Origin of the sequence: uncultured Dokdonia sp. (assembly GCF_947492535.1) — a bacterium.
In the GTDB taxonomy this organism is placed as follows: domain Bacteria; phylum Bacteroidota; class Bacteroidia; order Flavobacteriales; family Flavobacteriaceae; genus Dokdonia.
The window spans coordinates 115,343-346,028 of record NZ_CANLNH010000003.1 but is presented as its reverse complement, the minus strand read 5'-3'; the positions used below and the strand labels follow the sequence as shown (position 1 = coordinate 346,028).

General features: G+C 33.5%; 173 protein-coding genes and 2 tRNA genes (2 of these 175 cut by a window edge). 89 read left to right on the top strand and 86 right to left on the bottom strand.

What is annotated here, in order from left to right; translation table 11 throughout:
* From Q1A60_RS06090 to Q1A60_RS06080, 3 genes are all read left to right on the top strand, one after another.
* Nucleotides 1–14: transfer RNA gene (locus tag Q1A60_RS06090), tRNA-His, on the top strand (it extends 62 nt beyond the left edge of the window).
* Between the two features lie 268 nt (nt 15–282).
* Entirely contained in the window at nt 283–1,119 is an 837-nt protein-coding gene (locus Q1A60_RS06085; protein WP_299765085.1) for a LytTR family DNA-binding domain-containing protein, read from the top strand.
* Nucleotides 1,120–1,245: 126 nt separating this feature from the next.
* Nucleotides 1,246–1,905, top strand: a complete 660-nt coding sequence (locus Q1A60_RS06080) for a CPBP family intramembrane glutamic endopeptidase (RefSeq protein ID WP_299765087.1) — start codon at nt 1,246–1,248, stop codon at nt 1,903–1,905.
* Between the two features lie 55 nt (nt 1,906–1,960).
* On the opposite strand, the gene Q1A60_RS06075 is transcribed toward Q1A60_RS06080, so the two are convergent.
* Nucleotides 1,961–3,343, bottom strand: a complete 1,383-nt coding sequence (locus tag Q1A60_RS06075) for a CotH kinase family protein (RefSeq protein ID WP_299765089.1) — start codon at nt 3,341–3,343, stop codon at nt 1,961–1,963.
* A 226-nt stretch (nt 3,344–3,569) separates the two neighbouring features.
* Between Q1A60_RS06075 and Q1A60_RS06070 the strand changes: the two genes are divergently transcribed.
* From Q1A60_RS06070 to Q1A60_RS06060, 3 genes are all read left to right on the top strand, one after another.
* The gene (locus Q1A60_RS06070) at nt 3,570–4,667 is read left to right on the top strand and encodes an acyloxyacyl hydrolase (protein ID WP_299765091.1); all 1,098 of its coding nucleotides are present in this window, start codon (nt 3,570–3,572) and stop codon (nt 4,665–4,667) included.
* Complete coding sequence (locus Q1A60_RS06065) at nt 4,664–5,467, top strand: head GIN domain-containing protein (RefSeq protein ID WP_299765093.1); 804 nt, start codon at nt 4,664–4,666, stop codon at nt 5,465–5,467. The genes Q1A60_RS06070 and Q1A60_RS06065 overlap by 4 nt, the downstream gene beginning before the upstream one ends.
* A gap of 180 nt (nt 5,468–5,647) precedes the next feature.
* Nucleotides 5,648–6,025 carry a LysM peptidoglycan-binding domain-containing protein gene (locus Q1A60_RS06060; protein WP_299765095.1) on the top strand — a complete coding sequence of 126 codons (378 nt, stop codon included), beginning with the start codon at nt 5,648–5,650 and terminating at the stop codon, nt 6,023–6,025.
* Between the two features lie 132 nt (nt 6,026–6,157).
* On the opposite strand, the gene Q1A60_RS06055 is transcribed toward Q1A60_RS06060, so the two are convergent.
* The 5 genes from Q1A60_RS06055 to Q1A60_RS06035 form a co-directional block, all read right to left on the bottom strand.
* On the bottom strand, nt 6,158–8,215 hold the full coding sequence (locus Q1A60_RS06055; protein WP_299765097.1) for a DUF349 domain-containing protein: 2,058 nt from the start codon (nt 8,213–8,215) through the stop codon (nt 6,158–6,160).
* Nucleotides 8,216–8,329: 114 nt separating this feature from the next.
* Entirely contained in the window at nt 8,330–9,079 is a 750-nt protein-coding gene (locus tag Q1A60_RS06050; RefSeq protein WP_299765099.1) for a shikimate dehydrogenase, read from the bottom strand.
* Nucleotides 9,072–10,091, bottom strand: a complete 1,020-nt coding sequence (locus tag Q1A60_RS06045) for a DUF368 domain-containing protein (RefSeq protein WP_299765101.1) — start codon at nt 10,089–10,091, stop codon at nt 9,072–9,074. The genes Q1A60_RS06050 and Q1A60_RS06045 overlap by 8 nt, the downstream gene beginning before the upstream one ends.
* Nucleotides 10,081–11,055 carry a DUF368 domain-containing protein gene (locus Q1A60_RS06040; RefSeq protein ID WP_299765103.1) on the bottom strand — a complete coding sequence of 325 codons (975 nt, stop codon included), beginning with the start codon at nt 11,053–11,055 and terminating at the stop codon, nt 10,081–10,083. The genes Q1A60_RS06045 and Q1A60_RS06040 overlap by 11 nt, the downstream gene beginning before the upstream one ends.
* Nucleotides 11,056–11,132: 77 nt before the next feature.
* A complete protein-coding gene (locus Q1A60_RS06035; RefSeq protein ID WP_299765105.1) occupies nt 11,133–12,524 on the bottom strand; it encodes a tetratricopeptide repeat protein in 1,392 nt (463 codons plus the stop codon).
* Nucleotides 12,525–12,803: 279 nt separating this feature from the next.
* On the opposite strand from Q1A60_RS06035, the gene Q1A60_RS06030 reads away from it, so the two are divergent.
* Together Q1A60_RS06030 and Q1A60_RS06025 are read left to right on the top strand one after the other, a co-directional pair.
* Nucleotides 12,804–13,220 carry a DUF2141 domain-containing protein gene (locus Q1A60_RS06030; protein WP_299765107.1) on the top strand — a complete coding sequence of 139 codons (417 nt, stop codon included), beginning with the start codon at nt 12,804–12,806 and terminating at the stop codon, nt 13,218–13,220.
* Between the two features lie 176 nt (nt 13,221–13,396).
* Nucleotides 13,397–14,338: a LysR substrate-binding domain-containing protein gene (locus tag Q1A60_RS06025; RefSeq protein WP_299765109.1), complete on the top strand. Its 942-nt coding sequence runs from the start codon at nt 13,397–13,399 to the stop codon at nt 14,336–14,338.
* 50 nt (nt 14,339–14,388) lie between these two features.
* On the opposite strand, the gene Q1A60_RS06020 is transcribed toward Q1A60_RS06025, so the two are convergent.
* Together Q1A60_RS06020 and Q1A60_RS06015 are read right to left on the bottom strand one after the other, a co-directional pair.
* Nucleotides 14,389–14,586: a hypothetical protein gene (locus Q1A60_RS06020; protein WP_299765111.1), complete on the bottom strand. Its 198-nt coding sequence runs from the start codon at nt 14,584–14,586 to the stop codon at nt 14,389–14,391.
* Nucleotides 14,587–14,757: 171 nt separating this feature from the next.
* Entirely contained in the window at nt 14,758–15,558 is an 801-nt protein-coding gene (locus Q1A60_RS06015; RefSeq protein ID WP_299765113.1) for a TIGR00266 family protein, read from the bottom strand.
* A gap of 340 nt (nt 15,559–15,898) precedes the next feature.
* On the opposite strand from Q1A60_RS06015, the gene Q1A60_RS06010 reads away from it, so the two are divergent.
* Nucleotides 15,899–16,492 (top strand): YqgE/AlgH family protein, encoded by a 594-nt coding sequence (locus Q1A60_RS06010; RefSeq protein WP_299765115.1) that lies wholly within the window; start codon nt 15,899–15,901, stop codon nt 16,490–16,492.
* Here Q1A60_RS06010 and Q1A60_RS06005 read toward each other — a convergent pair.
* Both Q1A60_RS06005 and Q1A60_RS06000 read right to left on the bottom strand, forming a co-directional pair.
* Nucleotides 16,489–17,334 carry an aminotransferase class IV gene (locus tag Q1A60_RS06005; RefSeq protein ID WP_299765117.1) on the bottom strand — a complete coding sequence of 282 codons (846 nt, stop codon included), beginning with the start codon at nt 17,332–17,334 and terminating at the stop codon, nt 16,489–16,491. The two genes, Q1A60_RS06010 and Q1A60_RS06005, sit on opposite strands and share 4 nt — an antisense overlap.
* 55 nt (nt 17,335–17,389) lie before the next feature.
* Complete coding sequence (locus Q1A60_RS06000) at nt 17,390–17,782, bottom strand: START-like domain-containing protein (protein ID WP_299765119.1); 393 nt, start codon at nt 17,780–17,782, stop codon at nt 17,390–17,392.
* 167 nt (nt 17,783–17,949) lie between these two features.
* Here Q1A60_RS06000 and Q1A60_RS05995 point away from each other — a divergent pair.
* The 11 genes from Q1A60_RS05995 (at nt 17,950) to Q1A60_RS05945 (ending at nt 31,933) form a co-directional block, all read left to right on the top strand.
* Nucleotides 17,950–18,023, top strand: a tRNA-Met gene (locus Q1A60_RS05995).
* A gap of 272 nt (nt 18,024–18,295) precedes the next feature.
* Entirely contained in the window at nt 18,296–19,573 is a 1,278-nt protein-coding gene (locus Q1A60_RS05990; protein WP_299765122.1) for an alginate export family protein, read from the top strand.
* Between the two features lie 3 nt (nt 19,574–19,576).
* Nucleotides 19,577–20,176, top strand: a complete 600-nt coding sequence (nrfH, locus tag Q1A60_RS05985) for a cytochrome c nitrite reductase small subunit (protein ID WP_299765124.1) — start codon at nt 19,577–19,579, stop codon at nt 20,174–20,176.
* A gap of 10 nt (nt 20,177–20,186) precedes the next feature.
* Nucleotides 20,187–21,710, top strand: a complete 1,524-nt coding sequence (nrfA, locus tag Q1A60_RS05980; RefSeq protein WP_299765127.1) for an ammonia-forming cytochrome c nitrite reductase — start codon at nt 20,187–20,189, stop codon at nt 21,708–21,710.
* A 189-nt stretch (nt 21,711–21,899) separates the two neighbouring features.
* A complete protein-coding gene (gene ccsA / locus Q1A60_RS05975; RefSeq protein ID WP_299765129.1) occupies nt 21,900–25,049 on the top strand; it encodes a cytochrome c biogenesis protein CcsA in 3,150 nt (1,049 codons plus the stop codon).
* Nucleotides 25,050–25,054: 5 nt separating this feature from the next.
* Nucleotides 25,055–26,893: an SLC13 family permease gene (locus Q1A60_RS05970; RefSeq protein WP_299765132.1), complete on the top strand. Its 1,839-nt coding sequence runs from the start codon at nt 25,055–25,057 to the stop codon at nt 26,891–26,893.
* Between the two features lie 7 nt (nt 26,894–26,900).
* The gene (locus Q1A60_RS05965) at nt 26,901–28,190 is read left to right on the top strand and encodes an acetyl-CoA hydrolase/transferase C-terminal domain-containing protein (RefSeq protein WP_299765427.1); all 1,290 of its coding nucleotides are present in this window, start codon (nt 26,901–26,903) and stop codon (nt 28,188–28,190) included.
* A 15-nt stretch (nt 28,191–28,205) separates the two neighbouring features.
* Complete coding sequence (locus Q1A60_RS05960) at nt 28,206–29,222, top strand: trypsin-like peptidase domain-containing protein (RefSeq protein WP_299765134.1); 1,017 nt, start codon at nt 28,206–28,208, stop codon at nt 29,220–29,222.
* A 78-nt stretch (nt 29,223–29,300) separates the two neighbouring features.
* Entirely contained in the window at nt 29,301–29,969 is a 669-nt protein-coding gene (locus Q1A60_RS05955; protein ID WP_299765136.1) for a DUF481 domain-containing protein, read from the top strand.
* Complete coding sequence (locus tag Q1A60_RS05950; protein WP_299765138.1) at nt 29,969–31,084, top strand: BamA/TamA family outer membrane protein; 1,116 nt, start codon at nt 29,969–29,971, stop codon at nt 31,082–31,084. Before Q1A60_RS05955 ends, Q1A60_RS05950 begins: the two co-directional genes overlap by 1 nt.
* Before the next feature lie 12 nt (nt 31,085–31,096).
* On the top strand, nt 31,097–31,933 hold the full coding sequence (locus Q1A60_RS05945) for a universal stress protein (RefSeq protein ID WP_299765140.1): 837 nt from the start codon (nt 31,097–31,099) through the stop codon (nt 31,931–31,933).
* A gap of 3 nt (nt 31,934–31,936) precedes the next feature.
* Here Q1A60_RS05945 and Q1A60_RS05940 read toward each other — a convergent pair whose 3' ends face one another.
* From Q1A60_RS05940 to Q1A60_RS05875, 14 genes are all read right to left on the bottom strand, one after another.
* Nucleotides 31,937–32,596 carry a hypothetical protein gene (locus Q1A60_RS05940; protein ID WP_299765142.1) on the bottom strand — a complete coding sequence of 220 codons (660 nt, stop codon included), beginning with the start codon at nt 32,594–32,596 and terminating at the stop codon, nt 31,937–31,939.
* Between the two features lie 18 nt (nt 32,597–32,614).
* Nucleotides 32,615–33,739, bottom strand: a complete 1,125-nt coding sequence (locus Q1A60_RS05935) for an acyloxyacyl hydrolase (RefSeq protein ID WP_299765145.1) — start codon at nt 33,737–33,739, stop codon at nt 32,615–32,617.
* Nucleotides 33,740–33,773: 34 nt separating this feature from the next.
* Nucleotides 33,774–34,190 carry a TerB family tellurite resistance protein gene (locus Q1A60_RS05930; RefSeq protein WP_299765147.1) on the bottom strand — a complete coding sequence of 139 codons (417 nt, stop codon included), beginning with the start codon at nt 34,188–34,190 and terminating at the stop codon, nt 33,774–33,776.
* A gap of 41 nt (nt 34,191–34,231) precedes the next feature.
* Nucleotides 34,232–34,894: a potassium channel family protein gene (locus Q1A60_RS05925; protein ID WP_299765149.1), complete on the bottom strand. Its 663-nt coding sequence runs from the start codon at nt 34,892–34,894 to the stop codon at nt 34,232–34,234.
* 2 nt (nt 34,895–34,896) lie between these two features.
* The gene (locus Q1A60_RS05920) at nt 34,897–38,010 is read right to left on the bottom strand and encodes an efflux RND transporter permease subunit (RefSeq protein ID WP_299765151.1); all 3,114 of its coding nucleotides are present in this window, start codon (nt 38,008–38,010) and stop codon (nt 34,897–34,899) included.
* Nucleotides 38,011–38,029: 19 nt separating this feature from the next.
* On the bottom strand, nt 38,030–39,100 hold the full coding sequence (locus Q1A60_RS05915) for an efflux RND transporter periplasmic adaptor subunit (protein ID WP_299765153.1): 1,071 nt from the start codon (nt 39,098–39,100) through the stop codon (nt 38,030–38,032).
* Nucleotides 39,101–39,129: 29 nt separating this feature from the next.
* A complete protein-coding gene (locus tag Q1A60_RS05910) occupies nt 39,130–41,454 on the bottom strand; it encodes a TolC family protein (RefSeq protein WP_299765155.1) in 2,325 nt (774 codons plus the stop codon).
* An 8-nt stretch (nt 41,455–41,462) separates the two neighbouring features.
* Nucleotides 41,463–41,891, bottom strand: a complete 429-nt coding sequence (locus tag Q1A60_RS05905; protein ID WP_299765157.1) for a hypothetical protein — start codon at nt 41,889–41,891, stop codon at nt 41,463–41,465.
* A 10-nt stretch (nt 41,892–41,901) separates the two neighbouring features.
* On the bottom strand, nt 41,902–42,345 hold the full coding sequence (locus tag Q1A60_RS05900) for a hypothetical protein (RefSeq protein WP_299765160.1): 444 nt from the start codon (nt 42,343–42,345) through the stop codon (nt 41,902–41,904).
* Between the two features lie 354 nt (nt 42,346–42,699).
* Nucleotides 42,700–44,691: a DUF3732 domain-containing protein gene (locus Q1A60_RS05895; RefSeq protein ID WP_299765162.1), complete on the bottom strand. Its 1,992-nt coding sequence runs from the start codon at nt 44,689–44,691 to the stop codon at nt 42,700–42,702.
* A 1-nt stretch (nt 44,692) separates the two neighbouring features.
* Nucleotides 44,693–45,199: a three component ABC system middle component gene (locus Q1A60_RS05890; RefSeq protein ID WP_299765164.1), complete on the bottom strand. Its 507-nt coding sequence runs from the start codon at nt 45,197–45,199 to the stop codon at nt 44,693–44,695.
* Nucleotides 45,172–46,338: an ABC-three component system protein gene (locus tag Q1A60_RS05885; protein WP_299765166.1), complete on the bottom strand. Its 1,167-nt coding sequence runs from the start codon at nt 46,336–46,338 to the stop codon at nt 45,172–45,174. Before Q1A60_RS05885 ends, Q1A60_RS05890 begins: the two co-directional genes overlap by 28 nt.
* Before the next feature lie 160 nt (nt 46,339–46,498).
* Nucleotides 46,499–46,831, bottom strand: coding sequence for a hypothetical protein (locus Q1A60_RS05880; protein WP_299765168.1), 333 nt, complete (start codon nt 46,829–46,831; stop codon nt 46,499–46,501).
* Nucleotides 46,832–47,209: 378 nt separating this feature from the next.
* Nucleotides 47,210–48,652, bottom strand: a complete 1,443-nt coding sequence (locus Q1A60_RS05875) for a site-specific integrase (RefSeq protein WP_299765169.1) — start codon at nt 48,650–48,652, stop codon at nt 47,210–47,212.
* Nucleotides 48,653–49,147: 495 nt separating this feature from the next.
* On the opposite strand from Q1A60_RS05875, the gene Q1A60_RS05870 reads away from it, so the two are divergent.
* The 3 genes from Q1A60_RS05870 to Q1A60_RS05860 all read left to right on the top strand — a co-directional run bounded on the left by Q1A60_RS05870 (nt 49,148) and on the right by Q1A60_RS05860 (nt 52,878).
* Nucleotides 49,148–50,818: a hypothetical protein gene (locus tag Q1A60_RS05870; protein ID WP_299765171.1), complete on the top strand. Its 1,671-nt coding sequence runs from the start codon at nt 49,148–49,150 to the stop codon at nt 50,816–50,818.
* A 635-nt stretch (nt 50,819–51,453) separates the two neighbouring features.
* Nucleotides 51,454–52,425 carry a hypothetical protein gene (locus Q1A60_RS05865; protein WP_299765173.1) on the top strand — a complete coding sequence of 324 codons (972 nt, stop codon included), beginning with the start codon at nt 51,454–51,456 and terminating at the stop codon, nt 52,423–52,425.
* A gap of 36 nt (nt 52,426–52,461) precedes the next feature.
* On the top strand, nt 52,462–52,878 hold the full coding sequence (locus Q1A60_RS05860) for a hypothetical protein (protein ID WP_299765175.1): 417 nt from the start codon (nt 52,462–52,464) through the stop codon (nt 52,876–52,878).
* On the opposite strand, the gene mobF is transcribed toward Q1A60_RS05860, so the two are convergent.
* Nucleotides 52,870–55,527, bottom strand: a complete 2,658-nt coding sequence (gene mobF, locus Q1A60_RS05855) for a MobF family relaxase (protein ID WP_299765178.1) — start codon at nt 55,525–55,527, stop codon at nt 52,870–52,872. The genes Q1A60_RS05860 and mobF overlap by 9 nt on opposite strands.
* Before the next feature lie 202 nt (nt 55,528–55,729).
* Here mobF and Q1A60_RS05850 point away from each other — a divergent pair, with 202 nt between their 5' ends.
* Nucleotides 55,730–56,734, top strand: coding sequence for a DUF4062 domain-containing protein (locus Q1A60_RS05850; protein ID WP_299765180.1), 1,005 nt, complete (start codon nt 55,730–55,732; stop codon nt 56,732–56,734).
* A gap of 152 nt (nt 56,735–56,886) precedes the next feature.
* Here the strand turns inward: Q1A60_RS05850 and Q1A60_RS05845 are convergent, their stop codons facing one another.
* From Q1A60_RS05845 to mobC, 4 genes are read right to left on the bottom strand one after another with little or no spacing between them, the layout of a single operon-like run.
* On the bottom strand, nt 56,887–57,075 hold the full coding sequence (locus Q1A60_RS05845) for a hypothetical protein (protein ID WP_299765183.1): 189 nt from the start codon (nt 57,073–57,075) through the stop codon (nt 56,887–56,889).
* 57 nt (nt 57,076–57,132) lie between these two features.
* Entirely contained in the window at nt 57,133–57,423 is a 291-nt protein-coding gene (locus tag Q1A60_RS05840) for a hypothetical protein (RefSeq protein ID WP_299765184.1), read from the bottom strand.
* Between the two features lie 11 nt (nt 57,424–57,434).
* On the bottom strand, nt 57,435–58,505 hold the full coding sequence (locus Q1A60_RS05835; protein WP_299765187.1) for a relaxase/mobilization nuclease domain-containing protein: 1,071 nt from the start codon (nt 58,503–58,505) through the stop codon (nt 57,435–57,437).
* The gene (gene mobC, locus Q1A60_RS05830; protein ID WP_299765189.1) at nt 58,495–58,845 is read right to left on the bottom strand and encodes a plasmid mobilization relaxosome protein MobC; all 351 of its coding nucleotides are present in this window, start codon (nt 58,843–58,845) and stop codon (nt 58,495–58,497) included. Before mobC ends, Q1A60_RS05835 begins: the two co-directional genes overlap by 11 nt.
* Before the next feature lie 333 nt (nt 58,846–59,178).
* Between mobC and Q1A60_RS05825 the strand changes: the two genes are divergently transcribed.
* Nucleotides 59,179–59,697 carry a hypothetical protein gene (locus Q1A60_RS05825; protein WP_299765191.1) on the top strand — a complete coding sequence of 173 codons (519 nt, stop codon included), beginning with the start codon at nt 59,179–59,181 and terminating at the stop codon, nt 59,695–59,697.
* 92 nt (nt 59,698–59,789) lie between these two features.
* Complete coding sequence (locus Q1A60_RS05820) at nt 59,790–61,829, top strand: type IV secretory system conjugative DNA transfer family protein (RefSeq protein WP_299765193.1); 2,040 nt, start codon at nt 59,790–59,792, stop codon at nt 61,827–61,829.
* Nucleotides 61,830–61,862: 33 nt separating this feature from the next.
* Here the strand turns inward: Q1A60_RS05820 and Q1A60_RS05815 are convergent, their stop codons facing one another.
* The 6 genes from Q1A60_RS05815 to Q1A60_RS05790 form a co-directional block, all read right to left on the bottom strand.
* A complete protein-coding gene (locus tag Q1A60_RS05815; protein ID WP_299765195.1) occupies nt 61,863–62,072 on the bottom strand; it encodes a hypothetical protein in 210 nt (69 codons plus the stop codon).
* A 220-nt stretch (nt 62,073–62,292) separates the two neighbouring features.
* Nucleotides 62,293–62,568: a hypothetical protein gene (locus tag Q1A60_RS05810; RefSeq protein ID WP_299765197.1), complete on the bottom strand. Its 276-nt coding sequence runs from the start codon at nt 62,566–62,568 to the stop codon at nt 62,293–62,295.
* A gap of 3 nt (nt 62,569–62,571) precedes the next feature.
* A complete protein-coding gene (locus Q1A60_RS05805; RefSeq protein ID WP_299765199.1) occupies nt 62,572–62,841 on the bottom strand; it encodes a helix-turn-helix domain-containing protein in 270 nt (89 codons plus the stop codon).
* Nucleotides 62,842–62,932: 91 nt separating this feature from the next.
* Entirely contained in the window at nt 62,933–63,178 is a 246-nt protein-coding gene (locus Q1A60_RS05800; RefSeq protein ID WP_299765201.1) for a hypothetical protein, read from the bottom strand.
* A 1-nt stretch (nt 63,179) separates the two neighbouring features.
* Nucleotides 63,180–63,698: a hypothetical protein gene (locus Q1A60_RS05795; protein ID WP_299765203.1), complete on the bottom strand. Its 519-nt coding sequence runs from the start codon at nt 63,696–63,698 to the stop codon at nt 63,180–63,182.
* 454 nt (nt 63,699–64,152) lie between these two features.
* Nucleotides 64,153–64,617, bottom strand: a complete 465-nt coding sequence (locus tag Q1A60_RS05790) for a JAB domain-containing protein (protein ID WP_299765205.1) — start codon at nt 64,615–64,617, stop codon at nt 64,153–64,155.
* A gap of 135 nt (nt 64,618–64,752) precedes the next feature.
* Here Q1A60_RS05790 and Q1A60_RS05785 point away from each other — a divergent pair, with 135 nt between their 5' ends.
* Both Q1A60_RS05785 and Q1A60_RS05780 read left to right on the top strand, forming a co-directional pair.
* Complete coding sequence (locus Q1A60_RS05785; RefSeq protein WP_299765207.1) at nt 64,753–66,687, top strand: AAA family ATPase; 1,935 nt, start codon at nt 64,753–64,755, stop codon at nt 66,685–66,687.
* Nucleotides 66,687–67,619 carry a hypothetical protein gene (locus Q1A60_RS05780; RefSeq protein WP_299765209.1) on the top strand — a complete coding sequence of 311 codons (933 nt, stop codon included), beginning with the start codon at nt 66,687–66,689 and terminating at the stop codon, nt 67,617–67,619. Before Q1A60_RS05785 ends, Q1A60_RS05780 begins: the two co-directional genes overlap by 1 nt.
* Before the next feature lie 89 nt (nt 67,620–67,708).
* Here Q1A60_RS05780 and Q1A60_RS05775 read toward each other — a convergent pair whose 3' ends face one another.
* The 3 genes from Q1A60_RS05775 to Q1A60_RS05765 all read right to left on the bottom strand — a co-directional run bounded on the left by Q1A60_RS05775 (nt 67,709) and on the right by Q1A60_RS05765 (nt 71,731).
* Entirely contained in the window at nt 67,709–67,960 is a 252-nt protein-coding gene (locus Q1A60_RS05775; RefSeq protein WP_299765211.1) for a hypothetical protein, read from the bottom strand.
* A gap of 534 nt (nt 67,961–68,494) precedes the next feature.
* Entirely contained in the window at nt 68,495–70,105 is a 1,611-nt protein-coding gene (locus Q1A60_RS05770) for a hypothetical protein (protein WP_299765214.1), read from the bottom strand.
* Nucleotides 70,106–70,519: 414 nt separating this feature from the next.
* The gene (locus Q1A60_RS05765; RefSeq protein ID WP_299765216.1) at nt 70,520–71,731 is read right to left on the bottom strand and encodes a site-specific integrase; all 1,212 of its coding nucleotides are present in this window, start codon (nt 71,729–71,731) and stop codon (nt 70,520–70,522) included.
* Nucleotides 71,732–71,982: 251 nt separating this feature from the next.
* Here Q1A60_RS05765 and Q1A60_RS05760 point away from each other — a divergent pair, with 251 nt between their 5' ends.
* Nucleotides 71,983–72,246, top strand: a complete 264-nt coding sequence (locus Q1A60_RS05760) for a GIY-YIG nuclease family protein (protein WP_299765218.1) — start codon at nt 71,983–71,985, stop codon at nt 72,244–72,246.
* A gap of 593 nt (nt 72,247–72,839) precedes the next feature.
* Here the strand turns inward: Q1A60_RS05760 and Q1A60_RS05755 are convergent.
* The 9 genes from Q1A60_RS05755 to gltB form a co-directional block, all read right to left on the bottom strand.
* Nucleotides 72,840–73,031, bottom strand: coding sequence for a hypothetical protein (locus tag Q1A60_RS05755; protein ID WP_299765220.1), 192 nt, complete (start codon nt 73,029–73,031; stop codon nt 72,840–72,842).
* 27 nt (nt 73,032–73,058) lie between these two features.
* The gene (locus Q1A60_RS05750) at nt 73,059–73,646 is read right to left on the bottom strand and encodes a hypothetical protein (protein WP_299765222.1); all 588 of its coding nucleotides are present in this window, start codon (nt 73,644–73,646) and stop codon (nt 73,059–73,061) included.
* A complete protein-coding gene (locus Q1A60_RS05745) occupies nt 73,630–76,590 on the bottom strand; it encodes a tail fiber domain-containing protein (protein ID WP_299765224.1) in 2,961 nt (986 codons plus the stop codon). Before Q1A60_RS05745 ends, Q1A60_RS05750 begins: the two co-directional genes overlap by 17 nt.
* 23 nt (nt 76,591–76,613) lie before the next feature.
* Entirely contained in the window at nt 76,614–85,094 is an 8,481-nt protein-coding gene (locus Q1A60_RS05740) for an Ig-like domain-containing protein (protein ID WP_299765226.1), read from the bottom strand.
* Nucleotides 85,095–85,103: 9 nt separating this feature from the next.
* Complete coding sequence (locus tag Q1A60_RS05735; protein WP_299765229.1) at nt 85,104–91,274, bottom strand: hypothetical protein; 6,171 nt, start codon at nt 91,272–91,274, stop codon at nt 85,104–85,106.
* 97 nt (nt 91,275–91,371) lie between these two features.
* The gene (locus Q1A60_RS05730; protein WP_299765232.1) at nt 91,372–95,028 is read right to left on the bottom strand and encodes a peptidoglycan-binding domain-containing protein; all 3,657 of its coding nucleotides are present in this window, start codon (nt 95,026–95,028) and stop codon (nt 91,372–91,374) included.
* 4 nt (nt 95,029–95,032) lie between these two features.
* Entirely contained in the window at nt 95,033–97,162 is a 2,130-nt protein-coding gene (locus tag Q1A60_RS05725) for a hypothetical protein (protein WP_299765234.1), read from the bottom strand.
* 901 nt (nt 97,163–98,063) lie between these two features.
* Nucleotides 98,064–99,530, bottom strand: a complete 1,467-nt coding sequence (locus Q1A60_RS05720; protein ID WP_299765236.1) for a glutamate synthase subunit beta — start codon at nt 99,528–99,530, stop codon at nt 98,064–98,066.
* A gap of 3 nt (nt 99,531–99,533) precedes the next feature.
* Entirely contained in the window at nt 99,534–104,033 is a 4,500-nt protein-coding gene (gene gltB, locus Q1A60_RS05715) for a glutamate synthase large subunit (RefSeq protein ID WP_299765238.1), read from the bottom strand.
* Nucleotides 104,034–104,472: 439 nt separating this feature from the next.
* Here gltB and Q1A60_RS05710 point away from each other — a divergent pair, with 439 nt between their 5' ends.
* Genes Q1A60_RS05710 through amt form a run of 3 tightly spaced genes read left to right on the top strand, consistent with a single transcriptional unit; the run spans nt 104,473 to nt 107,156 of the window.
* Entirely contained in the window at nt 104,473–105,501 is a 1,029-nt protein-coding gene (locus Q1A60_RS05710; protein ID WP_299765240.1) for a porin, read from the top strand.
* A 15-nt stretch (nt 105,502–105,516) separates the two neighbouring features.
* Complete coding sequence (locus Q1A60_RS05705; protein ID WP_089371119.1) at nt 105,517–105,855, top strand: P-II family nitrogen regulator; 339 nt, start codon at nt 105,517–105,519, stop codon at nt 105,853–105,855.
* A 5-nt stretch (nt 105,856–105,860) separates the two neighbouring features.
* Entirely contained in the window at nt 105,861–107,156 is a 1,296-nt protein-coding gene (gene amt / locus Q1A60_RS05700; protein ID WP_299765242.1) for an ammonium transporter, read from the top strand.
* Between the two features lie 367 nt (nt 107,157–107,523).
* On the opposite strand, the gene Q1A60_RS05695 is transcribed toward amt, so the two are convergent.
* Both Q1A60_RS05695 and Q1A60_RS05690 read right to left on the bottom strand, forming a co-directional pair.
* Nucleotides 107,524–110,103: a phosphoenolpyruvate carboxylase gene (locus tag Q1A60_RS05695; protein WP_299765244.1), complete on the bottom strand. Its 2,580-nt coding sequence runs from the start codon at nt 110,101–110,103 to the stop codon at nt 107,524–107,526.
* A gap of 152 nt (nt 110,104–110,255) precedes the next feature.
* Nucleotides 110,256–113,177: an FAD-binding and (Fe-S)-binding domain-containing protein gene (locus Q1A60_RS05690; RefSeq protein ID WP_299765246.1), complete on the bottom strand. Its 2,922-nt coding sequence runs from the start codon at nt 113,175–113,177 to the stop codon at nt 110,256–110,258.
* A gap of 84 nt (nt 113,178–113,261) precedes the next feature.
* Here Q1A60_RS05690 and Q1A60_RS05685 point away from each other — a divergent pair, with 84 nt between their 5' ends.
* On the top strand, nt 113,262–113,750 hold the full coding sequence (locus Q1A60_RS05685) for a hypothetical protein (protein ID WP_299765248.1): 489 nt from the start codon (nt 113,262–113,264) through the stop codon (nt 113,748–113,750).
* Between the two features lie 73 nt (nt 113,751–113,823).
* On the opposite strand, the gene bshA is transcribed toward Q1A60_RS05685, so the two are convergent.
* On the bottom strand, nt 113,824–114,954 hold the full coding sequence (gene bshA / locus Q1A60_RS05680; protein WP_299765250.1) for an N-acetyl-alpha-D-glucosaminyl L-malate synthase BshA: 1,131 nt from the start codon (nt 114,952–114,954) through the stop codon (nt 113,824–113,826).
* Between the two features lie 78 nt (nt 114,955–115,032).
* Between bshA and Q1A60_RS05675 the strand changes: the two genes are divergently transcribed.
* Nucleotides 115,033–116,442 (top strand): T9SS type A sorting domain-containing protein, encoded by a 1,410-nt coding sequence (locus Q1A60_RS05675; protein ID WP_299765252.1) that lies wholly within the window; start codon nt 115,033–115,035, stop codon nt 116,440–116,442.
* Between the two features lie 56 nt (nt 116,443–116,498).
* Here the strand turns inward: Q1A60_RS05675 and Q1A60_RS05670 are convergent, their stop codons facing one another.
* The gene (locus tag Q1A60_RS05670) at nt 116,499–119,372 is read right to left on the bottom strand and encodes a glycoside hydrolase family 3 N-terminal domain-containing protein (protein WP_299765254.1); all 2,874 of its coding nucleotides are present in this window, start codon (nt 119,370–119,372) and stop codon (nt 116,499–116,501) included.
* Between the two features lie 308 nt (nt 119,373–119,680).
* Here Q1A60_RS05670 and Q1A60_RS05665 point away from each other — a divergent pair, with 308 nt between their 5' ends.
* Nucleotides 119,681–121,141: a M20/M25/M40 family metallo-hydrolase gene (locus Q1A60_RS05665; RefSeq protein ID WP_299765256.1), complete on the top strand. Its 1,461-nt coding sequence runs from the start codon at nt 119,681–119,683 to the stop codon at nt 121,139–121,141.
* A 107-nt stretch (nt 121,142–121,248) separates the two neighbouring features.
* Here Q1A60_RS05665 and Q1A60_RS05660 read toward each other — a convergent pair whose 3' ends face one another.
* From Q1A60_RS05660 to Q1A60_RS05620, 9 genes are all read right to left on the bottom strand, one after another.
* Nucleotides 121,249–122,376 carry a DJ-1/PfpI family protein gene (locus tag Q1A60_RS05660; protein ID WP_299765257.1) on the bottom strand — a complete coding sequence of 376 codons (1,128 nt, stop codon included), beginning with the start codon at nt 122,374–122,376 and terminating at the stop codon, nt 121,249–121,251.
* Nucleotides 122,377–122,471: 95 nt separating this feature from the next.
* Nucleotides 122,472–123,056: a Crp/Fnr family transcriptional regulator gene (locus Q1A60_RS05655; protein WP_299765259.1), complete on the bottom strand. Its 585-nt coding sequence runs from the start codon at nt 123,054–123,056 to the stop codon at nt 122,472–122,474.
* Nucleotides 123,057–123,082: 26 nt separating this feature from the next.
* Complete coding sequence (locus Q1A60_RS05650) at nt 123,083–123,571, bottom strand: ABC transporter ATPase (protein ID WP_299765261.1); 489 nt, start codon at nt 123,569–123,571, stop codon at nt 123,083–123,085.
* A gap of 163 nt (nt 123,572–123,734) precedes the next feature.
* On the bottom strand, nt 123,735–124,526 hold the full coding sequence (locus Q1A60_RS05645) for a (Fe-S)-binding protein (RefSeq protein ID WP_299765263.1): 792 nt from the start codon (nt 124,524–124,526) through the stop codon (nt 123,735–123,737).
* Nucleotides 124,527–124,632: 106 nt separating this feature from the next.
* Complete coding sequence (locus Q1A60_RS05640) at nt 124,633–125,067, bottom strand: phosphoheptose isomerase (RefSeq protein ID WP_299682897.1); 435 nt, start codon at nt 125,065–125,067, stop codon at nt 124,633–124,635.
* Between the two features lie 15 nt (nt 125,068–125,082).
* Nucleotides 125,083–125,406 (bottom strand): hypothetical protein, encoded by a 324-nt coding sequence (locus Q1A60_RS05635; RefSeq protein WP_299765266.1) that lies wholly within the window; start codon nt 125,404–125,406, stop codon nt 125,083–125,085.
* Entirely contained in the window at nt 125,396–126,730 is a 1,335-nt protein-coding gene (locus Q1A60_RS05630; protein WP_299765269.1) for a (Fe-S)-binding protein, read from the bottom strand. The genes Q1A60_RS05635 and Q1A60_RS05630 overlap by 11 nt, the downstream gene beginning before the upstream one ends.
* 21 nt (nt 126,731–126,751) lie before the next feature.
* The gene (locus Q1A60_RS05625; RefSeq protein ID WP_299765271.1) at nt 126,752–127,702 is read right to left on the bottom strand and encodes an MlaD family protein; all 951 of its coding nucleotides are present in this window, start codon (nt 127,700–127,702) and stop codon (nt 126,752–126,754) included.
* Nucleotides 127,703–127,764: 62 nt separating this feature from the next.
* Complete coding sequence (locus Q1A60_RS05620) at nt 127,765–128,883, bottom strand: N-acetylmuramoyl-L-alanine amidase (RefSeq protein WP_299765273.1); 1,119 nt, start codon at nt 128,881–128,883, stop codon at nt 127,765–127,767.
* Between the two features lie 187 nt (nt 128,884–129,070).
* Between Q1A60_RS05620 and Q1A60_RS05615 the strand changes: the two genes are divergently transcribed.
* The 3 genes from Q1A60_RS05615 to Q1A60_RS05605 all read left to right on the top strand — a co-directional run bounded on the left by Q1A60_RS05615 (nt 129,071) and on the right by Q1A60_RS05605 (nt 132,782).
* Nucleotides 129,071–131,827 (top strand): putative LPS assembly protein LptD, encoded by a 2,757-nt coding sequence (locus Q1A60_RS05615; protein WP_299765275.1) that lies wholly within the window; start codon nt 129,071–129,073, stop codon nt 131,825–131,827.
* A 95-nt stretch (nt 131,828–131,922) separates the two neighbouring features.
* Nucleotides 131,923–132,303, top strand: coding sequence for a RidA family protein (locus tag Q1A60_RS05610; protein WP_299765277.1), 381 nt, complete (start codon nt 131,923–131,925; stop codon nt 132,301–132,303).
* Nucleotides 132,304–132,308: 5 nt separating this feature from the next.
* Nucleotides 132,309–132,782 carry a hypothetical protein gene (locus Q1A60_RS05605; RefSeq protein WP_299765279.1) on the top strand — a complete coding sequence of 158 codons (474 nt, stop codon included), beginning with the start codon at nt 132,309–132,311 and terminating at the stop codon, nt 132,780–132,782.
* Between the two features lie 111 nt (nt 132,783–132,893).
* On the opposite strand, the gene Q1A60_RS05600 is transcribed toward Q1A60_RS05605, so the two are convergent.
* The 5 genes from Q1A60_RS05600 to Q1A60_RS05580 form a co-directional block, all read right to left on the bottom strand.
* Entirely contained in the window at nt 132,894–133,760 is an 867-nt protein-coding gene (locus Q1A60_RS05600) for an N-acetylglucosamine kinase (protein ID WP_299765281.1), read from the bottom strand.
* Nucleotides 133,761–133,831: 71 nt separating this feature from the next.
* Nucleotides 133,832–134,833, bottom strand: coding sequence for a type I glyceraldehyde-3-phosphate dehydrogenase (gene gap / locus Q1A60_RS05595; protein ID WP_299765283.1), 1,002 nt, complete (start codon nt 134,831–134,833; stop codon nt 133,832–133,834).
* A gap of 14 nt (nt 134,834–134,847) precedes the next feature.
* A complete protein-coding gene (pfkA, locus tag Q1A60_RS05590; protein WP_299765285.1) occupies nt 134,848–135,834 on the bottom strand; it encodes a 6-phosphofructokinase in 987 nt (328 codons plus the stop codon).
* A 379-nt stretch (nt 135,835–136,213) separates the two neighbouring features.
* Entirely contained in the window at nt 136,214–136,426 is a 213-nt protein-coding gene (locus Q1A60_RS05585) for a hypothetical protein (protein WP_300007380.1), read from the bottom strand.
* A gap of 80 nt (nt 136,427–136,506) precedes the next feature.
* Nucleotides 136,507–140,874 carry a translocation/assembly module TamB domain-containing protein gene (locus Q1A60_RS05580; RefSeq protein WP_299765288.1) on the bottom strand — a complete coding sequence of 1,456 codons (4,368 nt, stop codon included), beginning with the start codon at nt 140,872–140,874 and terminating at the stop codon, nt 136,507–136,509.
* A gap of 119 nt (nt 140,875–140,993) precedes the next feature.
* Here Q1A60_RS05580 and tsaD point away from each other — a divergent pair, with 119 nt between their 5' ends.
* The 7 genes from tsaD (at nt 140,994) to Q1A60_RS05545 (ending at nt 153,284) form a co-directional block, all read left to right on the top strand.
* Complete coding sequence (tsaD, locus tag Q1A60_RS05575) at nt 140,994–142,031, top strand: tRNA (adenosine(37)-N6)-threonylcarbamoyltransferase complex transferase subunit TsaD (protein WP_299765290.1); 1,038 nt, start codon at nt 140,994–140,996, stop codon at nt 142,029–142,031.
* Nucleotides 142,032–142,033: 2 nt separating this feature from the next.
* Nucleotides 142,034–142,741, top strand: a complete 708-nt coding sequence (locus Q1A60_RS05570) for a 16S rRNA (uracil(1498)-N(3))-methyltransferase (protein WP_299765292.1) — start codon at nt 142,034–142,036, stop codon at nt 142,739–142,741.
* 163 nt (nt 142,742–142,904) lie between these two features.
* Nucleotides 142,905–143,921 carry a hypothetical protein gene (locus Q1A60_RS05565; protein WP_299765294.1) on the top strand — a complete coding sequence of 339 codons (1,017 nt, stop codon included), beginning with the start codon at nt 142,905–142,907 and terminating at the stop codon, nt 143,919–143,921.
* A gap of 102 nt (nt 143,922–144,023) precedes the next feature.
* Nucleotides 144,024–146,870: an excinuclease ABC subunit UvrA gene (gene uvrA, locus Q1A60_RS05560; RefSeq protein WP_299765297.1), complete on the top strand. Its 2,847-nt coding sequence runs from the start codon at nt 144,024–144,026 to the stop codon at nt 146,868–146,870.
* A gap of 31 nt (nt 146,871–146,901) precedes the next feature.
* Nucleotides 146,902–147,591: a TIGR00730 family Rossman fold protein gene (locus Q1A60_RS05555; RefSeq protein ID WP_299765429.1), complete on the top strand. Its 690-nt coding sequence runs from the start codon at nt 146,902–146,904 to the stop codon at nt 147,589–147,591.
* A gap of 223 nt (nt 147,592–147,814) precedes the next feature.
* Nucleotides 147,815–150,646, top strand: coding sequence for a metalloprotease (locus tag Q1A60_RS05550; protein WP_299765299.1), 2,832 nt, complete (start codon nt 147,815–147,817; stop codon nt 150,644–150,646).
* Nucleotides 150,647–150,872: 226 nt separating this feature from the next.
* A complete protein-coding gene (locus Q1A60_RS05545) occupies nt 150,873–153,284 on the top strand; it encodes an alpha-ketoacid dehydrogenase subunit alpha/beta (RefSeq protein ID WP_299765301.1) in 2,412 nt (803 codons plus the stop codon).
* A gap of 120 nt (nt 153,285–153,404) precedes the next feature.
* Here the strand turns inward: Q1A60_RS05545 and Q1A60_RS05540 are convergent, their stop codons facing one another.
* From Q1A60_RS05540 to Q1A60_RS05525, 4 genes are all read right to left on the bottom strand, one after another.
* A complete protein-coding gene (locus tag Q1A60_RS05540; RefSeq protein ID WP_299765303.1) occupies nt 153,405–154,403 on the bottom strand; it encodes a hypothetical protein in 999 nt (332 codons plus the stop codon).
* On the bottom strand, nt 154,400–154,987 hold the full coding sequence (locus tag Q1A60_RS05535) for a hypothetical protein (RefSeq protein ID WP_299765305.1): 588 nt from the start codon (nt 154,985–154,987) through the stop codon (nt 154,400–154,402). The genes Q1A60_RS05540 and Q1A60_RS05535 overlap by 4 nt, the downstream gene beginning before the upstream one ends.
* Nucleotides 154,988–155,063: 76 nt before the next feature.
* A complete protein-coding gene (locus Q1A60_RS05530; RefSeq protein ID WP_299765307.1) occupies nt 155,064–155,759 on the bottom strand; it encodes a hypothetical protein in 696 nt (231 codons plus the stop codon).
* 31 nt (nt 155,760–155,790) lie between these two features.
* Nucleotides 155,791–157,839 carry an HDIG domain-containing metalloprotein gene (locus Q1A60_RS05525; protein ID WP_299765309.1) on the bottom strand — a complete coding sequence of 683 codons (2,049 nt, stop codon included), beginning with the start codon at nt 157,837–157,839 and terminating at the stop codon, nt 155,791–155,793.
* 510 nt (nt 157,840–158,349) lie between these two features.
* On the opposite strand from Q1A60_RS05525, the gene Q1A60_RS05520 reads away from it, so the two are divergent.
* The 8 genes from Q1A60_RS05520 to Q1A60_RS05485 all read left to right on the top strand — a co-directional run bounded on the left by Q1A60_RS05520 (nt 158,350) and on the right by Q1A60_RS05485 (nt 164,671).
* Nucleotides 158,350–159,528, top strand: a complete 1,179-nt coding sequence (locus Q1A60_RS05520) for an acetyl-CoA C-acyltransferase (RefSeq protein WP_299765311.1) — start codon at nt 158,350–158,352, stop codon at nt 159,526–159,528.
* A gap of 18 nt (nt 159,529–159,546) precedes the next feature.
* Nucleotides 159,547–160,296: a C40 family peptidase gene (locus Q1A60_RS05515; RefSeq protein ID WP_299765313.1), complete on the top strand. Its 750-nt coding sequence runs from the start codon at nt 159,547–159,549 to the stop codon at nt 160,294–160,296.
* A 404-nt stretch (nt 160,297–160,700) separates the two neighbouring features.
* Nucleotides 160,701–161,147: a hypothetical protein gene (locus Q1A60_RS05510; protein WP_299765315.1), complete on the top strand. Its 447-nt coding sequence runs from the start codon at nt 160,701–160,703 to the stop codon at nt 161,145–161,147.
* A gap of 72 nt (nt 161,148–161,219) precedes the next feature.
* Complete coding sequence (locus Q1A60_RS05505) at nt 161,220–161,693, top strand: DUF2589 domain-containing protein (RefSeq protein ID WP_299765317.1); 474 nt, start codon at nt 161,220–161,222, stop codon at nt 161,691–161,693.
* A gap of 155 nt (nt 161,694–161,848) precedes the next feature.
* Nucleotides 161,849–162,538, top strand: coding sequence for a DUF2695 domain-containing protein (locus Q1A60_RS05500; protein WP_299765319.1), 690 nt, complete (start codon nt 161,849–161,851; stop codon nt 162,536–162,538).
* A gap of 137 nt (nt 162,539–162,675) precedes the next feature.
* A complete protein-coding gene (locus Q1A60_RS05495; RefSeq protein ID WP_299765321.1) occupies nt 162,676–163,521 on the top strand; it encodes a GNAT family N-acetyltransferase in 846 nt (281 codons plus the stop codon).
* 174 nt (nt 163,522–163,695) lie between these two features.
* Complete coding sequence (locus Q1A60_RS05490; protein ID WP_299765324.1) at nt 163,696–164,190, top strand: MepB family protein; 495 nt, start codon at nt 163,696–163,698, stop codon at nt 164,188–164,190.
* Nucleotides 164,191–164,284: 94 nt separating this feature from the next.
* Nucleotides 164,285–164,671 (top strand): hypothetical protein, encoded by a 387-nt coding sequence (locus Q1A60_RS05485; RefSeq protein ID WP_299765326.1) that lies wholly within the window; start codon nt 164,285–164,287, stop codon nt 164,669–164,671.
* A 220-nt stretch (nt 164,672–164,891) separates the two neighbouring features.
* Here Q1A60_RS05485 and Q1A60_RS05480 read toward each other — a convergent pair whose 3' ends face one another.
* Complete coding sequence (locus Q1A60_RS05480; RefSeq protein WP_299765328.1) at nt 164,892–166,172, bottom strand: phosphatidylserine decarboxylase; 1,281 nt, start codon at nt 166,170–166,172, stop codon at nt 164,892–164,894.
* A gap of 289 nt (nt 166,173–166,461) precedes the next feature.
* On the opposite strand from Q1A60_RS05480, the gene Q1A60_RS05475 reads away from it, so the two are divergent.
* Nucleotides 166,462–167,010, top strand: coding sequence for a DUF1697 domain-containing protein (locus tag Q1A60_RS05475; RefSeq protein ID WP_299765330.1), 549 nt, complete (start codon nt 166,462–166,464; stop codon nt 167,008–167,010).
* A gap of 13 nt (nt 167,011–167,023) precedes the next feature.
* The gene (locus Q1A60_RS05470) at nt 167,024–167,833 is read left to right on the top strand and encodes a M23 family metallopeptidase (RefSeq protein ID WP_299765332.1); all 810 of its coding nucleotides are present in this window, start codon (nt 167,024–167,026) and stop codon (nt 167,831–167,833) included.
* Between the two features lie 59 nt (nt 167,834–167,892).
* Here Q1A60_RS05470 and Q1A60_RS05465 read toward each other — a convergent pair whose 3' ends face one another.
* Nucleotides 167,893–169,167 (bottom strand): tetratricopeptide repeat protein, encoded by a 1,275-nt coding sequence (locus Q1A60_RS05465; protein ID WP_299765334.1) that lies wholly within the window; start codon nt 169,165–169,167, stop codon nt 167,893–167,895.
* A 60-nt stretch (nt 169,168–169,227) separates the two neighbouring features.
* A complete protein-coding gene (gene gyrA, locus Q1A60_RS05460; RefSeq protein ID WP_299765336.1) occupies nt 169,228–171,774 on the bottom strand; it encodes a DNA gyrase subunit A in 2,547 nt (848 codons plus the stop codon).
* 256 nt (nt 171,775–172,030) lie between these two features.
* Between gyrA and Q1A60_RS05455 the strand changes: the two genes are divergently transcribed.
* The 4 genes from Q1A60_RS05455 to Q1A60_RS05440 all read left to right on the top strand — a co-directional run bounded on the left by Q1A60_RS05455 (nt 172,031) and on the right by Q1A60_RS05440 (nt 175,987).
* Nucleotides 172,031–174,583, top strand: a complete 2,553-nt coding sequence (locus tag Q1A60_RS05455) for an ATP-dependent Clp protease ATP-binding subunit (protein ID WP_299765338.1) — start codon at nt 172,031–172,033, stop codon at nt 174,581–174,583.
* A 1-nt stretch (nt 174,584) separates the two neighbouring features.
* On the top strand, nt 174,585–174,980 hold the full coding sequence (locus Q1A60_RS05450; RefSeq protein WP_299765340.1) for a hypothetical protein: 396 nt from the start codon (nt 174,585–174,587) through the stop codon (nt 174,978–174,980).
* Nucleotides 174,981–175,064: 84 nt separating this feature from the next.
* The gene (locus tag Q1A60_RS05445; protein WP_299765342.1) at nt 175,065–175,445 is read left to right on the top strand and encodes a hypothetical protein; all 381 of its coding nucleotides are present in this window, start codon (nt 175,065–175,067) and stop codon (nt 175,443–175,445) included.
* Nucleotides 175,446–175,615: 170 nt separating this feature from the next.
* Nucleotides 175,616–175,987: a hypothetical protein gene (locus tag Q1A60_RS05440; RefSeq protein ID WP_299765345.1), complete on the top strand. Its 372-nt coding sequence runs from the start codon at nt 175,616–175,618 to the stop codon at nt 175,985–175,987.
* On the opposite strand, the gene hutH is transcribed toward Q1A60_RS05440, so the two are convergent.
* The 4 genes from hutH to Q1A60_RS05420 form a co-directional block, all read right to left on the bottom strand.
* Nucleotides 175,980–177,491 (bottom strand): histidine ammonia-lyase, encoded by a 1,512-nt coding sequence (gene hutH, locus Q1A60_RS05435; protein ID WP_299765347.1) that lies wholly within the window; start codon nt 177,489–177,491, stop codon nt 175,980–175,982. The genes Q1A60_RS05440 and hutH overlap by 8 nt on opposite strands.
* 156 nt (nt 177,492–177,647) lie before the next feature.
* Nucleotides 177,648–178,946, bottom strand: a complete 1,299-nt coding sequence (locus tag Q1A60_RS05430; protein ID WP_299765349.1) for an amidohydrolase family protein — start codon at nt 178,944–178,946, stop codon at nt 177,648–177,650.
* A gap of 4 nt (nt 178,947–178,950) precedes the next feature.
* Nucleotides 178,951–181,917: an amidohydrolase family protein gene (locus Q1A60_RS05425; RefSeq protein ID WP_299765351.1), complete on the bottom strand. Its 2,967-nt coding sequence runs from the start codon at nt 181,915–181,917 to the stop codon at nt 178,951–178,953.
* A gap of 464 nt (nt 181,918–182,381) precedes the next feature.
* A complete protein-coding gene (locus Q1A60_RS05420; RefSeq protein ID WP_299765353.1) occupies nt 182,382–183,458 on the bottom strand; it encodes a DUF3810 domain-containing protein in 1,077 nt (358 codons plus the stop codon).
* Nucleotides 183,459–183,772: 314 nt separating this feature from the next.
* Here Q1A60_RS05420 and Q1A60_RS05415 point away from each other — a divergent pair, with 314 nt between their 5' ends.
* The 5 genes from Q1A60_RS05415 to Q1A60_RS05395 all read left to right on the top strand — a co-directional run bounded on the left by Q1A60_RS05415 (nt 183,773) and on the right by Q1A60_RS05395 (nt 187,799).
* Nucleotides 183,773–184,381, top strand: coding sequence for a tetratricopeptide repeat protein (locus Q1A60_RS05415; protein WP_299765355.1), 609 nt, complete (start codon nt 183,773–183,775; stop codon nt 184,379–184,381).
* 141 nt (nt 184,382–184,522) lie between these two features.
* The gene (locus Q1A60_RS05410; RefSeq protein ID WP_299765357.1) at nt 184,523–185,086 is read left to right on the top strand and encodes a hypothetical protein; all 564 of its coding nucleotides are present in this window, start codon (nt 184,523–184,525) and stop codon (nt 185,084–185,086) included.
* A gap of 126 nt (nt 185,087–185,212) precedes the next feature.
* A complete protein-coding gene (locus tag Q1A60_RS05405; RefSeq protein ID WP_299765359.1) occupies nt 185,213–185,731 on the top strand; it encodes a GNAT family protein in 519 nt (172 codons plus the stop codon).
* Nucleotides 185,732–185,802: 71 nt separating this feature from the next.
* Complete coding sequence (locus tag Q1A60_RS05400) at nt 185,803–186,240, top strand: hypothetical protein (protein WP_299765362.1); 438 nt, start codon at nt 185,803–185,805, stop codon at nt 186,238–186,240.
* 95 nt (nt 186,241–186,335) lie between these two features.
* A complete protein-coding gene (locus tag Q1A60_RS05395; RefSeq protein ID WP_299765364.1) occupies nt 186,336–187,799 on the top strand; it encodes a sodium:solute symporter in 1,464 nt (487 codons plus the stop codon).
* On the opposite strand, the gene Q1A60_RS05390 is transcribed toward Q1A60_RS05395, so the two are convergent.
* The 6 genes from Q1A60_RS05390 to Q1A60_RS05365 form a co-directional block, all read right to left on the bottom strand.
* A complete protein-coding gene (locus Q1A60_RS05390; RefSeq protein ID WP_299765431.1) occupies nt 187,770–188,153 on the bottom strand; it encodes a CoA-binding protein in 384 nt (127 codons plus the stop codon). The two genes, Q1A60_RS05395 and Q1A60_RS05390, sit on opposite strands and share 30 nt — an antisense overlap.
* Before the next feature lie 275 nt (nt 188,154–188,428).
* Entirely contained in the window at nt 188,429–188,926 is a 498-nt protein-coding gene (locus Q1A60_RS05385) for a hypothetical protein (RefSeq protein WP_299765366.1), read from the bottom strand.
* Between the two features lie 72 nt (nt 188,927–188,998).
* Nucleotides 188,999–189,409 (bottom strand): MerC domain-containing protein, encoded by a 411-nt coding sequence (locus Q1A60_RS05380; RefSeq protein WP_299765368.1) that lies wholly within the window; start codon nt 189,407–189,409, stop codon nt 188,999–189,001.
* 306 nt (nt 189,410–189,715) lie between these two features.
* Nucleotides 189,716–190,021, bottom strand: a complete 306-nt coding sequence (locus tag Q1A60_RS05375) for a hypothetical protein (protein WP_299765370.1) — start codon at nt 190,019–190,021, stop codon at nt 189,716–189,718.
* Between the two features lie 653 nt (nt 190,022–190,674).
* Nucleotides 190,675–191,298 (bottom strand): trimeric intracellular cation channel family protein, encoded by a 624-nt coding sequence (locus Q1A60_RS05370; RefSeq protein WP_299765372.1) that lies wholly within the window; start codon nt 191,296–191,298, stop codon nt 190,675–190,677.
* The gene (locus Q1A60_RS05365; protein WP_299765374.1) at nt 191,298–192,020 is read right to left on the bottom strand and encodes an RDD family protein; all 723 of its coding nucleotides are present in this window, start codon (nt 192,018–192,020) and stop codon (nt 191,298–191,300) included. Before Q1A60_RS05365 ends, Q1A60_RS05370 begins: the two co-directional genes overlap by 1 nt.
* 35 nt (nt 192,021–192,055) lie before the next feature.
* On the opposite strand from Q1A60_RS05365, the gene Q1A60_RS05360 reads away from it, so the two are divergent.
* The 10 genes from Q1A60_RS05360 (at nt 192,056) to Q1A60_RS05315 (ending at nt 202,253) form a co-directional block, all read left to right on the top strand.
* The gene (locus tag Q1A60_RS05360; RefSeq protein ID WP_299765376.1) at nt 192,056–193,054 is read left to right on the top strand and encodes a stage II sporulation protein M; all 999 of its coding nucleotides are present in this window, start codon (nt 192,056–192,058) and stop codon (nt 193,052–193,054) included.
* Nucleotides 193,051–193,980 carry a hypothetical protein gene (locus tag Q1A60_RS05355; RefSeq protein WP_299765379.1) on the top strand — a complete coding sequence of 310 codons (930 nt, stop codon included), beginning with the start codon at nt 193,051–193,053 and terminating at the stop codon, nt 193,978–193,980. Before Q1A60_RS05360 ends, Q1A60_RS05355 begins: the two co-directional genes overlap by 4 nt.
* Nucleotides 193,980–194,756 carry a DUF4129 domain-containing protein gene (locus Q1A60_RS05350; protein ID WP_299765381.1) on the top strand — a complete coding sequence of 259 codons (777 nt, stop codon included), beginning with the start codon at nt 193,980–193,982 and terminating at the stop codon, nt 194,754–194,756. The genes Q1A60_RS05355 and Q1A60_RS05350 overlap by 1 nt, the downstream gene beginning before the upstream one ends.
* Complete coding sequence (locus tag Q1A60_RS05345) at nt 194,753–195,967, top strand: DUF4350 domain-containing protein (protein ID WP_299765383.1); 1,215 nt, start codon at nt 194,753–194,755, stop codon at nt 195,965–195,967. Before Q1A60_RS05350 ends, Q1A60_RS05345 begins: the two co-directional genes overlap by 4 nt.
* Before the next feature lies 1 nt (nt 195,968).
* A complete protein-coding gene (locus Q1A60_RS05340; protein ID WP_299765385.1) occupies nt 195,969–197,060 on the top strand; it encodes a MoxR family ATPase in 1,092 nt (363 codons plus the stop codon).
* Nucleotide 197,061: 1 nt separating this feature from the next.
* The gene (locus Q1A60_RS05335) at nt 197,062–198,402 is read left to right on the top strand and encodes a DUF58 domain-containing protein (RefSeq protein ID WP_299765387.1); all 1,341 of its coding nucleotides are present in this window, start codon (nt 197,062–197,064) and stop codon (nt 198,400–198,402) included.
* Nucleotides 198,403–198,502: 100 nt separating this feature from the next.
* Nucleotides 198,503–199,942 (top strand): hypothetical protein, encoded by a 1,440-nt coding sequence (locus Q1A60_RS05330; protein WP_299765389.1) that lies wholly within the window; start codon nt 198,503–198,505, stop codon nt 199,940–199,942.
* A 133-nt stretch (nt 199,943–200,075) separates the two neighbouring features.
* On the top strand, nt 200,076–201,419 hold the full coding sequence (purB, locus tag Q1A60_RS05325; RefSeq protein WP_299765391.1) for an adenylosuccinate lyase: 1,344 nt from the start codon (nt 200,076–200,078) through the stop codon (nt 201,417–201,419).
* A complete protein-coding gene (locus Q1A60_RS05320) occupies nt 201,419–201,658 on the top strand; it encodes a hypothetical protein (RefSeq protein WP_299765393.1) in 240 nt (79 codons plus the stop codon). Before purB ends, Q1A60_RS05320 begins: the two co-directional genes overlap by 1 nt.
* A gap of 76 nt (nt 201,659–201,734) precedes the next feature.
* A complete protein-coding gene (locus Q1A60_RS05315) occupies nt 201,735–202,253 on the top strand; it encodes an OmpH family outer membrane protein (RefSeq protein WP_299765395.1) in 519 nt (172 codons plus the stop codon).
* A gap of 549 nt (nt 202,254–202,802) precedes the next feature.
* On the opposite strand, the gene Q1A60_RS05310 is transcribed toward Q1A60_RS05315, so the two are convergent.
* Nucleotides 202,803–203,189: a nucleoside triphosphate pyrophosphohydrolase family protein gene (locus Q1A60_RS05310; RefSeq protein ID WP_299765397.1), complete on the bottom strand. Its 387-nt coding sequence runs from the start codon at nt 203,187–203,189 to the stop codon at nt 202,803–202,805.
* 567 nt (nt 203,190–203,756) lie between these two features.
* Between Q1A60_RS05310 and Q1A60_RS05300 the strand changes: the two genes are divergently transcribed.
* The 6 genes from Q1A60_RS05300 (at nt 203,757) to Q1A60_RS05275 (ending at nt 209,703) form a co-directional block, all read left to right on the top strand.
* Nucleotides 203,757–205,265 (top strand): S8 family serine peptidase, encoded by a 1,509-nt coding sequence (locus tag Q1A60_RS05300; RefSeq protein ID WP_299765408.1) that lies wholly within the window; start codon nt 203,757–203,759, stop codon nt 205,263–205,265.
* Between the two features lie 9 nt (nt 205,266–205,274).
* A complete protein-coding gene (locus Q1A60_RS05295) occupies nt 205,275–205,913 on the top strand; it encodes a hypothetical protein (protein WP_299765410.1) in 639 nt (212 codons plus the stop codon).
* Complete coding sequence (locus Q1A60_RS05290) at nt 205,910–207,799, top strand: ATP-binding protein (protein WP_299765412.1); 1,890 nt, start codon at nt 205,910–205,912, stop codon at nt 207,797–207,799. The genes Q1A60_RS05295 and Q1A60_RS05290 overlap by 4 nt, the downstream gene beginning before the upstream one ends.
* 115 nt (nt 207,800–207,914) lie before the next feature.
* Nucleotides 207,915–208,544, top strand: coding sequence for a response regulator transcription factor (locus Q1A60_RS05285; protein WP_299765414.1), 630 nt, complete (start codon nt 207,915–207,917; stop codon nt 208,542–208,544).
* A 224-nt stretch (nt 208,545–208,768) separates the two neighbouring features.
* Nucleotides 208,769–209,185, top strand: coding sequence for a hypothetical protein (locus Q1A60_RS05280; protein WP_299684223.1), 417 nt, complete (start codon nt 208,769–208,771; stop codon nt 209,183–209,185).
* A 134-nt stretch (nt 209,186–209,319) separates the two neighbouring features.
* Nucleotides 209,320–209,703 carry a LuxR C-terminal-related transcriptional regulator gene (locus Q1A60_RS05275; RefSeq protein WP_299765416.1) on the top strand — a complete coding sequence of 128 codons (384 nt, stop codon included), beginning with the start codon at nt 209,320–209,322 and terminating at the stop codon, nt 209,701–209,703.
* A gap of 206 nt (nt 209,704–209,909) precedes the next feature.
* Here the strand turns inward: Q1A60_RS05275 and glyA are convergent, their stop codons facing one another.
* Entirely contained in the window at nt 209,910–211,184 is a 1,275-nt protein-coding gene (gene glyA / locus Q1A60_RS05270) for a serine hydroxymethyltransferase (protein WP_299765418.1), read from the bottom strand.
* Between the two features lie 113 nt (nt 211,185–211,297).
* Between glyA and fahA the strand changes: the two genes are divergently transcribed.
* Nucleotides 211,298–212,590, top strand: a complete 1,293-nt coding sequence (gene fahA / locus Q1A60_RS05265) for a fumarylacetoacetase (protein WP_299765420.1) — start codon at nt 211,298–211,300, stop codon at nt 212,588–212,590.
* A gap of 585 nt (nt 212,591–213,175) precedes the next feature.
* Here the strand turns inward: fahA and Q1A60_RS05260 are convergent.
* Entirely contained in the window at nt 213,176–214,519 is a 1,344-nt protein-coding gene (locus Q1A60_RS05260) for a HAMP domain-containing sensor histidine kinase (protein ID WP_299767231.1), read from the bottom strand.
* Nucleotides 214,509–215,861, bottom strand: a complete 1,353-nt coding sequence (locus Q1A60_RS05255) for a sigma-54 dependent transcriptional regulator (RefSeq protein WP_299767232.1) — start codon at nt 215,859–215,861, stop codon at nt 214,509–214,511. Before Q1A60_RS05255 ends, Q1A60_RS05260 begins: the two co-directional genes overlap by 11 nt.
* Nucleotides 215,862–216,058: 197 nt before the next feature.
* Here Q1A60_RS05255 and Q1A60_RS05250 point away from each other — a divergent pair, with 197 nt between their 5' ends.
* The 8 genes from Q1A60_RS05250 to Q1A60_RS05215 all read left to right on the top strand — a co-directional run.
* Nucleotides 216,059–217,309: an efflux RND transporter periplasmic adaptor subunit gene (locus Q1A60_RS05250; protein WP_299767233.1), complete on the top strand. Its 1,251-nt coding sequence runs from the start codon at nt 216,059–216,061 to the stop codon at nt 217,307–217,309.
* Nucleotides 217,310–217,380: 71 nt separating this feature from the next.
* The gene (locus Q1A60_RS05245; protein WP_299767234.1) at nt 217,381–218,058 is read left to right on the top strand and encodes an ABC transporter ATP-binding protein; all 678 of its coding nucleotides are present in this window, start codon (nt 217,381–217,383) and stop codon (nt 218,056–218,058) included.
* 112 nt (nt 218,059–218,170) lie between these two features.
* Entirely contained in the window at nt 218,171–220,606 is a 2,436-nt protein-coding gene (locus Q1A60_RS05240) for an ABC transporter permease (protein WP_299767235.1), read from the top strand.
* Nucleotides 220,607–220,667: 61 nt separating this feature from the next.
* Nucleotides 220,668–223,067: an ABC transporter permease gene (locus Q1A60_RS05235; protein ID WP_299767236.1), complete on the top strand. Its 2,400-nt coding sequence runs from the start codon at nt 220,668–220,670 to the stop codon at nt 223,065–223,067.
* A 25-nt stretch (nt 223,068–223,092) separates the two neighbouring features.
* Nucleotides 223,093–225,507 carry an ABC transporter permease gene (locus Q1A60_RS05230; protein WP_299767237.1) on the top strand — a complete coding sequence of 805 codons (2,415 nt, stop codon included), beginning with the start codon at nt 223,093–223,095 and terminating at the stop codon, nt 225,505–225,507.
* 70 nt (nt 225,508–225,577) lie between these two features.
* Nucleotides 225,578–227,986, top strand: a complete 2,409-nt coding sequence (locus tag Q1A60_RS05225) for an FtsX-like permease family protein (protein ID WP_363322571.1) — start codon at nt 225,578–225,580, stop codon at nt 227,984–227,986.
* A gap of 23 nt (nt 227,987–228,009) precedes the next feature.
* Complete coding sequence (locus tag Q1A60_RS05220) at nt 228,010–230,418, top strand: ABC transporter permease (protein WP_299767239.1); 2,409 nt, start codon at nt 228,010–228,012, stop codon at nt 230,416–230,418.
* A gap of 28 nt (nt 230,419–230,446) precedes the next feature.
* Nucleotides 230,447–230,686: the start of an ABC transporter permease gene (locus Q1A60_RS05215; RefSeq protein ID WP_299767240.1), read on the top strand. 2,160 nt of this gene lie beyond the right edge of the window; only the first 240 of its 2,400 coding nucleotides appear in the window; it begins with the start codon at nt 230,447–230,449; its stop codon lies off the right edge, out of view.

Here is a 230,686-nt window from a genome sequence, read left to right as displayed (position 1 = left end):
CCGGTCTTTCACCCAAAATAGCAAAGCCTTTCAGAAATGAAAGGCTTTTTTTGTTTATACACTTTCCTGAGTGCTTGACTGCACTCGAAATGATGGCGTGCCTCTCTCCTACTTAAAGCGTATTATATACGTTCTAATTCGTAATTCTTTTTTAGAATTTCAAACCAAAATTTGATTAGATTTAATAAAAGAAACATATCATTAACAAATACTTTTTTGATAAAATTTTTATAGAAAAATTATTCTTTACTTTTGAATCTGACTAAAAAGAGTTTCTCATTTATGAGTACATCACGTTCTACTAAGAATATAATCAAATCAGTAGGAACTACATATACCAGTAGTTCTATATGGCCTTGGTTGCAAAAAGCAATTGTATTGGTTATTTTCTCTTTAGTCGCAAATCATATAGCTGCAAGTGATAACTTTCTAGATAATACATCGTATAGATTTCCCTTAGAAGGTTTTCTGTTTACTATTATTTTATCTATTCTCGTTGGAATCATAGCGGATCTTAATTTTAAATTTCACAAAAAAAAGTATTTTACTAGAAAGGTAGAGATTGCTACGATCGCAAGGTTTATGATTTCTACTTTAGGATATATTACCATCATCTATATTCCTGCAAATACTATTGTAGAAATAGTTTTAGATGGAGAGATAGAATTCTACTATATGTTAATTGGTTTACTAATCACCTTGTTATTATGTTTTATTCTCATAGGTTTATTGTATGCTCAAGATATATACAATTTATATAAATTATCTACAAAGGATGCAGAGATTACTATTGAAAGCGGTGCAAAAATAACAAAGCTTACTTATGAAAATATTGCATGTTTTTATAGCGAAAACAAGATTGTATATACAGTTCAAAATAACGGTACTACTATTAACACTGACTTTACATTGAACGAACTCGAAGAAAAAGTAAATGATCAATTATTTTTTAGAGCTAATCGACAAATCATCATTCATAAAGATACTGTAGAATCAATTGAAAAGATTGAAAATGGCAAGTTGCGTATTCGGTTAAAAGCTTTTATCAAAAACGATGCTATTTCAGAAATCAATATTAGTCGTTACAAACGAAAAGCCTTTATGGATTGGTTTCAATAATAGATGTAAAAAGACTATCAACTATTCAGTTATAAATACACGACCATTCAGTAAAAACAAACTTATTTAAAGAGGTTTTGCGGGATTTTGTTCCTTATTTCGTTTAGAATTTAAAATCAAAAAACGATGAACAAAATCACTTTACAAAATGTATTAATTCCATTAATCACCTTTACAATCATCTACATTATATGGTTTGAATCACCCTCTATAATGATAGAAAATATCATTATTTCTATAATCATTATTATAGCGAATTATATAGAATACAAAGGGAAACCATTTTTAGCCCTTGGATTTCAACGGGAAAAATTTACAACCAAAAACATCTTCGTACTTGCTCCATTGCTTGCCTTAGGACTCTTTGTTTTTTATGTCTTTATATTGGTTCCTGGAATTACAATACTTACGGGAGTCCCTATAGATTATTCAAGTTTTGATGAATTGAAAGGAAATCTTCCAGCCTGTTTAATTGCTTTATTAGTCGTGTGGGCTACTGCGGGTTTTGGAGAAGAAATCATCTTTCGTGGTTATTTTATGCGTCAATTTGTAAAATTCTTCGGTGAAAGCAACATCAGTATTGTTCTTAATATTGTATTACTTGCTAGCTTTTTTGGTTTTATGCATAGTTACCAAGGAATTACTGGTCAAATTGTTGCAGGGACTGTCGGAGCACTATTAGCCTTAATATTCTACTTGCGTAAATACGATTTGTGGTTTATTATTGCTGTACATGGTTTTTTTGACACCATTGCATTAATTTGTGTTTATTTGGGATTGGTGTAACAATACTACTGAGGTACACGTATACTGTGTAACAATCAAGAGAAAACACTTTCTATCATTCCCCCATCTTGCCTATAAACTCATCCAAAAACAGTAACCGTTTTTCAGTCCAAGCATGCATATACTCTAATCCTTCCTCATCATAGATAAAGGCAGGCCATCGTTTTTGTTCGCGTTCGTAAAATAAATCTTTTTTAAGGGAGGTATAGGTTTCAGTTTGTCGCTGTTGTAATGCTGTAGTTTCAAAAATGCCTTTTCGAAGTTCGAACCATCGTTTTTGAAAGCGCTGTATAAAGTTATCGGGATTGACTGCAATTAAACGCCGTAGGAGACCATTTGCAAGAAAATCATCTGTGGTTGAGACTCGTTTTCCGTTAAAGATGGTACCAAATGTACCATCGAGATCCCAGGGAACATAAAAGTAAGGCTCGCCTTCGGTATAACGTGCTACATAAATATTCTTTCCCATATTATCTGGTGCGCGTAAAGCATTGATAAATAAGAAATAGTCAATCACATTCTCCATTTGGAACCGTGACGAGATGTCTTTCGCGAAAGCGGAATCATCACTATGCAATACAAAATCGGTGAATTCATATAAATTATCCCACGGGGTATTTGTAGGTACGGGATATTTTATATCATAACCACCCCAAGAGAGCAGGTAATTCTTTTTCTGAGGAATAGAGTCAAAAGACGACGCTCCAAGATATCGAGCACCTTGAAAGAGTTCGCCGCGTGTGGTATCTCCTTTTTGCTTTTTAAGCTGGAGTAATTTACGATCCACTTGTTCGCTTACCAAGTACATTCCCTTATAGTGATCATTGATGAATACCTCACAATAACGCGTTTCTACACCGGCTTTGGCGCCTGGTTCTTTTGCAAGGTAATATGGGGTATGTATATCTTTCCATAGTTGATACGATAGATGTGACCGCATTCTAAGCGGTTCGTTATGAATCGCATCCAAAATCCAATCATCATCACTACGCATCGTATCTATTTTGAGATCTTGATTAGAGGTCCCATCTGCCGATGTGTGCAGATTAATATCATAGGTTTTTTTTGGAAATACCAACGAACTACTACCGCGTAACTCAATACCCGTATACGTTTGTAGAACAGTATCTTTATCGGTATAGGTAAGAGTTGCCATACGTTTTGGTTCATTGATAATAGGATCATCAATATAAAATTGAAATAACGGATGTTTTATAATATATAACGTATAGGATTTCCCTTTTGAATTGATAAGATGGTACGTTGTATTGGTATTTACCCCCTCTTTAGACAACTCAACCGTGTATTTTTCATTTTTGTAAGAAAACGCAACATTCCCTCGCAGATCTTTAAGCACACTAGAATGGATTACAGCAATCGATAAAGAATCATCTATTGCCATGGAAGGTAATGCAGACTGCGCATTACTTATTCCCATTGAAAACAAACAACTTAATAGCAATATGCCCAAGGCACACCTATGATATACGCGATTTTTGATTGTATACAGCATATTAAAGAAATAGGATTAGTTAGAAATGCAAGATATACTATTGTTTTATAGTAACAAATAGATCATATATATATCGTCTATATTATAATTTACATACAATCCTTAAAAAACCTTTCTATTTTTATATTTTCGCTTTTTATAAACACCATTTATGCTCAGAAGAGTACTTCCCCTATTGATTGTTGTATGTAGTAGCCTTTTTATACATGCACAAGAATCTATCAAAAAGCCTTTTGATGTAGATGTACAGTATTTTTATGGCAATATCGCAGCACATAGTAAAGATATTGCGCATCTTATCACAGAGCATCCAAAAGGGCTTATTCTAAGTTATAATCGCAAAACCTACGGTCTAAACGAATGGGAGCGTCGATACAATTACCCAGATTGGGGATTCTCTTTTATATACCAAGACTTCGGAAATGAATTTGTGGGGAAGAACTATAGTTTGTTTGGTCATTATTCTTTTTATTTTCTAAACAGAAAATTACAATTCAGGATAGGACAGGGAATTGCATATAATACCAATCCGTTTGATATAGAAACCAATAAAAAGAACAATGCCTTTGGATCACATCTGTTAAGCGCTACCTACCTCCTACTCAATTACAAACAAGCATTAACCAATCAAATACATCTACAAGGCGGACTCACGCTCACGCATTATTCTAATGGAAATGTGCGTGCACCTAATTCTAGTCTTAATACTTTAGCGGCTAATATTGGTCTTGTGTATACTCCAAAAGACCAGGAAATACCTTCATATATCGCCTTAGACAACAAAAAATACAAAGAACCCATTACGTTTAACTTTGCTATAAGAGGCGGTGCAAATGAAAGTGACAGACTCGGATTAGGTCAGCATCCCTTTTTTGTTGCTTCTGCATTTGTAGACAAACGTATTTCCTATAAAAGCACCTTACAAGCAGGTGTAGATGTGTTTTTTGCACGCTTTTTAAAAGAACAAATTGAATTTGAGGCGGTTGCATTTCCACAATTTGGTACACAAGGAGATGAAGACTGGAAACGTGTTGGGGTCTTTATAGGGCACGAACTCCGTTTTGGTCGCGTTGCTTTTGTCAGTCAGTTAGGGTATTATGTATACTACCCTTATGATTTTGAAGGCCGAATATATGAAAGGATTGGACTTAAACGCTATTTTGGCGATCACTTCTTTGGAACTGTGACTGTAAAAGCACATGGCGCCAAGGCAGAAGCTGTTGAATTTGGAATAGGATATCGATTATGAAATATATTTTAAACATAAAAGGATGGATACTGGGTACGCTTTCGCGAAAGCGTATACTAACTTCCTCCCTTCTCATACTAACACTCATCTGTAGTTGTGACTCTGAAGATGCCACAGATTGCCTTCAAACAGATGGAGATGCCATTACAAGAACAATAGAATTACCATTTTTTGATAAAGTGCGTACTGAAAATGATATGCGCCTTGAGATCACTCAGGGAGAGACACAACAGATTATTGTAGAAACCAGAGAAAATCTATTTAATGATCTTGTATTTAAAGTGGAAGATGACACGTTTATCATGCAAAATAAAAATGGATGCAATCTATTTAGAGATTTTGGTCGCACCTTAGTACGCATCACAGTGCCTAACTTAACGTTTATAAAAAATAGTGCTACCTATGAGATACGAAGTAATGGAACACTTGAATTTCCTAATGTACTCTTAGAAAGTGTTACGACTCCAGGACTAGATAGTCCCAATAAAACAGGTGATTTCTTTTTAGACTTTCAATCAGAAAGAATTGTAATTGTCGCAAACGGAATGAGTGATTTTCATATTTCAGGAACTACCGAAGACCTAAGTATCAACTTTTCTGATGAGTTTCCTACGTTGTATGGAGAAGATCTAATAGCACAAGATGTTGTTGTAAGACATGTAGGAGCTGCACCAATGATCGTAAATCCACAAGCGAGTATTACTGGTGAGATAAGAGCTACTGGTGATGTAATAGCAAAAAATGAACCTCCAATTGTTAATGTAGCAGAGTTATTTACAGGAAGATTACTGTTTGAATAGTACTAAAATATTCATTTAAAATTATGTTGCTCCATGGCTATCTTTTAAGAAAAGAGTGCGATATAGCGTTCTAAAACAACTTTTTATCGATAAAACTTGTAATTCACCCTATGTATTACTGTTAATTTATAATGGGTATTTGTATATTTACGAGTATTAATATTTAAAATTCAAACAATCATGGTAAAAGCAAAATATCAAGGAGTTCTTGACTTAGGAGAAAAGCTAGGTGTAAAGGATGGTGATGTAAAGGAAGAAAATGGTGTTTTACACATTAATGGAACAGCAGTAAATCAATATCATAAAAATCAACTATGGGATGCTATTAAAGAAGCTGGAGGAGAAAACCCTGCAGATATCGTAGCAGATATTAAAGTTGAAGATACGACTGTTTATGCGCGTCATACAGTGGCAAGTGGAGATACGTTAGGAAAGATCGCAAAACACTATTATGGAGATGCAATGAAGTACACAAAAATCTTTGAAGCAAATACCGATATTCTTAAAAATCCAGATGTAATTCATCCAGATCAAGAATTAATTATCCCACATTTATAATTAAGAAATTACATTCTTTTTTGAAATAAAAAATCCCCTAATTGGGGATTTTTTATTTTTTAGTCTTATCTAAAAATATAACTTAATATTAATTTAATCAGACACTTAAAACTATTTATCTAAATTAAAAGTTTAGCTATTGATTTCTGATATCATTTGTTTCACTTTTCTTAGTTTTGAAGTCCAAACTGCCAGTGACTCTTTGTGTTTATTGATATTATTATGCACTTCTTTCACTAGTGGATTATCATCTGCAACATGTTGAAAAAATCCTAAATTATTTTCCAATTGATTAATTTCTGCCTTAACCTCTTGTATTTTTTTGGTAATAAAAAATCGTTCTTTTTCTAGGGCACTTGTATCATTATCCCCTACCATAGATTGCATACGATTTTCATATCGAATCATTTCAGATTCTTTTTTATCAATATCTAATTGACCAAAAAGAGTATCTAATTCTTTATTAAAAAGATCGTCTATCTTTCGTTTACTATAAGGAACTCTACCTATTGTTTTCCAATTTGAAATATGCTCTTTAATCAAGGCTAAGTTTTCTTGGTGATTTCCTTCTAGCTTTAATCCTTTTACCGTTTTCAGTAATGCTTCTTTCTTCACATAAGCTTCTTCTTCTCCAGCATTTGCTTTTTTCTTTGAATCATGCAAACGATCAAAGAAGTGATTACAGGCATTTTTAAACTGTTTCCAGATCTTATCACTATCTTTTCTTGGTACATGTCCAATCTTCTTCCAATCGGACTGTATTTTCTTCATAAGGTCTATCGTGGTAGAAAAATCATCATTATCCTTATTGTCTTCAGCAATCTTGATTAGTTCTAGTTTCTTATTTAGATTTTCAAACTGTTCTTTTTTCTGAGACTTATAGAATGCGTTCTTTTTATGGTTAAATTCTCGTACTACATTTTTAAATGTAGACCATACTTCTTCATTTACATCTGTAGGTACACGTCCAGATTTAAAGAATGCTTCTCGTAAAGTCTCAACTTCTTTTACTTTTGTTTGTACATCTTGATGAGAAACCACATCCTTAGACTTAATCACTTCTAATTTTTCAATGATTGCACGTTTAACCTCTAAATTTTGACCCCACGATGCTTCTATTTCTTTTTGTTGTGCATCTCTAGCATCATGTATTTTCTTAGTAGCAGCACTAAACTTATCCCATATTTCATCACTATACTCCTTTGCTACAGGGCCTATTTCCTCTTTCCACATACGGTGTAGTAGCTGAAGTTCTTTAAATGCCTTACTTACTTTAGGTTCTGAAGCTAATTCTTCTGCTCGCTCTATGAGTTGTAACTTTTTTGCTAAGTTATCTTGAAAGTGTTTATCTCTAAACTCTCTATTTAAATGTAAAAGTTCGTAAAAATTATCAATATGATGATAATAATTATTCCAAACTAAATTGTAACGATCTCTAGGGATATCTCCTGCATTATGCCAACGTTCCTGAATGTCTTTAAACTTATTGAATGTAGACTGTATGCTCTCAACACCTCCCAGTTCTTCTCTAAGCTTCTTTACTTCTTCTATGAGCTCTTGTCTATATGCTAGATTCGCTTTTTGATCTTTTTGCTTATTTTGATAATAGCCTGCACGTTTATGACGATACGCATAATACGTCTCATTAAAATCTTTCTTAAGTGGAGAAAAATATCTAAAATCAATAAGGTTTCCGCCTTCTTCTATAAATGCTGCCTTTGCGACTTCTTGTTCTTCATTAAATTTAGCATCGATAGCATTTTTGATACCATCTACATGATCTTTGATCAGCTGCACCTTCTCATTAGCGAGTAATGTTTTAAACTCTTCTAATAATTCTTCATTCGTTAAAGTAGTATATTCTTTTTTAGGAATCTCTTTTGGTTCATGTACAATCTCTTTGCTAGAAACTTCTTCTTCTGTTGTTGCTGGCACTTCTACTGCTGTTTCGCTTTCAACTTCCGGTTTTTCAGCTTCTTTTTCTTCTACCACAGTAGCCTCTGTGACTTCGTCTTTGTCTATTTCGGCCTCTACAGTTTCTTCTGTAGGCAGTTCAGTGGCTTCTGCTTCTGCTGCTAATGCTTCGATTTCTTCTTCAATACCTTTTTCTGGTTGAGGTGTCGTCTCTTCTACAGATTCAGCATCATTAATTTTCCCTTCGGTTTCTTGAGATTGTTTTTCTTCTGACATTTGTTTCAATGTTAAGGTTCATCTTTAAAGAGCTAAAGATACTAATACCGCTCATATAATTATAATATCCTATAAGGATTATAGGAATATCTGTTAAAAAACTAGAAAAGAGAGTTACTCTTGCCAAATTTCCCAAGAGGCTTCTGCCTGTAATTCTAGCATACGTAATCCTGAAATGATAGTAGCTCCACGACGTTCTCCTTTTTCTAAAAACCGTGTTTTTTCTGGATTATAGATAAGGTCATAAAGAATATGAGATTCATTTACGTACTCATATGGGATATCAGGAAACGCATCTATATCTGGTGACGTACCTAAAGGTGTACAATTTACAATAAGTGTATGCTCACGTAGTACCGCTTCAGACAAATTAGTGTATGACAATATATTTTCCGATGTATTTCTAGATACATATGTACAATGAACTCCTAGTTGTTGTAATGCATAGATCACTCCTTTTGAAGCGCCTCCTGTACCAAGTATTAGCGCTTTTTTAGTTCTAGAGGTGTTAGAAAAGAAATCTCCACAATATTCTAAAAACGATTGTTTAAATCCTATGTAGTCTGTATTGTATCCTATTAGTTTTCCAGAATCAGTACGTTTTATAGTGTTTACAGCTCCTATGCTATGCGCATTCACATCTACATAATCAAGATAGGGTATGATTTCTTCTTTATAAGGAATCGTTACATTAAAACCTTGAATAGCAGTATTAGAAAGGTGTTCCTCAACCTCTTTTATCGTCTGGCTATCAAAGTTTACATAACTGGCATTAGCTATATTTTCCTTTTCAAATTTTGAAGCAAAATAACGTCTAGAAAAAGAATAGGATATATTCTTACCTATAAGTCCATAACTACCCATGTGCTCTAGTTTTATCTCCATACTTCCCTAATGCGACCACCAGTAATATACCAACTCCAATAAAGAATATAGCTAATGTATTTTCTAAGGTAACTTCTGATGGAAAGAAGCGATTGTAATTATCTAAAATAGGATTGCCATTAATATCCAATAGGACATTACCATCAATCATCTTGTAGACTTCTTTCTTCCAAGGCCAGACAACTCCTAATGAGCCTGCAATAAATCCTAAGATAGTAGCATTTGTGTTATTCTTAAATTTCTTTAGCAAATACCCCAAAAAGTGAGAAAGAGTTATTAATCCTGTAAGAGAGCCTGCTGCAAAAACAAGTAATACTTTTAGCAATCGCATTTGCTCAGGATCGTCAGTAAAACTAAAATCTAACGTAACAATATCTAATAAGGTCGTATATAAAGCATTAACAGAGTCGACCAATAATAACACATAGTTGCCTAATAGGATCAAAATAAACGACCCTGATAAGCCAGGAAGTGTCATACCCGAAACCCCTATAATACCACAAAAGAAAACAAATACTAAATGATCATTCTCTTGTGCTGGTTCTAAAAGACTTATACTCACTCCTCCTATTACTCCCAATATTGTATACAGTACGATTTGTCTATTCCAATTTTCAAAATCCTTCCCTATATAATAAATGGAACCTATAATCATTCCAAAAAAAGCGCTCCAAACCAATAAAGGATAATGCTGTAATGCAACATCCAAAAGCAAAGAGACACTAAAGTAACTGATTAGCATCCCAAGAATAAGCAAACCTAAAAATTTACCATTAACATATGCCCAGAAACTTTTAAACCGGCCATTGAGCAATAATCGCAATGCTTTTCCATTAAATTTTTGAAGAGAAGCTATAAATTCTTCATAAAAACCAGCTACAAACGCAACAACTCCTCCTGAAACACCTGGTACTTTATTGGCCGCTCCCATTGCTAACCCTTTAAGGATAAGCCAGATTTTATCAACAAAAGTGCGTGTTTTAGTTTGCATTTATTTTTTTTCGTACAGCTAATCGTTCAAGTAAGAATATTGCTAAAAACCCTATAATTGAAAAAACAATAGCATACATCACTAAGGGTTCACCTTCAAAAGAAGAAGGTAACACACTTTTTTCTAATAAAGGCACTTCATCACCATGTCTATCTGTCCTCGTAGAAAGCACATTTTTCCATGGCCATATTTTATTGAGCGATCCTATCATAAAGCCCGTTAGTATGGCTGAGGTAATCTCTTGTTTATGAGCAAACATCCATTTTAATGCTTTCGAAAAAAGCTTTAAGCCAATCACACAGCCAATAATAAAAAGCAGTACTTTTAAAAAGCTTGTTTTAACAACTTCCCAATTACCAGAAGTAACCCCATCTATAAAATCTGTCAATGAAGATAATACAATACCATAAGAGCCTAATAACACAAGAATAAATGATCCTGAAACCCCTGGCAAGATCATCGCTATAATAGCGATACATCCTGATAGAAAGAAAAAGTATAGTGCATCTGGAGCCTGAGCTGGTGTGGCTATAGTAATATAATACGCAACAGCGACACCTATAATAGCTGTTATAATAATTATAGGACTCCACTTTTTAATTTGCTTTCCTATATAGATAATACTTGCAACCACAAGCCCAAAGAAAAAGGACCATACAATCACAGGGTGATTTTCTAATAAATAAGAAATTAAATTGGCGAGTGATAAAATACTAATAAATACGCCTAAGAATAAACTAACCAGAAAGCCAAGGTTATAATGAATGAACATTTTTTTAAAACCTTCCTTCTTCCATACTTTAATAATCCCAAAATCTAGTCTATCTATAGTTTCTATAAGTTCTTGATAAATACCTGATATAAACGCAATGGTTCCTCCTGAAACTCCCGGCACTACATCGGCAGCGCCCATTGCCATTCCTTTTAAAAGTATTATAAAGTAAGAGAATATAGATTTTGACATCAGCATATAGTTAGTATATGCTAAAATAGTAGGTTTGATTAAGAAGACCTACAGAAACCCAAAAAATAACAACATCTTTAGACGTTATATTTGGCTAATAGTTCTTTTACCTCTTTTTTAGAATGTGCATATGGGAACAATTCTTCTAGTATAATAGAAAAATCTGGATCTATCATTAAGGCTGTTTTAAGGAAAAAACGTCCTTGAATATCATCCCCTTTTGTATAATTCAATCCAGATAAACGAAACATAATTTCTACATTTTCAGGATAAAACTCTAATGCTTGTGAAAGAATGGTGATAGCGGCATCTGTTTCTTCTAAGTATAGCAATATATCTGCATGCGTAAGCCAAGTCTCTAACTCATAATTACCAAGCTCTAATGTACGTCTATATCCGTGCTCTGCTTCTTCATAAAACTTTAAGCGGTGATTAATTCTTGCATATCGTTTCCAATACAATACATTTTCAGAATCAATATGAATGGCTTTATTTATATAGTAAAGCGCTTTTTGGAAATCTAACCTTTTTGCGTAATAATCTGTAATGGCAATCCAGCCATTATCTAATAGCGGATCCTCATGCACACATCTTTTGTAATGTTTGATGGCCAATTCATCATTTCCTAACTGGTCATAGCACTTCCCCATACGTAATAACGCAAATGAAGTAGGATCATCAAGCTCTAATGTAATTTGATAGTTTTCAAGCGCTTCATGGTATCTTCCAAGCTTTTCAAGTACTTTTCCTTTTTCTAGATATGCACCAATAAAACGATCATCACTGATCACTGCAAAATCAAATGCAGAAAGTGCTTTTTCATAGTGTTTTAAATCAAAGTATTGTTTTCCCACTTGATGCCAAGCGACTTCACAATATGGGTTTTTGTTTAAAAACATATTTAGATATTCTATAGCTTCTTCGCGTTGCTCTAGAAAATCAAAACAATAAATAATATTATAAAGCGCACTATAGTCTGTATCATCTATTTCAAGACACTTCATAAAGTTATACTTCGCATTCTGAAAATCATCTATAAAGAGGTATTCCATGCCAATCAAAGAATACACATCTGAAGGATCTTCAGTAAGGTCTATTGCCATTTCTAATAAGTTAATGGCCTCTTGATGCTTATCTTGTTTACTATATATGTTTGCTTTTTGAATATAAATCTCTTCATTTTTAGGCTCTAATTCATAGAGTTCATTTAAAATGACATTAGCTTCTTCAAATTTATTTTCAAAAATAAAAATCTCTGCCTTGTATAACCTAAGGTTTATGGAAGTTGGGTGTTGTTCTAATCCCAATTTTACAGCTTTCCTAGCCAAAGCTATTTTACCTTCTTCTATATAGTAATTTGTTATACTTTCAAACTCTTCAGAGTCAAAAAACGAAACGTTATTCGTCTTCAACATAGACTCAAAACGCGTAAGGGAAAGGTTATTTTCTTCTTCTGGATTATAGTTCATACACATTCATTTATGTATTAGTATAAATTTAACAATGTTTTAGTGTTATGCTATTCTTCATACTAAGAGTTGTCAACATAGTAATGAACATTCAACAATCAAGCCGAAAGGAAAAAATGCGAACAGACGGCAGCAGATTTCAGTTTTTGGCAGAAATAAGGGTACTACTACAGTTCAATCCTAATTTTTGACAGTTCAGAAGGTTTTGTTCGCTTTCGCGAAAGCGTACACATACTTTTACCCTGTCAATCAAAATTAACACTATAAAAACAACACATTATGAAAACTTGTATCTACTTAATCGCATTTTTATTCTCAACCTTAACATTCGCTCAAGAAAATAAAGGTGTTACCGTTACTATTGAAATTCCAAACCTTTTAAATAATGATGGAAAAGTATCTGCTGCGTTATATGACGAAGCAACATTTATGAAAGCGGCACCATTAGATGCTGCCGAAACGACTCCTGAAAACAAATCGGTTACATTAACATTTGAAAACGTTCAACCAGGAACTTATGGAATTATCACCCTACACGATTTTAATTCAAATGGACGTATGGATTTTGAACCAAGCGGGATGCCTAAAGAGCCTTATGGAGTTTCTGGTGCAGGTGCTGGTTTTGGACCTCCAAACTGGGGAGATGCTAAATTTACAGTAGAAGATAAAGATATTACCATCAAAATAAACATGTAATCACTACAATAGTATATAGCATTAAAAAAGGCTTCATATAATTATGAAGCCTTTTTTAATGCGTTATACTGATAGGCATAAGAGCGTATTTACATATAAGAAAAACTAATTGTTTTCTTATATGTATAGTTTTTGCTAATAGCTTTGTATTTTTGCAACGATCTAGATACCATCTTATGACTATTACTCAATTAAAATATGTACTCGCTGTTGCAGAGCATAAAAACTTTACAAAAGCAGCTGAAAAAACATTTGTGACACAACCTACCTTAAGTATGCAAATACAAAAGATAGAAGAAGAACTTGATGTTTTAATTTTTGATCGCACAAAAAAACCTATTGAACTTACGGAGATAGGAACCAAAATAGTTATCCAGGCAAAAAATATCGTAAATGAAGCAAATCGCATTTCTGATATTGTCGATCAAGAAAAAGGATTTATAGGAGGAGAATTCAAGTTGGGTATTATCCCTACAATTATGCCTACACTATTACCTATGTTCTTACGTAACTTTATTAATAAGTATCCAAAAGTAAAACTTAAGATAGAGGAGTTAAATACAGAGACTATTATAGAAAAACTTGAAGAAGGACATTTAGATGCTGCTATTGCTGCTACACCTTTGGAAAATGAAAATATTAAGGAACGTCCTTTGTATTACGAACCCTTTATTGCCTATGTCACACAAAACCATCGTTTAGCTAAAAAGAAGAGCTTAGAAGTTTCAGATTTAGATTTAACAGATATGTTATTACTAGAAGATGGACATTGTTTTAGAGATGGCGTTATTAATTTATGCAAAGCAGTGGGCAATCAAGAAGATGATCATTTTTCGTTAGAGAGTGGTAGTTTTGAAACTTTAGTAAAACTTGCCAATGAAGATTTAGGAATGACGTTATTACCTTATTTACATACTATAGATTATAAAGGAAAAGACATAGACTCCTTAAAGAATTTTAAGGAACCATCACCCGCTAGAGAGGTGAGTCTTATTTATCATAGAAGTGAACTCAAAATGCAAATTATAGAAGCCTTACGTACTACAATCGCCAGTGTTGTAAAAGGAGCCATTGCATTTCAGAATGTTCAAATCATTAGTCCTATTAATCATAAATGATTAAAAGAACATTGCACAACTAAAAAGAGCCTTGTTTCCAAGGCTCTTTTTTATGGGTTTAAATAAATGAGACATTGATTAAGATTTGGCTTCTCCTTTACAAGGATGTCGATCCAAATACGAAGTTCCTCAATTTCATAAGGAAGTAATCGTTTAACTGCTTTTTGTAGCTCTTTACAAAATAATACACTGTCAAAACTCACCTTGTTAAGGATAGTTTTTGTGTATTCAAACATTGCTCTCGCCATATTCGAAATTAGGTTTAGGTTAGATCTAATAAAAGTAGTTTTCTGTATAGGCAGGTATTTTTATTATATCTTAAATATACACCTTTTGTTCTACTTTTTAAACCAATCCTTACACTTTAACAACAATTTTTGATCGTGTTAAAATATATTTTATTCGTTTACAGACACTTACTAAAAGCTATTATCGCCGTCTAATAAATCTCCTATTCCTCCTAAGATAGAACCTTCTCCTCTAGACTTTCCTCCTCCTGAAGGTGCCAATGCAAGTACTCTATTTGCTAATCTGCTAAATGGTAATGATTGAATATATACAGTACCTGGACCAGATAAGGTTGCAAAAAATAATCCTTCACCTCCAAAAATGGTATTTTTAATCCCTCCTACAAATTCAATATCATAGTTTACGGTATGGTCAAAACCAATAATACATCCCGTATCAACTTTTAGTTTTTCGCCAGGAGCTAGCTCTCGCTTTAATGTAGTACCGCCAGCATGTACAAAAGCGACGCCATCACCTTCAAGTTTTTGCATAATAAATCCCTCTCCTCCAAAAAGACCTCTTCCTAATTTTTTAGAAAATTCAATACCTACAGAAACTCCCTTGGCTGCACAAAGAAATGCATCTTTTTGACAGATAAACTTCCCTCCTATGTCTGCAAGATCAATAGGTATTATTTTCCCTGGGTATGGAGACGCAAAACTTACCTTCTTCTTTCCTACTACATCATTATAAAAAGCAGTCATAAAAAGACTTTCTCCTGTGAGTAATCGTTTACCTGCTCCAAAAATTTTTCTTAATACCGAGTTATCTTTCTGAGAACCATCGCCAAATATAGTGTCCATTCTAATTCCTTCTTCCATCATCATAAAACTCCCAGCTTCTGCAATCACTCCTTCTTGTGGATCTAACTCTATCTCTACATATTGCATTTCTTCTCCAATAATCTCGTAATCTATTTCGTGTGCTTTCATCGTGTTTGTATAAATAATAAATAGTATATCATAAGTAAATGAAGTGAGTGTTTTGTTACAGTGTTTTTCTAAATAATTAAAAAACCACTGGAAACTCTAATAATGATTTTTAGTTATAAAAACTTGTTTAACAAATATTTAAAATCAAAAACAAAGATATTTTCTATAAATCAAAGCTGTAGAATAGAATCAATAAAAAATAAGTCCCTATAAAACAGTCGTTTACTTCACTCAAAAGTATTTATTTCAAAATAAACCTAGGAATATATATATTTAAATGCCTGAAACAAAAAAAGATAACATTAAACATAAGTCACTTTATTTTGATATGGTAAAAAAAATGACTAGGTTTATTTATGTAATTAAAAATGCCATGAAACTACCTCCAAATAAAGGGTATTTATTAATCGCAGAACCATCTATTATAGGTGATGTGTCATTTAATAGATCCGTTATCTTACTTGCCGATCATAATGATCATGGCACTGTGGGTTTTATAATGAACAAACCTCTCGAACAGAAACTTAAAGATTTTATTCCGTTTCTTACACATAGTGATTTGCCCATTTTTAACGGAGGACCTGTAGAACAAGACAATATTTATTTTATACATACGGTTCCTGATCTTATAAAAGATAGTACAGAAATAGCTTCTGGAATCTTTTGGGGCGGCGATTTTGATGTAGTGATCAAACTTATAGAAGAAAATAAAATAAAAACTGAAGAAATTCAATTTTTCTTAGGGTATACTGGATGGGATTCAGAACAACTTAATCAAGAGCTACTCGAAAAATCTTGGGTTGTGGTTGAAAATAATTATAAAGAAAATATACTTACCAAGTGTTGTCAAAAACTTTGGAGAGAAAAGATCATAGAATTAGGTGGAGATTATCTTATATGGTCAAATTCTCCTGAGCATCCTCACTACAACTAACCTAATCTAGCTTTTACGTTCAATTTTTGTAATAGTACACTAGCAACTTCTGATGTATAGACTTTCTTTCTATACTTTGTTATAGGTTGAATTCCTTTTATCGCATTTGTGATAAAGAGTTCATCAGCTTTTTGTAACTCAAAAGGAGATATAGAAGCTTCCTCAAACGTATACTCTTCTAGTAAAGGAAGTATTGTTAATAATTGTTTACGAATAATTCCACGGAGACAACCATCTTCTAGTGGAGGTGTCTTGATATGTGTTCCTTTTACTAGAAATAAATTTCCTTGTAATGCTTCTACAATATTCTTTTTATTATTAAGCAATAAGCAATTATCATATCCATTTTCTTCTGCAAAAATACTTCCCGTTACATGAAGCACTTTATTCGTTGTTTTAAGGGTAGATAAGATATCAGCATTCACATAATGATCTTTATATAACTCGACCTCGTAAGGTGCATCCGAAAGCGTATAAAATGGAGTTGAAATTTCTTTGGCATATATATAATACCCTACACCTCTATGCTCAGGCAAATACGTCCCACCATCTTTACGATAGACCGTTATTCTAATGCGCGCAGGTGCATCAGATAAGCCACATGCATTTATAGTGTCTAGTAATTGTTTTTCAAGATATTCTGGAGTAAACTCCATTGGAATCTCCATACGCAGGATACGCATAGATGCCATCAATCTAAAATAATGATCTTCCCAAAACAGTATTTTGGAGTTTACTACTTTTAGGGTTTCAAAAACTCCATCTCCATATAACAGTCCTCTATTCATAGGACTAAGATGTGTTTCTTTGCTTTGGACTAAGGTTCCGTTATCATTAATCATAAAAAATCCCGCCTCTCTTTTAAGGGCGGGACAAATATACTATTTAGCATAGGATTTAAACAGACCCTATCACATGTTTTAATTCTGAAATTTGATTTTCCCAAAACATCTTCCCTTCCTCTACTTCATCATCTTCTGCATAATCTGTAATAATAAGAGATACATCTTTTGTGATTTCATCTACTTGAATGCGGAGTTCAAAATAGTAGTCTTCTCCATCTTCTTCATCTTCTAGCCACCTGAATCTAATACGTTCATTACTTTTCTTATTGACTAGTTTAGCTTGTTCTTCGGTGCCATCCCATATAAAGGTGTATAATTCACCACGAGAATTTACGTTATCAGCAAACCACTCACTCATCCCTGAAGGTGTTGCCATATATTGGTATAATAGATTTGGTGATGCGCGAATCACAAACTCCATTTCATATTTAATTTTATCGCTCATAGGTTTGTTGTTGTTAGTATAGCCCAATATATTGAAAGAAATCGCGAGAACAAAAAAATAGTTTTGATTTTATTTTAAAATATGTGTTTGTAGTAAGATGAATTGTTTTTATATTTGCATCCGCTTACGGGATAGTCTATATCATAGTATCTCAAAAAGCATATCATGGCGAGGTAGCTCAGTTGGTTAGAGCGTCGGATTCATAACCCGGAGGTCACGAGTTCAATTCTCGTTCTCGCTACTTAAAAATCAGACAGTTACATTTATTTGTAATTGTCTTTTTTTATTCTCCTAAAACATACCTAAAACACTTTTATGATATTTTTTAGTTTACTAAATAGATAGATTCATCTATGAATCGTACTGAAATAGTAAGTCCTTGTGTAAAAAGCATTCATTTCTTTCACTCATTACAATTATCTAATGTATTTTCAGTAAAAAGCTTTTCATAAAGTTTTGTTACGTTTCGAATATTCACTAACTTTAGTTTCCTAAGCAGGAAACTAAATAGTTATGACTAACCATCGACTACTCCTAACATTAATCTGTATACTATTCTCAGTAGTATCAACGTACGGACAACTAACAATAGATGCAGATATTAGACCTCGATTTGAATATCGCCATGGTTTTGGAAATCTTTTTCCTGATAATGGTGAACCAGGCGTTTTTGTGCAACAACGTACACGACTCAATATTAGCTACGGATTAGAAAAATTACAACTCATGGTGAGTGTTCAAGATGTCAGTATTTGGGGAGATACTCCACAAATATCACCTATAGATGGTAATGATTCTTTTTCACTTTTCCAAGCATGGGTAGCGTATCAAATTGATTCAAAGTGGTCTACAAAATTAGGAAGACAAGTACTCTCTTATGACGATCAACGTATTTTAGGTGGATTAGACTGGGCAATGCAAGGACGCTCTCATGACGTAGCTCTTATAAAATACAAAAATGAAACATTCAAGACAGATATAGGCTTTGCTTTTAATCAAGAACGTCCTTCAAACGAAGGAAACGGCTTTTTTCTTCAAGACGCATTTACATATAAAACAATGCAATTTGCTCACCTCCATAAAGAATGGAATAACATACAAGCAAGTTTCTTATTCTTAAATTCAGGTTTTCAAGATTTTAAAATTGTAGATGGACAAGAAACACCCGATGGTGTTCTTTACAGACAGACTACGGGAACATACTTTAAGTTTCCACTAAAATCGCTACAAATTTCAGGAAGTGCCTATTATCAATTTGGTAGAGATAACAACAACACTAAATTAAACGCATATCAAGCAATGCTAGAAGCTACATATAAACCTACTAAACATTTATATGGTCTAGGATTAGAATTGCTAAGTGGTACAGATCAAGCGGGAGATTCAAGAAACAAATCCTTTTTCCCTCTTTATGGTACCAATCACAAATTCAATGGGTATATGGATTATTTTTTTGTAGGTAATCATGCAAATAACGTTGGTCTTAATGATATTTTCGCGAAAGCGGTATTTAAAACTTCTGAAAAGTCTAGTCTATTGACTAAAATTCACTATTTCTCTTCTAATGCTGAATTATTAAATAATGCTGACACCTATTTAGGTACAGAAATAGACGTAGTTTTTACTCAAAAACTAATAAAAGACGTAACTTTAAACATCGGGTACTCACATCTTTTTGCTTCAGAAAGTATGAGTTTAATTAGGGATAATAGACCAAATGATAATACGAATAACTGGGCATGGGCAAGACTTATAATAAACCCTACGCTCTTTACAAATTTTAAACAATAAGGATTGAAATTTAAATATACCATATTACCTAAGAAAGGAACTCAATGGCGTACGCTTGCAGTATTCTTTATAGCTTGTCTTATTGGACTAGGTTTATTTATGGCTAAAGAGTCTGAAATCACTTCCTATCTTGGTGATGACCCCCAAACCTGTGTAAATTGCCATGTAATGACACCTGTTTATAACAGTTGGATGCATAGTTCACATAGAGAGGTCGCAAACTGTAATGCGTGTCATGTTCCTCATGATAACATCGTAAATAAATATTATTTTAAAGCCAAAGACGGCTTATATCATGCATCTGTATTTACTATGAGGGCTGAACCTGATGTAATACAAATGAAGGAGGCTTCACAAAAAGTAGTACAAGCTAACTGTATACGCTGTCATGTACAGCAAGTAACACAAACTAAATATGTAGGCTGGCTAGACGATCATAAAGAAAATAGAACGGGGAGGCAATGTTGGAGTTGTCATATAGAAATTCCACATGGTAAAAAACAAGGAATCTCTACCATAAGATATAATCTAGCACCTATTCCTACAGATCAAGCAGCATCTGTGGTTCCAGAATGGCTTCAAAAAGAAATTGACCAAAATTAAATACAACATTATGAAAAACAAAGTGTTATTTATCGTTACAATTATCGTTGTCTTTTTATTAGGTCTTCTTGCCTCTAGTATTATCAATAGAAAGAGTGAAGCAAAGTATGCATTTACTCCTCAGGTAAGTATTACAGAAAACGAACCAAGAAATGAGGTTTGGGGTTTAAACTATCCGAAAGAGTATCAATCATCCTTACAAACACTTGACACTAGTTTTGCATCCTTTCAAGGAGGGTCACATATGAGAGATGTTTTAGAAGAAGATCCCAATCTAGTCGTTTTATTTGCAGGTTATGGGTTCTCTAAAGATTATAATCAAGGCCGTGGTCATGGCTATGCTATTGAAGATATACATAATACACTAAGAACAGGAGGACCAAAAGGAAAAGGTGACGGTCCTATGCCTGCAACTTGTTGGACGTGTAAAAGTCCAGATGTACCTCGTTTAATGAACGAAATAGGCATTGCAGAGTTTTACGAAGGAAAATGGGCAGATAAAGGAGCTGAAATTGTAAACCCAATAGGCTGTGCAGATTGTCATGACCCAAACAGCATGAAATTACGTATCACTCGCCCTGCTCTTGTAGAAGCATTTGATGCCATGGGAAAAGATATTAATCAAGCAACACATAATGAAATGCGCTCCTTAGTATGCGCTCAATGTCACGTAGAATATTATTTTGACAAGAAAATCCCTGGAAAAGAAGGAGTCCCTTACCTTAAATTTCCTTGGCAAAATGGAATGACAGTTGAGGATATGGAAAAGTATTATGATGATATTGCCTTTGCAGATTGGGAACATAAAATATCTAAAACACCTATGCTTAAAGCACAGCATCCTGGATATGAAACATTTGTAACGGGTATTCATGCACAAAGAGGTGTTTCCTGTGCAGATTGCCATATGCCTTATAAAAGTGAAGGCGGACAGAAATTTACAGATCATCATTTGCAATCTCCACTAAATAATATGCAAAATGCGTGTCAGGTATGTCATCGTGAAGAAGAAGGTAATTTGGTCCAAAATGTATATGAACGCCAAGCTAAAGCAAGTCAAACGCGATTAAAACTAGAAGAATTGCTAGTAAAAGCACACATAGAAGCAGGCAAATGTTGGGAATTAGGCGCAACCAAAGATCAAATGGCTCCTATCTTACAAGATATTCGTCATGCGCAATGGCGTTGGGATTATGGTGCTGCTTCGCATGGCGCCTCTTTCCATTCTCCAGTAGAAAACGTAAGAGTATTGGCTAGTGGATTAGTGATTGCTCAAGAAGCACGTGTCAAGTTAGCTCGTATGCTAGCCACACTAGGATATAACCAAGAGGTTGAGATGCCAGATATTTCTACCAAAGAAAAAGCACAACACTATGTTGGTTTAGATATGGAAAAATTACGTGCTGAAAAAGCCGAGTTTAAGGAAACATTATTACCAAAATGGTTGGAAGAAGCTGCTGCCAGAGAAGCAACATATCCAGATGCTAAGGCATCAGATATTAATGCAACCTCTGCTTCTTCAGAACAGAAATAATTACAATTATATATAGTACCATTACATTGATCATCTCGCGACAGTATTTTATTTTTTTAGTACGCTTTCGCGAAAGCATAAAAAACATAATACCCTTGGGTTACATGGTTCACCTATTGAATATGTAACTTCATAGCATTAAGATACCGTCTTTTATATAGGATGGTATCTTTTATTTTAAACTGAATTATGAATAAACTATACCGTTTTCTTTCTTCTCCGAGTCTTGCTGTTTTGCTCTTATTCGTTTTTGGCTCATCCATGGCTGTCGCCACTTTTGTAGAGAATGATTATGGTACAGCCACCGCTTGGAAAGTTATTTACGATGCATGGTGGTTTGAAATGGTGATGGTAGGGTTAGGAATTTCATTTTTCTTAAACACTTTTAAATACAGCTTATGGCGTAAAGAAAAATGGCCTTTATTGATGTTTCACTTAGCATTTATTGTCATTTTATTAGGCGCAGGAATTACTAGATACAGCTCATACGGCGGAATTATGCGTATACGAGAAGGTGCCAGTTCTAACGTGATTATATCTGATGCAAATTATCTAACAGCAAAAATCTCTGATGGAACAAATACACGTACGGTTCGTAAAAAAATAGAATACTCCCCTATTAGTAATAATGACTTTACAATTACTACAGATATTAATAATACTGCCGTAACCATCACGCATAATGATTTTATTGCAGATGCCATTCCTCAAGTAAAAGAAAACAGCCCTAATGGAAAACCTATGATCGAAATGGTTGTTACCGCTGGTAATGGCCGTCAAAATGTATTTCTAGAAAAAGGTGAAATCGAAGCTATTGGTGAACATCAACATCTAATAGGGTTTGACGTAAATAGGGATGATATTATTACTATTTCTGAGAATAATGGTGAACTCTTTATCAAAACACCTCGTGAGCTAGGCAACTTCGTCATGGCAACACAAACAGCAAGTACCATTAAAAAAGATAGTGTATATCCTCTTGTGATTAGAACTTTGTATCGTGATGGAGATGCTTCTTTTGTGCCTATGATCTATTACCCAAAAGGCGAATTAGAACTAGTAAGTCTTGCCGATAAACCTAAAGATAACGATGAGATAAAGGACGATGCTGTCAAAGTAGATGTCACTATAGGTGATATTACTGAAACCATCACGATGTTATACAGAGATGGTTTCTTACCTAGTGAACACACGGCAAAAATGGGTAATTTAGAGATCAACCTTTCGTATGGTGCTGAAGCTATAGAAACTCCTTTTGAGGTACATTTAAACGATTTCCAATTAGAGCGTTATCCAGGATCTACAAGTCCCTCTGCATATGCCAGTGAGGTTACTGTTCTAGACAAAACTGAACATGTAGAAATGCCTTATCGCATCTTTATGAATAATGTACTCGATTATGGGGGTTATAGGTTTTATCAGGCTAGTTATGATACCGATGAGAAAGGTACGGTCCTCGCTGTAAATCACGATGTGCTTGGTACTGCTATCACCTATCTTGGATATTTGTTTATGGGGCTAGGAATGTTTTTTACATTATTTGGCAAGAAATCTCGCTATGCCACCATCAATAAAAAACTAAAGAAATTAAAAACAAAAACAGCAATTGTTGCATTTTTGAGTCTATCTTTTTCCTCTTATACGAATGCACAAACGGCTCCTTGGTCGGGTATTACAAAGGCAGTCATAGAGCAACAACGTATTGATAAAAATCACGCCGAATTGTTTGGTCGTTTGATGGTTCAAGATCTCGACGGACGTATAAAACCAGTAAATACGCTAGCGTCAGAGTTTCTGAGAAAGCTTTCGCGAAAGCCATATTATAAACTTATACAAGATGGAGAAACCATTGAAATGGATGCAAATCAAGCATTCCTATCAATGCATGTAAATCCAAATATTTGGCAAGACATTCCTGTCATTAAAGTCGACTTAGAGAAAGGTGGAGCGCTTTTTAAAGAGCTATCCGTAAGTGATAACGGACTTGTCCCTTTCTCTAGTTTCTTGGATGATGACGAAGTATATCTCCTCGCTGAAGAAGTAGAAAAAGTAAATAAGAAAAAACCTGCTGAACGTTCTGAATTTGATAAAGAAGTGCTTAAAGTAGATGAACGTTTTAATATTTTATACAATGTGTTTTCAGGTAATTACTTGAAAGTATTTCCGAATAGTCTTGATGCAACCAATAAATGGCATAGCTATTCTCATGATTTCAAGGATTTCCCTCCAGAAGACGGGCGCTTTGCTCAGGGAATTATTCCTCAATATTTTACATCTTTAATTAAAAAGGATTATGAGAAAGCCTTTGAGGATCTAACGTATATTAAGAAGTTTCAAGATGTCTTGGGTAAAGAAATTATCCCAAGTGAAGAACGCATTGCTGCAGAGCTATGGTATAACGAACTCAATCTAAATTTCTGGTTGTTTCAAGTATTCTTTACACTTGGATTTGTGCTGCTATTAATAGCCATCATTAAAATATTCAAACAAGCAAAAGGGGTTACCATTGTATGGAATCTCACCATCATCATAACACTTATCAGTTTCTTGCTTTTTACAGGAAATATTATCCTACGTTGGTATGTAGCGCAGCATGCACCTTGGAGTAATGGGTATGAAATGCTTGTTTTTGTCGCATGGGTTTTACTACTGTGTGGCTTGATTACATTTAGAAAATCTGACTTTGCGTTACCACTTGCCACCTTATTTACTGGAGCGCTGTTATTTGTAAGTTACCTAGACTGGTTAAGTCCTGAAATCACAAATTTAATGCCTGTACTTAAATCGTTTTGGCTAAAAGTACACGTTGCCACTATTGTAAGTAGTTATGCGCCACTAGCACTATCTGCTGTATTAGGTTTTATGGCATTGCTTCTTATCATCATAAGAACAGATAAAACCAAAGATGTTATCAATATTAAGATTAAGGAGCTTACCTATATTAATGAAATTGCCATGACAATGGGTTTATTTGTACTAGCAGTAGGCACCTTTTTAGGCGGTATTTGGGCTAATGAGTCTTGGGGACGTTATTGGGCATGGGACCCTAAAGAAACTTGGGCACTAATAAGTATTATCGTTTATGCAATTGTACTACATCTACGTTTGATACCTGCTTTAAAAAGTAATTTTATATTGAATATGGTTAGTGTATTTGCTTTTGGCTCTATCATTATGACATCCTTTGGCGTAAATTACTATTTATCAGGGTTACATAGTTATGCTGCAGGAGATCCGATTCCAATTCCTACATTTATTTATGTGTTAATTGCTATTGTAGTGCTAGTATCATTAATAGCGTACTATAGAAATAAAGTATTTGAAGCTAAAAAAACGTAATTACTATGACTGTTTTATTAATCATTCTAGCGATTACCATTATACTTTTCATTTGGGGAAAATTCACTCCAGATATTGTTGCATTGATGTCAATGTTAAGTTTATTTTTAACTGGAATTTTAGATCTCCCAGAGACCCTTAGTGGTTTTAGTAATCCAACAGTAATCATGATTGCTTCTCTATTTATTGTTGGCGAAGGTTTGTCACAAACAGGATGGACTGCCTTAGCTGGTCAAAAGTTCGTACAATGGGCAGGAAAGAGTATTCCTAAGTTGTTGGTATTAGTCACTTTTGGCTCTGGAGTGTTGTCAGGATTTGTAAGTAATACAGGAACAGTAGCAACATTATTACCCGTAACTGTTTCTGCCGCTTGGAATATAGGGACAGTGCCTTCAAAAGTATTAATGCCTGTTGCTTTTGGTTCTAATACAGGAGGACTACTAACACTTACAGGAACACCTCCAAACATCATTGCAAGTAATGCTCTTGTAGAGAAAGGGTTTGAAGCATTTTCTTTCTTTGAATTTGCACTTATAGGAGTACCCTTATTACTAATTTCTATTTTATATTTTCGGTTTATTGGCTCAAAATTATTACCTAAAAATACCACTGAGAATCAACCTATAAATATTGATTCTGAAATGCATCAATGGATTGAAAATTATAGTATAGATAAAAACATATATCGACTACGTATCCGCTCTATGTCTCCTCTAGTAGATACACTAATGAGTACATGGAATTTTGAAGAAAAATATCAAGTGTCTGTCATTCGCTTAAAGCGAAAATCAACAAATCGTTTAAAGGGTATAAAAGCATTTGTTGAATTTCCTACCCCAGACACAGAATTACGTTATCACGATATCATAACTGTAAAAGGGAAAACTGAAGCAATAGATAAGTTTATCATTGCATTCCAATTAGCTGTTATCCCATTCAAAAAGGACAATGATGAGTTAAAAGAAGAGTTTATCAATCAAGAAGTAGGTATGGCAGAAATGATTATCACACCTAAATCTTTATTTTTAGGACACAGTATTCCTATGGGTTTATATTTAGAACAAGCGGGTATCCAATTACTAGCAGCTTCAAGAAACAATAAACCTCTCATTGATACGAATGTTGCAGTAAAGGCTGGAGATGCATTTATTATTAGAGGTACTTGGGAGCGTATTGAAGCTTTAAAAAATGTTTATAAAAACCTAGTGATTTCAGGTAGTCCTGAAAGTATGGCTAAAAACGTTGATACACTAACGTATAAATCATATATATCGTTAACCATGTTATTAGTGATGATTGTACTGCTCGTATTTAAAATAGTTCCTGGAGCTATTGCTGCTATGATCGCAGCGGGAGTTATACTCTTAACAGGATGTGTTCCTATGGCTAAAGCCTACAAAGGTATTAGTTGGATTAGTGTAATTATGATTGCAGCTATGATTCCTATGGGATTAGCATTACAAAAAACTGGTGTAGCCGAACTTGCGGCTAATAGTTTAGTTTCTAGTTTAGGTAGTATTCATCCTATAGCATTACTAGGTGGGATTTTCCTATTAACTACAGGATTTAGTCAAGCCATAAATAATTCGGCAACAGCAGTATTGATGGCCCCTATAGCTATTATAGCGGCTACTTCTTTAAACGTATCACCAGAACCTTTTATGATTGTTGTAGCTATAAGTGCCTCAACGGCTTTTTTAACTCCTGTAGGGACCACTACAAATGCAATGGTAATGGCAGCAGGCGATTATAAGTTTATAGATTATTTAAAAGTAGGCGCTCCATTACTGCTACTATTTTTTAGTATATCCATTGTTTTAGTACCCATTATATGGCCTTTTTAAAAAAATAATACAAAAAAAGTATCCTATGAAAATAGTAGACCTTCAAGAAGCTGTGTCCGTTGTAAGATCAGATAATCGCATATTTTTTCAAGGTGCTGCCATGACACCAAATGCTTTAATAGATGCGCTATGTGATCGCTATAAAGAATTAAATAACGTAGAAATTATCCAGATACATACTGATGGCGAAGCAAAATATATGGAAGATCCATACAGTGACTCTTTTAGGCTTTCAAGTTGTTTTGTAGGTGGGAATGTACGGAAAGGGGTTAATTCAAATAATGGGGATTATATTCCTATTTTTTTAAGTGAGATTCATTGGTTGTTTAGACGAGACATACTTCCCTTAGATGTTGCTTTTATTCAGGTCTCTCCGCCAGATAAACACGGATATTGCTCATTAGGTGTTTCGGTAGATATTACGATTCCTGCTATTGAAAAAGCAAAAACAGTTGTCGCTTTGATCAATAAACAAGTACCTAGAACACATGGCGATGGTATTATTCACATGAATGAGATAAATTATGCCGTAGAAATGGATACACCTATACACCAATCTATAGTAACCAAGCCTTCAGAAATAGAAACTCAAATTGGAAAACATGTCGCTGGTTTGATCGAAGATGGAGCCACATTACAAATGGGTATTGGGAATATTCCCAATGCTGTATTGAATAATCTTACACATCATAAACGATTAGGTATTCATACCGAAATGTTTTCAGATGGAGTACTTCCTCTTATAGAAAATGGTGTCATTACGGGGGAAGACAAAAAAGTAAAACCCGGAAAAATCCTGACCACATTTGCTGTAGGTTCTCAAAAACTATACGATTATATAGACGATAACCCTGTCGTACATTTTAAAGAAGCATCCCATACAAATGACACTTCAATTATAAAATTAAACCCTAAAGTAACAGCTATAAACAGCGCTATAGAGATTGATTTTACAGGTCAAATCTGTGCAGACACTATTGGTTCGTATCAATATTCTGGCGTAGGTGGACAAATGGACTTTATACGAGGAGCAGCACTTTCAAAAGGAGGCAAAGCAATTATAGCAATGCCTTCTACTACAAAACGAGGAGATTCTAAAATAGTCCCCTATTTAAAGCATGGAGCTGGAGTCACAACCACACGAGCTCATGTACATTATGTTGCTACCGAATATGGTATTGTAGATTTATTTGGAAAAAGTTTAAAACAACGTGCCAAAGCACTTGTAGGTATTGCACATCCTGAACATCAAGAAACATTAGACCGTGAAATGCATACGAGATTTAAATTAATATAATAACTACCTTTAAGAATGAAAAACCTTTTTCTTACAACTATAATATGTCTATTGTTTTCAGTATCGTTAAGCGCGCAAGACCTTTCTGAAATATACAAACAAGTAAACCCAGCGGTAGTCACCATTTATACAGAGCAAAGTAATCGCGTATCTGATGGGGTACAATTACAGAAGATTTCTGGAAAAAGCCTTGGATCTGGTTTTATGATTTCCGATAGAGAGATTGTAACCGCCGCACATGTCGTAAATCTTGCAGAACGTGTGACAATTTCTTTTTCTGATGGTACATCCTCTCCTGCAAAGGTCATTACGGTTCACGAAACAGCAGATATTGCACTCATCAAATTAATCATTCCAAGATTTGACCCTGTAACTGTTCCTTGGGGAGATTCAGACGCTCTTAACATAGGAGAACGGATCTTTGTTGTAGGCGCACCACTAGGATTAGAACATTCGCTATCCTCTGGATATGTGAGTGGAAAACTTAAAAATATACAAGGGCAAAATCCATTTTCTCGTTCAGAATTCATCCAAACAGATGCAGCTATAAACAAAGGAAATTCAGGAGGTCCCATGTTTAATCTAAAAGGAGAAGTTGTGGGTGTAGTAAGTCATATTAAAACGCAATCTGGAGGATTTGAAGGCATAGGTTTTGCTGCTTCTTCCAACATCACAAAAGAGTTACTTTCTCAAAAAACAGTGTTGTGGAATGGTATGGATTCCCTTCCTTTATCTGGAGATCTTGCTGCTTTATTTAACGTTCCTCAAGAGAGTGGTTTATTAGTAGAAAAACTAACGAGTAATTCTCCTTTGCGTGATATTGGATTAAGAGATGGTACTATAGAGCTTTCAATAAATAAACTAACGATTATTGCAGGCGGTGATATCATTTTAGCCGTTAATAATGTCCCCATAAATTTTACTGATGAAGGGCTTGTAAAACTAGGGAGTGTTGCACAGGATATTGGTCCAAATAATACATTAGAATTCAAAATCTTACGACGTGGAAAAATAATAACACTAAAAAGGTGATTTTAATATACGCTTTCGCGAAAGCGTATACATAAATTAAATATCTTTAAAAATTAACTTTAAAATCAGAAAAGACTTTTGAAAATAACATTCTTAATCAGCTTTTGTTTTCTTTTTCTACTGAATATAGAAAGCATCAAAGCACAGCATACAGATACAAAGTTTCTAGACTCTATAGACACTCCTTTTAAAAAAGGGAGATGGCTTACGGGACTTGATGGTATTATAAGTTCCAGCACATCAGAAGTTGCAGGGATTGAGGGGCGTACTACTACAAATCAATATGGGCTTAACCTGACGACAGGAAAATTCATAAAAAATAGATTGCTTTTTGGGGGTACTTTACAAGCACAACGCTCAAGTAGTTCTGGAATAGTTGAACGCGCTACCGAAACACTTTTTGTAGGTCCGCTAGGCAATTATTACTTATCAAATAATAAAAAAGGCGCTTTATTTATACAATTAGCACCTGGCTACGTCCGCTATTTGGATGAAGCTGCGATCAATCAAGTTTCACAAACAACTCAAATAAATAGTGAAGGAAATGGTTTTGGCGCCATCATAGGCGTGGGATATAGTTATGTTATAAATGATAGAATTGCTTTTGATCTTGCTTTCAATGTAAATAATTTTTGGATTACAGTAGATACAGTATCAACTACAGGCACGATTAGTGACACGATTACTGTAAGCGACACGCTATTCTCTTTTGGTTTTAATGTTTTACTTGATGACTTCTTTTTCTAATGAAAAAAATATTTTTACTTCTATATCTCTTTCCTCTTGTACTGATGGCACAAGAAGAACGCAACACAAGAGAAAATGCATTTAGGACAGATACTTTAGTGAGTGATAAGTCTATTAAATTTATAGGAATCCCTATTGCTTTTTATACTCCAGAAACAGAATTTGCATTTGGTGGTGGTGGTCAAATCTTTTTGTTAAAAAACACAAATACCTATAATGAACGACTTTCTAATATCTTATTTTCTGGAATTTACACCTTGAATGAACAGCTTATTTTTGAGGTGAAGCCTCAAATTTATTTAGGAAAAGGAAACTATTTTATAGATGCTTCGTACCAATTAGAAATTTATCCTAATCAATTTTGGGGTATTGGCCCTAAAACACTAGATACTAATCTTGAAATTTATAAACAAACGACACATGCTCTTAGGTTTGCATTTTTAAAAAGATTGCCGCCAGATTTGAATTTTGGATTTGAATATACGTTTAAGAACCATCAGGTTACAGAAATACAAGAAGGCGGTATATTAGCTTCGGGAACTGTTCCTGGGAGTGATCGCGCTGTTGTATCTGCACTTGGCGCTATATTTAATTTGGATACACGTGATAATACAGGATCGCCTACAAAAGGACAGTATTTACAAGCCAAAGCACAATTTTCTTCAGAGCTTATAGGTGCTACTAGTGCATTTAATAAATATGTAATAGATTTAAGAACGTATAGTGTCGTAAATGATAAAAGCACATTAGCTACACAAATTTATGCTGAAAGTAACTATGGAGATATTCCTTTTCAAGCATTAGCGAGCTATGGAGGAGGCACACGTGCCAGAGGCTATTTCTTTGGGCGTTTTATAGATAATCATATGTACGTTGTACAAGCAGAGTACAGATACAGATTTAAACCTAGATGGACTGCTGCTGCCTTTGGTCTTATTGGAGAAGTTGCAGAACGTCCTGAAACATTTTTCAATGCAGATACCTTTAAACCTAGTTTTGGTGCAGGTGTTCGCTATAAATTATTTAAAGATCAAAACACGTATTTACGCTTTGATATAGGTTCTGGGATAGATGGTAACAGTGGTATTTATTTTGGAGTTAATGAAGCGTTTTAATAAATAGATAAGATGAAACATATTTTGATTCCCGTAGACTTTTCTGTTTTTTCAGAAAATGCTTTGTTAATGGCTAGCCATATAGCAAGACAACAAAATGCAACACTTCACATTATACACATGATTGGGGTTATGGGAGCCATTTTAGATCGAGAAGAAGATAAAACTTCCCAAGAAGTTATTTATAAAATGGAAGCAGCCCAAAAAGAACTTTCAACGTTTGTAGACAAAGAATACCTTAAAGATCTTGAATACAATACAACGATTACAAAAGCTATTGACTTTGAACAATTACATACACTTATAAAGGATGTAACAATAGATCTTATCATTATGGGCTCTAAAGGAGCAAGTGGTATAAAAGAGCTTTTTATAGGCTCTAATACAGAAAAAGTAATACGCCACTCTACGATTCCTGTGATGGTTATTAAAGAGAAAATAGAAAACTTTACACTCTCCTCTGTTGCTTTTGCTACAGATTTCTCTTTATATAGCGTAGAAGCTTTTCAAAAGGCTATTGTGTTTTTCAAACAACTACATATCCCTATAACGGCTGTCTATGTAAATTATCCTAATCAATTTATGAGTACCGCTGGATTAAAGGAGAAAATCACAAACTTCAAAAAAGCACTTACTAAAGAGGCACAAACTATTGATTTTTCTATAGAAATTATAAATGAATACTCTGTAGAAGCTGGTGTTACCTATGCATGTGAGCAACTAAAGATAGATGCCATAAGTATTGCTACTGAAGGAAGAAAAGGTCTTGATCATTTCTTTAATCATAGTGTCAGTGAAAAACTAGCAAACCATGCTTCAATTCCTGTAATCACATTTAGATTAAAGTAATATTCAATCTTTAGTTATGTTAGTCACTATAATTTGATCATTCATAAGAGTACCCACCATTCTTTCTGTAAAAGTAACCGCTGCACCCTGTACTGAAGACGGATTTATCAAAGAGGATTGTCCTGTCCAAACCATTGTATTATCACCTTCTTTAAGTTCACCTGAAACGTCATACAGTACAGCTTCTATGAGATACGAGTTTTGATCTACGTAATATCCTGGTTCTCTTACATGAGTGTATGTCCTATAATAATATTTACCAAAGCGCACATATCCAGTAGGTATTGCGCGAGTTTGCCCTTGCACATAACGCTGTGATTGATTCTCATTAATCAAGCTCATAGTAATCACTGCATCAATCTTATTTTCCTTTAGAATTTCAATAATTTCACTATCATCATCTTTTTTAGGTGATAAATTAGGAGGAAAAATAGTAGTTCCTGAAACAGCATATACTCCATTATTTCTAAGTAATTGAACAGCATTATTTTCAAAAAGTCTTTGCCCAGTAAGGTCTCCACCTATACCTACAACGACTACTTTTTCATAACTTTTACCTTGGTAATTAGGTTCTTTCCAGCTAGTCCCTAGTTTTGGAGAACAGGATACTGCAAATACACAAAGACCCATGAATGCTACATACAAAATAGTGAGATGTTTCATGATGTTTATTTTAGGTAATTAAAAATTAAAAGGTCTAAAACCTATGCCGTATTCAATAAAATCTGCACTACCCCCTGCAAGTGTTTTAAGGCCTATCTGAGCAAAAAATCGATCTGTAAAATTATAACGTAATGCAGGTCGCATAAAGAAAGCTCCTTTATCTTTATCGTCTCCTATATAGGTTCCTAATTGAAATTTTACGTCAAATTTATAAAAGCTAAAATCATAGCCAGCATGTATTCCATAATGCAAGCGATCTGAAGCTTCTAAATCTTGTAATCTATTATCATAAAACACATCTACTCCCCCTGTCACAGAGTGCATTTCATTAAAACTATGTTCATAATCTACAACAATAGAGCCTACTCCTAAAACCGTACTTGTTCCTATAAGCGCATCACTTTGAGATACACCTCCTGCAATGTAAACACTTATAGATTTACCAGAAGTAATATCTCTAGGAGCTCTACGGGGTCTTTTAAATCGAGCTGGCACGGTGGTATTTGTATAAGGATCATCATCTAGTTCAAATTGATCTGCATTATAGTTATAACGCAGGCCTAGATTGATTCCATATAGATTAAGACCGTTATTAGGTTTGAATGTAGAACCATTACTAAAATGACTAAAATCAAATCCATATAATAGATCTACTTCACGCGTCCACTTATAAGTAAATCCAAGATCTATATTAAAATAGACGGCGGCACGAGCACCAATTGCCTCATTTAATGGGTTCTCATCACTATCAAAAGGATTCAGGTTATAGGTGATACCTACGGACGGTTCAATACTAAATACATTTCGTTTATCTGAATTTGAAATAGGAAAATTCATAAATGCGAATAGTGCATTAGGATTCCCAAAAACTTGAGCATCACTTAAAAATCCAGTATACACGCCTATCCCATACGAAGGATATCCATAACGTGCTGCCCAGCTATCAGGATCTATGGGTTGCCATCCATATTTTACGGTAATACCCCCATATCCATTATCTAAAATACCACTATTCCCTAATGGGTTATCAGATTTTAAAAAAGCGCCAAAATGAGATTTAATTTCTACAAAACGATACCGACCTTCTTGCTCTTTTGTTTCTTGAGCATAGGCGCTTATAAAACTCATAAGCACTATAAGCATACAAATAGTGTTTCTCATTTTAATAAAAGATCAGTTATTTATTAATACCTCTAATTCCATTAGAAAAAGCTTCAACATCTGCTTCTTCTTTTATAAGATCTAATCCCTTTGCTGTTATATATTTTACATTACTTGGATTAAAACCTATTGCCGTACCTATACGCTGTAACCATTTAGCTTGTTTTTCGCCAATAATCGTAGTATCTTCATGAATAATTTTAGTTAATTCATACAAACTTTTTAATCGTTCATTATAGGTATATGGGGCTACAATTTCCTGATACGTATAATTTTCCATGATATCTTGATACTCATCTAAACGAATATGTAGTTTAGCTGAAAGGTGCTTTAAAAATTCATTTTCTTCTTCAGAAACCATACCATCTCTCAATGTAATTTTTACGATGGCTGCATATGCCGTATAATACTGACTGTTTGAATTAGTACTCATAATTAGATATGTTTATATACGCTTTCGCGAAAGCGTATGTATTAGTTTTCATTTTTTTGATTAATATATTTTCCTACAATTACTGCTGTAAGAATGACTAGATAAAATTGCCCTAAAAGACTAATTAAGATCGCTGCTTTTTGTGCTAATATGGTTTTAGGAACAATATCTCCATACCCTAATGTAGATAGTGTTACATAACTAAAATACATCAATCGCTCTGTTAAGCTCATCCCATTTTCAACAACCAAATTTGTAAATGAATTTGCATGTGATAACTCTATACTCATACAAATAAAGAACCCAATGAGTCCCAATGAAATGTAACCACTTATCAATCCGAAGATGACTTTTATATTTACTTTTTTTGTTTTCCAAACTTGAAAAATAAGTTCGCATGTTATGATCAAATAAAATAAGAAATATCCTCCCATTTGAATAAAATCAATGATAGCGAGACCATTCTCATTTGCTTGATTAATTCCATAAAGAACACCAACAATGATTAAAAGTACAATAAGAAACCACATTAGTTTTTTCTTTTTTGATACTAATAGTATTCCTGAGATCACATTTACCTGAAATAAAATAGGTGCTAAAACAACTTCAAAAAGTGATGCAGGCACTAATAAAGAACCAAAGAGTATCACTATCTGACTAAAGAAGAATAACTCAAAACGATATGGATATAGTTTTGATAACATTCTTATTCTAATAACGTCTCATCAAATTCATACGCATCGTAATTTACTTTATACATCACTGCATAAAATGCTGGGATGAAAAGTAAGGTGATCACTGTTCCAAACAACAATCCTATCATGATCGTTACTGCCATGGGTTCCCACATCTCTCCTCCTCCAAGATACAGCGGTATTAATCCGAGAACAGTTGTAAATGTGGCTAAAATAATAGGCCTAAAACGCTGTAAACAAGCAGCGATTACAGCATCTTGATCTTTACGTTTCATTTCGCTTTGTTCTATTTCGATACGATCTACTAATACAATAGCATTATTAATTACAATCCCTGCCAGCGAAATAACTCCTAGAAATGCCATAAATCCAAAAGGCACATTAAAAACAAGTAATCCTAGTACCATTCCAATAATCCCCAGAGGAATCGTACATACAATCATAACCATTTTTCTAAAGGAATTGAACTGGATGATTAAAAGCATCACAATAATAAAAGCAGATAATGGTAAATATTTTCCAACAGCTCCCATATTTTCTGCTGTTTGTTCTGCTTCACCACCTACATTATAAGCATAGCCATCACCCCAATTTTGAGAATTTTCAGCAAGCCACGGGTTTACAATTGCCATAATTTCAGAGGCATTGCCATCAGCCGTTAGTTGGCTAGAAACTACAATGGTTCTATCTAGATTGAGACGTTTAATTTTAGAGTATTGCCATTGAGGAACTACTTTTGCGACTTGTAAAAAAGGAACACTTTTACCTGAACCTTGCGCATAAATATTTAAACTTTCTAATGAGGAGAGCGTTAACGCATTACTATTTCCTCCTTTCATGACGATAGGAATATTTTTGTCACCTTCTCGATATTCTCCAGCTCTAAAGCCGTCTAGCACTGTTTGTAAAGACACTGCGACATCTTGATTGGTAACCCCAGCACTTTGTGCTCTATTTTGATCTATTTCAATGAGGAATTTTTTCCCTTTAGGCCCCCAATCATCTTTGATGTTTTTAGTACCATCCATTGCAAATAGCTTGGCTTTAATTTCTGATGAAATTTCAGCAAGCTTATCAGGATCATCTCCAGATACTTTAATTTCTATAGGCGCACCACCACCAGCGCCTCCTAGTTTACTTACTTTAATATCTGCATCTGGAAACGTAGAAAAAGCAAAGGCGTCCAGTTTTTCTATAATTTCACCATTAAGTAATTGGTCTGATGTATTTACTAAAATATGTCCATAGTTTGAATTAGCTTCATCTGCACTATATCCTAAGTCATAGGAAGAAGGTCCTTCGCCTATAAAAGCAGACCAATTAAGCACGCCATCCGTTCGGGTTTCATTTACGGCAAGTTCTTTAACGATATAATTTTCAATATCAATAATGGTGGCTTCCGTGGTTGCTAAATTGGTACCTTCCGCTAAGTTAACGTCTATTGTAATTAAGTTTCTGTCACTATCTGGAAAGAACAGAAAAGAGAGTTTGGTAAACCCATACAGAGATAAGAAAAATAAGCCCACAATGGTAAAAAGTACGGTACGCTTTCGCGAAAGCGCAAACAGCATTAAATCCTTATACTTAGACTTCATCGCATTAATGATACGGTCCAGAACGCCTGGTTTTTGATCTTTTTCTTTCTTTTTGACTTTTAAGAAGTACACACAAAATAGCGTAATTACACTCAGAGAAATTACCCAAGAAGAAACGAGCGCTATGGTGATCACTACAAATAATGGCCCCATGATATCCCCCATGACAGATTCTGCCATAAAGAATGCTAAAAACGCAGCAGAGGTTGTTAATGTAGATATTAAAAGAGGTACGGTAAGTTCTGAAGCTGAATCGATGGCTGCTTTACGTACCGTCATTCCTTCTTCCATTTTCACCATAATAGATTCGGCGACTACAATGCCATTATCTACCATCATTCCAAGTGCCATAATAAGTGCTGCAAGCGTGATCTGATTGAGTCCCATTCCTATGAGTCCCATAATCATTAAAGTTGTGATCGTTACTATAGGAATTAAACTTGCAATGACCATTCCTGTTCGGAAACCAAGGAAAATAAGCATCACTACTAATACTATAATAATGGCTTGAACTAGATTAGAGACAAAGTCTGATATCTTCACATCGATATAGGTATCTAGAGATGAAACTCGATACACTTCCAAACCGATAGGTAATTTATTTTGGTAAATCTCAAGTACTTTATCTACATCTTGTCCTAGATTAATCACATTTGCGCCTTCTTTAAGAGAAATATGTAACGAGATGGCATCTTTCCCATCTATGCGTACAATTTGACTCGGAGGATCTTGATACCCACGACGCACATCTGTAATATCCTTAAGTTGTAATACCTGTCCTCCTTCTCCTACTGGGATCAATGTGTTTTCAATATCTTCAAGACTATTAAAGTTACCTGTTGGTTCTAATATAATACGCGCATCTTCCACAGAAATTTCCCCTCCTGAACTCAGGATATTCGTATTTCCAATAATTTGTTTTAAACTATTTGCCGTGAGTCCATAATTTTTAAGGCGTGTATTATCAAAGTCTATATATACAATCTCGCTTTGCTCTCCATTCAATTCTACTTTAGCAGCATCTGGAAGTTTGATCAGGTCATTACGTAAATCATCGGCATGTTCTTTCATTTCGGCATATGAAAAGCCTTCACTTACAAGTCCTACAGCAATTCCAAATACTTCTCCAAGTCCGTCATCTTTTAATTGTGGTTGCACATTTGCTGGCAACCCTTGAATAGATGATAATTTGCGACGTAACCGATCCCAAACTGCTTGTAAATCTTCTGGAGCCGTTTCCATACGCAATTCTGCTTGTACTACAGAAAGCCCTGTACGAGAGGTGCTTTTTACTAATTTAAGTTCTGGAAGTTCTTGTACAACCTTTTCGATTTTATCTGTTACGAGTTCTTCTACACGTTCTGGACTTGCGCCAGGAAAAGAACTTACAATAGAAGCAACTCGAATCGTATAGGGAGGCATACTATCGCGAGACAAACCACTATACATAACCATTCCCATCAAAAGAACAACACCTAGAATACTAAGTACTACACGATTTCTGTCATTAGAAAATTGAGCTAAATTCATAAAGCATTATCGTATTTAATTATTGAAGACTTACTTTTTGATTGTCTAATAATGATTGTAATCCTGCCGTAGCATAACGTTGTCCTTCTTTGAGTCCGCTTAAGACTTCAAATCCTCCTGCCTTTAATTCGCCTATAGTAATTGCTTGTTTTTTTACAGTACCTACTTTGCCATCTTCTGATTCTATAACAAAAACAAAATTCCCATTAGTATCTTCTCCTACTGCTTTTACGGGAACAATAATGCTTTTTCCTTGATCTGTTTCTTCTACTCTAAAATCAAAAGTTACATTTGTTGCCATTCCAGGTTTAATCTCTGGTACAGGATTTATTATTTCTATAGCTGTGATGTAGGTGGAAGAATTTGCATCAATACTTGGCGATACTTCAAAAACTCTTCCTTCAAACGTTGTCCCTTCTATTGCTGTAAATTGTAAGGATGTAGGCATATCGACTTTTACTTTGTTTACCATCGTTTCTGGCAAACCCACTTCTACTTTTAGGCCTTCACCAGCATTTAATTCAGCAAAGGTGTGTCCAGCAGATACTTGTTCATTAACCGCTCCATCTGTCCAAGCAATCACTCCATCCTTTGGTGCTTTAATCACACCATAACTTAATTGTGTCGCTTGAATACTCTTGTTACGTTTTGCTGACTCAAATTGATCTAGTGCAGATTGGTATGAGTTTTTAGCGCTTTCATATTCACTTAATGACTTACTTCCTTTCTCGTATAATGATTTGATACGATCTAAACTTGATTTGGCAGTAGTCATTCCAGAACGTGCAGAATTAAGTGCTGAAACAGATTGTTCATATGCCAAATTAGCTTCTATATTATCTAGTCGTGCAATAACAGCTCCTTTTTTGACTGCTTCACCTTTCCAATGATTTACTTCTTTAATGATACCGCTACTTCGAAAACTTAATGCGATTGCATCCATTGCTTTTGCATTACCACTATAAGTTCTTATATTTTGAGCATTTGATGTACCAACAACTTCAAATTTTACTGGGCGTAATACTTCTACTTTTTCAGCTTCTTTTTCTTTACATGCAGTTAGTAAGAAAAGAACTGAACTAAGTATCATAAGTGATTTTAAATATCTCATCGTAAAAATTAGTTTCTGTTTAAAATATATTGTTGTGCTCTTTGAATAAAATCTTGATTAGAGGCTTCTGTATTCATTAAAAAAAAATATCCAATGGCACGTTCTAATTGCATTGATATAAGTAAGTAGTTATAATTAGCAGTTGCTCTAGAAAGTTGCGCTTGCAAGTAATTGTTCTGAGCGTCAATAAGCTGGATAATAGGAACAGCGCCTTCTGCATATTCATTTTGAGTAAGTTCAAGACTCTCCTTTGCATTCTCTTCCGAAACTTGGGAAATTTCAATATTAGCAATTTGAGAAATCATGTCTAAGACAATATCATTCACAGATTGTTCTATGTTTAAATCAACATTCTCTTTTTGAAGTTGTAATTGTTCCTGTTGAATCTGTATGGTTTGCCTATTAATGTTACGTTGGTTTTGCTGAAAAATAGGTAATGACAAGTTAAGACCTACATTATAAGTACCGTCTGGTGCTGTAGGAACACCTGCTGGTATGGTAGATCCCGCTCCAGATTGTGATAGTGCTAAACTGTATTGTCCACTTAAAGCAACTGTAGGAATATATCGCCCCCAATCATTTAAGTCATAGTTACGATCTAATACATTCGCATTGTATCCAATACTTTTAAGCTCTGGTGCATTCTTCTTTGCCTCTTCTACAAGAAAATCAATAAATGCTGGACGCAATTTAGGATTATCAAGAATATCTCTTAGATCATCATATTTATAATCTTCAAAGAGCCCCTCCTCTATGGCTGCATTTTGGATATCTATTTCATTTGAGATTTTATCATTAAGCAACTGATTGATCATATTAAATCCTTGTTGCAAGGAATTTCCAGCTTCTATTAGAGCTTGAGTATTTTGTGCTAATTGACTTCTCAAACGAAGTACATCGGACTTTCCAGTTTCTCCTGCTTCGTAATTTTGCTCTGCAATTTTTAAATTTAGTTTTGTGAGCTTTAAATTTTCATTCTGAATACCTGTATTTGTTTTTAAAATGAGCGCATTAAAATAAGCTACAGCAGCATTTAACAAGGCATCTAACTCTGCTGCATTATAATTTTCCTGTTCTGCTTTTTGAAGATTTTTTTGGATATCAATCCCAGCTGCTGCAGATTCTGAATAGATCAATTGATCTACACCAACGGAAGTCGATGTAGAGATTTCTGGTTGTGCTCCTCCAGAAATTTCAGCTACTTTTGGATCTACATATAATCCTGTAGCATTTGCCGATACATTAGGCAAAAAGTTACTTTTAGCCGTTTTAACATCTTGTTGTGCTAAATCAATGGCTTTCTTACTAGACCGTAATCCTAAGTTTTCTGTGATCGTTTGTGTCATGATATCCTTAAGGGAATACGCACCTTCTGTAGTACTCACAACGCCTCCTCCTATAAAATTAGTAGTTGCCAAGAAACTATAACGCAATGGGAATTGTATCTCTTTTGCGGTATCATAGTTAATCGTCATTTCGTTAGCCAATGTCAATAGTTGAGGAAGCTCTGAAGGGTTTGTACCATTTAGAATATCTTCGATATTCAGTGCCATTCTTCTAAAAAACTGATCAATTCCTGAATTAGTAGCTTGTGTCGCTAATATTCCATTTTCAATATCCGTATAACTATGACTACTAAAAGAAGGTAATCCTGCTTGATTAATCGAAGTGATTAATTCTTTTCTATTCGTTCCGTTTAGATACCCTCCATCAGCTAAATACACAGCATCGATACCATTAAGATTTACAGTACTAGAAATGGGAATAAGCGTATAGCTAGCCTCTTTATCTTGAAAATAGGTAGTAAATACTTCTTGTACCTTTAAAACATCTATTTGATGTTGATCAACCAGAATTCCTATATTTTTAAAATCGTATAATTCCTGAAAAGCTTTTAAATCATCTATATATGACTTTGACGTAATGACATAACTAATATTATTAATTTGAGAAGTCGTTCGTTCTAAAGCCAGCGGAACTAAATCTTTATTAATATCTCCAAAAACAATCGTAGGTTTTGGATAACTACTCCTTTGTGATAACATCACTGCATTAATGGCTCCAAAAGCGAGAATAATATCAGTATCATCGGTTACTAATGCGTTGTATGTTGAGGCCGCTTTCGCGAAAGCAAAACCATTTTCTTCTACATCTTTAAAACTAATTTGAACATTCTGTCCAGCAACAGCTCGTATTTCTGATTTTAATTGTTCCAATAAAGGAAGATGCTCCGGAACTATTTTATCTGCCAGAATACCTATAGTCACTTCTCTAGACTGACCAAAAATGGTAGCAGATATAAAAAGTATTAAAAAAAACGGTGTAAACTTCATAAAGATTTTTATTTATTCCAGCCTCTTTTTGCGTAGATAGTTCCTGTAAGTTGCTGCCATGTTTTAAGATGAATTTCATATTGATCATTAGCGAGCATTTCACTAGCATCTGCATTCAATAAAGCTAATTGTCTTTCAAATTGTGCTTTCATTGCTTGTTCCGTAAGTTCTGAATCTTTATCATCCAAACGTTTCATTTTATAAAGGTGATAATAAAGCATATTATAATACTCATCACGGGCAGTATCTTTTAGTCCCATCTCATCCATTTGTTTTTCATAAAAGAAAAACATACGATCTTGCTCTTCATGAGAAAAAATATCTTGAGCCACTTTTGCACGCTCTTGTTGTTTTTTTGTGAGTTTACTTGTATTTTGAGCATTGACAGATCCAAAAATAATTAGAGATAAGATCATTAAAAGTTTAGGTACATTCATTTGTATAGTTTTAAGTAAAATATTTTTTTGATTTTTCATCTAAAAAGTTGAGCATTTCATCATTAAAGGCAATAGATCTTTCTATAAAATCATTCATTTCTTGATTTTCTTCAGTTCGTATTTTTAATACGGCATGTAAAAGATCACTTTGTTCTCTATAATTATTAATGACAATCTCTAAGAACTTTATTAGATTTTCTGTATCTAAATAATACAGTCTTTTACGATTATCATTTGGATGGTCTATACTATTAATTCTATAGAGTCCTATTAAGATTTTAAGTACTTTACTAACAGCTCCTTTACTAGCTCCTACACCTTTCACAATGTCTTGAAAACCTATATACTTCGTATCTGTTACATAAAAAAATCCGACAACTTTCCCTGCTAAAGGAGGAAAACCGTCATTTTTGTAAGTGCGTTCAAACACATCTATAATCCCCTGCTTATTCACACAAATAAAATAATGAGTAGTAAAAGTACTATTTTGTTTCCGTTATAGAAAACAAAATTATAGAATCTTAAAAGTATGTTAATCGATATTCAGAAAGCTATACTTCAGTTTCATATATTGAATTATAATATGCATTAATACAGGAATAATAAAATGCTGGATATAAGACACTTATTCCTAAGTGTAAATTATTTATAATTCATAACCCGGAGGTCACGAGTTCAATTCTCGTTCTCGCTACTTAAAAATCAAGCAGTTACATATATTTTGTAGCTGCTTTTTTATTTTCCTAAAACATATCTAAAACAAATTAGATCATTTCCAGCTTTTAGAATTGTTGATAAGTTACTACCATTAATTCATCCATTCTTCAGGTATCAATGCTTTTTCTTCTTCATCATCTCTCCAACGAGCAACTTTATGTACTTCTGAAAATTCATCCCATATACTAGGTCCTGCATGTTCTAAAACTATAATTTGTAATTTTCCATCTGTTCTTTCTGTTAAGCAATTAGATAATACTTGAAAGATTCTCTTTACTCTTAAAATATCTTCTTGCTTAGCATCAGAAATTTGATCTTCAGATTTTATTTTCATTTCAGGAAAATAAGCTTGACTAGGCTGATCAAAAAAAATGAAATTAGGGACTGGATGATTATCATGTCTCAAGAATAATTCATGAAGAGCTAACATAGTAGATATGTGATAAGCCATATAATTAGATCCGCTACCTATTTCCCAAAGTTTATCTACTCGCCCTGTATCACTACCAAAGTCTAAAGTTAAATCCATTATATTCAATCCCACAGGGTCATTATATCTTTCTGCTTTAAAAATATCTGAATAATAACTAATAGAGGATCGAATTCTATTTAAAGCATTTTTCTCCTTTTGTTTAATTAAACTATTATCAACTTTATCTTCTAATACTTTTATTTCATTAGACAATTTATTTATTAACTTAATTAATTCTCCATCTACACTTATAACATCGTACGCAGAGATTTTAGCTTCTAATTCTCCAACAAATCGATATATATTATTTATTGTTTGTCTACTGTTTTTGTATTTACTATCCTGTTTGAGTAATCTATTTAGTTCTTGTCTAATTTCATTTAAAGTCTTTTCTGTTGTTTTTAGATCACTATTAATTTTGAATATTTCATTATCAAAAATTATTCTAGTATCGTTAGCTTGTGCTGCTTTTGTTTCTATTGTTTTACTAGCATTTAATATTAAGTCTATATATTCATTTGCATTTTTATGCTTAGTACCACATAAAGGACAATCTGTTTCTTGTTTTATTCTTTTTTTAAACCAACCTACACTTTTTAATCTTTCATTTTGAATCAAAATTGAATTTGTGTACTCATTATTAGTTTTTGAAATGCCCTTAATTAAAGATTGTTTTGATCTTAGTTTCTCTATTTCCTTTGCAAAGGAAATTTCTTTTTGTTTCAAAACTGATATTCTATCAGTAATTTTATCTGTACTACCAACTGCAATTAATGGAACGCCTACTTTATCAATAGCTTTAGGTATTTGTTTTAATATTCTAATAAAATCTATAGGTTTCCATTTATCGCTAGGATATGGTCTTTTTGTTAATAAACCATACTCTTTTGCTTGCATATATATACCACGTATCTCACCTAGCCACTTTTCTATTCCTTTTTGTATGTTATTAAAATCTTTCTCTAAACTTTTTAACTCTTTTCTTAATTCCTTCAATTTTTGCTGATTTCGCAAAGTTTCATTGTCAATAGCTCCTAAGACATAAGGAAATATATTACGTATTTTCTCTCTATGCTCATAGGAGTCAGTTTTATAAAATAAAGTTCTTTGGTTTGCTATTATATATTGTGGTTGAAATAAAAATGAAACCATGTCTCTAAAACTAGGCTTAGAACCAAAACCAAATTGATTTCCTTCTTCATCTAAAATTTCTAAATCAGATAAGCCAGCTATTTCATTTAATCTAATTTTAACAGATTCAACAGTTGTCGTTTTTTCTATTATTGTAGGTATTGTATTTATTTTTTTTCTCTCACGACTAAACATATCACCATTAGTTAGAAATACACCTGGTTCTTTTCTAGCTAGTAATATTTCACTATCATCTAGCTTAAAAAGAACTCCAAACCATTCCACATAATCTCTTATACCAACAGGAATCTGACATTTACTACTACACAAAACATAATCAACGATAGCTATTAAAGCTGACTTACCTCTTTCACTATCACCAGTGATAACATTAATTTTACCTAATTTAAAATCAATTTCTCTAGGCTTAAAGCTTACGTCTTTAGACCATAGTATTATTTTGCTAATATTAAAATTCATATCAAAACTTAATTTTAAAAATAGTAGTTAATTCTTCAATAGATAGTTTTGCAAACCAAGCCCCTAGTCTTCTTGAAGCGCGAAGAATTTGTTTGTAGTTTTCAGCATATTGTAAATTAGGATTAGCTTCATCTATAATAGTTAATCTTGATGTATTTTTATCATAATTCAAAAGTCCTGAAGAAAAACACATAGACAAAGATTTTAAAGATAGATCATACATTTTTTCCATCCGATTTTGCAATCCTACATACAGAGTTTTATCATCATAAATGGTTTTCATTAAACCTCCTTCTATATAATGCCTTTTACTTATTTCAAATGATGAAGACTTATTCAATACCAATGGTAATATAGGCATCGTAAGAATTAATTCAGGACCAATGTTTTCTTGTGAATACCGTTGATAAAATTTCACAAACTCTCTAAGTATATGTGATCCAATAATATAATTTTGAACTATATCATATTCACTAAGTTCTATTTTTCTTCTATTAACTCTTTCCATTCTGGATGCCACCCTAGCAGTAATTTATTTGACAATCTTTGGTATGTTCCTCTTGTTGTGTAGTACTGATCTGTTTCTACACCCATTAATTTCTCCTTATGATTAGTAGTTTTAAAGTATATCTTTTTTCCTGATATAATCTTTTTAGATTCATCAACTTCGCTACCAAAAATATTTTTCCATCTTTCTATTAGATTATATTCAAATTCATCAAAATCTTGAGAAGACACACGAGCTTCTTCTGCATAACGAGTTCTTTCTATAGAAGCCCTTAAGTAATCATCGATAGCATCTAAAATATTTTCTTCAGTACATTTTATTATTTGTAATTGCCTAACAAAATTTTTATTTTTTTCTGCTAATCTTTGATTTTCATTTATAGGAATATTTTTAACTGCACGTTCTATAAATGGTTTAGAATGATACCTAGCTATTAGACTATTTTTTCTTTCATGTAATTTACTGACCTTCAGCCATGCACCTTTATTTTTATCCCAAAGATCTATTACAGAGTCTAGTACCCATCCAAGCAAATCATTATAAATTTCATTAAAAGGGAGATTATCATCAAGTCCTAAATTATTTTTAATTTGCTTTTTATATTCGTTTCTATTGTGATTAGTTTTACCATCCAGAACATGAATTTTTAATATAAGCATAGCTAGTTCTTCATCACTATATCCTAATACTTTTTCTATTGTAGGCAGTAATTTACCATTATGTTTTGCTCCAATTACTCTCAATTGACCCACACATTCCAATGATGATTCAAGAGTTAAAGCTCTATTTATCTTCCAGACAAACCTAGATAATGGAAGTTTTTTATTAGTTACCATTAAGAAAGATGAATTATCTACGGAAATTTTATTCTTTTTAATTGCTGAAATCCAAATTAATAAAGTATTCCATAAATCTTTACTTAAGTCAGAAAAAGGTAATTTATTTGATATTGAATGCTTATCCTGCTCATAAATATGTTTAGAATTTGATTGATCAGAAAATTTAACAACAACATCGTCTCCAGTTTCTACACCTACCATTCCCCCATAATTGGTTTGACTTAATTGTAGTAACGCTCTTTCAAGTTGGTAAATATATCCCTGCATCTGACCAGGAGCATCATGATTCTCTCTTATCATTAAATTTTAATTCCGTTATTGTAAATATAAGCAAATGAATTGTTTAATGTTGAAAAGTCATAACTCTCATAATTATTATTTTTTTACAAAAACAATAACCCATAAAATCAAAATTATATGGGTTATTGTAAAAACATTAATTTTTAAATTATATAATCAACTAGTATATGTTATCATTACTAGCCTTATTCCTTTTAAAATTATCATTTGCATTTTTATTTTTAACAATCGAGTTTAGCGTGATTGGGTCAGGATCTGTTTTAAAAATGATAGACCCTTTTAAAACTTCCGCCCAACAATGAAGGTTAAATGAGCTTGGTGTACGTAAACCACACTCCCATTTACTGACCAAGCGATCAGCAACTCCTAATTTATAATTGACATCATCTTGGGTTAATCTTAGCTCCTTCCTTCTAGCAATCATTGGACGAACGACAATTTTCAAGAAATCATCACGCGTACATTTTTTAAAGTTTGATTTATCAGCATTCATTATTTTCTCCTTATGGTTGAATGAGGTTCTTTTACAAACCGCCTGACTAATCAAACACGCACAAAGCTTGCTTAACTATGCACACAAAAAACACGTGAATATTCAATGTTTTTTTGCCTTGTGCGTAGTGATACAAATACACTCATTTATATCCCTTCCCCTATCTTAAATTGATAAAAGGAAACTCTATGCTTAAAACCATTGAAAAGAATGCTGTTGTCTTGATTGACCCTGAACAAGAAGACAGAGTTGTTGCACAACTCCTACTTCAAATGAATGCGTTTGCATCCATTAAAACCGTAGAACTGGCAACAACTCTTGATAAAACCACTCAATACAGAATGCGTAAAATTGGGCAATTCCCAAAACTTTACGCCATCACGAAAGGCGGTCAAAGGAAAGCTTATAGGTTACAGGATTTGAAAAACTGGCTTGCAAACCCTGTTTGTTTTGATCAACCTTCGAATGATTAACAATAGGTTTTCTTGGTGTTTCAAATACATCTTCTTTTAAATCATCAAAAGTCGGAACGCTCTCAATATTTGCACTACTGATAATACGTCGTATTGCTTTATTGAGGGCTTCCATTGCCCTTTTCTTTTCTGCGCCATAGGTATATTGATCATAAATAGCGGTTACATCGCCTCTAACATGATTAAGACAGAGTTTTACTAAATCTTGCCTCCCAAATAGTCCTGCAATAATTGTAGCCCCTGTACGTCTTAAATCATGAGGTATAAAAGGTTTTTCAATCCCAAAGACTTCAAAATGTCGCTTGATTGGTTGGCAAAGCGTGCGTCCACTTAGCGGTTTTAGATCATTCATCACTTTTCCTGTTCGTGCATAACTACCCGCAGAACCAAAAACATAACCCTTTCCATCTGAATATTGAGATACTTCGTCAAGAATTTTAAACGCCTCTTCACCTAAATAGATACGGTGCAAATGACCATTTTTTGTTTTGGGAAGTGTCCATATACACTCTTGAAAATCTATATCTGACCATTTCATTTGGCGCACTTCACCCCCACGCGCAACCGTTACAAGCATAAATCTTAAAGCTAGGCGTGTAACAGGCGACATTTTGATGTGATCTAATCCATACCAAAATAGATAAATCTCTTTAGGGTTAAGGTGCCGACTACGTTTGTTATTTTTAACACTAAGCTTAATATCCAAACAAGGATTGTCTCTACGGCGCATCAGTCCCATATCAGCGGCGAAATTAAATAAACGCCTTGTATAGCTATAAAGATGTTTTGCCATACTAGGCGCGTTTCTTTCGACCGTTATGCGGTGAAATATCTTAGAGAGATGTTTAGGCTCAACCTCCTTGATATTGACCTTCCCTAAATACGGTAAAAGGTCTTTCTTAAAACACTTTCTTTCATTGTGGTAGCTTTGCTTACCTGATTTTTCACAGAATTCTAAATACAGCTCTACCAATCTTGCAACTGTCATCGCGTCAAAATCTTTTTGCTTTTCTTTTTGACGCTCTCCAAGCGGATCAACACCGTTTTCAACCTTCTCCAAAGCTTGTTGATAGAGAATCATTGCCTGACTTAATGAGACTTTAGGGTATCGGCCTAAACTCATTTTTCTGCGTTTATTAGAAAATGTGTATGTGTAAAGCCACGTTTTTGTACCACTTGGTAATACACGTATTTTAAAACCCTCTAATCCCTCACAGGAATACTCCATTTTTTTAGAAGTTGGCTTTAAATGACGAATAGTAACATCGGTAAATTTGATAGACCTACCCGTTTTGTCACCACTTTTGTCACCACTTGTACCAACATTGTATGAGTTTTGATGCAACATTATGCAATCTGTCCTTTCGTTGAAGCGAAATCACAAACACATTGATATTGTCTTTTTCTAACTATAGGTACGCACTAAAAAACTCTATAAGCTTTATAGATCAGTATTTTCAAAAAAGTGTAGACAAGCTTTGAAAAAATGATTATACACCTATCTGTTCATTTTTAATGACATTCCCTGATAGCTCAGTTGGTAGAGCAAATGACTGTTAAGGTACTGCTAGAACCTTAAAAACATTTACCAAACCTTTGAAAACAATATAAAATGTAAAATTTAAGATTTCACTTGGTTGATTTGTCAGCAGTTTTGTCACACATTGTAGCATTTTATGTGTATGAAGTAAAATGCAATTTTATACAATCAAAAATTATACCTAAAAAAACAATTCACTTTCTGTAATTACTAATAATCAAATGATTAGATTTGCAAATTAACTGTTTTATGTCTAAACTTACATTGAAATAAATCATTAACAATCTAATGAATTGAGTTAACATGCCATCAGTATGGGAAAAATGTGAGTATTGTCAGGGAAAAATAGGCGGTTGTAGTATGTGCGCTGGCGCTGGCGGAAACTGGCAGAACAAGCCTGATCCTAAACCTAAACCTGAGCCAAAGCAATCATCTCAAAAATCTCGTTCTAAACAGTCTAATCAACAGAAATCTAAGCCACGTCCTAAACCAAAAAAGAAGAACAGTAACAAGTCTAATTCTAAATCAACTTGGTCTACAATGAAAATTATTGGAGCTTGTATCTTTGGACTTTGGTTAATAAGACAATGCAACGAGAATAAAGACAGCATTACAACCGGAGTGCCTAATCCTGACCCCGCACCTCAGACAGAGCAAGCATACGAACCATCAGTAGAAATGTCTGAATTTATTAAACCTGAAAAACCTACCAAGCCATATAGTTTAAGATACAAACCATCAGAATTTGATAGCATTTCCAGTCAAAAACCAATTAAGCCAGCAGAGTTTAAGTGGTATTATCGTAACTTAAACAAGCGCAAATCTGAAAACTTTTCTAAAAAAGGATATATCACATATTCTAACGGCACATATGCTGGGGAATGGGAAGATGGTAAAAAAGATGGATACGGCTTTTATTACTTTAATGACGGCGGTGTCTACCGAGGCACTTGGAAAAATAATGGTAAAAGCGGTCATAGCGTCTATCATTACGCTAATGGTGATATCTATGTTGGTGACTTTAAAAACGATAAAGAAAATGGTTATGGCACTCGTTATTTCAATGATGGTGGCGTTTATGAAGGAAACTGGGTAAGCGGTAAAGCAAATGGTTATGGCACTCGTTACTATGCTAATAACGATATCTATCAAGGTAATTGGAAAAACGATAAGGAAGATGGCTATGGTACCTATTACTCAAATGATGGTGACGACATCCATCAAGGTGATTGGGAGGATGGTACACAAAACGGTTATGGCACTCACTATTATGATGATCGCGTATACCAAGGTGACTGGGTAAATGGTAAGACAAATGGCTACGGCACTTATTATAATTATGATGGGGTATACCAAGGTGACTGGGAGGATAGTGCACAAAACGGCTATGGTACTTATTATTATAATACTGGGAGCATTTACCAAGGGGGCTGGAAAATGGGTTTATACAATGGCAACGGCGTTTACATCTCGAAAAATGGATATAAATATATTGGGGATTATGTTGATGACAAAAGATCAGGTAAAGGGACTCTCATTTGGAATGATGGAGATAAATACACGGGAGATTTTGTTGAAAATAAAAGAACAGGCAAAGGGACCTTCATTTGGAATGATGGAGATAAATATACGGGAGATTTTATTGATGGTGAAAGAACAGGCAAAGGGACTTTCATTTGGAATGATGGAGATAAATATACGGGGGATTTTATTGATGGTAAAAGGACAGGTAAAGGGACTTATATTTGGAAAAGTAGAAACAAATATACGGGGGATTTTATTGATAATAAAAGAACAGGCAAAGGGACTTTCATTTGGAATGATGGAGATAAATACACTGGAGGTTTTATTGATGGTGAAAAAACAGGCAAAGGTGTTTATACCTATCGTAACGGGAGAATACTTTCTGGATATTGGGAAAACAACAAATACATTGGTTCAACTAAGAAAAAAGCTTGGTCACCAAGCCCATAATTAAACCTTACATTCATAATTATTTTTAAAAACTTTCAAAGCTTCAAGTCTATTCCCTGTATTTTTGACTGTTTCGAGTAGTAATTCCTGTTAAGCTCTACTGAAGCTTTAAAAGTACTCACTAAACCTTTGAAAACAATATCAAATACAAAAGTCAATATTTCTCTGGGTTAAATTGTCAGCAGTTTTGCCACACATCGTAGCATTGTATTTGTATGATGTAAAATGTAACTACATGTAATGAGAATTTATGTGATAATTTACCAAAATCAATAAATACCCGATACAGGGTATTTATTTCATAGTATAACAAATTTATTTTTGGAAATAAAACCAATCGATATGAAAAGTTAAGAATTTTCATAGGTGGAATAAATATCTATAAAATTCACAAGTCTTTACGGAAACCCGTAAGGGAATTTCAAAAAATGCCATTAATTTTATTAAACTTTTCGTTATACCCTTCCCAAAACTACCATATCACTAATAATGATAGTCACCAAAATCTATCCAATTCTAATTTTTAAGAAATGAAAAAAAAGAAATTAAAATTGCAACATACAATTTTGAAAATCTTTTGAACACGCTATAGCATTTATGAAACTTATTTTTGTTTAAACTCTAAAACTTCAACCATGAAACTTTTAAATCTAATTTCATTTTTTTGTATCACAATTTTGTTAAGCTCTTGCGCTAGAACATTAACTGTAATAGAAGGCGATAAAAAAGTTGGGGGAATACCTTTCTATTCAAAAAAAGTAGTCATTGAACAACAAACGAAATATTTATATGACTGGCAAGTTTTGACATTAACTAGAGAAGAAGAAAAGAGCAATAAATCAAGTGTGACAACAATAATTTCTGCTCGTATAAAGAAAAGTCAAAATTTAGCTCCATTAGAAACTGCTCTTAAGAAATTAAATACAACAAAAGACGAAAAAGACCTTAATGGCGTCCTAACAGAAATCAAAAAGCTTAATACTGTAGATTTAACTTCCAATACTATAACTACAGCAAACGTTATCGAAAATAACTGGAAATATGTAAGTACTGTGGACTATTCCAAACAATACTATTTAAACTCTAAAATTCCTTGGTTTGGAACATCAACAATATCTCAAAAACTAGCTTCTGACGGAACGCTTACAGAAGCAAGTGGAACAACAGATAGTCAGTTAGATGAGCTAGTAGGTACAGTAGTTGGTCTTGCAACACCTTTGTCTAGTATTAAAGTAGCTGAAATTGAAAATTCAATTTTAGCCCCAGAAGTTACACAAGAGATTAACGTTATTGAATCCTTTAGTGCCTTTTCCAAGTCTATACAAAACAAATATACTTTTGACGATCTAATGAAAAAGCTATCTAAAAACAAAGTAACTTATAAGTTAAAGATTGAAGAGAAAGGATATATATATACTTTTATTAAGAAATATGATGATGCGACTAGTAATAGTAAAACTAGTGCAGGTATACCCATAACATTTAATTTGAATAATGGGAATTATACTAGAAGTAATTGGCCTCAAACAAAAAAGGAAGAACAAAAAAAAGAAGATAAGCCTACTATAAATGTTTCTGGAAGTATAGAATTACCAAAACAAGAATGAATCATTTGATTTTATAATCTATTAAAATAAAACATTATGAAAAAAATAAAGCTTTTATTTATCATATTTGGCTTTTGCATATCCGCTTTTGGTCAAAGTGAAAAGTATGAATTGAATAATTGTACAACAAAATTTTCTTTCAATTTTTATGATAGTTCTCTAGCTAAAGCTGCCAAAGATGCCCATATGAGTTCTTCTGATAACAGTATTAATATTATTGTAGAGGACAATGGAGGTATTTATTTTAAAAATAATGTATTTAGTACAGGTGAAGAATTAGTAAATGCTATTAAACTAGATTTAAACAATAGAGTTAATGTATCTTCTCAAAAAGATATAGAAATAGGTTTAAACGAGATAGCCCATTTTGAAAGGCTTAGTGAACTCATGTGTTGGTTGGAAGGTCTCGGCGCTAACGTAATTAGTGGAGAAGTATTTCTTTACTTATTCTAACTTTTTAGAATGTTTTTGTTTTCTAATTGACACAATGTTTGATATAGCCATTTCTATGGCACCCAATCTGTTCCCTGATACCTTAATAGCATCTAAAAGCAGTTCCTTATCATCTGTGTAAATAGTCACATCTTCCCTCGCCCGTGATGTCGAAACATAGAACTGCTTTTGGTCACTTGCGGGAAATGTTGATGCAGGTTGCGCAATGATGACTTTATCTACAGTTTTGCCCTGCGAACTGTAAGAGGTGGTGCAATATGCTAAGTCATAATTACCATGTCGTCTATCAAGTAGGTATTCAAACCTTCTTTTGCCTGAAACTGTAAATGCTTTGATATGCCCTTTTGTTGTAAATCCTCCGATTGTAAGAGTAGTTCCATTATTTAAACGTTTTCCTTTTAAATCTGTACTGTTCTTATTTAATCTTATTTCATCGCCTTTGCTTAATTCAACAGCTCTAGGAATATAGATATCAAAATCTTTAGCATTAGATAGGTGTAATTTGAAGTTTGCACCCCCACCGTTTTCGACAATGATTTCATTGTTTCTTACCTCTATAATGCTTAACACACTCCCCTTTATAATACCTTTCATATTCCAATGGGTTTGTATGATCTGCCCTTGTCGGTAGGTTCTTGGGTCTTGTTTTTGAACAAGGCTATAATGGCAATTATCAAAAATCGTAAAACTGTGCTCTTTTTTAGAAACAACGCCCCTTTGTTGTAAACCTTTTCGGATTTGGATATTTAACTCCCTCACCTTTTCTCTTGTTGGTGAAATAACCAATGCTATTTTTTTCTGTTCCCTAGTCTTTAAATAGTCGCTAACAAGCAAATCGTTCATTTCAGATACATCTACTTCCTGAATGCTTCCCATAGTCTCTAAATGCTCAAATCCTGAAACAATGTTGCCTTCGCTTATCTCACGGATAGCAGTTTTATAATCTTCTGTTTTTTGCCTGTATATGCTTGTCACACTAGCATAAGGAATACGCCCAATTTCTTGTAATAGTCTAAGAGCATCCCCCCGTTTGACGGCATTATGCTGTTTTGCATCACCTGAAAGGACAATACGAGTATCTAATGTCACTGCAAGTTCTAAGAGTTTCACCATATCTTGCGTACCGATAAGTCCTGCTTCATCTATCCAAATAACTTGATCTTTAGTTTTCTGTTGTAACTTTTTATCGGTTAATAGCTTTGCAAGTGTATCAGCCTTTTCAAATCCTTCACTTTTTAACACCCCTCTTGATGCCTCTGCTGTTGGGGTAAATAGAAAAACTTGTTTGCCTGATTGTTCAATTTCAGGAACAATGCTTTTTAAAAGCGTGGTTTTCCCTGTTCCTGCTCCACCCTTTATAATGTTAATCCTATTTTTAGAACGCATTACATACGAAATAGCCTTTTGCTGTTCTTCATTTAGGAACTGAAATGTTGATTTATCAAAATTCTGTACCAATGGAGGAACTTTGCCAATACTTGAACGGGCAAGCGAAATCATTTGTTTTTCTTCCTCCTTAATAGATTCAGTCGTGCAATAGGTCTGGTAATCGGCTGTTACTTTAAAGACGTCTTCTTTTTCATTTAAAGTGGTATCGATGGCTCTTAATGTTACATTTGGGTTATCGATAGCATGTATGTAAGCTTGCGCTAAAATTTGAGTTTCACGCTTTACAGAGCTATTGGCAAAACAATGTGATAAAGCGTGTTTTACTGCCTTACTAGCCGTTAAGTTATTGTCGGTTGTTGCTTTTTCTATCAAGTCATCATCAAAAAGATTTTGACTTTCCAATTGTGAACGCCAAACATCCTCCAACTGAGAAAGGTTAAGACTCTTGTCTTTCTTCTCTCGTGTTATTCCTCCCAGTTTATCAAGTGCTTTAGGATGAGTGATATTATTTTCTTGTGCTATCTGACCAATTAAATTGGTGCGCTTAGAAAAATTCTCAATCGCCTTTTGTGGAACAAGACACAACTCAAAACCTTTAGCAGTTTTTCTAGTATTAAACCCCAATGCGTCCAACTTATCAGCCAGTCGCTTATGAAACCGAGCTTGATAGTATGGCATATCTTTTCGGATATAATAAAACTGTGCTGCTTTAAAACGGTTATCTTCCTCACTAAATGTCAAATTCATTGTCAGGCAGTGAATATGATAATGTGGGTCTGGTACGTGTCCCTTCACAGCTCTCGCCGTCCTATGGGGGAAATCACACCAAAGCATCTCCCCTGTGGGTTTATCCTCATTACGACCTTTGGAACGCACGCGCACAAACATATTGTCTTGCATTTCTTGCATTGTTTCAAAAACACTTTGATCAATGGCTTGACGGATATTGTCATTACGGGTCAAACCTAAAAGAATAGAAACAGATTTAGGACAATGAAAGCTAATATCATTGCCAATCCGTCTATCTTTTAATGTTCTTGGAGTTAGTGTTTCTCCTGTAACGGGGTGTAAATTGTCACATAAACTATCAAAGCTTTGTTTATCAATAGGTTTACCTTCAAGCCCTAGACGTTTAGCTATTTTACCATTAAACACGCCTTTGGTTTCTTGACCTTCAATATAATAATCACCTTGCGAGAGTGCCTCTCTAAAATAATTTTTAGCGTGACTTGCGGTCTTACTCTGAAATATCCGTATCACTGCTTTTTCCTTTATCTGTCAAAAAGCAGTGTTTTAAATATTTATTTTACGAAGAGGTACGCACTTAAACAATAATTTAAGTCTTTTATAATGTGAGTTTTAAATTTCAATTAATTCTATTTCTGAATAGTATTGTTGATCATTTTTAAGTAAATTTCTGAAATTTATTCATATAGATACTATCTGTATAAAATCATTTACTATGACAATAAAATATCAGGCATTTATTAGTTCTACATACTTGGACTTAGTTAAAGAGCGGTCGAAAGTTCAAGAAACAATACTAAGAATGAATCATATTCCTATAGGAATGGAAATGTTCGATGCGGAGGATGAAGAACAGTGGCAAATAATTAAAAGAACAATAGATTCTTCTGATTATTATATTCTCATTTTAGGATTTAGATATGGTTCTGTTGACCAAAATGGGGTAAGTTTCACTGAAAAAGAATACGACTATGTTATTCAAAGGGGAGGAATTCCAGTTCTTTCATTTTTAATGGATGATAGTGCACAATTATCTCCATCAAAAGTTGACAAAGATAGGACTAACATTGATAGGTTTAGAAACAAGGTGATGAACAATCATAAGATGGCTAAGTTTTGGAAAAATTCAGATGAATTAGCTTCTTATTTAAGTACATCATTATTTAATCAAATTACACATAAACCAGGCTTAGGTTGGGAAAGAAGAAAGGATAAAATTATGGTTTCAAATACAATCCAAAGAGATGTCGAGTTGGAAAAACTCTGCGGCACTTGGACTTCAATGGGCTATAATGGAGCAAGTGATCATATTTATCGTGGAAAAATTGAAGTTCATTTTGATGATACTTATGGATATAGAGTAACCACTGTTCCTGATAATGGACGTATTGATGACAACTGGGAAGTTTTCAAAGGTTCATTAACTCGGAGTGGTGATCAATTTTTAATGACAATTTCAAACGAAGATACTCAAGAAACTACTGTATATTCATTTATGAAAAAAGATATTCCAGTAGTCAAAAAAGAAAATGTAATTATTTTAGGGGTTCATTTAGGTTTTACTAGAAGTAAAAATAGTCACGCAGGAGTTGGTATCTTTACTAGGATTAATTTATCTGATGAAGAAGCTCGAAAAATTCTTGGTGAAAATGTAAATTTCAGAATAGATGAAGAATTTAAATCAGGTTATTTCGATTATTATGAATTTGACAAACCCTAATATCTTAATTTTCTTAGGGGCAAAACAAATTCCGAGCAGTATCTTTTTGAAGTGTTCGTGCAGTACGTAAGTATATCAGACATCTCCCCGATTTTTTAAATAGGTTCACTTTCCAATCTTATCCTTGCAGTTTTTTTAACGATTTTCTGTACTTAATTCGCCAATTCACAAACAGGTTCAAAACTCATTCCGTGACGCTTGTTTTGTGCTAAAAGGGTTTGGTTACGAAAGACGATTGCTTCACATTCAGCGATTTCTTTTGCCAATTCCTCAATGATTTCATCAAGCTGTGCAATCTGTTTATCAAGTCTTGCTATTTTTTCTTTTCTTGTTTCTGTCATAACAGCATCCTTTCTCTATAAAAGAAATTATCACAGAAATGTACTTATGTCAATAATTTATCGTCCTCTATCCCGGTCTTTTTCTTGTTTCTTTTCTATGGATATTTCCTTTTCGCGTTCTTTTGACATTCCATCACGAGTTTTTACGAAATCATTTAATTTTTCTCTTAATTGAATAGCTCGGTCGTGAAAGTATTTTGTCTCTTGCTCTATTCTCTTAAACTCGCTTGGCGGTAGCTTCTCGTGATATTTAAAAGCCTTAGCCCTGTTTTCTTTCATTTGCTCAATTTCAAACTGAGTGAGTTTTATGAGGTCATTGATTTCTGCCTGTGTTAATTCATTAGTCATATCCTTTGATTTTATCGTTTGTATTCTCTTTCCTTTTTACGTTTGCGCTCCTCTTCATTTTGGCGTTCGAGGTCACGTTTGACTTGTTCAAAACCTTCCCTGACAGACGGAGATACAGTATTAAAAGCATCTTGATTATCGGTAAATTCTTTCCGAAGTTTCTCAAATTGTTTTTGCTTAAATTCCTGTTTGAGTTTATCAAACTTGGCGGCTGTCTTGCCGATCTCATCCCTACTTAGAATATCAAAAGCATTTTCAACTATCGTTTTTGCTTTTGGTTTAGGATTCATTGCTTTGATTTTAGATTGTTGCTTCTCTCGTTTTTTTACAAATTCAGTAGCATCTGGCAAGTACTCTAGTATCGGTTTTAAATGCTTTTCAATATCCTTCTTCTTTTGCCCTGTATATCGCCCTAAAGAATGTATTTGATTTTTAGAGCTAACAATCACCAAACCACGATTTCCTTTTGCTAAGTCAAACTTTGCTTTTTTTAAAGCCTTTTGAAACTCTTTCGGATCTGAATGATTTTTATAAAGTTGTTTAATACGAGCTTTTAATTGTTTCGGGCTTAGATAACCGTCACGAGCTGTCTGCTCACGCTCATTCATCTTTTCCCAATTCTCACTAAACTCAGCTTTGAGTTCTTTGTGTTTGAACTTACGCTCTAAATCTCGTCCAAGTTTTTTATGAATGTAATAGTCATTACTGGTTTCAATGACTTTGCCTTTTTCAATATCGGTACGTTGCCAAACAACGTGCATATGGGCGCGACCTTTCTTTTCGTGATAGACTACGGCGCGAGGTTGATCAACAAAGCCCAAGCGCCGCTCCATTTCATCAACAGCATAGAGCCATTGAGGGGAAGTCATTTGCTCATCTTTTGCGGGGTTAATTTGCGCGTGATAAAGACTTTTTTTACCCTGCGTCATTGCAATGGTCGCGTGCATATCATTTAAAGCTTGCTTTAAATCCTGTGTGGCGGTGTGTTTCAACTCCACAACAACAACACGCTCATTATCTGTCTTTAAAAGATGCTGTGCTAAAGAGGTTGGATATGATCGTGTGCCACCTTTACAGATCATACCCCAATGCTTTACGTAGATCGGTGCGGATATTCTCAACCTTATCTATAATATCAAGTCCTAATTCCTGATCGGTCGCCGTTCCAGAATTGTAATGTCGTGCAATCTGATTAAGGTTGCTTCCTATGCGCCCCCATTCTGCCAACATCTTTGCTAATAACTTAGTATCATTTGTCGGCTTCAACGGCTTTGTTCCAAGCGTTGATTTACGAAAATAATCAGCAGGACTTAATCCTGACTTTTCTGCCAGATCAAGAAAGGATTGTTTTTCTTCTTCGGTTGCTCTGAAGATGATAAATTTATTCCGCTGTCGCTTTTCGCTTTTCTTGGGTTGTTTCATATTAAAAACAAGATTTAAGTTTTTAATGGGGAGGATTGAACGGACGGGGCTTGCCCCTCCTTCACAAGGAAGACGGTTATACCGTCACATACCTTGCATACGCTCATTTGCTATCTTTTTTACTTCCTTAAAGATACAAGACTTTTTACACAAATAAGAACGTAAACAACTTTAAATCAAACAGTAAACAAGTGAAATTTTCAAAAACCGCGCACTTTATAGTATTAGTTTTGGTAGAATTGGGGGCTTGCAGCGCTTCGCTCGCTTTTTAATAAACTGTTGACAATTCTAATTTAATATGTATAATGAGTTTCGAGTTTTAGGAGAGAATATGTGCCTGACATTTTAGAATATATCGAACAACAAAAAGTTGATAATGCTATTTTAAACCATTCTTTTTTGCGTGATCAAAACGATAAGGTTAATCTAAACCATTACGGTACAGGTCACGAATATGTTGAAAAACTAAAATTTCAAGGGCGTAGTTTTGAAATTTTAAGAGACGCTGGCAAAGTGCCAAATAGTTTTGAAGCATTTAGAAAAATGGATTACGATGATATAATGATAATGCTTATCAAAAGATTAGTCGTTAAAGATTATCCTGAATATCGTTCTGTAAAAGATGATCCTGCTTACGCTACAGAACTACGATACCAAAATTTTAATGATAACAAAATTGGTTATGGTGCTTGCTCGCCTCTTTCTGCTTCGCCTACAGATGCATTTGAATATGAGCTTCCAAATATGGATGATAACACCGTTTGTTTTGCTGAAAATTACGAAGATATATCGTTAGGTAGATGGATTGTAAACGGTATTAAAAAAGCAGTACAATTTATTCAGTCATTATAATTTTACCTAACACACAAAAATTACTCATTTACAAGTAGTTACATTATTATTTTGTATTTTGATGGCAGTATAAATCATCAAAATATTTAAAAATGAAACCTGCCCATCTTAGGAATAAAAATAAATTTAAAGACAATAATTTTCCAATAGCTATAGGTCTTATAGCTTTTTGTGCGTTAGCTGGAATTCGTATGTTTTTTATGAAGGGAAAAATAGGCAGTCTTTTCGGTGGAATGATCCTAATTCTATGCTTTATATTCTTTATGGTGCTTTTATATAATGTAAATAAGATCAAAAAGTTTTATAAATACGCCAATAATTTTGAGGATAAAGACACGTGGTTACCTAATCATTTCGCAGTAGGAATGACAGCAACTAAAACATTATCAAAAGCAGAATCAATTGGTATTGATATAATGTTAGATGAAATAGATGCAAATGAATTAATCACAGGGATTGAAAAAGATTTAGAATACCTTCATAGCAATAAGAAAAAAGCAGAACAAAAATTAAAAGAATGGAAATCAGTACCTAGAGCTTCAAATCAGCAATTCAATAATATTAAAATAAGAAGAATGCTTAAAGGTCGTACTGCGATTTATTCCCCTAATGATTTCTCTGAAATAGAAAGAGGTTTTATTAAACAAATTGATTTTCACGATCAAACTATTGCAAGAGCAAATAAATTGCTAAATAAAGTCAGAGATAAAGGTGGGGATATCAGAAAAAGTATTAAGAATATCTCCGAAATTAATGGTCTAAATACATCTAATGGTTTCTACTTAGGACAAGACAACAAGCAAAAACCATATTTCTATGAGAATAATACTCATATCTTAACTGTTGCACAATCTGGCGCAGGTAAGAATACCAGTCTTATAATGCCTAATTTATTGATGGATCGTTTTGAGGGCACAAAAATCATTCTTGACCTTAAAGGCGAGAATGCTGCTGTCTGCTCCCATTGGAGAAAAAAAGAAAATAAAGGGAGTAGCTATATACTTAATCCTTGGCAGGTTTTTGGAATGTCGTCTATTGCCTATAATCCTTTTTGTCTATTAGACCCATTTGAAGATGACTTTTACAGTGATTGTAATTCTTTTTCTGATGTCATTATACCTGTTAAAGATGGTCAGTCAGATACTGGAGAACATTTTGATGAATTAGCACGTGATTTTATTGCTTCTTTTTTAATGTATTTGACGATTAAAAACTATCCAGAAACGCCAACTCCTGCGACACTTTATGATGAAATTATTCGCGCAACAGCTTCTGTAAAGGTTTTAGAATTTACGGCTACAGATATGGAAGGTATCCCACATCCTGATGAGAGTATTAAACGAGCTTTAGAATTGTCAGCAATTACTTTTAAAGGATTAATTAGCACAGGTGACAATAATGAGTTACGTGGTGTTAAAACGACAATTTCACGGGCTTTAAAAGCATTTAAAGGCAAACAACTTTATAATACTGTACAATCAGATAAAGAGACTTCAAAAGACTTACTCAATACTTTGTTCCACAGCGAGGGAAATAACGATCTATATATCTCTTTTCCACAAAGTGAGATGAATGAAGCTAAACTCTGGTTACGTCTTGTTTTAGCATCTTTTATCCGTGCTAATACTAAAAACAAGCCAAACAAGCCTGTTTTATTTGTATTAGATGAATTTCCGCAATTAGGAACATTTAACATTGTTAGAAAAGGGATTTCTTTTTTACGTTCTTATAACATTCAATTTTGGATTATTTGTCAAAATCTTGATCAACTTACCACTAACTACGGAAAAAATGGTAAACAAGAAATTGTGGAAAACTGCACAGTATCACAATTTTTCAATGTCAAAGATGATACTGCAAAATATGTATCAGAAAAATTAGATAAATTTTCAAGGATTGTTGAGAACTATAATACGCATGAATACAAAAGCAATTTTGAGAGATTAAGGAAAACACGTTCCGAAGTTGAACAGGAACAAGATACATTTACTTTTATTGGACAACACGAAGCTCTATTACTCCAGCGTGTTCCCTATTATGAAATGGACAATGTAAAAGATAGAGCCGCACCTAATCCATTATTTTACGAGATTGAAGCTTACGAAAACTATATCTCTCAAATGAATAGATGAAAAGATAAAGGGGCTAAAAAGCCCCTTTAAGGTTTAAGATTGATCTGAATTTTCAAATAGGTCACGGTTTTCAAAGACAACCATATTATCCAAAGAAATATTGAACCCATTGCCTTTAGTATGTTTCCAAGCAACACCGACTTTAACTTTAACCGGTGATCCGTTCATATAGGCATTGACAAAGACCTTATGTGTAGGTGTCTTGTCTTTATCAGATATGTTCTCAATTGTGTTTGTCATCATTTTTTCCTTTCGTTGACTTGTTTAGTGAATGGCTAATCTCAATCTTGAAAGCAGAAAGGTTTTTGACGAAACCACACGGAATCTTGGAGCGGGCAAGTGGAGACAAAAACCTTGCATTCAAGTAAGATCAAAGACAAAGCGATACGAATAACGAAAAAGAAGTGGTGAGAATACGAACTTAAAATTATGATGAAGACAAGATTACAGAAATAGACAGGCTTTAACGTCCCTTGTCCTTTGAACGATCATCACGTTTTTGTTCTTGGGTTTTGGATTTATCTTTTTGTTTGGCAAGTTCTAATTTCTTATCAAATTCATATTGTTGCATACCGAGCTTGATCACATTAAGACGGCTCTTATTGATCTTAAGGGCATCGAGTTTTTCTTCTTTAAGATTTTCCAATAATTCAGACTTCAAGCCTGTTTCTTTTGCCAATGTATAGCCTTGATTAAACGCTCTTAGATAATCTTTATCGACAGTTAGGTATTCTTCCATAGTTTAAAAGGTTTCACGAGCGTTAGCATTCAAATACTCATTAATAGAATTTCGGTCATACAAGATCACACGGGGTTGTGGTTGGGAAAAACGTATTTTTCCTTCATCACGGAGTTTTTGTAATGTTGTTTTAGAAGAAATATTAAGCAATCTCATTGCCTCTTTTCCATCAATCCAACCCCAAGTATCTTGTTGGTATTTCTGATCAATATAGGTCGCAACCTTATCAAATAGGTTATAAAAAGCTTCTTCTTCTAAACAAATAACTTCCATATAATAAGATACTTACACTGTAAATATCGTAATTATTATTTTAAACCTATAATCTGAAAAGATAACTTTCTAAGAAATTCCAATAATAATTCTAACGAATTACAAAAAGACCAACGCCGATAGCTATAAAAATAATCCCTCCCATACCTACGAGTACGCCAAGACCTTTCATAAAATTATGATATTGACTATCTCCATAATTTTTGAATTGAACAACACCATTACTGTTTCTATTTTTAAACTCATATTGGCGTTTATTATCTACGATTTTATAACCTAAATAAAATAAGAAAACTCCTATGACTATGAATATTATTGAAAGTGTAACTATTTCCATTTCATTCTAGTGTTATAGATTGAACAATACTTTCGAATGATGAAATACGCACAGCTGTCACGGTTTGTCCATTGATTTCATACACATTATCTTCAAATAAATCGTCTATCTCATTAACAGCCATAATCTCACCAACAACCGTATTACCATTAAAAAACGTTATAGGTGTTGATGCATTTCTAGCTATACGCGCTGTAATTCGAGACAGTCCTTCAACATTACTCAAATCAAGCTCTATGGAACTCGGATTTCCGTTTTGTGGAAAAGCTATCAAGATACCTGGTGCAAGACCAGATTGTTCAGTCCCTTGTGCCCTGAAAACATCAAAGTTAAAACCTTGCACAGTGAATGCGGTATCATCTACATCAATATCAACTTGGGTTAAGTCTATTGTTACAGGTTCAAAATTAATTGGAGCATTACTGTTATTATCATCAGAAGAGCAGGCTGTAAAAAGAAAGAATGAAAGGCCAAGAATGGCTATTAAAATTAGGGTTTGAAATTTGTTATATATTTTCATTTCATTGTGATTTAAGTGAATAATTAAACTGTTGCGATTTGGGGTCGCTTAAAATGAAATGCCCTCTAAGGGTCTCGGATATGATGAAGTTGTACTCTCATTTTACGGCAAAAAAGTAGCGTGGAACTTAGTGCGTCTCGATATCGAGGTACTGGTATACCTTTACCCGAAGACAACAACTAAGCCCACGCATGCCGTAGGCTTTAGCTTTTGCCTTTCGCGCGGGTATGATAAATTACCAGTTTTCGATATCCAGCGAAAAAAATTAGCTAATGCTTATTTTATAATATTATTTAATTCTATGATTTTTCTATAAATTGATTTTTTTGTTATTTGAATCTAAAGTAGCCAATCAATTCACGATGCCAAAATATTTTTACAGTTTTATCGTAACCAAAGTTATTAGTAATGTTGCGAAATAAACCTAACTATATATCAATAGTTGCATACTGTTTCAAAATGGCGTCAAACCATTATCTGCAAAAGAAAAGTAATCATCATCAGCTAAAATGATATGATCTAAAACATTTACATCAAGATATTTTCCACCTAGTTCTAGTTTTTGAGTAAGCGCTATATCACTTTTGCTTGCCCTTAGATTCCCTGATGGATGATTATGCCCTAATATGATCCCACAAGCTCGTGCTTTTAAGGCACTGACAAAAACAAGTTTTGGATCAACGAGCGTTCCTGATACACCACCCTGCGATAAAGGCACAATCCCCATACATTGATTGTTGCGATCTAGCAGTAAGATTTTAAATTCTTCAAATAAATTAATGGTTAAATCATTCCAGTTTTCACGAAACAACTGATAAGCACTCAAAGAACTATTAATCTTTGGGCGATCACTTGCCTTTACTTTCCGCTTATAAGTAAGAGAGATTTCACTAATGTTTGATTTGAATTTGCTTGTCATGCAAGGATGATGACAGAAAAATCAGAATATAATACGCACAATATATTTTAATTATTTAAGAGAGAATATCAAATTAAAATCTTACTTTTTACTTTTAAAATATTGTATATTACCTATTTAAATAATTTTAAATTAATGAAAATTGTAGCTCTATATCTCGATGATCACTTTTTGTTTGAAGAACCACAAACTATAAACTTTGGAGGTGAATATCATTACACTTTTAAAAATAAAAAAACAGTTCGTAGAGAGAAGAATGAAAATTATATATCAAATTTTTATTCTACAGATTCAATTGATTCTGTAACAGCTATAGTCGGTAAGAATGGTGTAGGAAAATCTTCTATTATTAAAACTATTATTGAAAATCTCAGCCATGGAAATAGGTTTAACAGAAGTGGTTTTGGATATACTGCAATTTTTGAAGATCAACTAGGTAATGTCTACATAACATCTAATACACATACAAAAAATAAAGGTTTTAATATTGATTTTGAATGTTCACCAGCACGAATAAATGCGGAAACAATATACTATTCCCCCTTCTTAGATTATAATCAAGGTGTAGAGGGTATAGATTTAAGTCTAGACACAATCATAGAAGAAGATTTAGATAATGCTAATAATATTGAGCAAGCAAACTCAGAAGTTGTTCCATTGAGAAGACTTAAAATGAAAAACTCTTTACGACAACTTGAATTTCAGCATTCTAAGTACGGAAAAGAATTGAAAGCATATTTTAATTTTCCAGAGTTTGGCAAGAGTAAATTTACCTTTACTAGACACATAATTAAAATTGATCAGGAGGATGATTCAATTGAGTTTTGGAATACTCCAAATCAATTTAGAGAAGCGCTTCAAATAATTTATGAAAAAATAAAAAAAGAGGCAAATAATATAAACAAAAACCGACCTAAAGGATTTAGTGTAATACAACTACAAAAGAAGCTTTTAAAAAATTATATACTCATGGACATCGTTTGTTTACTAATAAAGCAAATGGAAAAAAGTAATGATTTTTTGGAAGAAGGTTTACTATCTCCTGATTGGCTAGAATTTAGCGATTTTTTAAAAGATCTAAACGCCTACGATGCCTTAGTAAAGTTTCTAAAATCTCATTCTCTTAAAGTCATTAAAAGCGATAGTCGTGTGCGAATGTTACCAGACAATGAAATGATAAACCTGCTTGAACAACTATTTATACTTATTGACAATGCTGAAACGAAAGATGATCGAGATACTAGTTTTTTTGATTGGAATGACAAAGCAATTTATCTAGATAAAGAAGATACTATTAAACTTATTAAGTTAAATAATAAATTCTTAATTGAGCTTGATAAATATTATGGAGCCATTAAAAATAAAAATGGTGAGCGACTGTTTTCTAGAACCATAAGAATAGAAGGGATACTAAACTTTGAACCGTCCGAAAGTAATCTAAGTTCTGGTGAGAATGCCTTATTGAATTTCTATTCAAGAATTCATGATTATTTTGAAAAGAACATAAAGGAAATTAAGATAAAAACTGTAAAACCTTATTATTATATTTTTTTAGATGAAGCTGATTTAGGTTTTCATCCAAGATGGAAAAAACAATTTGTGAAATCAACAACAGATTTCCTCAACACCTTTTTCAGTGATTTAGGGGCTAAAATTCAAGTGATTTTTACTACTCACGACCCATTAACGCTTTCGGATGTGCTCAACTACAATATTATATATATAAATGAGGAAAGAGGAGTACGTTCAATAATTGACACAAGGAATGAACCTAAAAGATCATTTGGAGCCAATATAACGGATTTACTGGCAGATTCCTTTTTTGTAGGTAATGGCCTTATTGGTGACTTCGCAAAAGGTAAAATTGACCATTGCATTAATTGGCTTAGAGATCTAAACGATAAAGAAAGAAGTAATTATCATGAAACTTTAATAAGAAATATAGACGAGCCAATAATACAAAAGAAGTTATCTGAGATGTATGATGAAAAAATGAAAACTGAAATTTCGAGAGGTTTATTAGAGCAACAAATAGCCTATTTGCAAAACCAACTAAAGCGATACAAATAATGACTTTTTTTGATTTAGAATCACATCCAGATATTATCTCATTTCACTGGAATAAACTAAAACCAATACTCACCAAACGAATTGAAGATTCTTCCTTGAATCGCTATTTAAAGAAATTTATAGTTGATAATTTAGAAGATATTATATGCTCCAAACCTAATGAGTTAAAAAGAATAAACACTAACTTTAAGAGACATAAATACTACAAGAATAGTTTAAAAGGGAAGGTCAAAGCAATATTTGACTATAATAGTTTTGTAACAAAAAAAGAAAGTAAGGGTGGTTATGACGGCTATGATTTAGCTGAAAAATTAGGGATTAGAACTTGCTTGTATTGCAACAGAATGTTTACTGTGACAATAAAAAAAAGTAAGCTAAAAAAAGATAAAATTACCAGACCACAATTCGATCATTTTATCGATAAAGGTAAAAACCCATTACTTGGGTTATCAATTTATAACTTAGTGCCTAGTTGTAATATTTGCAACTCCACTTTAAAAGGCAGGAAAGAATTTACTTTAAATAGTTATATTCATCCTTATGAGGATAATTGCTTGGATGATTATACGTACAAGTTTATTCCCTACGATACAGATTCTATTCTGGGAAATAGCTCTCGTTTAGAAGTGGAAATTGAAATTAAGAATTTAAATTCTTCCATTGGAAAAAAAATAAAAAAATCAATCGATGTTTTTAAGCTAAATGAGATAATGTCTGGACATTCAGAAGAGCTTAAAGATTTATTTGAAATTCGTTATAGGTTCTCTGAAAGATATTTCCTAGAATTATTTAACACATATAAAACTTTAGGTCTAGATAGAAAAGATATATATAGAGTTGTTTTTGGTGCTGAATACCTCGAAAAAGATTTTGGGAAACGACCTTTTAGTAAACTCAAAAAAGATATCTTAAAAGAACTTAATATTATATAAGAATTAAAAAAAAATTCTCACCTTATAATTAAAAAGTATTTAATCTTCTTATTTGATTCTTAAAAACTCAAGCAAGTAGGATTCTATAATCAAGCACCTTGATTATATGCTAAAGAACTAATATGGGGATCTCTCTCATTCATAACTTCTAGAGAAGTCATTAATTCAGATTCAGAAAACAATATTTTTTGAACATCTTCTAGAGTATAAGTAATCACACTTCCATCTGATAGTTCTATTTCCTTATCTAAAAGTTGGTCAATTACAGAATCTAACTCTGCTCTATCAATAATGTCTTTTAGATTACTCGGTATTTCTATACTATATTTATAATTACTCATAATATTATCCTTACAAATTCAAAAAAAACGCTTAACAATAATTCAAAATTCAATTAAGCATTATAAATTTATTTTAATATATGTCGATAACTTTTGTTTTTTTTTGTTAAAAAGTTATTAATATATTAAGTTTTTATACTTACACCAAATTTAAAAGGGAGACAAATATATAACAATTCATTCAAAAATAAATTATAAATTTGTTAATAACCTGTTTAAAACTTTCTTTTTGTCAAAATATTAAAAAATATATTTATTTGAATATCAGATTATTAATATCATTTATTAAATTGAAAATCATCTATTTAAATTATAACCAATATTAAATAGATAGTTCTGTAATCCTAACATATATAATATTCAAAATAAATACTATAATAACTATCATTATTAAACCTTTTATAAAAAACAAATTGTCTTATACTTAAAAAATAATTTGTTAATAACTTTTAGATATTTTTTTAATGCTAATCTCCAAACTTGATTTTTTTATATCATCCCTACTTAAATTTTATTAATAGTCATTTGTCTAAATCATATATAATTAAAAGATTTATCAAACTCCTCTTTATATTTTATAATATGAGTTTCCGAAAGATTTCCAGACGGAAGCAGATTTGAAAGGGGTTTTAACCCATCCTTATCTAGTGCATCAACAATTCTTATTCCAAGTTTTAAATCGTAGTAAAAAACTCGATGAATACAAAAACTCGTTGGGCTTTCTGAACTATCAAATAAAATATCAAATTTTAATTCTTTCGAAGTATCAGACGGTATTGTGTTCAATCTAGCTACCCATATGTATTTTGGAAATGATTCAACAGAAATTCTCATTTTATGTCTATCATCAATATCCTGCAACAAAATATCCCTTTTATAATTAGTACTTTTATCTAGATAAATATCCCATTCAATAACAACGGGCGCTTTTAAGATTTGTTTTACAATTCTATCTATCTTAGTAGTTGACTGGAGTATATTTTGATACCTAATTCTAATAGAGTTCTTAAGTGGAACTAATAAGCTATCATAGACAACATTTTCATTATTAGAACCTATCCAATTACTTTGAATTTCATATTCTCCTCTAGTAGGTTTTTCATCAAAACCAATTTTTGTATAAGGTCCTATCTGATCATTATGAACATACAATCTAAATAAATTGTCTGCTAAGGTATTTATACCAACACTAGTAGTTCTATTAGTTTTATCTATTCTATAACCAATAATAGTAACCAAATGCCTTTGACCTTCTCTTGATAAAGAACTTCCTTTCCCGTTGATTCCAAAATAACCTAATAAAATAGGTATTCCTATACGATTATAAGCATATACAATTCTTTTGAATAATTTTTTGTCTATTTTTTTTCTTCCATTTTCTGACAATGCCATAAGCTCGACTGTAAGCTTAGCTTTTCTGAAAATTTTAAAAATTTGATCATTAGAAAGCCCAGAATTAGGAAAAACACGACCTTTAGAACCTAAACCTCCATAAGAAGATATTTCACTAGGAGAAAGCATATCTATGCGAAATAAAGAACTTAATTTATTCATAGCTGACCATATAGCTTGAGTTGCACATACCCCTACAGCACCATCCTGTTCCTGAAAGACCAGCCCTCTAATAGGTATTTCAATTCCAAATAAGTTAATCTTCATATCAACTACAGAGTTGTAATGCCTTTCATTATTTATGGAATCACCATAAGTTTTTAAAAAAGTAGGACCTAATAAAGAATTCCCCGTTGGCTTTACTACTAAATATCCTAAATAATTATCTTCAAAAAACTTCTTATCGTTTTGTAAAATATAATCTTGTAATTCTTTTTTTGAAAATTCTTCTCCAAAAAAATGCAACCTTCTGCAAAACTTAGGATAACTTTTAAAATTACTCCAGTAAAAAAGCCTTATATCATTTAAATAAGACTCACTTATATATTCCTTTTCTACTATAATTGTTCTAGCTTGAGATTTTTCTGCAGAATGATAAGTAAAATATTCTACTAAATACCTAAACAACTTACTCGATTCAATTTTCTCTTTAGGGTAAATATTATTATAAAGAGCTTTTACCAAATTCGTTTTATTAAACTTATAAATTTCATATTTATCATCTTTAGCAAAAATTAAATTTCGATTACTCATTTAAATATTATTGGTTATTCCTTAATACTTCCTATCAATTACAATATCAGATACAAATTATATATTTATATATCATTCAAAATACGGTATATAATCTGTTTTAATATTTTTAGAATTATTTACTTAAAATTATTGTCTAATTTTATTTATGGAGTCCAAAATACAAATAAAATTTAAAATGCTAATTTTAAGCATTTTACGGTAAACCGTATTTTATATATATTATTTTTTCGTATAACCTTTCAAATCTTTAGTGACTTTAATTATTTTTTCACCATAGATATCATTATCCATAAGCTTATCATTTTCTTTAATATTATCAACTTATCTTAACGAGGTTCTTGAAAAATTTAGTTGATTTGTGCTATTAATAACATTTAAAAAAGTATTTACTAATTTTAATTTTCTAAAACTCTAAAAATTAATCACTTTATCCAATGCCTCATCGGTTTCTTGATGCATGAAGTTCTGTTGATAATTCACGGTAGTCGTAATAGACGAATGACGATAAAGCTTTTGTAGCATTTGAATTGGGATTTTATCGCCTGAGATATTCCCAAAACTATGACGCGCGATGTGCATTGAGAGCTTTTTATCAATCTCTAGCTTTTCCGCAATAAGTTCTAAACGCCTATTAAAATTACGTGTAATGGTTTTAACACGTGTTGTTAGGTATTTCTTATCATTAAAATCAACGCCTTTAAGGTCAGAAAAAACTAAATCTGTTCTTTTTATTTTTTCTTGTGCATAAGTATCTAAAATGGCTTGTGCCTTATCTGGTACTTTTAAAGAAACAAGTTTCTTGTTCTTACCCATTCGATAATATAAACGCCCATCTTTAAAGTCTGACCACTTTAATTTTAGAACATCCCCTACTCTAATACCTGCAAAATAAAAGCTGAACAACCAAACATTCAAAGCGTGTTGTTGCGCAGGTGTTATATCCTCTATGTTTTCAAGTTGTAATACTTCTTCCCTATTGAGACCTATCTTTTCGCTTTCGGGAATTTTAATTTGAACCTTCCCTCTTCCAAATGGATAGGAATTTCTATCCGTGATTGATTTTGAAATCGCTAAGTTGTAAATCGTTCGTATTAAGATCATATAATTAACAACAGTGCGCTCAGACCGCTTTAATTCAAAAGCAAGATGATTTTTGAATTTCTGTAATAAATCCTCGTCTAAATCTTTAAAATCTAATGCAGACTTTCCTAGGTAGTTTTTAAAGATGTTTAGTCGCCCCCTATCGTTATTCTCTTGATGAAATTTTTGTCTTTTGTTTAGAGCTTCAAGATATATTTCTGCAACGTCAAAGAAATTCGTATTACGATCATTCACGATCATTGTTTTGATGTTTTTGACTGTTTTCTGGCTGTCATTCGTTTCAACATCAAGAGCAATGTTATGTGCTTCCGAAAGTTTCTTAAGAAGAAAATTATTAAGTCTTTTGGACGTAGGATGAGATTTTTTTACAGTATGTTCTTTTGCATCCCAATGTTTTTCGTCGATATACTCACCAGTGAAAATATATCTCGTTTTACGGTTTTTAGTAATACGAATTGCTAGTGGTAATGTGCCATCTTTCTTTCTATCGTGCTTCCAAAGTATTATTTTTACTGATGCCATAAGGTATGATTTGTTGACTTAAATTTACGCAAAGCAATCAATTCTACCTAAAACATACCTAAAACATTTGGTGGTTTTTAATGGTTTTTATTAACATTTATTGAAATGAATTATTTTTAAAATACTGATTATCAAATAATAGAAAATACATTGAAATAAACGTCATAGAATTCATAACCCGGAGGTCACGAGTTCAATTCTCGTTCTCGCTACAAATAAAAGGTCAACAATAGTTGACCTTTTTAAGTTTTATGGAGTACGTCGTTTACATACTATATTCTCAAAAGCATCAAAAATCCTATACAGGTATTTCATCTAATTTAATCTCTCGATTCCATTCTCATAATAAATATGCAACAAAAGGCTGGACAATATCCTACAGACCTTGGATTGTAATTCATATAGAATTTTTTGAATCCAAAAAGGAAGCTCTTTCTAGAGAAAAATGGTTCAAATCGGGAATAGGTAGAAAGGAAAAAAAAGAAATTATTAATCAGTTTTTCAACATAGTATAAAGGTAGGATTCATATCCGCCAGAGGCGGACACGAGTTCAATTCTCGTTCTCGATACTTAATAATGAAGCAGTTACATTCATTTTGTAACTGCTTTTTTTATTCTCCTAAAACATACCTAAAACACTTTTATGATATTTTTTAGTTTACTAAATAGATAGATTCATCTATGAATCGTACTGAAATAGTAAGTCCTTGTGTAAAAAACATCCATTTCTTTCACTCATTACAATTATCTAATGTATTTTCAGTAAAAAGCTTTTCATAACGTTTTGTTAGGTTTCGAATATTCACTAACCATCGATTACTCCTAACATTAATCCGTATATTATTCTCAGTAACAATAACGTATGAGCAATTCTTAATTAGGTGTATTTATATACGCTTTACCGCTTTACTCTCCCCTTGATCGTGAACCTGCCTGCCGACAGGTAAGTCTCGCGAGCTCGATTTACCGCTTTACTCCCCCTTTGGTCGTGAATCTCGCGAGCTCGATTTCGCGAAAGCGTATATAACTTATTACACATAAAAAAGAGCTTCTTTTTTTTAGAAACTCTTTTCTAGATAGTCTAAACACCACACTCAACTATCATTATTATTGTTCTGTAGATCGATATCTAGAGGCTACTTCATTCCTAATAGTCCCAATATCCCCTAGAGAGATGTCTATTCCTTTGTCATCTACCAATTCTTTAATAGTAAGTATTAAATCTAATGTTGGGATGTCAAAATTTCCTCCTGCTGTGCGTAACGCCGAAGCCAATAGTTCTAAATTTTCATTTTTCATGTGTTATATATTTTTATTAATTATTTTTTACTGAAACCCTTCGTCTATTGTAGGAAAATCATCTATAGGATCACCGTCTCCTCCACTTCCATCACCATTTCCACCACCATTATTATCTAAAGGACCTCCATCACCAGGGCCTCCAATATAAGGGCCAGATTGTGACCAATTAAAAGTGCGTCGAATAGCTCCTGCTCTCACTTCTATTTCACCCGATCGAATTTCTGAATTATTGACAGAGATACTTACAGTAAATCTTCCATTGCCTGATCCATCTGATCTACTTAACGTAGTGGCATTTGCTCCTGATATTTCTGTCACTGTCCAATGTGTATTACTAGTTACATTGATAGGAATTGTTTCTGGTAAATTAGATCCATCATAAAGACTAGGTTGAATTGTTAAATAATCCGTTGGTGGATCGATAAATGGATCCCAAGTTTCTCCTCTCCAAAGACTTAAACTGATATTTGTTGTTCTATTAAACTTTTGATTACCAGTATGCGAAAGCCATTCTGCGGCAAGATCTCTGAGATTTGCTGGGCTCGTCGAAGAGCGTCCCATCTCTGTTAAAATTTGTTCAATACTTATTGAACCACTACTTGGTAAACCCATCTCTTATTGTTTTTAATTCTTCTTTCAGTGATTTGATCTCTGCGCGCAGTTCTTGGATTCCCTGTACAGCTAATACTGCCCCCATTTTATCATAAGACATACTATAGTATTCTTCATTTTCATGAACCCACTCTGGAAAAACGTCTTTTACTTCTTGCGCTATGAATCCTAGTTGTCTTGCTTGATCTTTAGCTTGATCTTTCCATTGATAAAATGTAGGCTTAAGTTGATCTATTTTATCAAGAATATTCTCCTGTATCGGTTTAAATGCTGTTTTTAAACGCTTATCAGAGTAAGCCGTTACGTTACCCGCAGATGTAATACTTCCGGCAGCATATATAGTCCCACTTGTCCATATATTATCACCAAGAGCAACTCTAGGAGCTCCGTTTTTACACCAAATTGCTTGATGACCTCCAGCCATAGTACCTCCAGTTGGGTTATTAGTGTGTTTATAAGCAAACCCATATAAATTCCCAAAATTAACTCCTGTTTGAGATATTTTGTAATTAGTTCCTATAGACCAAATATGACCTACTTTGGTAGAGTCATAAATGCCATAAATACCTGCTTGTCTTGTTGATGTAGAGCCTACTGCAAGTGTTCCTGTAAATGTATCATTTGCATCTGATCGTAAGAGAGAAGCCCCATTAATGCCATCTACTTTTTCAGAATCGACTGCTTTTGCTGTTTTACCTAGATATTTACTCGTTAAGGCAGTTCCCCCTTCATATAAAGCGCCTGCATATACTTTTGCATTGGATGATGTTTTGGTTTTTGATCTATCAGCATTAAAATGAAATGCATTATTTGCATCATCATAACTAATAGCGTCTACATTATCTGCTCCATTATGTGTAAAAATCAAATATTCATTATTCCAAGATCTATGTTCATCTACTCCATCTCTTACAAATCCAGAAGAGTCAATTCCATCCAATTTATTACTATCAGCAGCTTTTGCTGTTTTTCCTAAATATTTATTACTTAATGCAGTTCCACCTTCATAAATAGTTCCATTAAACCGAGCATTACCACTAGCATCTATTCCTGCTACTTCATTATGATCATTCTTAAATACAAAACCTCTGTTTGTACCTCCTGTCATTCTAAAGTACATGTTATAATCTGAAGTCGTATCCCCACTTACTCTTCCTCCCCAAGTACCATTTGTGGCAGAAGACATATATATTTTATAGTTATCATGACCCCAAAATCTTACTCCCTTACCATCTCCTAAGGTCATACTCATATTACCGCCAACTGTTAACGCTCCTGCAGCCGTAACTGTTCCTGATGTAGTTACTTTAAATTTATTTCCGCTTGATCCTACTTCAAGCTGGCCATCTGTTCTTAGCTTACCTGTACCGCAATAGATACCAGCAGTAAAAGCACTATCAGGATTTATCCTTAACCAACCATCATCAAATCGTATAACCCTTTTTCCATCTCCAAAGTAAGATTCTCCATTAGAATATATATTTCCAGCTGCAGTAACAGTACCTCCAGAAGTTACTTTAAATTTATTACCTTCAGAACCTATTTCAAACTGACCATCTGTTCTTAGTTTACTTGCTCCACAGTAGATTCCCGTACCAAATCTAGTAGCAGCTGTTGTAGAAGGGTTTAATCGTAACCAACCATCATTAAATCGTATAATCTCTTTCCCATCTCCAAAATAAGAAGAACCTTGACTTCCTGCTCCTGCATATACATTACCCGCTACATGTACACTCTCTGCTGTAGCAATATCATTAAATGCAATTACTTTATTTACATAGATATCTGCATTTGCATGTGTTTTATTCTTACCTCTAGCTGCATTAAAATAAAATCCATTTGTATTTGGGTTAAAACTAATAGCGTCTACATCAGATGTAGTATTGTAATTAAAGATCAAGTAATCATCAAAGAAAGCATTATTTTCATTTCTATCTTTACGAACATAATTAGTTGCTGTACTTTCTTTTAAAAACCCTTGACTATTTGCCCAACTTTGTGTAGCGACTCTTTGGTTATTTTCAAATATAGCTCCGTCACTAAAACGCATATAGGTATCCTTGGTAGAGAGACCTAAATTTCCATGAGCTAATACTTCTTTATCAAACCAAAATTTAGGAAGACCAGTTTGAAAATGAAAAGCTGTATTATTTATAGATCCTATATCAGCATGTCCAGAAGGAGATTGAATTCTGACAACTCCTCCGTCTATATGAAGCTTTTTTTGCGGATCATTGGTTCCTATCCCAAAATTATCATTCCCATCTATAAAAAGTGTATGTCGTGCACTAATCCCTTTTCCAAATGCCATTTTATCAATGTCCGCATTGTACCATATAGACCCTTTATCTACTCCTAGATGTTGTAAACTTAACGATACATGATCATTAACAGTATTTATAGCTAAATGTGGTCGTGTAGGCGAGAATGTTCCTTTAACCTCTAGTATAGCGCCTGGTGTTTCTGTTCCTACACCTACATGTCCTGTAAATCCTCCTCCTGTTTTAGGCACATACTCATCATTTACGGGCGGTGTAATTGCTACAACGGTACCATTAGATAAGGTAATGCTTATAATCCCATTAGGAGCTGTAGATACATCTGTAATGGTGTGTCCATCATTCATATGTCTGAATGCATCTATCAAGTCTGCAAATTGATCTTCTTCTGGAATATCTCCTTTTTGAAAAAACGTTTTGAGTGTTTCTTTAGATTTTATAAATCCATCAATTGGAGACAAAATAATATCTCCTGGAGGTCCTCCAGTACCTCCAGGACCTATTTCTTCTATATCTATAGGCACTGGTTCTATAGGTACAGGCACAACTGGGTTTACTTCTGCTATTTCTTCTAGTTGTCCATCTACCCCTCCTACTTCTTGTCCTGTTGTACCATCTAATTCTTCTCCTTCTGTTCCTGTTATTTCTTGTCCTGAATCTTCCATTTCTTATTCTTTATTTTTTATTGTTAATCTATAAGCTTATCGCTTGGAATCGTTATTAAGTTCTTTGTCACATTAGATAAGCCTGCCGAGTTCTCTACATCTACTCTAAAGTGATGAAAGACTGTATCTGACTCCCCGTCTATAGTTGAAAGTTCATCTGGAGTGAGTGACGTTTCTGTTAATCGCAAGCTTACCTTTTCTTCATTACTTTCAAATTCATGAATTTTTATCCAGTTCCCTTGTGTATTCATTTTATACACATAGTATATAGGGTTATACACAGTTTGTTTCCATTCTATGCTTATGTTCTCTCCACTAGCGTCTCCTGCCGAAGTATCTATCGTATAAAAGATGTCAGGAGTTATTGGATTTGTCGATTCTGTAATCGTACTTATGATCAATCTCGAAGCATTAGAAGGCGCTAATTCTGTCATCACTTTTTCTTGCTCTCCTTCTCCTATGGTATATGAAACTTCTCTACTCACGGTTGCTCTATAATAGATAGCATCTCCATAAGGAATTTGTAACAAGTCTTCAAACTCATCTATAATTGTAAGTGTAGATTCTCCTACTTGTCCTGTTAATCGTACATCTATAGTTTTTACTAACTCCATGCTTCTCACCGAAGATGATTTTGCAGGATCTAGTGTTCTGTATAAACTTAAAGCTGTTATTTTCTGATTTGCAGGATAACTATTAAATTCAAGAGTGATCGCAGGTATTGTAACACTGTTATCCAGATAGTTTTTTTCTACATTACTAGTTTCATTAATTTCTATATCTGAAATTGTTCCATCTGCACTGTAGATAGAAAAATCTGCCCATAACAATACATTCTCATCTAATTTTAGTGTATAAAACGTTCTTTCATTATTTTTAAATAATAATTGTTGATTACGCCTTTCTATCAAAAGTTTACTATCCTCATTATAAGGGATACCCTCAACAATATCTTCACCTTTACTAATCACATATAGAAGTCCATTTTCACTTGTTCTAATACCGTACTCAATAGCATCAATATGTCTATTTTCATTAAAAGCAGCGAGTCCTACTGCAACTACTTTATTGGGTTGTACTTTAAAAGAAAGCGAACCGTAAAAAGGAATATATTCTAAACTTATAGCACTACTATCCCAAGCATTTGTTAAAGATTCTTTTGCTAATATGCCTTCCGGCGAAAATGTACTATTGTCTAAACTTGTTATTGTAAGAGGCAATGCTCCTGACGTGCTAGATTGTAAAACCTCTTTATCATAATATCTTCCAGAAGTATACAATGTTAGATTTGTGACTGTAGCAATTTTATTTCTCACAGAAACAGTTACTAAAAGGTCTATAGGTGTTTCTATCTCTATTTGATATACTTCTACTCCATCTCTTAAGAAATACAGTATTTTTCCTATTCGTTGAATTTGTAATACTGTATTGCTATCATACGTTCCTACTGTCGTTAATACTCCTTTATCACGTACTATTAAGTCTCCTTTATGAGTACTGATAAATCCATAATCGACGGTTTCTGTCTCTTTATTGATATGCATTTCAGACAGTCCAATGATAATAGCACTTTCTGCAATGACTTGGTAAGAAATCATCGCATTTCCTTCTAGAATTTGCTTACTTGATGCTCCACCAAAAACACCTCCCCCATGTACAATAGTATCATCTGTAATTGTAAGGTTCTCTACAGAAACAAAATCTAATGGTATCCTCTTAAGTCCATACGTTTTATCAGCCAACCTTGGAAGTGCTCTTCTTATTTCTGGTGCAACAGGAGGGTTTGTATTTACTAAGTTAATAGGTCCTGTTACTGGGCTATAATCTCCCATTTGCATTGCGCTCGAAAGTTCACGTACTGCATAAAAGTATATGTTATTTGATGTCCCATCCAATGTAAAATCAGTAAACTGTAATTCATTCTTTGTAGCGCTTCTCTTTGCCATTGGCGCGATATCATATACATCATCTGTAGGTTTTAATAATTTCCCATTTCGATCCCTAATGATCTGCTTTTTATTGATAGGCTGATACTCAATATCTGTACGGATTTGATCATAGATTAATGGAATCTCTGTTAATGGGATAAATACGTTTAGTACTGTTTTTTCTATATAATCTGCTAACGTAGTATCATCACCTGCTCCTTCCCCTGGAATAATAACTGTTCCCGGACTGATAGTTCCAGCAGTTACATTATCTATTCTAGGTGTAGGGGTTTCTTCTTTATTATACTTATCAATATCTCTATTGATTAATTGAAATAAAGCGGTTTTATCTGGGTTTGGAAATCTATATCCTTCTTCCGTATCAGGAAATTTTTCAAACTCACCTCCATGTGCGTCATAATCAAATTCAATTAAATTTCTCCATCGAGACGTTGCATATACATCTTTTGTCAATGAATTAAGTTGCGTTTTAATTTCATTAATCGTACTTGATTCATATAGAGCATTTAAAATTCCTTGTTCATCTGCTCTACTATATTGTACTGCAAATGGTTTATGATTAAATGTTGTTGTAAGTGTATATGTTGCTTTTCCAAAACTATCTGGTCTTGTCGCATAATTAGCACCTATAGGCAACTGTGGTCGTAAAGGAGGAATAACTGCTTGACTAAACATATTGGCAGGTGTTCCTATATTAGAATAATGTGTTGTTACAAATTCGGGAGGGTTACTTTCGCTGTGACTATATTCATCACCTTTGGCTCTCACACTAAAAATTGAATATCTAAGTGTTTCTTCTCCTGAAGGTTGCAAAGCATCACTTGTTAATCCAAAATCGGTATCTGCATACAGATATACTTTATATCCTGGATAGAAATTGATTGCAATGTTTCCTGTTGTTTGTATAGGATTTTCTGATTGATATCCTATTATATCTCCTGTATCTGGATCTAGGACTTCTTGATCAAACGTATCATCAATAGCATAGAGAATCAATCCATCTGTAGTCCCTATATTCTCAATTTTAACTACTTTCAATGTGCGTTTAGCACCATTAGGATTTGCTTGAGACGGAATTCGTACAGCTCCTCCCTGCCATTCAACTGAATTTCCTGTAGCGTTAAACTGAGGATGCTGTGTTAACGTCTTACTTAATTGAATTTTATAAGTCCCTCTATGAATAGATGCTGTTTCTTCATTATTTTCATCTACCTCACTAGTTTCTAATACAGGCGTAATTGTCACAGTATCATCATAAATTCCTCTGAATTTTTCCAGAAGTAATTCATTAACATCTGAACCACCACTTGTCTCTACAAGTGCCCTATATATTGTTTTCACCTCTTCAGGTATTTGTACTTTAAAACTGCTTGGATTTCCTGTACCCCAACTATCAATCGTCAACATATTCTCAATAGCCATAAATATCTCATCTCCAGAAATATCAGGTCCTTCTAAAGGTCCTTCTGTTGTATTTCCTTGTAGTGCATCACCTACAGCTTTTTTATACACTTTAATTAATGAATATCCATTGCTAGCGACACTTATACTATGAATGACAAATTGTTGTTGTCCCAATATTAAAATACCTCCTGTAAAATTTGCTGGTGGTGTATTTTCTGGTAATTCAGGTTTAATTTTCACAAACTCATATTCACCAGTATCTTCGTTTTTCACCTTTTCGCTGTAAAGCAAATAATCATTAGTAGTGAGTACTGACACAGCTTGATCAAGAGGATCATCTTCTGCCATTATAATCTTACCTCGAATATTTTGAGGAATACTATTTCTAAAGAATATTTCAATTTCATTAGCAAAAATTTCATTTTGATCTGGTCTAAACGCATCAGGTTCTAGTAATTCGTCATCAGTAAATAGAACTCGATCATCGCTACTTATTGGATAATTAATAAGTTCTTGCTCATGATTATAGCTAAACATAAGTCTTGCTATTGTTGGATCGTCTGCTGTATTATCATCAACACGTATTTGTTCACTAGTCGATGTTAGAATTAAAGGATCTTCTTCTACTACGTGTAATGCATGTAAAGCTGCTGGCGGTTTTAATAAATTAATAGCAGGAAACTCCGTTCTAATTTCTAATGGATTTTCTATACTCACATTAGATCTTCCAAACCAATTGATCCCATAGCCTAGATATTCATGAGTTCCTTCCTCTAAAATTCTATGTATAAATAAAGGTTCTCCCATTAAAGGAATAGGTAGTGGTACTGTTTCACTAGTAGGATTTGGTCCTGCAGTCAAATAATCAGCACTACTTGAAATCTCAGGTTTTACCCAATCATTTCCTGTTCCTTTTTCTTTATAAGAGATTCCTGCATATACTGGATGTGTCGCTTCTGAATAATTAAACTCATCTGAAGTTTCATAGAAATCTTCATTTTCATGTTCTACTTGTTCTTTAGCATAAATTGATACATATCGTTGCCTTCCTACATCTGTATATCCATTAGGATCTGTAAGCGTACTATTTTGATCTAGTCCTGTTCTTTTAATTCCTGGTTCTATTTTTAATAAATCTACTGGATACGGTAAACGTGAATCTTGTTTACTCGTAGGTACGGTCATATATAGATGTTGTAAGCCATCAGGATTCAACACCCCTCCTCCTAAAATGGGAGATCCTCCTAAATCTGCTGCTGTATGGTACTCTACCATATAGACAAACTTTTGATCATCGTTTTCTATAGCTACATCTAAATGTCCTAGTCCCATCATTCTTGCCATATGGTAATCTGTCCCTGCTAAGAATAACATATTGAGATTAGACACTTCTTGTAAATCTCTTACGCCATCAGAGTTATTAGGATCTGTAAAATCAATCGTTTCTAATGCTCGTGGATTTCCTTCGTTATTACTTAATTCTATATACTTAACGATGATTTGTTTTAGATTTCTATCACCTTCTTCTCTAGGTCCATTCCACTTGTCTCGATAATTATCTAGATTGGTTAAACAATCATTGTTATATCGAGGCCATTTCCCATGGACAGTATCTGGTATATTTTCTAATCGTTGAAAAGCTTCTTCGTCTGAAGTTGTCAAAGAAAAATCTCCTAAAGACACCCAATTTTGAGCTTCATTTGTTGTATGTAAGAAGGTTTGATATAACTCTAATTCAATGGTAGTCACATAGCAATTAGACGCTTTGAAACGCACCGAACGAATGTTATCACCACATTGGTGTGTATCATGTAAAGCTGTACTTGTAAATGTTTTTCTTCCAATAACATTTTTTGCCAGACTTAAACGATTTGCTTCTACCGACAAAATTTCTGTTTGTAGATTACTTGTATTTGTTTGTTGATTTGTGGTCAATGTGACTCCAAAAGCCAGCTGATCTCTGGTTTCTACTTCTATCAAGCCATCTCCATAAGCTTCTAAAAAACCGAATCGATTTCCTTCTTTAGGATCTATGGTATCTAAGAGTCCTAAATATCTGTCTTTATCTCTAAAAACGACATAATATTTATTCCCATTCATTGTATATAACCAATAGGCGTTAGAGTGATCTATCGTTTGTGGTTCGTCTGCTAAAGAAATGACTTGTTGTTCCTTAACATAGGGAGCTCGATACACTTTTACATAATCGCCTGGTTTATTAAAATTAGCGGTTCCTGTTGCTAGATTTCCTTTAGGCAAATGTTCATCCCCTAATTTGTTTTTAAATGCCCAACGCAAGTGTATTCCGGGTATACTTTGATCTCCATCTCCATCTACGGAGCCTGCTGCTTGTAGATAGATATGGGGAGATTGTACTTGTGCTGTATCTGAAATAGGTATTACGTCTACAAACCTAACTTCTGTTGTTGTCGTAGAAAGTACATTGTTCAACGTAAAAGTAAGAGTCGCTGTAGTAGGTTCTGTTATAGAAGTTAACATTGTCATATACGACCCATCATTATTGTTAATCGTTTCTGATACACTTCCTATAGAAGTATCAATATTAACATCGTGACCTGATTGAAACAGAGCTGTTCCATCTTCATCTCGTAATTGAACCGTCACTGTAGTCATTGCGATACCGTTAGCCAAAATGCTTGGTGGATCTGCAGTAATTGTAGACGCAGTTACATCTGGTTCTTTGTAGAATCTTACTTGTGTACTATCTTGAGCAATTTGTCCATTAATAGTAAAAGTCAATAGTGCCGTTTGTGTTAAATTAGATGATGTTAACTCAGCTGTATATGTACCATCACCATGATTGATTGTATGACTTAAAATACCAATATCATTTGTTATAATTTCTACTGTATGACCTCCTATAATATTTGCTCCACGACTATCCTTTAATTGAACCGTAATTGTTGACATAGATTCGCCATTGGCAGGAATTAGAGGGTCAGAAGCAATGATAGTGGATTCATTATTACTAGCCTCTTTATAAAAGAAAATAGTCTCAGTATCATCTGCTGCTACTCCGTCTATTGTAAAAGAAACTGCGGCAGTTTCTTCCTGAGTACTTGATGTGAGTTCAGCTGTATACGTACCATTTTCATTATTCAAAGCGTTACTTATATTACCAATACCATTTGTTGAAAATATTTCAATTATTTGACTCCCGATAATATTTATACCATTATCATCTTTTAATTGTACGGTAATTATAGACTTTGAAGTTCCATTAGCTAGTATCCTAGTTGGACTTGCACTAATCGTAGAAGTACTTCTACTCGCTACCTTGTAAAACTCAACTGTAGCCTTCTTTGTTGCTGCCTGAGAATCTATTGTAAAAGATAAGGTTGCTGTCTCTTCTGATGAACTTGATGTTAATTCAGCAGTATACGTCCCATCTCCATTATTGGTAGTATTCCCTAAGTTACCTTTACCATCTGTTGAAATTTTTACTGTATGATCGCCTATAATATTAGCTCCAATACCATCTTTTAACTGTACGGTAATTATAGACTTTGAAGTTCCATTAGCTAGTATCCTAGTTGGACTTGCACTAATCGTAGAAGTACTTCTACTCGCTACCTTGTAAAACTCAACTGTAGCCTTCTTTGTTGCTGCCTGAGAATCTATTGTAAAAGATAAGGTTGCTGTCTCTTCTGATGAACTTGATGTTAATTCAGTAGTATACGTCCCATCTCCATTATTGGTAGTATTACCTACGTTACCTTTACCATCTGTTGAAATTTTTACTGTATGATCGCCTACGATATTGGAATCACTACCGTCTTTTAATTGTACTGTAATCGTAGATTTAGATTTACCATTAGCCAATATTTTTGTTGGACTTGCACTAATCGTTGACCTAATTATATCGACAGGACTAGGACAAATTTTAGTAGAGTTCCAATTTATCCCTATAGTAGTATAATCGACATTAGTTACCTGAACTTCAGTGTTTTCTATATTTAATGGATTCTCAATATTAGATTGATATATATCATTTATAGTAATAGTTGAAAGAGATAATGGGTTACTTTCTAAACAACTATTTGATTCTAAATTAAGATTTGATTTATTAATAAAATAATTATTACTGTTATGTGAACTGAAGAATGAGAATTGGTTTTCTATAATATGAATACCTTCGGTCATTATTGAATAATTCTCTGTATTCTTACCCCATAAGACTTTTAAACCATTACTTAATTTATAAATTTCATTGGATTGATATAGCATACCTGCTGATCTCTTTATCAATAGAAAATGATTTGATTCCTTAGGAGAAATCTCAAGTAATATACTTTGGTTTACCCCTACAAAATCTGTTAATATCAATCCTTTATTTATACTTAAATCACCTAAACTAACAGTTATGATATGCTCTACTGCTGATGAGGCTAAAGGTCCATAACTAAATAGAAGGATTAAGTTGTTTCCTGATATTACTGAAGATATTCCTGAATGAATCCTAGAAGAATCACTACTCGTATTTTTAATAGAATTTGTAGCAATCAAATTTAAATTCAAATCAAATTTTGCTATGAAACAAACAGATTTATTTTTAACACTTGAGCTAAAAAGTGTTCGATCTTTACTAATTATATATATATGATTTTGATCTGAAGTAATTACATCAATATCAAAACCTCGAGAGCTTTTTCTTATTCTTTTTTTATTTACAACTACCCCTGATCCATCTATAAGAATAAGATCTATTATTGAATTAATAATAAATCTATTAGTGTTAATTCGTATTATATTTAAATCATCTACTTGATGTCTTATACTATTTCCTTGATCATATTTTTTAAACCAATTTATATTTCCTGTGTTGTTAATACTTAATACACATAGCTTTTCTGATGTTTCAGATGAAGAGTTTTTATATGTTCCTATTAAAATAACATCTCCATTTTCTCCAGAACACATATCAACAAAATAACCAATCCCAGAAAGACGTTTTTGCCAAATAAGATTTAAATCAAAATCTGTTTTAAAAACATTAGGATATGTAATATTTTGTAGAAATAACTCATTGTAGACTCTCCAATATAATCCAGTGGCATCTTTCCCTATTAATCTTACAGGATGTGAATCCCCATTAATCGTTATTTGTTTAACAAAAAACTGATTTTCCATAACTCCCTACTAATTATTAATTCTTAAATTTTCTATTGTAACTTCTGTTTGATTGATATAGGTGTTACCGTCCCATTTTAAATACCTGAATAGTATAGTTCTCTGATAATTTGAAATTTGTACTAATGGTATCTCTTCTCTTATTTCTTGCTTCATAATCAGGCATTGTGCATAGTCTTTGGAATGCAGTACCTTGAATTTGTCATTATCATCTCCGCTGTTATTTAATACAGAAATGGTTTTTAAATCTGTATCTGTAGTTCCCATAATGACCTCTCGTGGTATATTTGGATTATTAAAGGGTTCTGGATTGCGAATTAAGATTCCTATGATGGTTCCTTCCGCATTTCGTAATCGGTTGAATTCTGTGGTGGCTGCAGGGTCCATCGGTTTGATACCTAATAATCCCTCTACAACTCTGTCAAAAGGGTCTATTTCTTTCGCGAAAGCGTTATTATTCATACCACTACTTACTACATTATAAGCTTCAGTAATTTGTGATACACTTGCCGAAATAGATAGGTCATATATCGCTTCTCTAGTAATATTTCCATCTATATCTTTGAGTAAATAGCTTTCTACTTGTTCTTTAAAATTTTGATAACGAGATGTCTGAAAATTAAAATCGTGCACTTGTACTACTGAGTTTTCATAATGACTGTTGACAATTGCAGTATATAGTTTTTGCGGTTTTAGATTATTAATAATTACTGTTGTATTGTAACTTTTAGGTATAATCACATCTCCCAATTCTATACGACAACTACCTAAACTCGCGTCTCCATTAGTACCGTCTACCATATTCTGTAGCGTTTGCACATAAGATGCTAATTGCGGATGGGCATCAGGATCCCAAGATTCTTGTCCGCTTGGAATTTCTGTGGTTTCTTCTCCAGGTATTGGTGGATTATTTAAAATCACATTTTCAACAGGGTCTTTAATGAGTACCTGCATTCTTCCCGAGAGTTCTGAGAATGCTCCAAAAGCGCCCCAGTCTTCCATCATATGATTGAGATAGGGTTTATTGAAAAATAGTTTAATTTCATTATTCCCATCTTCGGTTCCATAAAACAATGGTTTTGCATTCAGTAAGCTTCCATTCGCATTAGGATACGAACGTTGGTAATCTATATAACTCGCAAGACTTGTTAATGGATATGCATTAGGATCTACTAATTGTCCAGCTGTATTTCTAGTTCCTCCATAAGTTACATTAGGAGCATTATGATAATGTCCTATAGGTCCTGCTGTTTTAAATCCAAATCTATATGGGAAGGAGTGTATTTCTTCATTATTTACTAAATCTGAAACTGTAAATGTGACGCGATAACTAGTATCTGGTCTCCAGATAGGCGTAGCTACTTGCTCTACGGCATCGACACTATTCATAAAATCACTAGTAATTGCTTCTTGCCCAGGAATTTCTTGATTATATGCCCAATCGTGAACTGTCAACCATTGTACTTCGTGTAAAAGAGTGAAACACTTTTCTGAAGTATCTGTCATTGGTGGTAATGCAATACCGTCATTTCCAAACGCATTTTCTCCTACAATAAATGTCCCATTAATATCATCATCTTTGATTTGCATAGCGCCAATGCCTCTTGGAGGTGGGATGCTCATATCGCAACCTATATTTTTGGCTTCTTCTAATTCTGAAATCAATAAGTCATAACGTTCTTGATCTTCTCTATCTAATGATGCTCTAGGATTTAAAGAAAAACTTCCTAAGGCATTTTCTAGCAATACTGCAATTTCTTCTCGAATACGATCGATTTCTTCTTCATTTTCTGTTTCAGGATCAATCTCTACGCGATCTATCGTATATTCATCACTACTGAATATAACTTCTTGATATAATTCTGAAGACAGTTTATAAATATCTCCATCTGGAATTAATTCATAGGATACTACGGGTGTTCCCGCTGTTTCTTCAAAAACAGCTTTATATAATTTGATACGAACCCCTCTAGCTGTACTTGATAGTTTAAGTCGTACTTCTTGTACTGCATTTGGAAATTTTAAAGCAATACCATTCGTATTTCGAATTTTTAGTGATTGTGGAAAATCAAAATTGCTATATCCAGAAGCCACTTTTCCAAACTCTGGTTGTATAAAATCTTCATCTCCTAAAATACCTGTTCCTAAAATCTGGAAATACAACTGACCAATATTAAAGAAGCTATCAGGATTGCTAAAAGGAACTGGGTATTTTTCTCCTCTTCGTCTATTTCTCCAATTGACCGTCTGTAAAGGTTTAAATTGAGCTTCGCAAAATAGTGTTGAAGCTGTAATTCCTAGTTCTTCTGGAACATACCAACCATCTTCTCCTTGTTCTGTATAAGTGAATGGATTGCTCGCTAATAATCTAATTTGATCATACGCTTTTCTTGTTTTTTGCCAATGCCCTATTTTAAAATCACTTACATCAAGATTTTCGCTACTTTTTGCTGTGACTGCTTCATAAGGATTATACCCTACCCAAGAAGTGCCATTCCAAGCTTCTAGATTCAGTCCGTTGATGTGGTATTTATGCGCTACTTGTCGTACCGTATGTCCGCCTTTTACCGTTTTATCTGGCGGGATTAATTCTACGTTATCTACAGGTGGATTGCTCACACCTCCTATAAGATTGTTTACTTCTTCAGTGATGCCCCAGCTACTTAAATGACTGTTTAGTTTATTCTGCGGATCTCTTGAACGTGTCACAGATAATCCTTTTAAAAACTTAATGTCGATATAGGTATCTAATGGTATGATCGCATTATTAAACAAGGTACTATCCCCTCTTGTATTCGCTTGATTTGTTAAGTTGATCAAACCAAAGGTTTCTCCCGTTAGCATGTGGATTCCTTGAATTTGCTCTAATGCTAAGGTTTCATCTTTTGAAGGATAGGGTAGTACAGGTGTTTTGTCTATTTGTTTATTAAACTCCCATTTGATTTCTACTTTGACATGTTTTGTTACTTTGATAAAACCTATTTTCACTCGTGCACATACACGTACTTCTGCTCTAATTAGGAATGGTCTAGGTGCTTCTACTGCTAGAATTGCATTAAAACTTACACTGGCTGAAATGATCCAGACTTTGATTTCTAATCCTCCGCCTGCTTCAAAATAGCCTCCAATTTGTGGGCGCTCAAAACTTAGCTTTCCTCCTACCTCAACAAATAACCACGCCTTTATTTTTGCAGGTCCAAACTTTTTATTGAACAAGAATTCTGCACGTGCTCCTAATTGTATCCCTCTAGCTGATAATTCTAAATAGGTTTGTGCAGTGAGTATATTTAATACTTTCCCTTCATTAGGCTGATCTTTACGACCTACATACACATACCAAGCAGAAGGATCTCTAAAGAAAAAGGCTGCTTCTACGCTAGCTTGTACGCTGATAAGTTTCCCTGTTTTTTGTGGTATTTTAAAGTCTGCTCCTACGCCTAATTCTATGGATTGATCTCCAATAGCTAAGAAGGCAAAGAAAGGCGGCTCGCCACTATCATCAAGTCCCCACTTTTTTGAGATGATACTGGCCCGCCCATCTATAACAAATAAACTCGGAATAGAAAGTAGTAACATCACTCTTGTTGAAACGACATTCACTCCTTTCGTATTAATCGTTGCTCCTGCTCCAATAGATATTGGATTCTTATATTTTCCTGTCTTATCGGGTGTATTAAACTTCTTGATATTAATTCCTCGTTTAGGATATACGTAGTAATCATACCATGTATCATCTGTATTTCCTGAAGTGAGTCCTACAGCTTCCTTCTCGGCTACATAACGATATCCAAATAATCCTCGAAAGGCTGTGATTTCTAATCCTGTCGCACCAATAGGAATTCCTGTTTTTAAGTCTACATCGGCATCAATAATAAAAGCAGGATGCTTTGGTGCTAATCGCATAGAAGCGGAAGCTGTAATTCCTAATTTTCCAATCTTAGCAGTGACGCTTCCTTCATACTCTGGAGATTCTCCAGGCTCAGGTAAGGATAGGTATCCTTTTATAATGACTGCTGCTTCTTTAGGACTTGCATTTCCAGGAATAATAAGATCTACGCCCAATGCTCTAATATGCATATAGGAATCAGGCGGATTGGATACAGGATTTCCATGTTCATCGATGTATTCATTATCAATGGTATGATAAAACTTAAGCCCATCGCCTCGAACGTCAATTCCTAATGGATTAATGCTAATGGCTCCATCAAAGCCCCAATATTTATACTTACGCATCTTGTCTCCAAACATGCGTTGATGTGATCCTTGATTGATATTAGCCACACTAATATCTACAGGTCCTAGACATAAACTAAAGCTCTCAGGAACTGCAATACTTCCTCCTACAATTTCAAATCCTGCTGGGTTGGCATAGAATCGCATCGTCGGTAATGGAATTTTTTGATTTTGATCGCATAATACTTTAGTTACTACTCCATTTGTAAATGTAAGATCAGAAGCTACCTCTACATATCCACGATCGTTCTCTCTAATGTACGCTAGTGAATAGATTGTCAAATCTGCAACATGAGGAATGCTTAATACTACTCCATCTTCTTCTGCTAATGTCAAACTGAAATCACCGTTATCATCTAAATGTCCTGTCACTAGTATTTCTGCAGGATCATTATTAGTATCTTTTAATCCGGGGATTTTCATTAATCCTTTGATATTAGATTCCACAATACTTCCTTGACTAAACGTGATATCAAAAGATGTAAGCCCTAATTCAAAACCTCCTATAGAAAAACCAACTCTTGGTGTTGCTGATGTTATGTTCGCTTTCGCTAAATATGAATTATATGTTATAGGATCTTTAAATGTGAGTGTTTCTCCACTAGCTGTATCTATTACACTAAAAGGGTACACAAATCGAATTTGCTGATCCAAATTATAATGAGCAACCAATTCAGCATGATTAGTTAATGTTGCTACTTCTAAAACATTGGTATCTGGATTGGTTCTCGTAGCTGAAACTGGGTATTGAACAGTAAATTTACTTTGATAATACTCTGTAATAGTACCAGCTGCCAGCAATACTTCTAATGCGATTTTACCTGATAACCCGCCTGTACCTACTAGCAAGTTATACCCACTAATACGTGCGGTATCTGCTGTATCATTTTCTTGAAACCATTTTTTAGGAAGTGTAATCGCTGCATAATCAATATATACTCCTTTAAAATCTTCTGAACGTCCATCTGCAATAGCTTCTGGAATATTAGACGTGTTACTTAAATCTAATTTTAGTCCTTCGAACTCGGCGATCAGGCCTGTGTTGCCTATTTCTGAGCGCGTGAAAGAAAAGTTACTTTCATTGATAAATTCAAAACCATTATTAGTAGAATATTCTAAAGCTCCAACATTAAAAGTCAATCCAGATCTTGCTGGTTCTTCAAGCTGATTTAACTCTTCATCTACGGGTATTAACCAAGTCCTAGGAAATAATAGACCTAAATTTACTTGTGGAATAGAAACATTAAACTTTAATTTTAATATTTCAGAAATGTCGGTAGATTTTAAATTTCCATACCATTTCTCCAATAATCTTTTTAATCTCTCAAAACTATCAGCGAAAGAGTCTGCTGACAAAAAAGTGTCAAAAATGTATTTATATAAATTGATATCTAGTCTTTCTATATTATTAATGATTTTTGGTAGTTGATCTATTTCAGACACATTATTGTTTACCGGAATTGTTGTAAAAAAATCATCATTAATTTGATTAACAAATAGTTCTAGTGCATTAGTTTGCTCATAAAAGACTGATAATACCTCTCCTAGTAAATCTTCTTTTGAAATTCCTGCTAATTCAATCAAGATTTCAAAAATTGAATCTATAGAATTGGTAAAACTTTCAAATGAAAATTGATTAAAATACTTTAGCACTTCCCAACGATATTGAAAAGAAATAGGTATTTCTGATATTCCTTCATCTGTAGGGTTTATAACTAAACTAAATCCACTAGCAAAGGGAACATCTAAACCTAATTGTTTTATAGATATTAAGGTTAAACTATAGTATCCAGATTCTCCATGATAGCTTTTACTTACTATCAAATCTTTAAAGTAAACTTTACGTAATACATTTTCTAATGCCTCTTTAATTCCTTCTAAATCGGAAGGAATTTTTTCTAATGGCAATAAGTCTGATATAACAGGATATATTTGATTCTCTAACATTTGATATTTTTTTTATTCATAACAACACATTGATTATAAGGGGTCTAAATAGACTCCTTTTTAAGGATAGAATATTTCTTCCTTTTAATGGTTCTTACTAATTATTTGTGTTTTTGTTAGCTGAATTTGAAGTCAGTAATACTCCAATTTTATAACTATTTGCTAACTCTTCTATTGATGGATTTCCAAAAATTGATAATATATCGTTAATAAAATCAAAATAGGAATCAGTCAATTCTATAACTGGTTTTCCATCTTTAATTAAATCTGTTCGATTATAAATACCAGCTTCAAGACTAAATCCAAGTTTCGCCTTTGTTATTGCTCCTAGGCTTCCTCTTCCACTGAATGAGCCTGTAAGATTCCCTTCTAGATAAAAGTTTAAATTTGATTTTTTAAGTAAAAATAAGATTGCACTTTCCATAATCAAGTAAATTTCTTTTAAGTGAGGAGAGATTGTTTTAATAACCTCACTAGAACTAGCAACTGTACCTGAGAGTATTCCCTCTTGGTCTAGTATTTTAATAAAATCACCAATTATATTTATATAAGATCTTAGGTTTTGATTTAGAAAACTCAACTCTTCTTTATTGTATAAATCTTCAAGATTAATTAATGCACGAGTATAAATATCTGTTAGTATAGATGAATTAACAGAATCTTCTATAGTCAATGCAATAATATCTTGAGTTGCTTCTTTAACAATTTTTGACATCTCCTTTTCTACTCTTTCATACTTAATTATATCCTCTCCAACAAATTGAGATTTAGATGCTACAAATTGAAGATATCTATATACAAATTGTGCAGTTTGAATAATTTCTTTTAATTCAAGATTAGCCCCAATATCTATAGCAGTAGAAAATGAAAGGAAATTCTTAAAAAGATCTTTAAAAAAATCATCGCCGTCTATATCAAAAAAGTTTTTATATTTTTTTTGAAGTTTAGTTCCTGATTTCGTAACTATATTTCGAGCTTTTTTGCTGTTTTTATTAGTTATTCCATCTCCAATAACTATTTTTTTTCTTAAGCTTATGTTATGGAACAAGTCTATAAAATTTTCGAAAACATCCCAATAACTAGCATCATTATCAACATCATCAAAAAGAACAGTAATTATATATTCTTTTAATTTTGTAAAATCAAACCAAAATATAGATTCTGTTCCTATACTTAATGGATCATCTAAACTACCTGAGTATAATTTAAGTCCAACGGTTTTAGTTATATTATTTTCAGGGTCAAAAACACCATACAATGCATTTGCAACTGGAAAATGGTTTAAAAAATTATGCTGATCAGGAGTTGTTTTTCGTGTGTACTCAAGATTTAGTAATAAAGCCATGCCTAGATGTAAATTAAACGTAGGAGTAAGCGGTATAACTTCTTCAGCTAATCCTGTAATGAATTGTGCTATAAAACTTCCAAAACTTATTTCTAATGATTGTCCAGATTCTGCATATAATTCACCTTCAAGAGAAACTTTACTTGGCATCCTAAAACCTTCTTCATAAACATCAGGCAAATTCTCAAATTCTGCTTTATAAGTAAATTTCCCTCCATACTTTCTAAATCCTTCTGCATCGGCACTGAAATCTAATTTATCTAGTAAAGCTAGTATCCCCCCAGGTTTTAAGTTATTATTTTTTTCTCCTTTATTATTAGAGAACTTTTCGTTCTTATCATCTCCCAATTCTACAAAAGCCTCTCCATAAACTTTACCTTGAAGATACACTCCTGCATCCCATTGAACTAGATATTCCTCTGGATCTATATTAGCAGATAAAAAATAATCAATAAGAATAAAGATGCCTTTCTCTATTACTTTTCCTAAAGGATTTTGAGTAAGATTATCTACAATAGAACTATTATTTAACATAGCTATTCCCATTGCTATTAATGGTGTATTTCCTTTAGAAATATCAAACTCATATTTACTTCTTGTTTCAAAAGCCAATACTCCTTCTGCAGCTCCTATAGCAGTTATACCATATTTAGTTTTTCGTTTACTACCTTTAGTTTTGCCACTTCCTACTTTAGAAACTCCTTTTTTCTTTTTTGCTCCTATAACAAGTTCTGGACCTATTCCTACATCTATTCCTACTTCAATAGTTGATTTTTCAAATAAAGTCATAACAAACTTATCTTCAGGAGTCACATTTCTCCAGAGATGAGAAGTTTCATACTTTCTTAGTGTACCAGGTACTCCAAAAACTGGCGCTGTTATTACTAATCCTGTATCGAGCTGAGCACCAAAACCTCTTTCCCAAAAATCATTCATTGATGCTATAAACCAATCATACATCTTACTAAAATACTCTCTAGCTTCTCTATAAGTAGTTATTACTGTTTCAACAACTTCTTCAGCTAAATCTTCGACAGTATCTAAAGTTTCTCTTACAATATTTATAAACTCTTCAAATACATTTTCTTCTACCCAATCAAGAAAAGAGTCTCCTTCTGGTTTTTCAGGCGTTATTGAATTAGGAATAGTTACTTTTTTATACATTCTTCCTACCTTAGGTTGAATATTAAGTGCATAATAAAGACCTTCTACATACGTTCTTGAAGGTAGCCAAAGCTGTTTTCCTTCTATATTTTCTATAGGAGCATCAAAACTATACGATCTACCTTCTACCTCATAAGTTTCATTTTTAAATTCCCATTGATACTCTGGATCTTTAGCTTGTAGTTTTTCTAGGTATAGTTGGTAATTAAGATTATAACCTTCATTATCATATATGTTTAACTCATCAATATCTTCATCAGTATATCGTTTATAAGGAGCTGAAAGTTCGATATTATGAATATTCTGATCTTCATCACTATTCATATATAGTAATAGATTTACGATAAACTTTAACCTTGCATCTGTTTGTATATTCCTCTGAGGAAATGTATGAATTACGTTATCAGGATTAGACAAATCATTTCTTGGATCATTGGGATCTTCTACATTGGGGTTTTTAAGAATATGATATTCCTCTCCATAATATTTATTATAAATAATAGAGATTAAACTTTCTCCAGGTTGCACAGTAATTAATTCTGCTCCAGGTTCAGGTTGTTCTACTGTTGTTGAAAAAGTAACGTCTTCTTTTTTTACAAAGAATTTATTTTGCTCACTAAGTGTTGAATCTTCTAGATTAATTTCACGATTAATAACTAAATTGTTATCTATTGTAACAATACCATAATCTTCATGAGTCGATTGTAAATAATAAAATACTTCTCCTTCTTCTATTTTTGGTCCTAATTTAGATTGATCATCTGCTTTTAAATACGTCTGAATTATTGACCCCGTAGTATTAGTCACAATTTCTAACTTTGCATTATTTTTATTTAGTACTTCTCCAGATTCTGCATCATAAAGTATATTACTTGCCATTTCTTTATCTATAGCCAATAATGTTTCACTATTTATTATACCTGTATTTTCAATACCTAGGGATTCTTGTATATTCATTACAGCCTTTTTCGTTTTTGGTCCGAAAATGCCATCGACTAAAATATTTTGATTAACTCTTCTCTTTTGGGAAACTGCATTAATAGCTACTTGTAATAAATTAATATGTGATCCTTTAGATCCTTCTTCTACAAAATCTGCTCCTTGACCTTGGTAAGTCAAACTAGTATATAAAGAAGAGTTTTTAAAATGTTTAGATACAAGTGCTCCTCCATTAACAGGGCTATATTTACTTCTAGCCTCATCTGGAATATTGTTCACTGCATTTTTTGATATATAGATTGCCATTGTATTATGCTTTATTTATTAATCCATTGATAAAGAAATCATCTGTTCCTTCATTATTTATTGTTACATTATCAATACCTATTGATCCATCAGCTTCACTTATAAAAATGCCTCTTAGACCTAGTTTAAATTCTTCAATATGAAAAAGCGCTCCACTATAATGTTCATTTCCAGTAAGGTGGAGATAACCTCTATACTCTTTCCCTGTTCTAACTTTATTTGCTTGTAGTAATGCTTCATATTCTGCAATTGTAATTGTTAAGCAGTCTAATGTTCGAGGGTCTAAGGATATATTCCCTTTAGAAGTTGAATTGGAATTGAGGTAATACAAATAATCTCTTTCCTCTGACAAATTTCCTTTTATAAATAAGTGATTCACCATTTTTAATTTTAAATCTTTTGAAGGCGTTCTATAAGGAAGTGCTGCTAAAAAACCAAGACTCTTATCATTAGGGTCATACTCGTATTCATCTAAACGAACAGTATTATTATATTTTCCAGTATTAACTAGATCAAAAGGGTAATCTAAACTGTCTACTCTTGCGGCATAATTTGATCGATCTTTAAAAGCAAAAAAAGTAATATGATGTTTATCTTTAGCTATGCCTATCTTAGGTAAATAAACATCTTGACTATCATCATGATCGTTATACTTATCAATAAGAGGTGCATTCATTGAAGAATAGATGTAGGTTTTAAAATCACCATCATTTACATCTTCATCCCCTAATAATAACTTCATATCTAGAGAGAATAAACTATCTAAATTTTTAGTTCTCAAAACTTGATTATTACCCGAATTTTGAATGTTACTATATTTGAAAATAAAATAATTTGCTCCTAAACTTCCATTTTCTTGTACCCAATTAGAAAGTGTAATTTCTTCTGAATATTCAATTTTGAATTGATTATTCTCATCAAAATCATTTAATCTTAAAAATGAAGTTTTAGGTTTTGTTTCTGAAAGAAAATCATGAGTAAATGAATTAAGGTAAAATCTATTTGAATGACTGCTTACCCCTTTAAAAGGGAACTCCAAGATAATTTTTGATAGTGAATCTTTTTGAGGTAGTTCTTTTTGAGATATTCGTAATAATGGCCAATCATCATTATAATTTATAGTCTCTACTACCAATTCATCAGATCCATTTTGCTCATAACTTAATCGTAATTGAGCTCCAAAATTTTTATAATAATCATACGAGTAATTTTGATCATTCCTTATATCTATATATACAATCTCTTTATTATAAAACAGATTAACAATCTCTGAAGCAATGACTTTACCACCATCTGCATCACTAATCGTTGTATATGTAGAAACTTTTATTCCATTTGCTTGTGCACAACCATAAAATCCAGTTGGGTCTATATAAGTCAAAATTGCTTCTTTCTCGTGTGTATATCCAAACTCATCAGATATATTTGGTAAAGAAGGTGGAGTAACTACCAGTGGAGTAACTTCTATGATAGAATCGCTTGTTCTAATATTGCCTAATGTAGGCTCATATCCCATACGATCATGTATCATTTGAAATCCTGCAGGTATAGTTCCTCCAGTAAATTTTCCAATATGACACCCAGCTTTCACAATAGGCAATTGAATAGCATCTTCTTTAAATATCGTTGTCTCTAAATATGCCTCATCAGCTTGAAAATTCTCTGACCCAATAATACTATAATGATACCCTAAACTCTCATAAGTTGGTTCAATACCTGTAACTTCATTATCAATGTTAATTTGATCTTGTAAATCATGTAAGATTTTAAGTATATTATTCGCCTTCCAACTATTATCTGGCTGCTTAATAACTCCATCATTAGTAAATAGAGAGTTTTTATCTATACCTCTATAAACATAGAATTTAATAGTTGGAAAATTAAAGTTTGGATTGCTAATAGGTAGTAAAACTATATTTACTAAATTTTCGTTACCAACTCCAGAGCATTGTTGAACAAATGGAATACTATCTGTTACTGCTATTGCAGAAGCATTAGGTTTAACTGTAAATAGATTATTTACCCTATAACTCTCAAACGACAAAGGTTCATTAACCAAAGGTCCAAAAGCTTGCTCTGTCAACTGAGAAGTTGATTGAGCATCTTGTTCCGTAAAAAAGAAAAAGTCTGCCATAAAAGCGTATATTTTATATAATTATGTTTTGATCATTTAATAATTCTTCTAAATAGAGCATGCAGATTCATAAGAATTCCCCACAATTATATCTAGATCAAATCCAATAAATACACTTTGAAAATTTGCTAACTATCTGATAAAAATTAAAAACAAGAGCAAGAGTATGCGTTATAGATACACAGCCATAGAATATCTATAGCAGTATGTTTCCATGTGCATTTTACATATATGATATAATAGCTATATCATAGCATGTGAACGCCCTTAAAAAATTGTTTTAATACTATTGCTTATGATTCCTAAAAAAGAATACAAATGATCGTGGGGTGATCTCGCAATATTTTAAAATAGAAAGCAAATCATGTTCATAGCAATTCATTGATTCTTCAACCAAATTACAAAAAAATATCAATTCACCAAATAACATATGATGAACTAACTGCTTAAAAGGTAAGGTTTCACAAAGTTTTACCACCAAATCTTCCTATGTTAAAGTATTGCAAACAAAGAAAATACAGTAATTACTTACAATAACATCAACGTTTAACTAGTTTTTAAGATCTTCAATAGTCAATTTATCCTTTTTTAAAACATATTGTTAAATTACTGAAAACACTGAATCTGTAAGTTATTTTATATACACTGATACTTTATTTACTAAAGAAATGAAAATACAAACGAGTTTCTATCATATAGAATTCATACTTAAAATGCTTTCGCGAAAGCATTTACTGATAAATAATTTTAATTAAAATCAATAGATATAAGATTTATTGTAGAATACTATAGATTGTAATAAGATTCCAATTTCATAAAAATAATTTTAAACAAGATGTAGATATGTTTCTTCTAAGGTTATGGAAACTTTAGAAGAAGAAGTTTAAATATAATAGTCTTTTTATACCCGAGGCAAGTCACTATCATCTTTTAATGGTAACGTAGAATTCCCCATTAAAAAAGTATCTACGTGATGTGCCGCTTGTCTCCCTTCTGATATAGCCCATACGATAAGGGATTGTCCTCTACGCATATCTCCTGCGGTAAAAACGCCAGAAACATTGGTTTTATAATCTTTGGTGGTTGCCTGGATATTTGTTCTTCCATCCATCGTAACACCAAATTGTTCGGCTAGAGTTTTCTCAGACCCAGTAAAGCCTAATGCTAGCAATGCAAGTTCGCATTTCCATTCTTTTTCTGTGCTTGGAATTTCTTTAAGTTCTGGGCGTTCCCCTTTTTTAAAAATCCATTCTACAGCCACCGTTTTTAATGCTTTTAGGTTTCCTTTACCATCTCCTATAAATTCCTTGGTAGAGATACTAAAAAAACGTTCAACACCCTCTTGATGAGACGAAGTTGTTTTTAATTTCATAGGCCAGTACGGCCATGGTTGATGTGCAGGTCTTCCAACCGTAGGTTTACTGAGAATTTCAAAATTGGTCACCGAAGTCGCCCCATGACGATTAGACGTTCCAATACAATCAGAGCCTGTATCGCCTCCTCCTATTACGACCACGTTTTTTTCTTCGGCAGTGAGGGTTTCTTCAAAATCAGAAATACCATCAACCCGTTGATTGTTTTGCTTTAAAAAATCCATTGCTTGATGTACGCCTTTTAAATCTGCTCCGGGTATCGGCAACTTACGTTTTACCGTTGCTCCTCCACACAATACAACCGCATCATACGCTTCTTGTAGTTCGCCCGCTTTGATTGTTGTTCCTACTTCGACATTAGTTTTAAAGATGATTCCTTCGTCTTCTAGAATTTTAATGCGCCTGTCTATAATATGTTTTTCTAATTTGAAATCTGGAATTCCGTAGCGCAATAAGCCGCCTACTTTTGCATCGCGTTCAAACACAGTGACTAGATGTCCTGCGCGATTCAATTGTTGTGCAGCAGCAAGTCCTGCAGGTCCTGATCCTATAACAGCGACTGTTTTCCCAGTTCTATGTTGCGGAGGGTTTGGGGTTATCCACGCTTTCGCGAAAGCGGTCTCAACAATATTCTTTTCGATATTTTCAATAGTGACAGGATCTTCGTTAATGCCTAACACACAAGCCTCTTCACAGGGTGCTGGACATAGACGGCCAGTAAACTCAGGAAAGTTATTGGTCTTATGCAAAATCTGTGCAGCTTCTTCCCACTTTCCTTTATATACTTTATCATTAAAATCTGGAATAAAATTCCCCAAAGGACATCCGCTATGACAAAACGGAATCCCACAATCCATACAACGCGCTCCTTGATCTTGAAGTTTTGAAGGCTCTAATGGAATGGTAAACTCTTTATAGTTTTTAATACGTTCTTTAGGAGATTCACATTTCTCTACTTGACGTTCATACTCTAAAAATCCTGTGATCTTTCCCATATCTTATGCAATTTGTAATTGTTCTTGTTCTAGTCTTAGTAAAGCTTTTCTATATTCTTCTGGAAGTACTTTCTTGAATGTAGGCAGATAGTTTTCCCAATGCTTAAGAATACGTTTTGCTAGTGGACTATCGGTCGCTTCGTAATGTTTTTTTAATAAATCTCGTAGCTGTAATTCATCATCTTCAGCAGTTACTGATTCAATATTCAAATCTGTAGCATTACAATGTTGTGTAAACGTATCTTTTTCATCAAAAATATACGCAATACCACCACTCATACCAGCACCAAAGTTTCTTCCTACTTCCCCAAGAATGACAGCAATACCACCCGTCATATATTCACATCCATGGTCACCTATGCCTTCAACGACAGCCTTTGCTCCTGAATTACGAACACAGAAACGTTCACCTGCTTTTCCGTTGATATAGGCCTCACCTGATGTAGCGCCATACAAGGTTACATTTCCTGTAATGATATTATCCTCAGGAACGATGGTACAGGCTTCAGGTACTTTAATCACTAATGTTGCTCCTGAAAGTCCTTTTCCTAAATAATCGTTGGTATTGCCATGCACCGTCATTTTTAAGCCTTTGGTAGCAAAGGCTCCAAAACTTTGTCCTGCAGATCCTTCAAAATCGATATCAATCGTGTCTTCTGGGAGTCCTTGTGCTCCATAAATCTTAGAAATCTCATTACTCACAATTGCACCTACTGCACGGTTTATATTTGTGATAGGTAGTTTTAAATGTGTTTTTTGTCTTCTAAATAATGCTTGATGTGCTTGTTTGATAATTTGAAAATCTAAATGCGTTTCTAGATCATGTTCTTGTTTCTTTGTATTATAAAAAGCTACGTCATCAGATACGGATACTTTATGCAAAATAGGCGTCAGGTCTATACCAGATGCTTTATAGTGATCAATTGCTTTATTACGATTTAATTTCTGAACTTGGCCTACCATTTCATTAATGGTTCTAAAACCTAGTTTTGCCATAATCTCACGTAATTCTTGAGCTACGAAATACATATAGTTTACCACATGTTCTGGTCTTCCTTTAAATTTCTTACGTAATTCTGGATTCTGAGTAGCAATTCCTACTGGACACGTATTCAAATGACATGCACGCATCATAATACAGCCAGAAGCGACTAAAGGTGCGGTTGCAAAACCAAACTCTTCTGCTCCTAATAAACAAGCGATAGCGACATCCCTTCCTGTTTTTAGTTGACCATCACATTCTAATACAATACGATCACGGAGATTATTCATGACCAATGTCTGTTGTGCTTCAGCGATTCCTAATTCCCAAGGTAATCCAGCATGACGTAATGAGGTTAGCGGAGAAGCTCCTGTACCTCCATCAAATCCTGATATTAATACGACATCTGCTTTTGCTTTTACAACACCTGCGGCAATAGTTCCCACACCTACTTCTGAAACTAGTTTTACATTTATGCGAGCTTCTCTATTGGCCGCTTTTACGTCATAGATCAACTGTGACAAATCTTCTATTGAATAAATATCATGATGTGGCGGCGGTGATATGAGTCCCACATACGGTGTCGAGTTTCTCGTTTTTGCAATCTCATGATTTACTTTTGGCCCTGGTAAGTGTCCACCTTCTCCAGGTTTTGCTCCTTGTGCAATTTTGATTTGAATTTCACTTGCATTTGTTAGGTAATTTGAAGTAACTCCAAATCGTCCTGAAGCCACTTGTTTAATTGCTGAATTTTTCCAATCCCCTTGCGCACTTTTATAAAAACGCTCTTGATTTTCTCCGCCTTCTCCTGAGTTACTCTTCCCTCCTATTCGATTCATCGCTACCGCAAGGTTTTCATGCGCTTCTTTACTGATAGAACCATACGACATAGCTCCCGTTTTAAAACGTTTTACAATAGCGGTCCACGGTTCTACTTCATCTAAAGGAATAGGATCAAATTGATCAAATTCTAATAAGCCACGTATGGTCATCAGACTTTTAGATTGATCATTAACTAACTGTGAATATTCTTTGAATGTCGAGGCTTTATTTGTTCGTACAGATTCCTGAAGTTTTGCAACCGTCAACGGATTAAACATATGCTTTTCTTGTCCGCGACGCCATCTATAATCTCCTCCAATTTCTATATCTGCAAGCGTATCATTCAGTTGAAACGCTTTTTTATGTTGTTTTACAATTTCTTGTTCTATTTCTCGTAAACCAATACCTTCTATACGTGTAGGCGTGTTAGGAAAATATTTTGCTACTGTCTTTGCATTAATCCCAATACATTCAAATAATTGAGACCCACGATACGAGTTCAACGTAGAGATCCCAATTTTGTTCATCACCTTTAAAATCCCTTTTCCTATGGCTTTGTTATAGTTTTTAATAGCCGTTAGGTATTCAATGTCAGTAACATCATTAGCTGTAATTTGTTCCTGAACGATTTCATTAACGATATACGGATTGACAGCACTTGCGCCAAAGCCAAACAGCAATGCAAAATGATGTACTTCTCTAGGTTCGGCAGATTCAATAATCAAACTAATCTGCGAACGTTTTTTCAATTTATGCAATGCATGATTCACAAATGAACATGCTAACAATGCTGGGATGGGTGCATGCGCATCATCTACATAACGATCGGAAAGAATAATGATATTTGCGCCGTCTTCAATAGCTTTGGATGCCTTTGTTACTAAATTCTCTAAAGCGACTTCAAGTTCATTAAGCCCTCTATTTACTTCATATAGCATAGAAATAGAAGCTACCTTAAAATTAGGATTGCTGTCGTAGTTTCTAATTTTGTCTAAATCGTGTTTCGATATAACAGGATTTTGGATTTTAAGTTTTTTGCAATGCGCTGCATTTATATCAAAAAGATTAACATCACTACCTAAGGTGAGACTTATATCTGTAATCAGCTCTTCTCTAATACCATCTAATGGCGGATTAGTCACTTGTGCAAATAATTGCTTAAAGTAATTATAGACTAACTGTGGTTTTTCAGATAATACTGCAATAGGCGTATCACTTCCCATAGACCCGATAGGCTCTTTTCCTAATTGAGCCATAGGGCGAATGATCGTATTTATATCTTCTTCTGTATAACCAAAAATAATCTTGCGTTTCTTTAATTCAATTTCATCATAGGTAATAGGTCCTTTTTTGGCAGAAATATCTTTTAGATGTATTAAGTTCTCATCTAGCCATTTTCTATAAGGATATTTTGATGCAATCTCTTCTTTGATTTCTTCATCATTTATAATTCTCCCTTCATTCATGTTTACTAGGAACATTTTACCAGGTTCTAAACGCCCATGAAATGCTACATTTTCAGGTTTTATGTCTACAACCCCAGTTTCTGAAGACATAATTACATTATCATTTTTAGTCACGGTATATCGAGAAGGGCGTAATCCATTTCTATCTAATACAGCTCCTATATAGGTGCCATCTGTAAATGGAATCGAGGCTGGACCATCCCAAGGCTCCATAAGACAAGAGTTATATTCATAAAATGCTTTTTTTGCATCAGACATGCGGTCATTTTTTTCCCATGCTTCTGGAACGAGCATCATCATAGCTTCTGGCAATGAACGCCCAGACATGAGTAGTAATTCTACAACCATATCTAAGGTAGCAGAATCTGATTTCCCTCTTAAAATAGTAGGGATAATTCGTTTGATGTCTTCTCCAAAAACATCACTTTTCATAATCTCTTCTCTGGAGAACATTCTAGAAACATTACCTCTTAGCGTATTAATCTCTCCATTATGACAGATATACCTAAATGGCTGCGCTAAATCCCAAGTAGGAAACGTATTTGTAGAAAAACGTTGATGTACTAAAGCTAATCGTGTATCTAACGCAGCATTATAGAGGTCTAAATAATACCCATTAATGTCTTCAGGTTTTAAAAGACCTTTAAATATGATAATCTTAGTAGAAAGACTTGGGATATAGAAAAATTTAGATTCAGAAAGTTTAGAATTATAAATAGTATGCTCAGCAATTTTACGAGCAGCAAATAGTTTTAAACTAAATGCGCTTTCTGATTGATCATTAGAAGATTTTCCAATAAACAATTGTTTTACATATGGCTCAGTTGTTTTAGCGATTTCTCCTAATACATCGCTATTTACTGGTACATCTCTCCATCCTATAAGTTGTAACCCTTGATCTTTAATGGCAGTCTCTAATACTTCAATACAATATTTACGTTGATTTTCTTTTCTAGGAAGGAACACATTACTAACTGCATAGTTTCCAACTTCTGGTAAATCAAAATCGCAAAATATTTTAAAGAACTTATGAGGAATGTCTATCAATATACCAGCGCCATCTCCTGTTTTGCCATCGGCACTTACAGCGCCTCTATGTTCTAATTTCACTAAAATTTCTAGTGCTTTATGAATAATATCATTAGAACGTTTTCCAGTAAGACTACAAATAAAACCAGCACCACAATTATCATGTTCGAATTCTGGCAAATAAAGACCTTGTTTCTTTAGCATATTTTCAACGTTTTTTAAAGATTTTACACTTTAAATGAAACTCGAATATAGATGCTAATTTTCAGTAACAAAAAAAGGCAAAACACTTTTAAAGAATTAAAAAATTACAGTACCTATAAATGAACATTATGCATTTTAAAGCTCCTATTTTGCTAAATACGCAATTAAAAAAAATGCAGTAAAAACAGCCCTTTACAACTAAAACGTTTTCGAAAAAAACTTTTTATTAAAAATATATCACACAAAATGATTTTTCTTTAAAAACTACACAATCACATTGTGCCATTTTCTTAAAAAAACTAATTTTATTTACATACCCCCTAAAAAAATAGGGTATAAAAATAAATATTCATAAAAATACATTCATTACCCCTATTTTTTATAATGTTAAATTTCTTTTTACATAGATTTGACCCATCAATCAATCAAAACGAATACTATGAAATTAAATTTACTATTAGGAATGATCTTATGTACAACATGTGTATTTGCTCAAGAGGCAGAAGACAAAAAAAAGTTTTCAATCTCTGGTAGTGTTGATACGTATTTTAGAACAAATCTCACCGGACCGAATACTGCTTTTGAAGAAGATGGCGAAACCTTCTTTTTAAATCCCGGAACTTCATTTGCTGATAGAAGCGGATTCAGTATCGGAATGGCAAATGCTATTATTTCATATGAAGGCGAAAAAATAGGATTTGTTGCAGATCTTGCCTTTGGACCAAGAGGTGAAGATGCCGTTTTTCTATCTGTGGGTTCTAGTAATATTGTAAATCAATTATACGCCTACTATAATGTAAGTGAAAAAGTACAAATAACATTAGGAAATTTTAATACGTTCTTAGGATACGAAGTAATTTCTCCTGTTGGTAATTTTAATTATAGTACTTCCTATATGTTTTCCAACGGACCATTCTCTCACACAGGTCTTAAAGTTGGAATTGCTGCTTCCGAAGACTTTTCAATTCTACTTGCAGTGATGAATAGTACTGATTTTACAGAGGCCAATTTTGATGGTAGCTATACTTTAGGAACACAATTAGGGTATAAAGACCAATTACTCAATTTTCTATATGGGAATCAAACAGGAAACTCAGACCCTACTTTCCAAGTAGACTATACAGGAGGTACCGATATAAACGATTCCTTTTTTCTAGGTATAAATGCTACTTATAATGATACTGATGGAAGTGGTTTTTATGGCGCCGCACTCTACCCACAATATACATTTTCAGAAAAATTAGCCTTAGGATTACGTGCTGAATATTTTGGATTTCACGAAGAAGATATTGATGATGACACTGTTTTTGCAGCCACCCTTACTGCAAATTATACGGTAGGAGATCTAACCATTATTCCTGAACTCAGATTGGATACTTGGTCTGAGGATGTATACATAGACAATGACTTAAACCCATCTAGCAATTTGGCATCGTTCCTAGTTGCCGCTGTTTACAAATTTAATTAACCATATATAAACACAATGAAAAAAGTTGAAGCTATCATTAGAAAATCTAAGTTTTCTGTTGTTAAAAAAGCATTGCACGAAGTAGGGGTAAATTTTTTCTCCTACTGGGATGTTACTGGACTAGGCAATGAGAAAGAAGGTCATGTGTACAGAGGTGTTTCCTATAGCACCAGTGATATACAAAGACGCTATTTATCTATTGTTGTCAATGACGATTTTGAAGAAGTGACTATCAAAGCCATTCTTGAAGCTGGCTCTACAGGAGAAGTAGGTGATGGAAAAATATTTGTCTCTCAAATTGATGAAGTCTACAGAATTAGAACTGGTGAAAAAGGCGGTAATACTTTAAAATAAAAAACATGGAAATACTTACTACAAATAATGTATGGATGATGATCTGTACTGCTCTTGTATTCTTTATGCATTTAGGGTTTGCATTTTTAGAAATTGGATTAACAAGACAAAAAAATACCATCAATATTTTATTCAAAAATATATTTATCATCACGGTAGGTCTCCTACTTTATTGTTTGGTGGGGTTCAATCTTATGTATCCTGGAGATTTTAATGGGTATATAGGATTTGCAGGATTTGGACTGGACGCACCACTTACAGATGCAGGTACATTAGATTTAGCATATAATAAAGGCTACACCTATTGGACAGATTTTCTATTTCAAGGAATGTTTGCCGCAACGGCAGCGACTATTGTATCTGGAGCTGTTGCTGAACGTATGAAAATTCTACCTTTTATGATATTCACCGTAATATATGTAGGATTCATATACCCAATTGCAGGTTCTTGGAAATGGGGAGAAGGTTTTTTAGATTCACTAGGCTTTTATGATTTTGCAGGTTCTACATTGGTTCATTCTGTAGGTGGTTGGGCAGCATTAGTTGCTGTTTGGTTATTAGGTGCCAGAATCGGAAAATATAAAGATGGTAAGCCGCAAGCAATACCAGGACACAATATCCCATTAGCAACTGCAGGAGTTTTAATCCTATGGTTAGGTTGGTTTGGTTTTAATGGAGGCTCTGTTTTATCGGCAGATGCGAGTTCAACTTCATTAACACTTGTAACCACGTGTCTTGCGGCAGCGGCTGGTGGCGTTGTTGCAGCGATAACATCTACCGTTATGTATAAAAATTTAGATCTCACCATGTTCTTAAATGGGATCCTTGGTGGATTGGTGGGGATTACGGCAGGCGCAGATGTAATGTCACCTACAAGTGCCATTATTATTGGCGCAATCGCTGGCTTATTAATCGTCTTTGCAGTAAGCTTTATAGACAAAATTAAATTAGATGATCCTGTAGGAGCCATTGCTGTACACTTGGTATGTGGTATTTGGGGAACTCTAGCTGTAGGTATATTTGGATTTAGTGCTTCTACCAATGATGCTGGTGAATTCTTAAATGCAAATGGTGATGTGGTAGCAACAGCCTCTGAAGCTGCTAATACATTAGCTTTCTTACCGCAACTTTATGGAGTACTAGCCTATGCAGTTATATGTATACTATCATCCTTCTTAATCATTTTTACACTCAAAAAGACCATGGGTATTAGAGTTACAGAACGTGAAGAATTAGAGGGATTAGATGCACATGAACACGGAATGGATGCCTATCCAGATTTCAGACTAAACGAACATTAATCTTCTTGAACATACCTACTAAAAAAAGAAACCTCAAAGCATCCCAAGCTTTGAGGTTTTGTTTTATTTATGCTTTCGCTTCGGCTACACTCAGTATAAATTTCTGCGTCACTACATTCCTTGAAAGCGTAAAATAATACTTTAAAAACCTCCTCTCTAAGGAAAACTCAATTTCACAATTATTTAACCTGTATTATGCATAATACAGGTTTACAATATAACGAAACGTCATTCCGAATTTATTTCGGAATCTCATCGTATTAATCAACAACTATGATGTGAAACCGAAACAAATTCAGTTTGACGAAAAATATAGATGTATACGCTTTCGCGAAAGCGTGTAAAGCATACATAAAAGTAGGATAGATTAGGCCGAATTACGACTCGCATTGATATTACCAAATAAGGAACGAGTGACTATCTTTTCAAAAATGGCAATTTGCGCTTCATCTCGTACAGGCGCTTTCTCCAGCTCTTGAATTTTCTTAAGTGCATACTGTTGGATCGTCAATAATGGCAACACAATAGATTCTCGCACAGCGATAGAAGCTCTTCCAGCTGGTTCTTCTTCCATAAGCTCTTCATAGCCCGTAAGTTTTAATATAAGACGTTTTGAGGTTTCATATTCTTTATAAATAACATTCCAAAATTCCCCATACTCAGGATCTTCAGACATATACTTCGTTAAGTCAAAGAAAGACTTAGACAAAGACATCATACTATTTTCAATAAGGGTTTTAAAGAAACTAGACGTTTTAAATAATTGCTGCACTTTTTCAAACGCACCTATATCTTCATAATGTTTTAAAGCGGTTCCTACCCCGAAAAAGCCCGGGACATTCTGTTTTAACTGACTCCAAGATCCTACAAAAGGAATGGCTCGTAAATCTCCAAATACTAAACCTTCTGATTTTCCACGCTTGGAAGGACGACTTCCAATATTTGTTTTTGCATAATACTTAAGCGTACTCATATGCTCTAAGTAGGAAATGAATTTTGGATGTGCTTTAAACGCGCTATATGCCTCATAACTTAGCTTAGCAAGCTCATTCATAACGTCTCGATTCTCAGGAAGCATACTAAGGTTTACTTCGCTTAAGCTATTATAAATACCCGAACTAATTAATTGCTCTAGGTTATACTGTGAAGATTCTAAGGTTCCAAAATTAGAACTAATAGTTTGTCCTTGAATCGTAAGTTGTACCTCTTTGTCTTCTATGGTTGGTCCTAAAGAAGCATAAAAATTATGTGTCTTCCCTCCTCCTCTGGCTGGCGGCCCACCTCGTCCATCAAAAAAGATAACCGTCACATCATATTTTCTAGAAATGGCAGTTAAATTTTCTTTGGCTTTATAGATCGCCCAATTCGCCATGAGATATCCACCATCTTTTGTACCATCACTAAAACCAAGCATGATCGTTTGTCTATTCCCTCTTGATCTTAAATGTGCTGCATATTCAGGATTCGTATACAACTCTTCCATGACAGCAGGCGCATTCTCTAAATCGGTGATTGTTTCGAATAACGGACCTATATCTACCGTAAGTTTATCTTGAAATGCTACTAACTTAAGCATCGCAAACAACTGCATGACATTCAGTGTCGTCTGGTTATTACTAATGATATATCGATTGGCCGCTTGTTCGCCGTTTGTTTCTTGAATGGTTTTAATGGCTTTCATGGTATGAAGTGCCTTCAAGGTTTCTTCATCCTTTATCCAAGATACGTCTACTTTTCCTTTTACTTTAGACAGTATTTCAATTTGTGCTGTTTCTGACAATTCATGATAATTTGTAGGAAATAGACCACTATCATTCTCTATAGTTGCATTGACCATATCAGTAAAAAACTGATGATGCTTCCTGCTATCTTGACGGATGTCCAACGTAGAAAAGTGAAAACCAAATAAGTGTACTCTATTTAAAAGACTATTGACTTCAGAGACATATAGTGATTGATGTTCTGCGATAAGTATTTCCTTAATCTCTTTTAGCTCAGATCTAAAATGAGTTAGTGTGATTCTAGATTCTTGATGTATAATCGTATCATATAACGCTCTTTCTAATGCGGTAATACGATCTTCCACCCCTTTAAAGGATAGCTTTCGTTTTAAACGCCTTACATCTCTATAGTAGTTTTTAATAATGGTTTCTCGTAATCGTTGTGCCACTTTTAAAGTAATCTCTGGCGTTACAAATGGGTTTCCATCTCGATCTCCGCCTGGCCAGAAACCAACATTAATAATATCATTGTCAATATGTTTTCCATCAAAGATATTTTGTTGGATATAATCGTAAATCGTTCCGAAGGATTTGTAAAACACATTTTCTAAATACCATATCAAACTTACCGCTTCATCATAAGGGGTTGGTTTTTTATGTTTGAAGAATGGTGTTTTTCCTAACTGCGCCAATAGATCATTGATACGCAGCAAGTCATTTTCTTTAATCGCTTCGGTCAAATCTGTAATAATACCCAATACGGATCCTGGGTAAAACTGGGTTGGGTGTGCGGTTAATACGATACGCACTTTAAATTCTTCTAAATACTTCTGAAGGGTTTCTAACTTATCGTCTGCGACAACCGCTTCTTTCAAACTACGCAAGGTCCCGATACCATCCATATTATTTACTTTCGCGAAAGCGGCATCTTCTATCGCATCAAACAACACGACTTGACGTTCTATGTATTGAATAAAGCGAAATAATAAATTAATCTGACTCTCTGGAGAACGTCTGGCTTGGTATTTTTCAAAAAACGTTTCGACAATCGTTGTAGGGTTATCACCTTTTTCAAATCCTTTTTGACAAGTCTCATGAAACAAAGGTAATAAAGCCCCTGTTTTTGTAACAGCATCAAAAGGAAGCGTCATGAATATACTATTGTAAATCTGATATTTAGATAGTACATTTTGAGTAAATCGTGTAATCTTAGGTTGAATTGACATAGCAAAGGTGTTTTTAAACCAACTTTAAAATTACTAAAGGATACGCAATTTAAATAGTGAATCTCTTCTTTTTACGAATAATACTTTTATTCGGTTTCTGATTGCTAAAACTTCAAAAAAAAGCGTTTAAAATACGTATTCTGTATTGTGATTTACTCTACAAGTAATGCTTGCTTTAAAATAGTGACTGGATGCAATGCTATACGTTGCGTACCATCTTTTATCTGATGTCGACAACTAGTCCCATTGGCAGCGATAATTACATCCTCACTTGCTTTGCGAATTGCAGGAAATAAGGTTTGTTCTCCCATTTGCATACTGATATCATAATGTTCTTTCTCATACCCAAAACTTCCAGCCATTCCGCAACATCCAGAAGGAATAATTGTTGGTGTGTAGTTATTAGGGAGATTCAATATTGCAAACGTATGTTCCACAGATGAGAGGGCTTTTTGATGACAATGGGCGTGGATTTTTATTTTTTTCGCTTCCGCGGAAAATTGCTCAGAGGTTATATTTCCTAATTTGATTTCTTGATGTAAAAACTCTTCAATCGTATAAGAATATTTAGCGAGATGTTTTGCGCCTTCTATATCATCTACAAGTCGAAGATATTCATCTCTAAATGTGAGTATTGCTGAAGGTTCTATTCCTACACAGACTACATTTTCTGAAACTTTATCTTTTAATCTTGCTACCGCTCTAGTAGCAATACCTTTCGCTTGATCTAAAAACCCTTTAGAGATATGTGCTCGTCCGCTTTCTAATTTACTAGTTGTATGAACTTTATACCCTAAAGCTAATAACAAACTTAAAGCATCTCGTCCTATAGATCCATCTAAATATTCCGTAAACTCATCTATAAAAAGTAAGACTTCTCTTTCTTGTTCTTTGATTTTTTTAGCATAGTTTACAATGAGAGAAGGTTTAAAAATTGAAAACGCAAATAAATCTAATTTTGGTAATGACCGTTGTGGTGCAATTTTAAAAACTGACTTTATTAGCTTAGAAAAAACAGGTAATAAACCATTATATAACCAATGAACATCTGCAGCAAGACGATTTACTTTTGTTGTATTTGTAAAAAGTTTAGTTCGTAAACTAATTGTATGTGATTTTTGATACTGGTATTCAAACTCTGCTTTTAGGGTGGCGACATCTACATTACTAGGACATTCACTCGCACAAGCTTTACAGCTCACACAGAGATCAAATACTTCTTTGAGTTCTTCGTGATCAAAAGGGTTTGTTTTTTCTGATGTTGTTAAAAACTCTCGTAAAACATTGGCTCTAGCTCTTGTGGTATCTTTTTCATTCCGAGTAGCTCTATAACTTGGGCACATCGTACCTCCAGCACTAGGGAGTTTACGGCAATCACCACTTCCATTACACTTTTCAGCAGATCGTAAGATGCCTTCTTGATCAGAGAAATTAAATAGTGTTTTAATTTCAGGCTCTGTACGATCTACTTCATATCGCAAGGATGCATCCATGGGTAATGGATCAACAATTTTACCTTTATTAAATATAGACTGCGGATCAAACGTGTATTTTATTTTCTTTAGAAGTTCATAGTTCTGCGCTCCTATCATGTATTCAATAAACTCAGAACGTACAATCCCATCTCCATGTTCACCACTCATAGAGCCTTTATAGGACTTCACCAATTTAGCGACATCGGTAGTGATCTTTCTAAACAAGGTTACATCTTCAGCTTCTTTTAAGTTTAAAATAGGACGTAAATGCAATTCTCCAGCACCAGCATGTGCATAATACACCGCTTCTTGTTTGTATGCATCCATAATTGCAGTAAACTCGTCTATATAAGATGCTAAATCTTCTAAGGCTACTGCAGTATCTTCTATACAAGCCACGGCTTTACGATCGCCTATAATATTCCCTAACAATCCTAATCCTGCTTTACGGAGTTCCATTGCTTGATCAATCTGCTTTCCTTCTAATATAGGATAGGCATATGATAATCCAGAGGTAGAAATAGCTTCAACTAATTTATTTGCTTGGGCACGTGCTTTTTCTATGGTCGTATCCCGAACTTCTAGGGTGAGAATCGCAGCAGGGTCTCCTTCTATAAAGAATCGATTTTTTGCTTGTGTCCTATTATTTTTCGTACAGTCCAGAATGACTTTATCCATCATCTCACAGGTATACAAATCATGTTGCATGGTTAATGAAACTGCTTTTAAACATTCTGAAAGGGTTTTAAAATGAGCAGCGACTAGCACGCCATGTTCAGGAGGAAGTACATCTAACTGAAGTGTAATTTCTGTGGTAAATGCAAGCGTTCCTTCGCTACCCGCTAATAAAGAGCATAGATTTAACGCATCTCCTTCCGCTGTAAAAGGCTGCTGATGTATAAGTTCATCTATTGCATACCCTGTATTACGCCTATGGATTTCAGGTTTTGGAAATTCAGATCGTATTTGGTCTTGTATTTCTGGTGAGGACAACGCCTCTTGAAGTGTTTTATAGATACTCCCTTCTAGGGTAGATAGTTGGCATTTTTCGCGAAAGCGTATATCTGATAAAGATTCAAATACCACTTCACTTCCATCACTTAATACGGTTTTTAATTGAACTACTTTATCACGTGTAACGCCATATTTAATAGAGGTAGTTCCTGAAGAGTTATTCCCAACCATACCGCCTATCATACATCGGTTTGCCGTAGAGGTATTAGGACCAAAGAATAATCCGTGTGGTTTTAAATAGGCATTTAACTCATCTCGTATCACACCAGGTTGCACTGTTACTTGACGTTTTTCTCTATCTAAATCAATAATCTTAGTGAAATGTTTAGAAACATCTACTATAATACCGTCGCCTACACATTGTCCTGCGAGTGAGGTACCAGCGGTACGAGGAATGAGGGTGATATTATTTTTTGAAGCAAAAAGAACCAAATGCCGTATATCACTCGTATCTTCTGGGTACGCTACTGCTTGAGGTACTTTTCGATATACAGAGGCATCTGTCGCATACATGCGCTTATGAAGTGCATCGGTATGAAGTTCTCCTGAAAGTTGGCGTGATAATTGTTCAAAGGACATAAGCATATAATCAAAAATACATCAAAATTTTATGGTGTATCTTACGTTATAGCAACATAACTTACTAATATCAATTTAAAACTCAACTTTATGAAGAAGACGCTTTTTAGTTTCTTATTATTTTTAGGATTTGTAGCTGTTGTACAAGCTCAAGAAATCTCACAAAACGCTATAGGAATTCGTGTAGGAGATAACGACGGATTTGGAACAGAGGTTAATTATCAACGTGCATTAGGCGATAATAATCGCCTTGAATTAGGGCTTGGATGGCGAAGTGCCAATAGCTTTAATGCGATACGCCTTACAGGTTTATACCAATGGGTGTGGCGACTAGACGGAAATTTTAACTGGTATGCTGGTGTAGGAGCCGCTGGAGGTTTTTTTGATTTTGACAATGATTTTGTAGATGATGATACAAGTGAGTCTTTCCTAAATGCAGCAGGAACGATTGGTATAGAATATAATTTTGATATTCCATTATTACTATCTCTTGATTTTAGACCTGAAATAGGCATCTTAAATGATATAGATGATAGTTTAGAGTTTGATATTGCGCTTAGTATTCGATATCAGTTTTAATAAAATATATTTCACATAAAAAAACCGAGACACTAGTCTCGGTTTTTTTATTGTTTATATTCTCATCAGAGAATTAAACTTTATCTACTAATACTTTCTCATATAATTCTTCATACAAGGGTACGATATTTTGTATATCAAACTTTCTTGCCTCTCGTTTAGCATTCTTTTTAAATGTATTTAAGGTATCATCATCTTGTAGAATACGGATTGAGTTTTGTGCCATATCTGCTATATTCCCTACGTTAGAAAGATATCCAGTAACTCCATCTATATTTACTTCTGGAATACCTCCTGCTTTACTAGAGACCACAGGAACTTCATTAACCATGGCTTCTAATGCAGCCAATCCAAAACTCTCTGCTTCAGAAGGCAATAAGAAAAGATCTGAAAAGCATAAGATTTTATCAATTTCATTACTATTTCCTAAAAAACGCACTTTATCTTCTATACCTAATTCTTTTACACGCTTCTCTGCGCCTTCTCTTTCTGGACCTTCACCAACCATAAGTAATTTTGCAGGTAATTCTAATTGCACTCTATAAAAGACTTCTATAACATCTTGGATACGTTTTACTTTCCTAAAGTTACTAATATGTGTAATGATGCGTTCATCTTCATTGGCCATCAATTCTCGTTGACAATCTGTAAAGCCATTATTAGAGCCATCTACATCAATAAAGTTAGGAACTACATCTATATGTCTCGTAATATCAAAAAGACGTAAGGTGTCTTGTTTCAAACTTTCAGAAACCGAAGTTACCACATCACTTTTATTAATACTGAAACTTACGGCAGGACGATAAAATGGATGACTCCCTACAAGCGTAATATCTGTACCATGCAGTGTAGTTACCATAGGAATATGAATTCCTTCTTCCTTCAGCATTTCTTTTGCCATATACCCTGCATATGCATGGGGTATTGCATAATGTACATGCAAGATATCAATGCCCTGTTTCTTAATAATACGCACCAATTTACTTGAAAGTGCTAACTCATATGGTTGATAATGAAATAATGGGTAATCAGGCACATTTACTTCATGAAAATGAATCTTCTCATTTAGTAATGCCAACCTTACTGGTTGTTTATAGGTAATAAAGTGAACTTCGTGTCCTCTTTTTGAGAGCGCTATCCCTAATTCTGTAGCGACAACACCACTACCACCAAATGTAGGATAACAAACTATAGCAATTTTCATGAATCTTTGAAACTAATGTTATCTCAAAAGTACTATAATTCTTAGTTTTGTTCTGTTAATCAATCTTAAAAAATAACGATGAAGAAAAAATACTTACTAATTATCTCATTCTTGACAGTAATATCTATAAATGCTCAAGATTTTATTGAACATACTATTGAAGAAGTATCTGGATCTTTTACTAGTATTAGATTACACGATCTTGATAATGATGGAAACATAGATATTATTGGTGCTATAAATGGAGCTTCTCAGCTAATGGCATGGTTTGATTCTGGAAATGGAAATTTTGAAAATTCTATAATTATAGAAAATGAAGGAGGAACTCCTGCAAGGGATATTGAATTTCTAGATATTAATAATGATGGTAATATGGATATTATTGCAGTTACAAACTTAACTTTTAACGGACTCACTTTTGAAAGATTAGCATATTATATCAATAATGGTGATCGTACTTTTGAAGATGCAGTAGAAATAGAACCCAATTTTGGTTCTTCGGTTAGTAATTTTCTTACTGTATTTGATGTAAACAATGATAATTTAGAAGATATCGTTATTAGAAGAATTTTCAACCCAACTAGCATTGTATATTACCCAAATACAGGAAATGGTTCTTTTGGAGAACCAATTGGAATTATAAATAGTAATTTAAGAGAAGTATTTTCTCAAGATTTTAATGATGATGGATTTACAGATATTATTTTAGGAGGTGGGATTCCTCAATTATATATAAATAATGGAGATGCTACATTTTCTCTTAGTACAGAACTAGATGATTTTCCTTCTGCTCAATTTGCTACACTAGCTGGTTCTGGACAACTCGATACTAATCAAACCGAAGACATTATATTTACAAATACTAATTTTATAGATACAGCTGGTGTTCTTTGGTATTCGAATGATGGAAATGCAAATTTTACAATTCAAGAAAATATAACCAATCCTGATTTTGAAGGAGCAACATATACGATTACTAGAGTTGCCGATTTTAATAATGATGGTAATAATGACTTAGTTTCTGGAGTATTATTTAATACTAATAATCCTACTACTGGAATTCCAATATGGATGAATGATGATGACTTTAATTTCACCCCTTCAAGTGTTATAAGCACCAGTGATAATATCAATAATAGTTTAGAAGTATTTGATTTTAATAATGACAACAAAATGGACTTTATTGTAGGAACTTTTGAAGGGCAACTGACTTGGTTTGAAAACAACCTTACATTATCTGTATATGATGAAAGCATTACTAATTTAAAGATTTCTCCTAATCCATCTCAAGGCATATACCATATTGTAAATAATCAAAATGCTTCATTATTTACTATTAATATATACAATACATTAGGTCAAAAAATAATGTCAATAAAAAACAGTGATACTATTGATTTATCCGCACAACCTAGTGGTCTTTATTTTGCAAAGATTGAAGATCAAATAAGTACTAAAAAAACTAGTAGAAAATTGATAAAGTTATAATGTTAATGTTGACTAGTATGCTTTTGCTCCTGCAAGCCGGTAGGAAGGAATGCGTACTAGTCAATAATAGATTCATAAATCGCTTCTTGAATTCTGGTACGTAATCCCGACGTAACTAATTTACGATTTTCCATGGTAGGAAATGTACGATTTGACAAAAATACATAGACAAGATCTTGTTCTGGATCTGCCCATGTGTAGGTACCTGTAAATCCACTATGTCCAAAACTCGTCATTGATACACAACCACACGTAGGACCACTTCCTGAGAGTTGAGGTTTATCAAAACCTACTCCCCTACGTACATTTTTATCACAATACGTACACGTGTTAAACTCTTCTATAGTTTCTTTAGAAATGTATCGTTTCCCGCCATAATATCCATTTTGAAGATACATCTGCATAAGTTTTGCAACATCATTGGCATTACTAAAAAGTCCTGCATGACCTCCAATATTACTTTGCATTGCTGCGCCCATATCATGCACATATCCTTGTACTTTCTGATTACGCCAATAGGTATCATTTTCTGAAGGTACAATCGATTTTTTAGAAAAACGATCTAATGGTTTATATCCTGTTCGATTTGCGCCTAAAGAGGTATAAAAACGTTCTGAGGTAAGTTTATTTAAATCTTTCCCATAATAATCTTCTAAAAACTTCTTCATCAAATAATAGGGTAAATCACTATACTTATACGAGAGTCGATCTCTTAAATCACTCTCTCCAATACGTTTTATAATAGAATCTGTATAATCACTACGTAAGTATAATTCATCTGCCACTTTAATATTAAACTCTTTTGAATACGCTTTTCTATAATACTCCTGAGACGGTTTTTTAGTGACGGTATCTATAGTTGCCAGATAAAAAGGAATCCAAGCCTTGAAACGCGCATAATGCGATAATGCTTTACGTAAGGTAATATTTGATTTATTGGTCCCTTTTAATTCTGGAATAAGCGCTCCTAGTGTGTCGTCTAATGATATAGAACCTTGACTTCGTAATTCCATAAGTAAGGGTAAAGAAGCTAAAATCTTCGTCATAGAAGCGACATCATACACATCATCAGGACGTACTCTTCTCTTTTTATTATAGGTATGATATCCAAAGCTTTTATTATAAATCACTTTGCCTTTACGTGCTATTAAAACTTGTGCGCCTGGCATCATGGCTTGTGTGATACCAGATCGTACTAAGGCATCTATTTTCTTATTTAAACTATCTGAACTCACCCCTACTTCTTCTGGAATTCCATAGGAAAGTCTACGCAAGGTACCTGATTCAAAACCCGAACCTATAGGAGTTTCTTTTAAAGAAACTGGGAGTTTTCCTTTACTAGGTATTGCTCCAAAAATAAGTTGTGCGCTTTTTTGTTGTCCGATTTTACTATTCTGATAACTATGAATTACACCTTCTATATTTGTGGTAGATAATAAATCTAACATTGCATAGGGGCGGACAAAAAGGTCTAATACAACATCATTTGTGCGAGCGATTTCATACAACCATGTTTTTTCCTTATCGGTAAAATTATATGATTTCCAAGGGTTTGCGTTTGATCTATGAAAACCTACAATCACATAATTATACTTCTCGAGTTTTGTGATCATTTCGTCAAGTGTCTTTGCTTTCACATGAGACACATTGGTATATTTACGCATCTCTTTTAAGAAATGAGTACCCGAATCATCTCCTAATGAAACATACGCTATTTTCTTATTATCAAGATTTTTTACCGGTAGAATTGATTTTTCATTTTTTGTAAGTGTAATCGCATTTTCAATAGCCTCGCTATATACAATATCATCTAGATTCGTATTTAAATCCTTAATAAGATTTTCTGTTTCTATTGGTATGTAATTAGATAGCCCTACTTTATATTTTGCATATAAAATCTTTTTTACAGAATGAGCAAGACGCTCTTCAGTGATTTCTTCACTTTCTAAAGCTGCTTTAATTTTTGCAGCTGCCGAGGGTACATCATTGCTTATTAAAAGAATATCATTTCCTGCTTTAAATGCTGCTAGATCAATATCTCCCGGTTCTTTAAAATTAGAAGCTCCTTTCATATTAAGAGCATCTGTAAAAATCAAACCATGAAATTGTAAACTATCTTTTAATACACTCGTTACTACCGTTGGAGAAATAGAAGTTGGATATCCGTCTTCTGGAACCAAATTAGGAACATTCAAATGGGCTACCATAACACTTGCTACACCAGCTTGTATAATGGGTTTATACGGATACATCTCAATATTTTTGAGACGTTCCATCGTAAAGTCTAGGGTTGGTAGCGTTTTGTGACTATCTTGATCTGTATCGCCATGGCCTGGAAAGTGTTTTGCACTTCCTAAAACACCAGCTCCTTGCATTCCTTCTAAAAAGGCAATTGCTTTTTCAGTCACATTTACTTTATCTTCTCCAAAAGATCGATTCCCAATAATAGGATTTGCGGGATTTACATTGATATCGACTACAGGTCCGAAATTAATATGTACCCCTAATCGTTTACAATGTTCTCCTACGCGCTCTCCTACATCTTTTACTATGCGATTATCTTGTATAGCTCCTAAGGTCATATTCCAAGGAAAAGCATAAGTGCTGTCTAATCGCATAGATAAGCCCCACTCTGCATCCATTCCTATTAATAATGGTGTCTTAGCTAATTCTTGAAACTCGTTATTGAGTTTTGCTTGTCGCATAGGGCCTCCTTTAGAAAAAATAATACCTCCAATGTGTTGCTCTTTTATAAGTGCACGTATTTTATCTACTTTAGCTTTAGGGTCGCTTGAAAAAACATCGACCATAAATAGTTGTCCAATGCGTTGCTCAACGGTCATTGAAGTATAGACACTATCTACCCATGTACGTTGGGATTCTATATCATTGGAGTAAAGAGGATACGATTGTTGTGAAAACACAACCATCGGTATGTACAAAAAACTAAGTAAAAGAAGGTATTTCCTAAACTGCATATATCAATAACTATTAATAACGAATACTTGTTATAACTCGCCTCTATAAAAACAAATATAATGCCATTAAGAAGTAAGCTGGGTACAACGAATTTACTAAGATTGTGTCCGCTTTCGCGAAAGCGTATAAAAAGTTAACAAAATATTATTAACCATAGTCTATAGCGTTAGAAATACCAAAAACGTATATCATATACGTTAATTATTATAAAAGTATACCTTCTAATAAGGTAATTTTAATACATTCGTAAAAAAAAGTTTTGAAATACTTCTACACTCTTGCACTTTGTTTATTAATTTCTATACAGGTAACAGCACAAAATCAAGATGGATTTTATGCAACTATGTCATTACATCATGCAAAAGCACTTGCTAAAGATGTTCCTAATGAGATAGAAATTTTATCAACGTTTCGAAATGAAGCTGCTGTTTGGATGACCCAAACGGGTAGTCATAAACTACATGATAGAATCCTCACACATGGACCTGGGTATATTTATAGAAATTCACAAGAAGAAGCAGTTACTGCCATTCAAAACCCTCAAAATAGACTTGCAGATAATACGCGTGCTGCTTTAGATTTTTCAATTACTGAAGATGCTACTGTTATTCCTACACTAGATCTTATACAAACTCAAAATATTGAAGATCATATTCTAGAATTAGAGAATTATGGTACTAGATACCACAATAGAGCTTCAGCTACGCAAGCTGCTGTAGATTTAAAAACAAAATGGGAAGAAATGGCTGCTTCGTATGGTAGAACAGATGTAAGTGTTCGTTTATTCAATCATTCTAATACTCAAATGCCCTCTGTAATCTTAACTATTGCGGGAGCTGAAATCCCTGATGAATATGTTATTGTGGGTGGACATTTAGATTCTACGTCTAATCAAGGGAATGATAATGCTCCTGGCGCTGATGATGATGCCTCAGGAATTGCAACTATTACAGAAGCAACGAGGGCGTTATTTGAAGTAGGTTTTGTTCCTAAAAGAACGATAGAAGTAATGGCTTACGCTGCAGAAGAAATTGGCCTCGTAGGATCTAACGAAATCGCAAGTCAATATGCTGCAAATAATGTAAATGTAGTTGCTGTATCTCAATTTGACATGACGCTCTTTAATGGTTCTTCTAATGATGTTTCATTTATTAGTGATTTTACAAGTGGAGAACTTACTAGCTATATGATGAGTCTTCTAGATCATTATAATGCTTCTGGAGAACATCAAGTTACGTATAGTACTTCTGTATGTAATTATGGATGCTCAGATCATGCGAGTTGGACAGGACAAGGATATATGGCTGCATTTCCTTTTGAAGCTAATTTTGGACAGCATAATGGAAATATTCATTCTACTGGAGATATGTTTAGCTTAACTAATACAGCGAGTCATGCAACTAAGTTTGCAAAGTTATGTGCAGAGTTTTTAATTGAAGTTGCAAAAAACAATGAAGTTCTTGCCGTAAATGACGTGTTAGCTTCTTCTATTTATGTAACTATTCAGGATGGCATACTATCTTATGATTTTACAGCATCTCAAAAAGAAGTGACAAGCATCCAATTATACAGTATTAAAGGACAAGAAGTCTATACAACAACCACTGTATCTGAAAGAGATCAAGTAACCTTACCTACGTTAAGTACAGGGGTGCATATCGCTACGTTTAATACGGAAAATAATACAACTCCTATCGTAAAGAAGTTGATTGTGAACTAATCATAAAATTTCACAAACTTTAAACCTAAAAAAACATCGGCTTCTCATTGGAAGTCGATGTTTTTTTATAGCTACTATTTTTTGAATATGAGAGTCTTGATTCATGATTAACTTGGATTATATCCTATTTGTTGAAACCAATCCCAATTATCCCAGTAACAGGTGATTTCTTCTATCAATCCTTTATTATTAATATTTAGTAAGAATAAGTGTTCTACATTATAATACTTTCCTTTACTCGGTATTCCAAGTATTTCTTTCTCTTGTGTTCCACCTATAAAAACTTGAACAATCGCGTTTCCTTGATTATCTATTGAAATATTTTTAACGTCATTAGACAAATCTGGAAAAGAATTAATAAGCGCTGAGGCTATTCCTTGCCAAGTAGTTCTTTCGGTTCCTTTAATTTTTCCTTTTCCGTTTTCACCTAGTGGGATATATCTGAATGTTCCATTTTCACTTGCTAAGGCAGCTGCCTTAGCAAGATCTTGATTTTTATACGCATTAAAAAAATCTGTAGCAATGCGTACTCTGTTAGCATCATCGATATCTGAAACTAATTCGATTGTTTTTTGAGCTGCAGAAACAGAAGATTGTGGGTTTTGCCCTGTAATCAAATTCCCATCTTCTACAACAAAGTCATACCAATCTTGTTCTTTAACATATATAGCTCCTTCTTCAATTAAAACATCTTCTAATAAAAATGGAACAACATCAGTCAAACCAACAGCTTCTTCTTCTGAATTAGTAAATGACGTAATACGTTTCCCTTTTGAGAAAGCATCTCCATTTATAGTTTTAACTCCTTTTAGAGCGACAACACCGTGACATACTAAACCAATAGGCTTATCTTTTTTATCAAATGCGTTTATTAATCTGGCAACATCTTTATTATCGCCTAAGTCCCACATTGGTCCATGACCTCCTGGAAAAAATAAAATATCAAACTCAGATGGGTTTACTTCAGCGATACTTTTAGTATTTTTAATAGAAGCTAAGGCTTTTTCGTCTTCTGAAAATCTTCTTGTAAATGCTGTTTGCCATTCTTCTAGTTCACTTTTAGGATCTAATGGAACATTCCCTCCTTTTGCAGAGGCAATTGTAATTGAAGCACCATGATCTAAATATTGGTAATAAGGTCCTGCTAATTCTTCTAACCAAACCCCTGTCTTTTCTCCGGTATTTCCTAATTGATCATGAGAAGTTGTTACGATAAGTACATTTAAATTTTTCATCTTATTGAATGTTTTATGATTAATTACATTGCAAAGATGCAGCGGGTTTGCCCTTAAAATCGTTGATGTATGTTATGAAAAAATCTTAACATACGTTAAGATTCTCTTCTAGCGATGTTCTTTCTTATCCTAGATAAACTTTCTGGTTTCACCCCTAGGTAATTAGCAATCATATAATTAGGAATTCTTTGTTCTAGGTTGGGATATGCTTTTAAGAAATCTAAATAACGCTCACTACTTGATTTATCCAAAGAAGATAAAATTCTATTTTGAAGAGCAACAAAAGCAGAAGTAAGTTTTATCCTAAAGAAACGATCAAATTTTGGGATATCAAGGAATAGTTTTTCTAGCTCTTGTTTTTCTATTCCATATACAACAGACTCTTCTATACAATCTATATTTAATGTTGCTTTCCCTTCTTCAAAAAAGGCCTTAAAGTCACTTATCCACCAATTTTCTTTAGCAAATTGAATGATATGCTCATCTCCATTATCATCAATCTCATAAGCTTTTAAACACCCTTTTGCAACAAAATATTCATAGGAAACTAGATCCCCTTCTTGGATAAGAAATTGTCTTTTTCTTAATTTCTTACGAACGAGTATTGAGGTAAAACGTTCTGTTTCTGTTTTATCAAGTTGAATAAGCTCTTCAATATGTTTTAAAATTTCCTCAAACATTCTTGATATATGTTATCATCAATATTTTACTTTCGCAAAAAACGACTATGCCAGCTTTCAATAGCTGGTACTTCCCAATGATGGGTATACTCTTCTAAATTAGTCACTAAGTTATTAAAGACGATTGTTTTTTTTCCGACAGCACCATCTTTAGCCATTTTTTTGAAGTCCATTAATGGTTTATAATGAATACGGTCATTTTGATAATACGTAACATTCATTTTATCTAATAAATCAACGCCTAAATCTTCTTGTATTGCTTGGATAAAACGTACTTGACTATCTATAGAGCATCCACTAGCAGATGCTTGTGATTGATCTAATGCTATAATGATAAATCGATTGTATTTAATCTCAAATCCAGCTTGAAGACTAGCTCCATGCGCTGTCCAAGAAGTGAGAAACGTTGTAAGATCTTTGCGCAACTGTGTTACTTGATCTTCTGTAAATTTCGTGTCACTTTGGTATATCCAAACTCTAGATTGAGTAGGAAGTGTATTAAAATCTGCTAGCATATACTAGAGTGTTTCTATTTTAAAATAAACTAAATGAATCGTATTTAAAATAACGATACAAAAGTCTACATATAATAATTAAGATAATGAGTCCGCCGGGAGCAGCAATAAAATCAATAAAAGAGAATTTTCTTTTTCTTTTATCTTTTTTCATAAATAGCTATTAAAGTTCTTCAGCAGAAGCGATCATCTCTGCTACATCCATTACTTCGATACTATCTTCTTTTTCTTTGTTTTTAATACCATCTGTCATCATGGTATTACAAAACGGACAACCTGCTGCTATGATATCTGGCTTTACTTCTAAAGCTTGTTCTGTACGCTCTACATTAACATCTTTATTTCCTGGCTCGGGTTCTTTAAACATTTGCGCACCTCCTGCCCCACAACAAAGTCCATTTGTTTTACACTTACGCATTTCTACAAGTTCTACTTCTAACTTACGTAGTAAATCACGTGGTGCTTCATACACATTGTTTGCTCTTCCTAAGTAACAAGGATCGTGAAAAGTGATACGTTTTCCTTTAAACTTACCTCCTTCTACTTTAAGACGACCATCTTCAAGTAATGATTTTAAAAACTGTGTATGATGTACTACTTCATAGGTGCCGCCTAAAGAAGGGTACTCGTTCTTAATTGTATTAAAACAATGTGGGCAAGCTGTTACTATCTTTTTTACTTCATATCCATTAAGCACTTCGATGTTCATTACTGCTTGCATCTGGAAAAGAAATTCATTTCCAGCTCTTTTTGCAGGATCTCCTGTACAGCTTTCTTCTGCTCCTAATACGGCAAAATCGACATTAGCTTTATTTAAAATACGAGCAAAGGCTTTTGTTATTTTTTTTGCTCTATCATCAAAACTACCTGAACAACCAACCCAAAATAATACTTCTGGTTGCTTGCCTTGCGCCATATATTCGGCCATGGTAGGTACTCTTAGTGGTTCACTCATAATGTGTGTTTCAACTTTAACGCTTCGCTCTCCCTGTAGTATTGAACCTGCCTACCGGCAGGCAAATCTCACAAGTTCGATTTCGCGAAAGCGAAATTATTATCTTCTAATCTTCAAAAACTTGGATGGTTACTTCTTTATCTACTAATTCTGTAAACTTCCCTTTATACCTGGTTGCCTTTACCAAATGATTATCTATCCAATGGTAATTTCCTCCTCTAGGTTTGCCCATTAATAGACTGTGATATTTAAATCCGTGTTGTTTTAACCACGTTTCAGTATATCCTCTATGTTCTTCTGTACGAGATGTAAAGAAGCAAATAATATGGCCTTGATCATACCAATTGTTTAATGTTTTTAAAGCATCTGGATATACTTGTGCCGTAAGCATACGTTCTGGCTCTTCATTTGGAATATCATCACAAATAGTTCCATCTATATCTATGAGATAATTCTTCATTCCGTCTGGCAACACTGGACTTACATGTTCACCATCTTCTAACTTCTCGCTTAATAATTTCTCTACGTCTTCCTTTTTCATCTCTTAGATTAATTGTTATTGATTGATTGATTGAAAATCTTTTTTACTTATTCTTATATAATGAGCCTGCACATGGACTCCCTTTTTTTTCAAATTCGGATCATTAAGATCCATTCGTGTTCGAAATAATGCTTGTTCAGACAAGGCTAATACTTGTTTTTGAGAGCAATAGTCACATAGTATTTTTTGCACTTTTACAGAGTCTATTTGTTCTTGCTTATTAAAATACACACGTGTATAGACTTTAAATTGCAAGCTATCTTCTCTCCAACTACGTTGGGCATTTCCTAAAAAAGGGAAACTTAAGAAAAATAGTATGACAATGTATTTAGCTTTCATTAATCCAATTTGCCCTATCCATTTGGTTAAATGGCCAAGGAGCCCCATTATTTTCAATATTAGTCATTGCATTATTAAGATCACTTGGTGCTGCACTCTCTTCCATAACCATGTAACGACGCATATCCAAAATAATACTTAATGGGTCAATTCCTATAGGACATGCTTCTACACATGCATTACAGGTAGTACATGCCCATAATTCTTCTTTACTGATATAATCATCTAAAAGTTGCTTCCCATCTGGCTGAAAATTTCCATTCTGGTCTATATTTTTACTTACGTCTTCTAAACGATCTCGTGTATCCATCATGATCTTACGAGGAGACAATTTTTTACCTGTTTGATTAGCTGGACATTCACTTGTACAACGCCCACATTCTGTACAACTATATGAGTTCATAAGCTGTACCCAGTTTAAATCTAATACATCACTAGCTCCAAACTTTTCTGGATCTCCTTCATCTTCTGCAGGTGCTGCAAAAGGATCTGCATTAGGATCCATCATAAGCATCACTTCTTTAGTAACTGCATCCAAATTATCTAACTCTCCTTTAGGTTTTAATTTAGCATACCACGTATTAGGAAACGCTAATAAAATATGTAAATGCTTAGAATAGTATAGGTAATTTAAGAATACTAAAATCCCAATAATATGTACCCACCAAGCACCACGCTCTAAAATGATAAGTGATGATTCTGACATTCCTTCAAATAAAGGAGCTATATACTGACTAATAGGAAAAGCACCAACTAAACCACTTTCAGAAGCATAATGATCTGCTCCAAGTATTTGTAATTGTAAATCTGCAGCATTCATGACTAAGAAAAGTGTCATCAATACCATTTCAAAATAGAGGATTAAATTTCCATCCATTTTGGGCCATCCTTTCATTTCTGGATTTAAGAAACGTTTAATTCGTATTACATTACGACGAATCCAGAATATAACAACAGCTACAAAAACAAGAAAGGCTAATATTTCAAAACTACCAATTAAGAAATCATAAAAACCACCTAAGAAACCAAAAATTCTATGCGTCCCAAAGAGTCCGTCTATGATAATTTCTAAAACTTCAATATTAATAATGATAAAGCCTACATAGACAACAACGTGGAGTATTCCTGAAATAGGACGTTTTACCATTTTATATTGCCCTAAGGCAATTTTTGCCATATTACGCCAGCGCAATGGTTTATTATCTGTTCTATCAATGTCTCTTCCGAGTTTGATATTACGAAATAGCTTCTTAATGTTTTTTGTAAAAAAACCAATCCCTAAAACAAGGATTATTAAAAATAGAATATTAGGTATGTATTGCATAATCGTTAGTTAGTATCCCACCTAACGTAACGAATCTTTAGGTGGATTATACTCCTTTGGTTTTTTGCCAAACAGCGAGAAATGTACATATCGCTTAGGATGTAATCTCATATCCTGTAGCAACAATTCCATCTGTTTTGTGGTACGTTCCAAATTTACATAAACTTGGTCATCCTGCAAAAGCTTTCCAGCCGTTCCTTTACCAGATTTAAGATTATTTGCGATTCCTTCAAAATCTGCCGCCAAGTTTTCAAAATTTGATATCAAAGTACCTATTTCAACTTGAGAAAGTGAATCTGATAGCTTTGCAAAATTATTGGAAATCTCTTCAAAATTAGATATTGTCCCTGTAAGTTTCTCTTTATTGTCTGCCAAAAGACCATTCATCGATCTAGAAGTCGTCTTTAACTCCCTAGAAATAACTGCAAAATTTGCAACAGCCTCTTTTAAATTTTTCTGAGTATCCTTATCTAAAACCGTATTTACAGACTTTACAAGGGAGTCTGTATCATTAATCGCAGATTCTATAACCGCTTGTAATGGCTCTAATCGTTCAGTAACCAGTTCCATAATTCCATTATCAATCTCGGAAGGAAGTGTATCCCCATCTTTAGCGAGTGGCCCATCATAATTAGGAACAATCGCTAGGTTCTTACCACTTATAAAACCTATACCATATACTTTTGCAATACTCTTGTTTGAAAATTCAAAATCACTCACTACATTAAAATGTACTTTCAACATTCCTGCTTTGTCTGCAAATTCAATTGAAATTACTTTTCCAACGGTCAATCCATTAATTGTAACATTGGCTCCAGGCGTAAGTCCTTCTACATTATCATATAAGGCATAAAAATTTCTGTTTTTATCTAATAAATTTTGGCCTTTAAGATAATTATAGCCTCCAATAACAATCACTAGTGCAATGATTGCTAGTATTCCAGTTCTGACTTCTTTAGAAATTTTAAGCATATAGTGTTTTATACAGGAAACAAATGTAGGAATTTAATAAGAACCCTCGCTTTAAGGAGCTATTAATTTAACACTTGCTTTAATGGCACTTGAATATTATTCTTTTCAAAAGATACTATAAAAGCAGTTGTGTACCCATTTGCTTTTGCTTCTTCTAATTTTCTTTTAATTTCTGTATAATTTGACGTAGCACCATAGTAATACTTATATACTTTTCCTTTTTTCAATCGTGAGATCTCTTTGAGCCCTTTAAAATTGTAAGGTTTAGTGGCTAATTTTCTTTTACTTGCAGCTAATTGTACTTTAAAAGTAACGCCTTCTATAATTTTATCTGGCTCTTCATTTTTAACTTCTGCTACGACAGTTTCGCCTCCTGCTATAATTTCATTATCTAAATAACTAAATACTTTGTCTTTATAGGAATTGACAGCCGTGGCGATAGCATTTGCTAATGCCAACTGTCCATTTGAAGAATTCAGATATTTTCGTTCTTGTGTATTTGTGATAAAACCTGTTTCTATTAAAATGCTAGGCATTACTGTTTGATGCAGTACAATAAATCCCGCTTGTTTTACACTTCTATCTTTTCGTTTTAATTTTTCTCTAAAGTTATCTTGAACAAGTGACGCTAGAAATACACTTTGATCTAAAAATTCTTCTTGCATGAGTTCTAGCCCAATTGCAGATTCTGGAGAATTCAAGTCATACTGTGAGTAGGTCTCTTCATAATTTTCTTCTAAAAAAACTACGGCATTTTCTGCTTTTGCAACATTGAGATTGGTTTCATTACGATGTAACCCTAAAACATATGTTTCTGCTCCATAGGCTTGTGAGGTGTGTGCATTACAATGTACAGATATAAATAAGTCTGCTTCGGCTTTATTTGCAATTTTACCTCTTTCGTGTAAATCTATAAAGACATCTTTTTTACGTGTGTAAATAACCTCTATATCCTTATTTTTCTCAAGTTCTTTTCCAAGAGCCAATACAATTTTAAGGGCAATATCTTTTTCTGGTGATCCCGCTTTAGAAGGTTTTCCATGATCTTTCCCTCCATGACCAGCATCAAGGACTACTTTAAACTTTTTTTTAGGTGGAGTTTGTGTTAAAGAAGTCGCATTTACATTAACAAAACTAAAGAGTAGCGTTAAATAAATACTAAATGAAATCAAATTACGCATCCTTTTTATCAAAATCTAATCTTTTAAGCGTTAGTTAGCAGTATTATTATATAGAATATACGTTAGCTAACGTAAATTGTTTACTGGTTATTTTCAAAATTACAAGAATTGGGTTTCAACCCGAAAAAATATATGTAATTTTGGCACTTTAAATGATGCTTGTCACACAAAAATAGGATTAATCGCATTGCAAACAAAAACTGTACACCTTTCTTTACTTATTTGCCTATCCATGCTATGTCCATTTTTGATGACAGCACAGGAGTTTCCATCCAACAATAATGCCATACCTGCATCGAAGGAAGACTCTATTAAAATCAAAGCAATTGAACAGCCGCTGGATGCGCTTTCGCGAAAGCAAACGCCTAATGACACAACTAGAGTAGTAATAGACAGTGTACGTACCGATTCTATAAAAGTAAAAAAAGAAGCACTTACTGATAAAGTAACGTATAAAGCGACAGATTACGAACGTATCAGCCGAAGTAAGAAAAAAATATTCTTGTATAATGAAGCTGAAGTAACATATGAGGATATCCAAATAAATGCAGGAGAGATTATTTTGGATTATGAAAAGAATACTGTTTTTGCTAAAGGAGTAAAAGATTCTAGTGGCGTCTATACACAAATACCTGTTTTTAAGCAGGGAGACAATGAGGTCGTACCCGATTCTATCAAATTTAATTTTGATTCAGAAAAGGCTTTGATTTACGGATCTAGGGTCGAAGGTGCTAATGGTCAGGAAATTAACTTAAAATCTGAAATTAGCAAACGTGTAAATGACTCTGTGGTATTCATGAGTAATGTAAAGATCACAACCAGTAAAAACTTAGATGATCCTGAATATTATTTTTATGCACGTAAAGTAAAATTTGTCCCAGGTCAAAAACTGGTTACTGGCCTTACCAATATGTACATTGCAGATGTACCTACTCCTATTGGATTGCCCTTTGCATTTTTCCCATTAGATAAGCAACAAAGTGTTTCTGGTTTTATTATTCCGAGTCCTGGAGAAACGAGACAACGAGGGTATTTCTTGCAAAATGGAGGCTATTATTTTGCCCTTAGTGATTATTATAACCTCGCCGTTACTGGAGATTATTATACGAATGGAAGTTATGCATTACGAGCAGATTCTGATTATAGACTACGATATCGATTTAATGGTAGATTGAGTTTTAACTTTGAAAAGATCCTAGCAAGTGAGCGAGGACTCCCCGATTTTTCAGAAAGTAACACCTATAATATACGCTGGAATCATACACAAGATGCGAAAGCAAGCCCAAATAGCAGGTTTTCTGCTTCTGTAAATTTAGGAAGTAGTAACTTCTTTCAGCAATCACTTAATCAAAGTAATACAGGTAATTTCTTAACCAACAACTTTAGTTCTTCCGTATCTTATTCACGTACGTTTACTGGAAAAACACCTGTTAATGTTACAGTTGCTGCGACACACTCACAGAATTCGCAAACGGAGGTAATCAACTTAACACTGCCGTCTGCACAAGTAAATGTAGATCGTATATTTCCATTTGCTCCTAAAAGCGGATCTAAAAAGGGAATTTTTCAAAACATTAACCTTAATTACTCATTACGAGCAAATAATCAATATACAACAACAGATAGCCTGTTTTTTACTTCAGAGATGTTTAGAGATGGACGTTCTAGTATACAACAGACTATTCCTATTTCTACCAACTTTAAAATTGCAAAATATATAAGTGCCACGTTAAGTGCTAATTATACAGAAAATACTGTTTTTAAGACGATAGATCAAAGAGTTGAAGGTAGAGAGATTGTAAGAGACACCATTAATGGCATAGATTCCTACAGAACTTATGGTACAAGCGCTAGTTTAGGTACAACTATTTATGGTTTTTTTAATTTTAAAAAGGGAAGTAAAATAGAATCCATACGGCATGTGGTACGTCCAAATATTGGTATAAGTTACACCCCTGCTTTTGATCAGTTTTTTGAAACGCTTTTAATTCCAGACCCCAATGACCCTACAGCTATAGAACCAACAGAAGAAGTGGAATTCTCTCGTTTTGACGGTAGTCCGTTAGGCGCTCCTAGTAATCGAAAAAATGCCTCCTTATCATTAAGTCTCAGCAATGTTGTAGAAGCAAAAGTCAAAGATAAAGATACCTCCGCTACAGAAGAATATAGGAAGATTACATTATTACGAAACTTAAACCTTAGAACTGCTTATAATATCACTGCAGATAGTCTAAGACTAGCTCCTATATCGGTAAGTGGTGCCATTCCTATTATCGATAACAAGCTTGAAATTAACTTTAGTGCTGGTCTCGATATATATGCTTTAAATAGCAATAACAGACGTATTAATACCTTAAATATTAATAATGGCGGAAGTCTTTTTAGAATCACTGGAGCACGTGCAAATTTTGGATATAACTTTTCCAGTAAAGATTTTGAAAGAAACAAAGATAAAAACAGGGAAACCGACCGTACCCAAAATCAAACATTTGCTGCAGGAGGAAGACCTGATAACTTATTTGGAGGCGGTGTAGATATTACAGGTAATAGTAATGGGTTACCTGAAGATGATGAAGATCAAGAAGAACAGGAAGTAGAATTCTATAACTTCAAAATCCCATGGAATCTAAGAGTTTCTTACGAAGTGAGTTATGTAAATAGTGCCCGACAAAATAATATTGGATCTCATTCTCTTGTTTTTAGTGGAGATATAGAACTTGGAAAACGTTGGACTGTAGGTGGTTCTTCTGGATATGATTTAGCAAATCCTGGTTTTACATTTACTTCCTTACAATTTGGTCGAGACTTAGAAAGCTGGAACTTACGATTTAATTGGGTTCCTTTTAGTAATCGATCTTCTTGGAACTTCTTTATTGGAATTAAAGGAAACTTATTAAGAGATATAAAATACGATAAACGTCGTGCTCCAGACGAACGACTCTAATTTTATATTTCTATCTTTAGTAGGTTCTTATTTTAAAACCATTATAAGTACATATATCATTAATCTTAAAATTTCCGCTTTCGCGAAATACCACTATGAAGAAAATAATCTCAACACCTAATGCTCCTGCACCTATCGGACCTTATAATCAAGCTGTTCTTTCTGGAAATACACTATATACCTCTGGACAAATTGCAATAGATCCGAAAACTGGACACCTTTTTGAAGGTCCTATCAAAGAAGAGACTACACTTGTTATGCAAAATTTAAAAGCAGTATTAGCTGCTGCTGACATGACATTTGAAGACGTTGTAAAAACAACCATTTTTGTAAATAAAATGAATGATTTTGCTGCTATTAATGAAGTATATGGAGCCTATTTTAATAACGAGACAGCACCTGCAAGAGAAACAGTAGAGGTTGCAAACTTACCTAAATACGTAAATGTAGAGATTTCTGTGATCGCCATTAAATAGTTGTTATGACACTATTTAGAAGTATATTTTTTGTAATCTTTTTTCTAGCATTATGTAATTCCTGCTCTAAAACAGATACGACAATTACTGTTTTAAATGATCCAGCAAATTTTAAGTATATATATCATTTTAATAATGAAAAACTTTCTGAAGACACAAAAAGTTGGAAAATTACTAAGGAAAATTTCACTTTAATTGATTCTTTATTAAAGTCAAAGTTATTGAAAAATGGTCCTCCACATGACGTACATTTCAGAACACTTTCTGAAAAATATCTAGAAAACTATTTTAGACAATACATTCCATATATTGATAAGAATGGTGATCGAATAGTGTATATTAATGCTGCTTGTTATAAAAGTGAACATTGGAAAACAAATTTAATAATTGCAAGAGATGGAGGTGATTGCTACTGGCAATTAAAAATTAATCTTGACAAGAAAATAATGTATGAATTTCATACTAATTCAATCGCATAATTATTATTTTAATAAAATCACAAAAAAAATCCCGTTTCTTAAAAAGAAGCGGGATTTTTTTTAACACCTAGTATAAATACAAAAATGCACTTATTTCTTAACTATATTTAATCAATAAAGGATGTGGTCTTTATGATGTAATACAAGTCCGTCTATAGGACGTTTTAATATCTTCCCTTCTATCAGTCCATATTGGTCTAGAAGTGTTGTAAGTTCTTTTTTGAGATAAAAAGCAATAGATCCTACAAAATGAACAGGAACTTCTTTTGCATTTGGAAATTGAAAAATTTGATTTTCAATAAATAAAGAAAGTCCTTTCTTTATTAATGTTTGGCAATACGAGTGGTCTTTATTTTCAATTAAAAATCGTGCAAAAGTTGCTAAATACGTATTAGGATTGGGATTCTTGTATAAATGATTTTTAATATTCTCAGAACTTAAATCATATGTATTACCGAACTTAGTAGATAGATCTTCTGGAATATTATTAAACTTATAATCTCTTAATAACTGTCTTCCAAAATAATTTCCACTAGCATCATCCATTAAAATATATCCTAACGAAATCACTTTTTGTTCAATTTCATTTCCGTTATAATAACTACAATTAGATCCAGTCCCTAAAATACAGACGATCGCTTTCTCCCTTTGTTCTGTATCTGTTGTAGCATACAATGCCGCATACGTATCTTCTTTAATAATAATCTCTTGAGCTTCTTTAAAAAACTCTTCAAAGACTTCTTTTATTAATTTACGAGGCTTTTCTACACCACATCCTGCTCCATAAAAATACAGACGACTCACCTCATTTCTGTGTTTATATAGCTCAAAATTATTGACAATACGTTCTGTTAATATCTCTTGTGATAACACCTGCGGATTTAACCCCAATGTTTGTGTTTGGAACAGCATAGTTCCCTCATCACTAAGGGCAATCCAATCGGTCTTTGTAGATCCGCTATCAACGACTAAAATCATAGAGTAAAAGTGCTTATACAGAATACTTCCTCCTATAATTTTCGAAAACTACAGGAGAAAATAGTCCTTATTTATAGTTCATTTACTTTTTCGGCTAAATCAACAAGTTTGTTTGAATATCCAAACTCATTATCATACCAAGAGACTAATTTGAAAAATGTCGAACTTAATTCTATAGATGCATCTGCATCAAAAATACTTGTACGGTCATCACTTACAAAATCCTGAGAAACCACTCCTTCATCTGTATAGCCCACAATTCCTTTAAGAGCTCCATCTGCTGCATTTTTAAAAGCCGCTTTGATCTCTTCTAATGATGTTTCTTTTTCTGTACTTACAGTTAAGTCTACTACAGACACATCTGCTGTAGGAACTCTAAATGCCATTCCAGTTAATTTACCATCTACTTCAGGAATTACTTTCCCTACTGCTTTTGCAGCTCCTGTAGAGGTAGGAATGATATTATTTATAGCAGATCGTCCTAGACGATAATTTTTCTTAGAAGGACCATCTACTGTAAGTTGTGTAGATGTAGCTGCATGAATCGTAGTCATCAGCCCTTCTTTTATACCCCAATTGTCATTTACAATTTTTGCAACAGGTGCTAAACAGTTTGTCGTACAAGATGCATTAGATACAATGGTATGAGCAGCAGTAAGTTTTTCATCATTTACACCCATTACAAACATAGGCGCATCTTTTGACGGTGCAGAAATCACAACTTTTTTTGCTCCAGATTGTAAGTGATAATCTGCTGTTTCTAAAGTTGTAAATATTCCAGTACATTCAGCTACTACAGTAGCGCCTACTTCATCCCATTTTAAATTTTTAGGGTCACGCTCTGCTGTTACACGTATTGTTTTTCCATCTACGACAAGGTTTCCATCTTTTACAGAAACATCTCCGTCAAAACGTCCATGTACAGAATCATATTTTAATAGATATGCAAGATGCTCTACATCTAGTAAATCGTTAATAGCAACAACATCTACATTATCACGTTTTACAGTTGCTCTAAAAACGATACGACCTATACGGCCAAATCCATTAATTCCTAATTTTAAATTTCCCATGTGTTTGTATTAAATTATGTGGTCATGATATCTGACACACGTATCAATTCCTTATTAATTTTTGATTCTCCTTTTATTGCTTTTTTAAGCGGAGTAAGTTCCATTTTATCATGTATGGTTCCTACCATGTAATTGCTTTTTCCTTCCATAAGTGACTCTACTGCTTTTACACCCATTCTGCTTGCAAGCACACGATCAAAACAGGTAGGAGATCCTCCTCGTTGCATATGTCCTAATACAGATACACGTACATCATACTCATCAAGGTTTTGGTCTACATAATCTTTAAGTTCAAAGACGCTTTTTCCTATTTTATCACCCTCGGCTACGACAACAATACTAGACGACTTGCCACTCTTCTTACTACGTTCTAATGATTCTACAAGCCTGTCTATTCCCATATCTTCTTCTGGGATAAGGATTTCTTCAGCTCCTGCTCCTACTCCTGCGTTTAATGCGATATGACCTACATCACGTCCCATAACCTCAACAAAGAATAAACGGTCATGTGAATGTGCTGTATCACGTATTTTATCTATCGCTTCTACCGCTGTATTTAAAGCAGTATCATATCCTAACGTTCTATCGGTACCATTAATATCATTATCTATCGTACCTGGAATTCCCATAACAGGAAAATTATATTCTGTATTAAAGACAAGACCTCCAGTAAAGGTTCCATCACCTCCTATAAGAACAATTGCATCAATATTCGATTCACGTAATTTATCATATGCTATTTTACGACCTTCTTTAGTCATAAAACGTTTACTTCTTGCAGACTTAAGAAACGTTCCTCCTTTATTTATAACACCTCGTACACTACGGGCATCTAACTCTATAAAATCACCATCAATAAGTCCCTCATATCCTCTATAAATTCCTACACAAGAGATTTTATGATACGCACAAGTACGCGCTACAGATCTAATAGCTGCATTCATTCCTGGCGAATCTCCACCGGATGTTAAAACTGCGATTTTCTTAATATTTTGGCTCATATGGTAGCAAATAAAAAATAAATTTAGGAAACTTAGACTAGATTATTCAAGTATTTCGCGCTGATTTTCGAGTATTTACAATCTCAAACGTTTTCGTTTAACAACTTTTTTTCAGTTAGTTGTTATTTGAGTAAAAAATGAAGGGAAAATGGCTTTTTTTGCTTTCGCGAAAGCGTACTTTTTAAGAATACTTATATAAAGAGGTATCTAATTTTATGATGTATCAAAATAACCAATTCATCTAGCAGGTAAAATTAGCATATTCATAATTTTAATACTTAACTCCATTTATATCTATTATTGATAGATGTAATCTTTAAATACAAGACAAAAAAAACACCTCAAAAGAGGTGCTTTCAATGGGTTTTATGACGAAATATCATAGACTAATTATAGGATCATTACCATGACCTCCAGGGCCCGGAAAATTAGACTCGCATTGATTCAAACATGCAGATGAAGATGTAAAACATCCCACAAAATGATAGTTACATAGACAAGCATAAACACCATCTTCACATAGTGCGCCGCCATTAATTTTTTTTAAATCCTTAGCTGTTAAAACGTTTCCTAATTTCTGTAATTTTTTCATATAAATTGTTTTAATTAATTAAAATATACATATTTACTTTAAAAAAAGTATTAATATACTCTTTAACAATTTGTTAAAATCTAGTTTTTAAAGGTAACGCCGTCTGGTCCTATTTTTTCTGAGGTCTCTTCTTGTTCTTTTAAACTTTTGATAGCCTCTTCCGATTTTCCATTGAAGATCTTTCTGATAAGTTCTCTAAAAGAATTAAAATCTACGGCATACGAAAGACCAGCTCCTTGGGTATAGCCTTCTGTCTCTCCTATAAATTGAATGTCTGTTTGTCTATTGAATACTTTTGCTCGTAATGCACCATTTTCACTCAATAAGAAATCAATCTCTACATCACCTACAATCACACTTTCACTTATACCCCCTGTAGGCACTCCTACTTTTCCATTAATAAGAACTCGATTGGTAATTTGTGTAGAAAGTGTAATTCCAACACGTCCCGCCGATTGTAAGTCTGGTGTATTGTCTGCTTGAACTAAATCAAATCCTACATCAAAAATACTATCATCATCATTAAATAAGAGTCCAGAGAGTAAAGAAGATGTGGTTTCTAATAAGTTATTTACAGCACCTGCAGTAGATATAGAAGCGTTACTCAAGAAAACCCCTTGAGACACTAAAGAGATCGCGTTAAGCTCTCTTGCATTCTTATCACTAAGGCGATATTCTAACTCGGAAACAACGGTGCTTGTAGCGGCTGGAAATTCTATATCAAATGTAATATCAGGCTTTAAGAGTTCTCCTTCTAAATTTATAACTACATCTACAGGGATTTTGCGGTTTACAGAAGGGTTTTCTAATAAAATACTTGGATTTGCTTCTGCTTTATATACCGCACTTATATCTAATAAGGCTCCAGCTGGATCTCCTTCCCAACGAATATTACCATCAGGCCTGAATTTAAATTCTTTCTGAAAAAGTCCTTTATATTTAAAATTAAAGGTTCCCTCGTATGCAATGAAATCTCCATACATATCAAACTTCCCATTGGTATCTAATTGTATTAAGAGTGTTCCGCCTCCCCTACCTTTTAAGGTACTTCCATTTTCTTTATCGACTACAATTTCAATAAGAGCATCTGCATCTACATCTAGATCAAAGTTTACAGAAAGCCCTTTTATTTCCGTAAGTTCTGATACGACTCCATTGAGTTTTGCTTCTTTTTCTTCTGGACTTAAAAAATGTATATATGTGCTATCACCTATAGATTCTGAATCGTCTATAGGTACATTAAATACAGTCCCTTCTTCTGTCTCTGCAAAAACGTCTATCACTAGATTATCTATAGGACCTTTAATCATTGCTTCTCCAGATATAAATGCTGTTCCAAAATACAAAGACTCTAAATCTTCTTTAGTATCTAATACTACAAGTCTATCTGTATTTATACCTAAATCAAGTTTCCAATCACTAAATGCATTATGAGAAATTGTACCATTTAACGCACCAAGCGTTTCATACTTTACATCTTCTAATTGGATAGCATTAAAAATAAACTTCTGTTTCTCTAATGTGACACTAGAAACGCCTCTAAAATCATAATCTGTATTTAAATATGGTATTTTAAGGCCTCCGTCTAGTATTGTTAAATCTCCGTTTATATCTGGGTTCTTATAACTTCCTGTTACTTTAGCATTCCCATCTACAAATCCTCGTATTCTTGTAATGACACCTTCTCCTAAAGGATCAAAAGGCGCTAAATTAAAATTAGTCAGTGCTACATCTAAATCTATAGTAGCATCACTACCTTCTCCTACAATAATATTTCCATTAGCTACCAGAGGCGAACCTTCTTGGTTTTCTAATTTAGACTTGATTTCATAGGCAGATAAAGATGTGTTTCCTTGAACCGTTAAATCAAACTTACCTAACAGATAATCATTAATTGTAAATTGATCTATGGCAACCGTAGAATTTGGATAATATGCCCCATCCTTTTGAAGGAGATCTAATTTCCCATTGACACGTCCTTGAAGATCTAAACTATCTATTTCGGGTGTGATTTTAGCTAAATCTACATTTGTAAATTGCGCTTTAATGTCTTTATAAATAGTATCCTTAACAACTCCTTTTAGATCAATGCGTTCATCTTTATGGCTTAAAACAATGGTTTGTATATCAATGTCTTTAAAGTTGTTATCAAATACAATACGGTTACGGTTGTTGTTTTCTTTATTGATAAACCATGGGTTATCTTTAAAAATCACTTGAGATTTTTTGAAACCAACAACAGAATTCCCATCTTCATTAATGGTATGGTACAATGATAAATCATAACGATCATCATTTCGTTTTCCTCCTGTAAACTCAGACTTCATAAATAATGTATCCTTGAGAGTTACATTAATAAGATTAAAATCTGAAACCGCATAGAATCCGGCATCAATACTATCTGCAGCGATATACGTGTTGAATAAAGGGTTTTTATTATCTACTTTTACTTCTATGGCTTCTGCCATATTTCCGAAAGCTTCTATTCTTGGAGATTTAAATGTGAGTTTAAACTCTGAGTCATCAGAGACAACACTTCCCTTAATAATAGTTTCTGGTTCAAATTCTATTTCAGGAACAAATACTTCTACAATTTTATTATTAATGGTGAAGTCAAAATCCATAAACTGATTTTCTGTCAACACCTCTGGTTGATAGTTGGTATACAGACTTCCTAGGGCATTTCTAAATAAAGGAACAACTTCATTAAATTTAAAGATCCCACTTACAGAGCCATCTATAATATCTGAAGAGTTAATAGCTATCGTACGTACATTTTTAGCATCAAACACTGAAGTGACATCAAAATCTTTGAAGTAATAGGTGTCATTTTTATTTTGATACACAGCATCATAAAATGAAAGTTTCCCAAAAGCATCTTCAATGCCTGTTCCTTTCATATCCATAACAACGTTTCCTTTAAGAATCGAAACACTATCTTTTACAAAATTGAGATTCACCAAGTTTGCATACGTGATATCTGCCTCAAAATCATAACTATTAATACTTTTTGAAACATCAATAAGGCCATCAACTTTTGCTTTTAAATTAGGATCATTTAAAATGATTTCACCATTAAAAACTGGGCTTTTTAAATCTCCAAATACTGAAATATCTTTATAGGTATACTCATTATATGTGATGTTATATACAATTCCAGAAAGCTTCGTATCTAAATACTCTTGAATGAATCCTTTTCCATTTACATCTACGTCTAGCGATGTTTTTCCTACTCTTGGGTCATTAATAAACTTCCCTAAATTAAAGTTTTCTAAATCTACATTTCCTGTGTAGGTAGCAACATCTGTATTTTGATAATCTGTTAATAGTAGATCCACATAGCCATCACCAAGTGCTGTGGTTACAACTCCTTCGGTATCAAGTATTGTATTTGTTACGGTATTAAAACCTATTAATTCTATGGTGCCTAGTCTTGCCATTTTAGGAGGTAAGCTAGATAACACGCTTGGAAGTAATGATTTTAGATCAAAGTAGGTAGTTTTTATTTTTCTATAATTCCCTTCAATCTTAAATTCGCTTCCTGTTATAAGGTTTGTAAATTGAATATCTCCATCGATTACAGATTTTTTTAAACCCGTAAGCTTCACCCCTTCCGCTTTAAAATCATTGAGAACTCCTGTCATATTTCCGTTTAAGGAAAAGACCTTATCGCTCGCAAAACCACTATAAAATGGTGCAATATCATTGGTGGAGATATTCGCTTTCGCGAAAGCGGCCTCAATACCAACCTTATTAACAAAATCTGACATCTTATCTCCCGAAGTGTCTAATGCGATCGTTCCTTCTAAAGTCGAAAACTCAGTCTTTGCAATAAAATCACGAAGATTGATGGCATTTGTATCATAATGGAAATCTCCTTCTAAAGAAGAAATACCATAGCCTCTTTTTGCTTTAAATGCAAGATGGTTAATATGCGTATCAATCACATCATCTACCAATGTAAAATCCTCAAGCGTTCCTTCTAAACTTGTATAATCAAGAACAACTTGATTCTCTAAATCTTCATCTATATATCTAAAAACAGCATCTTCTAATGTGATTTTAGAAGAAGTCATCACAAAAGGAGGTGCATTGGGATTTGGGTTTTTTGGAACAAATTTCTTTGAGAAAATAGAAATATTATCATTTCCTTCTCCTTTATAAGACTTTAAATAAAACTTAGTTCCCTCTAAAGCGATACTTCCTAATTCTAAATTACCGTCTATCGCTTTTTTTGCACTCAATACACTTGTAGCTAGCGATCGTGTATAGATCAACGTATCTTGGTGATGATCTTCTATGTATATATCTTTGAGATTTAGATCCCCATTCCACTTAAGTCCTACTTTGTCTACGTGAATAGAAGTGCCGTATTTTTTGTTTACTTTGTTTGTAATAATAGACGCTACCTTAGATTGTACGGCAGGTATTGAGAAGATCAATAACACCAGTGCAAAGAATAGCAATAGATATACTACTGTACGTACTACTATTTTTTTTAATTTCTTGATACGGCTTATTGTTTTAACTTTGTTTCTTATTTACAATATGCGTGCCTAATATGACTATGAACTCGACAAATTGTTACTTACTGGCTATTGAATCTTCTTGTGATGATACTGCGGCTGCTATATTGCACAACGATAAAGTACTCTCTAATGTTGTAGCTACACAGGAAATACACGAACAATATGGGGGTGTTGTTCCTGAACTTGCCTCTAGAGCACATCAACAAAATATCGTACCCGTTGTAACGGCTGCATTACAGAAAGCAAATATCGATAAAAAAGAGCTAAGTGCCATAGCATTTACAAGCGGACCTGGACTAATGGGTTCCTTATTAGTTGGAACTTCATTTTCAAAGTCACTTGCATTGGGTTTAAACATACCCCTAATCGATGTAAACCATATGCAGGCACATATTCTAGCTCATTTTATTGATGAAGAAGGATATGAAAAACCTTCTTTTCCTTTTTTAGCAATGACCATTTCTGGAGGTCACACACAGATTGTACGAGTAGATAGCTACTTTCAGATGTCTGTGATAGGAGAAACTATAGATGATGCTGTAGGAGAAGCCTTTGATAAGAGTGCAAAATTATTAGGACTTCCCTATCCTGGAGGGCCTTTAATAGACAAATGGGCGGCAAAAGGAAATCCAAAAGCATTTCCTTTTACAAAACCGAAAGTAGAAGGACTCAATTTTAGCTTTAGCGGATTAAAAACGCAGATCATGTATTTCATGCAAAAGCAACTAAAGGAAAACCCAAATTTTATTGAAGAACATATAGCAGATGTCTGTGCCTCTATACAATATACTATTGTGGGTATACTAATGGATAAGCTCAAAAAAGCTGTAAAGCAAACAGGGATTACTCAGGTTGCTATAGGTGGAGGTGTTTCTGCTAACAAAGGCATACGTTACGCTCTTACACAAGCAGAAAAGAATATGGGTTGGAAAACCTACTTGCCAAAATTTGAATATACTACTGATAATGCGGCAATGATAGGAATTGTAGGGTATTTAAAATATAGTGAAGGATTCGTCGAAAAAAACAACTATACAGATACAGGAGTTCAAGCACAATCACGCCTTAAAATATAAATATGCAATTATTTTATAGTGCATCTATCACACAGGAATCTGATACTTATACATTCCCAAGAGAAGAAAGTAAACATATCATACGTGTATTACGTAAACAAATTGGAGACCCTATTGACATTACAAACGGAAAAGGCTACCTATTCAAAGGTGAAATTATAGATGGTAATCCTAATAAATGTAAGATTCAATTACAGGACGCACAATTTCAAGCACCACTCCCCTATAAACTACATATTGCAATTGCTCCAACAAAACTTAATGATCGTTTTGAATGGTTTTTAGAAAAATCTACAGAAATAGGCATTACAGAAATCACCCCTATTATATGTGATCATAGTGAACGGAAACAGATAAAAGAAGAGCGTTTTCAGAAGATTTTACAAAGTGCGATGAAGCAATCGTTGCAAACACATTTACCCATATTACACCCAGCAATATCTTTCAAAAATTTCCTTAAGTCACAACCACAGGCTTCTCTTTCTTGTATTGCTCATTGTGAAGAAGGAGAGAAACACTCCCTTACTAAAGAATTGACCGCTGGAAAAGATACATTGATTCTTATAGGTCCTGAGGGTGATTTTTCTTTAGAAGAAATAGAGCAAACCGTACAATTAGGGTATACACAAATCACACTAGGTGCTAGCAGATTACGTACAGAAACTGCAGGAATCGTAGCCTGTCATAGTATTTCTTTTTTACATCAATAAACCATTACAAAAAAGAAAATGCATCAAATCCACATCTAAAAGGATTATTTTTCTTACAAAACACCTCATTTTATTTTGTCAATATCTATTATAGTTGTTTATTTACGATCTTATTTTAACAAATAAGACAATAGGCCCAACTTATTGATAATAAATAACCTAGATGAAATTAAGAAATTTTATCAAAATTGTTGTGCCTTACATCCCCGCTTTAACAAGCATATTGGGATGTATACTTATTGTATATGGTCTTCAAACTTGGGTTCCAAAAGAAACACTTTCTGTAGATAAAGTTGACACCATCTTACTTATCTTATGTATTATTAGTATTCTACTTGTTATTGTACTTTTTGTATTCATTCTTAACAAAACCAATCAGATACGTTTTAGTAGTAATACACTTAGTACAGAGTTAAACACATTAACTCAAAAAATGCATCATTTTAGAAACATCATAGATATATTAGTTCGTTCTGAAGTTTGGAATACTGGACTCAAGGAGTACATAGATAAAGAGTTTGGTGACCTTAACTATTTTACGATGAAAGAATTTTACAAAGGTCGTTCTAAACTTGCCTTAGAGTATATAGAGGAAAATAATAGGTATGGTGATTCTGAAAATTTATATCTAGAAGCAAAATCCTTATTATTAGACGACCCCTCTAAAAGTAAAGTAGATACGTTTTCTAATCCGCGTACCTACTCCCCTCGTATCTTAAGAAAATGGGTAGAACACAAATGTGGTTCTGGAATCTGGTATTACTTTGGTTATAAATATGCCTCCTATAAAGACGAATTAGATGTAAATCGTATTTATGAACGTCATCAAGAAAAAATTCTAAGCTATGCTGTGCAGTTAGACACGCATCGGTATCAAGATATGGGATTTAGTGAAGACTTACTTTCAAAATTAGGTGAACAAATGTCTGAAGAAATCATCCCAAGATTATTTAGCATTACCATGCAATCACAACAACGCATCCCAAAGATTATTAATTTTGCTTTTATTCTACTAGCACTTCTTACATTACTAGGTGTCTTTTTACCTATAGGGATTTTACTATTTCAATTACCATTATTATATAGCTTTATATCTATAGGCTTTGTGTGTAGTATTTTATTATTTATGACACTTTCTATCTATCCTTTTGTGATAAAAGAAATAAATACAGGAAGGTAATCCATAAGAAGTATAACACTTCTATAAGATTAACAATACATAAACGTATCAACCTTTATAATCTGCTGGCAAATAAGTACCTTTGCAGCTTTTGGTAAATTTATGGCACAAACAGAAGAAATCATTGAAGTTTACGGGGCAAGAGCGCACAATCTGAAAAATATTGATGTGATCATTCCTAGAGAAAAGCTTGTCGTGATTACAGGGCTTTCTGGAAGTGGTAAAAGTTCTTTGGCTTTTGATACCATATATGCAGAAGGACAAAGAAGATACATTGAGACATTCTCTGCATATGCACGTCAGTTTTTAGGCGGACTAGAACGTCCTGACGTAGATCGAATTCAAGGGCTTTCCCCTGTCATTGCTATAGAACAAAAAACAACGAGTAAAAGCCCAAGATCTACCGTAGGAACCATTACTGAGATCTATGACTTCTTACGCTTACTCTATGCCAGAGCAAGTGATGCTTACAGTTATAATACTGGAGAAAAAATGGTAAGCTATACTGATGATCAAATAAAAGACTTGATTATCGATAGCTTTGATGGAAAACGCATCAACATTTTAGCTCCAATTGTTCGTTCACGTAAAGGACATTATAGAGAACTTTTTGAGCAAATCGCAAAACAAGGCTTTGTAAAAGTACGTGTAGACGGAGAAGTAAGAGATATTGTAAAAGGGATGAAGGTTGATCGTTACAAAACACATGATATAGAAATCGTGATAGATCGCCTTGCTATTCAATCTGGTGCTGAAGACGATAAACGCTTACGCGAAAGTATAAACACAGCCATGTACCACGGTGATGATGTCCTTATGATATTAGACCAAGATACTGAAGAAGTGCGCTATTTTAGTCGAAACTTAATGTGTCCATCTACGGGAATATCCTATCCTAACCCAGAACCCAATAACTTCTCTTTTAATTCCCCGAAAGGAGCATGCCCAAAGTGTAATGGGATTGGAGAACTCTACGAAGTAAATGTAGACAAAATAATACCAGACAAAAAGAAATCTATCCAAAACGGAGGACTGGAACCGCATGGACCTCATAAAAACAATTGGATCTTTAAACAATTACAACTCATCGCAGATCGATTTGATTTTAAATTGACCGATCCTATAGAAAAGATTCCTAAAGAAGCACTTCATTTTATCTTTTATGGAGGAAATGAAAAGTTCTCAATACAATCCAAAGAACTAGGAGTTACACGTGATTATAAAATAGACTTTGAAGGAGTCGCAAACTTTATAGAAAACACCTATAACTCTAGTGAGTCTACCTCTTTAAAAAGATGGGCAAAAGGATATATGGATAAGATTTCTTGTCCAGAATGTGAAGGTTCTAGGTTACGTAAAGAATCTTTATTCTTTAAAGTAGACAACCAAAGCATCTCTGAGCTTGCTCATATGGATATCTTAGAGTTACAAGATTGGTTTACAACACTAGAAACGAAACTCTCTGAAAAACAACTTAAAATTGCTTCTGAGATTATTAAAGAGATCAAAACTCGAATCCAGTTTTTAGTTGATGTCGGACTCACCTATTTATCACTACATCGTAACTCTAAATCGCTTTCTGGAGGAGAAGCGCAACGTATTCGTCTAGCAACACAAATAGGATCACAATTAGTTGGCGTACTTTATATACTTGATGAACCAAGCATAGGATTACATCAACGAGATAATCAAAAATTGATTAATTCATTAATATCCTTAAGAGACATTGGAAATTCTGTTATTGTTGTAGAGCATGATAAAGACATGATAGAACGTGCCGATCATGTAATTGACATCGGACCAAGAGCGGGTAAGTATGGAGGAGAGATTATAAGTGAAGGCACTCCAGAAGAATTAGTAAATCATAGTACACTTACTGCACAATATCTTAACGGAGAAAAAGAAATTACGATTCCTAAAGAACGTAGAGAAGGTAATGGGAAGACAATAGTTCTTAAAGGAGCTACTGGAAATAACTTAAAAAATGTAACGATCACAATTCCGTTAGGAAAAATGATTGCAGTAACAGGAGTTTCAGGAAGTGGAAAATCTACACTCATTAATGAAACCCTCTATCCTATTATGAATGCTCATTACTTTAATGGTGTAAAAAAACCAATGCCTTATAAAAGTATTAAAGGATTAGAAAACTGCGATAAAGTAATAGACATTAATCAATCACCTATAGGAAGAACACCACGTTCTAATCCAGCTACATACACAGGTGCTTTTGGTGAAATTAGATCGCTATTTGCAAAAACACCCGAAGCCCTTATACGAGGATATAAACCTGGACGTTTTAGTTTTAATGTTGCTGGCGGACGATGTGAAACTTGTAAAGGAGGAGGACTACGCGTTATTGAAATGAATTTCTTACCTGATGTGTATGTAGAATGTGAGACTTGTCAAGGAAAACGTTTTAACAGGGAAACATTAGAAATTCGCTATAAAGGAAAATCAATTGCAGATGTGTTAGAAATGACGATTCGAGAAGCTACAGATTTCTTTGAGCATATCCCGAAGATTTATAGAAAACTTAAAACAATAAAGGATGTAGGTTTAGGATACATTACCTTAGGCCAGCAATCGACAACACTTTCTGGAGGAGAAGCACAACGTATCAAGCTTGCAACAGAATTAAGTAAAAGAGATACTGGAAATACATTTTATATTCTAGATGAACCCACGACAGGATTACATTTTGAAGATATACGTGTTTTAATGGAAGTCCTAAATAGGCTCGTAAACAAAGGAAACACCATTCTAATTATAGAGCATAATTTAGATGTTGTAAAAATGGCTGATCATATCATAGACATCGGATATGAAGGTGGAAAAGGTGGCGGAGAAGTGGTCGCAAAAGGAACACCAGAACAACTTATCAAAGACAAAAAAAGCTACACCGCTCAATTTTTAAAAAAAGAAATGAACCCAACGGTAATGGTATAATAGTTACCTTAAAAAATATAGAATTATGACAATGCATAGCGAGACAAGACCAAAAGGTTGGAATGAAATAAAAACTAATGATTCTTGGGCAATATTCAAGATTGTAGGAGAGTTTGTAAATGGATTTGAAAAAATGAGTCAAATAGGACCTTGCGTGTCTGTATTTGGAAGTGCTCGTACAAAACCAGAAGATCCCTATTACGAACTTGCTGTAGCTGTATCTAAAAAAATTGCCGAAAATGGTTATGGAGTAATCACAGGTGGTGGTCCTGGGATTATGGAAGCTGGAAATAAAGGAGCGCATCTTGCTGGAGGAACCTCAGTAGGTCTTAATATTGACCTCCCTTTTGAACAACATGATAACCCCTATATAGATAGTGATAAGAGTTTAGATTTTGATTACTTCTTTGTGCGTAAAGTAATGTTTGTAAAATACTCACAAGGCTTTGTTGTAATGCCTGGAGGGTTTGGAACACTCGACGAACTTTTTGAAGCGATTACACTTATTCAAACACACAAAATACAAAAGTTCCCTATTATTTTGGTTGGTAAAGACTTTTGGGGTGGTCTATTAGAGTGGGTAAAAACAACATTATTAGATAGATTTGGAAATATTAGCCCAAAAGATATAGACCTAATACATCTTGTAGATACACCAGATGAAGTAATAGAAGTATTAAACGACTTCTATGAGAAATATGAATTAAGTCCTAATTTCTAATCTAGAATTAATTAACTATTATTTATGAAATGACTAAAACAGTTTGGCTTAAAACTTGTTGAATATTAAATATGTTATGACAGATAGGTATCCTTTTGTAAATAGTTACTAGCATAATATCTAAAAAACATATCTTTAAGCAAAAACTTCTAACGCTACCCTATCAAATGATATCAAAAAACAGAAAATGATATCGTATGTAACCCTTTGAAATTATAATTGTTTGTTGAAAAATTTCTTTAAAGCTTTTTTATGTTGGTGCGTCTTATGCACAAGTGCAATAGCACAAAATACCATTGGAGTAAATGCACGTCTAATTCCAAATGAAGATACTATTGAGATTACACAAACTATTACATATAAAAATACCAGTCAGGATACACTACATACTATTTATTTAAATGATTGGGCACATAGTTTTTCTTCTAAAGAAACACCATTAGCAATAAGGTTTGCTGAAGATTTTGAAAAGAAGTTCCATCTAGCAAAAGATGAAGAACGTGGCTTCACATCTATCAAATCTATCTATGATGGAACCTCATACTTACAATATAAAAGACTAGACAAGGCACAGGATATTATTAAAATAGAGCTTAAAGAAACGCTGCTTCCTAAAGCATCTTATAGCCTTAAACTCATCTATAAAGTTAAACTACCTTATACACGTTTTACCAATTATGGAGTCACTAAAACCAAAGATTATAACCTACGGTATTGGTATATTACTCCAGCCATATATGATGGAGAATGGCACTATTACAGTAATAAAAACTTAGTAGATCGTTATTATCCCAATAGTGATATACAGATTACATTTTCATTCCCAAAAGAATATGAAATCATTTCAGATTTTGAAACACGTATAGAAAACACATCCTATAATACAAAAGAAAAAATAGCTATTCTGAATGGCAAAGACCGAATCAACCCTAGAGTATACCTTACTAAGAATCCTGATTTTGAAGAAATAGAAACCGATTTCTTAACCTTACACTCTAATATAGACGACCGTATGGTAGGCGACCCAATTCGTGCGCTTATTGTAGATCGTATCGCTGGTTTTATGCAAAAAAATCTTGGCGATTATCCACATGAAAGATTACTGGTGACCAAACTTGATTATAAAGAAAATCAAGTATATGGATTAAATCAATTACCCGATTTTATACGTCCATTTCCAGAAGGTTTTAAATATGAAATCAAACTCGTAAAGACAATCATAGGCAAATATGTAGATAACACACTACTGGTAAACCCTAGAATGGACAGATGGATTATTGATGGGATTAAGGTAAACTTAATGCAACGATACATTGACACTTTTTACCCAGATTTAAAAGTGGTGGGAAATCTAGATAAGTATTGGCTTGTACGACAGTTCTATCTTTCAAAATTAGAATTTAATGATCAGTATAACCTCCTGTATATGAATATTGCGAGGCTTAACTTAGATCAGCCATTATCAAAACCATACGACTCACTTATTAAATACAATGTACAAATAGCAAATGAATATAAAAGTGGCGCGGGACTTAGATATTTAGGTGATTTTTTAGGGGATAATAGTGTAGAAAATACGATTAAAGAATTTTATGCTAATTATAACTTGCAACAAGGTGTAAGTTCAAAAGATTTTGAAAAACTCATTCGAAAGAACACTGATAAGAATGTCGATTGGTTTTTTGATGAGTATGTAACTACTAGGCGTAAACTAGATTTTAAAATCAAGAATTCAAAAAGAGAAGGAGACTCTTTGCTAGTGACTATAAAAAATAAAAGAGATAACCCTGCTCCTATCTCTGTATACGGATTAAAAGATGGCGAAGTTGTTTCTAAGACATGGGTTGAAAATATAGAAAAAACAAAAACAATAGCACTCGCTGCAGACAGTATTGACAAAGTAGTCTTAAACTATGATGAGATCATTCCAGAGTACAATCTCAGAGATAGTTATCATAAACCCAATGGCTTTTTAGGATTGAATAAACCTATTCAACTTAAGTTTCTTCAAGATTTTGAAAACCCATCAAAAAACCAAGCCTTTATTATCCCAACGGCAGAGTTTAATATCTATGATGGATTAAGTCCAGGTTTAAAACTATACAACAATACCATTTTACGTAAAAACTTCAGGTATAAATTTGAGCCACAATTTGGATTGCGATCTAAAGCCATTATAGGAAAAGCATCATTATCATATACACACTTTTTAGAAGATAGTAAACTCTTTAGTGTGCGTTATGGTTTCTCTGGTAATAGGTCTTCTTTTGGACCAGATTTATTCTTTGAACGTTTTGTTCCGTTCTTAAATTTCAGCTTTAAACCAAGAGATTTTAGAGCAAATAGAGGGTCAAACTTATCAACGCGATTTGTACGTGTACAAAGAGATGAAGACTTTAGACAAGAATCACAAGATCCTGATTATTCTGTATTTAATTTACGTTTCTCACATTTTGACCGAGCGATCATTAATACCGTAAGTTATAATACAGACTTACAGATAGCTAAAGATTTTACAAAACTATCAGCTACCTTCTTTTACAGACATTTATATCTTAATAATCGTCAACTTAATTTACGTTTTTATGCAGGTGCATTTTTAAGAAATAGAACAAGAGATAGTGGAGACTTTTTTAGCTTTGCCTTAGATAGACCTACAGATTACTTATTTGATTTTAATTATTATGGCCGTTCTGAAGACAGCGGAATATTTAGTCAGCAGTTTATATTTGCCGAAGGTGGATTTAAATCAAGACTACAACCCGCTTTTGCAAATGAATGGATTACCACTATCAATGCAAGTACAACCATCTGGAAGTATATCTATGCCTATGGAGATGTAGGACTTGTAAAGAATAGAGCACAAACCTTAGAGCCTGTATACGATTCTGGAATTCAAGTAAGCTTACTTGATGACTACTTTGAAATTTTCCTTCCGGTATATTCTAATTTGGGATGGGAAATTGCACAACCCAATTACGATCAGAAAATACGCTTTATTGTATCGTTAGATATCGATACGTTGATACGTCTTTTTCAACGTAGATGGTACTAACCTATAGTCTGTTATAATTATACTTAGTACGCTTTCGCGAAAGCGTATACAACCCCCTTTATTTTATTATCATTTTCTTAACAAAAACCCAATAAATTGTTTTTTTTTGAAATATTCTCATTAAAAAAACGTCTACAATGAATTATATTTAAAATGTTAACGCAAAACGGTCTTGCTTTTGAGGGTTGTTTTTCGTAATTTTGCACAAGTTTTCACACATATCCTTATGACAGCAACTAAGACTCAAAATACCAAACTTTCCTTTGAAGATTTTAAAACATCTGTCCTTTCAGATTACAAAATAGCGGTAACGAGTCGTGAATGTAGTTTATTAGGAAGACGTGAAGTCCTTACTGGAAAAGCAAAATTTGGCATCTTTGGAGATGGGAAAGAATTACCGCAACTTGCTTGGGCGCGTGCTTTTCAAAATGGAGATTTTAGATCTGGATATTATAGAGATCAAACCTTTATGATGGCAATAGACCATCTATCTATAGAGCAGTTTTTTGCAGGATTGTATGCACATACTGATATCGATTTTGACCCTATGAGTGCTGGAAAGCAAATGGGAGGTCATTTTGCGACACATAGCTTAGATAAAGATGGAAACTGGAATAACTTGCTCGAACAAAAAAATTCAAGTGCAGACATCTCTCCTACTGCTGGACAAATGCCTCGATTATTAGGACTTGCACAAGCATCCAAAATATATCGTCAGGTAACGAGTACTGAAAAAGAAAACTTTTCTGATAATGGTAATGAAGTTGCATGGGGAACGATTGGAAACGCAAGTACCAGTGAAGGACTCTTCTTTGAAACTATCAATGCAGCAGGTGTATTACAAGTCCCTATGGTGATTAATGTATGGGATGATGAGTATGGAATCTCTGTTCACGCAAAGCATCAAACAACTAAAGAAAATATTTCTGAAATATTAAGCGGTTTCCAACGTACTGAAGAAGAAGCTGGTTATGAGATTATACGTGTAAATGGTTGGGATTATCCTGCCCTTATAGAAGCATATGAACGTGCTGGCAAAATTGCACGTGAAGAACATGTTCCTGTACTTGTACACGTATTAGAATTAACACAACCTCAAGGACACTCTACATCAGGATCGCATGAGCGTTACAAAAATGAAGAGCGTCTTACTTGGGAAAGAGCACACGATTGTAACGTAAAGTTTAAAGAGTGGATCATTAGCCAAGGACTTGCGACACAAGAAGAACTTGATCTCATAGATAAAGACATTAAAAAAGAAGTGCGTGATGGTAAAAAAGCAGCTTGGAAAGCGTTTTCATACCCTACACAAACTGAACAACAAAAAGTACTGTCTATCCTTCAGGATTTGATACAAGCATCTGCTAATGGAAGTTTTATACAACCTTTACATACAGAACTTGCAGAAAATAAAGAACCGCTCAAAAGCGATATCCTACGCGTAGCCCGTAAAGCATTACATTATGTAATAGGCGAAACTTCTTCTGCAAAAACGTTATTACAAGACTGGATCTCATCATATATCGAAAAAACACAGCCAGATTATAGTGCGCATTTATATAGTGAAACCGCTAGTAATGCTACTCAAATTGCAGAAGTAGCACCTGTATTTACTGATAATAGCGCTATGGTAGATGGACGTGTGATTTTGCGAGAGAACTTTGACACTATCTTTAATACACAACCTAATACGCTTGTCTTTGGAGAAGATGCAGGAACTATAGGAGATGTAAATCAAGGACTAGAAGGATTACAAGAAAAATACGGAGAGCTTCGTGTATCTGATACGGGAATCCGTGAAGCTACTATTATAGGGCAAGGAATAGGAATGGCGATGCGAGGACTACGGCCTATCGCTGAGATACAGTATTTAGATTACTTACTGTATGCTATTCAGATTATGAGTGATGACCTTGCTACACTTCGTTACCGTACACATGGACGCCAAAAAGCACCACTTATTGTTCGTACTAGAGGTCACAGACTCGAAGGAATTTGGCATAGTGGATCACAAATGGCTGCAGCTATTCATTTATTACGAGGAATGTATATCCTTACCCCTCGTAATATGACGAAGGCGGCTGGTTTTTATAATACACTATTAGAAAGTGATGAGCCTGCATTAATTGTTGAATGTTTAAATGGGTATCGTCTTAAAGAGCAAATGCCAGACAACCTAAGCGAGATACGTACCCCAATTGGTGTGGTAGAAACGGTAAAAGAAGGATCTGATATTACCTTACTTTCTTACGGAAGTACCTTACGTATTGTACAAGATGTAGCTAAACAATTATTAACTGTTGGTATCAATGCCGAAGTGATTGACGCACAATCGCTATTACCTTTTGATATCAATCATGATGTAGTAAAGAGTGTACAAAAAACCAATCGTATCTTAGTTATTGACGAAGATATGCCTGGAGGTGCTAGTGCGTATTTATTACAACACATACTAGATGATCAAAATGCATATGAGTATTTAGATAGTAAACCACAAACATTAACTGCAAAAGCACATAGACCCGCTTATGGTACCGATGGAGATTATTTCTCTAAACCATCTGCCGAAGATATCTTCGAAAAAGTGTATGAAATGATGCATGAAGTAGATCCTGAGACCTATCCTGCATTGAGGTAACCTTATATAAAAAATTACGCTTTCGCGAAAGCGTATATCAATATTTTCAATTATTAAAAAGCAAAAAGTAGCATCTTACTTTTTGCTTTTTTTTGTAAAGACCCTATCATTTTATTAAAATTATCTACGTTGTGCTACAAAAAAACCAGTTGTGTATTTAAGAACAAATCCTAAATAGCTTGTACCAACCAGATGCATTTCCCAATAAATTTCTACACCTCCTATACCTAATTCATTAGAGTGCCAATTTCTAGAAGTAGGATACGTAAATTTTAATTGCGCATAGTCCCTATGATTTACTAGCTTCTTCTTCTCTGAAGTATATAATGTAGACCGATATGTAGTAGAAGAAGTTCCTCTATCATCTACTACCTTTTCTATAATTCTATAATATAAATATTGATTTGCTAGATTAAAATTTTTAGTCTTTTTAATGGTACATAGAAATGCATCTTCATCTTGTAACGTTTCTATCGTTACATCACCTAAGGCGTTTTTCATATACATCTTTGTAACGATAAGAATTAATAGCAATACAATAAGACCAAGAGCTATATAACCAACATTGTATTCGGGAATTAAAAATAGATAGATTCCAGCAAATAAGATTGCTATGATAATGGACATCATAAGATTAGTTTTAAAATCAAGAGTTCTTGTTGTCTCTTCAATTTTATAGGTACTTGTCGTATCTTCTACATAAAAATAAGCAGACGTTTTTAGAGAATCATCAGAAGTGACAAATGACTTTACTTTTGAGAAAAAACTACGATCTACTTTTCCTATATCATCATCCTCTACATGAATTCTTGCTTCACATCGATAAGCAATATCAACATTCTTTCCTTTATAAGTCCCAATTTCAACATCATTTAGTGTAAATGAAAAAGGAATTTTATAAGGTACATTTGCTTGTAATGTCTTTCTATTAGAAATTCTAAAAGACATAAACTCTCTCTTTTTACTAGCCATTCTACCTCTAGCCTCAAGGTATACCATTCCTCCTATTACGTCTACATCAATAGTTTCTGATGATGTGATAGAAAGATAGCCAGACACTTCATAATTATCTGTACTTTCTTCTATTACGATTTCCTTTTCTAATACTGCTTTACTCATTGGTATTGTTCATATAAATGATTTATAATCCCTCTATAATTATCTTTAAATTTCCGTATCAAAGATTTCAATTCTTTTTCTGTAAATAGATCGTCAATAACAATTTTATTTCTAGAAGCAAGTTGTAATCGCTTGTCTATCACACTTCGCAATGTAGCTACTGTGATCCCTTTAAAAGGAATTGAATAATGTTTCTTGTTCGTTAATACACAAGCATATTTCCGACTCCAATGCGTGGTATAAATAACCACTCTCTTAGATCTAAAAAGTTGTATCCGATCAGCTATAGATAAATGATGGATGCTATCTACAAATACAACATCTGCTTCATGAGTCATCATTTCAGAAATATTTGCATTGGTTGTATTTAATAAAAATATAGGATACTTATTGAATTGCTTTTGAAGATATCGCAAATGAGTTGTTTTTCCTCTTCCCTGTTTTCCTATGAATTCTATTGCTAATGAATCAGCATGCTCTATTTGATATGATATCGCGTCTATATTAAATATAGGGACGAGAATTTTTCCTAAATCCTCTTCTAAAACTCCAGCAAAAGGATTGAATTCAAATTTTTCTTTCAAATTCTACTATTCTTATATACATTTATTTTCCTTTTTATATGCCACTTATTCCACTTTCGAGAAAGCGGAATAATGACTATTTCTTATAACCTAGTTTTTTTAAAAGGTTTTCAAAACCATTCCAATGACAACTAGCATCAATAAATTCTATAACTTCAGAATTTATAGTTGTTCTCAAACTATAAGTATCAGATGTAGAACATTGATTAGATTTAATATTTCTAAGTTCAAACTCAAACTCTTTTACTAATTGTAATTGTAGTGGAGTAAGTATAATTGATCTATCATTTAAACTTGTAGAATAAAAATTTCCATTTCTTATTATTTCTAATTGAGAATCTACATAATGAAAACATCCTGAAGAATTAAAGTCTATTATTAATTTTTCACCTTCCTTTAATAGATTAATTAATAGATCGCTATCAGATAATTGATAATTTATTTTATCAATACAGAGCGTTATATTCTGAACTCTGCTATTAAGTTCAAATTCAATTATTTCTTGTCTTTGATAAATTGATTCAAATATAATTTTATATGTACCGAAAGGCAATCTTACTGGTTGTACATCTCGATAAACACGAATAGTATCTAGTTTGATTGACTCTCCATTCTTTCGTAATTCAAATGGAAGAATTAAAAAATTATTATCGGGATATTTACAATATTGCCCGTCTATATGTAATTCTCCTAAAGGTGGAGGTGAATTTTTATTTGTTTGACAACTAATAATTAATAGAACTAAAAGAATAAGTGTAAATAAATATCTCATTAATTATTAAAACTATCGATTAGAAGTTTTATTACTCCGGATACTCAATACGTAAGTGATAAATATTGGTCAATTTTCGTTTTAAGACTTTTTTCACCTGCTGAATCTCCTTAAAAGTGATATCTGCATTTAAGTATTGCCCATCATCCATTTGCTTTTTAATGATCTTTTCTACAAAAGAATCAATAAGCATGGAGGTTGGATTCTTCAAACTCTTACTCGCCGCCTCTACACTATCTGACATCATTAAGATAGCTGTCTCTTTGCTAAACGGTAAAGGCCCAGGATACTGAAAATCGGCTATAGATGCATTTTCATTTGTTTCTTTTTCCTTCATATAGAAGTAATGTACCGTGCTTGTACCATGATGCGTACGTATAAAATCAATCAAACGATCTGGAAGTTTATTTTTACGTGCAATTTCTATCCCATCTATCACATGATCTATAATAATACGGGCACTCTCTTTAGGAGAAAGATCGTCGTGTACATTAATTCCTGTGGCTTGATTTTCGGTAAAATCAGTAGGGTTATTCATCTTCCCAATATCGTGATACAAAGCCCCTACACGCACGAGCATCGCATTTGCACCTATTTCATTTGCTGCTGCTTCACATAAGTTAGCTACATTTAAACTATGATGAAAGGTTCCTGGCGCTTTATCTGCCAACTGTTTGAGTAATTTAGAATTGGTATCAGACAGTTCTAATAACGAGACATCGCTTACCAAGCCAAAGATTTTTTCGTAGATGTAAATTAATGGCTGTACAAATAACGTAGCAAGACCCGCTAATATAAAAAGCCCTAAGTTTTCCCACTCCAGATTTTCAACACCTCCTTGATGAATACTATTAAACGCAAAATATGCAATGATGTAGATCAATGTAATCTGTCCAACAGAAATAAAGAGATTGGCTCTTTTATATAATTCTTGTGTACTTAAAATCGTAACAATACCCGCAATAACCTGTAAAAAGAAATACTCAAAACTATCAGGTACAATAAACCCAAGTAATAAAATGGTAATCACATGTGTAAATAGCCCCAATCGAGCATCAAAAAAGGCTTTAAGAATCAAGGGTAAGATACATAATGGCACTGCATATACATACGCAGGACGAAACTTCACCACTGCCGTCGTAAGTAATACCATCAAGAGGACATTAAATAATATAAATGTGATCTGTGTATTATTCTCATATACTTTAGGTCGGTAATTTCGTATAAATAACAAAAGCATCACAAGGGCTAAAACTACTAATAGAATATAGCCAGCAACAATCCAATTGTATCTAGAATCACTAAAGTTTTGTGTTTCATATTTCGCTTTAAGCGAAAGCATTTTCTGTAACGCCTCCCCTTCTACAATTTCACCTCGTGTAATAATTCGACTTCCGCGAGCAACCACGCCTCGTGTAGGCGATACCTGTGATAATTCTTGGGTGATCGCGTTTTCGGTAAGTGTTGCGTTATATACTGCATTTGGAAGAATACTATCGTAAAATAATTGCAAAAACAGATTTTTATAGTCTGCATAATTACTATCATCAAGTTTACGCTGTACTAAAGACAACACTTCACTAGACTCATAAATCTGACCTAGATTTACTTGCGTCACCTCACTCCCCTTTTTAAGATATGCCAATCGGCTGGCATCAAACGCTGGTTTTTCTTTTGTGATTCCCGTTTTATAAATATCTGTGAGTAGCGTACGACCAAAATTCTTAAGACGGAATTTTGTTTCGTTGGTAATTAGCGAATCTTTAAAAACATTAGAAAAAGAAGCATCATAACGAGCTATCGCATCATTCATGACATTGGTATCATAATCAAAGTACAACAACGCTTGTGAGCGGATTTCTTCCCGTTCTTTATCAAGTATTTCTTCGCTCTTTAAAACAGCAAAATCCTCATCGGCATACAGGTTTTCATACGCCCACGGAAACCCTTTTTGAAAATCATATTGAAACTTCCCACTCTTTGGAAAGAAATACACAATCAACACCGAACTCACCGCTATTAATAATAACTTATAAAGTAAGTCTTGATTTTTATAAAATGTTTTTACAACAGTTGCCATAGTTTTCTCTAACAAAGCTAAAGTACTCTAATTCCACCTAACCCCCAAAATGAAAGCCAAGCCCCCTAACCCATAAAGGGGGAATTAAAAATATGTGATTCCTGCATACGCTTTCGCGAAAGCGAAATAAAGAACCTCGAGGTATTTACCCTTAAGAGAATAAACTAGAAAAAAGCTCCTTCCCTCAGCGAGGGAAGGTGGATATATCGAGGCACGAGATATAGACGGAAGGGAGAGATCATAATTTTCGTACAAAAAGATCACAAATAACGCACTACACTATTTTAAACAAAACTCCTATCTAGCACGAGCGTAATTGTATACTTTCGCGAACCTGCCTGCCGTAAGGTAGGAGCGTATATAACGCTAAATTAAGTGTAAGGTCATTGATAAAATACTCACCAACTCATCAGAAATAATGTTAGCAAAACAAACATAAAATGATAAACAGATATGCTAAATTTTAGTACTTTCGCGTAGTGATTTTTTCATATCATAAACACAACTAGTATGAGTAAGAATGTAGTTATAGTTGCTGCTGCACGTACCCCAATAGGAAGCTTTTTAGGAAGCCTTTCTTCTGTATCTGCCAGCAAGTTAGGAACCATTGCTATAAAAGGAGCAATGGATAAAATAAATTTAGACCCAGCTTCTGTAAACGAAGTATTAATGGGAAATGTAGTACAAGCTGGCGTAGGACAAGCACCTGCAAGACAAGCTGCTATTGGTGCTGGTATTCCAGACACTGTACCTTGTACTACCGTAAATAAAGTATGTGCTTCAGGAATGAAAGCCGTAATGCTAGGAGCACAATCTATTATGCTAGGTGATAATGATATCGTTATTGCAGGCGGAATGGAAAATATGAGTCGTATTCCACATTATGTACACCTACGTAACGGTCATAAATTTGGACCGCAAAGTATGGTAGACGGCATGCAAAAAGACGGTCTTGTAGATGCCTATGATGGCAATGCAATGGGGGTTTGTGCAGACCAATGTGCTACTGAATATGAATTCTCAAGAGAAGATCAGGATGCCTATGCGATCCAATCATATGAGCGTAGTGCTGCTGCTTGGGAAGCTGGAAAATTTGATGATGAAGTTGTACCGGTAGCCGTACCACAACGTCGTGGAGATGATGTGATTGTAAGCAAAGATGAAGAGTACACCAATGTACGTATGGATAAAATTCCTAACCTACGTCCTGCTTTTACAAAAGATGGAACGGTAACTGCTGCCAATGCTTCTACCATTAATGATGGCGCAGGTGCTGTGGTCTTAATGAGTGAAGAAAAAGCAAAAGAATTAGGCCTTACGCCTCTTTGTGTTATTAAAGGGTTTGCAGATGCTGCACATGAACCAGAATGGTTTACAACAGCCCCTTCTAAAGCTTTACCAAAAGCACTTGCAAAAGCTGGTGTCTCTCAAGATGATGTAGACTTCTTTGAGTTCAACGAAGCCTTTTCTGTGGTAGGTCTTGCCAATATGAAAATATTAGGTCTTACCGATAAAAATGTAAATGTAAACGGTGGTGCCGTATCATTAGGACATCCTTTAGGATGTAGTGGTGTGCGTATCTTGATTACATTACTCAATGTATTAAAACAAAACAATGGAAAGCTAGGAGCTGCTGCGATATGTAATGGTGGTGGTGGTGCTTCTGCCATCGTAATAGAAAACCTATAGTACGACCTCCTTTCCTATATGAAATACGGCATATGTCATTTAAGTAGCATCCCCATGCGATTAGAACCTTCTGATCGTAGTGAGATGGTGAATCAACTTCTATATGGAGAAGTCTTTAAGGTACCTGAAAAAAGGAAATCTTGGAGTCGTATTCGTTTGGCACATGACAATTATGTAGGGTGGATCGATAATAAACAGTATCAAGAGATCAGTGAAGAGGAATACGCTTTCGCGAAAGCAGAAACTCCTTCACTCATCTCAGATCCTGTACAATTCATATCTGATGCTCACGGGCAATTACAAACCGTTCTTTTGGGAACGTCTGTTCATACGCTTTCACTATTAAAAAGCACCTATGAAGGACCTACTACCTCTGGTAAAAAAGACAAAACCCTTCTCATTGAAACCGCATTACAGTATTTAAACACGCCATATTTATGGGGCGGCCGTACGCCTTTTGGGATTGACTGTTCTGGATTTACACAAATGGTATACAGATTGAATGGTCACCGATTACTACGCGATGCTTCTGAACAGGCAACACAAGGGGAAGCCCTTAGTTTTATAGAAGAAAGCGAACCAGGAGATCTTGCCTTTTTTGATAATGATGAAGGCGCCATTGTTCATGTAGGTCTCATCATGGAAGATAACTATATCATCCACGCGCACGGCGAAGTGCGCATAGATCGTTTAGATCATTCTGGCATCTATAATGTACACCAAAAGAAACACACCCATAAACTACGGGTGATTAAGAAGGTGGTGTGATTTTTTATCACACTGATTTCTATAATAAATTCGAATCTATTTCAGAATTCCACACACACAATAATTTAGCTAAACTTTAGTAATCGCTAGTTATTAGATTCTTTTCCTTTGTTCTCTTCTCTATAGGCTATTTTCAATATTCCCTTTTTAAAATTCCGCTTTCGCGAAAAGGGATCAAGAAGTAAGACGAGTATACAATATTCATATTTTAAAGTACAATTTTTATCATTAGCTGTACGGGGCGCCGATCATCTTTGATTTTTTTTTAAACCTTTTGATACCCTAGCATTTTTTAGTTATTTCTATTGATTGTAAAACCTTTTGATAGCCTATTGATCCTGTATAGGTAGCATATATAAAATTGTATATTAGCTTTATACTGATGTTGGCAAAAAGCAAAGAAAATGAATAGTTCAATTAATAATGGAGGAAAAACACATATAAAATATGCTCATATGCATTATCCAAAAACGGTTGAACTTAAATGTAAAAAGTGTAAGTCTAAAATAATTGCGACAAATCAAAATGCTCCCGAAGAAATTGAGCATTTTATGGATATTTCGGATTTTGAAAAAAAATGGAACCTCATTTGTATGGATTGTACTTTCCGAGCTGAATTAAATTGGGATGAACTTAAAGAATTTGATTTATGGCTAAAAACAAAAATAAGAGATATAGAGTTTTGGTCTTGGAATATTCACCATCTGAATATGATTATTAAGAAACTTAGAAAGACGGAATTAAAGTCTGACAAATGGGAGTTTTTTGAAAGTTATATTCCAAAAAAATGGTTGTTGAAATTTAATAGTGAAAGAGAAATTCGAAAAATAGAAATGTTAAAAGAAAAATAACTTGCTACAACACGGTGTATAAAACCGTTAGGCAACATTAAAAACAAACGCTTTAAAAAAAACAATAAGATCATGATTAAGTTTAAAGAACTAGTAGAATCCATCAATGAAGCAGCCAAACAGGCCAATCAAAATATAGCGGATAATGAAAGAAAGATTATTAAAGATTTCTTTGATTACGATCCTGAAACTAAAAAGTATACTGCTAAAACCTTCAACATAGATTATCCATCTACCACCGTAGACGGTAAAGTCGAATCCGTAGATATAAAAGTTCCTTTAATTACGATGGTGCCTATTAATTCTTCAGCTATTGATGAGTTGAAATTTACAACAACCTTAGACATTGATATTAAAAACGATGAATTAATGGTTAGTTTCAGTTCAGGCACATCTGCTTCGAAAAGCGGCGCTTTTTCGGAAAAAAACGAACCCTTAGCTACCGCAAAATTAGAAATTATTATTAGACCACATGAACCCTCAGAATGGCTAAGTAAACTAATTAGCGGCTACGAAAAAATACTGAGAGCTCAAATCCCAGGTTAATATTTAATGTCACTATACTCTAAAAAATTGATTCATAAACAAATAGGCTCAATTAAAATAAAATTATAAATCAAACATCTGGATTTCGGCAAATTAATCTTGTGGATGACTCCAAAACGAAATCATAGCCGAGACCATTAACCACAACTTGAAAAATGACCATATTAACAGAAAATCAAGTCATTAAGCTTTGTGTTTATATAGAAAATAAAATTAAAAAAAATGGTTGTGATCACTCATACAAAAACACTTTTGAATGGGCTAAAAAAAATGAAATTAATAAAGCCGATTTAACTGATATTTTAGAATTGAATGGTGCGTTTTGTGATTGTGAAGTAACAATGAATTTGCCCGAAAACTGTGATTTAGAATTGGAAATAGAAAGTAAACAAATGGACTCTAAAAATCCTTTCAAAATACCTTTGAATTTCCAACAAATCGAAAATAAAGTTTATACAAAAGCTCTGTTTTCAAGTTCTGAATACGGAAACAATAATTATACAAAAAATGGAGAGCTGTTAATTCCTGCACCTTATGGATTTAAAGCAAAAAAGAGAGTTCGAAAAAGTATGCACTTCTTTAACGGAACTGAATCAGAATTACCCTCTGAAATAGGAATCGTCAAAGAAATTGAACCAATAACCGGGAAGGAATTCGCTAAAAATATTAGAGATTTAAAATGGGTGTCATTTAAAAAATTTTCAGAGAGAGATGCCGAATATTATTTTTCGAGAATAGAAAAAATTGATATCGGAAAATCAATGGGCACGCATTTTATGGAAAGAACAGGAATTGATGGAACAAAAATTGAATTGAAAATACATAAAGTGATTTTTAGGAAATAAACTATGTCTATTAATTTATTCTTATTACCTACTTCTGAAAATTCTCGCGAATTTTCTATTCAGCATGTATTTGCTAACTTTAGTGTTTAAGACACGCAAAGAACCATACACTAACACATAGTAATTCAAACACTAGGATGATAATTAATACGCTAACAGGAATAGAAACAAAAGAAATTCTAGATACATTTAATGAGTCCTTTTCTGACTATTTTATTCCGTTTAAGCTAACAGAAGGACAGCTAGATTCAAAAATGCTAGCTGACAAAGTACACTTGAACTTATCTGTTGGTGTATTCGAAAATGGGAATCTAATTGCTTTTATTTTACATGGATTCGATAAAATAAATGGTGAGAAAATACTATATAATGGAGGGACTGGAGTGATTCCTAAAAAAAGAGGTTTAGGGTTAACAAAAAAGATGTATCACTTCATTTTACCAATTTTAAAAGAAAAAGGAATTGATACATTATTCCTTGAAGTCATTTCTGAAAATATTCAAGCAATTAAGTCTTATAAATTCGCTGGATATAAAATCGAAAGAACCTTATTATGCTATAAAGGAGAGGTTCCTACATTACAAACAAACAGTAGTATAGAAATCAAGCAATTAAAGAAATATAACTGGAGCTTAATGGAATCGTTTTGGGATATCTCCCCTACTTGGCAAAACTCAAATAATGTTATTAATGGATTAAAAGATACTAGTATCTCATTTGGCGCCTATATTCAAAACACATTAGTGGGATATATTATATATAACCCGAATACTAAAAGAATACTACAAATAGCTGTCGATAAAAAATATAGAAAAAATAAAATCGCTTCGACTTTGGTTTCAAAATTACTAGAGGAATATGGGAATACGCTCTCAATTATTAATGTCGATAAAGGTTCGGAATCTACACATCGTTTTTTTAAACATATAGGATTGAAAAAAAATCTAGAACAATTAGAAATGAAACTACAGTTAAGAAAGTAACAGCTAACTTGAGACCTCTATAATTAATACCTGTCTCCAGCTTCAGTTAAAATTAATGTATTTAAAATTCTAATATTCATTAATTTACAATACATAAGGTTTTAGTTTTGGAAAATCAGAGTATATTGAAATAGAAAGAAAACTAGTCACAACAAAAGCTATAATCAAACAGAAATGGATACTATCCTTAACGAAATTAAAACAAAGATATATGATACCTGTTCTCTTCAAATTTCAGATTTCAAAATTGAATCGGAAAGTAAAGAATATAAAGCCTGTCGATTTAAACTAAACGGATTAAATATCTTAAGCAGAAACGCTAAAATCACTCCTAAAAAGGTTGGCCAATTTGTAACATTTTGGAAACGCAAAGGAAATGGACCCATTGAGCCTTTTCATGAATCTGACCAAGTTGATTTTTATGTAGTAAACGTTCGGACTAAAAATGAGTTTGGACAGTTTGTTTTTCCAAAATCTGTGCTGATTAAAAAAGGTATAATCTCAACAGAAAAGAAAGAAGGAAAAAGAGGGTTCAGAGTGTATCCAAAATGGGATCGTGTTCAAAGTAAACAAGCAGAGCAGACTCAAAAATGGCAATTGAATTATTTTTACGAAATAAATAGTTCAATTGAATTAAAAAAGGTGAACGCATTATATCAAGGAAAATAATGTACTATACACCTGCAATTACAGTAAACTTGGCAATATCTTAATCTACTTAAAATTACTAACATCTATACGAAGCCAAAATAATCACTAATTAATGAAATTCTACAAACCTCTTTTTTCTAGTATTGTCATTGTAATACAACTGATTTTATCTATTATAAGTTATTATGGTTATGTTGCATGGGGGGAAGCAAATCCTGAAATGAATAGATTGATAAGTCGCCTTTTTCATGGGGATAGTTTATTTTTGTTTGTGTTAATCATTGGGTTTTATGAAATGCAAACGAAGCCTAGTTGGTTTAAAACTGCAATTCGGATATTTTTAGTGTGTATCGTTTTAGGAGCTCAATTTTCAGAGCTTATTCCAATTGATCAATTTTATTTTGGGGTTTATAATACGGCTTGGTTTGCTGCAATAGTTACTATACTTCTGATTTTAATACGTATTGGAAACTATAGTATTAGAAAGATACATAAGTAAATCATAATTGCATCATCGTTTTTACAGTAGCTGTGACTTTTCAAAAGCGCTACATAAATTACAATAACATAACATCTGTTTATAATTTTACAGGGAAAAATAAAAGCAACAATTCCTTTCTTAGAATTGTTGCTTTTTATGGTCATATATCTACCTTTTACTAGATATACTAGTTATATGAATGGATGCTGTTTACGCTTTCGCGAAAGCGTACTCATAACTATTTATTCCAGTAAACAGCTGTCTGTCCATATTGAAAATGAATAGGGTTATGCGCAGGATCTTTCTTAAACATATAGAGATCGTTTGGTTTTTTCTCAAATAACATAATAATATCTGATCCTCCAAATTTGAATTTCCCAAATTCTTGACCTTTTACAACTGTTTGCCCTTGAAGTTTTGTGTACATTTCTACCCCAGACACTTGAGCCATTCCTATAGGCAGTATAGCCACTTTACCTACTACGGGTCCTGCATCTACAATGACAAGACCACGCGCTTGGTTAAACTCATAACCATCTTCTGCTCCATCTGGTGCATCCCATTGTCCATCCTCTGTCAAGTTTACATTAAGAAAAACCTTGCCTTGAAGTGCTTTAATCTCTAAGATCTTTCCGCTTACAGGGGTATGAAAACGATGGTAGTCAAAAGGGCTTAAGAAATAATGTACAAAGGTTCCTCCATAAAAGTCTTTGGCATACTCACTATTATCTAGCAGCTCATTAACGGTACCTATGGTATGCGTTTGCTTAAATTTGATTTTTGTTTTCTGCCCTTCTGTGTCTAATACATTTCCTTCTGAATCAATAGGATAGTCTTCTTTAAACGTGCAATCTGCTGGAGCAACAATGGTCTCATTAGTATCAGGGGCCGCAATTGGACGCAATGGTGATATACCCGTTTCAGGATTTGCATTATTAAACTCTCTATAGAAGAAGGTATTAAAGGTATTCCAACTTGATTCATTTGCTGCATATAAAGGATAATTATACATAGAATCATATTTAAAAGAATGTAAACTCTCTTTGGTTAACGACGGTTTGGTATCTAAGAAACGTCCCCAGGCTTTTGCAAACTCTACTAACCAAGCTGCAAAATCGTCAAAACTTTGTAATGTAATTGTTGTATTAGGTACTTTCTGATCTACTAACCAATAAAACTGACATAGTAAATCATAGACTTTTTGATTATATCCATTTTCTTCTCCATTACTCTTCCAAGCGTTAGGATAATTAGGATCATTTGTTTCATTAGGTACAAGTCGTACATAAAGATCTAAATAATCAAAATAAGATTCGATAGTAACTGGCCATCCATTTCCTTTAAACTCGTTATTAATAGCCTTGTAAAGGTCTTTATTTAAACTTTCTTGTGCCGAATTATTAGCCGCTTGTAAAGAGGCTAACAATGCAATGCGCATATCTTCATTTTTATTGAGAAGTGTTTTTAGCTTTTCTACAATTTCTGAATGTGCATGTTCTGATAGTGAGGTGTTTTTCATTTTTTGGGTTTTATACGTTCCTACTCTATTAAAATAGCTTTTCGGATTCCGCTATTTATTTCTATGGGTATATGGGTATTATCTAAGCCTTTAATGTTTATGCAAGGTATTTTTTAAACCCTTTCTGAAAAAGCGTATAAGTACCTGTTTTATAGATGCATGGATATGATAAGAAATACACTTTCGTGAAAATATATACGGATAATCCAGTTAGGGGATCTGAAATTCTATATAAGTAGTACTTGTAACGTTTTTAAAAAAACTATTTTTATAATTATTCGGTACATCAATGACAACAAAGATTAAAACATATATTGCTTTTCTAAGAGGTATAAATGTAGGAGGACATCATAAACTCCCAATGGCAGATCTTAAAGTAGTATTTACTCAATTGGGATATACTAATATCATTACTGTTTTAAATTCTGGAAATGTTATTTTTAGTACGACTAATAATCATATCAAAAACATAGAAAAGAATATAACAGACGTATTAGAAAAAACATTCGAATTTCCTGTTCCAACCTGTGTACGAGAAGCTACTCAAATACAACAGTTATATAAAAACAATCCTTTTGATAGCATTGTAATAACAAAGGATACTAGGTTATATATATCATTTTTAAATGAAGATGTGAGTTCTTCAATAGAGTTACCTTGGATAAGTTCTGATACCTCCTATCAAATTATTGAAAAAAGAGGAACTTCTATTGTCAGTGTCTTGAATCTATCTATTTCTAAAACAACCACAGCTATGAAAATTTTAGAAAATACGTATGGAAAAAATATGACAACTCGTAATTGGAAAACAATAGAACGTATCATAAAGAAGTTATAGAGTCATACGCATTATGATGAAAACAATCTGTACTATACTCCTACTCCTTATATCTTTAGTATTACATGCTAATCATGATGTGAAAGTGTATTATGAAAAAAGTGATAACGGTTATATCATTTATGCTGATAATAATGAATACTGTCCAGTCAGTATTCAATTAGAATTTACAGTGACCAACCTGCGTTTACACGATCAGAACAATAGCGTTTATGTGATTCAACCACATCAAAAAAAACAATTAGTTACACAACTAACAGTCATCGATAAAAGAAAGGGATATAAATTATCATATACATCACTGACTAATTATGGAGATACTACTAAAGACACCTATGATCAAGAGTATCATTACGACCTCCCATTTGCAAAAGGAGCATCATTTCAAGTAGATCAGGGATATAATGGTACATTTTCACATTACACAAAAAATGCATTAGATTTTGATATGCCTATAGGCTCTGAGGTTCATGCCATAAGAGATGGTATTGTTGTCAAAGTCGTAAAGCAGCATAATCAAAATTGCGGTACGAAAGAATGTAAACAATACAACAACCATATTATTATATACCACTCAGATGGTACATTTGCAGAATACACACATCTAAAACAAAATGGTGCTACTGTAGCTATAGGAGATTCTATAAGACAAGGACAATTAATTGGATACAGTGGAAATACAGGTTGGAGTACAGGTCCACATTTACACTTAGAAGTTTTTTTACAAAGAATGCGTAAAAGAGAAACACTACAAACTAAGTTTAAAGTCAATAATGGTACAAAAGTTCTTTTCCTTAAAGAAAAAGGTACTTACAAAAAGTAAAGCATAAAAAAACCAGCAATAATTAATTGCTGGTTTTTTTATGCTTGAAATAAGAAAAATTAATTTCCTTCTTCTAGTATTTCAATTTTTGCTTTCATCGTATCTGCTTTAGAAGTCTCTCCTAATTGCTGGTAGATACCGTATAATGTACGTGCTAATTCTAATGAGCGTGCAGTTCCTTTTTCGTCAGAGCGGTATTGTAATGCTTTCTCTAAGTATGGAGCAGCTTCCCTATATACGTTTTGTCTTTTCTCTTTAAGCTCATCATATTTTTTATAATCAGCATTTGAAGTACCAAGACTATTCATCTGATCAACAATAGCTTTTTCAGCACCTAAAATAAGAGCACCAATGTTATTATAAGCAGCAGAATATTCTGGATTTAAAGAAATTGCTTTTTCATAATATGTTCTAGCCTCTTCATTGTTTCCTAACTTATCTTCTCCAACTCCTAAGTTGTAATATAACTCTGGGTTATTAGGATCTTTTTCAATCACTTCTTTGATCGTTGCCTTATACTTATCCATTTGATTCATTTCTAAGTATATGTTTGCTTGAGAACGAATTAATATAAGATCATCAGGATTTTCTGCACGCGCAGCATCCATCGCAGCAAGAGCTTCTTCATTTTTTCCTTGAGACATATAGATTAATGCTATATTCTTAACGATCTCGCCTCTTTTAGATTCACTTTTCTTTTCAGTTGGTTTGATATGTGTCTTACCTAAAACCAAAAGATCTCTTTCTTGTTTTGAAGGAATTCGAACTTCTTTATTAGTTTCAACTTCTGTGGCGTAATATAACGTTTCAATTCCTGAGAACTTAAGTTCATTAAGTTGATTATAATACGTTAAGGCAGTATCATAATCTTTACCGTTTACAGAGTTTGATGCAGCATAATACAGATATATAGTATCATTTTTACTATAATTATATGCATCTGCAAGTTTTGTAGAGGCACTGGTATAATTTTGCGTATTCTGATCTTCAATAGCAGAGTTTACCATTGCAACAACTACATTAGAAATACCAGCTTCTGCTTCTGCATTATACTTGGTATCTTTCAAGTCATTATAAGCAGTTGCAGCTACTTTAAGATCTTCTGCGTTTTTATTATTAACACCTAAAAAGGCTTGTGCTTTTGCGAGTAAAAAGCTTTCTTTTGTTTTATCATCCATAGATCCGATTAAAGCTTCTGCTGCTCCAACAAGATTTTTTGCTTCTCCATAGCTACCGCTTTTAATCGCTTTTTGAATGGCTTTTACTTCTTTCTTTTGAGCAAATGCTGAAACTCCTAAAGCTAGGGCTATTACAAATAAAAATTTAGTCTTCATTATCTATTGTTTAATATTAAGGGGTTACAAAATTAATTAAAATTTGTTCAACCCCATTATTTATTCTTCTTCTTCAGAAGCATTTGTGTTTGGAGTTGAATCAGTTTGTCCTTCAGTTGCTTGTGTAGCTTCTGATGTACCTTCTAAATCATCTTCATCTATTTCGTCTTCATCATGTTTTACTTTGGCTACAGCTGCAATAGAATCGCTTCCTTTTAAGTTGATCAGTTTTACTCCTTGCGTGGCTCTACCCATGACACGTAAATCTGCAACTTCCATACGGATCGCGATCCCTGACTTATTGATAATCATAAGATCATCATCATCTGTTACATTCTTAATGGCAACGAGTTCTCCTGTCTTATCTGTTACAGAAATTGTTTTTACACCTTTTCCTCCACGATTCGTAATACGATAATCTTCAAGACTACTACGCTTGCCATATCCTTTTTCTGAAACCACTAGAATATTACTTTCTACATCATTTACAGAAACCATTCCTACGACTTCGTCATTCTCATTAGCAAGAGTTATGCCACGAACACCAGATGCGCCTCTACCCATAGGTCTAGTCTTGCTTTCTTCAAAGCGAATAGCTTTCCCAGATTTAACCGCAAGCATTACTTGACTCTCTCCATTTGTAAGTTTTGCTTCTAGTAACTCATCACCCTCTTTAATAGTAATTGCATTAATACCATTTGTTCTAGGACGAGAGTATTGTTCAAGTGATGTTTTCTTCACTTGCCCTTTCTTAGTCGCCATGATAATGTAATTACTATTTACATACTCCTCGTCTTTGAGATCTTGCGTAGTAACAAATGCTTTTACTTTATCATCTTGTTCTATATTAATCAGATTCTGAATAGCTCTTCCTTTAGACGTTTTACTTCCTTCAGGAATTTCAAATACACGCATCCAGAAACATTTTCCTTTCTGAGTAAAGAACAACATATATTGATGATTAGTTCCTACAAAAAGATGTTCTAAGAAATCTTCATTACGTGTTGTAGATGCTTTTTGTCCTACACCTCCTCTATTCTGAGTTTTATATTCGGTAAGTGACGTACGCTTAATATACCCAGCATGAGAAATAGTGATCACTACCTTTTCATCAGGAATAAGGTCTGTAATACTTACATCCCCTCCTGCATATTCTATAACAGAGCGACGCTCATCACCATATTTTCTTTGTACTTCTAACAGTTCTTCTTTGATGATATTCATACGACGCTCCTTGCTTGCAAGAATATCTTTAAGATCTTCTATCGTTTTCATAATCTCATCAAACTCTGCACGTAACTTGTCTTGTTCTAGACCTGTTAACTGGCGTAATCGCATTTCTACAATCGCTTTTGCTTGTATTTCTGAGAGTTTGAAACGTTCTATAAGGTTTGCTCTAGCCTCATCTGCATTTGAGCTTCCTCGTATAATAGCAATTACTTCATCAATATTATCTGATGCAATAATTAATCCTTCAAGGATATGTGCTCTATCTTCTGCTTTCTTAAGTTCGTATTTTGTTCTACGTACAACTACCACATGACGATGCTCCACAAAATGGTGAATCATATCCTTAAGGTTCAACATTTCTGGTCGTCCATTTACAAGTGCTATATTATTTACACTAAATGAAGATTGTAATGCTGTATACTTATATAATTTATTGAGAACAATATTTGGAATACCGTCTCTTTTTAAAACGTATACAATACGCATTCCGTTTCTATCAGACTCATCCCGTATCGCAGAAATACCATCGATTTTCTTATCGTTGATCATATCTGCCGTTTTCTTAATCATATCGGCTTTATTTACCTGATATGGTATTTCGGTAACGATTATACACTCACGCCCTTTTACTTCTTCTATGGTCGCTTTAGCTCGCATCACTACACGACCACGACCAGTTTTAAATGCTTCACGTACGCCATCATATCCATAAATAGTTCCTCCCGTAGGGAAATCAGGAGCTTTTACGTGTTGCATCAACTCATCAATATCGATATCGTTGTTTTCAATATAAGCTACTGTTCCATTAACAACTTCTGTCAAGTTATGAGGAGGCATATTGGTAGCCATTCCTACCGCAATTCCTGAAGCGCCATTGATAAGTAATCCAGGTACTCGTGTTGGTAATACTTTAGGCTCATAAAGTGTATCATCAAAATTAAGTTGATGATCTACCGTATCTTTTTCTATATCTGCAAGCATATCTTCTGATATCTTACGCATACGTGCTTCTGTATAACGCATTGCAGCTGGACTATCACCATCTACAGAACCAAAATTCCCTTGACCATCTATAAGCATATAACGTAAACTCCATTCTTGAGCCATACGTACCATTGCATCGTATACAGATGTATCTCCATGTGGGTGATACTTTCCTAATACTTCTCCTACAATTCTTGCAGATTTCTTATGAGCACCACTCGCACGAATACCTAACTCGTGCATACCATAGAGTACTCTACGGTGTACAGGTTTAAGACCATCGCGTACATCGGGTAATGCACGTGACACAATGACCGACATCGAATAATCGATGTACGCTGACTTCATTTCATCTTCAATATTAATTGGGATCAATTTTTCTCCTCCTGCCATATATAGATTGATTAAATTTTTATGTCAATTTTACTAGCTAGCAATATACCTATTTTAAAAGGTTTTTATGGGTATACGCTTTCGCGAAAGCGTACTTTTTATTAACAATATTTAACAACCAATTTTTAATAACTACCTCACAATACACTTGGCAAACTGTCAGTTATTTTGTCTATTAGCTACTAAGTATCTTAAGCGGAATGATTTTTGAATGAGAATGCTTAAATTTACAATGAACGAAAAGGAGATATAAATTATGGATGATAATTTTTCACCTAGAGTAAAAGACGTGATTGCCTATAGCAAAGAAGAAGCTTTGCGATTAGGTCACGACTTTATAGGAACAGAACATTTATTGCTTGGACTACTAAGAGATGGTAGTGGTAAAGCTATCAATATATTGAGTGCTTTAAATATAGACTTAGAACATTTACGCCGTAAGGTTGAAATCCTAAGTCCTGCAAACCCAAATAGTGGTCTACAAGGTAATGACAAGAAGAACTTACACTTAACAAGACAAGCTGAACGTGCATTAAAAACTACATTTTTAGAAGCAAAACTATTCCAGAGTTCTTCTATAAATACAGCGCATTTGATTCTGTGTATACTTAGAAACGAAAACGACCCTACCACAAAGTTATTAAATAGACTTAAGGTAGATTATGATAATGTAAAAGATCAATTTAAACTTATGATGTCAAATGAAGAGGATGATTATATAGAGCCTATAAAATCAGAATCATTTAGCGATGACCAAGAGTCAGGCAATGAAGGAGAAAAAGAAAATCCATTTGGAAATGCTTCTTCATCTAAAGGAACTAAAAAAAGTAAAACTCCAGTTTTAGACAACTTTGGAAGAGATCTTACTGCCATGGCAGAAGAAGGGAAATTAGATCCTGTTGTTGGTAGAACAAAAGAAATAGAACGCGTTTCTCAAATATTAAGTAGACGTAAGAAAAATAATCCATTACTTATTGGAGAGCCTGGTGTAGGTAAATCTGCAATTGCAGAAGGGCTTGCACTACGTATTGTACAACGCAAAGTGTCACGTATTCTTTTTGATAAAAGAGTCGTTACACTTGATCTGGCTAGTCTAGTTGCAGGTACTAAATATAGAGGTCAGTTTGAAGAGCGTATGAAAGCTGTAATGAATGAACTTGAAAAGAATGATGATATTATTCTTTTTATAGATGAAATTCATACCATAGTAGGTGCTGGTGGCGCAACGGGATCACTAGATGCTTCTAATATGTTTAAACCTGCACTCGCTCGAGGCGAAATACAATGTGTAGGAGCTACAACCCTAGATGAGTTTAGACAGCATATTGAAAAAGATGGGGCTTTAGAACGTCGTTTCCAAAAAGTAATTGTCGAGCCTACAACAGTAGAGGAAACAATAGAAATTCTTCAAAATATAAAAGAAAAATATGAAGAGCATCACAATGTCACCTACACAGATGATGCTATTGAGGCGTGTGTGAAGTTAACAAATCGATATATGACTGATCGATTCTTACCAGACAAAGCTATAGATGCATTAGATGAAGCGGGTTCTCGTGTACATATCACAAATATTGATGTTCCTAAAAAGATTCTAGAGTTAGAAAGTAAACTAGAAGAAGTACGTGAACTCAAAACAACGGTTGTTAAAAAACAGAAGTACGAAGAAGCAGCTAAGTTACGTGACGATGAGAAAAATCTAGAAAAAGAACTTTCTGTTGCTCAAGAACGTTGGGAGGAAGAATCAAAACTCCATAAGGAAGTAGTTTCTGAAGATAATGTAGCGGATGTGGTAAGTATGATGACAGGTATTCCTGTAAATCGTATCGCACAAACAGAAAGCAATAAACTTGCTGATCTACCAGCTACAATAAAGAATAATGTAATAGGTCAAGATGAGGCTGTTGCAAAAGTAGCGAAGGCTATACAACGTAATCGTGCTGGGCTAAAAGATCCTAATAAACCTATTGGTTCTTTTATATTCTTAGGACAAACCGGTGTTGGGAAAACGCAACTTGCTAAAGTTCTTGCAAAAGAGCTGTTTGACAATGAAGATTCTCTTATACGTATTGATATGAGTGAGTATATGGAGAAGTTTGCCATCTCAAGATTGGTTGGAGCGCCTCCAGGATATGTAGGCTATGAAGAAGGAGGGCAACTTACTGAAAAAGTACGTAGAAAACCTTATGCTGTTGTATTACTAGATGAAATCGAAAAAGCGCATCCAGATGTGTTTAATATGCTACTTCAAGTACTTGATGATGGTTTCTTAACAGATTCCTTAGGTCGTAAAATTGATTTTAGAAATACGATTATTATTATGACATCTAATATTGGTGCTCGTAAATTAAAAGACTTTGGTCAAGGTGTTGGATTTGGAACGTCTGCTCGTAAAACACAAGTTGATGAGAATGCAAAAAGTGTGATCCAAAATGCATTGAAAAAAGCATTTGCTCCAGAATTCTTAAATCGTGTTGACGATGTCGTTGTCTTTAATGCTTTAGAAAGAGAGCATATACATCAGATTATAGATATCGAACTTGCAAAATTATTTATACGTATCAAAGACCTTGGATATGATCTCACGTTAACAGAAAAAGCAAAAGATTATATCAGTGATAAAGGGTTTGATAAAGATTATGGAGCAAGACCTCTTAAGCGAGCTATTCAAAAGTATATTGAAGATGCTCTTGCTGAAGAAATCATTACTTCAAAATTAGAAGAAGGAGATAGTATAACTATGGATTTAGATAGCAAAAGTAATGAACTTACTATCACTATAGATAAAGCAACTACTACAGAGTCGTAATATGAAATTATCAAAATCACAAAAAATAGGAATAGGCATAGTAACATTTATGCCTATTCTTTGTTTTATAGGGTACCTCATTTCATTTTTTGCAATCTTTTTTGGATCATTCAGTGATCCTTCTGGTTTTGAATCTCAAGGACCTCCAGATACCTTTTTTGTAGGTTTTGGACTCGCCATGACATTTATGGTCTTAATGCTTATTTCTGGACTTACAGCGCTTATTTTACATATCATACACGTCACTAAAAATCCTAAACTTAAAACGCAAAATAATGGCCAGCTTATATGGATTCTAATTATATTATTAGCGAGTGGTATAGGAGGTATTGTATATTATTTTATGGAAATACTACCTGAGCCTAAAGAGCCATTATCTCCTGCTGAAGAAGCATAATAGATTTATTCATTTTTTAAAAACACTAGTTTATTTTTTTGCATTTTTTCATTTTTGTATCTTTGCAAGATAAGCCCCCCTCTTATGTTGAAGCATTACGACTTAGATATATGTTCTATGTCTATTTATGAGAATTATGTGATCAATCAGATCAAAGAAGGTATTCACTTGGAAACAGATCATGTAGAATCTCTTGAAAAACTCATAAATAAACATATTGATCACCGGCCTTTTGTATACATCTCGTATCGTAAAAATTCGTATTCATTTGATCCTTTAGTTCATACTAGTATCAATAAGATTAAAAATCTAGAAACCTTTATCATTATTACTGATGATAAAGCAAAATTAAATATTGTTGAATTTGAAAAACGTTTTTCTAAAAAAAAGTTACTCGTTGTAGAAAGTCTTGAGGAAGCCATTTCTTGTGTTGATAATTTTTTTAACAAAACAAACCCTGTTTAAACCTTGTTGCCATTTTGCAACATCTACACATAAAAACTAACATTCATTAGTTTAAATTACAACCTATACAATTGAATACTAATCTTCTAAAGAATTGATTTGATTTTTAATTTATTTTACACGAGATTAGCGATAAATTAAGTTGTTAACCCCCCTAACCAATAACAAATTTGAATACTCGCGAAACCGATTTTGACTTTGGAAAAGTCAGAATTCAAAATGATATTGTGATCGCTGAAATGAAAGAAGGCATCACATTTGACATCCACTACAATACGCAATTTCTAAAATTTTGTAAAGATCATTTTAAAGGAAAAACCTACGGTTATATTTCAAATAGAATTCACTCATATTCAGTAAATCCTACAGTTTATATAGAGACCGCAAAAAACTCAAATATAAAAGCTATTGCTATTGTCTCTTCAGACCCTATCAATAAAGGAAATGCAGATATAGAGCGTCAATTCTTTGAGCACCCTTTTGAAGTTTTTAATACGTTAGATCAAGCTATTGATTGGATGAATAAAACGCTTTCTACCTAAATATCATATCTGTATCTACTTGAATAGAATTCATAAACTCTTTTGTTTTATGAATATCTGTAGAGAAGATTCTATCTTCAGTAGCAAAAGGCACTTCAGTTCTATATGCGCTAATAATTGACTCTAAAAAAGGAGAGGTTTTTGAAGGTGCTCTAAAGTGTAATGCTTGTGATGCATTTAATAGTTCTATTGCTAAAATAGTTTCTATATTTTCTACTACTTTATAGAGTTTGGTAGCTGCATTTGCTCCCATACTCACATGATCTTCTTGACCATTTGATGATACGATAGAATCTACACTTGCTGGTGTTGCTAATTGTTTATTTTGACTCACAATACTAGCTGCTGTATATTGTGGAATCATCATACCACTATGTAGTCCAGGATTGTCTACCAAAAAAGGAGGTAAATCTCGAAGACCACTAATAAGTTGATATGTACGACGTTCACTAATACTTCCTATTTCTGCCATGGCTATTGCAAGAAAATCTAATGCTAATGCTAATGGCTGTCCATGAAAGTTACCACCACTTATGATCTTATCTTCTGCCGCAAAAATGTTAGGGTTATCTGTGACACTATTCATTTCTGTTTTAAATGTATTCGATGCATATAAAATAGCATCTTTTGTAGCGCCATGCACTTGAGGTATACATCTAAATGAATAGGGATCTTGTACGTTTTCTTTTTCGGTTTTAGCAATTTCACTATCTGCAAGAAACTCTTGAATACGCTCGGCAGTTTTAATTTGTCCTCTATGTGGACGTACATAATGCACTAATGAATCAAACGGTGAAAGATTACAATTGAAGGCGTCTATAGAGATTGCTCCAATCATATCTGCCAGATAAGATAGCTTATGGCATTTCAAAAGTGCATCTAGTCCATATGCAACCATAAACTGCGTTCCGTTTAGTAATGCTAAACCTTCTTTAGATTTCAACTGTATCGGACGCAATTGATGTCTTTCTAATACCGCTTTCGCGAAAGCGGGCTCATCGCCCTCCCATACCATTCCTTCTCCAATTAATGGTAAGGATAAATGTGCTAATGGTGCAAGATCCCCACTAGCTCCTAAAGAACCTTGTGTATAGACTACTGGAAGAATATCTAGATTATAAAAATCAATAAGACGCTCTACCGTATCTATATGTACACCACTATGACCATAGCTTAACGATTGTACTTTTAATAAAATCATCAACTTTACAATAGACTTAGGTACGTAGTCACCTGTACCGCATGCATGAGAACGCATTAAATTTTCTTGTAACTGCGTAAGATGCTCATCTTTTATAGCAACATTACATAAACTACCAAAACCCGTATTAATACCATAAAAGGGTTTAGAGTTTCCTTCTATCTTCTTATCTAAATAAGCTCTAGATGCATTAATATTATGACGACTTTCTTCGCTTAACGCAAGGAGTTTGTTTTCTTGTAGAATCGTAGAAATTGTAGCCAGATCTAGGATTGCACTACTTATGTAATGAGTATCTCGCATAAAAAAGATTAGGTTTTAAAAGCATTGCAATTACGTAAAAATAAATAGCATTTACTAGTCGTTAAACAAAGTTATGTAACCCACTCATATACAGATACATAAAAAAAGCGATTACGTTGTAGTAATCGCTCTTAAAATTAGGCTATTATGTAGCTGTTATTTCTTGATTTCAACTTTTTCTGCGTAACGTTTCCAAAGTTTTGTTTGATGTGTTTCTAAACTAATAGCTCTCCCTTGAATAAAAGCTCTTGACAATTGATTACCTCTCATGTCTAGTGCGTTTCCTTCACTGATAAACAATGTCGCATCTTTCCCTACTTCTAAAGTCCCCACTGTCGCTTCTACACCTAGGATCTTAGCTGCATTTTCTGTAATGAGTTTTAATGCATCTGCATCACTCATTCCAAACTGTGTTACTTGTCCTGCATAAAAAGGAAGATTACGCACTTGCCAGTATTCCCCATCATAGCCTAATGCAACAAGAACTCCTGCGTCTGCAAGTAACTTAGGAAGTTTATAAGGTAAATCGTAGTCATGATCATCCATGGCAGGTAAATCCTGAACACGTTGTAAAACAACTGGAATACCCGCTGTTTTTAACTCTGCTGCTACTTTATAAGATTGATAGCCTCCTACAAGAACAATGTTTTGGATATTCATTTCGCTTTTAAAAGCGATAATATCACGTATTTGACGCTCATCATTAGCACTTATAAATAAACGTTGGTTTCCATTAAAAACACCTTTCATCGCTTCGAAAGGAAGATTTATATCACTACTTCCCTTTGCATATGCTTTTGCATTATTTACAAAGGTTTTTAGTTCATCTATATCCTTTGCATAGTTCTTGTTTGGTTTGAAACCTGGATCTTCTCCTAGCCACCATCGTCCTCTCGTCATACTAGAAGGCCAGTTTACATAAATACCATCATCTGCTTTTACAACAGCATCTTCCCAATTCCATGCATCTAATTGTACTACAGATGATGTTCCTGAAATTCGACCTCCTAACGGGCGTATTTGTGCCATAAGTACACCATTAGGTCTCATACTCTCTACTACTTTAGATTCTGCATTATAGGCTATTATAGAACGTACATGCGGAATCATATTTCCGATTTCATCATCATCATTAGATGGGCGTACTGCTCCTACTTCTACAAGTCCTAAGGTAGTATTAGTAGCAATAAATCCTGGATAGACATGCTTTCCTTCTGCATTAATCACAGTACCTCTGGATGCTATTTTAGTTGTTGTGGCATCTGCGCACACGGTTATTTTACCGTTTTCTATAATTAAAATAGCAGTATCGATTACAGTTCCATTTCCTATATGTGCTGTAGCTCCTACGATTGTATATGCTTCTGTTTGTTCAGGTGCTGGCGTTTGTTGTGCTATTGCTACAGAAGCAATTAACACGAACGCTATCGTTATATATTTTGTTAGTGCTCTCATAGTATTAATGTATTGTTTCTGTAGTGTCACAATGTAAACGTTGTTTTTCTTTACTCTTTGCTGGTTGTGTTTTTAACCCTTTCTTCTTTTCAGCAAGCATCATTTCAATCAATCTACTCTTTTCTGCTTTTACGTCTTTACGTAATTGCAAATCTCTATTGATATCAAAATAGATGGTTCCTTCAATAATGGTCTGCTCTGCTCTAGCTTTAATTGATAATGGATGATCTGACCAAACAACCACATCCCCATCTTTTCCTACTTTGATACTTCCAGTCTGATTATCTAGGTGAAGTAATTTTGCTGGATTTAGTGTTACCATTTTCAAAGCATCTTCTTCAGAAATATCTCCATACTTTACGATTTTACCCGCTTCTTGATTTAAACGTCTAGACATTTCGCCATCATCACTATTAATCGCGACAACAACACCTGCATTGTGCATAATAGCTGCATTGTATGGAATCGCATCATTTACCTCATACTTATACGCCCACCAATCTGAGAACGTGGATCCTCCTACTCCATGCGCCGCCATTTTATCGGCTACTTTGTATCCTTCTAAGATATGTGTAAAGGTGTTGATCTTAAAGTCAAAACGCTCGGCTACTTTCATCAACATATTAATCTCACTTTGTACATATGAATGACATGAGATATAACGTTCTTCATTGAGAATATCAACCACTGTTTCCATTTCTTCATCAAAACGATATGGTTTTCCGCTTTTCTTAAGAGCTTCATATTCTTTGGCTCTTGTAAAGTAATCTACAAATACTTGCTCTACTCCCATACGTGTTTGTGGGAAACGACTAAAACTTTGCCAGTTAGATTGCTTTACGTTTTCTCCAAGCGCAAACTTGATAAACTTCTTATCTTCAAGAAGCATTTCATCTATAGAAGCTCCCCATTTTAATTTCATCACAGCCGACTGTCCTCCTATTGGATTTGCCGATCCGTGTAATAATTGGATAGAAGTAACACCTCCCGCTAAGTTTCTGTAAATATCACTATCATCGGGATTAATCACATCAGACATACGAACCTCAGCGGTTGAGTTATGTCCAGCTTCATTAATAGCAAATGCAGCAATATGTGAGTGCTCATCTATAATACCTGAAGTAACGTGTTTTCCTGTACCGTCAATGACTTTAGCTCTACCAGCAGAAAGGTTCTTCCCTACTTTACTAATCTTACCATCTTTAATTAATACATCTGTATTTTCTAAAATACCATCTGCTTCATTGGTCCAAACGGTAGCATTTTTAATTAAGATATCTTCTTGACTTGGTTGTTGCTCAAATCCAAAAGCAATATTAGGATACGTCATTGGCATCACTACAGGAGCCTCATCTTTATCTTTTTTGGTGTTGTCTTTCTTTTTCTCATCCTTAGCTGCAACTCTAGTAGCTGTTACAGATTGCTCATCTCCATTTGATAAGACTGCCTTTCCTGTAAAACGATCATTGATCACTTGACCTACAAGTCTTACAAATTTATTATCACTTCCTGGGAAGGTGAGATTTACCCATGCATTTGCATATTTCCCTTCACTCTTTATTTCATCATCTCCATCTTTAAGTGTGAAGCCTGTTTTTCCTTCTGTAGAATTCTTTACAGTGAGTGTATATGATGTGCCAGCCATACGCATGGTATACGTACCATCTATATTTACTGTATTCATATCCTTCACTACTGTTTTCTGTCCTTGAACCCAATGTTCGTATAAGGTTGTTTTCTTTTCAAAAAGCTCCCCAGAGGTAATCATAAAGTTTGCCCATGCACCACTTTTTAAACTTCCAATCTCATTACTCTTTCCTAATAATTGTGCAGGAACAGTAGTCAGTGCCGCTAATGCCTTTTCTTTTGAAAGTCCATGTTTGATGGCTTTCATCAATTGTCCTTTAAACTCTTTTGGTGATTTCAACTTAAACGTTGTCAGAGCAAAAGGAATTCCGTTGGCTTCAAACTGCTTAGGATTGGTAGGTGCCTGATTCCAGTGACGCATATCACTTAAATCTATATAAGCAGCAGCATATGGATCTTCAACATCATAGGCATTTGGAAAATCTAATGGTAGAATAAATGTTCTATTCAGACCTTTAATATCCTTGATACGTTTGTACTCATCACCACCGGCAACAATTACATAATTCAATCCAAATTGATCGCCTATCCCATCTATACGGATAGCATCATAGACATCTTCACCCTCAAAGAATTGAGGTAGCGTTTTATTTCGCGTAAGCGCTTCCAAAGAAAGATCCTTTGTATTTATATTTCCTTTTTCATACCAATCTAAATCGTGGTGTAACTGACGCATTAAAGACATTGCGCCCATTTTTGAGGTTGGATACGATTGTCTTGATGTATTACTCTTATCAAAAGAGAAATATTGAGCAAGCTCGTCATCTAATACGCGATGTGCTGTATTCCCTTCAGAATTTAAGGCGATTAAAGCACCTGTTCCTCTTGCTATTCCATCATGCTGGTGTGTCGCCACAACTGCAAATCCTGCTTCAATATATGCTTTGGCGTCTTTAGCGCTATACTTAAAATCATCTATTCCATTCACTTCTGGTCGAATATGATCATTCCAATAATAGCCTTCGCGGGTATTATCATATTGAGAACCACGACCGCCACCGCCAGCTCGTTTTGGTTTTTCAATACCAAAATCGGTATACATATCTATAAAAGAAGGATAGATATGCTTTCCAGATAGATCAATAGTGATCGCATTTGCTGGAACTGAAACGGATTTTCCGACACGTACTACCTTTCCATCCTGAACGACTAATGTTCCGTTTTTGATGGTTTCTGTAGGCGATGTGTGAATGGTTGCATTGGTGAAGACTGTGTAATTTTTATTCTTAGATTTTACACCGTCATTCGCAGGGAAATAGTCTTGCCCGTACATAACAAACGAGCAAAAAACCAATCCTGCTAAGAGGATTTTTTTTAGAAACATAGTATTTAGTGATTATTTAGTGTTTAAAGATACACCCATCAATAGGGCTCACTAGTGTTAATTAAGAGTTTTTTAACATCAATTCATCCGAATGAATCAATCGTACTAAACCGTGGTAAACTATAAGATGTTATTATGAAAAATTGAATGATAGTAACGATTAATCGCTTACTATGATAACATCACCTCTAACCTACTGAAAAAGAAAATCAGTTGGTCAGCTGGAAATTCAGAACAGGATAGTTTATAAGAAGAAAACTACCTTCTTGCCTTTGTATTTCTTCTGCTTCTAAAATTACGGCTCCTTTTGGTCAAATAACTCACTAGAGTCATTGCAACAGAAATTACAGCAACTATAATCAATATCTCGAAGGCTTCACTTGGTATATTCATTGTATTAAGATACGAAAAATAGTTGATATGATCCTGAACATGAATTTTGACTGCCGACTAAATGTTACCGACTAAAAAGCCTCAGGAAAAGACTTATTATAATTTACTAATAAAGCCACCATATAGCTATAGCTTTTAATCCCTGCGGGTTGATTATTGGCTTTGAGGTAATTACTATAAAATAATTTAAACACAGGTTCTAATGGATTATCCATTTCATCCCAGAAATCACGAGACTCTTTATAATTTTTAAAAATGCCTGGATGTATTTGATCTCGTAATTCTTCTCCTAGCTCGCTATCGCGGCGAAAAACATCATTGATACAATACCGTAAAGCAAAGATGCTCCCTGCATATTGAAAATACGTATTCTCATTATTGACACTCGCCAAAACACCTATAAAATTCGCTTCATTTTCTTTAGCATATCCTAACTGATGCGCTTGCTCATGACAACTGATTACCGCATGTCTGTAATTAGGTACAAGACCATTGATTTGCGCTTCGTTGGTAATTGGATTTAAATAACCACTATATCCCATTACCGAAAGAGGATAACTCAATAGAGAGACTTTTACACTCTTAGGTGGGTAATCTAGTTTTGGAAACTGAGATTGTAAGGCATTATATCCTTGTACCGTCTGATCAAAAATCTCTGATTGTGATAAAGGCACCGTTACTTTTACAGTATCATTAGCCGCGAGCTGACGATGGAGTGTATTGCTTTTTGTGATGAGTTTCTGGGTGAGTGCAACAAGCTCTTCTGTGGTATATTCACTCTCTATATCTAACGATTCATGTAAAGGAAGTCTGTAATAATTCATTCCCCATAACAAATGAAACGCTCCATACACAATAGATGCAATGGCGAGTGTACGAATCGCAAAGGGTTTCCAGGTACGAAAACGTCTTTTAAACAAGAGTACAATCTCACGAAGTATAATAATGATTAACACAGTATACATAATATCGCCAAACGAAAATGGTAACCATCCAAAGACATATCGAAAGCCTTTAGAGATCACGGGATACAGACCATTACTGTAATAATTTTCAATAAACTCAGGAAATAATGCTAGTATACGTACAATCCCCATCTGGACAAATAAGAAGAGGCCTATAATAAGGAGCGTGCGGTTTTTTTTCATTGTGATAAAAATAGGGAAAAGGAATTTGAAATCGAAGTCAAAATGGAAAATGAAAATAGATAGCGTTTTAAATTTTAACTGATTTCAAAATTAAGATTTCAGGGATGAGCAAAAGTTAGCATAGGGACGTATTCTAAAATTAAAAATGATACTATTCCTTTTTACGCTTTCGCGAAAGCGTACGATTATCCGTTATTTTCTTTAGCGCCTTTATTGCGCTTGAGGTAATTACACTTCGTTATAATTGATGCACTTCCTATATCCTAAATAAACGTTTATAATAATTATAATATACCTTTAAAATAGCTGTAAACGTGAAGGTTATTTGTTTTTATAGTATTTTAGGTGATGATGTAAATAAGTTATTCTTAATTAAAATGAAAAATATACTATTAATTCTCTCAATTTGTGTTACACAAATTTCTTTTACTCAAACGTCTTGTAAAAAACTTTATACTGAAGCTTACCGTTTAATCACGGAAGGAAATTATGATAAGGCGGTGTCTAAATTGGAAAAAGCTTTGAGTATTGATACCCTTGGAAATTGCGGCACACAATTTAATGGTAAAGTTCATAATGAACTTGGGTACGCGCAAATGAGATTGGGAAACTTAGAATTAAGTAGAGAGCTGTTTGACAAATCTATAGATCTAAACCCACGCAACCCCGACCCCAGAACTAATCGTGCTGCATCCTACATTTTAGAGAATGATTTTGAAAATGCTTTGTTGGCATTGGATGAATTCATAAACGAACTACCTGGTTATCCTTTGGCTTATTGGCAAAGGGGAAATATCAAAGAGAATAGTGGAGATATTGAAGCTGCTTTAATTGATTACAAACAAGCCAAATATCATAATTCAAAAGTTAATTTGTTGCCTCAACCTATCATTGAACAGATTGAGAATAAATTAAATCGATAAGCAAAACAAGGTATCTGAGATCATAGTTCGTTCCTGAATACGGATCATATACTAAACGTTATGTGCATTTGAGAAATGATTAGAAAATCGATTAAATATTTAGTAATTGTATTAATAAATCTGATAATTCTGACAGGGTTATTGGCATATTGGACTGATTTTGTCGAATTGACTTTCAATAGTTATGTTCGACCAATTCAGTTTTTAAAAATAATCGGATTCACATTTCTATCACTAATCGGAATAAGAATTGCAATCGGAGTTTTCAGAAAAAGAAAGACATCATCCAAGAAAAGAATACAAATTTCTGCCTTGATAACTGTTTTGATTTCTTCATTCCTCTACTTTGATTATTCAAAAAGGATTTACGAAAATCGAATCCAGAAAAGAGAATTAAGAAAAGAATTGGCTTTGAAAATCGAACCCGTAAATAGACTTGCTTTCGGTACAAAAGCTGATAACTTAACTTTTCAGGAGTATCAAGAGATCACCCGAATTAAATGGTTTCCTAAATTGCAAAAGAATGCGGATAGTATTTCTTACTATTACACTTATGACGGTTTTTTACCTGATTATTCATTTAATGTAAGTTATAGTTTACCGAAAAACGTAGAAATTGACTCAACCGAATTTAAATATGGGAAAATAGAGATTGACACAATCGGAAATGAAAAACGGATAAGTTATAGTGAATACGGGCAATAAAAACGCATTACAGTACTATATATGTGTTCATAGCAATTAAGGGATGAGTCAAAGGGTTCTTGTATATTTGGTAAGCTCCAATGCTTACAGAATGCAAAAAAACTCGCTGAATTGAAATTATAGGGTATGAAAAATGAACTCCCAAACATAAAAACTAACCGAATTCTATTACGTGAAATTAATGATTTGGACGTTGAGAATATTTTTAAAGGACTTTCAAACCCAAATGTTATTCAGCATTATGGAATTAGCTTTGACAGTATAGAAGCTACTAAAGAACAAATGATTTGGTTTGCAGATAAGAAACAAAAGTGGTGGGCGATTTGTTCTCTCGATAACCAAACTTTTTATGGTGCAAGCGGTTTAAATGACATTGATTATAAAGAAAGTAAAGCGGAAATTGGACTATGGCTACTGCCTGATTTTTGGGGAATGGGAATTATGAAAGAAGTTTTACCCTTAATATCTGATTATGGGTTAAACCAACTTAACTTAAAACGAATTGAGGGATTTGTAGAAACTGATAATATCAAGTGCAAAAAAGCAATGTCTAAACTAAATTTTCAACACGAAAAAACAATGAAAGATTGTGAAATAAAAAATGGAAAACCTATAAGTGTTGACGTTTATGCTAAAACGAAATAATTACGAAAAATACTACACACAACACATTATATACAAGTAACATGAAACCTCATCAATACCTTTTTAATAAAATGACTACACTCTTGAAAGAAGAATTTCAAGAAGGTATAAAAGAATATGAAGAAGGAAATCATCTTACTCTTGTAGGTACAGGATTCTGGATCTCATCTGATGTTAGAGAACTAACTATCGGATTAGAGTTTAACCACAAACACTATAATTTTGAGTATGATTCTATGGAAGATGCTATTGACACCTTTTTCTATATATTAACTAAAAGAAAGAAAATTACAAATTATAGTAAAGGTCTTAGGATCTTTAAAACCAAGGTAGAGATTGAAATAAAAGATGAAAAACCAATAGATTTTGGCACCACATTTACCCTACCATTACAATTTTGGAAAAAAACCAAAACGGAAATCACACACCAAGATGCGTATATAGCTACTGAAAAAGTTATCGAAGTATGGAAAGAATTAATAAACTATGCGCAACAAACTGTAAAATGAATTGAATGCTATTTTTTCAAACTATAAACGGTCAAGCTTACAACTAAATCGTAAAACCCAAAAACCCTATATTAGCATAGAACAAATCATACTTTATGCAACCGTATCAAATCTTACTCCTTATAGCTGGTTACTTTGGTGTACTGATGCTCATTAGTTATCTCACAGGAAAAAGTGGCTCTAATGCCGATTTCTTTAAGGCAGGAAAACAGTCGCCTTGGTATTTGGTGGCCTTTGGAATGATAGGCGCTTCTTTATCTGGAGTGACCTTTATATCGGTGCCAGGATGGATAGAAGCATCGAGTTTTAGTTACTTTCAGGTTGTATTAGGATATACCGTGGGATATGCCGTCATAGGATTGGTCTTACTCCCACTCTATTACAAACTGAATTTAACGTCTATTTATACGTATTTAGAAACTAGGTTTGGAAATGCATCCTATAAAACAGGCGCTTCTTTCTTTTTATTAAGTCGTATTGTAGGCGCTAGTTTTAGACTGTATTTGGTTGCTAATGTATTACAACTCTTAGTTTTTGATAAGATGTCATTTTTTGGTCAGGAAGGGGTTCCTTTTTGGGTAACCGTGACGATTACAATCTTATTAATTTGGTTATACACTTTTAAGGCAGGAATTAAAACCATTGTCTGGACAGATACGCTTCAAACTCTATTCATGCTAATTGCTGTAGGTGTAGCCATCTATTATGTATCTGAGCAAATGGGATTATCTGGTGGAGCGATTATGAGTTTTGTGTCTGATAGTGATCTATCGCAAGTCTTCTTTTTTGATGATTGGAAAAGTGGCGATTACTTCTTTAAACAGTTTTTTTCTGGAGCCTTTATTGCCATTGTAATGACAGGATTGGATCAAGATATGATGCAGAAAAATTTAACCTGTCGCAACCTCAAAGATGCTCAAAAGAATGTGTTTTGGTTTACAATTGTATTGACCATTGTAAATATGGTATTCTTAGTATTAGGTGTGTTACTTACGGTATTTGCTGCACAAAATGGTATTGATGCACATAAAGATCAGTTGTTTCCAACTATTGCGGTCGAAAGCGGTTTAGGAGTGGGACTAGCGATTGTATTCTTATTAGGTCTTATTGCAGCTGCCTATTCTAGTGCAGATAGTGCGTTAACATCACTTACCACCTCATTTAGTATTGATATCCTAGATATTGAAAAGAAATACGAACCAAAAGAACAAGTACGCATTCGTAAACGTATTCATATTTATATGTCATTGGTGCTTATTCTAGTGATTATCATTTTCAAATATGTCATCGCAGATGATAGTGTCATTGCAAAACTTTTCACCTTTGCAGGATACACGTATGGCCCATTACTTGGTTTATATGCCTTTGGACTCTTTACCTCATGGAAAGTAAAAGATGCGATTGTTCCTGCAATTGCCATCGCCTCTCCTATCCTAGCCTATGTAATTAGTTATCTCTGTAAAGAATATGCAGGATTCGATTTTGGATTCTTTATCCTTATTCTTAATGGAGCGCTTACCTTTTTAGGTTTAGTATTGATTCGTACCCAAAAGAACTAACGTACACGCCACTTCAAAAGCAATATTGTTTTCTTTCAGAAGTGTATAAAATTCAAGATTTTCTGTGCCTGGATTAAAAATTACACGTTTCGGTTGTAATGATACCACATAGTCCATGTATTGATGTTGGTGCTTCGGTCCAATGTATAAAGTAACAGTATCTATAGTGTTTCTATCTGTTTCCGCTTTCGCGAAAGCGGACTCAAACGTAATCACCTCCACACCATCTATAGTCCCTGCACGCAGTCCTACCGCAATAACAGGATGATTATATTTTTGTAATCGTTGCACCGCTAGGTGTGAATATCTGATGGATTTTAAGGAAGCTCCAAGAACGAGCGTAGGCTTTAGTATCATAAAACAAAGTTAAAAAATTAAAACACTGTAACAGTATACAAAATTAGTCGTCTATAGAGTATAAAGTTAACTTTATTGGTTAGACATCTTTTAATTCGTTTTGATGGTTAGTGTTAATTAGAAGTACTGTCTACCACAAAATCCCAGGGTTCCGGACTCTGGGATTTTATTTTTAAGAATAGGATTAAAAGCTATATATACATATAAAAATAAGCAAAAACCTCATTAAGAATATATCCTAATGAGGTTTAGACTGACTATAAAATAATTACTTATTCTTGATTTGAAGACTTACTTTTATCTTCATTTAGCATTTTTTCATCTTCAGTTTTAATACGTACGTGCTCCTCAGAAATACTAAAGTGTTCTTTTTCCATGTCTTCATGTTCGGTTTTCATAGATTCATGTTCTTTTGTCATTTGCTCTAAAGTGATTTCACCAGAAACATGTTTTGTCTCTAATTCAGCATGTTTATCTATTAACGCCTTATGTGCTTTAATAAGCTCTCCGTGTTTTGCTAAAAGTTGCATATGATTTTTCTCAATAACCACATGTACTGAATCATCTTCAATATTTTTATGAGTATCTGTCATTTGTTGATGATCATCTTTCATGATTTTATGAGCATCAGACATTTTCTCATGAGATTTTTCCATTTCTTTATGGTTATTTACCATAGCAATGTGTTCAGGAGCTTCTGCTGGATTTTGCTTACAAGCAAAACAACATAAGACAAATACAATAAGAATTAATTTGGATAGTGTTTTCATGATGGTTTTTATTTTAGTTTTTAAGTGGCTGTAAAATTACTCATAATATAGTATTCTACTAAAAATAGAATACTAAGGCACTGTACAACATTGATCATTAGCACATTGACAGTATTTTCTATTATATAAATGCAATAGAATTAATAACAAAGATGGAACATATATAGCTTCTTCCATAAGATGAATCAATCCAACTTTTTCATTAAGAATAACAAAAGAAAGAAGTACCCAACTTATCCATAATGCATATTTCATCCAGTTTTTTGAAGTATTCTTTGCAGACCAATACACAGCAAATAAAGAAATCACAATAAATAAGCTATCTAAAATTCCCCACCAAAAGGGATGCGAATGATGCCCGTGTACATGTCCTGCATGTGTAACAAATAAGAAAGGGGTTGCCAAACAATGTACTAAGCAAAAAGAACTAGCAGCGATTCCTAGAATATTAGCCTTTGGTTTAAGGTTGAATGCTTTATCCATTAAAATATTTTTTAACTACTTATAGTCAGCGCCTTACTAACTATAAGTTTACGTTTAATTATATGAGAGTGAAATAGTAATCTACTTGTAGGGGTCTATTAAATAAATTCAATAGGAACAATTACTAAAATGAATGTTTTATACTTTAATGATCAAAGTAGGATTTTCAGAAAACATTACAATTATAATTTCAATGGTTGTACTATAAAATATAGATATAGAAACTAAGAAAAATTAAAAGAAGAAGAAATTATGCTGACATAAAATCAATTCTTTTTGACAACCATGGTAAGTAGATATAGTAGTCTAGAGAATAGGTGGAGGCTTATTATAAAAAGAAATTGGCGACGCAATTTTCTCTAATGGAGTAGTATATTCGGTATATACTACAAATGAACTTGGAACATTCTGTAACTCATTTTCAAAGTGAAATGTATCACCCGTAATAAGATCAAATTGGTTAGAAACAGATATAGTATCACAAATTTCACAAGAAATCAACTCATCATCTTCAGATAAGTGACTAATTGCATGCATGCTTGCAACCCTTGGAACAAGGAATACTAAAGTAAATAGTAAAGTAATAATATGTGTAACTACTTGTTGACGCATTGATGCAAGATCAGAAATAATAAAATGCTTTTATTTTGTTTTAACAAAAAATTAAGACCGTTCCTTTTTAAAGCCATGTTATACTGTAGCTATATAATAAAAAATAGTATTCGGGTTAAATAATTGTTAATCCTCCTTTGGAAATAAAACGTTAAGCAAATAATAACGTCTATATAAGTAATAGATTCAAATTTCATAAAAAGAGATTTATAAATGAGTTAGAGACAGGTAGACGCCTTTTAATTTGTTTTGATGGTTAGTGTTAATTAGAAGTACTGTCTACCAAAAAATCCCAGAGTTCTTAACTCTGGGATTTTATTTTTAAAACGACATGATTACAGGGGAGCAAGCTGTTTTATAGGTTAAATAATTGTTAATCTTATAAACCAACTGAAATTTTGGCGGAGTAATTGCGTCTATAATAGTAACAATCAAAGATGCTGAAATCGATTTTTATAAATTATTTGAATTAGCCTTCTTAAACTTATAAAAACTACTCAAAATATACTTGATTGAATTAAGCGAAAAAAAAGCTCTCTACACTAAGAGAGCTTTTTTTATGGAATAATTTCTTTTAGACCTTTTAGAAGATGCTATATACGCTTTCGCGAAAGCGTACTTATATCAATTCTTTTATATATTGGAATTCGTATTTACGAAGAAGGTATTTCTTTTTTATACAATCTTGGTAATTTCCATTTAAAGACAACCGCTAGAATACGTATCGTAATAATCACAGATCCAGAAATAATCATAGCGACTGTTTGAGAAAATTCAAACCGGATAAGTACTAAATAGGCAACAGCACCAACAATACAAGCAGTGGCATAGATTTCTTTATGAAAAATAATAGGGATTTCATTACATAAGATATCACGTAATACCCCGCCAAAACATGCCGATATTGTCCCAAGGATAACACATATAAGCGGATCTAATCCAAAAGCCAGACTTACTTGCACTCCGGTGATCGTATATAATCCAATACCAATGGTATCAAATAAAAACAACGAGCGCCTAAAGTATTTGAGTTTACTTCTAAAGAGTACAGCAAATACAGCCGTTATAAAGATCACCGTAGGAAACACTTGATCTTGCATCCAAGTAACTGGGGTTTTGCCTATCAATACATCACGTAAAGTACCTCCTCCTATCGAGGTGATTAAAGCAATGATCAGAATTCCAAACGCATCCATACGCTTATTCATTGCTGTTAAAACTCCCGAAATAGCAAAAGCAATGGTACCTAGAATATCAATAAGCGTGATTACATCCATTATTGCTGGGTATAATAATTGTAGTCAGAAATGACACGATCTACAAATTCAATATTCTCTTCTTCTGGAGTGACGCCCATTTTTTGTTTTAAACGTTCGGCTAGTTTTATAATAACATTGTGGCTTCTATTACGCTTTGCGTCTGTAAACAACGTTTTAATCGTCTGTACATCTTGATCTGTAAATACGGTTACCTGTGGATATGTAGGAACATAATTTTCTGGAATGGTAACTAATAAACTCTGCGATAGGTTCACTCTTTTTTTCTCACTTATAACGGTAGTTTGCGCAGCTCTATCACCAATACGCTGTCCTTTTTCACTCAATAATATACTTACAATTGCAATACCACCACTCACAATAGAAATGTCAACCACACGGATAACCCAACGGATAAGAAAACTTCCAAATCCTGGTTTTGATCCGTCTAGTTTTACCACTCTTAATTTCATAGCGGCTTTACCTGGTGATCTTCCGTCCCAAAAGGTTTCAAAAAATAAATGGTACAAGAAAGGAGGTAATCCAATAAGTAGATAATACGACCACACATCTCCAGCGTCTAAATTCTCTAGACCTAAACTTGAAAAAATGAGAACGACAAGAATATAATAGGCAACTATAATTAAAAAATCAATTAGAAAAGCGAGTATTCGGTCTCCTATTCCTGCTACATTTTGAAAAATACTTACATTTTGAGCTGTTTCTATTTGAAAATTATCCATTTATTCTCTTTCTTTACTTTCTAATTTTTTATTAAATGCGTGAAGCGGCTTTTGTCAAGCAAAATAAGGATAAATGGTTGAAGTTTGAAAATGTTATCAGTAACAAAAGTCAAATACATCCTGATGAGCTCTCAAATCTCTATATAGAAGTGACAGACCATCTTAGTTATGCGCAAACGTTTTACCCTGGTAGCAAGACGTTAGAGTACCTTAATTACATCGCATCACAATCACATCAAATCATTTATAAAAGTAAAAAAGAATCCAGTAAACGATTTATTACTTTTTATACCAAAGAGTTTCCGCTTTTGATGTATCAATATCAAAAACAACTCCTTATTGCTTTTCTAACCTTTATGCTATTTGCCCTTATAGGAGCCTATAGCGCTGCAAATGATGGCGCTTTTGTTAGAACCATTCTTGGTGACAACTATGTAAACATGACCTTAGAAAATATAGAAAAAGGAGATCCTATGGGAGTCTATAAAGAACAAGGAGAACTCAATATGTTTTTAGGGATTACGATTAATAATATAAAAGTAGGCTTGTACGCATATATTTTAGGACTTTTATTTTCTATAGGTTCTTTAATGGTTATTATGCAAAATGCGGTTATGGTAGGGAGTTTTCAATATTTCTTTTTTGAGCAAGGAGTAGGATGGGAATCTGTACGTACCATATGGATTCATGGTACAATAGAAATATCTGTGATCATTATTGCGGGATGCGCAGGGATGGTCGTAGGAAATAGTATGATGTTTCCAAAAACATATACACGTTTAGACTCCTTTGTTAAAGGTGTGAAAAATAGTTTAAAAATTATACTGAGTACTATTCCGTTTTTTATTATTGCAGGTTTTTTAGAAGGGTTTGTAACACGACACACAGAAATGCCAGATTGGTTAGCAATAACAATCATTGGAGGGTCACTATCTCTTATTGTTTTTTATTATGTGATCTATCCTAGACAATTATATAAAAAACAGCAAAATACCCAAGTACATACACCAAAAATTCCGACACCAACCGAATGATGCCATCTACTACTACATATATAGAATTCAAGCGTAAAAGAGAGCTTGGAGATATTATTACTGATGCATTTAAATTTTTGCGTCAAAACTTCAAGATGATTTTTAAAATTCTTGCTAAAACTGCGGGAATCCCTTTTGCGTTATTTATCGTCGCACAAGCGTATTATACAGCAATCTCTTTCTCTTCTGTATTTGCGCAAACTAATAATCCATTTGGAATTTTTGAAACCACATCTATTCTTGTAAGTGCACTATTTATGTACTTATTTTTATTTCTGTATTTCTCGTTCATGTTTACAGCAATTACCTGTACTATAAAATCATACGTAGATAATAAAGGAATTATTAAAGAAACAGAAGTTATTGATCATATACGAACAAAAATAGGAGCCACATTATTAGCCGGTACTGCAAAATTTTTCATTTTAGCACTCGCTTTTGTCGTTTGTTTTATACCTGTTATTTATTTTTCTGTCCCTTTATACTTACTATTTGCGGTTCTTATTTTTGAAAATAAAAATGTGTCTGATGCAATCGGTAGCGCATTTGATATTGTTAAAGAAGAATGGTGGATCACATTTTTTACTATGTTTCTTATCGGGCTTTTATGGTATGTAGCAAGTCTTGTTCTTAATTTACCTACAACCATCTATGTTTGGATTAAAACATTTACAACCATACAAGAAGTGTCATATTCAGATATAGGAGGATCATATGATATTTTAGCTATTGTCTTTACTACAGTATCTGCATCTCTTCAATATCTTCTATATATTATTGTACCTATAGGTGCTTCTTTTGTGTATTACAATCTTAATGAGCGTAAACATCAAACAGGTACCTTAGAACGCATAGATTCTATCGGCGCCTCTGATGACGATGATGACGAAGAGATAAATTCTAATAATAACTTCAGCAGATTATAATGAAGCATCGCCTTGTATGCCTTTTTATTTTTTTCTTTTCGCTTTGCGCGAAAACTACCTATGCAACTTCCCCGCATGCAATGTTGCGTATGCAAGAAGATATTGAGACTGAGCTATCACAGGAATTGCAAAAAGATACATCTCCCCTATCTCCTAACACTCTTGATAGAGAAAAAATACAAGAATATCAAAATGATGACGATTTTAATTACGTCGAAGTTTTTGAAGAAAATGAGTTCTGGAACAATTTTAAACAATGGATTTATGATGTACTTAGCACCATTTTTGAATGGATTTTTGATGGAGAAGAAGCCGTAGGAGCGCTCGCTACTTTTATTAAATCACTCCCGTATATTGTTGGAGGCTTACTACTGATTTTAACTATATGGGCATTTTTAAAAATGGATAGCGGAGAGTTATTGTTTAATAAAAAGCCTACCTCTCAAGTATTTATGTCTGATGATGAAGAACTTATCAATCATCAAGACATACAATCGCTTATAGATGAAGCCATCGCATCTGGAAATCATAGACTTGCCATACGATTTTATTACTTACTCGCACTTCAAAAAATGAGTGGAAAAGAATTAATAGACTGGCAAGCACAAAAAACAAATCACGAATATATCTATGAAGTAAAAGACCAACAGATACGCAAGCAATTTAGACATGTCACAGATCTCTATGATTATATATGGTATGGTAACTTTGAAGTAGATGCACAATCATTTAAGAAAGCGCAATCTTCATTCTTAACATTAACAAATATAGTATGAGTACGAGGTTTAAAATACTTGCCGGTGTGTTATTAGTGTTAATCGCTTCTCTTATCTTTTTAGAATCTAGTAAAAAAGATCCTATAAATTGGTATAGCAGTTATGCGGTAAAAGATAAAATTCCGTACGGTACCTTTGTGCTGTATAATACCCTTAAAGAAACAAGAAATCCCGATAATTTTAAAGAAATCTCACGCCCACCCTATGAGTTTCTAGCAGATAGTAACCATCAAAGTGGCACCTATTTTTTTGTAAATGAGTATATTGGTTTTGATGAAGCTGAAGCTTTGCAATTACTAGACTGGGTAGCGCGTGGTAATACACTTTATATAGCAGGACGCGGTGTAGGAACAACAATTTTAGATACCCTTTCTTTAGAAACGGACTCCTATTATCAACTCAATAATTTAGAAAGAAAACCTTTACTAGAACTAGCGCATCCAGATCTTAAAACAAAAGACCCCTATATATTAGATCGAGATATACAAACTTCCTATTTTGACAAAGTAGATACCTTAAACACTGTTGTTTTAGGAACCTATGATTATATACAAGAGGAAGATACACTAACGATAAAAGAACCGAAAGTACATTTTATAAAACAAGCATTTGAGGAAGGAACGATCATTATCCATTTGATGCCAGAATCGTTTACAAATTACTTTATGCTACACAATTCAAATTATGCCTATACAGAAGGTGCATTAAAGTATATTCCTGAAGACGGTCCTATTTATTGGGATAACCATTATAAAAATGGAAAAGTGATACAAACGTCTCCTTTACGAATGATCCTTTCAAATAGATACCTCAAATGGGCCTATTATATGCTTATTATTGGTGTCATTCTTTGGGTATTTTTTGAAGGAAAACGCAAGCAAAGAGCCATCCCAATTATAAAACCATTACCCAATCAAACCCTTGCGTTTACAAAAACAATAGCTGGTATGTATTATGAAAAGCAAGATCATAAAAGTATTGCTTTACATCAAATCAATCACTTTATGGAGCATATACGAGAACAGTATCTCTTACAAACATCAGATAGAGGACTTAATTTTATTGAAAGACTTGCATCAAAATCAAATAACACACAAGAAGATACAAAACGACTCATGGACTATATCACATCCATTAGTCAGAAATATCCAATCACTAAAGAAGAATTATTAAAATTAAATAAGCTTATAGAAGCTTTTAAAACTATATAATATGGACGACGTAACAGGAACTGGACTACCAGAAGATGGAAAAGAAAATACGCCATTATCACAAGATACTCCTTCGGCAACTCCAGAAGAAATTATAGACGATACTACAAACTCTCAAGAGAATCTTACGTTTACAAATAGGATTCCGTTAGAAGAGTTACGCAACGCTGCAGATCATATACGAGAAGAGCTTGCCAAAATCATTGTAGGTCAATCTGAATTTATAGAACTTCTTATTGTTGCATTGCTTTCTGATGGTCATGTACTCATAGAAGGGGTTCCTGGAATTGCAAAAACCGTAACCGCAAAGCTATTTGCAAAGACATTAGATACGCAATTTAGTCGTTTACAATTTACACCAGATTTAATGCCTAGTGATGTATTAGGAACCTCTGTTCTGAATATGAAAACCAGTGATTTTGAGTTCAAAAAAGGACCTATCTTCTCTAATGTTGTACTTATAGATGAGATTAACCGTGCACCTGCCAAAACACAAGCAGCCTTGTTTGAAGTAATGGAAGAGCGTCAAATCACTATAGATGGTGTACGCTATCCTATGGATCCGCCATTTATGGTGTTAGCAACGCAAAATCCTGTAGAACAAGAAGGTACATACGCATTACCAGAAGCACAACTAGATCGTTTCTTATTTAAAATTAAAGTAGATTATCCTTCTTTAGAAGAAGAAGTAACGATCTTAAAAAGCCATCATGAGCGTAAAGGAGTGATTGCAAAAGATACGATTACGGCTGTAGTAAATCCTAAAAAACTAGCCACTTTCAGAGCTCAAACGCAAGCCGTTATGATTGAAGAAAAAATCCTCAATTATATCGCAGAAATTGTGATGAACTCTCGTAAACATCCACATTTGTATTTAGGAGGTTCTCCACGTGCATCCCTGGCTATTATGAATGCCGCAAAAGCATTTGCAGCTATTGCTGGTCGTGACTTTGTGATTCCAGAAGATGTAAAACGTGCTGTCGTACCTGTAATGCGCCATCGTATTATCTTATCTCCAGAAAGAGAAATGGAAGGAATGACACCAGAACAAGTTATTGATATGATTGTACAATCTGTAGAAATCCCTAGATAGATTGGCACTTATCCGTTTCATAAAATCTTTATTTGTAAGAAATAGAATTTTCTATGCAATTACTTTTCTTGGAATTATATACTTAATTTCAAATTGGTATCATGGACTATTTCCAATAGCAAACCTCCTGTGTTTAGGATTGGCTGTGGTCTTCTTTGTAGACTGCTTAGTACTTTTTCGCGGAAGCGAACAACTAAAAGCACAACGCTTACTTCCTGAAAAATTTTCAAATAGTGATCTAAATGAACTTATTGTAAAAATTCAAAATAAATATCCATTTGAAATTACGGTCACCATCATCGATGAAATTCCTATTCAGTTTCAAAAGAGAGATTTTAAAAAAACATTCCCGATTCCTGCTAAATCAATTCAAGAGTACGCCTACAACTTACGCCCTGTAGAACGAGGCGAATATATATTTGGACACCTTAACATATATGTAAGTAGCCCTATTGGCATTGTAAAGCGTCGCTATCGTTTTGAAAAAGATCAGATGGTAAAAGTATACCCGTCTTTTATCCAGATGAAAAAATACGCTTTCCTTGCATTAGATAATAGATTGACATTATACGGTATGAAAAAAATACGTCGTATTGGACATACGATGGAGTTTGAACAAATTAAAGACTATGTGATAGGCGATGATGTACGTACCATAAATTGGAAGGCAACTGCAAAGCGAGCAAGCTTGATGGTTAATCAGTTTCAGGATGAAAAAGCACAACCTATCTATACGATTATAGATGCTAGTAGAACCATGAAAATGCCTTTTAATGGACTTACATTACTAGATTATGCTATTAATAGCACATTGGCTTTTTCAAACATTGCTTTAAAGAAAAAGGATAAGGTAGGACTCCTTACGTTTGCCGAGACAATAAAAAATCATGTACCCGCCAGTAGTAAGAAAACACATCTGGATACCATTCTAGAGGTATTATATAATATCAATACTAAGTTTTTGGATAATGATTTTGGTACCTTGTATACACAAATTAAACGTAAAGTGACGCAGCGTAGTTTGCTGTTGCTATACACAAATTTTGAACATATCTCTGCTTTAGAAAGGCAGCTTATTTATTTAAAAGCGCTTTCGCGAAAGCATGTATTGGTGGTCATCTTTTTTCAGAATACAGAATTAGACGCGTTATTAACGACCCATGCAGAAAATCTCGAAGAAGTATATCATAAAACCATCGCTCAAAAAGCAGATTATGATAAAAAGGTAATGGCCAAAACACTTGCCAAATACGGTATTCAAACCATTTTAACCAAGCCTGAAGACCTTACAGTAAATACTATCAATAAGTATTTAGAAATCAAAGCAAAAGGACTTATTTAAGTTACGACAACACTTCATTTTTATAAAAGTATTTATAAAAAACACGCAACCTTTTTACCATAGTTCAGATAAGTAGGTATAACAACTTATAAAATAAACTATGAAAAAAATATTGGTATACGTTGCTACTCTTTTAGTAATTACACTTGCTCTTAATAGCTGTCAGAATGATGATGATAACACAATTACACCGCCATCGCCTACAGGTGAAACTATCGATGTAGAAGCTATTGTTGAACGACTTACAGGCGGGAATTCCAAAACTTGGAAAATACGAGAAGGATTTGTTATTATAAATAATCAAACTTCTGTAGATTTTATGGACGAATACAATGTACAGGATGACGAGTTTACTTTCTCTTTAGAAAATGATACTGTGATATTACAATGGAAAAAAGGATTTGGAATGAATATCGGTATTGATACATTTGAAGAATTCTTTTCTGATAAAAATGAAGCATCCGTAACCTATCAAGTCACCATAAATCCTGACACAGGAGTCTTAAGTCTTGGCCAGAGTGGTATCACATTACAACTCGCAGCAAATGTAGATGTAAGCATCATCAATCTCATACAACCTGACGGACAAACAGATTTAAGTGTAAACATAGTTCCTAAAAATGCTGCAGATTACATCCAAATACCAAACGCTGTTTCAAATCCACAAGAGGTATTTAGTTTTGATACAGGGATCTTTAGAGTAGGATTTAAAGTATCGCAATCACAAAACAGTCTCTATCTTACCAATAGAAATGATTTAGACGGTATAGGGATGCAACAAGCTTTTAAATATGATTTGGCTACAAATACACTATCGTCTTTTACATATTTTTTACAAGATTTTGCTACAAAAAACATTGAGTTTTTAGAAAATAAAGTAGTGAGTATTGGCGGTAATGCCTTTGAAAATATGGATTATGAATTTTTAGGAGTTAATCCATATACACCTATAATTAATGCTGCTGTAAGTAATGGAACGGCTGCACTCGATAACACTGCCTATCTTTTTTCTGGTCTAGTAAATGGCAGTGAAACCGCAATTACTACATGGAATATTGGAAATGCTGATTTTCAAGATATCGCTACATTACCTGTATCATTACATGATATGGATGGTGAGATCGTAAATCAAACGTTATACATGTTTGGTGGTTGGGACACGCCTTCTTCAACAGATACAGGATCAAATATCGTATATACCTATCAGATAGACACGGGAGCACAAAACCAAATAACAATTCCTGTTAACCTTCGAGAAACGTACACCTCTATTGTAGAAAATATTATTTATGTAGGAGGATTACAACCTATAGATACAGATAATGATGGACAACCAGATGATTTAAATCCCTACTTAGGAGCATTTAACACAATAGATAATAGTTTTCAAGAAATAGCATTAAACGTAGGCGACATTCTAGACAACAGACGTTTGGTTCACTTACAAGTAGTAGGAAACACAGCATTTCTAGTAACCTCAGAAAATCTGGGAGCCCCTAATGGATATATAAATAGGGTGTATGAAGCTACGATAAACTAACCATTCACTTTTCTTAGAGTATAATAGATTAGCCATAAATACATTTTAAAAAGGATGTTTGTAATATAACATCCTTTTTTATTGTGCTACCATAGGGTTTTTTTATCTTTGCCCCTTATTTAAAACTACATCTATGTCGTTGTCACATTTACAAGCCATCTCTCCAGTTGATGGTCGTTATGCCTCAAAAACGGAATCGCTTGTACCTTTCTTTTCTGAAGAAGCTCTTATAAAATATCGTGTTAAAGTAGAAATAGAATACTTTATTGCGCTTTGTGAATTACCATTACCACAATTAGAAGGTATTGATAAACACAGTTATATCGCTTTGCGCGAAATATACTCAGACTTCACGACCCAAGATGCGCAGGCAATCAAAGACATCGAAAAGATTACCAATCATGATGTAAAAGCAGTCGAGTATTTTATCAAAGAAAAATTTGACGCATTAGAACTTACCGAATATAAAGAGTTCATTCACTTCGGACTTACCTCACAAGATATTAATAATACAGCCATCCCCATGAGTTTGAAGGATGCTGTAAATCAAGTATACATTCCGCAATTACTAGAAGTCGTAGACCATTTAAAACAACTAGTAGATGAGTGGAGTTCTATTTCGTTATTAGCACGTACACACGGGCAACCTGCTTCCCCTACTCGCTTAGGAAAAGAAATTGAAGTATTTGTTGTACGTATCGAAGAACAACTAAATCTATTAAATGATATTCCAAGTGCTGCAAAGTTTGGAGGCGCTACCGGAAACTTCAATGCGCATAAAGTAGCCTATCCAATGATCGATTGGAAGCAATTTGGACATGACTTTGTACATGACACCTTAAAATTACATCACTCCTTCCCTACTACACAAATAGAGCACTATGATCATATGGCGGCATTATTTGATGGATTAAAACGTATCAATACGATCATTATTGATCTTAATCGTGATTTCTGGACCTATATCTCTATGGAGTATTTCAAGCAGAAAATTAAAGCAGGAGAAGTTGGGTCAAGCGCAATGCCACATAAAGTAAACCCAATTGACTTTGAAAATAGTGAAGGGAATTTAGGTATTGCAAATGCTGTTTTTGAGCACTTAGCTGCAAAGCTTCCTATCTCAAGATTACAGCGTGACCTTACAGATAGTACTGTGTTACGTAATGTGGGAGTTCCTATTGGACATACAATTATAGGATTACAGTCTACCTTAAAAGGATTAAATAAGCTACTCCTCAACGAGCAGAAGATTGCTGCAGACTTAGAAAATAACTGGGCGGTTGTTGCAGAAGCAATTCAGACGATATTACGTCGTGAGGCGTATCCAAATCCCTATGAAGCATTAAAAGAATTGACGCGTGTAAACGAAGCTATCACACAAGAATCTATTGCTACATTTATTGATACTCTAGATGTAAGCGAAGCCATCAAAGGAGAGTTGAAAGCCATTACACCAGATAACTATACAGGAATTTAATGAGACTTTTAAAACTCATTTGGGATTTTAGAGGGCCTGCAGGTGCAAAAACCGCTGTGCATCATGAAATACATTTGAAAGAGTACGCTTTCGCGAAAGCGTTAACAACTCAAATCACAGGAGTAGAGAATCTTAGCGAACTTCACAGTATTGCCTATCTCGTAGTCCAAGAAAATGAAATGCGTCCCGTAAGAGATGCCCTAAAACCTCACAGAGGGCAAGTATACACTGAAAAATAAAAGTTCGGCATAGATATTGGTTTCTATCTCATATATTTGCACGCGCGAAGCTAAAAAAACTAATAAATTATACACAATGAAGAAAATGATACTTATTGCATTTGTTGCCCTATTTACAGCAACAACATTTGCACAAACGACAAAAGTAGGTACAGTAGATGCTGATTATACGTTAGCTCAAATGCCAGAATTGGTGACAGCACAAGATGCTTTGAAAGAGTATAATGCAGATCTTGAAAAGCAATTAAAAGAAAAGCTAGACAATTATGACGCTATATATAAGACTGCCGAAGCTGCCTTTCCAACAATGACAGACGCTGAAAAAACAGCTAAACAACAAGAACTTGCTGGTTTAGAAAATGATATTTCAAAATTCCGTAATAACGGAACACAGTTGGTACAATTAAAACAAGATGAATTACTTCGTCCTCTTTATAAAAAGATTGGTGAAAATGTTGCTGTTGTTGCTAAAGAATTAGGGTATACACAAATCCTAAACATTGGAAATAACAACAACTTAGCATATATAGATCCTGCACACGATATTACACTAAAAGTACTTGCTAAAATGGGAATTACTGTAAAACAAAATTAATCCCTTAGCATACTTACTATCTTATAAAAAATGCCATTCGTTTTTAATGGCATTTTTTATGGAACGTATTTAGATACTATAATTTCGTCAAGCTGAACTTGTTTCAGCTTCTTATAACATTAATAATTAATACTGTGAGATTCTGAACTAAATTCAGAATGACGCTTTAAGTTACTTTTTACACCCCTCTTTTTATTGAATATTCTTAAATACTATAACTTCATCAAAAATGAACTTGCCTGTACTGAACGTGTTTCAGTATTGCCGGTTCTCATAATTAGGATTGAATACGGACACCTTGTGAGATTCCGAAATAAATTCGGAATGACGTCATAATGCCATTTCTACTCTATTTTTATGTTGGATAGCTATACAGTGATTTCGATACAATTTCCTTACAGCGAATCACTCAGCCGCCTTAGATTTTATAAATACTAAAGGTCAAGCTATTTTGCGACAGCAAAATGAATACACTTTAGACTACAAGCTATTTCGCGCCAGCGAAAAGATATACTAACAGCTAACGACTAACCGACTATAAGCCAACAGCTACCTCTCAAGAATTTCCTTGATATTTGGTTTAAAGTAATTAGGGCCTTTCAATACTTTTCCATCTTCACGGTAGATTGGTTTTCCATCGGCGCCTAACTTACTCATATTACTGCGTTGTATCTCATTAAAGACTTCTTCGATCTTGTCTTGCATTCCATGTTCTATAATCGTACCACATAAGATATAAAGCATATCCCCTAATGCATCGGCTACTTCAACCAGATCACCTTCATTGGCAGCTTCTAAGTATTCTTCATTTTCTTCTTTCATCAAGTTAAAACGAAGGAGATTTTTTTCTTTAGTTAATTGTGCGGTAGGTGTTTCTTCTATTCCTAACCCAAAAGCACTATGAAATTCGTGTACAGCAGCTATTTTGTTTTTCATATTGATGCCCGTGACAACGGGTATTCTTTTTATGCCCGCGAAGGCGGGCATCTTATTAATAAAAATAAATCACAGAACAAGTCCTGATCCCGCTGAAAAAGCGGGATTAGTTCAACTAACTATTTTGAATTCGTCCTTTAGACTTTTCAAAATAGCGTTTCACTAATAATTCGTTCGTAAATATACGTGTTATGTCGTATTTTTGAAGTCTCTAAAATACATACAAAATGTTTAGTACAGGTCAACTGATTTTTGTTATTTTCTTTGTGGTCGCTTTTATAGCCTTTATCACGTATTCTTATCGTAAGGATGCAAAGCTTCACAAAAAAGAATACAAAGGATCTCGCTGGATACTTTTAGGTTTCATTGGTTTTGTTGCTTTACTCTTTGTGATAAAGTATACTTTAAAAGGATAACCCTTTACCGTTTTTTATAGCTTCTTATCGATTTTATTTTTTGTACTTGTAAATTTCTCATAGCTTGTTGAGAAAATATACCCTGTAGTGGGTATTCTAGGCGTTTTAATTATTTTTTTTATTTGAATAATAAATTCTTCAACTATCCATTATGCCAGATAAAATAATTTTAGAATATGAAAATCAAAATATAAAAGAGAAGGTAATCTTTGAAAGATCTGGCTTACTATTAGACTTATCAGTAGTGCCAGATGATGTATATAAAGAAGTTATCAATGATGCTAAAAAGAAAAATAATTTTATAAAAAACTTTATAGACGATTCTTTAGTAGAAATAGATTACAAAGCGTTTAAAAAAAGATATAAAAATAAGTTATCTGATATTATCTTAATAGATAAGTATACACACAAAAATTTTGAATATAGAATTCAAAATCAATGTGGTAATTATGAAATAATCATTTTATTAACTAATGATATTCATATTGAAGATATAGACGATTTTATAGGAGTGAAAGGATTTATAGATGATAGATATGTTGAAAATGAATATATACTAGTTCAAATATATCCAGGTAATTTAAAAAAGATTAAAAAGAAATTTGATAGGGAAAATGTTTCTTACGAAGAAAATTTTCAAACAATTAAGTATGTATACCCTAGAAATATTGCAAATATAAACAGCTATATTGAGGATAAAGAATTACCGTTAAGTCCTGCTTATGAATTTATTAATTATGATACTGACAGGCAAAGTATGTTAAGAAACGAAGACATTATCATAGGTTTAATGGATAATGGTGTTCAAGGAAAACATCCAGACTTAGCTGAAATTTTTGATGAAGTAAAAAGTTATAATTTTTTTAAAAACCAAACAGATCAAACACCTAACAATAGAGAAAAACATGGTACGCATTGTGCCGGAATTCTTGCTGGTTTTGCAAAAAACAAAAAAGGAGTTGTTGGAACTGGTGCCGGCAGTACTTTAGTCAGTTATAAAATAGCAAAAGGAGAAGGCGATAATTACAATGATAGTCAAATTTCTATTTTTTATATAATTCAAGCTTTCCATAAAGCTTTAGCAGACCAATGCGATGTCATTAACTGTAGTTGGTCATTACCATATAAATCAACATTTTTACATAAAGTTATTATAAAAACAATAAAAGAAGGTAGAGAAGGTAAAGGGCTTCCAGTTGTTTTTGCTGCTGGTAATGCAGGGAAAGAAATTTCATTTCCAGCTATCATTCCAGAAGTGATCGTAGTGAGTGCATCAGATCTCAACAAAAGACCCTTTGATAAAGAATATTCTGATGATGGATGGAGTAGTAACTTTGGCGATAATATTTTAGTTGGAGCGCCAGGAATAAAACTATATACTACAGATCTTGTTGATGGTTTAGGAGAAACTCCAATAATCATTAATGAAGATGAATACCCTAATCATAGCTTATTTAAAGGAACATCTGCAGCTGCGCCTATTATTGCAGGTTTTATTGCTAAAATTTTAATAAATCATCCTGATTTAGAGTTAGATGACATTAAAAATATAATTACTAACAGTGTAATTCCTTACGAATCAAATACATATGATGACAGAAACTTTGGTTCTGGAATTATAAACTACAATAAACTTAAAATTAAAATTAATAATCTTTAATTCAAAATTATGTCTACAATTGATGAAAAAAACTTTGGAGTTGTTGTTCTAAAAAGTAATATGAACAATAAAAATCAATCCATTTACAGTAGTAACCTTTATAAAACTAGCTTTAATATATATGGCAACTTTTCAATAAACAATGATGGTACCATCGCATCTATTGACTTACAGATCTTAAATTATAAAGGAATCATTGATCTAGGTTTTGACAGAAACGAACCTGTAACATGTAAATATCAGCCTATTAAAGATGATGAAGGTAATATAAAACATCATGTCATTGTTCTTAATTTAACTCTAAAAGCAGTAGTTGGAGGCAGCACTGATTATATGAGACCTGTAGATATAGATGAAAATTTAGCTATTTTATCAGAAATTAATCAAAATGAAGACTTATATTTTCAAGTACATAGAGGTTTTAATGAAATTTGGGATCAATCTGAAGGAGATAAATCAATGGATAAAGGAATTTTTGATGAAGAATTTTTCTATAGAGATGGCACACATTTTAAAAGAAGAATGGTCACTAAAGTTCCAGAAGAGTTATATCAAACTCATACAAATAGAGTATACCCACAAATTGATTTTCTCCAAAAACCAGGTTTCAATTGTGGTATCGGAAACAATAAAATAATAAGATATTGAGAATATCAATTTTAACTTTCTTTCTTATTTTTTGCCTACTCAATGTGAGTGGGCAAGATAAGAATGATGCCGTATCTGAAATTATTAATTCTATTACTATTTTAGATTTTACTTCTGCAAAGCAACAATCTAATAACCTATTAGATCATGAGCTAAAAAAAGCCTTTCAACATTTAATACAAATAAGAGAAAATAATGGCCAAAGAAAGATAAAAGATTCTATTGTAGTGTTGAACATCAAAACCTCAACTAACCCAATTGTAAATTCTTTACATTCTTTAACAAAAGGGTTCTACCATTCCAATAATTCACTGGCAAACTGGAAAGCTATTCATTATTTTAAAGAAGTAGAAATATATGCTGTAGATCAAAATTTGAGTAACCTTGAAAAAATTAGTATTTGTGGTATAATCGAATTATATAATAACCAAATCATCCAAAAGTCAGAATCATATATTAAATATATTCAACGATTTAAAAAACTTAGTCATTCTAAAAGTGAAAAAGTTTTAGCTGACTTATACTTAAATGACTATTATGCCAATTCTGTTTTTTCTCCTCAAAAATTCTATCCATCAGCCAAAAAGATAGTAGCTCACTCCTTTGATAATAAATTAAATGAAAATATTAAAAGTAAAGTGTATTACTCATCAGTAATCTACTATCGTTCTCCACAGAAAAAAAAATATGATAGTATTTATTATTACATAACAAAAACTTTAAGTTTAAAGAATTCTCCATTTTTAAGATCAAAGAAAAAAAGAGCTTACATGGAACTCGCTGCATTAAATGCTGAAAAAAACAAAGCTAACGAGGCAAGAAGAAACATAGATTCTGCAAAAAATTACCATAATTTATCGCATCTTCAAAAATCAATTTATTCATTAAATAGGTGGAAAGCTTATTATGTACACCAGCCCTTAAAAGAGTATGACAGTGCCTTTTACTATTTAGAATCTTCGATGCTATACGAAGCTAAAAACGGAGTTGCAAAAAATCAAGAACAGTTAGCTCAATTAAATATTGAATTAGATACTGCCGAAAAAGAAAAACAACTTCTTGAAGAACAAGTAAAAAGAAAAGAAGAGCAAGAACAAAAAAGACAAATAACTATAGGTCTTACTGCTACCCTCCTCCTAGGCTCCATCATCGCCATTCTTATCTACCGCAATACCAAACGAAAACAACGTATTGCAGAACAAGACCGCGAACTCCAAATACAGAAAACAGAAACGATTCTGAAAGAGAAGGAACTAGAGACTATCAATGCTATGGTTTCAGGACAAGAAAAAGAACGCTTACGCCTTGCCAGTGAGTTACACGATAATCTAGGCAGTACCCTTGCCACAGTTCGTATGCAAGTCGAAAATCTAGAACGTAACCTTGATAAAGTAGATGATCCAAAGGCATTACTACAAAAAACCAATGCCCTCGTCAATGAAGCCTATACCAAAGTTCGTTCCATCTCTCATGAGCGTAATAGCGGTGTCTTAGCCAAAGACGGACTCTTACCTGCTATTCAAAAACTAGCACGTACTGTTTCTTCCAATAATAACCTTCAAGTAGACGTACAAGATTTTGGATTAGAAAATAGAATCGCCAACGAGCTAGAAATTACCATTTTTAGAATCATACAAGAACTCATAACTAACATTATAAAACATGCTCAAGCCACGGAAGCTAATATCTCCCTTACACAACATGACAACGAACTCAATATTATGGTAGAAGACGATGGTAAAGGCTTTAAAGTAGGGATACTCAAAGAAAAAGACGGTATGGGCTTAGGTAGTATAGAAAGACGTGTAGAACACTTAGAAGGAACCATGGAAGTAGATAGTGCCATAGGAAGAGGTACAAGTATAAGCATAGATATCCCTTTATAAGAATACTAGTATATTTATAACATAAAATATAGATTTCAAACTCGGTGATTTCGATACAATTTGCTTCTAGCAAATCACTCAATCTCCTTTCAGTATACAAAACAATAGACTTATTATGATTACAGTAGCCATTGCCGAAGATCATCAATCCCTTATAGATGGAATCGCCTTACTTCTTAAATATGAAGAGGGAATTTCTATTATAGGCACTTCAAATGATGGTAGAGATCTATTAGATATTGTTCGGCTAAAGCAACCTAAGGTTGTGATTATGGACATTCGAATGCCAAAATTAGATGGTATTGAGGCTACCAAAATCATTATGAAAGAATATCCGCATACCAAAGTTATTGCGTTTTCTATGTTTGATCAGGACCAAGCTGTGATACAAATGCGGGATGCTGGAGCCAAAGGGTATATCCTTAAAAATAGTCCGCTAGAAGAACTTCTAAAAGCCATACATGCAGTCATGAAAGGCAACGTATACTATGATACTGGTATCGATCAAAGTTTGTTTAATAACGCTTTCGCGAAAGCAAAAACACCTAAATCTGTATTATCCAAAAGCGAACGAGAAATCTTACGTCTCATCGCTCAAAACAAAACCTCTTCTGAAATCGCTGATGTACGATTTACTGCCGTTTCTACCGTAGAAAAACATCGTAAAAATATGATGCGAAAACTAGGTCTTAGTGGAAAAGGCGAACTACTCAAATACGCAGTAGAAAAAAAATACGATTTCTAAAGATGTATCCCTTTAAGTCTTTATAGACTATTCATAATTAGTATTTTAAGAAAAAAGCTCTAGTTATCATTCAATAGCTATTGGACACATTCTGCATATAATTTGTTACTAAATTATGATTTTACCATAAAAATAGTATATTAAACACTCAAAATACCCTATACTAGGTATTTTTTTTAATAACCATTATAAGTACTTTTAACAAGTAAAAAATCACTAACACAATGAAAAAAATAATTTTAGTTGCCGCATTTCTTATGTTATCTATCTTTCAAGGATTTTCTCAAGATCGAGATTTTGATGGCCTTTGGGAAGGAGTTCTAGAAAAAGAAAATGGAGAACAATATAAACTCACCTTATTTATAGAAGATAATAACGTATACGGTGTCACAACAGATGAGGATGATGATTTAGTAAAAGACAGGCAATTTGAAGTACAGATAAGCAAAGGGTATGGGGAACATCTTAATTTTTTCTGGATCAACAAAGGGGGAGTTTGGACAGAAACACAAATGTTTTCACTTTCTTGGTCATCTGACTCTGAGTTGTCTGTTTTTCATACAAGACATGTTTCTAATAAGTCTGATGAAATAGATGGGAATACTGATTGGGGATACTTTGCAAAGGGTACACTTAAGTAAAAAAGGACACAATATCATCAGTGGAAAAGGCGGGTTATTTATATAAATAATTCGCCTTTTATTTTACAAGTATTTTTCACAAATACCTAGTGATGGGTATTTTATCTTCTCTTTATTCTCTCTAGTTTTAAACTATGAATGTAACCCAAGAAATCATAGCAAGTATCGAACAAGCTTGCTCTCAACATCAGAAATTAAATATCCACCAAACATTAAGAATCATTACTGCCTACAGAGCTATTTCTAATGATCCTGAACTTATAGATAAAGTGATTCATCTTATTAGGTTATATAGTAAACAAGAGCATTATTCTAAAACCTTATCTCCTAGACAAAACCAAATCTTCAATTTGATTGGACTTGACTTTTCTTCCAAAGAAATTGCAGATATGCTCGCCATTAGCGAAGCCACTGTAAGTACACATCGTAAAAACATAATTAAAAAATTACAAATCTCGGGTGCAGGTACTTTACAAAAAATAGCCTATCAATACCTCCATAAAAAAGAGGAGAAATAAATACCCTAAAGAGGGTATGTTTTGAAGGGTATAGTATCGTTACTTTTAGATAGTTTACATACTATATTACTATGGAGATAGAATTTGCTATTAATATTACGGTTACCTATGTTTTAATAAAGATTGACTTCTCTTTATCAGTAAGTAAAACACAACACTAAAAAAGCCCCAAAAAGGGGCTTTTATTTTATAAATAGTAATGAGACTTAAGCTACAAATAACGGTTTATCACCCATCATTGCATTTACTTTACTAGCAATAGCTTCAAGTGCTGCATCATCCTCATGATTCATTATTGCTTCATCTATAAAGTCTACGATTGTCTGCATATCATTTTCTTTCAATCCTCTGGTCGTGATTGCAGCAGTACCAATACGAATTCCTGAAGTAACAAATGGCGATTTATCATCAAAAGGCACCATATTTTTATTTACTGTAATATCTGCTTTTCCAAGTGCTGCTTCTGCTGCTTTTCCTGTGATATCTTTATTACGAAGATCAATAAGCATCATATGATTATCGGTTCCTCCAGAAATGATATCATAGCCTTTGGCTACAAATCCAGCAGCCATTACTTCAGCATTTTTCTTTACTTGAACCATATAATGTAAGAACTCATCTGTAAGCGCTTCTCCAAAAGCAATTGCTTTGGCGGCAATGATATGCTCTAAAGGCCCCCCTTGATTTCCTGGGAAGATACCACTATCTAGTAATGATGACATCATACGTGGTTTTCCGCTTTTTAGTGTGATTCCAAATGGGTTTTCAAAATCTTTCCCCATTAAGATAAGTCCTCCTCTTGGACCACGAAGGGTTTTATGTGTTGTAGTTGTAACCACATGACAGTGCGGTATAGGATCAGAAATAATTCCTTTAGCGATCAAACCAGCTGGATGCGCTATATCTGCCATAAGAATTGCATTGACGCTGTCTGCTATTTCGCGAAAGCGTGCATAATCAATTTCACGAGAATACGCACTCGCACCGGCAATGATCATTTTTGGTTTTTCGCGCAAAGCGATCTCTTGAATTTTATCATAATTTAAACGCCCAGTCTCCTTCTCTACTCCATAAAAAACAGGATTATATAAACGTCCTGAAAAGTTAACAGGAGATCCATGTGTTAAATGACCACCATGAGAAAGATCAAATCCTAAAAACGTATCTCCAGGTTTTAAACAGGCATGAAAAACTGCTGTATTAGCCTGAGAACCGGAATGGGGTTGTACATTTGCGTACTCAGCACCAAAAAGCTCTTTAGCACGCTCTATAGCAATGGTTTCTACTTCATCTACCACTTGACACCCACCATAATAACGTTTTCCTGGATATCCTTCTGCATACTTATTTGTGAGTACAGATCCTGCAGCTTCCATGACTTGGTCGCTCACAAAGTTTTCTGAAGCAATTAATTCTAAGCCATCTAATTGGCGTTCTTTTTCTTCTTGTATTAAATCAAAAATAGCTGTGTCGCGTTGCATAATATATCTTATGTTAAAAAGAGTTGTAAAAATAACATAAAGTCTTTATTGCAGTACTATAAAATCCTATATTTGGATAGCAAAATTTACTAACACCTTATTAAGAACCATATATGCCACTATCTGCTAACGACCCCACGAGAAAAACTTGGCTAAAAACGGCCAAGAACACTGATTTCCCTATTCAGAACATTCCCTTTGGTGTATTCCTTACCCGTGACGATGTAATTACCATCGGTACGCGTATAGGTGACTATGCCATTGATCTAGGCGCACTACACCAACTAGGTTATTTTGAAGGGATTCCTCTTACAGATGATATCTTTTTACAGGATACATTAAATGACTTTATAGCCGATGGTCGTAAGACATGGCGATTGGTACGTAATCGTATTTCTGAAATTTTTGAAGAAAATAATACCGCTTTACGCGAAAATGAAAAACACCGTGATACCGTTATTTTTGATATGAGTGAGGTGGAGATGCAACTTCCTGTACAAATAGGCGATTATACCGATTTTTATTCTAGTATCGAGCATGCAACCAATGTAGGAACGATGTTTAGAGGAGAAGAAAATGCACTGATGCCTAACTGGTTACACTTACCTGTAGCCTATCATGGTAGAAGTTCTTCTATTATTCCTTCAGGAATTCCTGTACACAGACCACAAGGACAAAAATTACCAAATGGCGCTACAGAGCCAATTTTTGGTCCTTCACGTTTGGTAGATTTTGAATTAGAAATGGCATTTATAACAACCGCAGCAAATCACTTAGGAGAATCTATCGATGTGAGTTGTGCCGAAGAACATATATTTGGATTGGTACTCTTTAATGACTGGAGTGCGCGTGATATTCAGAAATGGGAATATGTACCATTAGGCCCTTTCTTAGCAAAGAATTTTGCTTCGTCTATCTCTCCGTGGATCGTGACACTAGATGCCTTAGAACCCTTTAGAGTAGAGAGTCCAAAACCTAAAAAGGAACTCCTTCCCTATTTACAATATGAAGGAAAGAAGAGTTTTGATATCAAATTAGAAGTAGCACTACAACCTGAAGGTAAAAAGGAAACGATCGTAGCCAAATCAAACTTTAAGTACATGTACTGGAATATGAGTCAGCAGTTGGCACATCATACCGTAAATGGATGTCCTGTAAATGCAGGAGATATGATGGGTAGCGGAACGCTTTCTGGCCCTACGCCAGATTCCTATGGATCTATGTTAGAACTTTCTTGGCGTGGAGAACGTCCTGTACGTTTGGATGAAGGTGGTGATCGTAAGTTTATAGAAGATAATGATACGGTGATCATACGTGGACATTGTAAAACAAAAGATTCTCCTCGTATCGGTTTTGGTGAAGTTTCTACAAAACTATTACCAGTATTCCAACCGAAAACGAAGTAAGAATTAAAATAGCATATACCATTACCAAAACCGTAATTGGGTAGTTGTTCTCATAAAAGCGTAATTTTTTCAATACGTTTTTATGAGAACTTTCTGTTTTATAGCTAGACGTAAGCTACTTCATGTATTCCAACCGAAAACGAAGTAAGAATTAAAATAGTATATACCATTACCAAAACCGTAATTGGGTAGTTGTTCTCATAAAAGCGTAATTTTTTCAATACGTTTTTATGAGAACTTTCTGTTTTAAGGAACCTACAAAACTATTACCAGTATTCCAACCGAAAACGAAGTAAGAATTAAAATAGTATATACCATTACCAAAACTGTAATGATGGGTAGTTATCATAAAAAAAGAGTACATTTTTTTAGTACTCTTTTTTTATGATTTTCCGTTGCTCGAATACCGAAACACGTAATTTTTTGTGCGCTTTTTTAAGGACTTTCTGTTTTAAGAAACTTACAAAAGTTCTTTTAAACAAAAACTACACTTATAATTTTGAATATTGTTTTATACGCTTTCGCGAAAGCGTATACCACCAGATTATTATGGTATTAAGAATTTATAATATCTATAGTATTCCTTTAAAACACTAAACTAAACACCGAACCTTCGCCTTCAATACTTTTAACGATGATTTTTCCTTTATGAAGTAACATAATCTGTTTACATAAACTTAAACCAATACCACTACCCGTAGCTTTACTTGTAAAGAAAGGCACAAATACATTTTCTAAAATATCTTTTGGAATCCCAGCTCCATTATCAAATACTCTAATCACAATATCTCGGTTTGTATTTTGAGAGGCTTCCACTTTTATTTTTGCATTTTCAATTTCTTTACAGGCATCGACTGCGTTTAACAGAAGGTTAATTAAGACTTGCTCGATAAGATGTATGTCTATATCTAATTCTAATTTTGGTGTAGTTACATTGAATGTTACAGCTATATTTTTTGCTGTAATAGACGGCTCCATCAGAAGTTGAATGTTACTAAACAATTCTGAAATCCGAACTCTTTCAAGGTTTAGATGTGTCACTTTATTTAAACTACGATACGTTTTTGCAAATTGTAAAAGTCCTTCGCTTCGATTTTTAATCGTCTTAATACCGGAGTTAAGATCTTCTAATTCTAACTGTGTATTTTCAGGTTCCTTAAGTGCCATTTGTATATTTTGATGAAGCGTATCTGCCAACGAAGAAATGGGAGCAATACTATTCATGATTTCATGAGTCATGACACTTAGAAGTTTCTTCCAAGACTCTGATTCATTTTTATTTAATGTATCATCAATGTTTTGAATTACGACAAGTTTAAACGCGTCTTCTTCTACTTGAAAGACTGTATCAGAAATTAAAATCTTCAAGCTCTCATTACGTAATGCAATTGAGATAGAATCGGGTTCTCTATGATAGGTTTCAAAAATGGTAGTAAACAGTTCTGGTTTTCTACTTTCAACAAATCGAATATTCTTAAAAGAAGGTACATCTAAAATTTCACCAAAGGAATCATTGCTCCAAAGCACGTCTCCTGTTTCTATATTATACGCAATGATACCTATATCTACCATTTCCAAAATCTTCTGAAGATATACGTATTGTGCTTGGTTTTTGGAGTTTATTTCTTTTATAGTTCTATTGATTTCATTAAAACCTGTATACAAAAACCGAATATCTTTGGGGCCTCTATCTTCTGGAAACCATCTTGAAAAATCACGATACTTAGCAGCTTCAAAAAAGTCGTCCATTGCGACAAAACGTCTTTTTATAAAGCCATACGTATTTATAAACACATATAATAATAGGATACTCGCGATAATAGCATACGTATTGTTATTGACTTCTAGTGCATAGATCACACCTTGAATCAATCCCATACTAAGTGCAATTCTAAAAAAGAGTTTAAGGATGTAGCCTCTATAGTTCATACTTTTCTAATCGTCTATAGAGTGCTGCTCTTGTAATTCCTAGTTCCTTTGCAGATTTTGACACATTGCCTTTATGTTTTTCTAATACGGTAAGGATGGCATTTTTTTCGATATCATCAAGATTGAGGCTTGCAGTCTCAATAGTCTTTTTTGTAACAGATCGTTCTATAGATGAGAAAACGAGATCTTCAGGTTTTAAAACAGATCCATCAGTCATAATGACGGCACGCTCTAATACATATTGAAGTTCTCTTACATTTCCTGGAAAATCATGTTTTTTTAATTTAGAAATAAAGCCTGCATCAAATGTAAATGTGTTTTTATTATACTTTTCGGCGTATACTGATACAAAATGCCGTGAGAGTTCTGTTATATCGGTACCTCGATCTCGTAATGGAGGAACAATAATATCGACCGTATTTATTCTATAAATTAAATCTTTTCGAAACTTACTTTCATCTGCTAGTGTTTTTGGTTCAACATTAGTAGCGCATAGCAATCTGATATCTATGTTAACAGACTCATTAGAGCCTAAAGGAGTTATTTGTCTATTTTGTAATGCCGTTAGTAATCGCACTTGTTGTCCTAAGGTAATATTCCCTATTTCATCAAGAAAAAGGGTTCCGCCATTTGCTGCCTCAAAACGTCCTATTCTATCTTCTCTTGCATCTGTAAATGCTCCTTTTTTATATCCAAACAACTCACTTTCGAAAAGTGAAGATGTCAATGCACCAACGTCGACTTTAATAAAAGGTTTGTTTCTTCGATGAGAACTATCGTGAAGCGCTCTGGCTATTAAATCTTTTCCTGTACCATTCTCTCCAAGAATTAGCACATTTGCATCGGTAGGTGCTACTTTTTTAAGCTTCATAAAGACATCCTGCATAGCCTCACTTTCTCCAATGATTTCTACACTCAATGCATTTAAAGACGTAGACTTAGTACCATTAGATTTCTTTTTACTTAAAATAGTTGTAATAGTCTCTATAATCTTCTCGTTCTTCCAAGGTTTCATTAAAAAGTCTGATGCCCCTTCTTTGAGACCACGAATAGCTAAATCAATATCGGCATATGCAGTCATTAAAACTACCGATGTTTCTGGTTTTTGTTTTTTAATCTTATTTAGCCAAAATATACCTTCATTCCCTGTATTAACAAGTCCATTAAAATTCATATCCAGTATAATAACATCATAGTCTGCCTTTTCTATTTGAGATGTAATATTACTTGGATTTTTTTCTGTAACGATACTTTTTACTAATGGCTTAAGAAGGAGACGTAAAGCTGTAAGCACATCTGCATCGTCATCTATTGCTAATATTGAAGCGTTTTTTAATACCATCACTACAATATTACGATTTTATATCAGCTTGTAAAAACAAAAAAATAATCGTTTGCAAAAGTGTACACTTTCGGACATAAAGTGTATCAAAAACGGACACTTTTATTTTCATAAAAACACATAAATTACTGAAATACAATATTTTAAAGTTTTGGCATTATATTCACTAGATATAAAGTGCAACTAAAAAAATAAAAATGGACGTACCCATTCAAAAGAAAAAATTCTCTCAACAAAAACTCCTTACTATCGGAGGTGTTATAGCAATCATTGCCTTAATAGCTTATGTTATTTTTCAAACTTCTGGAGGTTCTAAACTCAATGTAGAAAAAGAACGTATATCTATTAGTACGATATCAAAAGATGTATTTCAAGAAAATATTCCTGTAAATGGTATTGTACTTCCTATCACAACGATTTATTTAGATGCATTAGAAGGTGGACGTGTAGAAGAAAAATTTGTTGAAGATGGTGCTATGCTTAAAAAGGGAGAACCTATCTTAAGATTATCAAATACAGATTTGGAGTTAAGTCTTATCAATCAAGAGACTTCAGTATACAATCTATTGACACAAATGCAAATTTCTCAAAATGCAGCACGTCAAAATACGATTAATAGACAAAATCAATTCACCGATGTGGAAAATAATCTTGTTGAAGCACAGCGTGTTTATGATCTTAATAAGCGTTTATATGAGAAAGGTGCTATTGGTCGCCAGGATTATGAGTCTTCTAAAAATAATTATGACTACCAACAGGAACGTATGAAGCTAGCAAAGCAAGTACTTTCTGAAGACTCGATTTCTTCAAAGCTTGAAATTAATCAAGCAAGAGATTCGTATGCGAGAACACAAAGCGCCTTAGAACTAATGCGTAAAAAAGTAGGCGATTTGGTAGTACGCGCACCAATAGATGGACAATTAACTTCATTAGATGCAGAGATTGGGCAATCTATAAACAAAGGGACTCGATTAGGACAAGTAGATGTCACTACTGGATATAAGGTAAGAGTAGATATTGATGAGCATTATATCTCAAGAATATATACTGGACAAACGGGAACATTTACGCTTAATGGAAAATTATATACGCTCACTATAAAAAAGGTTTTTACACAAGTAACTAATGGACGTTTTCAGGTAGATATGACCTTTGAAAACGAAGTTCCAGAAGGAATACGAAGAGGACAAAATCTACAGATTAGAGTAGCCTTGAGTGCTGAAAAACAAGCCGTACTTGTCCCTAAAGGTGGGTTCTTCCAAAAAACAGGTGGGAATTGGATTTTTAAAGTGAGTGAAAATGGAAATAGCGCCTACAAAATTGATATACGGTTAGGAAGTCAAAATACAGAATATTATGAAGTTGTCGAAGGTCTAAACCCTGGAGATAAAGTAATCACATCAAGTTACGATTCATATGGAGATATCGATGAATTGATTTTGAAGTAGTTCACAAATACGATCACATAGAAGTAATACTACAATATAGAAAACAACAATAGCTAATAAAACTAAATACAATGATACAGATTACAGATTTAGAAAAATTTTATAAAACAGAAGAGGTGCAAACCATTGCTTTAAACAAATTATCTTTTGAAGTGAAGCAAGGGGAATTTGTAGCCATCATGGGGCCTTCTGGCTGCGGTAAATCTACATTATTAAATATCATAGGCTTATTAGACGATCCAGATGGAGGTAGCTTTAAATTTAATAGTGAAGAAGTTTCAGGTTATAATGAGCGAAAACGTTCGGAATTGAGAAAACATAATATAGGCTTTGTTTTTCAGAGCTTTAATCTAATAGATGAGTTAACCGTTTTTGAAAACGTTGAGCTTCCTTTGATTTACACTGGCGTGAAACCAGCCGAGCGCAAAAAACGTGTAGAAGCTGTTTTAGAAAAAATGCAAATTATGCATCGTCGTAATCATTTTCCTCAGCAATTATCTGGAGGACAACAACAACGTGTCGCCGTAGCAAGAGCCGTTGTAAATAATCCAAAATTAATTTTGGCCGACGAGCCAACTGGAAACTTAGATAGTACAAACGGTAATGAAGTGATGGATTTACTTATAGATCTTAATGAAGCGGGTACCACTATTATCATGGTAACTCATAGTGAACATGACGCAAAATATAGCCATAGGATCATACGAATGCTAGATGGACAAAAAGTCACTGAAAATATTCTAGCATAATCATCAATCAATCAATAATACAGTCGTATTCATTTTTAGTATATAACTCATCAATCTATACTTGAATAGTAATGTTTCAACGAGTAAAAACGAACAGTAATTCTTTTCAATCATGCTTAAAAATTATTTCAAAATAGCGTTTAGAAACCTTCTTAAAAACAAAGGGTTCTCATTTATTAACATTTTTGGATTGAGCATAGGTGTAGCTGCCTGTATTTTAATTTCTATTTATATTTTTCACGAAAGTAATTATGATAAACACGTTGCAAATTCTGAAAACATATATAGACTAAACCGTGATTATATTGACGGAGAACGTGTTGATACGGGCATACATTTTTCAGCCAATACGGCACCTACACTCATAACAGATTTTGAAGAAGTAGAAAATGCAGGAAGACTCATGTCTAATGGTTTGTTTTGGGGGGCAGGAAGTAATGAGATTCGTTTTGATGGAGAAAACACCCAATACTATGAGGAAAATTTCACCTATGCTGATCAAGCTATCATTGATATTATGGATGTTCAAATGGTCTATGGGGAAAGAAAAACAGCGCTTTCAAAACCCAATACGATTGTTATTTCTGAAACTATAGCAGAAAAATACTTTAGAAATCAAAACCCTATTGGGCGCAGTATGTATTTAAATGGAAACAATGAAAGACCATTTAAAATTACTGGAGTTATGGAAGATTTTAAAAGTAATTCGCATTTAGATTATGACTTCTTTATAACATTAAAAGATGTCGAGTTTGGAGAAGGAGAACAAACACGATGGTTTCAAAACAATTATTTTACCTATGTGACTCTGAAATCGGGAGTAGATCTTATCGCTTTTGAAGCTAAGATGAATTCTATCTTGATGGAAAAATATATAAAACCATCGTATAAGTTAGCAGGATTTGCTGGATGGGAAAATGCAGAAGAAAAAGAGATTACAAACTTACAACCATTAACTGCTATTAACCTCTATTCAACACATGTAGATTATGAATCAAATTCTCGAAATGATATAAAGATTATTTGGATTTTTGGTATCGTAGCATTATTCATTCTCATTATTGCCAGTATTAATTTTGTAAACCTATCTACTGCAAAATCTACTAATCGTGCAAAAGAAGTAGGACTAAGAAAAGTAGTTGGTTCTTCACGTTCACAACTTATAAGTCAGTTTCTGGTAGAATCTATATTAATTTCATTAATAGCTTTTATTATAGGCATACTTTTATCTGCACTATTAATGCCTATTTTCAGAACAATGTCTGGTATAGATCTCGTAATGCCATGGTCAAATATTGGCTTCATACCTAGTGTTTTAGGAGTATCTATTATTGTTGGTATTCTTGCAGGTTTGTATCCATCTTTTTATCTCTCAAGCTTTAATCCTATAAATGTTCTTAAGGGAAAGCTTAGTTCAAAAAGTAAATCTGGCGGATTAAGAAGTAGCTTGGTGGTATTTCAATTTACAGTATCCATTATTTTAATAGTTGGGACACTCATTGTTAACCAACAAATGAATCATATTCTAACTTCAAAAATTGGTTTTGAAAAAGATCAGGTCGTTCAAATCTATAGTACCAATGCATTAAATGAACAGGTAGAAACATTCAAAGAAGAACTTAAGAAACTACCGGGAGTTAACAATGTTAGTATTAGTGATTATTTACCCATTAATGGAACAAAACGAAACGGGAATAGCTTTGTAAATGAAGGAAGGGATGGTCTAGATGAAACGATTCCTGGACAAGCGTGGGTTATTGATGAAGATTATATTGAAACTATGGGTATGACCTTAGTGAATGGGCGTAATTTCATGAAGGGTCGAACTTCAGATGAACAAGCCGTTATTATGAACCAAGCAATGGTAAAAGCGCTAAGATTAGAAGATCCTTTAGGAAAACGAGTATCAAGATACGGAGAGCTATGGGAGATTATTGGAGTTGTAGAAGATTTCAATTTTGACACCATGAAAACAACTGTGAGACCTCTTTGTTTTTTTAGCGGTATAAGCCCTTCTATTACTTCTGTTAAAATTAATACGAATGATGTTTCTTCAGTCTTAGCTTCTATGGAAAACAAATGGACAGAATTTGTTCCCAATATGGCTTTTCGCTACGAGTTTATGGACGCTTCCTTTGCAAAAATGTATGATAATGTAAGTAGAATAAAAACCATATTTACAGCCTTTGCCATCTTAGCCATATTAGTTGCTTGTCTAGGCTTACTTGCACTATCTGCTTATATGGTTGAACAACGCAATAAAGAAATGAGTGTTAGAAAAGTTTTAGGCGCCTCGATACAAACCATTTTTAAATTATTAACAAGAAAGTTTTTAAGTCTAATCTTGGTGGCCCTAGTTATCGCTATTCCTATAGCGTATTATTTAATGAATACATGGTTACAAGATTATGAATACAGAATCGAAATGTCTTGGACTGTATTTCTATCTGCAGGAATTATGGTTTTAATTATTGCACTAGCAACTATTAGTTATCATGCCATGAAATCAGCTTTAGTCAGTCCTGCAAAGGTATTACGATCAGAATAAGTCATCAATCAATACTAGCGTCTAGCAAACAATCAAAAACGAACAGTAATTCTTTTCAATCATGCTTAAAAATTATTTCAAAATAGCATTTAGAAACCTTCTTAAAAATAAGGTGTATTCTTTAATAAACATCTCTGGTTTGGCTATTGGTATGGCTGCCACTATACTCATTGGTCTTTGGATTGTTGACGAACTTAATTATAACAGTCATTTCAAAGATAAAGCGACCATAGCACAAGTTTTCCAACATGAATCTGCCAATAATATAGTAGATACGGGTCCTGCTATTCCAAGACCTTTAGAGTTTGCACTTCGTGAAGATCATGCAGATAATTTTAAGCATATTATTATGTCATCTTGGGAGCAACCGAGATATCTCAAGCATGGCGAAACCAACATTAATCGATTAGGGCATGCTATACAAGAAGGAGCTACCGAAATGTTGAATTTAGATGTTATTGAAGGTGTTAGAGATGGTTTAAAAGAAAAAAACTCTATTATGATTTCTAAGTCTACTTCAGCATCCCTATTTGGGTCTGAAACGGCTATAGGCAAAATCATTAAAGTAAATAACCAACATGATCTGGTGGTAACAGGAGTTTACAATGATATTCCTGAAAACAACTCATTTAGTGATGTAGATTATTTAATTCCTTGGAAACAGTATATCAGCTCTCAAGAATGGATTGAAAATGCTAAAGACTCTTGGGGAAATAACTCCTTTCAGATGTTTGTTCAGATTAATGAAAATACAAACATGGAAGCGGTAACGTCAAAAATTATAGATGTAAAAAAGAATGCATCTCCAGAGGAAGCTGAATTTAATCCTCAGCTATTTCTATTTCCAATGGAAGACTGGCATTTGCGAAGTGATTTTGAAAATGGTGTGCAATCTGGTGGACGTATAGAAAATGTATGGTTATTTGGGGTAATTGGTATCTTCATCTTATTACTAGCATGTATTAATTTTATAAACCTAAGTACTGCTCGTTCTGAAAAACGTGCTACAGAAGTAGGGATACGCAAATCTATAGGGTCACATCGAGGACAACTTATTTTTCAATTTCTAACAGAATCATTCTCAATTGTTCTTTTGGCTTTTGTCGTGGCTATTGGTATTGTTTTATTAAGTCTTAACGGGTTTAATAACCTTGCTAGTAAGGCTATTATATTTCCTTGGAGTAATGTTATGTTCTGGCTAGCTTCTCTCCTATTCATTTTAATAACTTCTGTTTTATCAGGAAGCTATCCTGCATTGTATTTATCATCTTTCAATCCAGTATCTGTATTAAAAGGCACCTTTAAAGCTGGGCGTTATTCTTCGTTACCTCGTAAGGTTTTAGTTGTAACACAATTCACAGTTTCTATTGCGCTTATTATTGGCACATTAGTGGTCATAAATCAAATTCAATTCAGTAAAGATAGACCTGTAGGGTATGATAGAAATGGGCTTATTCAAATTCCGGTAATGAGTGCTGAGTTTATTGGTAAGCATGAAACTATGCGTACTCAATTTGTTGCATCAGGGGGTGCAGTAAGTATGACGACCATGAGTGGTCCTACTACAGAAGTCTGGTCTAATAGAAGTGGGTATACTTGGGAAGGGAAACCCGTAGGATTTCAAGAAGACCTAGCTCATACTTCTGTAAATTATGATTTTGTAAAAACCTTAGGTTTAAAGCTCGTTGAAGGTAGAGGGTTTTCAAGGGACTTTCCAACAGATTCTAATGCTGTAATTCTCAATAGTACAGCAGTAAAATATATGGGAATCAAAGACCCTATTGGAAAATATATCAGAGATTCAGATGTAGAAGATCCATTTACACCATTAAAGATTATAGGAGTTATAGATGACATGATTGTTCAGTCTCCATATAGCCCTGTAAAACAATCCATGTATGTCTTTGAGAGATATGGAAATATTGCTTTTTATGGCTTACGATTAAATCCTGCTAAAAGCACAAGCGAAAACTTAGCATTGATAGAAAGTGTTTTTAAAAAGAATTTCCCTAATACACCTTTTGATTATCAATTTGTAGATGAAGAATTTGGCAAAAAGTTTAGAGCAGAAGAACGTATTGCTAGTCTAGCTAGGGTATTTACTTTACTAGCCATCTTTATTAGTTGTTTAGGTCTATTTGGATTAGCCTCTTTTGTTGCAGAACAACGTACCAAAGAAATTGGTGTTCGTAAAGTTTTGGGAGCCTCTATTAGTCAACTGTGGTTGTTATTATCCAAAGATTTTATAAAGCTTGTATTTATTTCGCTTTTAATCTCTTCTCCAATAGCATATTACATCATGGGACAGTGGCTGCAGAAATTTAGTTATCGAACCTCAGTCACTTGGGATGTAATTGCTATTGCTTGTTTTGGCGCCATGATCATTACTTTAATCACAGTAAGTTTCCAGGCAATTAAAGCGGCCACTTCAAACCCTGTGAAATCTCTAAGAACAGAATAAGCATTAATCAATAAAAAGAACAACCATGATTAATAACTATTTCAAAATAGCATTCCGTAATCTTTGGAAAAATAAAGTGTTTACATTCCTAAATGTTTTAGGACTTAGTGTTGCCTTTTGTGTTGCCACGTTACTATCTATAGCTTCTTTAAACAATTTGGCTGCAGATCAATTTCATACTAATAAAGACAATCTTTATCAAGTATATGCTACTGAGCAAACTTCTAAAGGTCCTGAAGAAATATCTTCTAGATCGACACCATTTGCACCTACATTAAAAGATGAAGTACCTGGAGTAAAGAAAATCACACGGCATTTAGAAGAAAACATAGTAGTTTCCTATGAAGACAAGGAACTACAACTTGATGTAAGTTATATAGATCCAGACTTTTTTGAAATGTTTTCTTTCCCAGTACTAAATGGGGAAAGTACATCACCTCTATCACAAAAATCATCGGTCGCTATAACGCAAGAAACAGCTAAACTCTTATTTGGAAATGAAGATGTTATTGGAAAAACAATTTTACTACAAGGGCAAGATGTAAAAGAACCATTTATCATAAGTGCAATTCTAAAAGATGTTCCAAAAGAAAGCTCAATGAGTTTTGATCTGTTAGTTTCTTATGAAAAGAATGCATATTACAAACAAACATTAGACGATTGGAGTAGCAGATTCCATAGTGTATACTTACAACTAGACGAAGGAGTAACGACACAACAATTTGAAGAACGTACGAGAGGGTTTGTAGCACAACACTATCAAGAAAATATAGAGAACGCTATCAGGGACGGCATTCAAAAAGATGCAAATGGACAATATTATCAATTACGTTTATTCCCATTCGTAGATTCGGTATTTACAAAGTTTAAAGGAGGAATTGCTGAAACTTCTCGAATAATGCCCTATCTAATTTTATGTATAGCAATACTTATTCTATTTATTGCCAGTGTCAACTTTATAAATATGAATGTAGCTAAAGGAGGGCAACGCTTACGCGAAATTGGAATGCGAAAAACCCTAGGTGCTACAAAATCCCAACTATTCATTCAGCTTTGGGTAGAAAGTATTTTTGTCTTCTCCATTTCTATTATTCTTGGATTATTATTGGGCTATGGACTTCTAAATGATTTTCAAACCCTATTCAGAACGAGTGGAACATTTAGAACCCTACTAAGCCCAGAAATTCTAAGCCTTTTTATCGCTTCAATCATTCTTATAACGATTATCGCTGGAGGCTACCCTGCCCTACTCCTTAGCAAATTAGGCACACTTAAAGCCTTAAAAGGAAAAATGGAAGCGAGAGACAACAGTCGTCTCAGAAATACATTAATCGTCATACAATTCAGCATTGCCATTTTACTCATTAGTGGTACACTCGTATTAAATAAACAAATTGATTTCTTACGACATAAAGACTTAGGATTTGATAAAAGCAACGTTATCTCCATTCCGTTAAATGGTAGTTTAGATAGTCATACTGCACTAAGCCGATTACGCAATGAATTACAAAGCGCACCAGAAATTCTAAGCATTACTGCTGCAGATAATAATCTAGGGTCAGGAAGAGATGGTAGCGGGTATATGAGTATCTCTAGATTTGATTATGAAGGAAGAAGTATAAAAACAAATAACCTCACTGTAGACTATGACTATATAAAAACCTTACATCTAGAATTAATCGCGGGTAGAAGTTTTGATAGACAATTTGCTACAGATAGCCTTGCCATGGTGATCAATGAAACGATGGCTAGAGAGTATGGAAAAGAAAACCCATTAGATATTGTTGTTTCTTTTGACGATAGCATTAGATATAACGTTATTGGTGTAGTAAAAGATTATAATTTCCAAGGAGTAAAACAAGAAGTTGAGCCTCTTACTTTTTATTTAGATCCCGCTGTAGATTATTATTACGCTTTCGCGAAAATAAACCCAGATAAAGCTGTAGCCGCATATGATAAAATAGAAAAAATTTGGAACGAAATAGAACCCGATGCCACCTTCTTAGGCTCGTTCTTAGATGAAAACATAGATAGAACTTTAAGAAGAGAAAAAGTACTTACCAAAATTATTACAAGTGGTTCAATAGTCGCTATTATATTGAGTTGCATCGGACTATTTGCCATTTCAATGATTGTTGTCAATCAACGAACAAAAGAAATTGGCGTTCGAAAAATAGTAGGCGCTAGCGTTCTTAGTTTAGTAAAACTATTATTAATTGACTTTTTAAAGCTTGTTATTTTAGCTTTTATAGTAGCAACCCCCATAGCTTGGTGGATGAGTTCAAAATGGCTCGAAGATTACTCATATAAAATCTCTCTCAACATAGGTCTATTTATAATTGCTGGAGTAATAGCCGTAGTTATAGCATTACTTACTATAGGATATAAAACAATGCATGCAGCATTACAAAACCCTGTAAAATCATTAAGAACAGAATAAGCATTAACTAATCAATCAAAATCAAATCATCATGATCAAAAATTATTTTAAAATAGCATGGAGAAACATTATGAAGCACAAAGTGTTTTCGCTGATTAATGTTATTGGTCTCACCATAGGTTTAAGTGCTTCATTTGTCATTGGTTTAATGATTTATTATGACTACACCTTTGACACCTTTCATAAAGACGGTGATCGTATATATAGAGTAGTTTCAGATTTTAAAAGTCCAGAAGGTCTAAGTCACAATTCAGGGGTTACTGTAGCAATGGAAGACGCTATAAAAGATAATTCTAATTTTGAAATAGTTAGTGGCTTTTATATTGATAGACCTGCTAAAGTTGAAAATAAAGAAGAAAGTATAGAAATTAAATGGCCTAAACATGTTATTTATACAGATCAAGATTATTTTGATATTTTTAAATATAAATTTTTAGCTGGTGATGAATTTAATGCACTCTCAAATCCTAATACTGTTGTATTAACAAAAGATAGAGCTAGTGATTACTTTCCAACATTAACACCAAGTGCTATAGTTGGTAAAACTTTAGTTTATAATGATTCTTTAAATATTACAGTAACTGCAATCGTTGAAAACTTCAAAGAACGTACAGATTTTATTTTTGAAGAATTTATATCATCCCCAACAGCTTTAAATACAAGAATTAGAGGAGAGTTTCTAAATAAAAACTGGAACTCTACCTCAGATGTATCTCAATTATTTGTAAAAGTAAGCACCGCTGCAAATTTTGATAAAATAAAACAAGAGTTTGACGTTTTAGCAGAAAAACATCTTGATGAGTGGTCACGTGCACACAATCAATCAAGACAATTTAGTCTTCAACCTATAAGTGATATTCACTTCAATGAAGACTATGGTATTTACGATTGGAGTAAAGGACAAGCAAGTAAATCCTTATTAACAAATTTAGGACTAGTCGCTTTATTTTTACTCTTATTAGGTTGTATTAATTTCATAAACTTAAACACTGCTCAAGCAACACAACGTGCCAAAGAAATTGGTATTCGTAAAACCTTAGGTAGTTCAAGAAAACAATTGATTGGACAATTTATGGGAGAAACATTGCTGCTTGTTTTGATAGCTGCAATATTATCACTTTTACTTTCAAAATGGTTGATTAATGTATTTTCAGATTTTGTGCCAGAAGGTATAGATTTCGAATTATTTAAGTCTCCGTTCATACTTCTAAATATTGTTTTATTACTTATAATAGTTACTTTTCTTTCTGGATTTTATCCTGCATTGGTATTATCAAAATTTAATCCCGTTTCCGTATTAAAAAATAATTTAGTAAGTGGAGAAAAGAAAGTGGGGCTCCGTAAATTTCTAACAATTTTTCAATTTTCGATAGCACAGGTTTTTATCATAGCGACATTATTAGTTGGTAAACAAATTAATTATTTATTAAATAAAGATATGGGGTTTAAAACAGATGCTATAGTTTCTGTTTATAGTCCAAGAGCAGAACGACAACTTGAGAAAAAAGAACGTTACATCCAAAAACTTAAAGCTATACCAGAAATAAAACAACTTAGTTTAGGAGGAGCACCACCTGCATCATTCTCTACCAATACATCAACAACAACATATAATAATGGCGAAACTAAAGTACAAGTAGAGATGCAATTTATTTTTGGGGACATTAATTATTTTGATCTTTTTGAATTAGAACTTTTAGCTGGACGAATACAGAGAAATGATACCATTAGAGAGTTAGTCATTAACGATGCCGCAAGAAAGGTGTATGGTTTTAAAAACCCAGAAGATGCAATAGGTAAAACCATAGATTTAGATGAAGAAAAGATCGAAATTATTGGCGTTATGGCAGATTTCCACCAGCGTTCATTAAAGGAAACTATAAATCCTATGGCATTAAGGGGGGACTGGTATCGAGAACGATTTAGTCAATTTCAATCCATACATATTGCTTTCCAAAACACAAATGAAGCAGATTTAAAAACCACACTATCCAAAATTGAAGCTGCATATGGTGAGATATATTCAGAAATAGGAGATTATCGTATCAACTTTTTAGACCAGACTATTGCCAAATTTTATAATAGAGAACAAAAAATTTCAAAGTTATTGAATTGGGCTACAGGCCTATCTATTTTAATCAGTTGTTTAGGACTTTTAGGATTAGTTATCTATACAACCAACCGTCGTGTCAAAGAAATTGGGGTTCGAAAAGTTCTAGGGGCCTCAATATTTCAAATTAACATACTGTTATGCAAAGAGTTTTTAGTGCTAATAGCTATAGCATTTGCTGTTGCTTCTCCCATAGCCTGGTATGGTATTCATAATTGGCTTCAAGATTTTGCGTATAAGACCTCCATTAGTTTTTGGGTATTCCTAATAAGTGGTTTAGCAATGATCATCTTTGCTTTATTAGTTATAAGTGCTAAAACATTACAAGCGGCCAATACCAATCCTGTAAAATCATTGAGGTCTGAGTAATCACAATCAAAAAGTAAACGATCATGATTAAAAATTATTTAAAAATAGCGTGGAGAAATATATTTAAGCACAAGTTAAGCGCTGCAATAAATATTTTTGGATTAACTATTGGGATAAGTTCATGTTTAATTTTGTTATTGTTTATTAGTTACGAATCTAGTTTTGATAAAAACCATTCAAAAGCTGAGTTAACTTATAAGATAGTTCAACATAAAGAGTTTCCTGAAGAAACCTTTTATTTCAATACGACACCTTACCCTTTAGCGGAAGCTTTAAGAAATGATTTATCAGAATTAAATACAGTAACACAAATCGTCGGATTAACAACTCAAACTTTTAGTGTTGAAAACAGTTCAGGTTCTAAATCATTATTTAAAGCCTCTAATGTTCTTTTTGTAGATTCTTTTTATCCTAAAGTTTTTGATGATATTAGTTGGCTAGCAGGTAATAAATCTAATGCTTTTAGTGATAGTAATTCTGTTATTCTTACTGAAGATATTGCAAAAACATATTTCAATATTGAAGCACAGAATTATGCATCTATTATTGATAGCGTTATAATACTAAATAACAAAGAACCGCTTTTAGTAAAGGGAGTTGTTAAAAACCCACCTGGGAATAGTAATTATCAATTTGGAGTTTTAATTCCTTATACACTATTTAAAAAGAATAATGAACGATATGCAAATGATTGGTCTGGTAATCATCAAGGTACTACGTTTGTAGTTTTAAATAATAAAAATCAAAAAGCAGAAGTAGAATCAAAAATAGCACTTTGGAAAAAAAAATATCTAAAACCCAAAGACGATAAACGTACAAGTTATAAGCTTCAACCATTACATGAAGTACATACAAACACATTATATGGAAGTAGTCCTGGTGGTTACGTTATGCCAGTAAAGATTATTACTATTATAGCTATTGTTGCTTTTTTTATTTTGCTGATAGCCATTATAAATTTTATAAACCTTGTAACTGCACAATCAACTTTGCGATCAAAAGAAATCGGTGTATTAAAAGTATTAGGAAGTAGTAGACTAGGTTTAATTTTTAGATTCATCATAGAAAATAGCTTACTCATTTTTATAGCTTTAGGTCTCTCAATAGCAATAGTACACCTATCCCTAGATAAATTGAATGGAGCCTTATCTATAATCCATTTAGACTTAAAATTAAGTTGGAATCATATTTACTTAGTTTTAGGAATTAGTTTTGTAACGATTCTGTTAGCTACAATATACCCTGCAATAGTATTATCTTCATTTAATCCAATAAAAGCACTTAAAAATAAAGTAAAAACAAAAAATCATAAAGGACTAACAGTCAGGAAGTCATTAATTGTTTTTCAATTTGTCATTGTACAAGTTTTTGTAGTTGCTGTTGTCGTTATAACGCTACAAATGCGATTCTTTAAAACGAAAGATGTAGGGTTTTCTAAAGATACTGTTGTTATTACATCAGCACCTGAATTTAGTAAAATAGAGGTGTTTAAAAATGCTCTTTTGGCTAATAATAATGTAACTGAAGTATCCTTTGGCTCTGGGCCGCCTATGGGAATAAATGGTTTATCTCTAGGTACATCTTTTCGTTTATCTAACGCTATTAATGATGAAGGCATTAATTCTGAAATGAAAATAGGAGATGCTAATTATCTTGAGTTTTACGATTTAGAATTATTAGCAGGCAAAAACTTTACTTCGACAAAGGATAAATTTGACCAATTTATAGTAAATGAAACATTACTTAAATCATATAATTGGACTCCTGAAGAGGCTATAGGAAAAAAACTTACAATAAATGAAGGAGAAGCTACAATCGTTGGTGTTGTAAAAGATTATCATAATAATGCATTACAATATGAAATTACACCTTCTATAATAGTCAACTGGAATATATTACAAAATAGTGCTTTTATAAAAATAAAAGAAGCTAATGCGTCTACAATGACTTCTATAGAATCTACATGGAAAGATAGTTTTAAATCTTATGTATATGAGTATGACTTTTTAGATGAAGCCATTGCTAAGGAATATGTAGTAGAGCGTCTTATTTTTAATGGGTTTTCTATACTATCGATTTTAGCTATAAGTCTAGGATGTTTAGGCCTTTTAGGATTAATGACATTTATTCTGGCTACTAAATCTAAAGAAATCGCCATTCGTAAAGTCCTTGGTTCTAGTGTAACACAAATTGCTTCTCTTCTATCAAAAGAGTTTTTGTTATTAATAATAATTGCTTTTTTGATAGCAGCACCATTAGGATATTATATGATGGATTTATGGCTTCAAGATTTTACGTATAAAATTAAATTATCTGTTAGTATGTTTTTGTTTAGTGGCTTGTTTACTCTTGTCATTGCATTAGCAACCTGTAGCTTTCAATCTATAAAAATAGCTTTAACGAATCCAATTAAATCATTGAGGTCAGAATAAGTATTAATCAATCAGAAATCAAATCGTTATGTTCAAGAACAATCTAAAAATAGCTTGGAGAAGCCTTAAGAAAAATAAGGTATACTCATTTATCAATATTGTTGGTCTCGCACTAGGGCTTGCTGTAACAATGATTATTGGTCTATGGATAGCTGATGAGTTTGATTACGATAATCACTTTGAAAACAAAGATCGCATCGCTCGCATCATGCAACACCAAACAGTTAATGGTGAAGTACACTCTAATGAAACCATTCCTCTTGCGCTA

Excerpts from the sequence above, each read along its gene's own strand:
- Q1A60_RS05745 (WP_299765224.1), bottom strand. The coding sequence starts at position 76,590 with ATGGAAGATTCAGGACAAGAAATAACAGGAACAGAAGGAGAAGAATTA.
- Q1A60_RS05835 (WP_299765187.1), bottom strand. The coding sequence starts at position 58,505 with ATGATCTGTAAAGGTGGCACACGATCATATCCAACCTCTTTAGCACAG.
- Q1A60_RS05970 (WP_299765132.1), top strand. The coding sequence starts at position 25,055 with ATGACTGTTTTATTAATCATTCTAGCGATTACCATTATACTTTTCATT.
- Q1A60_RS05240 (WP_299767235.1), top strand. The coding sequence starts at position 218,171 with ATGCTTAAAAATTATTTCAAAATAGCGTTTAGAAACCTTCTTAAAAAC.
- hutH (WP_299765347.1), bottom strand. The coding sequence starts at position 177,491 with ATGCGAGATACTCATTACATAAGTAGTGCAATCCTAGATCTGGCTACA.
- Q1A60_RS05320 (WP_299765393.1), top strand. The coding sequence starts at position 201,419 with ATGAGACTTTTAAAACTCATTTGGGATTTTAGAGGGCCTGCAGGTGCA.
- Q1A60_RS05865 (WP_299765173.1), top strand. The coding sequence starts at position 51,454 with ATGAAACTTTTAAATCTAATTTCATTTTTTTGTATCACAATTTTGTTA.
- Q1A60_RS05300 (WP_299765408.1), top strand. The coding sequence starts at position 203,757 with ATGCCAGATAAAATAATTTTAGAATATGAAAATCAAAATATAAAAGAG.
- Q1A60_RS05295 (WP_299765410.1), top strand. The coding sequence starts at position 205,275 with ATGTCTACAATTGATGAAAAAAACTTTGGAGTTGTTGTTCTAAAAAGT.
- Q1A60_RS06085 (WP_299765085.1), top strand. The coding sequence starts at position 283 with ATGAGTACATCACGTTCTACTAAGAATATAATCAAATCAGTAGGAACT.
- Q1A60_RS05585 (WP_300007380.1), bottom strand. The coding sequence starts at position 136,426 with ATGAAAAAATTACAGAAATTAGGAAACGTTTTAACAGCTAAGGATTTA.
- Q1A60_RS06000 (WP_299765119.1), bottom strand. The coding sequence starts at position 17,782 with ATGAGCGATAAAATTAAATATGAAATGGAGTTTGTGATTCGCGCATCA.
- Q1A60_RS06005 (WP_299765117.1), bottom strand. The coding sequence starts at position 17,334 with ATGATTAATGATAACGGAACCTTAGTCCAAAGCAAAGAAACACATCTT.
- Q1A60_RS05340 (WP_299765385.1), top strand. The coding sequence starts at position 195,969 with ATGGACGACGTAACAGGAACTGGACTACCAGAAGATGGAAAAGAAAAT.
- Q1A60_RS05765 (WP_299765216.1), bottom strand. The coding sequence starts at position 71,731 with ATGGCATCAGTAAAAATAATACTTTGGAAGCACGATAGAAAGAAAGAT.
- Q1A60_RS05690 (WP_299765246.1), bottom strand. The coding sequence starts at position 113,177 with ATGCTTATGTCCTTTGAACAATTATCACGCCAACTTTCAGGAGAACTT.
- Q1A60_RS05705 (WP_089371119.1), top strand. The coding sequence starts at position 105,517 with ATGAAAAAAGTTGAAGCTATCATTAGAAAATCTAAGTTTTCTGTTGTT.
- Q1A60_RS05920 (WP_299765151.1), bottom strand. The coding sequence starts at position 38,010 with ATGAATTTAGCTCAATTTTCTAATGACAGAAATCGTGTAGTACTTAGT.
- Q1A60_RS05220 (WP_299767239.1), top strand. The coding sequence starts at position 228,010 with ATGATTAAAAATTATTTAAAAATAGCGTGGAGAAATATATTTAAGCAC.
- Q1A60_RS05990 (WP_299765122.1), top strand. The coding sequence starts at position 18,296 with ATGACTAACCATCGACTACTCCTAACATTAATCTGTATACTATTCTCA.
- amt (WP_299765242.1), top strand. The coding sequence starts at position 105,861 with ATGGAAATACTTACTACAAATAATGTATGGATGATGATCTGTACTGCT.
- Q1A60_RS05570 (WP_299765292.1), top strand. The coding sequence starts at position 142,034 with ATGCAATTATTTTATAGTGCATCTATCACACAGGAATCTGATACTTAT.
- glyA (WP_299765418.1), bottom strand. The coding sequence starts at position 211,184 with ATGCAACGCGACACAGCTATTTTTGATTTAATACAAGAAGAAAAAGAA.
- Q1A60_RS05730 (WP_299765232.1), bottom strand. The coding sequence starts at position 95,028 with ATGGCAATCTATATATCAAAAAATGCAGTGAACAATATTCCAGATGAG.
- Q1A60_RS05510 (WP_299765315.1), top strand. The coding sequence starts at position 160,701 with ATGAATAGTTCAATTAATAATGGAGGAAAAACACATATAAAATATGCT.
- Q1A60_RS06070 (WP_299765091.1), top strand. The coding sequence starts at position 3,570 with ATGCTCAGAAGAGTACTTCCCCTATTGATTGTTGTATGTAGTAGCCTT.
- purB (WP_299765391.1), top strand. The coding sequence starts at position 200,076 with ATGTCGTTGTCACATTTACAAGCCATCTCTCCAGTTGATGGTCGTTAT.
- Q1A60_RS06010 (WP_299765115.1), top strand. The coding sequence starts at position 15,899 with ATGACTAGGTTTATTTATGTAATTAAAAATGCCATGAAACTACCTCCA.
- Q1A60_RS05225 (WP_363322571.1), top strand. The coding sequence starts at position 225,578 with ATGAAGCACAAAGTGTTTTCGCTGATTAATGTTATTGGTCTCACCATA.
- Q1A60_RS05850 (WP_299765180.1), top strand. The coding sequence starts at position 55,730 with ATGACAATAAAATATCAGGCATTTATTAGTTCTACATACTTGGACTTA.
- Q1A60_RS05895 (WP_299765162.1), bottom strand. The coding sequence starts at position 44,691 with ATGAATTTTAATATTAGCAAAATAATACTATGGTCTAAAGACGTAAGC.
- Q1A60_RS06055 (WP_299765097.1), bottom strand. The coding sequence starts at position 8,215 with ATGTCAGAAGAAAAACAATCTCAAGAAACCGAAGGGAAAATTAATGAT.
- Q1A60_RS05775 (WP_299765211.1), bottom strand. The coding sequence starts at position 67,960 with ATGAGTAATTATAAATATAGTATAGAAATACCGAGTAATCTAAAAGAC.
- Q1A60_RS05635 (WP_299765266.1), bottom strand. The coding sequence starts at position 125,406 with ATGAAAGCTAAATACATTGTCATACTATTTTTCTTAAGTTTCCCTTTT.
- nrfA (WP_299765127.1), top strand. The coding sequence starts at position 20,187 with ATGAAAAACAAAGTGTTATTTATCGTTACAATTATCGTTGTCTTTTTA.
- Q1A60_RS05545 (WP_299765301.1), top strand. The coding sequence starts at position 150,873 with ATGACAGCAACTAAGACTCAAAATACCAAACTTTCCTTTGAAGATTTT.
- Q1A60_RS05345 (WP_299765383.1), top strand. The coding sequence starts at position 194,753 with ATGAGTACGAGGTTTAAAATACTTGCCGGTGTGTTATTAGTGTTAATC.
- Q1A60_RS05760 (WP_299765218.1), top strand. The coding sequence starts at position 71,983 with ATGGAGTACGTCGTTTACATACTATATTCTCAAAAGCATCAAAAATCC.
- Q1A60_RS05925 (WP_299765149.1), bottom strand. The coding sequence starts at position 34,894 with ATGTTATCAAAACTATATCCATATCGTTTTGAGTTATTCTTCTTTAGT.
- Q1A60_RS05275 (WP_299765416.1), top strand. The coding sequence starts at position 209,320 with ATGAATGTAACCCAAGAAATCATAGCAAGTATCGAACAAGCTTGCTCT.
- Q1A60_RS05935 (WP_299765145.1), bottom strand. The coding sequence starts at position 33,739 with ATGCTTATAGTGCTTATGAGTTTTATAAGCGCCTATGCTCAAGAAACA.
- Q1A60_RS05520 (WP_299765311.1), top strand. The coding sequence starts at position 158,350 with ATGAGTAAGAATGTAGTTATAGTTGCTGCTGCACGTACCCCAATAGGA.
- Q1A60_RS05445 (WP_299765342.1), top strand. The coding sequence starts at position 175,065 with ATGTTGAAGCATTACGACTTAGATATATGTTCTATGTCTATTTATGAG.
- Q1A60_RS05555 (WP_299765429.1), top strand. The coding sequence starts at position 146,902 with ATGCATAGCGAGACAAGACCAAAAGGTTGGAATGAAATAAAAACTAAT.
- Q1A60_RS05685 (WP_299765248.1), top strand. The coding sequence starts at position 113,262 with ATGAAGAAGACGCTTTTTAGTTTCTTATTATTTTTAGGATTTGTAGCT.
- Q1A60_RS05820 (WP_299765193.1), top strand. The coding sequence starts at position 59,790 with ATGAAACCTGCCCATCTTAGGAATAAAAATAAATTTAAAGACAATAAT.
- Q1A60_RS05740 (WP_299765226.1), bottom strand. The coding sequence starts at position 85,094 with ATGGAAAATCAGTTTTTTGTTAAACAAATAACGATTAATGGGGATTCA.
- Q1A60_RS05940 (WP_299765142.1), bottom strand. The coding sequence starts at position 32,596 with ATGAAACATCTCACTATTTTGTATGTAGCATTCATGGGTCTTTGTGTA.
- Q1A60_RS05365 (WP_299765374.1), bottom strand. The coding sequence starts at position 192,020 with ATGGATAATTTTCAAATAGAAACAGCTCAAAATGTAAGTATTTTTCAA.
- Q1A60_RS05505 (WP_299765317.1), top strand. The coding sequence starts at position 161,220 with ATGATTAAGTTTAAAGAACTAGTAGAATCCATCAATGAAGCAGCCAAA.
- mobC (WP_299765189.1), bottom strand. The coding sequence starts at position 58,845 with ATGAAACAACCCAAGAAAAGCGAAAAGCGACAGCGGAATAAATTTATC.
- Q1A60_RS05380 (WP_299765368.1), bottom strand. The coding sequence starts at position 189,409 with ATGGATAAAGCATTCAACCTTAAACCAAAGGCTAATATTCTAGGAATC.
- Q1A60_RS05640 (WP_299682897.1), bottom strand. The coding sequence starts at position 125,067 with ATGAAAAAGGAAGACGTAGAGAAATTATTAAGCGAGAAGTTAGAAGAT.
- Q1A60_RS05350 (WP_299765381.1), top strand. The coding sequence starts at position 193,980 with ATGAAGCATCGCCTTGTATGCCTTTTTATTTTTTTCTTTTCGCTTTGC.
- Q1A60_RS05645 (WP_299765263.1), bottom strand. The coding sequence starts at position 124,526 with ATGAGTGAACCACTAAGAGTACCTACCATGGCCGAATATATGGCGCAA.
- Q1A60_RS05870 (WP_299765171.1), top strand. The coding sequence starts at position 49,148 with ATGCCATCAGTATGGGAAAAATGTGAGTATTGTCAGGGAAAAATAGGC.
- Q1A60_RS05485 (WP_299765326.1), top strand. The coding sequence starts at position 164,285 with ATGAAATTCTACAAACCTCTTTTTTCTAGTATTGTCATTGTAATACAA.
- Q1A60_RS05420 (WP_299765353.1), bottom strand. The coding sequence starts at position 183,458 with ATGAAAAAAAACCGCACGCTCCTTATTATAGGCCTCTTCTTATTTGTC.
- Q1A60_RS05230 (WP_299767237.1), top strand. The coding sequence starts at position 223,093 with ATGATTAATAACTATTTCAAAATAGCATTCCGTAATCTTTGGAAAAAT.
- Q1A60_RS05625 (WP_299765271.1), bottom strand. The coding sequence starts at position 127,702 with ATGCTTAAAATTTCTAAAGAAGTCAGAACTGGAATACTAGCAATCATT.
- Q1A60_RS05495 (WP_299765321.1), top strand. The coding sequence starts at position 162,676 with ATGATAATTAATACGCTAACAGGAATAGAAACAAAAGAAATTCTAGAT.
- Q1A60_RS05360 (WP_299765376.1), top strand. The coding sequence starts at position 192,056 with ATGCGTGAAGCGGCTTTTGTCAAGCAAAATAAGGATAAATGGTTGAAG.
- Q1A60_RS06065 (WP_299765093.1), top strand. The coding sequence starts at position 4,664 with ATGAAATATATTTTAAACATAAAAGGATGGATACTGGGTACGCTTTCG.
- Q1A60_RS05960 (WP_299765134.1), top strand. The coding sequence starts at position 28,206 with ATGAAAAACCTTTTTCTTACAACTATAATATGTCTATTGTTTTCAGTA.
- Q1A60_RS05860 (WP_299765175.1), top strand. The coding sequence starts at position 52,462 with ATGAAAAAAATAAAGCTTTTATTTATCATATTTGGCTTTTGCATATCC.
- Q1A60_RS05385 (WP_299765366.1), bottom strand. The coding sequence starts at position 188,926 with ATGAAAACACTATCCAAATTAATTCTTATTGTATTTGTCTTATGTTGT.
- Q1A60_RS05670 (WP_299765254.1), bottom strand. The coding sequence starts at position 119,372 with ATGGTTGTGTTTTCACAACAATCGTATCCTCTTTACTCCAATGATATA.
- Q1A60_RS06030 (WP_299765107.1), top strand. The coding sequence starts at position 12,804 with ATGAAAACTTGTATCTACTTAATCGCATTTTTATTCTCAACCTTAACA.
- Q1A60_RS05945 (WP_299765140.1), top strand. The coding sequence starts at position 31,097 with ATGAAACATATTTTGATTCCCGTAGACTTTTCTGTTTTTTCAGAAAAT.
- Q1A60_RS05785 (WP_299765207.1), top strand. The coding sequence starts at position 64,753 with ATGAAAATTGTAGCTCTATATCTCGATGATCACTTTTTGTTTGAAGAA.
- Q1A60_RS05845 (WP_299765183.1), bottom strand. The coding sequence starts at position 57,075 with ATGACAGAAACAAGAAAAGAAAAAATAGCAAGACTTGATAAACAGATT.
- Q1A60_RS05405 (WP_299765359.1), top strand. The coding sequence starts at position 185,213 with ATGAAAAATGAACTCCCAAACATAAAAACTAACCGAATTCTATTACGT.
- Q1A60_RS05840 (WP_299765184.1), bottom strand. The coding sequence starts at position 57,423 with ATGACTAATGAATTAACACAGGCAGAAATCAATGACCTCATAAAACTC.
- Q1A60_RS05255 (WP_299767232.1), bottom strand. The coding sequence starts at position 215,861 with ATGGTATTAAAAAACGCTTCAATATTAGCAATAGATGACGATGCAGAT.
- Q1A60_RS05735 (WP_299765229.1), bottom strand. The coding sequence starts at position 91,274 with ATGTTAGAGAATCAAATATATCCTGTTATATCAGACTTATTGCCATTA.
- Q1A60_RS06025 (WP_299765109.1), top strand. The coding sequence starts at position 13,397 with ATGACTATTACTCAATTAAAATATGTACTCGCTGTTGCAGAGCATAAA.
- Q1A60_RS05285 (WP_299765414.1), top strand. The coding sequence starts at position 207,915 with ATGATTACAGTAGCCATTGCCGAAGATCATCAATCCCTTATAGATGGA.
- Q1A60_RS05315 (WP_299765395.1), top strand. The coding sequence starts at position 201,735 with ATGAAGAAAATGATACTTATTGCATTTGTTGCCCTATTTACAGCAACA.
- Q1A60_RS05605 (WP_299765279.1), top strand. The coding sequence starts at position 132,309 with ATGACACTATTTAGAAGTATATTTTTTGTAATCTTTTTTCTAGCATTA.
- Q1A60_RS05470 (WP_299765332.1), top strand. The coding sequence starts at position 167,024 with ATGATGAAAACAATCTGTACTATACTCCTACTCCTTATATCTTTAGTA.
- Q1A60_RS05725 (WP_299765234.1), bottom strand. The coding sequence starts at position 97,162 with ATGGCAGACTTTTTCTTTTTTACGGAACAAGATGCTCAATCAACTTCT.
- Q1A60_RS05620 (WP_299765273.1), bottom strand. The coding sequence starts at position 128,883 with ATGCGTAATTTGATTTCATTTAGTATTTATTTAACGCTACTCTTTAGT.
- Q1A60_RS05480 (WP_299765328.1), bottom strand. The coding sequence starts at position 166,172 with ATGAAAAACACCTCACTATCAGAACATGCACATTCAGAAATTGTAGAA.
- Q1A60_RS05280 (WP_299684223.1), top strand. The coding sequence starts at position 208,769 with ATGAAAAAAATAATTTTAGTTGCCGCATTTCTTATGTTATCTATCTTT.
- Q1A60_RS05330 (WP_299765389.1), top strand. The coding sequence starts at position 198,503 with ATGAAAAAAATATTGGTATACGTTGCTACTCTTTTAGTAATTACACTT.
- Q1A60_RS05875 (WP_299765169.1), bottom strand. The coding sequence starts at position 48,652 with ATGTTGCATCAAAACTCATACAATGTTGGTACAAGTGGTGACAAAAGT.
- Q1A60_RS05650 (WP_299765261.1), bottom strand. The coding sequence starts at position 123,571 with ATGCTAGCAGATTTTAATACACTTCCTACTCAATCTAGAGTTTGGATA.
- Q1A60_RS05890 (WP_299765164.1), bottom strand. The coding sequence starts at position 45,199 with ATGGAAAGAGTTAATAGAAGAAAAATAGAACTTAGTGAATATGATATA.
- Q1A60_RS05800 (WP_299765201.1), bottom strand. The coding sequence starts at position 63,178 with ATGGAAATAGTTACACTTTCAATAATATTCATAGTCATAGGAGTTTTC.
- Q1A60_RS05530 (WP_299765307.1), bottom strand. The coding sequence starts at position 155,759 with ATGAGATATTTATTTACACTTATTCTTTTAGTTCTATTAATTATTAGT.
- Q1A60_RS05430 (WP_299765349.1), bottom strand. The coding sequence starts at position 178,946 with ATGAGAGCACTAACAAAATATATAACGATAGCGTTCGTGTTAATTGCT.
- Q1A60_RS05245 (WP_299767234.1), top strand. The coding sequence starts at position 217,381 with ATGATACAGATTACAGATTTAGAAAAATTTTATAAAACAGAAGAGGTG.
- Q1A60_RS05540 (WP_299765303.1), bottom strand. The coding sequence starts at position 154,403 with ATGAGTAAAGCAGTATTAGAAAAGGAAATCGTAATAGAAGAAAGTACA.
- Q1A60_RS06060 (WP_299765095.1), top strand. The coding sequence starts at position 5,648 with ATGGTAAAAGCAAAATATCAAGGAGTTCTTGACTTAGGAGAAAAGCTA.
- Q1A60_RS05675 (WP_299765252.1), top strand. The coding sequence starts at position 115,033 with ATGAAGAAAAAATACTTACTAATTATCTCATTCTTGACAGTAATATCT.
- Q1A60_RS06020 (WP_299765111.1), bottom strand. The coding sequence starts at position 14,586 with ATGGCGAGAGCAATGTTTGAATACACAAAAACTATCCTTAACAAGGTG.
- Q1A60_RS05355 (WP_299765379.1), top strand. The coding sequence starts at position 193,051 with ATGATGCCATCTACTACTACATATATAGAATTCAAGCGTAAAAGAGAG.
- Q1A60_RS05525 (WP_299765309.1), bottom strand. The coding sequence starts at position 157,839 with ATGGCAACTGTTGTAAAAACATTTTATAAAAATCAAGACTTACTTTAT.
- Q1A60_RS05370 (WP_299765372.1), bottom strand. The coding sequence starts at position 191,298 with ATGGATGTAATCACGCTTATTGATATTCTAGGTACCATTGCTTTTGCT.
- Q1A60_RS05400 (WP_299765362.1), top strand. The coding sequence starts at position 185,803 with ATGACTACACTCTTGAAAGAAGAATTTCAAGAAGGTATAAAAGAATAT.
- fahA (WP_299765420.1), top strand. The coding sequence starts at position 211,298 with ATGCCACTATCTGCTAACGACCCCACGAGAAAAACTTGGCTAAAAACG.
- Q1A60_RS05425 (WP_299765351.1), bottom strand. The coding sequence starts at position 181,917 with ATGTTTCTAAAAAAAATCCTCTTAGCAGGATTGGTTTTTTGCTCGTTT.
- Q1A60_RS06040 (WP_299765103.1), bottom strand. The coding sequence starts at position 11,055 with ATGTCAAAATCTATATTCTCTTACTTTATAATACTTTTAAAAGGAATG.
- Q1A60_RS05720 (WP_299765236.1), bottom strand. The coding sequence starts at position 99,530 with ATGGGAAAGATCACAGGATTTTTAGAGTATGAACGTCAAGTAGAGAAA.
- Q1A60_RS05710 (WP_299765240.1), top strand. The coding sequence starts at position 104,473 with ATGAAATTAAATTTACTATTAGGAATGATCTTATGTACAACATGTGTA.
- Q1A60_RS05885 (WP_299765166.1), bottom strand. The coding sequence starts at position 46,338 with ATGATAAGAGAGAATCATGATGCTCCTGGTCAGATGCAGGGATATATT.
- Q1A60_RS05395 (WP_299765364.1), top strand. The coding sequence starts at position 186,336 with ATGCAACCGTATCAAATCTTACTCCTTATAGCTGGTTACTTTGGTGTA.
- gap (WP_299765283.1), bottom strand. The coding sequence starts at position 134,833 with ATGGGAAATTTAAAATTAGGAATTAATGGATTTGGCCGTATAGGTCGT.
- Q1A60_RS05565 (WP_299765294.1), top strand. The coding sequence starts at position 142,905 with ATGAAATTAAGAAATTTTATCAAAATTGTTGTGCCTTACATCCCCGCT.
- gltB (WP_299765238.1), bottom strand. The coding sequence starts at position 104,033 with ATGCTAAAGAAACAAGGTCTTTATTTGCCAGAATTCGAACATGATAAT.
- Q1A60_RS05910 (WP_299765155.1), bottom strand. The coding sequence starts at position 41,454 with ATGAAGTTTACACCGTTTTTTTTAATACTTTTTATATCTGCTACCATT.
- Q1A60_RS05905 (WP_299765157.1), bottom strand. The coding sequence starts at position 41,891 with ATGAATGTACCTAAACTTTTAATGATCTTATCTCTAATTATTTTTGGA.
- bshA (WP_299765250.1), bottom strand. The coding sequence starts at position 114,954 with ATGAAAATTGCTATAGTTTGTTATCCTACATTTGGTGGTAGTGGTGTT.
- Q1A60_RS05795 (WP_299765203.1), bottom strand. The coding sequence starts at position 63,698 with ATGAAAATATATAACAAATTTCAAACCCTAATTTTAATAGCCATTCTT.
- Q1A60_RS05260 (WP_299767231.1), bottom strand. The coding sequence starts at position 214,519 with ATGAACTATAGAGGCTACATCCTTAAACTCTTTTTTAGAATTGCACTT.
- Q1A60_RS05915 (WP_299765153.1), bottom strand. The coding sequence starts at position 39,100 with ATGATACTTAGTTCAGTTCTTTTCTTACTAACTGCATGTAAAGAAAAA.
- Q1A60_RS05695 (WP_299765244.1), bottom strand. The coding sequence starts at position 110,103 with ATGTCAATTCAACCTAAGATTACACGATTTACTCAAAATGTACTATCT.
- Q1A60_RS05630 (WP_299765269.1), bottom strand. The coding sequence starts at position 126,730 with ATGCAATACATACCTAATATTCTATTTTTAATAATCCTTGTTTTAGGG.
- Q1A60_RS05655 (WP_299765259.1), bottom strand. The coding sequence starts at position 123,056 with ATGTTTGAGGAAATTTTAAAACATATTGAAGAGCTTATTCAACTTGAT.
- Q1A60_RS05750 (WP_299765222.1), bottom strand. The coding sequence starts at position 73,646 with ATGGGTTTACCAAGTAGTGGTTCAATAAGTATTGAACAAATTTTAACA.
- tsaD (WP_299765290.1), top strand. The coding sequence starts at position 140,994 with ATGAACTCGACAAATTGTTACTTACTGGCTATTGAATCTTCTTGTGAT.
- Q1A60_RS05780 (WP_299765209.1), top strand. The coding sequence starts at position 66,687 with ATGACTTTTTTTGATTTAGAATCACATCCAGATATTATCTCATTTCAC.
- Q1A60_RS05375 (WP_299765370.1), bottom strand. The coding sequence starts at position 190,021 with ATGCGTCAACAAGTAGTTACACATATTATTACTTTACTATTTACTTTA.
- Q1A60_RS05250 (WP_299767233.1), top strand. The coding sequence starts at position 216,059 with ATGGACGTACCCATTCAAAAGAAAAAATTCTCTCAACAAAAACTCCTT.
- Q1A60_RS05660 (WP_299765257.1), bottom strand. The coding sequence starts at position 122,376 with ATGAAAAATTTAAATGTACTTATCGTAACAACTTCTCATGATCAATTA.
- Q1A60_RS06080 (WP_299765087.1), top strand. The coding sequence starts at position 1,246 with ATGAACAAAATCACTTTACAAAATGTATTAATTCCATTAATCACCTTT.
- Q1A60_RS05600 (WP_299765281.1), bottom strand. The coding sequence starts at position 133,760 with ATGATTTTAGTCGTTGATAGCGGATCTACAAAGACCGATTGGATTGCC.
- Q1A60_RS05465 (WP_299765334.1), bottom strand. The coding sequence starts at position 169,167 with ATGAAGACTAAATTTTTATTTGTAATAGCCCTAGCTTTAGGAGTTTCA.
- Q1A60_RS05805 (WP_299765199.1), bottom strand. The coding sequence starts at position 62,841 with ATGGAAGTTATTTGTTTAGAAGAAGAAGCTTTTTATAACCTATTTGAT.
- Q1A60_RS05455 (WP_299765338.1), top strand. The coding sequence starts at position 172,031 with ATGGATGATAATTTTTCACCTAGAGTAAAAGACGTGATTGCCTATAGC.
- Q1A60_RS05235 (WP_299767236.1), top strand. The coding sequence starts at position 220,668 with ATGCTTAAAAATTATTTCAAAATAGCATTTAGAAACCTTCTTAAAAAT.
- Q1A60_RS06075 (WP_299765089.1), bottom strand. The coding sequence starts at position 3,343 with ATGGGAATAAGTAATGCGCAGTCTGCATTACCTTCCATGGCAATAGAT.
- Q1A60_RS05810 (WP_299765197.1), bottom strand. The coding sequence starts at position 62,568 with ATGGAAGAATACCTAACTGTCGATAAAGATTATCTAAGAGCGTTTAAT.
- ccsA (WP_299765129.1), top strand. The coding sequence starts at position 21,900 with ATGAATAAACTATACCGTTTTCTTTCTTCTCCGAGTCTTGCTGTTTTG.
- Q1A60_RS05790 (WP_299765205.1), bottom strand. The coding sequence starts at position 64,617 with ATGACAAGCAAATTCAAATCAAACATTAGTGAAATCTCTCTTACTTAT.
- Q1A60_RS06015 (WP_299765113.1), bottom strand. The coding sequence starts at position 15,558 with ATGAAAGCACACGAAATAGATTACGAGATTATTGGAGAAGAAATGCAA.
- Q1A60_RS05930 (WP_299765147.1), bottom strand. The coding sequence starts at position 34,190 with ATGAGTACTAATTCAAACAGTCAGTATTATACGGCATATGCAGCCATC.
- Q1A60_RS05515 (WP_299765313.1), top strand. The coding sequence starts at position 159,547 with ATGAAATACGGCATATGTCATTTAAGTAGCATCCCCATGCGATTAGAA.
- Q1A60_RS06050 (WP_299765099.1), bottom strand. The coding sequence starts at position 9,079 with ATGGGTAGTTATGGACTTATAGGTAAGAATATATCCTATTCTTTTTCT.
- Q1A60_RS06045 (WP_299765101.1), bottom strand. The coding sequence starts at position 10,091 with ATGCAAACTAAAACACGCACTTTTGTTGATAAAATCTGGCTTATCCTT.
- Q1A60_RS05880 (WP_299765168.1), bottom strand. The coding sequence starts at position 46,831 with ATGAATGCTGATAAATCAAACTTTAAAAAATGTACGCGTGATGATTTC.
- Q1A60_RS05310 (WP_299765397.1), bottom strand. The coding sequence starts at position 203,189 with ATGAAAAACAAAATAGCTGCTGTACACGAATTTCATAGTGCTTTTGGG.
- Q1A60_RS05475 (WP_299765330.1), top strand. The coding sequence starts at position 166,462 with ATGACAACAAAGATTAAAACATATATTGCTTTTCTAAGAGGTATAAAT.
- pfkA (WP_299765285.1), bottom strand. The coding sequence starts at position 135,834 with ATGAGCCAAAATATTAAGAAAATCGCAGTTTTAACATCCGGTGGAGAT.
- Q1A60_RS05755 (WP_299765220.1), bottom strand. The coding sequence starts at position 73,031 with ATGAAAAATGAAAATTTAGAACTATTGGCTTCGGCGTTACGCACAGCA.
- Q1A60_RS05610 (WP_299765277.1), top strand. The coding sequence starts at position 131,923 with ATGAAGAAAATAATCTCAACACCTAATGCTCCTGCACCTATCGGACCT.
- Q1A60_RS05950 (WP_299765138.1), top strand. The coding sequence starts at position 29,969 with ATGAAAAAAATATTTTTACTTCTATATCTCTTTCCTCTTGTACTGATG.
- Q1A60_RS05500 (WP_299765319.1), top strand. The coding sequence starts at position 161,849 with ATGACCATATTAACAGAAAATCAAGTCATTAAGCTTTGTGTTTATATA.
- Q1A60_RS06035 (WP_299765105.1), bottom strand. The coding sequence starts at position 12,524 with ATGAACTATAATCCAGAAGAAGAAAATAACCTTTCCCTTACGCGTTTT.
- gyrA (WP_299765336.1), bottom strand. The coding sequence starts at position 171,774 with ATGGCAGGAGGAGAAAAATTGATCCCAATTAATATTGAAGATGAAATG.
- Q1A60_RS05490 (WP_299765324.1), top strand. The coding sequence starts at position 163,696 with ATGGATACTATCCTTAACGAAATTAAAACAAAGATATATGATACCTGT.
- Q1A60_RS05770 (WP_299765214.1), bottom strand. The coding sequence starts at position 70,105 with ATGAGTAATCGAAATTTAATTTTTGCTAAAGATGATAAATATGAAATT.
- Q1A60_RS05450 (WP_299765340.1), top strand. The coding sequence starts at position 174,585 with ATGAAATTATCAAAATCACAAAAAATAGGAATAGGCATAGTAACATTT.
- Q1A60_RS05815 (WP_299765195.1), bottom strand. The coding sequence starts at position 62,072 with ATGATGACAAACACAATTGAGAACATATCTGATAAAGACAAGACACCT.
- uvrA (WP_299765297.1), top strand. The coding sequence starts at position 144,024 with ATGGCACAAACAGAAGAAATCATTGAAGTTTACGGGGCAAGAGCGCAC.